Source organism: Lysinibacillus sp. NPDC048646 (assembly GCF_050272295.1).
GTDB lineage: Bacteria > Bacillota > Bacilli > Bacillales_A > Planococcaceae > Lysinibacillus.
Genome location: NZ_JBNNLZ010000002.1, coordinates 28,068 through 258,753, shown reverse-complemented (window position 1 = coordinate 258,753; position 230,686 = coordinate 28,068). Strand labels below are relative to the sequence as shown.

The 230,686-nt window shown below is 37.8% G+C and carries 227 protein-coding genes, 16 pseudogenes, 4 riboswitches and 1 other annotated feature (1 of these 248 running past the window's edge); of the genes and pseudogenes, 60 read left to right on the top strand and 183 right to left on the bottom strand.

All coding sequences use genetic code 11. The annotated features are described in order from the left end of the window. Positions 1 to 85: pseudogene (locus tag ACQKII_RS03540) on the bottom strand (transposase) (its annotated part extends 309 nt beyond the left edge of the window); the annotation flags it as partial. 193 nt (positions 86 to 278) lie between these two features. Here ACQKII_RS03540 and ACQKII_RS03535 point away from each other — a divergent pair. Then, positions 279 to 1,127 carry a hypothetical protein gene (locus ACQKII_RS03535; RefSeq protein WP_427456382.1) on the top strand — a complete coding sequence of 283 codons (849 nt, stop codon included), beginning with the start codon at positions 279 to 281 and terminating at the stop codon, positions 1,125 to 1,127. 415 nt (positions 1,128 to 1,542) lie between these two features. On the opposite strand, the gene ACQKII_RS03530 is transcribed toward ACQKII_RS03535, so the two are convergent. Further along, on the bottom strand, positions 1,543 to 1,824 hold the full coding sequence (locus ACQKII_RS03530) for a DUF1871 family protein (RefSeq protein WP_427456380.1): 282 nt from the start codon (positions 1,822 to 1,824) through the stop codon (positions 1,543 to 1,545). A gap of 107 nt (positions 1,825 to 1,931) precedes the next feature. Between ACQKII_RS03530 and ACQKII_RS03525 the strand changes: the two genes are divergently transcribed. Next, positions 1,932 to 2,720, top strand: a complete 789-nt coding sequence (locus ACQKII_RS03525) for a class I SAM-dependent methyltransferase (protein WP_427456378.1) — start codon at positions 1,932 to 1,934, stop codon at positions 2,718 to 2,720. Between the two features lie 173 nt (positions 2,721 to 2,893). On the opposite strand, the gene ACQKII_RS03520 is transcribed toward ACQKII_RS03525, so the two are convergent. The 7 genes and pseudogenes from ACQKII_RS03520 to ACQKII_RS03490 form a co-directional block, all read right to left on the bottom strand. After that, positions 2,894 to 3,217, bottom strand: coding sequence for a YnfA family protein (locus tag ACQKII_RS03520; protein ID WP_427456376.1), 324 nt, complete (start codon positions 3,215 to 3,217; stop codon positions 2,894 to 2,896). Positions 3,218 to 3,462: 245 nt separating this feature from the next. Then, a complete protein-coding gene (locus tag ACQKII_RS03515; RefSeq protein ID WP_427456374.1) occupies positions 3,463 to 4,965 on the bottom strand; it encodes a multicopper oxidase family protein in 1,503 nt (500 codons plus the stop codon). A 125-nt stretch (positions 4,966 to 5,090) separates the two neighbouring features. After that, positions 5,091 to 5,756 (bottom strand): annotated as a pseudogene (locus tag ACQKII_RS03510) (cytochrome c biogenesis CcdA family protein). A gap of 26 nt (positions 5,757 to 5,782) precedes the next feature. Beyond that, positions 5,783 to 6,520 carry a sulfite exporter TauE/SafE family protein gene (locus ACQKII_RS03505; protein WP_427456372.1) on the bottom strand — a complete coding sequence of 246 codons (738 nt, stop codon included), beginning with the start codon at positions 6,518 to 6,520 and terminating at the stop codon, positions 5,783 to 5,785. Between the two features lie 15 nt (positions 6,521 to 6,535). Continuing rightward, entirely contained in the window at positions 6,536 to 7,159 is a 624-nt protein-coding gene (locus ACQKII_RS03500; protein WP_427456370.1) for a hypothetical protein, read from the bottom strand. Beyond that, positions 7,134 to 7,463, bottom strand: a complete 330-nt coding sequence (locus ACQKII_RS03495; RefSeq protein WP_427456368.1) for a hypothetical protein — start codon at positions 7,461 to 7,463, stop codon at positions 7,134 to 7,136. The genes ACQKII_RS03500 and ACQKII_RS03495 overlap by 26 nt, the downstream gene beginning before the upstream one ends. A 207-nt stretch (positions 7,464 to 7,670) precedes the next feature. Next, positions 7,671 to 8,573 carry a LysR family transcriptional regulator gene (locus tag ACQKII_RS03490; RefSeq protein WP_427456366.1) on the bottom strand — a complete coding sequence of 301 codons (903 nt, stop codon included), beginning with the start codon at positions 8,571 to 8,573 and terminating at the stop codon, positions 7,671 to 7,673. Positions 8,574 to 8,685: 112 nt separating this feature from the next. On the opposite strand from ACQKII_RS03490, the gene ACQKII_RS03485 reads away from it, so the two are divergent. Then, a complete protein-coding gene (locus ACQKII_RS03485; RefSeq protein ID WP_427456364.1) occupies positions 8,686 to 9,453 on the top strand; it encodes a sporulation protein in 768 nt (255 codons plus the stop codon). Positions 9,454 to 9,635: 182 nt separating this feature from the next. On the opposite strand, the gene ACQKII_RS03480 is transcribed toward ACQKII_RS03485, so the two are convergent. The 8 genes from ACQKII_RS03480 to ACQKII_RS03445 form a co-directional block, all read right to left on the bottom strand. Further along, positions 9,636 to 10,583, bottom strand: coding sequence for an ABC transporter permease (locus ACQKII_RS03480; protein ID WP_427456362.1), 948 nt, complete (start codon positions 10,581 to 10,583; stop codon positions 9,636 to 9,638). After that, entirely contained in the window at positions 10,552 to 11,472 is a 921-nt protein-coding gene (locus ACQKII_RS03475; protein ID WP_427456753.1) for an ABC transporter ATP-binding protein, read from the bottom strand. The genes ACQKII_RS03480 and ACQKII_RS03475 overlap by 32 nt, the downstream gene beginning before the upstream one ends. A gap of 5 nt (positions 11,473 to 11,477) precedes the next feature. Further along, positions 11,478 to 12,173: an ATP-binding cassette domain-containing protein gene (locus tag ACQKII_RS03470; RefSeq protein WP_427456360.1), complete on the bottom strand. Its 696-nt coding sequence runs from the start codon at positions 12,171 to 12,173 to the stop codon at positions 11,478 to 11,480. Between the two features lie 10 nt (positions 12,174 to 12,183). After that, the gene (locus ACQKII_RS03465; RefSeq protein WP_427456358.1) at positions 12,184 to 12,540 is read right to left on the bottom strand and encodes a GntR family transcriptional regulator; all 357 of its coding nucleotides are present in this window, start codon (positions 12,538 to 12,540) and stop codon (positions 12,184 to 12,186) included. After that, complete coding sequence (locus tag ACQKII_RS03460; RefSeq protein WP_427456356.1) at positions 12,537 to 13,325, bottom strand: hypothetical protein; 789 nt, start codon at positions 13,323 to 13,325, stop codon at positions 12,537 to 12,539. The genes ACQKII_RS03465 and ACQKII_RS03460 overlap by 4 nt, the downstream gene beginning before the upstream one ends. A 149-nt stretch (positions 13,326 to 13,474) precedes the next feature. Beyond that, on the bottom strand, positions 13,475 to 14,323 hold the full coding sequence (locus ACQKII_RS03455) for a patatin-like phospholipase family protein (protein WP_427456354.1): 849 nt from the start codon (positions 14,321 to 14,323) through the stop codon (positions 13,475 to 13,477). Positions 14,324 to 14,535: 212 nt separating this feature from the next. Next, on the bottom strand, positions 14,536 to 15,633 hold the full coding sequence (locus ACQKII_RS03450; protein WP_427456751.1) for a DUF2812 domain-containing protein: 1,098 nt from the start codon (positions 15,631 to 15,633) through the stop codon (positions 14,536 to 14,538). Between the two features lie 5 nt (positions 15,634 to 15,638). Continuing rightward, positions 15,639 to 15,932, bottom strand: a complete 294-nt coding sequence (locus tag ACQKII_RS03445) for a PadR family transcriptional regulator (protein ID WP_427456749.1) — start codon at positions 15,930 to 15,932, stop codon at positions 15,639 to 15,641. Positions 15,933 to 16,153: 221 nt separating this feature from the next. On the opposite strand from ACQKII_RS03445, the gene ACQKII_RS03440 reads away from it, so the two are divergent. Next, on the top strand, positions 16,154 to 17,020 hold the full coding sequence (locus ACQKII_RS03440) for a pentapeptide repeat-containing protein (protein ID WP_427456352.1): 867 nt from the start codon (positions 16,154 to 16,156) through the stop codon (positions 17,018 to 17,020). Between the two features lie 1,141 nt (positions 17,021 to 18,161). Here the strand turns inward: ACQKII_RS03440 and ACQKII_RS03435 are convergent. From ACQKII_RS03435 to ACQKII_RS03385, 11 genes and pseudogenes are all read right to left on the bottom strand, one after another. After that, positions 18,162 to 18,383: pseudogene (locus tag ACQKII_RS03435) on the bottom strand (hypothetical protein); the annotation flags it as partial. A gap of 272 nt (positions 18,384 to 18,655) precedes the next feature. After that, positions 18,656 to 20,374 carry an FTR1 family iron permease gene (locus ACQKII_RS03430; RefSeq protein ID WP_427456350.1) on the bottom strand — a complete coding sequence of 573 codons (1,719 nt, stop codon included), beginning with the start codon at positions 20,372 to 20,374 and terminating at the stop codon, positions 18,656 to 18,658. Further along, positions 20,349 to 21,608 carry an iron uptake transporter deferrochelatase/peroxidase subunit gene (efeB, locus tag ACQKII_RS03425; RefSeq protein ID WP_427456348.1) on the bottom strand — a complete coding sequence of 420 codons (1,260 nt, stop codon included), beginning with the start codon at positions 21,606 to 21,608 and terminating at the stop codon, positions 20,349 to 20,351. Before efeB ends, ACQKII_RS03430 begins: the two co-directional genes overlap by 26 nt. A gap of 6 nt (positions 21,609 to 21,614) precedes the next feature. Continuing rightward, positions 21,615 to 22,481 (bottom strand): iron uptake system protein EfeO, encoded by an 867-nt coding sequence (gene efeO / locus ACQKII_RS03420; RefSeq protein ID WP_427456346.1) that lies wholly within the window; start codon positions 22,479 to 22,481, stop codon positions 21,615 to 21,617. A 298-nt stretch (positions 22,482 to 22,779) separates the two neighbouring features. Next, entirely contained in the window at positions 22,780 to 23,979 is a 1,200-nt protein-coding gene (locus ACQKII_RS03415; RefSeq protein ID WP_427456344.1) for an MFS transporter, read from the bottom strand. A 12-nt stretch (positions 23,980 to 23,991) separates the two neighbouring features. After that, on the bottom strand, positions 23,992 to 24,411 hold the full coding sequence (locus ACQKII_RS03410) for a MarR family winged helix-turn-helix transcriptional regulator (RefSeq protein ID WP_427456342.1): 420 nt from the start codon (positions 24,409 to 24,411) through the stop codon (positions 23,992 to 23,994). Between the two features lie 257 nt (positions 24,412 to 24,668). Next, complete coding sequence (locus tag ACQKII_RS03405; protein ID WP_427456340.1) at positions 24,669 to 25,616, bottom strand: nuclease-related domain-containing protein; 948 nt, start codon at positions 25,614 to 25,616, stop codon at positions 24,669 to 24,671. A 315-nt stretch (positions 25,617 to 25,931) separates the two neighbouring features. Next, a complete protein-coding gene (locus ACQKII_RS03400; protein ID WP_427456338.1) occupies positions 25,932 to 26,939 on the bottom strand; it encodes a FecCD family ABC transporter permease in 1,008 nt (335 codons plus the stop codon). Continuing rightward, positions 26,932 to 27,933 (bottom strand): FecCD family ABC transporter permease, encoded by a 1,002-nt coding sequence (locus tag ACQKII_RS03395; protein ID WP_427456335.1) that lies wholly within the window; start codon positions 27,931 to 27,933, stop codon positions 26,932 to 26,934. Before ACQKII_RS03395 ends, ACQKII_RS03400 begins: the two co-directional genes overlap by 8 nt. A 25-nt stretch (positions 27,934 to 27,958) precedes the next feature. Beyond that, complete coding sequence (locus ACQKII_RS03390; protein WP_427456333.1) at positions 27,959 to 28,885, bottom strand: iron-hydroxamate ABC transporter substrate-binding protein; 927 nt, start codon at positions 28,883 to 28,885, stop codon at positions 27,959 to 27,961. Between the two features lie 14 nt (positions 28,886 to 28,899). Next, positions 28,900 to 29,688 (bottom strand): ABC transporter ATP-binding protein, encoded by a 789-nt coding sequence (locus tag ACQKII_RS03385; RefSeq protein ID WP_427456331.1) that lies wholly within the window; start codon positions 29,686 to 29,688, stop codon positions 28,900 to 28,902. A 147-nt stretch (positions 29,689 to 29,835) separates the two neighbouring features. Between ACQKII_RS03385 and ACQKII_RS03380 the strand changes: the two genes are divergently transcribed. Next, on the top strand, positions 29,836 to 30,885 hold the full coding sequence (locus ACQKII_RS03380; RefSeq protein ID WP_427456329.1) for an NAD(P)/FAD-dependent oxidoreductase: 1,050 nt from the start codon (positions 29,836 to 29,838) through the stop codon (positions 30,883 to 30,885). A gap of 221 nt (positions 30,886 to 31,106) precedes the next feature. On the opposite strand, the gene ACQKII_RS03375 is transcribed toward ACQKII_RS03380, so the two are convergent. Further along, complete coding sequence (locus ACQKII_RS03375) at positions 31,107 to 31,826, bottom strand: hypothetical protein (protein WP_427456327.1); 720 nt, start codon at positions 31,824 to 31,826, stop codon at positions 31,107 to 31,109. Positions 31,827 to 32,155: 329 nt separating this feature from the next. Next, positions 32,156 to 32,398: a hypothetical protein gene (locus ACQKII_RS03370; protein WP_427456325.1), complete on the bottom strand. Its 243-nt coding sequence runs from the start codon at positions 32,396 to 32,398 to the stop codon at positions 32,156 to 32,158. 299 nt (positions 32,399 to 32,697) lie between these two features. Between ACQKII_RS03370 and ACQKII_RS03365 the strand changes: the two genes are divergently transcribed. After that, positions 32,698 to 33,405 carry a class I SAM-dependent methyltransferase gene (locus tag ACQKII_RS03365; RefSeq protein ID WP_427456323.1) on the top strand — a complete coding sequence of 236 codons (708 nt, stop codon included), beginning with the start codon at positions 32,698 to 32,700 and terminating at the stop codon, positions 33,403 to 33,405. A 67-nt stretch (positions 33,406 to 33,472) separates the two neighbouring features. Here ACQKII_RS03365 and ACQKII_RS03360 read toward each other — a convergent pair whose 3' ends face one another. The 6 genes and pseudogenes from ACQKII_RS03360 to ACQKII_RS03335 all read right to left on the bottom strand — a co-directional run bounded on the left by ACQKII_RS03360 (position 33,473) and on the right by ACQKII_RS03335 (position 37,283). Then, complete coding sequence (locus ACQKII_RS03360) at positions 33,473 to 34,813, bottom strand: DUF6138 family protein (RefSeq protein ID WP_427456321.1); 1,341 nt, start codon at positions 34,811 to 34,813, stop codon at positions 33,473 to 33,475. Between the two features lie 156 nt (positions 34,814 to 34,969). Continuing rightward, the gene (locus ACQKII_RS03355; protein WP_427456769.1) at positions 34,970 to 35,206 is read right to left on the bottom strand and encodes a hypothetical protein; all 237 of its coding nucleotides are present in this window, start codon (positions 35,204 to 35,206) and stop codon (positions 34,970 to 34,972) included. After that, positions 35,173 to 35,457, bottom strand: a pseudogene (locus ACQKII_RS03350) (CbrC family protein). The gene ACQKII_RS03355 and the pseudogene ACQKII_RS03350 overlap by 34 nt, the downstream one beginning before the upstream one ends. 138 nt (positions 35,458 to 35,595) lie before the next feature. After that, positions 35,596 to 36,201, bottom strand: a complete 606-nt coding sequence (locus ACQKII_RS03345) for a hypothetical protein (protein ID WP_427456319.1) — start codon at positions 36,199 to 36,201, stop codon at positions 35,596 to 35,598. A gap of 86 nt (positions 36,202 to 36,287) precedes the next feature. Next, on the bottom strand, positions 36,288 to 36,485 hold the full coding sequence (locus tag ACQKII_RS03340) for a DUF5713 family protein (RefSeq protein ID WP_427456747.1): 198 nt from the start codon (positions 36,483 to 36,485) through the stop codon (positions 36,288 to 36,290). Positions 36,486 to 36,665: 180 nt separating this feature from the next. Beyond that, complete coding sequence (locus ACQKII_RS03335; RefSeq protein ID WP_427456317.1) at positions 36,666 to 37,283, bottom strand: NUDIX hydrolase; 618 nt, start codon at positions 37,281 to 37,283, stop codon at positions 36,666 to 36,668. A 514-nt stretch (positions 37,284 to 37,797) separates the two neighbouring features. Here ACQKII_RS03335 and ACQKII_RS03330 point away from each other — a divergent pair. The 6 genes and pseudogenes from ACQKII_RS03330 (at position 37,798) to ACQKII_RS03305 (ending at position 42,936) form a co-directional block, all read left to right on the top strand. After that, positions 37,798 to 38,568: a hypothetical protein gene (locus ACQKII_RS03330; protein ID WP_427456315.1), complete on the top strand. Its 771-nt coding sequence runs from the start codon at positions 37,798 to 37,800 to the stop codon at positions 38,566 to 38,568. Positions 38,569 to 38,878: 310 nt separating this feature from the next. Then, positions 38,879 to 39,709 (top strand): AraC family ligand binding domain-containing protein, encoded by an 831-nt coding sequence (locus tag ACQKII_RS03325; protein WP_427456313.1) that lies wholly within the window; start codon positions 38,879 to 38,881, stop codon positions 39,707 to 39,709. Beyond that, entirely contained in the window at positions 39,706 to 40,128 is a 423-nt protein-coding gene (locus ACQKII_RS03320; RefSeq protein ID WP_427456311.1) for a DUF2000 domain-containing protein, read from the top strand. Before ACQKII_RS03325 ends, ACQKII_RS03320 begins: the two co-directional genes overlap by 4 nt. A 40-nt stretch (positions 40,129 to 40,168) precedes the next feature. Next, a pseudogene (locus tag ACQKII_RS03315) lies at positions 40,169 to 40,742 on the top strand (LysE family transporter). 215 nt (positions 40,743 to 40,957) lie between these two features. Next, positions 40,958 to 41,092 (top strand): annotated as a pseudogene (locus ACQKII_RS03310) (DUF418 domain-containing protein); the annotation flags it as partial. Between the two features lie 236 nt (positions 41,093 to 41,328). Next, on the top strand, positions 41,329 to 42,936 hold the full coding sequence (locus ACQKII_RS03305; protein WP_427456309.1) for a glycosyl hydrolase family 18 protein: 1,608 nt from the start codon (positions 41,329 to 41,331) through the stop codon (positions 42,934 to 42,936). Between the two features lie 337 nt (positions 42,937 to 43,273). On the opposite strand, the gene ACQKII_RS03300 is transcribed toward ACQKII_RS03305, so the two are convergent. The 9 genes and pseudogenes from ACQKII_RS03300 to ACQKII_RS03260 all read right to left on the bottom strand — a co-directional run. Next, positions 43,274 to 43,813, bottom strand: coding sequence for a VUT family protein (locus ACQKII_RS03300; RefSeq protein ID WP_427456307.1), 540 nt, complete (start codon positions 43,811 to 43,813; stop codon positions 43,274 to 43,276). Between the two features lie 46 nt (positions 43,814 to 43,859). Then, complete coding sequence (queE, locus tag ACQKII_RS03295; protein WP_427456305.1) at positions 43,860 to 44,588, bottom strand: 7-carboxy-7-deazaguanine synthase QueE; 729 nt, start codon at positions 44,586 to 44,588, stop codon at positions 43,860 to 43,862. Continuing rightward, the gene (queD, locus tag ACQKII_RS03290; protein ID WP_427456303.1) at positions 44,581 to 45,054 is read right to left on the bottom strand and encodes a 6-carboxytetrahydropterin synthase QueD; all 474 of its coding nucleotides are present in this window, start codon (positions 45,052 to 45,054) and stop codon (positions 44,581 to 44,583) included. The genes queE and queD overlap by 8 nt, the downstream gene beginning before the upstream one ends. 3 nt (positions 45,055 to 45,057) lie before the next feature. Continuing rightward, a complete protein-coding gene (gene queC / locus ACQKII_RS03285) occupies positions 45,058 to 45,717 on the bottom strand; it encodes a 7-cyano-7-deazaguanine synthase QueC (RefSeq protein WP_427456301.1) in 660 nt (219 codons plus the stop codon). A gap of 305 nt (positions 45,718 to 46,022) precedes the next feature. Further along, a complete protein-coding gene (queF, locus tag ACQKII_RS03280; protein ID WP_010859453.1) occupies positions 46,023 to 46,523 on the bottom strand; it encodes a preQ(1) synthase in 501 nt (166 codons plus the stop codon). 124 nt (positions 46,524 to 46,647) lie between these two features. Beyond that, positions 46,648 to 46,694, bottom strand: a riboswitch (PreQ1 riboswitch). Positions 46,695 to 47,307: 613 nt separating this feature from the next. After that, entirely contained in the window at positions 47,308 to 47,730 is a 423-nt protein-coding gene (locus ACQKII_RS03275; RefSeq protein ID WP_427456299.1) for a hypothetical protein, read from the bottom strand. Positions 47,731 to 48,020: 290 nt separating this feature from the next. Further along, positions 48,021 to 49,817 (bottom strand): ABC transporter ATP-binding protein, encoded by a 1,797-nt coding sequence (locus ACQKII_RS03270; RefSeq protein ID WP_427456745.1) that lies wholly within the window; start codon positions 49,815 to 49,817, stop codon positions 48,021 to 48,023. 43 nt (positions 49,818 to 49,860) lie between these two features. Beyond that, positions 49,861 to 51,621 carry an ABC transporter ATP-binding protein gene (locus ACQKII_RS03265; RefSeq protein WP_427456297.1) on the bottom strand — a complete coding sequence of 587 codons (1,761 nt, stop codon included), beginning with the start codon at positions 51,619 to 51,621 and terminating at the stop codon, positions 49,861 to 49,863. Between the two features lie 517 nt (positions 51,622 to 52,138). Next, positions 52,139 to 52,300 (bottom strand): annotated as a pseudogene (locus tag ACQKII_RS03260) (group II intron reverse transcriptase/maturase); the annotation flags it as partial. A gap of 168 nt (positions 52,301 to 52,468) precedes the next feature. On the opposite strand from ACQKII_RS03260, the gene ACQKII_RS03255 reads away from it, so the two are divergent. The 3 genes from ACQKII_RS03255 (at position 52,469) to ACQKII_RS03245 (ending at position 55,336) form a co-directional block, all read left to right on the top strand. After that, positions 52,469 to 53,602, top strand: coding sequence for a DUF418 domain-containing protein (locus ACQKII_RS03255; RefSeq protein ID WP_427456295.1), 1,134 nt, complete (start codon positions 52,469 to 52,471; stop codon positions 53,600 to 53,602). A 235-nt stretch (positions 53,603 to 53,837) separates the two neighbouring features. After that, the gene (locus ACQKII_RS03250) at positions 53,838 to 54,734 is read left to right on the top strand and encodes a sensor histidine kinase (RefSeq protein WP_427456293.1); all 897 of its coding nucleotides are present in this window, start codon (positions 53,838 to 53,840) and stop codon (positions 54,732 to 54,734) included. Then, complete coding sequence (locus tag ACQKII_RS03245; protein ID WP_427456291.1) at positions 54,731 to 55,336, top strand: response regulator transcription factor; 606 nt, start codon at positions 54,731 to 54,733, stop codon at positions 55,334 to 55,336. Before ACQKII_RS03250 ends, ACQKII_RS03245 begins: the two co-directional genes overlap by 4 nt. A gap of 148 nt (positions 55,337 to 55,484) precedes the next feature. Here the strand turns inward: ACQKII_RS03245 and ACQKII_RS03240 are convergent, their stop codons facing one another. Together ACQKII_RS03240 and ACQKII_RS03235 are read right to left on the bottom strand one after the other, a co-directional pair. Next, positions 55,485 to 55,634, bottom strand: a complete 150-nt coding sequence (locus ACQKII_RS03240; RefSeq protein WP_427456289.1) for a YrzO family protein — start codon at positions 55,632 to 55,634, stop codon at positions 55,485 to 55,487. Beyond that, entirely contained in the window at positions 55,634 to 56,614 is a 981-nt protein-coding gene (locus ACQKII_RS03235; protein ID WP_427456743.1) for a DMT family transporter, read from the bottom strand. The genes ACQKII_RS03240 and ACQKII_RS03235 overlap by 1 nt, the downstream gene beginning before the upstream one ends. A gap of 151 nt (positions 56,615 to 56,765) precedes the next feature. On the opposite strand from ACQKII_RS03235, the gene ACQKII_RS03230 reads away from it, so the two are divergent. Then, positions 56,766 to 57,632: a LysR family transcriptional regulator gene (locus tag ACQKII_RS03230; RefSeq protein WP_427456287.1), complete on the top strand. Its 867-nt coding sequence runs from the start codon at positions 56,766 to 56,768 to the stop codon at positions 57,630 to 57,632. 522 nt (positions 57,633 to 58,154) lie between these two features. Here the strand turns inward: ACQKII_RS03230 and ACQKII_RS03225 are convergent. Together ACQKII_RS03225 and ACQKII_RS03220 are read right to left on the bottom strand one after the other, a co-directional pair. After that, positions 58,155 to 59,240: a hypothetical protein gene (locus ACQKII_RS03225; RefSeq protein WP_427456285.1), complete on the bottom strand. Its 1,086-nt coding sequence runs from the start codon at positions 59,238 to 59,240 to the stop codon at positions 58,155 to 58,157. A gap of 29 nt (positions 59,241 to 59,269) precedes the next feature. Further along, positions 59,270 to 59,981 (bottom strand): annotated as a pseudogene (locus tag ACQKII_RS03220) (ankyrin repeat domain-containing protein). A 565-nt stretch (positions 59,982 to 60,546) separates the two neighbouring features. Between ACQKII_RS03220 and ACQKII_RS03215 the strand changes: the two are divergent. Then, complete coding sequence (locus tag ACQKII_RS03215; protein ID WP_427456283.1) at positions 60,547 to 61,353, top strand: hypothetical protein; 807 nt, start codon at positions 60,547 to 60,549, stop codon at positions 61,351 to 61,353. After that, on the top strand, positions 61,346 to 61,747 hold the full coding sequence (locus ACQKII_RS03210) for a hypothetical protein (RefSeq protein ID WP_427456281.1): 402 nt from the start codon (positions 61,346 to 61,348) through the stop codon (positions 61,745 to 61,747). Before ACQKII_RS03215 ends, ACQKII_RS03210 begins: the two co-directional genes overlap by 8 nt. A gap of 75 nt (positions 61,748 to 61,822) precedes the next feature. On the opposite strand, the gene ACQKII_RS03205 is transcribed toward ACQKII_RS03210, so the two are convergent. From ACQKII_RS03205 to ACQKII_RS03180, 6 genes are all read right to left on the bottom strand, one after another. Then, positions 61,823 to 63,187, bottom strand: a complete 1,365-nt coding sequence (locus tag ACQKII_RS03205; protein ID WP_427456280.1) for a PepSY-associated TM helix domain-containing protein — start codon at positions 63,185 to 63,187, stop codon at positions 61,823 to 61,825. A gap of 276 nt (positions 63,188 to 63,463) precedes the next feature. Then, complete coding sequence (locus tag ACQKII_RS03200) at positions 63,464 to 63,646, bottom strand: hypothetical protein (RefSeq protein ID WP_427456278.1); 183 nt, start codon at positions 63,644 to 63,646, stop codon at positions 63,464 to 63,466. 61 nt (positions 63,647 to 63,707) lie between these two features. Further along, positions 63,708 to 63,830 carry a hypothetical protein gene (locus tag ACQKII_RS03195; RefSeq protein WP_427456276.1) on the bottom strand — a complete coding sequence of 41 codons (123 nt, stop codon included), beginning with the start codon at positions 63,828 to 63,830 and terminating at the stop codon, positions 63,708 to 63,710. Between the two features lie 30 nt (positions 63,831 to 63,860). Then, a riboswitch (cobalamin riboswitch) is annotated at positions 63,861 to 64,051 on the bottom strand. Between the two features lie 84 nt (positions 64,052 to 64,135). Then, the gene (gene metE / locus ACQKII_RS03190; protein WP_427456274.1) at positions 64,136 to 66,430 is read right to left on the bottom strand and encodes a 5-methyltetrahydropteroyltriglutamate--homocysteine S-methyltransferase; all 2,295 of its coding nucleotides are present in this window, start codon (positions 66,428 to 66,430) and stop codon (positions 64,136 to 64,138) included. 184 nt (positions 66,431 to 66,614) lie between these two features. Further along, a riboswitch (cobalamin riboswitch) is annotated at positions 66,615 to 66,793 on the bottom strand. A 66-nt stretch (positions 66,794 to 66,859) separates the two neighbouring features. Beyond that, complete coding sequence (locus tag ACQKII_RS03185; RefSeq protein WP_427456272.1) at positions 66,860 to 66,997, bottom strand: hypothetical protein; 138 nt, start codon at positions 66,995 to 66,997, stop codon at positions 66,860 to 66,862. Between the two features lie 140 nt (positions 66,998 to 67,137). Further along, complete coding sequence (locus ACQKII_RS03180) at positions 67,138 to 68,832, bottom strand: methyl-accepting chemotaxis protein (protein WP_427456270.1); 1,695 nt, start codon at positions 68,830 to 68,832, stop codon at positions 67,138 to 67,140. Between the two features lie 616 nt (positions 68,833 to 69,448). Here ACQKII_RS03180 and ACQKII_RS03175 point away from each other — a divergent pair. After that, a complete protein-coding gene (locus ACQKII_RS03175) occupies positions 69,449 to 70,792 on the top strand; it encodes a C40 family peptidase (RefSeq protein ID WP_427456268.1) in 1,344 nt (447 codons plus the stop codon). 158 nt (positions 70,793 to 70,950) lie between these two features. Here ACQKII_RS03175 and ACQKII_RS03170 read toward each other — a convergent pair whose 3' ends face one another. Beyond that, positions 70,951 to 72,336, bottom strand: a complete 1,386-nt coding sequence (locus tag ACQKII_RS03170) for a UDP-N-acetylmuramoyl-tripeptide--D-alanyl-D-alanine ligase (protein ID WP_427456266.1) — start codon at positions 72,334 to 72,336, stop codon at positions 70,951 to 70,953. A 227-nt stretch (positions 72,337 to 72,563) separates the two neighbouring features. After that, entirely contained in the window at positions 72,564 to 73,958 is a 1,395-nt protein-coding gene (locus tag ACQKII_RS03165; protein WP_427456264.1) for a Mur ligase family protein, read from the bottom strand. 151 nt (positions 73,959 to 74,109) lie between these two features. On the opposite strand from ACQKII_RS03165, the gene ACQKII_RS03160 reads away from it, so the two are divergent. Further along, entirely contained in the window at positions 74,110 to 75,315 is a 1,206-nt protein-coding gene (locus ACQKII_RS03160; RefSeq protein ID WP_427456741.1) for an ATP-grasp domain-containing protein, read from the top strand. A 199-nt stretch (positions 75,316 to 75,514) separates the two neighbouring features. Here ACQKII_RS03160 and ACQKII_RS03155 read toward each other — a convergent pair whose 3' ends face one another. Next, positions 75,515 to 77,683: a YheC/YheD family protein gene (locus ACQKII_RS03155; protein WP_427456262.1), complete on the bottom strand. Its 2,169-nt coding sequence runs from the start codon at positions 77,681 to 77,683 to the stop codon at positions 75,515 to 75,517. A 113-nt stretch (positions 77,684 to 77,796) separates the two neighbouring features. Beyond that, entirely contained in the window at positions 77,797 to 78,228 is a 432-nt protein-coding gene (locus ACQKII_RS03150; protein WP_427456261.1) for a hypothetical protein, read from the bottom strand. A 239-nt stretch (positions 78,229 to 78,467) separates the two neighbouring features. Between ACQKII_RS03150 and ACQKII_RS03145 the strand changes: the two genes are divergently transcribed. Both ACQKII_RS03145 and ACQKII_RS03140 read left to right on the top strand, forming a co-directional pair. Continuing rightward, a complete protein-coding gene (locus tag ACQKII_RS03145; protein ID WP_427456259.1) occupies positions 78,468 to 78,986 on the top strand; it encodes an RNA polymerase sigma factor in 519 nt (172 codons plus the stop codon). Beyond that, positions 78,964 to 80,037: a sigma factor regulator N-terminal domain-containing protein gene (locus tag ACQKII_RS03140; RefSeq protein WP_427456257.1), complete on the top strand. Its 1,074-nt coding sequence runs from the start codon at positions 78,964 to 78,966 to the stop codon at positions 80,035 to 80,037. The genes ACQKII_RS03145 and ACQKII_RS03140 overlap by 23 nt, the downstream gene beginning before the upstream one ends. 165 nt (positions 80,038 to 80,202) lie before the next feature. Here the strand turns inward: ACQKII_RS03140 and ACQKII_RS03135 are convergent, their stop codons facing one another. The 5 genes from ACQKII_RS03135 to ACQKII_RS03115 form a co-directional block, all read right to left on the bottom strand. Further along, positions 80,203 to 80,547 carry a DMT family transporter gene (locus ACQKII_RS03135; RefSeq protein WP_427456256.1) on the bottom strand — a complete coding sequence of 115 codons (345 nt, stop codon included), beginning with the start codon at positions 80,545 to 80,547 and terminating at the stop codon, positions 80,203 to 80,205. A gap of 13 nt (positions 80,548 to 80,560) precedes the next feature. Then, positions 80,561 to 80,887 (bottom strand): DMT family transporter, encoded by a 327-nt coding sequence (locus ACQKII_RS03130; RefSeq protein ID WP_427456254.1) that lies wholly within the window; start codon positions 80,885 to 80,887, stop codon positions 80,561 to 80,563. Further along, positions 80,884 to 81,423, bottom strand: coding sequence for a TetR family transcriptional regulator (locus tag ACQKII_RS03125; protein ID WP_427456252.1), 540 nt, complete (start codon positions 81,421 to 81,423; stop codon positions 80,884 to 80,886). The genes ACQKII_RS03130 and ACQKII_RS03125 overlap by 4 nt, the downstream gene beginning before the upstream one ends. Positions 81,424 to 81,699: 276 nt before the next feature. Continuing rightward, positions 81,700 to 81,912, bottom strand: a complete 213-nt coding sequence (locus ACQKII_RS03120) for a helix-turn-helix domain-containing protein (RefSeq protein ID WP_427456250.1) — start codon at positions 81,910 to 81,912, stop codon at positions 81,700 to 81,702. Positions 81,913 to 81,924: 12 nt separating this feature from the next. After that, a complete protein-coding gene (locus tag ACQKII_RS03115) occupies positions 81,925 to 82,563 on the bottom strand; it encodes a DUF2975 domain-containing protein (protein ID WP_427456248.1) in 639 nt (212 codons plus the stop codon). A 313-nt stretch (positions 82,564 to 82,876) separates the two neighbouring features. On the opposite strand from ACQKII_RS03115, the gene ACQKII_RS03110 reads away from it, so the two are divergent. After that, complete coding sequence (locus ACQKII_RS03110) at positions 82,877 to 83,056, top strand: hypothetical protein (RefSeq protein ID WP_427456246.1); 180 nt, start codon at positions 82,877 to 82,879, stop codon at positions 83,054 to 83,056. Between the two features lie 72 nt (positions 83,057 to 83,128). Here ACQKII_RS03110 and ACQKII_RS03105 read toward each other — a convergent pair whose 3' ends face one another. Both ACQKII_RS03105 and ACQKII_RS03100 read right to left on the bottom strand, forming a co-directional pair. Then, entirely contained in the window at positions 83,129 to 83,926 is a 798-nt protein-coding gene (locus ACQKII_RS03105) for an ABC transporter permease subunit (protein WP_427456244.1), read from the bottom strand. 435 nt (positions 83,927 to 84,361) lie between these two features. Further along, a pseudogene (locus tag ACQKII_RS03100) lies at positions 84,362 to 84,568 on the bottom strand (TrmO family methyltransferase domain-containing protein); the annotation flags it as partial. 248 nt (positions 84,569 to 84,816) lie between these two features. Between ACQKII_RS03100 and ACQKII_RS03095 the strand changes: the two are divergent. Further along, positions 84,817 to 85,959: a GerAB/ArcD/ProY family transporter gene (locus ACQKII_RS03095; protein ID WP_427456242.1), complete on the top strand. Its 1,143-nt coding sequence runs from the start codon at positions 84,817 to 84,819 to the stop codon at positions 85,957 to 85,959. A 205-nt stretch (positions 85,960 to 86,164) separates the two neighbouring features. Here ACQKII_RS03095 and ACQKII_RS03090 read toward each other — a convergent pair whose 3' ends face one another. From ACQKII_RS03090 to ACQKII_RS03055, 8 genes are all read right to left on the bottom strand, one after another. Continuing rightward, the gene (locus ACQKII_RS03090) at positions 86,165 to 86,386 is read right to left on the bottom strand and encodes a hypothetical protein (protein WP_427456240.1); all 222 of its coding nucleotides are present in this window, start codon (positions 86,384 to 86,386) and stop codon (positions 86,165 to 86,167) included. A 330-nt stretch (positions 86,387 to 86,716) separates the two neighbouring features. Then, on the bottom strand, positions 86,717 to 87,196 hold the full coding sequence (locus ACQKII_RS03085; protein WP_427456238.1) for a hypothetical protein: 480 nt from the start codon (positions 87,194 to 87,196) through the stop codon (positions 86,717 to 86,719). Between the two features lie 158 nt (positions 87,197 to 87,354). Beyond that, positions 87,355 to 87,831: a hypothetical protein gene (locus ACQKII_RS03080; RefSeq protein ID WP_427456236.1), complete on the bottom strand. Its 477-nt coding sequence runs from the start codon at positions 87,829 to 87,831 to the stop codon at positions 87,355 to 87,357. 147 nt (positions 87,832 to 87,978) lie between these two features. Then, positions 87,979 to 88,179 carry a hypothetical protein gene (locus ACQKII_RS03075; protein ID WP_427456235.1) on the bottom strand — a complete coding sequence of 67 codons (201 nt, stop codon included), beginning with the start codon at positions 88,177 to 88,179 and terminating at the stop codon, positions 87,979 to 87,981. A gap of 411 nt (positions 88,180 to 88,590) precedes the next feature. Then, on the bottom strand, positions 88,591 to 88,716 hold the full coding sequence (locus tag ACQKII_RS03070; protein WP_427456233.1) for a hypothetical protein: 126 nt from the start codon (positions 88,714 to 88,716) through the stop codon (positions 88,591 to 88,593). A 127-nt stretch (positions 88,717 to 88,843) separates the two neighbouring features. Beyond that, a complete protein-coding gene (locus tag ACQKII_RS03065; RefSeq protein ID WP_427456231.1) occupies positions 88,844 to 89,458 on the bottom strand; it encodes an ABC-2 transporter permease in 615 nt (204 codons plus the stop codon). Next, entirely contained in the window at positions 89,451 to 90,320 is an 870-nt protein-coding gene (locus ACQKII_RS03060) for an ABC transporter ATP-binding protein (RefSeq protein ID WP_427456229.1), read from the bottom strand. The genes ACQKII_RS03065 and ACQKII_RS03060 overlap by 8 nt, the downstream gene beginning before the upstream one ends. Further along, positions 90,320 to 90,697, bottom strand: coding sequence for a GntR family transcriptional regulator (locus tag ACQKII_RS03055; RefSeq protein WP_427456227.1), 378 nt, complete (start codon positions 90,695 to 90,697; stop codon positions 90,320 to 90,322). Before ACQKII_RS03055 ends, ACQKII_RS03060 begins: the two co-directional genes overlap by 1 nt. A 601-nt stretch (positions 90,698 to 91,298) precedes the next feature. On the opposite strand from ACQKII_RS03055, the gene ACQKII_RS03050 reads away from it, so the two are divergent. Then, positions 91,299 to 91,997 carry a glucosaminidase domain-containing protein gene (locus tag ACQKII_RS03050; protein ID WP_427456225.1) on the top strand — a complete coding sequence of 233 codons (699 nt, stop codon included), beginning with the start codon at positions 91,299 to 91,301 and terminating at the stop codon, positions 91,995 to 91,997. Between the two features lie 174 nt (positions 91,998 to 92,171). Here the strand turns inward: ACQKII_RS03050 and ACQKII_RS03045 are convergent, their stop codons facing one another. From ACQKII_RS03045 to ACQKII_RS02965, 17 genes are all read right to left on the bottom strand, one after another. Beyond that, a complete protein-coding gene (locus tag ACQKII_RS03045) occupies positions 92,172 to 92,678 on the bottom strand; it encodes a hypothetical protein (protein WP_427456223.1) in 507 nt (168 codons plus the stop codon). 119 nt (positions 92,679 to 92,797) lie between these two features. Next, positions 92,798 to 92,953: a hypothetical protein gene (locus tag ACQKII_RS03040; protein ID WP_427456221.1), complete on the bottom strand. Its 156-nt coding sequence runs from the start codon at positions 92,951 to 92,953 to the stop codon at positions 92,798 to 92,800. 489 nt (positions 92,954 to 93,442) lie between these two features. After that, positions 93,443 to 93,988 carry an NADPH-dependent FMN reductase gene (locus ACQKII_RS03035; RefSeq protein WP_427456219.1) on the bottom strand — a complete coding sequence of 182 codons (546 nt, stop codon included), beginning with the start codon at positions 93,986 to 93,988 and terminating at the stop codon, positions 93,443 to 93,445. A 135-nt stretch (positions 93,989 to 94,123) separates the two neighbouring features. Beyond that, positions 94,124 to 94,942, bottom strand: coding sequence for a C40 family peptidase (locus ACQKII_RS03030; protein WP_427456217.1), 819 nt, complete (start codon positions 94,940 to 94,942; stop codon positions 94,124 to 94,126). Beyond that, complete coding sequence (locus tag ACQKII_RS03025; RefSeq protein WP_427456215.1) at positions 94,939 to 95,727, bottom strand: serine hydrolase; 789 nt, start codon at positions 95,725 to 95,727, stop codon at positions 94,939 to 94,941. The genes ACQKII_RS03030 and ACQKII_RS03025 overlap by 4 nt, the downstream gene beginning before the upstream one ends. A 6-nt stretch (positions 95,728 to 95,733) precedes the next feature. Further along, positions 95,734 to 96,666 (bottom strand): S66 peptidase family protein, encoded by a 933-nt coding sequence (locus ACQKII_RS03020; RefSeq protein WP_427456213.1) that lies wholly within the window; start codon positions 96,664 to 96,666, stop codon positions 95,734 to 95,736. A 3-nt stretch (positions 96,667 to 96,669) separates the two neighbouring features. Beyond that, the gene (locus ACQKII_RS03015; RefSeq protein ID WP_427456211.1) at positions 96,670 to 97,611 is read right to left on the bottom strand and encodes an ATP-binding cassette domain-containing protein; all 942 of its coding nucleotides are present in this window, start codon (positions 97,609 to 97,611) and stop codon (positions 96,670 to 96,672) included. Continuing rightward, the gene (locus ACQKII_RS03010; RefSeq protein WP_427456209.1) at positions 97,604 to 98,662 is read right to left on the bottom strand and encodes an ABC transporter ATP-binding protein; all 1,059 of its coding nucleotides are present in this window, start codon (positions 98,660 to 98,662) and stop codon (positions 97,604 to 97,606) included. The genes ACQKII_RS03015 and ACQKII_RS03010 overlap by 8 nt, the downstream gene beginning before the upstream one ends. 12 nt (positions 98,663 to 98,674) lie before the next feature. After that, the gene (locus tag ACQKII_RS03005; protein ID WP_427456207.1) at positions 98,675 to 99,649 is read right to left on the bottom strand and encodes an ABC transporter permease; all 975 of its coding nucleotides are present in this window, start codon (positions 99,647 to 99,649) and stop codon (positions 98,675 to 98,677) included. Then, the gene (locus ACQKII_RS03000; protein ID WP_427456205.1) at positions 99,649 to 100,593 is read right to left on the bottom strand and encodes an ABC transporter permease; all 945 of its coding nucleotides are present in this window, start codon (positions 100,591 to 100,593) and stop codon (positions 99,649 to 99,651) included. The genes ACQKII_RS03005 and ACQKII_RS03000 overlap by 1 nt, the downstream gene beginning before the upstream one ends. 139 nt (positions 100,594 to 100,732) lie before the next feature. Further along, positions 100,733 to 102,556 (bottom strand): peptide ABC transporter substrate-binding protein, encoded by a 1,824-nt coding sequence (locus ACQKII_RS02995; RefSeq protein WP_427456203.1) that lies wholly within the window; start codon positions 102,554 to 102,556, stop codon positions 100,733 to 100,735. A 27-nt stretch (positions 102,557 to 102,583) separates the two neighbouring features. Further along, complete coding sequence (locus tag ACQKII_RS02990; RefSeq protein ID WP_427456201.1) at positions 102,584 to 103,651, bottom strand: dipeptide epimerase; 1,068 nt, start codon at positions 103,649 to 103,651, stop codon at positions 102,584 to 102,586. Between the two features lie 23 nt (positions 103,652 to 103,674). After that, positions 103,675 to 104,469: a M55 family metallopeptidase gene (locus tag ACQKII_RS02985; RefSeq protein WP_427456199.1), complete on the bottom strand. Its 795-nt coding sequence runs from the start codon at positions 104,467 to 104,469 to the stop codon at positions 103,675 to 103,677. Further along, positions 104,466 to 105,206: a M15 family metallopeptidase gene (locus ACQKII_RS02980; protein WP_427456197.1), complete on the bottom strand. Its 741-nt coding sequence runs from the start codon at positions 105,204 to 105,206 to the stop codon at positions 104,466 to 104,468. Before ACQKII_RS02980 ends, ACQKII_RS02985 begins: the two co-directional genes overlap by 4 nt. Before the next feature lie 604 nt (positions 105,207 to 105,810). Next, positions 105,811 to 106,203, bottom strand: coding sequence for a hypothetical protein (locus tag ACQKII_RS02975; RefSeq protein WP_427456195.1), 393 nt, complete (start codon positions 106,201 to 106,203; stop codon positions 105,811 to 105,813). A gap of 184 nt (positions 106,204 to 106,387) precedes the next feature. After that, positions 106,388 to 107,446, bottom strand: coding sequence for a P1 family peptidase (locus ACQKII_RS02970; RefSeq protein ID WP_427456193.1), 1,059 nt, complete (start codon positions 107,444 to 107,446; stop codon positions 106,388 to 106,390). Positions 107,447 to 107,536: 90 nt separating this feature from the next. Next, positions 107,537 to 108,241 carry an aspartate/glutamate racemase family protein gene (locus tag ACQKII_RS02965; protein ID WP_427456191.1) on the bottom strand — a complete coding sequence of 235 codons (705 nt, stop codon included), beginning with the start codon at positions 108,239 to 108,241 and terminating at the stop codon, positions 107,537 to 107,539. 232 nt (positions 108,242 to 108,473) lie between these two features. Between ACQKII_RS02965 and ACQKII_RS02960 the strand changes: the two genes are divergently transcribed. After that, positions 108,474 to 109,871 (top strand): alanine/glycine:cation symporter family protein, encoded by a 1,398-nt coding sequence (locus tag ACQKII_RS02960; RefSeq protein ID WP_427456189.1) that lies wholly within the window; start codon positions 108,474 to 108,476, stop codon positions 109,869 to 109,871. 47 nt (positions 109,872 to 109,918) lie between these two features. Here the strand turns inward: ACQKII_RS02960 and ACQKII_RS02955 are convergent, their stop codons facing one another. The 4 genes and pseudogenes from ACQKII_RS02955 to ACQKII_RS02940 form a co-directional block, all read right to left on the bottom strand. Continuing rightward, positions 109,919 to 111,880, bottom strand: a complete 1,962-nt coding sequence (locus ACQKII_RS02955) for a methyl-accepting chemotaxis protein (protein ID WP_427456187.1) — start codon at positions 111,878 to 111,880, stop codon at positions 109,919 to 109,921. 334 nt (positions 111,881 to 112,214) lie between these two features. After that, a complete protein-coding gene (locus ACQKII_RS02950) occupies positions 112,215 to 113,894 on the bottom strand; it encodes a methyl-accepting chemotaxis protein (RefSeq protein ID WP_427456185.1) in 1,680 nt (559 codons plus the stop codon). Positions 113,895 to 114,140: 246 nt separating this feature from the next. After that, a complete protein-coding gene (locus ACQKII_RS02945; protein WP_427456183.1) occupies positions 114,141 to 115,157 on the bottom strand; it encodes a DUF4179 domain-containing protein in 1,017 nt (338 codons plus the stop codon). Continuing rightward, positions 115,154 to 115,627, bottom strand: a pseudogene (locus ACQKII_RS02940) (sigma-70 family RNA polymerase sigma factor). Before ACQKII_RS02940 ends, ACQKII_RS02945 begins: the two are co-directional and overlap by 4 nt. A 190-nt stretch (positions 115,628 to 115,817) precedes the next feature. Between ACQKII_RS02940 and ACQKII_RS02935 the strand changes: the two are divergent. Then, positions 115,818 to 116,372, top strand: a complete 555-nt coding sequence (locus ACQKII_RS02935) for a delta-aminolevulinic acid dehydratase (RefSeq protein ID WP_427456181.1) — start codon at positions 115,818 to 115,820, stop codon at positions 116,370 to 116,372. 113 nt (positions 116,373 to 116,485) lie between these two features. Here the strand turns inward: ACQKII_RS02935 and nikE are convergent, their stop codons facing one another. From nikE to ACQKII_RS02885, 10 genes are all read right to left on the bottom strand, one after another. Beyond that, positions 116,486 to 117,277: a nickel import ATP-binding protein NikE gene (nikE, locus tag ACQKII_RS02930; RefSeq protein ID WP_427456179.1), complete on the bottom strand. Its 792-nt coding sequence runs from the start codon at positions 117,275 to 117,277 to the stop codon at positions 116,486 to 116,488. A gap of 12 nt (positions 117,278 to 117,289) precedes the next feature. Then, positions 117,290 to 118,081 carry an ABC transporter ATP-binding protein gene (locus ACQKII_RS02925; RefSeq protein WP_427456177.1) on the bottom strand — a complete coding sequence of 264 codons (792 nt, stop codon included), beginning with the start codon at positions 118,079 to 118,081 and terminating at the stop codon, positions 117,290 to 117,292. 2 nt (positions 118,082 to 118,083) lie between these two features. Beyond that, positions 118,084 to 118,908, bottom strand: coding sequence for an ABC transporter permease subunit (locus tag ACQKII_RS02920; RefSeq protein ID WP_427456175.1), 825 nt, complete (start codon positions 118,906 to 118,908; stop codon positions 118,084 to 118,086). A 1-nt stretch (position 118,909) separates the two neighbouring features. After that, positions 118,910 to 119,863 (bottom strand): nickel ABC transporter permease, encoded by a 954-nt coding sequence (gene nikB / locus ACQKII_RS02915; protein ID WP_427456173.1) that lies wholly within the window; start codon positions 119,861 to 119,863, stop codon positions 118,910 to 118,912. Between the two features lie 145 nt (positions 119,864 to 120,008). Beyond that, the gene (nikA, locus tag ACQKII_RS02910) at positions 120,009 to 121,628 is read right to left on the bottom strand and encodes a nickel ABC transporter substrate-binding protein (RefSeq protein ID WP_427456171.1); all 1,620 of its coding nucleotides are present in this window, start codon (positions 121,626 to 121,628) and stop codon (positions 120,009 to 120,011) included. Between the two features lie 501 nt (positions 121,629 to 122,129). Further along, a riboswitch (cobalamin riboswitch) is annotated at positions 122,130 to 122,331 on the bottom strand. A 274-nt stretch (positions 122,332 to 122,605) separates the two neighbouring features. Beyond that, positions 122,606 to 123,142, bottom strand: a complete 537-nt coding sequence (locus ACQKII_RS02905) for a DUF1572 family protein (RefSeq protein WP_427456169.1) — start codon at positions 123,140 to 123,142, stop codon at positions 122,606 to 122,608. A 627-nt stretch (positions 123,143 to 123,769) separates the two neighbouring features. Beyond that, a complete protein-coding gene (locus ACQKII_RS02900; RefSeq protein ID WP_427456167.1) occupies positions 123,770 to 124,375 on the bottom strand; it encodes an SCO family protein in 606 nt (201 codons plus the stop codon). 108 nt (positions 124,376 to 124,483) lie between these two features. Beyond that, positions 124,484 to 124,606, bottom strand: coding sequence for a YvrJ family protein (locus ACQKII_RS02895; protein WP_143998430.1), 123 nt, complete (start codon positions 124,604 to 124,606; stop codon positions 124,484 to 124,486). Positions 124,607 to 124,798: 192 nt separating this feature from the next. Next, positions 124,799 to 125,023, bottom strand: a complete 225-nt coding sequence (locus tag ACQKII_RS02890; RefSeq protein WP_427456165.1) for a DUF2922 domain-containing protein — start codon at positions 125,021 to 125,023, stop codon at positions 124,799 to 124,801. A gap of 32 nt (positions 125,024 to 125,055) precedes the next feature. Continuing rightward, positions 125,056 to 125,271, bottom strand: a complete 216-nt coding sequence (locus ACQKII_RS02885) for a DUF1659 domain-containing protein (RefSeq protein WP_427456163.1) — start codon at positions 125,269 to 125,271, stop codon at positions 125,056 to 125,058. A gap of 111 nt (positions 125,272 to 125,382) precedes the next feature. Here ACQKII_RS02885 and ACQKII_RS02880 point away from each other — a divergent pair, with 111 nt between their 5' ends. Then, entirely contained in the window at positions 125,383 to 125,823 is a 441-nt protein-coding gene (locus ACQKII_RS02880; RefSeq protein ID WP_427456161.1) for a DUF2621 domain-containing protein, read from the top strand. A gap of 74 nt (positions 125,824 to 125,897) precedes the next feature. Here ACQKII_RS02880 and ACQKII_RS02875 read toward each other — a convergent pair whose 3' ends face one another. From ACQKII_RS02875 to ACQKII_RS02850, 6 genes are all read right to left on the bottom strand, one after another. After that, positions 125,898 to 126,089, bottom strand: a complete 192-nt coding sequence (locus ACQKII_RS02875) for a hypothetical protein (protein ID WP_143999364.1) — start codon at positions 126,087 to 126,089, stop codon at positions 125,898 to 125,900. Between the two features lie 222 nt (positions 126,090 to 126,311). Then, complete coding sequence (locus tag ACQKII_RS02870; RefSeq protein WP_427456159.1) at positions 126,312 to 126,479, bottom strand: hypothetical protein; 168 nt, start codon at positions 126,477 to 126,479, stop codon at positions 126,312 to 126,314. A 205-nt stretch (positions 126,480 to 126,684) separates the two neighbouring features. Then, positions 126,685 to 127,182, bottom strand: coding sequence for a CcdC family protein (locus tag ACQKII_RS02865; RefSeq protein ID WP_427456157.1), 498 nt, complete (start codon positions 127,180 to 127,182; stop codon positions 126,685 to 126,687). 24 nt (positions 127,183 to 127,206) lie between these two features. After that, positions 127,207 to 127,593, bottom strand: coding sequence for a response regulator (locus ACQKII_RS02860; RefSeq protein WP_036130115.1), 387 nt, complete (start codon positions 127,591 to 127,593; stop codon positions 127,207 to 127,209). A gap of 34 nt (positions 127,594 to 127,627) precedes the next feature. Then, complete coding sequence (locus tag ACQKII_RS02855; RefSeq protein ID WP_427456155.1) at positions 127,628 to 128,338, bottom strand: cytochrome c biogenesis CcdA family protein; 711 nt, start codon at positions 128,336 to 128,338, stop codon at positions 127,628 to 127,630. 274 nt (positions 128,339 to 128,612) lie between these two features. After that, a complete protein-coding gene (locus ACQKII_RS02850; protein WP_427456153.1) occupies positions 128,613 to 128,756 on the bottom strand; it encodes a hypothetical protein in 144 nt (47 codons plus the stop codon). Positions 128,757 to 129,136: 380 nt separating this feature from the next. On the opposite strand from ACQKII_RS02850, the gene ACQKII_RS02845 reads away from it, so the two are divergent. From ACQKII_RS02845 to ACQKII_RS02830, 4 genes are all read left to right on the top strand, one after another. Next, entirely contained in the window at positions 129,137 to 129,865 is a 729-nt protein-coding gene (locus tag ACQKII_RS02845) for a FadR/GntR family transcriptional regulator (RefSeq protein WP_427456151.1), read from the top strand. Between the two features lie 633 nt (positions 129,866 to 130,498). Continuing rightward, positions 130,499 to 131,215 carry a (Fe-S)-binding protein gene (locus ACQKII_RS02840; protein ID WP_427456149.1) on the top strand — a complete coding sequence of 239 codons (717 nt, stop codon included), beginning with the start codon at positions 130,499 to 130,501 and terminating at the stop codon, positions 131,213 to 131,215. Positions 131,216 to 131,612: 397 nt separating this feature from the next. Then, a complete protein-coding gene (locus tag ACQKII_RS02835; RefSeq protein ID WP_427456147.1) occupies positions 131,613 to 133,040 on the top strand; it encodes a LutB/LldF family L-lactate oxidation iron-sulfur protein in 1,428 nt (475 codons plus the stop codon). Further along, positions 133,040 to 133,756, top strand: coding sequence for a LutC/YkgG family protein (locus ACQKII_RS02830; protein ID WP_427456145.1), 717 nt, complete (start codon positions 133,040 to 133,042; stop codon positions 133,754 to 133,756). The genes ACQKII_RS02835 and ACQKII_RS02830 overlap by 1 nt, the downstream gene beginning before the upstream one ends. 292 nt (positions 133,757 to 134,048) lie before the next feature. On the opposite strand, the gene ACQKII_RS02825 is transcribed toward ACQKII_RS02830, so the two are convergent. From ACQKII_RS02825 to ACQKII_RS02815, 3 genes are all read right to left on the bottom strand, one after another. Continuing rightward, complete coding sequence (locus ACQKII_RS02825; RefSeq protein WP_427456143.1) at positions 134,049 to 135,032, bottom strand: MBL fold metallo-hydrolase; 984 nt, start codon at positions 135,030 to 135,032, stop codon at positions 134,049 to 134,051. Between the two features lie 173 nt (positions 135,033 to 135,205). Further along, positions 135,206 to 135,583, bottom strand: a complete 378-nt coding sequence (locus ACQKII_RS02820) for an enoyl-CoA hydratase (RefSeq protein WP_427456142.1) — start codon at positions 135,581 to 135,583, stop codon at positions 135,206 to 135,208. A gap of 453 nt (positions 135,584 to 136,036) precedes the next feature. After that, positions 136,037 to 137,317, bottom strand: coding sequence for an MFS transporter (locus ACQKII_RS02815; RefSeq protein ID WP_427456140.1), 1,281 nt, complete (start codon positions 137,315 to 137,317; stop codon positions 136,037 to 136,039). Positions 137,318 to 137,533: 216 nt separating this feature from the next. On the opposite strand from ACQKII_RS02815, the gene ACQKII_RS02810 reads away from it, so the two are divergent. Continuing rightward, entirely contained in the window at positions 137,534 to 138,781 is a 1,248-nt protein-coding gene (locus tag ACQKII_RS02810) for a helix-turn-helix domain-containing protein (RefSeq protein WP_427456138.1), read from the top strand. A gap of 122 nt (positions 138,782 to 138,903) precedes the next feature. On the opposite strand, the gene ACQKII_RS02805 is transcribed toward ACQKII_RS02810, so the two are convergent. Genes ACQKII_RS02805 through ACQKII_RS02790 form a run of 4 tightly spaced genes read right to left on the bottom strand, consistent with a single transcriptional unit; the run spans position 138,904 to position 142,758 of the window. Further along, positions 138,904 to 140,055 carry an MFS transporter gene (locus tag ACQKII_RS02805; RefSeq protein ID WP_427456136.1) on the bottom strand — a complete coding sequence of 384 codons (1,152 nt, stop codon included), beginning with the start codon at positions 140,053 to 140,055 and terminating at the stop codon, positions 138,904 to 138,906. Positions 140,056 to 140,058: 3 nt separating this feature from the next. Next, positions 140,059 to 140,703: an HAD family hydrolase gene (locus ACQKII_RS02800; RefSeq protein ID WP_427456134.1), complete on the bottom strand. Its 645-nt coding sequence runs from the start codon at positions 140,701 to 140,703 to the stop codon at positions 140,059 to 140,061. Between the two features lies 1 nt (position 140,704). Continuing rightward, positions 140,705 to 141,712, bottom strand: coding sequence for an HD domain-containing protein (locus tag ACQKII_RS02795; protein ID WP_427456132.1), 1,008 nt, complete (start codon positions 141,710 to 141,712; stop codon positions 140,705 to 140,707). Continuing rightward, positions 141,712 to 142,758 (bottom strand): YqcI/YcgG family protein, encoded by a 1,047-nt coding sequence (locus tag ACQKII_RS02790; protein ID WP_427456130.1) that lies wholly within the window; start codon positions 142,756 to 142,758, stop codon positions 141,712 to 141,714. Before ACQKII_RS02790 ends, ACQKII_RS02795 begins: the two co-directional genes overlap by 1 nt. A gap of 177 nt (positions 142,759 to 142,935) precedes the next feature. Between ACQKII_RS02790 and ACQKII_RS02785 the strand changes: the two genes are divergently transcribed. Beyond that, on the top strand, positions 142,936 to 143,802 hold the full coding sequence (locus tag ACQKII_RS02785; protein ID WP_427456128.1) for a hypothetical protein: 867 nt from the start codon (positions 142,936 to 142,938) through the stop codon (positions 143,800 to 143,802). 94 nt (positions 143,803 to 143,896) lie between these two features. Here the strand turns inward: ACQKII_RS02785 and ACQKII_RS02780 are convergent, their stop codons facing one another. Then, entirely contained in the window at positions 143,897 to 145,798 is a 1,902-nt protein-coding gene (locus tag ACQKII_RS02780) for an endonuclease MutS2 (RefSeq protein WP_427456126.1), read from the bottom strand. Between the two features lie 1,119 nt (positions 145,799 to 146,917). Here ACQKII_RS02780 and ACQKII_RS02775 point away from each other — a divergent pair. From ACQKII_RS02775 to ACQKII_RS02760, 4 genes are all read left to right on the top strand, one after another. Continuing rightward, a complete protein-coding gene (locus ACQKII_RS02775) occupies positions 146,918 to 147,118 on the top strand; it encodes a DUF6366 family protein (protein ID WP_427456124.1) in 201 nt (66 codons plus the stop codon). Between the two features lie 351 nt (positions 147,119 to 147,469). After that, positions 147,470 to 147,841 carry a hypothetical protein gene (locus ACQKII_RS02770; RefSeq protein WP_427456123.1) on the top strand — a complete coding sequence of 124 codons (372 nt, stop codon included), beginning with the start codon at positions 147,470 to 147,472 and terminating at the stop codon, positions 147,839 to 147,841. Positions 147,842 to 148,164: 323 nt separating this feature from the next. Then, positions 148,165 to 148,406, top strand: a binding site (T-box leader). Between the two features lie 76 nt (positions 148,407 to 148,482). Continuing rightward, a complete protein-coding gene (tyrS, locus tag ACQKII_RS02765; protein WP_427456121.1) occupies positions 148,483 to 149,697 on the top strand; it encodes a tyrosine--tRNA ligase in 1,215 nt (404 codons plus the stop codon). Positions 149,698 to 149,944: 247 nt separating this feature from the next. After that, entirely contained in the window at positions 149,945 to 151,111 is a 1,167-nt protein-coding gene (locus ACQKII_RS02760) for an IS256 family transposase (protein ID WP_427456119.1), read from the top strand. Positions 151,112 to 151,500: 389 nt separating this feature from the next. Here ACQKII_RS02760 and ACQKII_RS02755 read toward each other — a convergent pair whose 3' ends face one another. The 13 genes from ACQKII_RS02755 to ACQKII_RS02695 form a co-directional block, all read right to left on the bottom strand. Further along, positions 151,501 to 155,913: a hypothetical protein gene (locus ACQKII_RS02755; RefSeq protein ID WP_427456117.1), complete on the bottom strand. Its 4,413-nt coding sequence runs from the start codon at positions 155,911 to 155,913 to the stop codon at positions 151,501 to 151,503. Further along, positions 155,913 to 156,641, bottom strand: a complete 729-nt coding sequence (locus ACQKII_RS02750; RefSeq protein ID WP_427456115.1) for a DUF6063 family protein — start codon at positions 156,639 to 156,641, stop codon at positions 155,913 to 155,915. Before ACQKII_RS02750 ends, ACQKII_RS02755 begins: the two co-directional genes overlap by 1 nt. Position 156,642: 1 nt before the next feature. Then, on the bottom strand, positions 156,643 to 158,139 hold the full coding sequence (locus ACQKII_RS02745) for a replicative DNA helicase (RefSeq protein WP_427456113.1): 1,497 nt from the start codon (positions 158,137 to 158,139) through the stop codon (positions 156,643 to 156,645). Continuing rightward, entirely contained in the window at positions 158,112 to 159,146 is a 1,035-nt protein-coding gene (locus ACQKII_RS02740; RefSeq protein ID WP_427456111.1) for a Wadjet anti-phage system protein JetD domain-containing protein, read from the bottom strand. The genes ACQKII_RS02745 and ACQKII_RS02740 overlap by 28 nt, the downstream gene beginning before the upstream one ends. 222 nt (positions 159,147 to 159,368) lie before the next feature. Next, positions 159,369 to 160,274, bottom strand: coding sequence for an EamA family transporter RarD (gene rarD, locus ACQKII_RS02735; protein ID WP_143998410.1), 906 nt, complete (start codon positions 160,272 to 160,274; stop codon positions 159,369 to 159,371). 350 nt (positions 160,275 to 160,624) lie between these two features. Continuing rightward, complete coding sequence (locus tag ACQKII_RS02730) at positions 160,625 to 161,158, bottom strand: hypothetical protein (protein ID WP_427456109.1); 534 nt, start codon at positions 161,156 to 161,158, stop codon at positions 160,625 to 160,627. 172 nt (positions 161,159 to 161,330) lie between these two features. After that, entirely contained in the window at positions 161,331 to 162,509 is a 1,179-nt protein-coding gene (locus tag ACQKII_RS02725) for a toxic anion resistance protein (RefSeq protein WP_427456107.1), read from the bottom strand. A 63-nt stretch (positions 162,510 to 162,572) separates the two neighbouring features. Beyond that, positions 162,573 to 162,833 (bottom strand): hypothetical protein, encoded by a 261-nt coding sequence (locus ACQKII_RS02720; RefSeq protein WP_427456105.1) that lies wholly within the window; start codon positions 162,831 to 162,833, stop codon positions 162,573 to 162,575. Positions 162,834 to 162,991: 158 nt separating this feature from the next. Then, on the bottom strand, positions 162,992 to 164,236 hold the full coding sequence (locus ACQKII_RS02715) for an ABC transporter permease (protein ID WP_427456739.1): 1,245 nt from the start codon (positions 164,234 to 164,236) through the stop codon (positions 162,992 to 162,994). After that, positions 164,220 to 165,125: an ABC transporter ATP-binding protein gene (locus tag ACQKII_RS02710; protein WP_143998406.1), complete on the bottom strand. Its 906-nt coding sequence runs from the start codon at positions 165,123 to 165,125 to the stop codon at positions 164,220 to 164,222. Before ACQKII_RS02710 ends, ACQKII_RS02715 begins: the two co-directional genes overlap by 17 nt. 204 nt (positions 165,126 to 165,329) lie before the next feature. Continuing rightward, complete coding sequence (locus ACQKII_RS02705; protein ID WP_427456102.1) at positions 165,330 to 165,860, bottom strand: DUF2812 domain-containing protein; 531 nt, start codon at positions 165,858 to 165,860, stop codon at positions 165,330 to 165,332. Between the two features lie 15 nt (positions 165,861 to 165,875). Then, complete coding sequence (locus ACQKII_RS02700) at positions 165,876 to 166,412, bottom strand: DUF2812 domain-containing protein (protein WP_427456100.1); 537 nt, start codon at positions 166,410 to 166,412, stop codon at positions 165,876 to 165,878. A gap of 1 nt (position 166,413) precedes the next feature. Further along, positions 166,414 to 166,728, bottom strand: coding sequence for a PadR family transcriptional regulator (locus tag ACQKII_RS02695; RefSeq protein ID WP_143998403.1), 315 nt, complete (start codon positions 166,726 to 166,728; stop codon positions 166,414 to 166,416). A gap of 340 nt (positions 166,729 to 167,068) precedes the next feature. Here ACQKII_RS02695 and ACQKII_RS02690 point away from each other — a divergent pair, with 340 nt between their 5' ends. Further along, positions 167,069 to 167,650 (top strand): TetR/AcrR family transcriptional regulator, encoded by a 582-nt coding sequence (locus tag ACQKII_RS02690; protein WP_427456098.1) that lies wholly within the window; start codon positions 167,069 to 167,071, stop codon positions 167,648 to 167,650. Positions 167,651 to 167,704: 54 nt separating this feature from the next. Continuing rightward, the gene (locus ACQKII_RS02685) at positions 167,705 to 168,913 is read left to right on the top strand and encodes a YhgE/Pip domain-containing protein (RefSeq protein WP_427456096.1); all 1,209 of its coding nucleotides are present in this window, start codon (positions 167,705 to 167,707) and stop codon (positions 168,911 to 168,913) included. Between the two features lie 111 nt (positions 168,914 to 169,024). Here the strand turns inward: ACQKII_RS02685 and ACQKII_RS02680 are convergent, their stop codons facing one another. After that, on the bottom strand, positions 169,025 to 169,546 hold the full coding sequence (locus tag ACQKII_RS02680) for an N-acetylmuramoyl-L-alanine amidase (RefSeq protein ID WP_427456094.1): 522 nt from the start codon (positions 169,544 to 169,546) through the stop codon (positions 169,025 to 169,027). A 261-nt stretch (positions 169,547 to 169,807) separates the two neighbouring features. Beyond that, positions 169,808 to 170,368, bottom strand: a complete 561-nt coding sequence (locus tag ACQKII_RS02675) for a TetR/AcrR family transcriptional regulator (RefSeq protein ID WP_427456092.1) — start codon at positions 170,366 to 170,368, stop codon at positions 169,808 to 169,810. A 231-nt stretch (positions 170,369 to 170,599) separates the two neighbouring features. Between ACQKII_RS02675 and ACQKII_RS02670 the strand changes: the two genes are divergently transcribed. After that, on the top strand, positions 170,600 to 171,358 hold the full coding sequence (locus tag ACQKII_RS02670) for an SDR family oxidoreductase (protein ID WP_427456090.1): 759 nt from the start codon (positions 170,600 to 170,602) through the stop codon (positions 171,356 to 171,358). A gap of 48 nt (positions 171,359 to 171,406) precedes the next feature. Here ACQKII_RS02670 and brnQ read toward each other — a convergent pair whose 3' ends face one another. Together brnQ and ACQKII_RS02660 are read right to left on the bottom strand one after the other, a co-directional pair. Beyond that, complete coding sequence (brnQ, locus tag ACQKII_RS02665; protein WP_427456088.1) at positions 171,407 to 172,750, bottom strand: branched-chain amino acid transport system II carrier protein; 1,344 nt, start codon at positions 172,748 to 172,750, stop codon at positions 171,407 to 171,409. A gap of 771 nt (positions 172,751 to 173,521) precedes the next feature. Continuing rightward, positions 173,522 to 174,274 carry an alpha/beta hydrolase gene (locus tag ACQKII_RS02660; protein WP_427456086.1) on the bottom strand — a complete coding sequence of 251 codons (753 nt, stop codon included), beginning with the start codon at positions 174,272 to 174,274 and terminating at the stop codon, positions 173,522 to 173,524. Between the two features lie 302 nt (positions 174,275 to 174,576). Between ACQKII_RS02660 and ACQKII_RS02655 the strand changes: the two genes are divergently transcribed. Continuing rightward, positions 174,577 to 175,479: a LysR family transcriptional regulator gene (locus tag ACQKII_RS02655; protein WP_427456084.1), complete on the top strand. Its 903-nt coding sequence runs from the start codon at positions 174,577 to 174,579 to the stop codon at positions 175,477 to 175,479. 185 nt (positions 175,480 to 175,664) lie between these two features. On the opposite strand, the gene ACQKII_RS02650 is transcribed toward ACQKII_RS02655, so the two are convergent. Beyond that, positions 175,665 to 176,462 carry a DUF1835 domain-containing protein gene (locus tag ACQKII_RS02650; RefSeq protein WP_427456083.1) on the bottom strand — a complete coding sequence of 266 codons (798 nt, stop codon included), beginning with the start codon at positions 176,460 to 176,462 and terminating at the stop codon, positions 175,665 to 175,667. 15 nt (positions 176,463 to 176,477) lie between these two features. Then, positions 176,478 to 177,101, bottom strand: a complete 624-nt coding sequence (locus ACQKII_RS02645) for a LysE family translocator (protein WP_427456081.1) — start codon at positions 177,099 to 177,101, stop codon at positions 176,478 to 176,480. Between the two features lie 367 nt (positions 177,102 to 177,468). Between ACQKII_RS02645 and ACQKII_RS02640 the strand changes: the two genes are divergently transcribed. From ACQKII_RS02640 to ACQKII_RS02620, 5 genes are all read left to right on the top strand, one after another. After that, entirely contained in the window at positions 177,469 to 177,852 is a 384-nt protein-coding gene (locus tag ACQKII_RS02640) for a sodium:proton antiporter (RefSeq protein ID WP_427456079.1), read from the top strand. Between the two features lie 610 nt (positions 177,853 to 178,462). Next, positions 178,463 to 179,557 (top strand): glutamate 5-kinase, encoded by a 1,095-nt coding sequence (gene proB / locus ACQKII_RS02635; RefSeq protein ID WP_427456077.1) that lies wholly within the window; start codon positions 178,463 to 178,465, stop codon positions 179,555 to 179,557. A gap of 12 nt (positions 179,558 to 179,569) precedes the next feature. Next, the gene (locus ACQKII_RS02630) at positions 179,570 to 180,820 is read left to right on the top strand and encodes a glutamate-5-semialdehyde dehydrogenase (RefSeq protein WP_427456075.1); all 1,251 of its coding nucleotides are present in this window, start codon (positions 179,570 to 179,572) and stop codon (positions 180,818 to 180,820) included. A gap of 324 nt (positions 180,821 to 181,144) precedes the next feature. Next, positions 181,145 to 182,023: a DMT family transporter gene (locus tag ACQKII_RS02625; protein WP_427456073.1), complete on the top strand. Its 879-nt coding sequence runs from the start codon at positions 181,145 to 181,147 to the stop codon at positions 182,021 to 182,023. A gap of 11 nt (positions 182,024 to 182,034) precedes the next feature. Beyond that, positions 182,035 to 182,997 carry a carbohydrate kinase family protein gene (locus ACQKII_RS02620; protein WP_427456071.1) on the top strand — a complete coding sequence of 321 codons (963 nt, stop codon included), beginning with the start codon at positions 182,035 to 182,037 and terminating at the stop codon, positions 182,995 to 182,997. Positions 182,998 to 183,810: 813 nt separating this feature from the next. On the opposite strand, the gene ACQKII_RS02615 is transcribed toward ACQKII_RS02620, so the two are convergent. Further along, the gene (locus ACQKII_RS02615; RefSeq protein WP_427456069.1) at positions 183,811 to 184,116 is read right to left on the bottom strand and encodes a Dabb family protein; all 306 of its coding nucleotides are present in this window, start codon (positions 184,114 to 184,116) and stop codon (positions 183,811 to 183,813) included. Between the two features lie 188 nt (positions 184,117 to 184,304). Between ACQKII_RS02615 and ACQKII_RS02610 the strand changes: the two genes are divergently transcribed. Next, positions 184,305 to 184,694, top strand: a complete 390-nt coding sequence (locus ACQKII_RS02610; protein WP_427456067.1) for an RDD family protein — start codon at positions 184,305 to 184,307, stop codon at positions 184,692 to 184,694. Positions 184,695 to 184,854: 160 nt separating this feature from the next. Here the strand turns inward: ACQKII_RS02610 and ACQKII_RS02605 are convergent, their stop codons facing one another. Then, complete coding sequence (locus ACQKII_RS02605; RefSeq protein ID WP_427456066.1) at positions 184,855 to 185,184, bottom strand: hypothetical protein; 330 nt, start codon at positions 185,182 to 185,184, stop codon at positions 184,855 to 184,857. A gap of 363 nt (positions 185,185 to 185,547) precedes the next feature. On the opposite strand from ACQKII_RS02605, the gene ACQKII_RS02600 reads away from it, so the two are divergent. Together ACQKII_RS02600 and ACQKII_RS02595 are read left to right on the top strand one after the other, a co-directional pair. Then, positions 185,548 to 186,045, top strand: coding sequence for a sigma-70 family RNA polymerase sigma factor (locus ACQKII_RS02600; RefSeq protein WP_427456064.1), 498 nt, complete (start codon positions 185,548 to 185,550; stop codon positions 186,043 to 186,045). Further along, positions 186,038 to 187,315: a hypothetical protein gene (locus ACQKII_RS02595; protein ID WP_427456062.1), complete on the top strand. Its 1,278-nt coding sequence runs from the start codon at positions 186,038 to 186,040 to the stop codon at positions 187,313 to 187,315. The genes ACQKII_RS02600 and ACQKII_RS02595 overlap by 8 nt, the downstream gene beginning before the upstream one ends. A 176-nt stretch (positions 187,316 to 187,491) precedes the next feature. On the opposite strand, the gene ACQKII_RS02590 is transcribed toward ACQKII_RS02595, so the two are convergent. From ACQKII_RS02590 to ACQKII_RS02580, 3 genes are all read right to left on the bottom strand, one after another. After that, complete coding sequence (locus ACQKII_RS02590; RefSeq protein ID WP_427456060.1) at positions 187,492 to 188,064, bottom strand: hypothetical protein; 573 nt, start codon at positions 188,062 to 188,064, stop codon at positions 187,492 to 187,494. A gap of 494 nt (positions 188,065 to 188,558) precedes the next feature. After that, positions 188,559 to 189,191, bottom strand: coding sequence for a YczE/YyaS/YitT family protein (locus tag ACQKII_RS02585; RefSeq protein WP_427456058.1), 633 nt, complete (start codon positions 189,189 to 189,191; stop codon positions 188,559 to 188,561). Between the two features lies 1 nt (position 189,192). Further along, the gene (locus ACQKII_RS02580) at positions 189,193 to 189,633 is read right to left on the bottom strand and encodes a GNAT family N-acetyltransferase (RefSeq protein ID WP_427456056.1); all 441 of its coding nucleotides are present in this window, start codon (positions 189,631 to 189,633) and stop codon (positions 189,193 to 189,195) included. A 455-nt stretch (positions 189,634 to 190,088) separates the two neighbouring features. Between ACQKII_RS02580 and ACQKII_RS02575 the strand changes: the two genes are divergently transcribed. Then, the gene (locus tag ACQKII_RS02575) at positions 190,089 to 190,541 is read left to right on the top strand and encodes a MarR family winged helix-turn-helix transcriptional regulator (RefSeq protein ID WP_427456054.1); all 453 of its coding nucleotides are present in this window, start codon (positions 190,089 to 190,091) and stop codon (positions 190,539 to 190,541) included. A gap of 45 nt (positions 190,542 to 190,586) precedes the next feature. On the opposite strand, the gene ACQKII_RS02570 is transcribed toward ACQKII_RS02575, so the two are convergent. After that, complete coding sequence (locus tag ACQKII_RS02570; protein WP_427456052.1) at positions 190,587 to 191,945, bottom strand: aspartate aminotransferase family protein; 1,359 nt, start codon at positions 191,943 to 191,945, stop codon at positions 190,587 to 190,589. A 150-nt stretch (positions 191,946 to 192,095) separates the two neighbouring features. On the opposite strand from ACQKII_RS02570, the gene ACQKII_RS02565 reads away from it, so the two are divergent. Next, positions 192,096 to 193,733: a PucR family transcriptional regulator gene (locus tag ACQKII_RS02565; RefSeq protein WP_427456050.1), complete on the top strand. Its 1,638-nt coding sequence runs from the start codon at positions 192,096 to 192,098 to the stop codon at positions 193,731 to 193,733. Here the strand turns inward: ACQKII_RS02565 and ACQKII_RS02560 are convergent. The 12 genes from ACQKII_RS02560 to ACQKII_RS02505 all read right to left on the bottom strand — a co-directional run bounded on the left by ACQKII_RS02560 (position 193,722) and on the right by ACQKII_RS02505 (position 208,195). After that, positions 193,722 to 194,549 (bottom strand): ABC transporter permease, encoded by an 828-nt coding sequence (locus ACQKII_RS02560; protein ID WP_427456048.1) that lies wholly within the window; start codon positions 194,547 to 194,549, stop codon positions 193,722 to 193,724. The genes ACQKII_RS02565 and ACQKII_RS02560 overlap by 12 nt on opposite strands. A 12-nt stretch (positions 194,550 to 194,561) precedes the next feature. Then, positions 194,562 to 195,503: an ABC transporter permease gene (locus tag ACQKII_RS02555; protein ID WP_427456046.1), complete on the bottom strand. Its 942-nt coding sequence runs from the start codon at positions 195,501 to 195,503 to the stop codon at positions 194,562 to 194,564. A gap of 16 nt (positions 195,504 to 195,519) precedes the next feature. Then, a complete protein-coding gene (locus ACQKII_RS02550; protein ID WP_427456044.1) occupies positions 195,520 to 197,073 on the bottom strand; it encodes an ABC transporter substrate-binding protein in 1,554 nt (517 codons plus the stop codon). A gap of 20 nt (positions 197,074 to 197,093) precedes the next feature. Next, positions 197,094 to 198,059 carry a P1 family peptidase gene (locus ACQKII_RS02545; RefSeq protein ID WP_427456042.1) on the bottom strand — a complete coding sequence of 322 codons (966 nt, stop codon included), beginning with the start codon at positions 198,057 to 198,059 and terminating at the stop codon, positions 197,094 to 197,096. Between the two features lie 97 nt (positions 198,060 to 198,156). Then, positions 198,157 to 199,134 carry an ABC transporter ATP-binding protein gene (locus ACQKII_RS02540; RefSeq protein ID WP_427456040.1) on the bottom strand — a complete coding sequence of 326 codons (978 nt, stop codon included), beginning with the start codon at positions 199,132 to 199,134 and terminating at the stop codon, positions 198,157 to 198,159. Next, positions 199,109 to 200,140, bottom strand: a complete 1,032-nt coding sequence (locus ACQKII_RS02535; protein WP_427456038.1) for an ABC transporter ATP-binding protein — start codon at positions 200,138 to 200,140, stop codon at positions 199,109 to 199,111. The genes ACQKII_RS02540 and ACQKII_RS02535 overlap by 26 nt, the downstream gene beginning before the upstream one ends. 15 nt (positions 200,141 to 200,155) lie before the next feature. Further along, the gene (locus ACQKII_RS02530) at positions 200,156 to 201,610 is read right to left on the bottom strand and encodes an aldehyde dehydrogenase family protein (RefSeq protein WP_427456036.1); all 1,455 of its coding nucleotides are present in this window, start codon (positions 201,608 to 201,610) and stop codon (positions 200,156 to 200,158) included. A gap of 10 nt (positions 201,611 to 201,620) precedes the next feature. After that, a complete protein-coding gene (locus tag ACQKII_RS02525; protein ID WP_427456034.1) occupies positions 201,621 to 202,367 on the bottom strand; it encodes an SDR family NAD(P)-dependent oxidoreductase in 747 nt (248 codons plus the stop codon). Between the two features lies 1 nt (position 202,368). Then, on the bottom strand, positions 202,369 to 203,460 hold the full coding sequence (locus tag ACQKII_RS02520; RefSeq protein ID WP_427456032.1) for a tartrate dehydrogenase: 1,092 nt from the start codon (positions 203,458 to 203,460) through the stop codon (positions 202,369 to 202,371). Then, positions 203,460 to 204,689 (bottom strand): M20 family metallopeptidase, encoded by a 1,230-nt coding sequence (locus tag ACQKII_RS02515; protein WP_427456030.1) that lies wholly within the window; start codon positions 204,687 to 204,689, stop codon positions 203,460 to 203,462. Before ACQKII_RS02515 ends, ACQKII_RS02520 begins: the two co-directional genes overlap by 1 nt. Positions 204,690 to 205,171: 482 nt before the next feature. Continuing rightward, positions 205,172 to 206,296 (bottom strand): conserved virulence factor C family protein, encoded by a 1,125-nt coding sequence (locus ACQKII_RS02510; protein WP_427456028.1) that lies wholly within the window; start codon positions 206,294 to 206,296, stop codon positions 205,172 to 205,174. 12 nt (positions 206,297 to 206,308) lie between these two features. After that, on the bottom strand, positions 206,309 to 208,195 hold the full coding sequence (locus ACQKII_RS02505; protein WP_427456026.1) for an ABC-F family ATP-binding cassette domain-containing protein: 1,887 nt from the start codon (positions 208,193 to 208,195) through the stop codon (positions 206,309 to 206,311). Between the two features lie 295 nt (positions 208,196 to 208,490). Between ACQKII_RS02505 and ACQKII_RS02500 the strand changes: the two are divergent. Both ACQKII_RS02500 and ACQKII_RS02495 read left to right on the top strand, forming a co-directional pair. Then, positions 208,491 to 208,723 (top strand): annotated as a pseudogene (locus ACQKII_RS02500) (transposase); the annotation flags it as partial. Positions 208,724 to 208,845: 122 nt separating this feature from the next. Beyond that, positions 208,846 to 209,031: pseudogene (locus ACQKII_RS02495) on the top strand (flagellin); the annotation flags it as partial. Positions 209,032 to 209,244: 213 nt separating this feature from the next. Here the strand turns inward: ACQKII_RS02495 and ACQKII_RS02490 are convergent. From ACQKII_RS02490 to ACQKII_RS02430, 13 genes and pseudogenes are all read right to left on the bottom strand, one after another. Continuing rightward, the gene (locus ACQKII_RS02490) at positions 209,245 to 210,105 is read right to left on the bottom strand and encodes an SH3 domain-containing protein (RefSeq protein ID WP_427456024.1); all 861 of its coding nucleotides are present in this window, start codon (positions 210,103 to 210,105) and stop codon (positions 209,245 to 209,247) included. 28 nt (positions 210,106 to 210,133) lie between these two features. Next, positions 210,134 to 210,244 (bottom strand): annotated as a pseudogene (locus tag ACQKII_RS02485) (excalibur calcium-binding domain-containing protein); the annotation flags it as partial. Between the two features lie 14 nt (positions 210,245 to 210,258). Next, positions 210,259 to 210,444, bottom strand: a complete 186-nt coding sequence (locus ACQKII_RS02480; protein WP_427456022.1) for a hypothetical protein — start codon at positions 210,442 to 210,444, stop codon at positions 210,259 to 210,261. A gap of 979 nt (positions 210,445 to 211,423) precedes the next feature. Next, positions 211,424 to 212,185, bottom strand: a complete 762-nt coding sequence (locus ACQKII_RS02475; protein WP_427456020.1) for a DUF817 domain-containing protein — start codon at positions 212,183 to 212,185, stop codon at positions 211,424 to 211,426. Between the two features lie 592 nt (positions 212,186 to 212,777). After that, positions 212,778 to 213,392 carry an HD domain-containing protein gene (locus ACQKII_RS02470; protein WP_427456018.1) on the bottom strand — a complete coding sequence of 205 codons (615 nt, stop codon included), beginning with the start codon at positions 213,390 to 213,392 and terminating at the stop codon, positions 212,778 to 212,780. A gap of 102 nt (positions 213,393 to 213,494) precedes the next feature. Then, positions 213,495 to 214,226 carry a Fic family protein gene (locus ACQKII_RS02465; protein ID WP_427456017.1) on the bottom strand — a complete coding sequence of 244 codons (732 nt, stop codon included), beginning with the start codon at positions 214,224 to 214,226 and terminating at the stop codon, positions 213,495 to 213,497. Positions 214,227 to 214,307: 81 nt separating this feature from the next. Continuing rightward, on the bottom strand, positions 214,308 to 215,015 hold the full coding sequence (locus ACQKII_RS02460; protein WP_427456737.1) for a DNA alkylation repair protein: 708 nt from the start codon (positions 215,013 to 215,015) through the stop codon (positions 214,308 to 214,310). 658 nt (positions 215,016 to 215,673) lie between these two features. Beyond that, entirely contained in the window at positions 215,674 to 215,889 is a 216-nt protein-coding gene (locus tag ACQKII_RS02455) for a hypothetical protein (RefSeq protein WP_427456015.1), read from the bottom strand. A 126-nt stretch (positions 215,890 to 216,015) separates the two neighbouring features. Beyond that, positions 216,016 to 216,084, bottom strand: a pseudogene (locus tag ACQKII_RS02450) (hypothetical protein); the annotation flags it as partial. Further along, positions 216,072 to 216,248, bottom strand: a complete 177-nt coding sequence (locus tag ACQKII_RS02445; RefSeq protein WP_427456013.1) for a hypothetical protein — start codon at positions 216,246 to 216,248, stop codon at positions 216,072 to 216,074. The gene ACQKII_RS02445 and the pseudogene ACQKII_RS02450, both read right to left, overlap by 13 nt. Positions 216,249 to 216,299: 51 nt before the next feature. Then, on the bottom strand, positions 216,300 to 217,310 hold the full coding sequence (locus ACQKII_RS02440) for an LCP family protein (protein WP_427456012.1): 1,011 nt from the start codon (positions 217,308 to 217,310) through the stop codon (positions 216,300 to 216,302). After that, a complete protein-coding gene (locus ACQKII_RS02435; RefSeq protein ID WP_427456010.1) occupies positions 217,300 to 217,827 on the bottom strand; it encodes a sigma-70 family RNA polymerase sigma factor in 528 nt (175 codons plus the stop codon). The genes ACQKII_RS02440 and ACQKII_RS02435 overlap by 11 nt, the downstream gene beginning before the upstream one ends. A gap of 1,332 nt (positions 217,828 to 219,159) precedes the next feature. Next, positions 219,160 to 219,399 carry a hypothetical protein gene (locus tag ACQKII_RS02430; protein WP_427456008.1) on the bottom strand — a complete coding sequence of 80 codons (240 nt, stop codon included), beginning with the start codon at positions 219,397 to 219,399 and terminating at the stop codon, positions 219,160 to 219,162. 40 nt (positions 219,400 to 219,439) lie between these two features. On the opposite strand from ACQKII_RS02430, the gene ACQKII_RS02425 reads away from it, so the two are divergent. The 3 genes from ACQKII_RS02425 (at position 219,440) to ACQKII_RS02415 (ending at position 220,793) form a co-directional block, all read left to right on the top strand. Then, positions 219,440 to 219,691, top strand: coding sequence for a hypothetical protein (locus tag ACQKII_RS02425; RefSeq protein ID WP_427456007.1), 252 nt, complete (start codon positions 219,440 to 219,442; stop codon positions 219,689 to 219,691). Positions 219,692 to 219,876: 185 nt separating this feature from the next. Next, complete coding sequence (locus ACQKII_RS02420; RefSeq protein WP_427456005.1) at positions 219,877 to 220,287, top strand: hypothetical protein; 411 nt, start codon at positions 219,877 to 219,879, stop codon at positions 220,285 to 220,287. An 80-nt stretch (positions 220,288 to 220,367) separates the two neighbouring features. After that, complete coding sequence (locus ACQKII_RS02415; RefSeq protein WP_427456003.1) at positions 220,368 to 220,793, top strand: hypothetical protein; 426 nt, start codon at positions 220,368 to 220,370, stop codon at positions 220,791 to 220,793. A 164-nt stretch (positions 220,794 to 220,957) separates the two neighbouring features. Here ACQKII_RS02415 and ACQKII_RS02410 read toward each other — a convergent pair whose 3' ends face one another. The 4 genes from ACQKII_RS02410 to ACQKII_RS02395 all read right to left on the bottom strand — a co-directional run bounded on the left by ACQKII_RS02410 (position 220,958) and on the right by ACQKII_RS02395 (position 223,321). Next, positions 220,958 to 221,515, bottom strand: coding sequence for a collagen-like protein (locus ACQKII_RS02410; protein ID WP_427456001.1), 558 nt, complete (start codon positions 221,513 to 221,515; stop codon positions 220,958 to 220,960). A 404-nt stretch (positions 221,516 to 221,919) separates the two neighbouring features. Beyond that, complete coding sequence (locus tag ACQKII_RS02405; protein WP_427455999.1) at positions 221,920 to 222,231, bottom strand: HNH endonuclease; 312 nt, start codon at positions 222,229 to 222,231, stop codon at positions 221,920 to 221,922. Positions 222,232 to 222,452: 221 nt separating this feature from the next. Next, complete coding sequence (locus ACQKII_RS02400; RefSeq protein WP_427455997.1) at positions 222,453 to 222,974, bottom strand: hypothetical protein; 522 nt, start codon at positions 222,972 to 222,974, stop codon at positions 222,453 to 222,455. 176 nt (positions 222,975 to 223,150) lie between these two features. Continuing rightward, a complete protein-coding gene (locus tag ACQKII_RS02395; protein WP_427455995.1) occupies positions 223,151 to 223,321 on the bottom strand; it encodes a hypothetical protein in 171 nt (56 codons plus the stop codon). 297 nt (positions 223,322 to 223,618) lie between these two features. Here ACQKII_RS02395 and ACQKII_RS02390 point away from each other — a divergent pair, with 297 nt between their 5' ends. Beyond that, positions 223,619 to 224,086: a hypothetical protein gene (locus ACQKII_RS02390; RefSeq protein WP_427455993.1), complete on the top strand. Its 468-nt coding sequence runs from the start codon at positions 223,619 to 223,621 to the stop codon at positions 224,084 to 224,086. Positions 224,087 to 224,477: 391 nt separating this feature from the next. Here ACQKII_RS02390 and ACQKII_RS02385 read toward each other — a convergent pair whose 3' ends face one another. Beyond that, the gene (locus tag ACQKII_RS02385; protein ID WP_427455991.1) at positions 224,478 to 224,615 is read right to left on the bottom strand and encodes a hypothetical protein; all 138 of its coding nucleotides are present in this window, start codon (positions 224,613 to 224,615) and stop codon (positions 224,478 to 224,480) included. After that, entirely contained in the window at positions 224,612 to 224,809 is a 198-nt protein-coding gene (locus ACQKII_RS02380) for a transcriptional regulator (RefSeq protein ID WP_427455989.1), read from the bottom strand. The genes ACQKII_RS02385 and ACQKII_RS02380 overlap by 4 nt, the downstream gene beginning before the upstream one ends. Positions 224,810 to 225,033: 224 nt before the next feature. On the opposite strand from ACQKII_RS02380, the gene ACQKII_RS02375 reads away from it, so the two are divergent. After that, the gene (locus ACQKII_RS02375) at positions 225,034 to 225,303 is read left to right on the top strand and encodes a hypothetical protein (protein WP_427455987.1); all 270 of its coding nucleotides are present in this window, start codon (positions 225,034 to 225,036) and stop codon (positions 225,301 to 225,303) included. 45 nt (positions 225,304 to 225,348) lie between these two features. Here the strand turns inward: ACQKII_RS02375 and ACQKII_RS02370 are convergent, their stop codons facing one another. The 6 genes and pseudogenes from ACQKII_RS02370 to ACQKII_RS02345 all read right to left on the bottom strand — a co-directional run bounded on the left by ACQKII_RS02370 (position 225,349) and on the right by ACQKII_RS02345 (position 228,421). Further along, complete coding sequence (locus tag ACQKII_RS02370; RefSeq protein WP_427455985.1) at positions 225,349 to 225,750, bottom strand: M15 family metallopeptidase; 402 nt, start codon at positions 225,748 to 225,750, stop codon at positions 225,349 to 225,351. Beyond that, complete coding sequence (locus ACQKII_RS02365; RefSeq protein ID WP_427455983.1) at positions 225,716 to 226,210, bottom strand: hypothetical protein; 495 nt, start codon at positions 226,208 to 226,210, stop codon at positions 225,716 to 225,718. The genes ACQKII_RS02370 and ACQKII_RS02365 overlap by 35 nt, the downstream gene beginning before the upstream one ends. A 69-nt stretch (positions 226,211 to 226,279) precedes the next feature. Then, positions 226,280 to 226,417: a hypothetical protein gene (locus tag ACQKII_RS02360; protein ID WP_427455982.1), complete on the bottom strand. Its 138-nt coding sequence runs from the start codon at positions 226,415 to 226,417 to the stop codon at positions 226,280 to 226,282. A gap of 172 nt (positions 226,418 to 226,589) precedes the next feature. Beyond that, positions 226,590 to 226,910: an HNH endonuclease gene (locus tag ACQKII_RS02355; RefSeq protein ID WP_427455980.1), complete on the bottom strand. Its 321-nt coding sequence runs from the start codon at positions 226,908 to 226,910 to the stop codon at positions 226,590 to 226,592. Positions 226,911 to 226,989: 79 nt separating this feature from the next. Then, entirely contained in the window at positions 226,990 to 227,580 is a 591-nt protein-coding gene (locus tag ACQKII_RS02350; RefSeq protein WP_427455978.1) for a hypothetical protein, read from the bottom strand. A 443-nt stretch (positions 227,581 to 228,023) separates the two neighbouring features. Next, positions 228,024 to 228,421, bottom strand: a pseudogene (locus ACQKII_RS02345) (hypothetical protein). A 268-nt stretch (positions 228,422 to 228,689) separates the two neighbouring features. Between ACQKII_RS02345 and ACQKII_RS02340 the strand changes: the two are divergent. After that, a complete protein-coding gene (locus ACQKII_RS02340; protein ID WP_427455976.1) occupies positions 228,690 to 229,031 on the top strand; it encodes an ATPase in 342 nt (113 codons plus the stop codon). 251 nt (positions 229,032 to 229,282) lie between these two features. On the opposite strand, the gene ACQKII_RS02335 is transcribed toward ACQKII_RS02340, so the two are convergent. Together ACQKII_RS02335 and ACQKII_RS02330 are read right to left on the bottom strand one after the other, a co-directional pair. Next, the gene (locus ACQKII_RS02335; RefSeq protein ID WP_427455974.1) at positions 229,283 to 229,564 is read right to left on the bottom strand and encodes a hypothetical protein; all 282 of its coding nucleotides are present in this window, start codon (positions 229,562 to 229,564) and stop codon (positions 229,283 to 229,285) included. Between the two features lie 713 nt (positions 229,565 to 230,277). Beyond that, a pseudogene (locus tag ACQKII_RS02330) lies at positions 230,278 to 230,686 on the bottom strand (hypothetical protein); the annotation flags it as partial.

Genomic DNA, 230,686 nt, shown 5'->3' with positions numbered 1-230,686 from the left:
ATTCCACAAGTAATGGACAATTGTTACAGATTTTTGGATCGGATTTGTATTGACGATAGCCCTCTTTCGTTGTCGTTGCATGTTGGTCAATTGTCAGCATTTCTAATTGATGACGTTCATTATTTAAAAACGCTATGAAAAACAACCTTTTATATAAAAAAGACCATCACAAATGATAACTTTTAAGGTAAGACCTAACGCTATATGTATAATTTGGTTTAACTTCCTCAGAATAAATAGTAAAATTAAACAAATCCAAATTAAAGGAGGACGCCTTAATGAAAAATTATAAGTTTCTAACTATTACCGCCCTATTCATTACCATATTATTAGCTGGTTGTAGTGATAGCACGAATGGGGAAAAAGCTGTTGAAAAAAATATAAAGGAAGTTACAGAAGAAAATACTGCTGAACAAATAAAACAAGAAATTCCCGAACCATACACAAAAGCAATCATAGCTATTAATAACAAAAATTGGGAATTAGCAAATACATATTTAGATTTAGTTTTATCCGATTATCCAGATAGTGAATATTTATTCCCAACTCAGATTCTAAAAGGTTCAATGCAAGTTAGCCAATTCCGAGGGGCTTTTGATTTATCGGATATTATTATTTCAGGAACAGACCCTAATAGTTCATTATATGATGCAGATGATAAAGCAACTATAAGTCGTCATATAGATTTAATTAACGACATTTTTGATAAATCTATAGTAGAACAAGAAGCAACATTTACAAATATAGTACAGAAATTTAAAGTTGATAAAGATTATAGCGAATATTATAAAGATATTATGCCATTTTCACTGGATGCTCATTATTCTAATCTTTCGTTTTTTGAAAACGTCGGTTACCCCATTCCTTCTGACTCTGACATAGAAGAATTTTTGAATACCAAATATAATATTAATGTTAGTCATATGGTAAATGAAATCACAGAAAAACCCGAACATACCAACTACAATTATCTGCTCTTATTCTACAATGTAGGTTTGCAATTAAATGATAACAACCCAAAATTAGCAAAAGACTTGTTTAACCTTATTTTAGATATAACAACCGATGACATTTACAATGAATATAGAATCTCGATTGAAAAGTTAACGAAAAATTCTAATAATTAGGTTGATCAAAAGGGGGAACTTACTCCAACACAAAACAATACGCAAGTGGAGATTATCAAGGATATGATGGAGTTTATATAATCGAAGAAAACGGAGAAGAACAATACTTCGATACAGTTAATGTAAAAACAGGATGGTATCATGGTTGTTCATTGAGTTAGGTTACTACTTTCGAAAAAAGGTGATGATTAATTAAAACAACACATTTTTTCAGTGTATAAAAATTATTCATGTATAGGCATGCGAGCCAAAAGTTCATGAAACACATTTTAATAAGAAAACCGGCGAAAGGCGTCCGCCGTAGCGGAAATCAACGGGTTCATATAGATCCTTCTATTTTAAAAGAAAAAATTCTGTAAACAAACTCAATTTTTTGAGTTTGTTTACAGTCTGTGGTAGCTGAAGAATACTTCAGCTACCTATTTTTTTGTCTATCCCGTATTTCCCTAGCGATTTCCATACATTTCTTTTTCAGGATTGTACTTTCAAACATTTCAAAAAATATCTTTTCAATATATCCCGCTAGTGTTTCGTTGGATTTGGATTTATCGAGCGCAGAAACAATACTTACAATTTCAGGTTCATATTCACCCTCAGGCGCATGATGGCGTAAACACATAGGATCCCAGCTATCGATGATTTCTTTCACAATGTTATATTTTTCATTGTACGTTTGTCCGTGACTATTTTTCTGCATTTGCGGCTCTCACCCTATATTCCAATTCGGAATCAAAATTTAACTTTTTCAGCATTTTCGTTATCTTATGCTCTTTGTTATGCTCAGACAAAGGAGATGAAGCAATTATGACAACCTCATGGAATGCCGATTTATATGATCAAAAACACGCTTTTGTTTCAAAATTCGGGGAAAGTTTAGTTGATTTACTTGCGCCACAACCAGATGAAATAATTTTAGATATTGGCTGTGGTACAGGGGATTTAGCACAGGAAATTGCTGCTCAAGGTGCCATTGTACAAGGCATTGATGCCTCACCGGAAATGATTTCGACAGCACAGCAAAAATATCCGACCATCACATTCGCCGTACAGGATGCTGCAACCATGCATTTTACGAATGAATTTGATGCCATCTTTTCAAATGCTGCCTTGCACTGGATGAAGCAACAAGATAGCGTGATTCAACGTATTTTCCAGGCCTTAAAACCAAATGGTCGCTTTGTTGCCGAAATGGGTGGACATGGTAATATCGCATCCATTGTAGGTGCACTACGACAAAGTATGCATGACTTAAGATTTCCGTATATAGAAGATTACTTTCCGTGGTATTTTCCAACAGCTGAGCAATATCAGTCAATGTTAGAAAACGCTGGCTTTACAGTCGATGGCATCACATTGTATGAACGTCCAACGCCGCTTCAAGGGGAAGATGGCTTACGTAATTGGCTAGTGATGTTTAGCAATAATATGCTACAACATTTATCTGATGATGAGAAAGAACGCGTCTATACTAAATGTGAGGAACTATTAAAGCCGAGCTATTATCATGATGGTCAATGGCTTGCTGATTATTGTCGATTACGTTTTGTAGCCTATAAACAATATTCGAAGCATTCAATCAGTCCTTCTAAATAACAACAATCTTTTAACTATTTGCGAGTAAGCCGCAAGCCTCCACGACGCTCAACATCGGCGGGGTCTTGCTTGGCATACTTTTTTCAGGCGTCTCGTAGATTCTTATACGGTATCAAAAAAGTGAGATTTCATTGCCGAAATGATCCGATTTCAGACAGTAACGCCTCGTCAATTTATGTACGTGGAAATAGTATGACCATCACGCCAACCAGGCAAATCCCTGCTCCAAGCCAATCCATTACATCTGGCTTTTTCCCATCAATGCCCCAGCCCCATAGAATGGAAAGCACGATAAAAACACCGCCATAGGCCGCATACACTCTCCCGAACGTTGGGAAAGACTGAAATGTAGCCACCACGCCATATAATGCTAAAGCGACACCTCCTAACACTCCCCAATAAAATGGCTTACCTTCTCTTAACCACAGCCAAATTAAATAGCCTCCTCCAATTTCTCCAATTCCAGCTACTATAAATAAGACGATTGCATAAATCATTTTTTTCACTCTTTCTATATAAATTTTGTGTATAACATGATAAGAAAATTGTAGCACTTTTTAAAACCGTTGTAGCTTGGGCATTGCAATAAAAATGGACACTTGCTAAAAAGCCCTTGGAATAAGATTTTAACACAAAAAAAATTCCGCGCATTTTCCGCGAGCAAGCCACAGAAGTATTGCGAAATTTTTTTGTATATATTTGGAGCTCTTACACCCCATTTGGGTAGCTCCATTCTACTAAACTACTCAACCTTTACTTGCCCCATCATGCCGTTATCCTCATGTTCTAGTAGATGACAATGGTACATATAAATGCCTTTATGATTAAATTTCACAGCTAATGTTATCGTTTCATCCGGTTCAATCGATACAGTATCCTTCCAGCCTTGTTCATTTTTAGGTGGTTCATTGCCATTGATAGAGACGATTTTAAATTGTGTCCCGTGTATGTGGAAAGGATGAGTCATGCCGCCCATCATATCAGGTTTATTATATATTTCCCAGATTTCTGTTTCTCCCTGTTTTTGCGTAAAATCAATTCTATTCATATCGAACTGTTTACCATTAATTGTTACCATAGCCCCCATGCCGAAAAGCTCTAATCTTTTCGTCACGGGTAGGCTTTTTTCCTCATTTGTGACAGTGAAATCATTCAAAATTTCAGGGATATTATTCCTACTTATTTGTTCGTTGTTCATTTTAAAAGGCAGTAAAATCGTTCCGTCTTCGTTTATTAAAGCCAAATCCGTTGATGTATCTGGTTTTGAAAAATCAACAAGAATCTCAGCACGTTCACCCGGAGTTAACGTTATTTCATTCATTGTTAAAGATGTATTTAAAAAACCGCCATCTGTAGCAATTTGTTGAAATGTCTCTCCTGTGTTCAATTTGAACGTGAAATTACGTGCATTAGATCCGTTTAACAAACGAAGTCGTACAAGTTCTTTACGAACTGTAAGCTTTGGATTGATTGTCCCATTCACTAATAAGGTGTTGCCAATTGTCCCATCTTCATTCCTAAAGAGTTGATAATTTAACTGCTTCTGATCATCAAATTGCCTGTCTTGGAAGACTAATGGAAAGTCATTTACACCATAATCATTTGGCAGACCAAGGTTGTTAGTTTTTTCATCTTCCACGTAAATTAATCCCGCTAAGCCTTTATAAACTTGCTCAGAAGTTTCGCCTTCTGGATGTGGGTGGAACCATAATGTAGATGCTTGTTGATTTACTGTGAACTCGACGTTTCTCGATTTACCAGGCTCTATTCGTTCGTGTGGTCCACCATCCCCTCCCCCAGGTAGCTCTAACCCATGCCAATGAAAGGTCGTAGTTTTACTCATCTCATTCATGGTCCTAAATTTCACTGTCTGACCCTGCTTTATCCGTATAACAGGTCCTAAAAATGAACCGTTGTATCCATAAGTTTCCGTTTTATATCCTTTGAAGATTTCAGTAGTTCCTTCTTGAGCTTTTATAGTGTAAACAAGGTCCTCTGCATTTTCAGGCTCCAACACTGATGGAATTGCAAGTTCATTCTCTCCTGTTGAATCCTTTAAGGCTAAAGGATTCGTATGACTCATATGCCCATTCTCCATACCACTTTTACTTTCGTCCATATCCATGCCTTTATGAGACATATTTGAATGATCGTTACGAGTTTCTGAATCTGACTTACTCGCACTACATCCCCCCATTAGTAAAGCCGTTACTATCAATACTGTCATGCATATTTTTAATTTCATTTTTTTCCTCCTCCATCTCATTGCAATTAAAATGTAACAAATAATTGTGGAGAAATTATGGATTTCCAATGAAACTATTTTTTCGAAAATTAAAGACCTGAAATTCCATTATAGAAAGGGCTTAGTCAAATAATAATATATGTCAAGCCATCGAAAAAGAGCAGTAAGCCAAGCGCGATCATTATATACCCGCCGAGTTTTGTCATTGTATGACTGTATTTTCGAATCCAAGCAACTTTCGTAACAAATTGTGATAGCAGGAAAAATGGAATTGCAAATCCTAAAACGTATGCAAGCATATAGAGCATTCCTACATTTGGATTTTGTGATGCCATCATAAACACTGCACCCGTGATGGGTCCTGTACATGGCGTCCAGCCTGTAGCAAATGCTAGTCCAATTAAGAAAGAACCAAAATAGCCTGTTGGTCGATTCTTAAACTAGATTATTTTGTCATTTATCAAGAATTTAGGTGAGAATACGCCAATAATCATCAAACAGAAAATGACTATTAATATAGCACCTAGTTGACGTAGCAAATCTTGATATTGAAAGAAGACCATCCCACAACTGAACTATAGCCTAAAAAAATAAAAATAATAGAAAATCCTAAAAGTAAAATATGGTATGTAGCATCCCTACTCTTTTTGATTTTTTTCACCTTGTAATTCATCCAAAGACATTCCTGTAATTTAGGATATAAAAGCTGGATATAAAGGCAATGTGCAGGGTGATGAAAAATTTAAAAACCCTGCTCCAAAGGCGAACAGTATATTCAAGTCTGAAAACATTAGTTTAGCGCCTCACGATATTGTTGTTAGTACAAACCCCAATAAGTAATCGTATCTGTAACCCCTATTATGACTAAAAGTATGCCCGCTATTGTTTGTATTCCTCTACCCATTTTCATGCTAGACTTCATAATTAAACGTTTTGTATCGAACATGTGAATGAGAGCAAGCATTACAATCAGCGGGACGGACGTTGCTATGCCGAAAACCCCTGGCAATATAAACCCAAAAGAAGTGGTCACCACTGTAGGCATTAGCCATACGAAAAACAGCACAAACATTGTTGGACAAAAAGCAATTGAAAAACTAGCGCCCATCAAAAATGAACCAACCTTGCCCTCTTTCAAAATCTGAGGGATGAATGATGGGATACGATGTAGAAATTTCAATCTTAGAATGCCCATTAGAACAAGACCAGTCAACAACATGATGGGTCCAATAGCTTGGCGAAGAAGAGGGAAATAGACTGTCATTTCCGTTTCGAAGGATTGTCCAAACAACCAAGCGAATAAGCCTATTATGCTAAAGACTACGACTTTTCCAATGATAAAAAATACGATATCCCCGCCATTACTTTTCATTTGTATCGTTCGATTGCCATAGAAGGTGATGGCACTCATATTGCCCGTTAACTGACAAGGTGCTAATGCGCCAATTAGTCCAAGGAGGACGGCAATGATGAATGGCGAATGTTTATAAGACGTTAAAAACAACGTAATCGGCCCACTTACTAATTGACTAATTTCCGACATGAAACTATACATTGTGTATCACCCTTTTTAATCTAGTAACTCTCCGTCTGATGCAAGCATATCCCATGATAGTCCTTCATCCCTCGTCACATAGATATCTATATTATTTGTCATGATAACTAGTTCTTTGTCGTTATCTGGATTTACCGCTATATAGATAATTGGCTGTACCTTTTGATCTTGTGGAAGTGGAATCTCACGCTCACTTTTATTTCCAAATAAAAACGAAGTCAAATAAATATTATTATTATCTATATTTGAATAGTAGCCTCCACTGTCATTCAATGTGACAGACGTCACCATTTTTGCATCATTTATTAATGTAAAGTTTTCACCATAATTGTCTGAAATGAATAGCCCATCCTGACTACCAATACCTAATAGTTGCTCTTTTTCTGGATGAGCGGCTAGATTAGATATCGTATTCGAATTATAGCCCGTCATCGCTACTTTCCTCCATGTTTTGCCTTCATCAGCCGAATAGTGTAATCCTATTTCCATATTATCAGTAGCGGTCTCATTGTAGACATAAATCATATTGGAGTCATAACCAGCTGCGAGATAATGAAAATCGATTTCCCCATAAAAAGCCAGCTGTTCAAAACTGGCCCCCTGATTCGTACTTTTAATCAAGCCAAACGGATTTTTCAAATCGGACCCCTCCCTCTGGATGACCACTAGAAAAGAAACCTTCTCGCGTAGCTTGAAAACCCATATAATCATGTTTCTGTCCATTCGCTTCCTGCCATCCGTCCTTACCGTATTTATATAATCCGTCATGTGTAGCAAAGGCTATGTCATTTCCTCCATTTATATATCCCATTCCATGAATATGTTCTACTTTGGTATTTTTCACTTCTCCAAACGTAAATGCTTCATCCCCTGCTTTTGCATTACAAGCGGACAATACTAAATTAGCTATGAATAAGCTCAACAATATTTTCCCTTTTTTCATCAACAAAATCCCCCTATCTAATTTCTTTTCAAGGCCTGACATTGACCTAGTATAAGAGGTAAATATGAAGTAATTATGCAGAAATTAACTATTCGTAATTATAAAATGAAGGGATAGCAGTTTTTTTGACCGAATTATGTCTGAACATAAAATTACACCTTAGAAAAAGCATCCAGAAAAGAACTGCGTATTGTCACCCTGGATTCTTTAAGGTGCTTTGTTCTCCAAGTTTGTGGGCATATCCTTAAACACTGAACCTTGGTATATGGCATGGCATACTGCTAGAAATGCTTCAATATCTGCTGTCAAATACTTCGTTAAAAAATAGGTATTGGAAACAATATGTGAAAACTCCTTCACTGAGTAGCTTTGCAGCAACTGTTGATGAAATTCCGCTTCTACCACGCTCTTCGGTAAAAAGGCTATGCCCAAACCTTGCTTCACAAAATTTTTAATCACCTCCGTTTGGTTGAGATGCATGCTTTTATAGTTTGGCAATTGCTGAAGTACTTGCTGTACCTCCTGCCAATAAGGCGCGTATTCATGTATTAATATTGTTTCTTGCTGTAGTAGCGTCAGAGCATCTGTGACCTTTTTAGTTACCGGTACTATTAGCTGAAGAGGCTCCTGCGCAAGAATTTCAGTTTGAAGGTCTCGTGTAGACGTTAGTTTGGATAAACCTATATCAACGTCCCCTGCATATACTGCTTCCCCGATTTCATTGGACTTTAATAGTTCGATCGCCAGCTGAATGGTTGGTTTCTGTTGTTGAAATAGCTCAATAATCGCGGGCAGTGTTGAATTTGCAATCTGTGGGGCGACCCCAATCGTTAATTGTGATGTATAACCATTGATAAAGGATAATGTACTATTTAGCCCCTCATCAAAAGCGGCGACAATGGTTTCAGCCTGCTCTAAAAAATGGGCTCCTACACTATTTAACTTTACCTGCTTGCCATTACGGTCAAATAATTGTGTTTGCAATACTTTCTCCAGATGCTGGATATGCTTCGTTACCGTTGATTGCATGACAAAACATTTTTCTGCTGTCTCCCGAAAATTCTCTGTTTTCGCTGCCACAATGAAAGTCCGTAGCCACTCTGTTTCCATAAGCATGCCTCTTTTGTTTTTCCCTCATTATAACGAAATTTCTGAGCGGCTTGAAACCTTTTCTAAATTCTTGCGTATAAATAGCTATCTAATGACTAAAGGAGGCATTCTAATGTCTATATTCAACAAAGCACTTGCAAGTATTGGTATTGGCGCAGCAACGGTTGATACGAAATTAGAAAGGGCTACATACAGAGCGGGTGAAGTGATGCACGGGGAGATCATTGTACGCGGTGGAAATGTCGAACAGCAAGTCGATGCCATCTATGTATCAGTTCATACGACTTATATACGAGAATCCAATGATAAAAAGTATACAGATGTAGCGGTTATTCAAAAGGTAAAAGCTACAGAGCCATTTTCAATAGCTGCTGGCGAACATAAAGTGTTTCCTATTTCATTGACACTACCGATTGATACACCTATTACAGTTGGTAAAACACAAGTATGGATTCAGACAGGGCTCGATATAAAAAATGCTATAGACCCGAACGACAAAGATACTATTCGTGTTCAACCGACAAAGCTTGCTGAAAGTGTACTCGATGCAGTAAGCGGACTTGGTTTCCGTTTACGTGAAGCTGAATGTGAACAGGCTTCGACTCGCTTCCACGGAAACTATCCATTCGTACAGGAATTTGAATTTGTACCGACCGGTAGTTATCGACGCCATCTTGATGAGCTAGAGCTCGTCTTTCTTTCACAATCTGATTATTCGGTTGACATTTTATTGCAAATTGACCGAAAAGCTAAAGGTCTAGGTAGTTTATTTGCTGAAGCCTTGGATATGGATGAAAGCTACGTAAGAACGACGATCACTAGACAGGACTTACCGACGATCCAAGCAAAACTACAGCAGATCATCGCTAAACATTCATAGTATACTGTCGCGTTACTCAATATCGACGCTCAGTGCTGAAATACTCGCGATTTTATCTGATTTACACGCGGTAGCTATACAAATACCCGCGGTAAGAACCGAAATACCCGCGTTCTCCTCTCCGTCTTCATTATAAAAAAAAACGCAGTATGAAAATCGAAATTTTTCATACCGCGTCTTTTTTATGCTGTTACATCACGTTTCATAAATGACAAGTAACTAATTGCAAGGAAAATCACAGCGTAGATAGCGAGGATTGTAAGCGAGAATGGCATCGTGATACCTTCAATCATTAAACCACCCGTTTCATACTGCGTTAAATTTGAATGTGTTAGCCAAACGTATTTCACAATTTCATATTTACTTAAGAACATGACAATCATTGTACCTGTAAATGATAAAAACATAGTTAAGCCGATTGCTAATGAGCTTGAACGGAAGACAGAGCCAACTAAGAAGGCAAATAAGGTAGACATGACAAAGTCACCAGCAGACAATAAATAATGATAAGCTAAATCGCCCCATACTGCCTTTTCAACAATTTGACCATTCACCATTTCTAACTCTGTACCCGTTGCCATACCAAATAGCACGAAGCCTACAATTGCACTGACAATCACATTCACTACGAATAAAAATAGTCCAAATAGGAAAGTGGTTACTAATTTAGAAGTTAATATCTTCGCACGAGACATCGGGCGTGTTAACAACATTTTAATCGTACCTGTTGAGAACTCACTCGATACAATACTTGCTGCCGTAATAACTGTAAATAATGTCACTAAAGTTAGCATGTTGCTAGTAAAGGACATAAAATTTTCGAGGCTTTCTGCTGTTTGCTGTGGTACATCATTTGCTAAACGATATTCAGAAAGGGCAATTTGCTCTTCGAAATATTTTTTATCTTCTACTGTAAGTTCATCAATTGTTAGTGATTCTTTATAATTTGTAATCGTTTGTTGTTCATTTTCTTGCCATGACAAGTCTTCTGCAGTTTTGGATTCATAATACTTCATCATAATACCAGGACCAATAATCACAAGAATTACTAGCGCAACCATTGCCCAAGTTCCTTTTTTATGCCATAATTTCATCCATTCATTTTGAATTAGCTTCAACAATTTGCCCACCTCCTGTCATTTCCAAGAATTGATCTTCTAATGTTTTTTGATGTGGTTGTATAGCAAATAGCTGAATGCCTTCATTTACGAACTGTGTGATAAGGTTAGGAATTTCCTCTTTCTTTATTTCCACTACGACACCTTTATTTTCAACCGTAAAGCTGTGGTCCAATTTTTGTAAATGTGCAGCAACCTGTTCACTCGGCGTTGCCTCAATATAATAAAATGAAGTCGTTTCATTTTTCATTTCACGAATGTCGATTAATTGACCATTCTGAATAACGGCTACACGATCACACATGAGCTCGATTTCTGAAAGCAAATGGCTCGAAACAAAAACAGAAACGCCATCTTCTTCTGCAATTTTACGTAAATACATACGAAACTCTCGAATCCCTGCAGGATCCAGCCCATTTGTCGGCTCATCTAATATTAAAAATTTTGGTCGGTGTAAGAGTGCCTGCGCTAAGCCCAGACGTTGACGCATCCCAAGTGAATACGTCGATACTTTTTCATGAATACGATTTTCTAATCCTACTTGTGTCACGACTTCGTCAATACGTTCTTTTGATACGTTTTTATGCATCCGTGCAAAATGCAGTAGGTTTTTATAACCCGTCATATATTTATACATTTCGGGATTTTCTACAATGACACCAACTTTACTAATCGCTGCCTCATAATGCTCTTGTAAAGATTGCCCGTCAATGATGACTTTTCCTTCTGTTGGATGCATGAGCCCTGTCATCATCCGAATTGTTGTCGTTTTCCCTGCTCCGTTTGGACCTAAAAATCCGGTAATTTGTCCGGGATATAAATCGATATTCAAATTGTGAATCAATTGCTTACCATTGATAGTTTTTGATAAGTTTTGTAGTTGGACAATTGGTTGTTGCATGGATTTCACCCTTTCCTGTAGTACGTTTTCATCCATTGTAGAGCATCCTTATTCGTAACATCTCGAATCGTCTCTACTTCGTCATGTGCAAGTATAGAACCATTTTGCAACAGGATGATTTGATCTAAAATTGGTTCAACTTCGTATAACTCATGTGTCGATAAAATAATTGTTTGGTGTTCAATATCTGTAAATTGGATAAGCCCCTTGATAAGCTCTTCACGAACAATTGGGTCAAGTCCAGCGAATGGTTCATCCATCACATAATAGGGCACCTCACGGCCAAGCGTCGCCGCCATTTTCATGCGCCCTCGATTGCCTTTCGATAAATTCCTTAGCTTTGACTCCTTATCCACAAGCAAAAATTCTGCAACGATACAGGCTTTATCATAGGAAAAATCTTCAAACTGAGAGGCATAGTGCTGAAATAGCTGCTCACCCGTGTAAAAATCAAAAAATAAATCGGTGTCAGGCAAATACGCAATCTGATCAGCACTTCTACGTGTAACAGATTGCCCATTCAACAGTACTTCCCCTTTTGATGGAAGTAACAAACCTGTCAGAACTTTCAATAACGTCGATTTTCCACTGCCATTTTCACCAACAAGCCCAATGATTTGTCCAATCGGAAAAGAAAAAGTAACATCTTGTATAATAGGCTTTTTTAAGTAACGGAAAGAAACATTGGATAACTGTAACACTTATTTCACCTCACGATTTCTTTTGTAAAACAACGAGCATTTCTTCCCTTGAAAACCCGAGCGCTTCAATGGATGTCAAAAAATTTTGTGCTAAAAAATTTTTCATATCTTCTCGTAGTTCTACTATTCGTTCTTCATTGGTTGTAATAAATGTCCCCTGCCCGCGTTTTGTTTCCGTTAAATCCATTGCTTCCAACTCCTTATATACACGTTGTACGGTATTGACATTCACGCCTGTTTCCACCGCATATTCTCGAACAGAAGGAAGTCGATCCCCAAGTAATAACTTCCCTTTCAGAATATCCCCACATATACGATCTACAAGTTGACTATAAATTGGTTTATCCCGTGAAAAATCTATTGTCATCGTAATATCACCTTCTCAAGCCACTTTGTCGCGACAATAAAAAGCAGTGCGAGTACGATGATAAAAAAGAATTCTTCTACAATGTACAACGAGCCAAGTTCGATTTGCATGGTTGGCACTTCTGATTTTGGTAAATATTGTGCCAATCGACTAATTCGAATTTCACCGAACTGGAAAATTTTATCATAAAATTCACTCTCTGTAAATCGGAACCATACATCCATACTCAAGAAAAACACAGGAATGGAAATAACGATGGCAAAACGACCTATAAAACGCTTCATTTGTAGAGTAAATGCTAAGAAGAGTAGGAGTATCACAAACAACACTAATTGAAACATCACAATCATTCCTACAATGAAGAATAGTAATAAAAGGACCTCTCCAAAATTTGCCACATAATTTTCTCTTACAAAATAAAATGCGATTGACGTAAAGAGACTATTGAATATTGTATAACCGATTAATGTAAAAATAATTTTCACACCAACCAGTTGAGCTATGGAACTCGTTGAATGTAGCCACATTTCTTTCGCCTTTAAATCAAAACGCATACTCGAGAAAAATTGTAACACTGCATAAAAGTTACCCAGCATTAACACAAGTATTGTGAAGAGAAAGAACAATTGTTGGTGCGCTGTTGTAATACCATCCCCAAAACGTAGCAATAAATAGGGAACTACGAGCGAAAGCGCAAGTCCTCCAATGATTGTGAAAAATAGCCTCCCTCTATAAAGCACCCATTCCTTCTTCATCAGCCCTGAAAATTTTTTCAATAAAAACACCTCGTGTCATAGTGTACTAGACACATATTACACTATGACGAAATATTTCGCAATAGCCAAAGAACGGAAAAAGGAAGAGCCTGTAAAAAAACAGTTCTCTTCCTTTTACCCTTCACTATTCCATTATGCTAGTTCGCATTTACTTTCTGTCATTTTAAAAATTGCTTGAGTGCTGCCATTTGCTGCTGTGCTTGTTCATAACCCATTTCATAATTGGAACGCATTTGTGTAGTATCTTTCTCAAAGCTATTTAATGCTTCAATTGGACGGAATATAAATGCCCTACCTTCTTCCTCTAGCTGCTCACAATGCGCCAATGAGGCATTGTAATGCTCAGCCCGCTTCTCCATACTTTTCACTAAATTAGGATATCGTTTCGCAAGTAATCGCATAGCCCACTTACTTTGCCTATCTAGCTTTTTTCGATAACCCTTTGGTCGTGTTAACACAAGTACATGCTTCTCAAAGCCTCTCTCAATACCATGCTGAATTGGAATTGGCTCCGCTAGTCCACCATCGTAATAAGCAGTATCATTTAATTTTATTTCAGGAAATAGGATGGGAATGGCACACGTAGCACGCAACATCATACATTCTCGATCCATTTCTCGCGCATCCATATACTCCACTTGCCCCGTCGAAGCATTCGTTACACCAAAAAGCAATTTTCCATCATATTGCTGATACGTGTCCCAATCAAAAATATCTAACTGATTAGGAATCACATTATAAGCAAAATCTAAGCCAAATAAGCTCTTCTCTTTAAGAAAATTTTTCAAGCCCATATAACGTTTATCGTGTCGGTAATCCATCAATACACGTAATGAACGTTCCTTTTGCTGTGACACGTAAGAGCATGCATTGATGGCGCCTGCTGAAATTGCTACGACATATGGCATCATAATGTCATGCTCTAAAAACGCATCCAAAACACCCGATGTAAACAACGTACGAAAGGTGCCACCCTCTAATATTAAACTCGAATTCTCGACATTCACCTGTAGCATCCCATCACTCTTTCATTCTATATTCCCTTTTAGTTTACAGCAATCATCGTCAACTTTCCTGATTATTTGCCGAGGTGAAACTTTACGTAATGATTGCCTCCTGAAAAATAAAGGCACTCTCATTAGGGCTTTTTAAGAGCATCATCGATACTATGAAAAAAGCGTCTCCTCTTTAATTGGATACGCTTTGATTGCGACCCTAGTTAGAGTCCTGTTTTGATCATTTTCATTTCTTTCATGAAACCGACAATTGACTTGAAAAGTAAATTCACCCATAGTAGCGTCATCAATATCAACAATAAACGTATCCCCCCAGCAATAGACCACTCAAAAAACGGACTTGATATTGCGAAAAGGTTCGTATATAAAGTAAATCCGCTCACGATTAATATATAGCCGCCTATTCCCATACTCATAAAAAATGACTTTTTCATGCTACGAATTTTTTCTTTCGCATCATATGTTAATGCCGGTACTATTTCTCCTACATCATATGGCATTGCCCAAATCGAATAATGCAACCATGTGATGTTGGATGCAAACTTTAACTGCCAGCCTAGTTCCTTATGAATTGTAAAGAAGCTACTATCAACCTTGGGCTCGAAGCTCACTTCATAAGCAATACGTTTGCTCGTCGTTTCTCGAAATGTAAAAATAGTTGCAGTCACTCGTTCTAACTCCAGACCTTGCTGTGCTTGTTCCTCGAGCCATCTCTTCGTTTGCAGCGGCAAGTCCATCCAGCCAAGCTTTATTTTCCGCACTTTTCGTCCACTGCTTATCTGAGGAACAGCCATATCCATTTCTTGCTTTTCAAATCTGCGGTATGCCCTGTACACATAAATTGATAAGCTTATGCAAAGTGTGCTAATCGAAAGCGGTATAGCAATCAACCACCAGTTTATACTGCCAACCACGCCTGATATGATTGCCGTCATTAGGAACATATTCAACTGCCCCATTGTAAAAAAAATAGCTAATAGGATAAACAAATACGTATGCATTCTAGCCCGTTTTACAATGGTTTCTCGTGATGGATAGACGGTAGCCTCTGTCTTTATCTCATTTTTCGCAAACTGCCAACGATTTGAAGACGCTACTATCTGCCAACCTGCCTGTACTAAAGCACTTGGTAAAATGCTTTTATCCAAACGAATCGCATATGCTACAGCTTTTGGTTCCCCCGCTTCGAAAGTAAACATACGTGTTACAGCATTAAAATTACATAAATGATAGCCCTTACTTGCCATATTGGTTAGCCATTCTTCTGTTTTATCTATTTGATAGCTCCACAGCCATTTCATCTTCTTCACCTAAAATCCCCCTCAAAGCGTAATACATGCTCATGTAACTCTTTTAAACGAATCATTTCAGCTTGCATCACTTGTTTGCCGATAGCCGTTACTTCATAGATGGTTTTTCTACGTTCATCGGCAAAAACCGTAATCATTTCGTCCTTTTGCATTTTAGTTAACGTACCGTAAATGGTACCTGAGCCAAGCTTTATACGACCATTCGTTAATTCTTCTACCCGCTTGATAATTCCGTAACCATGACGGGGCTCTGTAAGTGATAACAATATATAAAATGCGGTTTCTGTCATCGGTACATATTTTTTTATTAACTTTTCCAATTGTTTACCTCCATATGTCGCAATGTGACTATGTCGTATCTCGACTATATTACAACGTGACATATTATTTCAAATTAAATTTTGGAATAAATTTCATTTATCACGACATTACGTTTCGTTATTTTCATAAAAGTCATGTAAAATAAAAAAAGAATCATATTTCAGTTAATGTATTAGAAGGGGAAAAAATCATGTCTGAGGGAAGAATTACAGGGTACACGGCAAAAAGGATGAGAGAGAGCTTACAAGCAGATTGTCAGAACTGTTTTGGTCTTTGTTGCACAGCGCTCAATATTGTCGCATCCAGTGATTTTGCGATGAATAAGGCAGCGGGCACACCCTGTCTAAATTTGCAGTCTGATTTTAGCTGTCAAATTCACAGTAGTTTGAGAGAAAAAGGCTTTAAAGGATGTACAGTATTTGATTGTTTAGGCGCTGGCCAGATGGTTTCTCAAACTACATTTAATGGACAAGATTGGCGAAAAAATACTCAAATTGCCGCGAAAATGTTTCGTGTATTTCCAATTATGGAACAGTTATATGAAATGATTGCGTATTTGACAGAGGCATTGTCTTATGAGGTGTCAAGTTCCTTGTCTGAAAAACTAAACAGCCAATTAGAGCAATTACAGCAACTAACAAGGCAAGATGCAGATACACTGTTAGCTATTGATATTATGAAATACCGAATGCCCGTCAATGCATTACTTTTAGCAACAAGTGAACAAATACGGCTTGGCGTAATGGCTAAGGCTTGTGACGCTAAAAATAAGCGAAAATACAATTATAGGGGGGTCGATTGGGTTGGGAAAAACCTCAAGGGCAAAAATTTGACAGCGACTGACCTTCGAGGAGCCTATCTAATTGCCGCGAATTTGCAAAATGCGGATTTACGAGGCGTCGATTTTATTGGTGCAGATTTACGAGATGCCGAGTTAAGCGGTGCAAATCTATCTACTAGTATGTTTCTTACACAAATGCAAATTAATTCAGCTAAAGGCAATAGCAAAACATTATTACCATCACATTTGAAGCGACCTTCTCATTGGCAAGGCTAATAAAGTGAAACTTCAATCAGTGGGGGTTTTCTTCTCCCCCACAATAAATAGAGGAACACAAGCTAAAACCTTCACATCCTGTGAAAAAGCTTGTGTGAACAACATCCTGTTGCTGACGCTTCGCTTTCGCACATAAAACATCTGTTGCTCCGAACCATTCGGGCTTTTACGGGCAGTTGATCGCCTACCTAGTTGACTCGTTCTCATCTTTCAACTTCAGGTAGGCGTCTTGTACCTGACGCTTCGCTCTCAACTGACCGTTAATGCGGGATAAAAATCATGGACCAAAACAATGTATTTTCCCATTAAAAATGCTGTGGTTTAGGCTAGGCCGAGGGCACTGAAAAACTTACATTTATAAAATGTAATGTTCTTCAATCGGAAAACCGGCACTTTTTGTTCGATTTTGAACAAAAAGTGCCGGTTTTCTTTGGGTACCCCCTTATTTTTCATTTAACTTCAAGATACGTTTCAAATGTAAGTTTAAAATAAAGTTGCACCATTTTAACCCTTTGGATTGCAATGTCCAAAAGGTGGGTATGTATAACATATCGATATTCAACAAACGAGCCAAATTGTAGAGGAAACACGAATACGGTAAATGATGTCAAAGTAGTTATTATAATGGATAATCTAAAAGACTTTCGTTAAGAAATGCTTTTGAATTTTTAGAACAACAATTAAATTTCTATAAAAATAAACGAAGAAGACAAGGAACCATTAATATAAGAATTGTACCCACAACAGTCACGGATATAACTTTTATTAAATCTTTTTTCAAGAAAACACCACCCATAAACATTGGTCTTTATTTTCAGAATTTATAAAAACTATTATGATAATACTATCACTGTTTTTAAAATATCACTATTAGGAGTGGGCGTTGTTCCATAATAGGCCCCGATTGAAGAAAATTATAGGATGAAAATGATCACACTTTTTTATAAAAAATGTATACTAATTCGTAAGAGAAGAATCCATTTTGACAAACTTATTCAAGGTGATTAATTGGAAAGATCGAAAATGGGAGTGTAACATGAATTTGTTGAAATTAAACATGAAAAGGATGAAAAAATCACTTCTCTAGTTATTCTTGGAGGTGATTTTTTTATTGGGCTTTTATGTTAAAAATACCTTCTTTTCATTTACAATAAAATATGGCTTTTAGAGTTACTTTTAATCGAACTTTATACCAAACCAACGTCAAATTCACCGCAAATATTGTAGTAGCTCCTTGGATTTCCAGGCCAAATAAACCCGCCGATTCCGCTGTATTGTAGCCATACGGATATTTTAACTCACTATTCTTCGATTCAATCTTATAGCGCTTTTTCGCTAAGTCTTTGAATCTTTCCATTTCTTGTGAATCGGAAAGAATGAAACGCAGAAAAGCGATAAAATTAGTTGGTTGAAGTGCAGGCGGCGACTCCTTGGAGGACTAGCGAACAGCTTGGGACCCCGCAGGAGCGTTAGCGACGAGGAAGCTCAAGGTTCGCCTCTAGGGAAGCGTCCGCCGAAACGGAAATCAACGGCATCGAAGAAAAAGCCATGGCAGAAACGATTAATCGTTTCCGCCATAGCTAAAACTCATTTTAAGGACTTTTTCAGCGCCCTCTTTTAGGCCACAGCTTTTCGTTATTTCTCTTGTTTCTTCTTAAATACAATCGTTGCTAGTACTAAAACAAGTAAAATCGCTTGTCCGATCATTGTTTCTACTGTTGGATAAAAACCTATGAAACTAACAACTGGCAGACCATCAACGATTGTTGTCGGAACTACATCTCTCAGTTGTAATGTATGCAGGCTGACACCAATAATTTTAAATGCCAACACATAAATTAACACCGTCGCCACTGCAAAGAGCTTATGAATTCGAATTTTACCACTCGCCTTAAATAACACAACGGCTATAATCGCTAAGATAACAATTGCCACCACAATACCTAGCACAAACTGAGATGTTTCCATTTTAGGTGCAATCCCAGCGTAGAAAACAAGTGTTTCTGCTCCTTCACGGAACACCGATAAGAAACTGACAGACGCCATGGCGAAAACAGAGCCACTTGATATGGCATTGCCCATTTGTTTCGATATATAGCGATTCCAGCTTGTCACGTTCGATTTACTATGGAGCCAAATACCGACACCAATCATCATCGCAGCTGCGATTAAGCCGACATAGCCTTCCATCATTTCACGATTCGAATCTACAGTTGCAGAATTAAAGATCGTTGACATGAGGATAGCTGCTACAGCTGATAATAATACCCCAACAAATGCACCGACATAAATCCATTTACGCATAGATTTTTGTCCAGATTTATTTAAAAACGACACTAATGCTAAAATAATTAGTAGTGCTTCTAAGCCCTCACGTAGCAAAATTAACGCTGAATCCCATAACGTATAGTCTGTATCACCTTGTATCAGCTCTATCTCAGTACGAAATTTATCAAGCTTACTTTTTATGCCTTCTACATCGACTTGCGTTTTCAATAAGTCACTAACAAGTATAGGCATATCACTCTCTATTTTCGTATAAAGGCTACTATTGCGAGTTGAAATTTCTATTTCTACACTTGGCCAAATTGTAATAAATTCACGAATTTTATCGGATGCAGCCTGATAGTCGCCTGCGTCAACAAAATCATTTGCCTCATCGATATAGGCGATCAGTGTTGCTAGAGAATACTCACCCTCCACAACTTGTGCAGTTTCTTCACCCGCAACGAAATCCTCAATCGTTTGCTTTAAATCTGCATATTGTGACTGCATTAAAGCTATATCCGGCTTTTCTGAGGAAATCGTAATACGTAAGAAGGCCATTTGCGTTTCGATTTGTCCGTACATCGCCATACTTTGCTCACGAACTGGCCGTTCATTTTTATTCCATTTAATATTGAACTCTTTGTAAGCAGTGTCTATAACAGTTATGTCACCACTAGCTAAGGCTTTCTCAAACGCTGTCATAATCGGTTTAAATTTCGTACCAAATTCAGCGCGCTGTGCCGTTTCATCCACTGGGTTTTCAAGCTTTTCTAATGAACGTAAGGCATTCGATAATGCAGATAACGCCGTTAAGCGCTCTTCTTTAGATGTCGCTTCTACAGCTTGTGTTAGAATTTGATTGACCTTTTCTTTCGCTTCGGTTTGTTCAGATGTTACGGAAGCCCAGTCAGTTGTAAACTGCTCCAGTGCACGCTCAGCCTCTGTTTCCTTGTCCTGCTTTGTATTCATAAGGGCATCACTAATCGAAATGTATAAGTGACTGTAAGACTGCGCTGCTTGCACTGGCACTGCAAGTACTACTAGCAAACAAAGGATGATACTACAGCGCGTTAAAAAGTGCTTCACCTAAATAACTCCCCTTTTGTACACCAGGGAAGCAAGCAAACACAGCACTGCCTCGATGGGTAATATATTCATTCATTTTATCCATGCGCCCTAAACTATTTTGCACCGTGATAAACTGCGCTGGGTCTTTTTGGAAAGATATGAATAATAGTCCAGCGTCATGTGCACCTGTATTGGACATAACCCCTGAAGCATAAGAATAAGAACGACGTAGTATACGCGCACCTGATTTCCTTGCTAAATGCACATGGGATGTATCTGGCATAACATACTCGCCTTTGTCGTCTTTCGCCTCTACTTCGAAATCTTCAAATTCCTTCGTTTTACCCAATGCGGCACCACTGTCACGATAACGACCGAAAGTTGCCTCTTGATCTTTCAAAGAAGTTCGATCCCATGTTTCAAGGTGCATTTGAATTTTACGCGCAACTAAATATGAGCCGCCTTTCAACCAGCCTTTATCCACCCAAACAACCTTATTTAAATCTTTTTCATCAGTAATCGAAGGATTTACCGTGCCATCCTTAAAAGCAAATAAATTACGAGGCGTCCCTCCCCCTGCTGGGAATGAATTAAAGCCAGCTTGAGACCATTTAATCTCCACTTTGCCAGAAGCAGCACGCACTAAATTACGTACAGCATGGAACGCTACTTGCGGATCATTGGCACATGCTTGAATACAAAGATCGCCACCAGTAAATTCTTTTTGTAGCTGGTCCTTTGGGAAATGCGGTAAATCTACTAATTCTGCTGGTTTCAAGTGTGAGATGCCAAGTTTTTCAAAAAGTGAAGGGCCAACGCCAAATGTGATCGATAAATTGGCAGCATCTAAACCTTCTGCCTCCCCTGTATCGCCAGTCGGCACTCTTGTATTTGTTGTTAAATCTACCATTAATTCGCCATTCATTAAATGAACTACAAGAGGTGTCCATTTTTTGAACAACTCTTGTAGCTCCTTCTTCGATGTGATTAACACATTTAAAGAAGCAAAATAAATATGCGTTTGAACAGCTGTATTAATGCCAGATTGATGCCCACCATAAAAATCCACTTTGTTACGAGCAGTTGTACTATCTGCAACAGGTTCAAATACGTTATAGCCCATTGCTTTCATAACACCGCCAAAGCCAGAAGCACCGATAGCAACCCCTGCCACTCCGATGCCCGATAGCTTTAACATATCACGACGAGATATTTTTTTATCAATCCATTTTTCATCATTTGACGCTGTCATTATTCATCACTCCAAAATAATTCCCATTTGGCTTAATGGCTCACCAAGTTGGTTGACTGCAGCTGCAAGTGCTTTTGTATGTTCTTCAGTTAATTCTTCATAAGAAATATAACCACCATCAGCTGTTGCATGCTGTGCTAATAAATCATCTACTGCTTTGAATTTTTCATCTAATGTTGCTACTAAATTCTTGTCTTTTGCTTCTAGTTTTTGACGAAGAATTTCAAAGATTTTTTCTGCACCCTCAATGTTTGCTTTAAAGTCGTATAGGTCAGTGTGAGAGTAAATTTCTTCTTCACCAGTGATTTTTGAAGTTGATACTTCATTCAATAAGTCAACTGCACCTGTCATCATTAAATCCGGTGTTACTTCTACCGTTTGTACTAATGCATGCAATTCTTTGGCATCAGCAAGTAATTGATCTGCCACTGCTTCGTAACCCGCTGTCGTGTTTTCTTCCCAAAGCGCATATTCAAGCTTGTGGTAGCCACTCCATTCTTCCTCACCTTTGCCCTCTTCTTGAATATCGGCTAGACGCCCATCGATACGTGGATCAAGGTCGCCAAAGCTTTCAGCGATTGGCTCAGAACGCTCGAAATACATACGTGCAGGAGCATAAGCAGCTTTTGCGCCTTCAATATCGCCCGCTTTGAACAAATTCACAAACTTCTCTGTCTCCATCAGAAATTGATCCATTTGTTCTAAAGCAAACTGTTGATAGGCTGTTAGTTCAGCAGTTAAATCAACCTCAGCTGCTGGTTGTACTTCCTCTGTTGCTAGTTTGTCTTCTTTTTTTGCTTCGTCTGTATTGCCACAGCCCGTCATAATAATACCGCCCGCCACTAATACTGACAGTAATGATTTGTTTTTCATGTTAAGTACCTACTTCCGAATTTGTTTATCCTGTACTATAGAGTGCCAAGTCTTCCACATCAAGTTAAATAGTTTAAGTGGAAGATTGAGCCCTGAGGTACCCGATTTATTCAACTTACAATCGATAGGGCATTAAGTCCCCCATCAATTTAAAGTTTTACTTTATATGTGAATGATAATGATTATCATATTTGATTGCAAGAAGTATTTTTATTTAAAGAAAAAAACGTCATTTCGCAGTTGAATTTTATAATCAACTAGCAAAAATACGTTTTTTCCACAATATAACGATTCTAATCTATGAAAATTTTGCTTGTTTCAAATTTTCGTGTTTTCCATACAAGAAGTAATACAGCACAATGGAAATTAAAATAACGAATACCATTGCCAAGAAAATGGCGCTGTAGCCCATTGCCGGTGCAAAAAAACCTAAGAAATAAGGCCCTACGCCTAATCCTAAATCATACAAAATGAAGTATGTCGATGTCGCAAGTCCTAGTCGTTCATTCGGTGTAACTTTAATAGCTATTGCTTGTGCCACTGAGTTGAAATTCCCATAACCAATCCCAATACAAGCAGCAGCTATTAAAAATACAACAGTGCTCGTAGCTGAACTAAACGCGTACATACCAATTGCAAATAGCACCAGACATGGATAAATAATAATATTCGCGCCTCTTGAATCTAGTAATTTCCCCGTGAATGGACGAGTCGCTAAAATGACGATTGCATAAACGATAAAGAAATAACTACCAGCCGTTACTAGATCCAATTCTTTGGCATAGAACGTCATAAATGACATAACGCCTGAATAAGCAAAACCAATAACGAGTGCTACAAATGCAATTGGCACTGCGCGCAGTTCAATAAAGTTGGACACTTTGAAGCCTGTCTTCGCTGCAAGTTCTTTCGCCTTCTTCGGTGCATCTGGCACTGTCACAATAAAATACATCATAAAGCAAATAATTGCCAAGACTGAATCGACCGCAAAAATCATGCGATAATCTTCAAATAACTGTGTTAAAAGAATCCCGACAAAAGGTCCGATAGCAGTCGCTAAAATAGCACTTAAGCTATAATAACCAATACCTTCTCCACGTCGATCCGGTGGTAAGATTTGAGCAATAATTGTACCCGTTGCCGTACTTGCCACACCTAATGCTATCCCTTGCACCAATCGATTCAGCATTAATAATGGTAAACTTCCTGCAAGAAAATACGACATTGTTGATAACATAAATAGCAAGAGTCCACAAAATAATGTCTTTTTACTGCCCCAATCTCCAATGATGCGTCCAGTACCTAGACGCCCTAATAGCGTCCCTATTATAAAAATACTCGACACAAGCCCCGCGGTACTCGTTGAGGCGCCAAATTGTTCCACTGCATAGCCCGCAATCGTCACCATTAATAAATAGAAAATTAATGTGATCGTAAAATTGATCAGTGAAACGATTAAAAAGTCCTTTGTCCAAAGTTTATGTCTAGTTGCTTCCACTTGCTTCCTCTCCTACTGATGAATGTTTGCACAAATTTTTGCTAAAACTTGTGTTGCAATTTCAATATTCTGCATTGGCACACCTGCCAATGCCTTTTCTAAAAATGGTTTTAAATGAGCCTGAATTTCCTGAACGGTATTTTCACCAAAAGCGGTTAATTGTACAAGCTTTTCTCGCTTATCCTTGCCCGCCACCGTTTCAACATAGCCAAGCTCCACTAGCTTTTGTACAAGTCTCGTCACGCTCGGCTTCTCAATGAACATATAGTTCGCAATTTCAACCAGCGAATGCGGCCCCTTATCCATCAACAATCGCAGGACAGCCCACTGAGAACTATACAACTGATATTTCTCTAACTGCACATTGATTTGATTTATAAACGGTCGATACATTAATCGGTACTCATTAAAAAAATGCTGTTCAATGGTCAAAGTATCACTCCTTTACTTTTCTTAGTACGATAGATTAAATTAGTTAGCCTAGGTAACTATATACCCAACTTCGCCATTTGTCTAGCCCTATACATGCATTTCGTTCAGCTGCCTATCCGTCACTTTTCTGGTTCTATCCGTCACTTCATCGAATCTATCCAACACTTTCGCATTTCTATCCGTCACTTTGACAATTCTATCCGTCTCATGCTCCTAATAGCCAAAATTCAGACCGCTTGAATTTTGGTATCACCATTTTACTCCGTAATCCAATATCTTGTATGCTTTTTTGTGCCGACTGCTTTTAAAGGTAGCTGCTGCAATATTCTATATGCCACATTCGGAGAGCTGATTGCAAAAAATTCACAAAAGCTTTTATTCGTTAAAAATTCGCTTATCAGTAAGCGGTAATCCTCAAGCGCACTCAAAACAGCATGATTATCTACTAAACCGCAGCACTCACAATACCAGTTTTTATAGTGATAGCTCATTCTTTGCCCATTCGAACAACCTGGGCACAACACACCTTTCACTATATCCTGTATAGGTATAGATAATTGTCTTTTCATTGGTGTATGCATCGTAAGCAAGAGATTCGCAAAACGTTGGAGCTCTGCTTCATCCACGATTGCCTCATGATGTTGTTGAAGCCACGCGTTTACTTGATAACGTAACCCCGATACATGAAACACAGGCTGTCCCCGTAAACTCTGCGATAAAATTGCATTTTTCGTCGCAAAGATGACGGCGTACTTTACAGGTATCTCGAGCCGCTCCACCTGAAGCATCTCTTTCATCCACATCGCATGTCGCCTAACCTGATGAAAAGGATCATTCATTCCTTCAACATTGCCATTTGCCGTTGTTCTAGTAAATTGAGTAAAGGGTTCATCGAGCTCCAGATAGCCTGTGATATTTTTAATTTCTAAAATCATAATAAAGTGGGGACATAGAAAAATCGTGTCAATTTGATGTGTGGTGCCGAAGCGATTGATGGTTTGCAAATCATGAAGAAAATAATGAGGATGAGGGTAATCCATTTCAAGCCATTCTGCATCTACTCGTTGTTCTCCCGCATAGCCAGCCTGTATGCGACGTAACTGCTCATAGTAGTTGGTGTACGCTGTATGTGCCTTAGGCAATCTACGTATCAGTGCCTCTAAAATTTTTTGTGTTTCTGATTGCTGGCGTGCTAATATAATCATTGTTTTCACCTCCTTCTCCTCATTATAAAGAAAGAAAGCCCCGCAAAACGGCTTTCCGAAAAACTTGAAACTCGTTTATATCAAAATAAATCTTTCTTCATTTTTTCTCGATAAAAAGCACGAAGAAAATGGCTATGTCTAGCTCTCTCTACTACTTTTCCGCTGCCTATCCGTCACTTTTCTGGTTCTATCCATCACTTCATCGAATCTATCCAACACTTTCGCATTTCTATCCGTCACTTTGACAATTCTATCCGTCTAACTGACATTCACTGACCTTTCTAAACAGAAAAATGACTGAACAGCGCGAGCCGTTCAGTCGTTTTTGCGTAATAAATATAAAAAATAAGGTGCACCGATACACGCTACAACAATTCCTGCCGGCACAGTTGCCGTTGAAATCGCCACGCGTCCAATTGTATCGGCAAGCATTAATAGGCTAGCACCGATACATAATGTTAACGGTAAAAAGAATTGATAACGTGGTCCGACGAGTTGTTTCGCGATGTGCGGTGCCATTAAACCGATAAAGGCAATTCCACCAGTTACTGATACAGCCGCTGCCGCTAATGCAACAGAAACAACTAATAATTGCAGACGCTCTCGTCCAATATTCATGCCAAGACCGGTTGCCGTTTGCTCTGTCATTGCCAGCACATTTAACACATTCGCCTTATAAAAGATAAATGGTATACACAGCACAAGCCAAGGCACTAAAGCCCAGAAAAATGGCCAATCTGTTCCCCACACGCTACCTGCTAGCCATTGCGCGATAAACTGCACATCACTTCGCTCAGCAGAGGAGATTAAAATCATCATCACACCCGATAAAGCAGAAGCCACCCCTACCCCAACTAAAATGAGCTGTACCGGTTGAACGCCTATATTCCGCTTATACGAGAAGAAATAAATACATAATGCTGTGAATATGGCACTGGCAAATCCTACTACTGGGAGCACATACGCAAAGTTTGGTAAATCACCCTTCGCGAATAGGTAAAAGAGTGTAATCCCAACTCCAGCACCTGCATTGATCCCAATAATCCCGGGGTCTGCTAAATCATTGCGCGTAACACCTTGCAAAACGGCCCCAGCTAACGCTAACGCCATCCCTGCTGCTGCCAACACAAACATTCTTGGCAATCGCACAGAAAACAAGACAAATGATTCTTTAAAACTGCCATCTCCCAACAGAATCGGTATAATGCGGTCAATCGATACAGAAGCTGCCCCCAGCGAAATACCCATGATAAAAATAACAACTGTCAACAATAGCCAAGCAAGAAACCATCGACGCTGTTTTTTACGCCCGACTTTAAACAATCTGACGACCTCCCTTCCGAACTAGAAGTAAGAAGAATGGAAGGCCGATAATCGAAATAATAGCCACTACTGGGGTTTCATATGGAGCATTAATCATACGACCTGCAAAATCAGCCAAGACCATAAACCAACCACCAATAAGGGCACTCATCGGTAAGACAAATCGATAGTCAGTACCCACAAAGACTCGGACAATATGTGGTACCATCAAACCAACAAATGCCAAATTACCGACAAGCGCCACTGCAGAGCCCGCTAATACAACAACTACAAACATCATAATGCCTTTAATCACTGTTGTATTTTGCCCTAAACCAACAGCTACTTCTTCATTTAAGCTTAAAATGGTTAGTTGACGACTGCATGCAAAGGCAATTACTAAACCAATTATTATAAACGGCACGATAATCAATGCTTGCCACGTTGTGCCAATTAAGCCACCACTTGTCCACATCGACACATCTTTTGAAATCTGAAATAATATGCCCGTACCATCTGCAATAGCTTGTAATAGAGCTGATACCGCGGCACCAGCTAAAACAAGTTTTAATGGTGAAAAACCCTTCTTTGTTGATGCGCCTATACCATAGACAATAATCATCCCGATTCCTGCACCGACGAAGCATGCAAAAATTAGCATATAATATGAAGTAATAGGGATAAATGCCATGGTTAAGGCTAGTGCCGCATTCGCACCCGCCGTCAATCCAAGAAGCCCTGGGTCTGCTAATGGGTTTCTTGTAACCCCTTGCATAATTGCCCCAGCGACTGCTAGTGCACTGCCTACAAAAATAGCTGCAAGAATACGAGGAAATCGAATTTCACGTAATATAGCATAATGCTTGCCACCGCTTTGTCCAACAATCGCTTGATAGACATCTTGAATGCTTGTATTGGCCGCGCCGACACAAAGTGAAATACTTACTGTCAAGATTAATAAAATCAGTGCAAGCAACACTTGAAGCCAAAATGGGAACTGTCGAAACTTTGTCATTTGCCTTCGCTACTCTCTACTGAAATTATTGTAAAAACTTTTCTTCAAAGAATTCTAGTTGATAATCTAATGTAAGCGGATCATTAAAGTAAAATGCATTGGCATTTACTTCAAATAAATGACCATTCTTCACTGCTTCTAAATCTTTAAACCATGTAGCTTCTGTGAATGAAGTATCTTGGTCCATAAACATACTAAAAATTACATAATCACCAGCGTAATCACCTAATACCTCTTGAGAAATAGCGAAATAACCTGGCTCCAACGCCACTTCCTTCACTTTTTCAGGCATTTTCAAGCCCATTGCTTGGTATAAAATTTCTGTTCCACGACCCCAGTTATCTCCATAAAGATACAATTGTTTATTGAAGTTTTCAGCGACTGTAACAGTTGCATCATCACCAATTTTTTCTTTGATTTTTGTACCTAGTTCAGTAGCACGCACTTTAAAATCCTCTACCCATGCTGTTGCTTCTTTTTCTTTGTTTACTAACTTACCGATTTCAATAAATTGCTGTAAATAATCAACTTTCCCGTACGTAAATAATACTGTCGGTGCGATTTCTGCTAATTTATTTGCATTTTCGATACCGCTCAAACCGATAATTAAATCTGGTTCTAGCTCCAGTATTTTTTCTATATCTGTATTTTCCACTACTTCCGCATTTTTAATGGCATCTTGGAAGTTTGGATTCTTTGCCGCCCATGAATCAACACCAACCACATTGACATCAAGTTGTAATAAATCCCCAACAAATGAAGATAACACAACTACACGTTTCGGATCAGCTGGTACTTCAATAGGGCCTGTTTCAGATTCATACGTAATTGTCTCTTTCGAAGATGCATCGTTAGAACCTGCATCCGATTTCTCAGAACTATCTTCTTTATTGCCGCATGCTGCTAGTACTAATACAAGCATCATAAACATTGGTAAAAGCCACTTTTTCATTTGTATATCCCCTTTTAAATTGTTTGTAATAAGTTATATGTAATGCACATTGGCTTGTCCGTTCGTGGATCTTTGCCAATCACTGCATCAATATTAAACACTTTCTGTAAAACTTCAGGCACAATGACTTCTTCTGCCGTACCAAATTTCACAAGCTCTCCGCTTGAAAGCGCCACAATATAATCTGAAAAACGTGCTGCCTGGTTTAAATCATGTAGCACCATGACAATTGTGCGACCTTCATCTTTATTTAGCTTGCTTAGTAATTCTAGTACCTCAAGTTGATGCGCCATATCCAAATAAGTAGTCGGTTCATCTAAAAAAATAATATCCGTTTCTTGCGCTAATGCCATCGCGATCCACACGCGCTGACGTTGCCCACCAGATAGTGCATCAACCGTTTGCTGACGATAGTCATCCGTTTTTGTGACTTTTAAGGCCCAATCAATCATGTCTTTATCCTTTTGAGATAAATTGCCAAAGCCATTTTGATATGGAAATCGTCCATAGGATACAAGCTCTTCCACCGTTAACCCATGCGCACTTTCAGGACTTTGTGGCAAAATGGCCAACTCTTTCGCCAATTCTTTTGTTTTTATCTTTGAGATATTTTGGCCATCCAAAATTACTTGTCCCTGATCATGCTTTAATATTCTTGCAATGGCCTTTAATAGCGTGGATTTGCCACAGCCATTTGAGCCAATAATTGTCGTTATTTTGCCGTCTGGAATTTGTAATGATAAATCATGCACAATCGTTTTGTTATCATAACCAACACGAATCGATTCAATTTGTAAACGCAAAACGTAACCTCTCTTTCTTTTTACTTATCTCCATGCTATGATAATCACAGCTCATAATGATAATCATTATCACTAAAGTTAGTCTAGTTTTCAGATAAGAATTTGTCAATTACTTTTTTATTATTTTTTAAGGGTGAGGCGATAAAAATGCAAGATATATACGATGTAACGATTATTGGTGGTGGGCCTGCTGGTCTATACAGTGCCTTTTATAGTGGTTTAAGGGGATTAAAAACGAAGCTTATTGAAAGTCAGGATCAGCTCGGTGGCAAAGTCTTACTTTACCCAGAAAAACTGATTTGGGATATTGGTGGTCATCCTCCAATTTTAGGCGAACAATTTGTCAAACAATTAATTGCACAAGCAAAAACATTTGACCCAACTATTTTAACTGGAACAAAGGTAGACTACATTGAGCGTCAAGAAGATACTTTTGTCATACATACAGCTCAAGGTGACAAGCATTACTCGAAAACAATTCTTTTAGCCGTTGGTGGTGGCATCATTAACCCTCAAAAGCTTACGCTAGAAGGCGCAGAAAAATACGAAATGACAAATTTACACTATACGGTACAATCCTATCAGCGCTTTGTAGACAAGGAAATAATAATTTCTGGTGGTGGTAATGCAGCACTCGACTGGGCGGTTGAGCTTAGCCCTATCGCCAAAAACGTAACCGTTGTATACCGTAAAGAAACCTTATCTGCACATGAAGCGACGATACAAGAGGCACTCGCAGTTGGCGTTCAAATCGAATGCAATACGACGATTACAAAATTGTCTGCTAATACAAATAAAACAGCCATTCAATTAGTAACGTGTGAGAATTCAAAAACAACACAAAGTTACACACGTCAAATAGACGAGGTAATCGTTAGTCATGGCTATAACCGCGAAGCATCGTTAGCATTTGAAGAATCCATTACTATTCCAAAGAAAGATGATTATTATTTCGAAGGGAAAGCAACTGGTGAAACTGCTCAACCTGGCATTTTTGCAGCTGGCGATATTTTAGCTTTCGAAGGTAAAATCCATTTACTTTTAGGAACTTTCCAAGATGCCGCAAATGCGGTCAACTCGGCGAAAACCTATCTGGAGCCAACAGCCTATCGTAATGCGGTTGTATCTTCACATAACGAAATATTCAAAGAAAAAAATCGCTCCATTATTGAAAAACAACTTGTACAAGTAAATTAACCTCAACTGAATAAGGAAATCAAAAGAAACCCTCCTAAGACTCCATGTTATCCAGAACTAAAAAATATAAATTAAAGGACATACCCTATGACAAATATGGCATGTCCTTTCAGACTGTAGACAAACTCAAAAAATTGAGTTTGTTCACAGTCTTTTTTCTTTTAAAATAGACTGTTGCTCCGAAAACCAAAAAGATAGCTACTGGCCTATGCCTTTCAACATCAACTAATTCCACCATTTTTATTACAATTAAATGCTACTTCAATATTATGACTTGAAGAAACACCACCCTGTGAATATTTTCCTCCCACAGTGATAAGATATATACGACCACCATCCGTCATGGAATGATCATATCCTGTTTGTATCCAGATTCCACCACCACTCTCTACTTGCGAAGATATAGCGTCAAACCTTGAAAATAATTGCCTACCATTCGGTGTATTTGAACTTAATTGTGTCTCAAAAGAACCTGTAAAACGAATAGTTCTTACACTTGAGCCTATATGAAAATTTGCTGTCTTCGGAACTAGATCAGGCGCATAAATATCGGTGTTCGTTAATACAGTAATTTTAGCATTAGCTCTATCGCTAACTATTTTTTCGAATTCTTCTAGTTCAACCCAATCTTCTTGTTTAAACTTGTCCATAGTCTCGATAGACAAATCTTGATTTGGATACGCTGAAGATACCTCAGTAACTATTTTAGTATATTCCTTGTAATAATCTTCTTTTTGTTCTTGCGTTAAATCTAAAGGAACTGCTGACACCATAATTTTTCCTTTATCTGTATCAGCTAATTGCTCAATTTCTACAGTTTCTCCAACAGTCAAACCTTCTGATGTCTCTTCATTAATCTGTCCTTCTGTTTTTTCATTTACACTACATCCTGCCAAAACAATCGTTCCAAGTAAGAATCCTGTATACACATATTTTTTCAACAATCCCACCCCATATACTCCATTGTAATAATTAACCAATATTTTTGATTATACAATTTCAAGAAAATTTAATCAATTTAAAATTGGGAGCGATGATTAATTATCACATCCACTAACTTAGCAAGCTCGCCGTGCTGCTATGATTAAGATTTTAATTTTACATCGTTTGGTTTTTTCATGAATAAAGACAAGACCAAATTAATGACAGCAAATCCTAATCCTACGGTGAAGACGAATGATGAACCTGATGTCATATTAATTGACAAAAAATGCACATCAACTATATAGCCGTTGATGTGCATCTTATATTCGTATTCCATCTAGATAAACTATCTAAATAAACTTAATAATGACCCCATTTGCCTTAGCATATTAACCCCGCTTGTTATTTTTCCCGCATGGCCCATAATTGCATTTAAATTATCTGGTAATGTTCCAAATCTAGAAACCAAAGGTTGTTGATTAGGATAAAAGAAAGGTTGCACCTGTCTACCTTGATAAGCGGGGCCAAAACCTTGTCTATTTCTTAGCGGGAGTGGTCTCCTTCTAGGATTCGGCGGATAAAATGGCATCAATTCACCCCCTATCTGAAAGCTATAAAATAGTATATGCCTGTATTTTTTTATAGATTAGACTTTCGAAGAGATTGCTGATAAATATTCATAGAGATATATTGCCTAAAAAGATAGTGAAATCTAGTGATTTATGACACTTTTCATACAGCCCCTCACAGCCTATTACGGCCTTATTACAAGCAAATAATTGAACCTACGCTTACTTCTTGTTGAGGTTCTTTTCAAGTAAACTTTATATTTTGCAGGAACCTTACTATTTTTATTTTCATATTATATAAATAAGACGAATAAAGAAGGTGGTTCTATTGCCAAAATCCAAATACCTAGATTTTTTGTCCCAATTTGGTGTTGGGGGTGCACATCCTGGTGGTATTAATCTAACAAAAGAAATATTCAGGTCTGAGAACATTCACAATAATTCTCACCTTTTAGATGTAGGCTGTGGTACAGGCCAGACAGCTGCCTATTTAGCTTCCAACTATGGAACAAATGTAACTGGCATCGATATCAATTCAATAATGGTAGCTAAGGCCAAAAAGAGAATGAAAAAAAACAGCTTACCAGTTAAAATTATTCATGGTTCAATCGAACAAACACTGTTACCGGATCATAAATTTGATTTTATTATTTCTGAATCTGTTCTTTCGTTTGTAAATAAACCTAAAGCCCTTAAAGAAATCTTTCGTTTATTAAAAAATGGCGGTCGGTTCATTGCCATTGAATTTACCATTAATCGACCGCTCGAAGCAAAGTGTGAAGAAGAAATTAAACAATTTTATGGATTTGATTCCTTCTCCATGAAAAAGGATTGGATCGCTTTATTTAAACAGGCTGGTTTTAAAAATATACGTATACAAAAAAACAAATCAATCTCTTCAGTACCTGAATATCATTACTCCAAGGAGATTGAACCTGAACTTTACGAGCTCATGGAAAAGCATTATGATATGAACTTAAAGTATGAAGAGGTATTAGATTATAGGGTTTATTCATGTACTAAATAACTTGTTTAATCAATTGGTTCTTCATCTCTAAGATGAATTAAATTCTTACCTCATGGAATGATAAAAATTATAACAAAATTTCTTGATACAGAGGTTTTAATTCTTCTGAAGCACTGTAAATCACTACAGCAGCTGGTTTATTCGAGCAAACTCCCCAAATAGCGTAACAAACACCTTCCCAGACATATTCAATCATTTCATCAAGTTCATCTTTCCAGTTCTCTTTCTGGCTTTGACTAAGATACTCCACTATGTTTCTTTTACAGGATAATAATAGTTCTAAACTGACTTTATCATTAATTTTCTCCCAAAAAATAGCATGATGTTCATGTTCTTGAACAGCGAGTACACAACTAATGAAAATAGGCAGCGTTTCAGATGTGAAACCAAATTTTTTGATAAACACAGGTGTGAAAGCTGTTTGGATTAACGAGTGGTCTCCATCACAGGTTTCCATATATCTTTTTACTAAGGGCCAGTATTCTGAGGAAACTAACCCTAAACCTAAGACTGCAAATGTGGACGGCATAGCACAATCCTCATCCTCTAAATCCATATACCACTCATATGTTCGCATGGATTTTTCAGCGTATAATTTAATTTTGGCATGCAGTTTCGGATACTTTAGAGCATTGGCAAAAAAATTATGAACAGGTACATGAGGTAAATTATCGATTGGCAAGTACTCATTTGCAGAACTAGAAAACTTAATTTGATAACTTTTAGGGAAATTCAAATCTAGTAACTGAATAATAAAATCCAAGGATTTTTCATATGCAACCTGTTTTTCGTTGTTAATTTTGATATCAATAATGGCAAAGACATCATTAGCTTTACAGTCAACATCGTTATCACTATAAGAACTTTCACTTATAGAAAGTTCCCCCGAACCATTTTTTCGAAGTTTAGCTACTGCATTTGATCCTGATGCCTCTACCAATTTAAAAAGGCGATCCGCTGAAAGCGATTCATAACTTGCACCATATTTCATATAACATATGGCTACATAGCACACAAAATTGAGTAATTCTAGATTGATCTCTTCTAACTCCATTCCTTCTTTTAATGTATATGTAGAATCATAGTTTTTTGTTTCCCTAGAGAAATACTGTCCCTCAATATTTTTTTCAATCCAAACTTTCAATGTGTAACTAATATTATTGAACCCTACCAACTGACGCAATTGTTCGCAAAAAGCTTTAACTGCGGCATGACTAAATGTTGTCGTTAGTTGATTATTTAAATAAAATTCTAAAGTACTCGTTAGCAATAGACTTTCTCCCGTTGATAACTTAATAGAGAGAGGATAGTCTTCAATCAATTTACAACTCCTCGTTTGAATTTCAGTTATCGCTTGTTGAAAGATTTCTAGATGCGTTGTAAAATTGGCAGATGTTAAGTAATTCATTTTCTCAAACCCTCCTTAGGACTCATTAAGTACAGCTGTAAATCTTCTATAGTCATTTCTATAAAATTTTCTATTTCATCTTCAATCACTTTTTCTACTATTTCCGACCACCCTACATAGCCAATAAAGTGAAACTCCAATCAGTGGGGGTTTTCTTCATCCCCCACAATAAATAGAGGAACACAAGCTAAAACCTTCACATCCTGTGAAAAAGCTTGTGTGACCAACATCCTGTTGCCCCGAACCAATCGGGCTTTTACGGTCAGTTGATCGCCCACCTAGTTGACTCGGTCCCTTCTCCACTTGAGGTGGGCGTTGTACCTGACGCTTCGCTTTCGGAACAGATAAATTACTGACCGTTAATGCGGGATAAAAGCACAGTAATCCGTACACTGGGCAAGCCAGTTATTACCTTGCCAACTTATATAACTTGGTGTTCGATGTAAGATTTTTCTACAAACGACTCATGACTCATTTACTACCCGTTCATCATGATATAAATCCGATTAAAATGTTCCATTATACTTCTCTGCCGCTTTCCCACTCCAAATGCAAGTTGGACAAAGATACTCGACTGATTCTATTGCATATAGTCCACTTTCAAGACATATTTCTATTTCTTCTTCACAACAATCACATGTCACTATTTTGTCTGTTTTGAAAATACCTGATTTGATGGGATGCGCTATATACTTAAATTTAGGTCATGTTAATTCCAATTCTTCTGCTGATGTATTACACAGGCTACTCTCTCCTTATCGGTGTTATTTATCCCTGCCCATTCATTTCATTTCTAATTGTTTTAATTTACGTAATACATCATCTCGATTTTTTGCTAATTTAACATAGGCAGGTAGCGAATGCGAAGCTGTTTTACCTGTAAAGTTCTTCGTTCTTAATTTATCCGACACATAAGCAATTAAATACTTCAAATGACTTTTGTTTAACGCCCATATAGGTTGATTAGGTCCTAAACTTGTTAACAGATGGAAGTCTAGTAGAAATATAGGATCTGCCCCTTTTGCATTCGACACTTCTTTATAGTAGACTTTTGTTGGATTAATTTTGATATGACATTGTACAAGGGCATTACAATAAGGGCATTCCTTATTTAACTTCCTATAATGACGATCTTTATCTTCCAATTGAATATTTACATGTCGTCTACAGGATTTACATTCCCCTTGTGCAAAGGCTTTTACTAAATATTGCTCCTCTTTTGTTTTACGGAAAGTACAATTTTCGCATTGTACAATATAAGTGTTGTCGATTCTTTTAATCTGGGCACATTTTGTACATTTGGGACATTGTACTAATACGGGATTTCCTCTTGACGTAAAGCTATAAAAATCATAAGTAAAGAATGGTGAATCTACAAATTTCTCCATGAAGGTAACCTTCCCTTTCAATGAATATAAAACAATCGCTAAAGTGTAAACTTTCTACTTTAGCGATGTTTTTACTAACATTATTTCTACCAATCTCTATTTCTAATTGCTTCTTCTATATCAATATCAATTTTATAAGCTTTTAAAACTAAGAATACCGTATCTGCAATGGATTCTCTTGCAACGGTTTCAACCCTACTTCTATTTTCTTCAAATTCTTCTGCAAGCTCATTAAGTTTATCGGTCATCTCATTTAATTTTTGTTGTACTGTTTTTTTGTATATGCTTCATTTTCAAGATATTTCGCAACCACTTCAATTGTAGCTTTCACACCTTATCTACTAAAAAGTTAATTTCTTTTTTCAAGGGAAATCCTCCAAATTATGTTTATATATCAAAATTAATGTAGCTATTGATAGAATAACATATTCCTTTCTAGTTCGAAAAAAAGTCTCTTCCTTTACTTATTTTATGATTTCCAAAAAATGTTTTAATATCCTAGCTGTTAAGCCCCAAATTGTATACTTATCATAATCAAAAAACCATTCCTCCATTGTACGAGTTCTCCATTGATATTGTGAACCATTCATAATTTTATCAAAAGGAAAGTCGAGGGAAGGCACTGGTTCCACAGATACTAAATGCATATAAGGCTCATAATTGAATAGCCATTGAAGTGGTACCGTAAATACCTCTTCCACTTCTTCTTTGTTGTAAGCATGACGAATTTGATTGTAGTCAATGGTTGCGACAAATGGGTAGATGACAAATGAAGAAGAAGCAATATAAGGACTTAATTGCCCGACAATATGAATCGTTTTAGGGTCAATTCCTAATTCTTCAGTTGTTTCTCGTACAGCTGCTGCCAATGGTGATGGATCTGATGCGTCGATTCGACCCCCAGGAAAACTTATATCACCTGGCTGTTTTCTCATTGTGAATGAACGAACTTCAAAAAGAATATGCCATTCTTCATCTACTTGAACTAATGGAATCAATATCGCTGAACGATAAGCTGTTTCCTCTCCTATAAAGAGAGATTGATTTTGGTTTAAGTCATTCTTCAGTTTTTCTAGGAACATGAAATTTCCCCCATCTTGCTATTTTCTATTCTTTTTTATCGTATCACTAATAGTTTGATGGTTAAAGAACATCAGATTGCTTTCATATGTTTTCTATTAGAAAACATATGGACACTAGCAAATGAAATGTCAAAACATTAAAACGACAGCTTATCCATTACTTAATCAGACTGTTATTGAACCTCTCACGACTGAAGTCGCGAGTGTTCGCTTCGAATCCTTAAAAAAACAATAAAATTTTTAGCTCTATAACGAACTGGATAGGATTCCCTACTATATGGTTCTTTGTCATCTCCTCTTCATCCATTTCTTATAAGTTTCCTAGAACAGCTTCAAACGTTCCTCCAAAAACATCAAAATAACTAAAGCTTCTTTTACGCATTTCCATTCTCCATATTCTTGCTTATAAAAATCCAAATAAAATTTCTTACTTTTAATAATCGGGTTATTTAACCATTCCTATTTAGAGGTGTTATCATAACCTAGTTTATATCTCAAAAGAAGGAGCGATAAAATGGTTAATTTCCCAGGAGGATTTCCTGGTGGCATGCCAGGCGGAATGCCGGGAGGGATGCCGGGTGGAATGCCGGGCAGATTCCCAGGTGGGATGCCAGGCGGAATGCCAGGTGGGATGCCAGGCGGAATGCCAGGTGGGATGCCAGGCGGATTCCCGGGCGGAATGCCTGGTGGATTCCCAGGTGGGATGCCAGGCGGATTCCCGGGCGGAATGCCGGGTGGATTCCCAGGTGGGATGCCTGGCGGAATGCCTGGTGGATTCCCAGGTGGGATGCCTGGCGGAATGCCGGGTGGATTCCCAGGAGGATTTCCGGGTGGATTCCCAGGCGGAATGCCTGGTGGATTTCCGGGTGGATTCCCGGGCGGAATGCCGGGTGGATTTCCAGGTGGGATGCCTGGCGGATTCCCGGGCGGAATGCCGGGTGGATTCCCGGGCGGGATGCCTGGTGGATTCCCAGGCGGAACACCTGGACCTGGCCAAGGGGGGCAAAGAAACCCACCAGCCCCATCTCAAAACATGATTAATAGATTTCAATTTTTAAGTCAAAATCCTTCACAAGCGCAAAGTATGTTACGATCACAAGGTCCAACAACATTTGCAGTTGGTTGTGATGGTCGATGGACAATTGTTCTTTTAAGGAATGGCCAGCTATTTTTAATGTATGTCATTTCAGCAAGCGTTACAGGTAATACTACAGGCATTATATGGCCGAATTTCACGTTTGCTTCATTCCCATCTTCCGCTATATTAGCGTACTCTTGTAATTGATTTAAGGAATGCCCATTTATTACGAATCCGTCATAATCACTCATGAACTATAATAAAAACGATCCCATTGAATAACTCAGTGGGATCGTTTTATTGTTGTTGCATTTTTCGTTGTAGCTTGGTCAGTCGTAACATCCAGCCTTCCCTTGAATAGTTGATTACTGTATTTTCATCTAAATAGGTGTTCTTTATTTCTAGTAATTATTTTATAAATAGCAATTGTTATGCAAGTTAGGCGCAATATCGTACAAGAAAATCAGTTCAATAAATGATATTTTTATTATAGTCATTACAGTATAGGAGGTACCTGATGTTAAATGAAATCCGAACGGTTTATCTAGATTCAGATTTAAACATCGAAGCTTATCGATTTAAAGGAATCATGCAGAAGTTTCCTGCGCACTTTCATGAATATTATGTGATTGGATTTATTGAAGAGGGTCAACGTTATTTGGTATGTAAAGGTGAAGAATACATTATTAACCCAGGGGACTTATTATTGTTTAACCCATACGATACTCACAGTTGCGAGCAGATAGATGGGAAAACATTGGATTACCGGTGCATCAATGTGACACCGGAAACCATGAAAAAAATGGTTTTAGGAATCAATGGTAACGAATGCCTACCAAATTTCAACCAAAATGTTTTATATCATAGCGAGCTTGTCACCGATTTAAGAGAGCTTCATCTAAAAATTTCGCAGGATGAGAATGAACTTAAGAAAGAGGAACTATTTTTGTACTTATTGGAAGAGCTCATTCAGTCATATTCTGACTTGACAATCCTTCCGACAGCTTCTGAAACCTCTCATGAGATTAAAACCGTGTGTATTTATCTTGAGGAAAATTATACAAAAACGATAACGCTTAATGATTTAAGCACCTTGGTCGGATGGAGTAAATATCACTTACTAAGAACATTCACAAAAAAAATGGGTATCTCCCCTAACAGTTACTTGGAAACAACTCGAGTGAATCATGCAAAAAAGCTTTTGGAACAAGGTATTAAACCCATCGAAGTAACTTTTTTAACAGGCTTTAGTGATCAAAGTCACTTGACTAAATTCTTTAAAAGACAGGTTGGGTTAACACCGAAACAATATATGAGAATTTTTAAAAATGAAGGAGAAACACGATGACTAATTTCAAGACAAAATGTGTGCTTGTTATTGAGGAGCATTTATCTATAGGCTTGATCGCCAACACAGCAGCTGTTCTAGGCGTAACACTTGGAAGATTTGCTCCTGAGTTAGTTGGTAACAAAGTAGTGGACCAATCTGGTATTGAACATATGGGAATTGTGAAAATACCCATACCAATCTTAAAAGGGAGCACTACCCTTCTCCAAGAATTAAGAGATAAAACCTTGACTGAACCGTTTTCTGATCTGCTTGTTATCGATTTTTCAGATACTGCACAGGGCTGTAAAACGTATGAAGCGTACATAAGTAAACTGCAAAAAACATCCAAATGCGGCTACAATTACTTAGGACTTGGCATCTATGGCGACAAGAAAAAAGTAAACCGGTTAACTGGAAGCCTCCCTCTGTTGAGGTAATCAAGTTAAAAAAATCTTTAAAAGAACGAGGAGGAGTAAGATGGATAACTTACTAGCATATATCTTAATGGCCCTTATGATGTCTATGTTGCCCGGTACAGACACGGTACTTATTATGAAAAATACACTTAGCCACGGAGCAAAAGCCGGACGTTTTACGATACTCGGGATGGCAACAGGTCTTACGTTTTGGACTGTTATTGCCGTTTTCGGTTTATCAGTTGCCATTGTTCAGTCACTATTTCTTTTCCATGTCATCAAGTATTTGGGAGCTACATATTTGTTTTACTTAGGTGTACGAGCATTTTTTTCGAAAAGTACACTTTCATTAAAAGCTGTTCAAGAAGAAAATCAGTGTGCTATTGACCAGTCATTTCACTATCATTATAAAGAGTCTTATTTACAGGGAGCCATTAGTAATTTCCTTAACCCTAAGACGGTTTTGGTCTACATAACCTTTATGCCACAATTTGATAGCGGTAGGATGGTTTATGGTCTTAGTTTATCTAATCGACCATATGAAAAAGTGGTTAAAAAATCCTAAATTTCAACTAATCTTCCAAAAATCCACAGGCATATTGTTAATAGCATTTGGAGTAAAAACGGTCATGTAGACTCCTATCAAAATCTATGACATCTACCTGAAGCTTTAAAGTGGCTCAGTAAAATTGTTTAAAGTAAGATCCTCTCTTTTCTTATAGGCTTTGTCAATCTTATTGTTGATGTTTCGTTAATTTATTTAGGATGATTATCCGTTCATCAACAGCGCCTTACTTTAAACAGTAATTAGTATATGACACGTGTCATAAAGAACTTTTGACTGCTGTGAATATACTTTTTCTCTGTTGCTCTTGGCACAAATATTTGGATTTTTGCATATCTTGGGGACTTATCTTACATCACAACGAGTAATTATTCAGGTTGGTGGTCATTCAATGATTTTTTACGAATGCTCGTTTTATTTGCGTAAATTGAAAGTTTCTGCATTCGTGATTTGTCTAGTCAACTATTACGATACGTGAGTTTACACTTTTCTTCTATAGTAAAATGTAAAATTATTGAATTTTGGAAAATCAGCCACGAGTTTAGGTGATGAACCTAAATAACTCAATTAAACCATATTTTTATAATTGATATAGTTGATCCAAATAATAGATAATTAAGTAGATAAAATCTATTTTATTAGGAAGGAAAGAAGGTATGAATAATAAATTAAAAAAATATTTTCTAATCCCCGCTCTGTTAACGTCATTATTTGCCTCTCCATTTAGTGCTGATGCCTCAGTAAATGACATACATATGTCTTATTTATATGGTGGAACTTCTAGCTCCTATTTAGAAAATATAGATATGACTTTAGGTGCGTTAAATACAGCTACGCCAGACTTCTATGAATTAAACGCTGACGGTAGTTTAAAATCTTCAATAGATAAAAATTTAATAGAAGAGTTACACAAAAGAGAAATAAAAGTCGTTCCATATATTACTAACAACTGGGATAGAAATTTAGCTCAAATTGCTATGAAAAATAGAGAAGTTTTATCTACTCAATTAGTAGATTCTGTAGTAAAAAATAACTTAGATGGAATAGATATTGATATTGAGAATTTAAACTATACCGATAAGGAAGTATTTACAGATTTCATACGATTATTAAATGAAAAAATGCCTAATGATAAAACAATATCTATAGCAGTTGCTGCAAATCCAAATGGATGGACGGTAGGATGGCATGGTTCTTATGATTATTTAAAACTAAGTGAATATAGTGATTACCTAATGTTAATGGCCTATGATGAAAGTTGGAATGGTGGTCCAGTAGGTCCTGTCGCTAGTTTATCATTTGTTGAAAATTCTATTAAATCTTTATTAAATCAAGGTGTTGATTCAAAGAAAGTAGTTTTAGGCTTACCATTTTACGGTCGAATTTGGAACGACGACGAGGAATTAGGTGGATATGGTGTAGCGAATAAATCTGTAAAAAGCATAGTTAATAATCATAAAGGAAAACTCTATTTTGATAATACCTCAAAATCAGCTTATGCTAAATTCACTGTTAGAGAAAGCGATTCACCAACTTATATTGGTGGTAAAAAACTTACAACGGGCAATTACACAATTTGGTATGAAAATGATTTATCTTTAAAATATAAATTAAGATTAGTAGAAAAATACAATTTAAGAGGAACTGGTAGTTGGGATTTAACGCAAGCAGATAACGGAATATGGAAATTTTATTCGTCTTGGGCGAATGGCGAACATAATTTTATAGATTCAGAAAATCATTGGGCTGAAAATGATATTATGTTTCTTTATAGAAAGGGATGGATAAGTGGAAAAAATGAATACACTTTTGACCCTAATGGTGATCTAACAAGGGCACAAGCTGTTACTATCCTTACAAACGCGATAGGTTTACATGACAAAAACGAATCGGTAGCCAATTATTTTACAGATGTTCCTACTGACCATTGGGCAAAACAGGCTATTGAACTAGCACATAAGTATAATATTGTTAATGGAACGAAACCAAATGTATTTGAACCAAATTCTCGAATTACAAGAGCTCAATTATCAGCAATATTATCGAGAATACTAGATTACCCATTAGATAATACGAATGAATACCCTTTTTATGATGTACAAAAAGGACATTGGGCGTACTCAGATATTTTAAAACTAAGTAGTCATGGCATTATTAAAGGTAAAGAAGACGGCGGATTTTATCCTAACGATTTTGTTAAAAGAGCGCAAATGGCAGCGATGGTTAATCGTGCGAGTGGAGATTTAGAAAAATATCCACAATAAAATAATTAACATCCCCCCTCCTCCAAGAAAGTGTTGATAAATAAGGTATAGTAAAAACAGGGCTTGATCTACAAAACGTGTAGAATCAGCCCTGTTTTTAACTAACTTTCCCCTTTTTTGTAGTAATCCTTCATCTTGTTCGGTCCTATAAAGATAATCGCCCCTACATCATTAGGCGCGACGGTATTTCCTTATTTGGCTCATCTCCATAACTTGGAGTAGAGTAGAATTGAGTTCCGTTCCGGCTGGATGCTTTCCGGGGTGCGTACGATGAGCCGCTTTACCGCTCGTAGTGGCATGTGCGGTCAAGTACATATTTTGAAAAAGAGCCAAAAAATCATTCTAAAGTAAGACGTTTTCCCTGAATTACATGAACTTGATTTAAAATCAGTGCACCCAACATTTGAATAATCGTCTTCACAATAATTTGTCCCAAAATGGCGGCTGGTATTGCTTCCCAAGGCAGCATATTGGCTCCAAGCGGACTCAAGCCAATGACTACGAAAATAACGGAATCCAGAAATCCTCCAACAATTCCGCTGTAGAACACACGCCAAGCCATTGGTAGTTTCAATCGGGTATAGATTTCTGTATCGGCTGTTTCAGCGACAACAAATGAAAGTGCCGATGCCACCACAATCAATAGTGTATCTCCGAGTATGAATGAAACCACTGCGGATAAGATTAGAGCTGTAATAATAAACAAATACGTCTTTGCTCTACCATATTTATTTTGCACAAGATCCCGGAAAATAAAGGTCGCGCCAATCAACAGAGTCCCCATTGGAACGATAAACATGCCAAACTGTAATGGCGCAAATGCTGCCGTTACTACATTAGCAATGACAATAGATAATAAATAAAATAATATTCTCATGATGTTACTCCTCAAGTAAATTTAGAGACCGTTTTGTAACTGCCTTCTATACACCTCTTTTATTTCCCCAAACAAGGGCATGCAACTGTGGCAGTACTTTGACATCTCTTAACTCCTCATCTTCAATCACCCTGTCAATTAGCGCTTGGTACTTCTCCAATAAATGGCTAATCAGCAGCGGATTATCAGTCGTCGTAATATCATCATTACCGACTTGTAGATAAAAAGGAATCGCCGGATATCGAAGGTGAATTTGCTTAGCATAAGCATAATCCTCTTCATTAAAAACGACTATTTTGAGGGATATATGCTGATTACTGTTTCGATTTTGAAGTTTTCCGAAGATATCAGATAGTACCGTATAGTCTGTGGTCATTCCGGAACTAGGAGGTTTGGGTGAAATCGTCAGTTCATCGATATCATATAGCCATTCTTGCCATCTGCTTCCCTGTGTCTCTACTCCGACCTTTATGTCGTTTTCTTTTAAAATAGCAATGAGCGCTTCCAAATTTCGAAGGAGTGCAGGATTGCCGCCCGAAATCGTGACAAATGAAAAACCACTGCCTCCGAGTCGTTTCAACTCAGACCAAATCTCATCTGCTGTCATTTGAACAATCAGATGTTTTCCGCTACCATCCCATGTAAACGATGAATCACACCAGGAACAGGAATAGTCACAGCCAGCAGTCCGCACAAACATCGTCTTCTGTCCAACTACCATACCCTCGCCTTGAATGGTCGGTCCAAAAATCTCGATAACGGGTACCTTACTCAACTTCCATCCACTCCCGTCGCGCTTCAGCATAGCTTGTCGGAGTCTCATACAGCCTGATAAACTCTACACGTGCCCCGTTATATCGTTGTTCATCAAGCAAGGCTTCCGCTAACTTTTCGTAAATCCAGACTACAATGTTCTCTGCCGTTGTATTCATCGATGGAAGCGTTTCATTTAAATAACGATGATCCAAATAAATTTCTATTTTTTGTTTCCAAATTTCTTTTATATCACCAAAGTCAATCATCAAACCGCGTTCATCTGTGTATCCACTCAACCCTAATACAGCTCGATATGTATGGCCATGCAAATTTTTGCATTTCCCCTCATAATCATGTAAATGATGGGCTGCATCGAAGGTAAATTCCTTGCTCACGAGAACACGCTTTGCATGATAGTTCAATTGATTCCTTTGAATATCTTCATCTATTTTTTGGAGCTTCTCGACAATTTTAAAATGAAACATGCCTTAAGACTCCTTTCTGAAGCTTAAATAGTCATCAAGCCCTTTTTTTCGCAGTTTACACGCCGGGCATTCACCACAACCATCTGCTATGACACCGTTATAACAAGTTAACGTTCTTTCCCGAACAAACTCAAGCGCCCCAAGCTGATCAGCAAGCTCCCATGTCTGTGCCTTATTCAGCCACATTAACGGTGTATCAATCACGAAAGAATCGTCCATAGATAAATTTAACGTTACATTCAAGGATTTTATAAAAATATCCCGGCAATCCGGATATCCGCTAAAATCTGTTTCACAAACACCAGTTACGATATGCTTGGCTCCAACTTGGCTCGCCAAAACGCCCGCAAATGAAAGAAAGAGCAAATTCCGACCAGGCACAAAAGTCGATGGAAGCCCGCCATCTTCTCCGTCTTCTACTTCGATATCTTGTCGTGTCAATGCATTCGGAGCAAGCTGATTCAGGAGCGACATATCAAGAATGTGATGCGTGACACCAAGTTCCGCCGCTATCTCCTTTGCACATTCAATTTCCAAAATATGCCTTTGACCATAATCAAAAGTCACCGCCTCAACCTCTTCAAAACGTTCTTGTGCCCAGAACAAACAAGTGGTACTGTCCTGACCTCCACTAAACACAACAATTGCTTTTTCCTGCTTCATCTGTAAAAACTCCCTTATAACGAAAAAAACAGCACCCTAAGAAAAATGCTGTTTTCTTCTTAGTTTTTTTTAAGAGGGTAGCTAAAACCTCTTCCTTCATTGATAAGATTTTCAAATTTATCCCGCATTAACGGTCAGTAATTTATCTGTTCCGAAAGCGAAGCGTCAGGTACAAAACGCCCACCTCAAGTGGAAAGATGAGAACGAGTACACTAGGTGGGCGATCAACTGACCGTAAATGCCCGATTAGTTCAACTAACAATCAGTGGGGGATGAAGAAAACCCCCACTGATTGAAGTTTCACTTTATCGATTATCGATTTTTTCTGGATTAAGATCGTGATTCATTAAACGATAATTCGCTATTTCTTCGTATTTAGTTTCTGGTTTCCCATAGTTACACCATGGATCAATCGAAATCCCTCCACGTGGCGTAAATTTCCCCCAAACCTCGATATATCTTGGATCAAGTAATTTAATTAAATCGTTCATAATGATATTGACGCAATCTTCGTGGAAATCGCCATGATTTCTAAAACTAAATAAATATAACTTCAGTGATTTACTCTCAACAATTTTTTTATCCGGGATATAGGAGATGTACATCGTCGCAAAATCAGGCTGATTTGTAAGTGGACATAAACTAGTGAACTCTGGACAATTAAACTTGACGAAATAATCTCGATTTGAATGAAGATTATCTACTGCCTCCAGTACTTCGGGTGCATATTCATATGAATATTGTGTACCTTGATTACCTAATAATGTTAAATCCTTCAATCCTTCTTCATGGCTTCTTCCAGACATAAAAAAACCCTCCTTATAAAATGTTTCCCAACACTTTTCAAGAGAGTCATCACTAATCATTCTATTAAAACATAAGTAAAAACATAAAAAAGCCACGTCCGATATGGACATGGCATATTGTCATGTTTCCATAGTTTTTTATAGAGGGTATCAGCTATGAACCTCTCCCGTTCTAGTCCGGGCATTCTTTTCTACTATCATAATATAAAATATGGTGGAAAACGTCAAATGAAAATTTTCAAATAAAATCTTCTGATAAAGTGAAACTTCAATCAGTGGGGGTTTTCTTCAACCCCCACAATAAATAGAGGAACACAAGCTAAAACCTTCACATCCTGTGAAAAAGCTTGTGTGACCAACATCCTGTCGCTGCCGCTTCGCTTTCGCACATAAAACATCTGTCGCTGCCGCTTCGCTTTCGCACATAAAACACCCTGTCGCTGCCGCTGCGCTTTCGCACATAAAACATTTGTTGCCCCGAACCAATCGGGCTTTTACGGTCAGTTGTTCGCCCACCTAGTGTACTAGTTCTCTCCTTTCCACTTGAGGTGGGCGGCTTGTACCTGACGCTTCGCTTTCGGAACAGATAAATTACTGACCGTTAATGCGGGATAAATGCTTTTCTGAAAAAAACACTGTTATACCGCCCTATATTTTAGCCGTGCACTAAATACATTGCTGAGCTTTGAACTATTAATATTTTTTCAAAAGCAAAACCGCACTTACTTATGATATGGTTCACCGTAATAGAGCTAAGTGCGGTAAATTTTTATCCCAAAACATTCTATTCATTAGTAAATTTAATATAATATTTTTCATCAAAATATAATGATTCCTCATCGAATTGATTTAAATCAATTTTGACCTTTTGTTCAATTGGATCGCTTTCCTCACCTATCCAACAAAAATAAAGCTCACAAAAATCACCTTTTGGGATTAATTGTTTAAGAAAATCACATAGCACCTTAAAAGTTATTTTTGCTTTTTGAAAATTATGTGGTGAATACTGTTCATTGTATTGGGTCATATCCCATATAGAATGATATTTAGGATGAAAGTCGATTTCATAAACAAACGGTGTAGTGAAAATATTTTGTTGAATAGTCAACCCTTCTTCTCTAGCTGAATCGAGAATGACTAATGACTCTTCAAAGTCATCACTAATTGCTGCTTCGAAATTTAAACCTAAACATAAAATCATACTCATTATTTTGCCCTCCTAAAAAGGAAGCAACATCTATATAAATTCCATGTTGCTTTAAACCGCACTTACTTATGATACGGTTCACCATATCATAGCCTAATCATGTTTTTAATAGCTCCCTATATGCAATATGGTGAAATTGACATACGACATAATTTTAATGATGCGACATGGAATAGCACTGATTTGCAGTTAAGTCGCATATTGATTTCGCTAAATTTACGAATGGCAGCTATAAATTTTTTTGAAATTTATAGCTGCCAGTTCAATTTTTTCTGTGTCTCTAAAACTAATTAAGATGCATCTTCAAATTGACTGTTGTAAAGTTCCGCATAGAATCCGCCTTTTTCAAGTAGTTCCTCATGGTTACCCGTCTCAATAATATCGCCATCTTTCATAACAATGATTAAATCTGCATTTTTTATCGTGGATAAACGGTGTGCAATTACGAAGGATGTCTTGCCGTTAGCTAACTCATCCATCGCTTTTTGGATCAGTATCTCTGTCCGCGTATCGACGGAGCTTGTTGCTTCATCTAAAATGAGGAGTGGCGCATTTTCAATCATCGCACGAGCAATGGTTAACAGTTGTTTTTGCCCCGCTGATAGGTTCGCCTTATCATTCAGCACTGTATTATATCCATTAGGCAAGGTTTTAATAAAATGATGTAAACCAACTGCTCTACATGCTTGTTCCACTTGCTCATCTGTTACATTTTTTTTAGAAAACACGATATTCTCACGGATTGTTCCTTCAAATAGCCAAGTATCTTGGAGGACCATGCAAAACAGATCATGAACATTTTCACGCGTTAATGAATGAATTGGTGTGCCATCAACGGTGATTTCCCCTTCGTTTACTTCATAAAAACGCATTAGTAGATTGACTAATGTCGTTTTACCAGCACCAGTTGGACCTACTATCGCAACTTTTTGACCTGCCTTTACACTAGCAGAAAAGTTTTTAATGATGGTATGTTCTTCATCATAGCCAAAACGAACATGTTTAAATACCACATCCCCTTTTACGCTAGCAAGCTTTTGTGTTTTTTGGCTTTCATCTTCTAACTCTTCTTCCTTTAAAAATTCAAATACGCGTTCGCTTGCTGCGGCGGTTGACTGCATACTTGTTGCAGCTTGTGCCAATTGGGCAAGTGGCTGTGTGAATAAGCGAATATACATCATAAATGCCACAATCGTACCAATTTGAATGGTTCCATTATTCACTAAAATGGCACCTACTACGCAAACGACTACATAGCCAAAATTACCGACGAATGTCATAATCGGCATCATTAAGCCGGACATAAATTGTGATTTCCACGCATTTGTATACAGACGCTCATTGATATCACGGAAAACCATCTTTGCATTTTCTTCACCGTTATAAGCTTTTACGACTGTATGACCCGCATAGGTTTCTTCAATATGACCATTAATCAGTCCGAGTTCCATTTGCTGTGCTTTAAAGTACTTTTGTGAGCCTTTCATAATAATCGACATGAAGCTAAAACCAATGATCGTAGATAAAATTGCCGAGATTGCCATAATCCAGTTTGTATAAAACATCATCACTAGGGCACCTACAAATGTAGCGAGCCCACTTACTAGAGAACCTAAGCTGTTATTTAATGTTTGACCGATTGTATCAACGTCATTTGTTACACGACTTAGTACGTTCCCGATACTTGTTTTATCGAAATATTTTAAAGGGATACGCGGCATTTTGTCAGAGATGTCTGTACGCATTTTTTTCGTAATACGCTGCGTCACTGTTGCCATAATAAAGCCTTGAAGATAATTAAAAAACAAGCCAAGACCATACATAAAGGCTAAAATAATGCCTAAACGTTTTATTTCATCTAGATTAATGGATGTGGCTAACCCAGCTGCAATTGTATTGGCCATATCACTTAAAATATCTGGACCGACTACATTTAATATAGCGCCTATTAATGCAAGTACAAGTGCAATCATGACAAATGGAATATATTGCTTTGCATAGTCGATTAGTTCACGAATGGTAGCTTTAAATTGCTTTGGTTTTTCTCCAGACATAGGCCCCATACCCGGAGGTCCGCCCCTCCCCATTTTAGGAGGTTGCCCAGATGGCATAGGTCTAGTTTGATGTGGTTTATTCATTTTCTAGCTCCTCCTTTGAAAGTTGTGAGTAGGCGATTTCGATATAGGTAGGACAATTTTTTAATAATTCTACGTGTTTACCCTTGCCCACAATTTGCCCTTTATCTAATACAATAATTTGATCTGCCTCTTTAATCGTTCCAATACGCTGTGCCACGATTAAGGTTGTGGCCTCTGTCGTTAGTTTTTTTAATGCTGTTCGCAATAAACGGTCGGTCTTATAATCCAGCGCCGAAAAAGAATCATCAAAAATATAAATCTCTGGTCGTTGATAAATGGCACGTGCAATAGATAAACGCTGCTTTTGACCACCTGATACATTTGTTCCGCCTTGAGAAATTTCACTGTCATATTGCCCCTCACGCTCCTCTACAAAATCCTTCGCTTGGGCAATTTCAATTGCTTTTTCCAGGAACTCTTGTGCATCTTCCTGTCGATTTTTACCATACGCTACATTAGAAGCTACTGTCCCACTAAATAAAATAGCCTTTTGTGAAACATAGCCGATTTTATTGCGCAATGCTTCTTGCGTATATGCTTTTACATTGACACCATCAACGAGTATTTCCCCTCTTGTAGCATCATAGAAACGAGGAATTAAGTTGACAACAGTTGTTTTACCGCTACCTGTTGAACCAATAAATGCGACAGTTTCCCCTTTTTTTGCTGTAAAGCTAATGTTGTGTAGGATCGGTTCTTCCGTATCTGGGTAAGCAAAATCAACATTACGGAATTCCACATCTCCAACCATTCCAGGCAATCCTTCAACCTTCTTACCATCAGTTATTGTTGATTTTGTATATAACACTTCGAGTATTCGTTTTGCCGATACAGCAGCACGAGGAAGCATGATGAAAATCATACTTAGCATCATAAACGCCATCACCACTTGTACTGCATAAGAACTAAATACCACCATGTCTGAGAAAAGCTGAATACGATTCATCGCATTTGCTTCATTAATAATATAAGCACCCAGCCAATAAATCGATACGCTAAGGCCAGACATAATAAAGGTCATACCCGGCATCATAATAGCCATTACACGGTTTACAAATAGATTGGTAGCAGTTAATTGTTCATTGGCTTTTTCAAATTTCGTATGTTGATAGTGTTCGGCATTGTAGGCACGAATCACTCGTAAGCCTGTTAAACCTTCTCTCGACACACGATTTAAATTATCCGTTAATATTTGAATAATCCGAAACTTTGGGAGGGCAAATATAATCACTACACTTAGCATAATGATTAACACAAATACGGATGCAGCTGTCGCAACTGACCAATGCCAGTTCTTTCCTGAAATTTTCACAATCGCCCATATTGCTAAAATAGGCGCTTTAATAATCGCCTGTAAGCCCATCGCAATAATAAGCTGAATCTGCGTAATATCATTCGTCGATCGCGTGATTAAACTCGCTGTAGAAAAAGAATTAATTTCCTCCATCGAGAACATCATTGTTTTGTCATACACCATTGCACGCAAACGCTTAGACAGTCCCGCCGCTACCCTTGCAGCAAAATAACCAACCACCATCGCAGCCATCATACTACCAATTGCGCATAATAGCATATAACTACCCGGTGCCAGTAAATCTGCAGTCGTTGTGCCTTCTGTTTGGATAAGTGTCGTAATTTCAGCCATATAGTCTGGCAACTTTAAATCTAGCCAAACTTGAACGACGATAAATAAAAGACTTATACAAACAAAAAGCCATTCATTTCTTTGCATATACTTAAATATTTTCAGCATGACTGCTCCCCCCTTTTACCCCAATATTGTAAGATATTCATTATGTTAAAATTATTTCCCAAGCTAACAAACTGTTGGCCCTCGTTGATTATAGTAGCCTTTCTATATTTTATGTGGGAAAAAGTAAAGTTATTGGTATTTTATGGATTAAAAGAAATAATCCTTGAACCTCTCACGACTGAAGTCACCAGTGTTCTCGTCGAATCCGTAAAAAAAGAAGTTTCTTTTTTGGAAGAATATCCCATTTTAAAAGAAAAAGCTAATGGCGAAATCCCTCCTTGTAATACTCACTGAAGTGTAATATAACCCTAGCTCCTGATTGCTCATAACGTCTATTATGAGCGGAAATTTTTTAATTTACAATCATTTTTTCTGAATATTAAGACTTTAACGACAGCTACCGTCTTGACCTCTCACGACTGAAGTCTTGAGATTCCTAAGAACACCTTTCTTGTAAGTGTTGATTTCAACAGATATAGAGGAAACGGTTATATGATTAGGCTATTACCGTAGTTGCTCCGGCTATAATTTGCTTTTTAATAGTTTGCCAGTTTTCGACCACATGTTGTCGTAGGATTTTTACGGGCATTTTGTCTACGCCATGGCTCCCTTTATTGCGTTCCACTCGTTTGAGTGCGAGAAGCAGATTCTCCCGTGATAGTATTTGATTCATAAACAGCTCGTTCGACTCCTCCGTGAATAGCTTATCTTCTTACAACAGTTTCTACTACACCCTCTCGTTCTTTATGACAGGTGTCATAAAGAACTTTTGACTCCTGTGAATAGGCTTTTTCTCTGTTTCTCTTTATCATTTTACTTATAAGAAAACACAGAAAGAGTGATAGGTATGATGCAACATAATCAAAGGTTACCACTGATCGATATTTTACGAGGCTTTGCGGTATTAGGAACACTTGGCACAAATATTTGGATTTTTGCATATCTTGGGGACTTATCTTACATCACAACGAGTAATTATTCAGGATGGTGGTCATTCGATGATTTTCTACGAATGTTTGTTTTATTTCTGGTAAATGGGAAGCTTTTGGGACTGTTAACTATAATGTTCGGGGTTGGTCTACAATTAAAATACCAACAATCCATTCGAAAAGGGAATGCATGGCCCGGGGTCTATATTTGGACTGTTTTATTCTTGTTTGTAGAGGGTTTTATCCATTTCACATTGGTCATGGAATATGATATTTTGATGAGTTACGCTGTGACAGCCATCATCGTTGCCTTTATCGTAAAGGCTGGCGATAAAGCCATTCATCGTGCTTTATATCTAATTGGTGGATTTCATGCACTTATCATTCTGCTAATTTTAGTAAGTGCCTTACTAGGAGCGAATATGTCTTTACCTGGCAACGATTCGATCGTGAGTATTTATCAACATGGTAGTTGGTTTGAACAAATTCACAATCGTATAACGAATTTTTGGTTTTTTAGAACGGAAGCGATTTTTATTATTCCAATGAATATCTTCTTATTTTTAATGGGCGTTAAATTAATGCGTAACGGCGTATTTTCTCCCGATGAGCACGGACGCCATTTGCGCAAAAAGTTAATGTCTATTGGGATTTATATCGGTGTACCATTAAATCTCCTTATTTTTATTCCTGGAGGGGCTTTTGATTTCCCTGTTCGCTATTTATTTGCACCAATTTTATCACTTGGATATATTGGAATTTTAGGTAAACTGATAGAATATAAAAAGGTAGATTGGCTATGGCAGAGATTTGGGCAAGTTGGTAAAATGTCCTTAAGTTGCTATGTTTTACAAAATATAATGGCATCTATTATTTTCTATGGTTGGGGCTTTGGATTAGGTGGAAAGCTTACTAGCCTCGAAGTGATTGTCATATGGATTGTCCTTTCCCTTTTCCAACTGTTCATTGCTCATATTTGCCTAAAGCATTTTCATGTTGGACCTTTGGAATGGCTTCGAAAACATGCTGTTCAAGCCATTGCACATAAATAATCGACAAGGGTTGGTGTAATATATAAAAATATATCCTAAAAATCAAGCAAAACAATATTTAATTATCGACGTAGTATCCATTATTTTTTTGATATCCATGGTATTAAGCTCGAACTCGGATTTACCAGTCATAGCAAAAATAATTGTCCTCATAATATTCTTAATAGCATTTTATTTTGCATTATGGTATAGAGATTGGCGCCTTCATCTGGCAACATTAACAGGACTCTTTAGCGTGACAATAATTGGGATTTACGAAGGTTCTATTTACATGCTATTTTTCGGATTTACGTTCGCAGATTTAATCGGGAGAGCACAAGTCAAATGGCATATTGCTTCGGCAATGCTTGCCATTGCCTTGATGTTTATCGTTGTTTTATGGATTGAAACAGGCGAGCTATTCAAAATAGACGACCCGGTTATACTTCCTATTATGATGATTCAACTTGTCTTCCCCGTGCTGATTTACTTTGTAGAAAAAGCAAAAAATTTAAAAGTTGAGTTAGCAACAGTCAATACACAACTTGTAAAGCAGGACGAAAGGCAACGTATTGCCAGAGATCTGCACGATACTATTGGTCACACGCTGACAATGATTAAATTAAAAACGGAGCTGACAACAAAATTAGTGGACAAAGATCCATCCAAAGTAAAAGATGAGTTACAAGATATTTTAGCCACAACGCGTACAGCACTTAAACAAGTACGAGAGTTAGTGTCTGATATGAACTTTATTTCATTGGAAAGTGAACTTTCACACTGTGAGAAACTCCTTCAAACAGCTGATATTACGATTAAAATAACGAACAAATGTCCAAAAATCCTATTATCAAGCGTAGAAGAAACGATGCTTTCTTTATGCGTGCGAGAAGCAACAACAAATATCATCAAACATAGTCAAGCAAAATCTTGTTGTGTAGAAATTGACTATATCGACCATGTCTATACGCTAAACATAATCGATGACGGGATAGGCTTGGCAAATCAAGGTCTCGGGAATGGCATTTCGTCTATGAAGGAAAGAATGAGTGTCCTTCAAGGCACTGCAACTTTTGATAATTTTTCAAATACTGGAACCCTTGTTTCGTTCAAACTTCCTTTCCAACACTATCGAAAGGAGCCTATTAAATGATACGTGTATTACTAGCCGAAGACCAACAAATGTTGCGTGGCGCTTTAACATCATTGCTGTCGTTCGAGACTGATATCGAGGTAATTGCAGAGGTTTCCGATGGGCAAAAAGCATGGGAATGCATACAAAGCGATGTACCTGATGTTTGTATCTTGGATATCGAGATGCCTAATCTGACAGGGCTGGAACTTGCAGAAAAAATTAAAAAAGCTCAACTACCTTGCAAAGTGATGATTGTCACTACTTTCGCCCGTCCGGGGTATTTACAGAAGGCGATGGATTGTGAGGTCAATGGTTATTTATTGAAGGATGAACCGATTGATTATTTAATCGAAACAATCCGCAAAGTGATGAATGGTGAAAAGGTCGTTAGTCGAGATTTAGCCGCTACGTTATTTATAAAAGAGCAAAATCCTCTAAATGAACGAGAAATCGCTGTGCTCCAGCTTGTTAAAGAAGGATTTACAACCAGTGAGATAAGCAAAAAATTATTTTTAACAAAGGGAACAATTCGAAATTATTTATCTACCTCTATTCAGAAACTCCACGTGGAATCCAGACAGCAAGCTGTTCAGATTGCCAGTGACAAAGGCTGGCTTTAAAGATACTCGTTCATGTGAGCTACATATGCGTTAAAAAGGGAGCAACTAAAAAAATGAACTACCCCATTAGTGTCTACAATTGGGGGTAGTTCATTTTTTTTGTGAGTAGCTCATTTTGTCGTCTACACACTTGCTGAAATCTGCTGTGTTAAGTAGATTTATTTTTTTGCTGTAGTAAATCTCTTAAAAGTAGAATCATCTCGTCTTGTTGTTTGATCTTTCTACGGCCATTTCTATTAATAGCGACAAGCTCACATGCAATTCCTGCAGCAAAGAAAAACGATAAACTCGTTAACATTATAAGCTCCTTTCGAAACATGTACTATCAGCAGCACGGCGCAATTGTCGTTCCTGTATAATTTGTATATCCTTATTTACTTCTTTACGCTGACATATATTATTTCGAATGAGGGCTGTAATAACAAGCACAGTACCTACAACATCAAAAATGGTTATAGTATAACCTTGTACCATCATAATGACTAATGTAGTAATCGGCACAAAGTTGATAAATAAGATGCCATTAATGGATGACAAAATTTTCACACCATAATTCCAACAAAGTAGCGCTACAATTCCTGGTAATATCATCATAAACAATAAATCGTATTTCACAATAGCGATTGTTTCCATCGTTGGTACCGACACATACCCTAACATTGTCACAACCATCGTTAATATTCCTGTTACGGCTGTACCAAATACACAAGTTAATGTTGAATAACGGAGTGTAGACCATTCAGGAAATGATTGTCCCCCCATCGTATAGATTACCCATCCAACAACTCCTAGTAATATAAATACGAGTGGCATTACGTTATTTTTCAATGTAAGAAAGAAATCCATATCGCCTTTTGTAATAACAAAAATAGCGCCAACAAAAGCAATGGTCATGCTTACAATCATATACTTTTTCGGTTTCACGTTTTTAAATCCCCATAGAATAGCAATCGAAATCATCGGCATCAGCGCCTCCATAATAGACGCTACCATAACACCTGATTTGCCCATTAGCATCTGCCCTAAGAAAACAAGGACATTGTATACAGTAAATGCCATTACCCCGAAAAAGATTAGCAGTTTCCCTTTACCTTCTAATTGAAATGCTTTCTTACCTTCGTTTATCCATAATAAAATAATCAATGCAATCGATACCACACCATATCGAATTGTTGAAAAATAAAATGGGTCGATATATTCCAGTGCATGATCTGCAACTGGAAACATTGCGCCCCATGAAATACTTGCAATTAAACAGGCAATCGCACCTATTACCATTTTACTCTTATTCACTGCTTTTCCCCGCTTCTATGTATTCTTTTAATATTTCACATTGTGAATTATAAAAAAAAAATAGCATCACGTAAAATGATTGAAAGTGATATAAACTATCATTTATAATGATAGTTATATCAAGGAGGATTGTACAGTGGAACTACGAGACTTACAAATTTTCAAATGCGTCGCAAATATAGGAAGCGTCAGCAGTGCAGCAAAGGAATTAAATTATGTCCAATCCAACGTAACAGCACGTATTAAGCATTTAGAAAACGAGCTCAACACACAGCTTTTTTATCGTCATAAAAAGGGGATGCTGTTGAATGAGGATGGAAGAAAAATGCTTACTTACGTCAATAAAATTCTATTGGATGTTGAAGAATTAAAACAAGTATTTCTAGATAGTAATACGCCTGTTGGCACGTTAAAAATCGGTACAGTTGAAATCGTAAGTATCTTACCAACCATACTAGCTGCTTACTATAAGGACTACCCCAATGTCGATTTATCATTACAAGCGGGTTTGACTGACGAACTCATAAAAGAAGTAACCGACCACCAATTAGATGGTGCTTTTATTTCAGGACCTATCAAAAATCCACATTTAGAACAATACGAAGTCTGTACTGAAAAACTCGTTCTGGTTACGCAAAATAAAACTTTTCATAAAGAAGATTTTTTGACAACCCCCATCCTCGTTTCTAATAAAGGTTGCGGTTATCGATCCAAGCTAGAACACTGGCTTAAAGATGAAGGTTTACTGCCAAAAAGGATGATGGAATTTAACATACTAGAGACAATCATAAACAGTGTTGCACTTGGTCTTGGCATTACGCTAGTACCGCAATCTGCTGTAAATCAACTCTCCACTACAAGTAAAGTATACTGTCATCCAATCCCTAAAAAATATAGCAGCAATTCAACTGTATTTATACGTCGAAAAGATGCCTATATGACCAACTCGATGCGTTACTTTTTACAAACAATTGCCGCGCATCAAGATATAACTGTGCTGTAAGAAAAGCACTTCCATGTGGATGAGTTTTTGCAGTACCTTTATGTCATTTGCAAATATGGTTTTACGATTTTCTGAACGATAAAGCACTTATTTTAAAGATTTACACATACAAAAACCAGATGTGCTGTTCCAAAAGTAAAAGACTTAGAGGTATCCTATTATGCTGTTTTTTTGATACAAAAGTAAAAATCCGAGTAGACTCCTGCTGGAAAAGCAAAGCATGAGACCCAGCAGGGAGCGTTAAGTGGAACGAAGACTAAAGTCGTCACGTCCTGTGACAACGCCTTCGTGACCAACATCCTGTAGCTGACGCTTCGCTTTCGCTACATAAAACATCTGTTGCCCTGATGCGGCTCGTGCCTTGCCCGCGAAAAGCGAAGCGAATTTTTACTATATAGGAAGACGGACGTTATCTTTTGAGGGACTTTTTAGACAGCTCCTACCTCCAATTGTTCACTAGCGTCTAACAATGGAGGCAGTCAATATTATTGATGCTGGCTTTTCAATATCTTATTTATCGTTTCACTTCGTTTTTAACGTTAAATTAGCTGCAGTAGCCCAGTTGTTGAGTGGCACTACTTGATAAGTACCACCAGATTTTAATGTGCCTTCTTTTACATCAAAAATACCGACTGCACCTTTTCGTGAAGAGTAGCGATATTGCGCTTGGATTTTTTCTCCATCATCACCTTGTAATTCAACACTGCGGCCTGCAAATAACTCCATACCTGGATCTTTGTCTAAAGTAACTTGGAATGATTTATCATCAATTGGTTCCACCGCTTTGATTGTCAATGGCGCGATTTCTGTTGCTTTAAAAGTTGAGTTATTCATGGTTGCCCAATCAGACGCCACGGTATATTGCACACCTGGTCTTAATGTCCGTCCTTCGGGTAAGCGGAATTTTGGTGCTTGTCTGCTATCAGCAGCTTGTGTAAACAAAACGTAACTCGCTTGAATTTCTTCTCCATCCTCTGCCGTCAATGTCACCACACGGTCTCGTAAAGAGGAGATGACTTGATATTGCTTGCCACTTTCATCTTTATTTTCATCATTTACTTGAAAAGATTGATCGCCTCTCGCATCTTTATAGGCTTCAATAATATTGGAATAATCGATTACACCTTGTTCTTTAAATGATTCGATTTCAAACGTATCATTTGTGACCTGTTTTGTTTGACTGATATTAATTTTTTCATCGCTGCCCTCAAAAATCTGTTCTTCTCCACCTTTGTAGCTTAACGTATATGTCGTGTCAGATTGTTGGATTGTCACTGGGACAATATACGTGCTTTGTGAACCGATTTTTAATCGAGGCACATTGACAATACTCACATTATGATTGAATGTATAATCTTTTTTGATAGCATCTAAATTTTCTACTTTAACAGCTTCTTCTGGTAGTGCTTCAGAAAATGTTACTTGTAATGTCATGGCATTTAGCGCTTGTATTTCCATAATTTGCGCAGCCTCTTTTGCTTGTTGTGATGTTTCCTGTTGCGCTTGCTCTTGCTTTGGTTCCGCTTGCTTATTTAGAAAGTTACATCCTGTTAACGTTAGCGTTGCGCCTAAAAGTAGTGGTGTAATAATTTTTACCTTGTTGTTCATTTCTACGACTCCCTTTTCTCATCAATTTTTTATTTTGCTCGAGCTTGCAATAAAATTTGCACGATTTCCTCGAAACCCTTTGCCTTCGCATGCTGTAATGGCGAAATATATTTGCTATCCGTTATATTGACATTTGCTCCATGAGCTATTAACAACTGAACTACCTGCTGCTGTCTGTAATCGCCATCATTTAAAATAATTGCTTCGATAAAGCTGTCCATCCAAGATTATTCACGTGGTTTACATCTACTGTTGTAGTTGTTAGTAATTCTTGCACAACGTCTATATAACCATGTTTAGAGGCGGGTATTAAAGCACTACCACCATAACGATTTGTGTTGGAAGGATCTGCACTAGCTGTTATCGTTAACCTCAAAATTTCAAGATAGCCTCCGCTCCTGCATAGAGGAATGGATTATTTTGCATATCGTCCTGTATGTTGACATCTACACCTGCCTCAATTAGCATTCTTGCCATCTCAACATCATTGTTATACGTTGCAATCATGACAGCAGTTCGTTTGTTAGCGTCGTCTTGCACATTAATATCTATATCTTCTCTAAGTATGTCTTGTATCGTACTTACCTCACCTTGCGCTGCTGCTTGAAGCAGTTGTTCATTTAATTCAACACGCACTATTTCACGATCCTTTTGTTTTAGTAGTTGTGCATCTTGATCGGCGGAACACCGTTGAAGCAAGAGCGATATTCCTAAGATACTAACTACCTTCCATTTCCTCATTGAATAGTCTCCTTCTCTTTCATCTTGTCCTATTCGTTGATTTTATCTACATGCCTAATAAGACATTTATATGATTCAGTCCCAATTGATGATTTTTTCATCATCACTCTTCCATTGTTTCGTCTTTTTGTATCTCTAACGTTATAGTAGTCCTCAGTGTTAAACTCCCTATAAACGAAATCTTAAAAAAGGCTAAAATTTTGTCAAAAAAAATTTAATGTATGCGCGCTTCGACATTAAAAAAATCTCGCCTTATTCGTGACGAGATTTCACATGCCCTTTATTAAAATGCTCCTTTGTTAACATACATACATTTGATGTGGTCGTTACTAGCAAGCGAAGCTTTAATCAGGGGAGTTTTTACGGTCAGTTGATTGCCTTCCTCGCTAGCTCGTTGTCAACTTTCCACTTGTGGTAGGCATCTTACTGACCGTTTTTGCAGGATCAATACAACCAAATGCAACAACTTTGTGCAGAGTGGGACACAGCGAATTGAATAGCTACTTTGAATCAAATTATTTATAATGGAAATATAAATGAAATATGAATTAATGGACGTGATGAGATGGAGACGATTCTTATCCCTTCAACTGCCGAAGCGATTATCAGTACTTCGAGTAAAGGTGATCAATCTAAATGGCGTATTGGTGAGAAGTGGATTAAACAAAATACTAGAGGCTATGAACATCTAGCAGAGTATGCAGTATCACTCATATTAGCGAATTCTACATTAGGACCTACTGATTTCATTACCTATGTACCATGCCAACTGCTATTAGAAAACAATGGAAAAACCTTTGGATGCTATTCTCTTGATTTCAGAGGAGCAGATAAACAAGAAGTTTCTCTAGAACGTTTATTCGAAAAACATTACGAAACCACTCATAGTATACTTGGCAAGACTACGCTCTCAGCAAACGAGAAGCTGAATCAGATTGTTGAAAAAGTAACTGACTTTACAGGACTAGATATAAGGCTACCTTTAACACGTATGCTTGCCTTAGATGCATTTATTTTAAATGAAGATCGTCATACGAACAATATTCTTTTTCTATACGATACCAAAGCAAATAAATGGGAACTTGCACCTCTATTTGACCATGGTTTAAGCTTATTGTCTGATGAAAAGGACTACCCCCAAAAAGTTGATATTGCTATTTTAAAAAGGCAAGTAAAATCTAAACCATTTAATGCCTCCTTCAAGAAACAGCTCGCGTTATATAATGGACCGCCGTTTATTTATAAGGAACGTTTACAAAATGCACTCGTTGAACAATCTTTTGATTTAGGGAGAATTAAAGATCTTTTGAAAATGCAACTGGACGATCCCGCCTATCAGAAATTGTTGATTGTAGGTGATAAAAATGATTGATTATATGGAATTTGATGTCATGTTCTTTGATGATATCATCGCAAATGTACAATTAAAGCCCCAAGACAGTAGTCTACCTTATGTAAAAAACTTTATTACGGGCTTTAACAAGCAATTTTCTCCCACTATGGAAGGACCTATTACAGTAGAAGAATTGGAAAAATGGCTAAAATGGCGCACATTTCCTCCAACACGTGCGAATGCAAAGGAACTACTTGCAGCTTTAGGCATGCAAGCATTTAACCGTTGGGGAATTGTAAGAAAAACACATGGTGTAATGGCTGATGATGAGATTTGGCTGCGCTTTAAAGGTGAGCATTTAACCCATCGTGATGTGTGCTTGCGTAAGGATACTTATTATCCTGAAGATTTGGTGGACGATCAACTACGATAACTAGATTCACCTCTTACATGAATAAAGCGATACTGTCATGATCCCCTCTTCCAGGATGACAGTATCGCTAATGTTTTAGTTTAACTCTTTACTCGATAACCGTTTGTTTGAAACTATTCTTACGATCCATTCTATCAATACGACTGCGATTAAAGAAAGTCCAAATAATGGCATGATTAATCCTAATACAATCATTAATACGATAAAAGGTATAGAGATCTTCTGAGATATTTGAGGTGGTGCAGACAGTAAGCCATTTTTCTTTCGAAGCAACCAAGTACGGAATCCCCAAAAAATAACGCCCAAAAATGCAACACAGACAATTAAATTTAACAATTTATTGGGCCAGCCAAATAAGTGACCTTCATGTAATGGGATTCCCCATGTAAACCATTTTGCTAAAATTCCGTAGTCCTCATAACCAACTTTGTCCATAAATTCACCGCTATATTGATCAAAATACATAGTCACTTCATCATTCGGACTAACATCAAGCCCAGTTACGCCTGTGTTGCTCGATTTAGCAACTGTAAATACGCCTGTTTCACTTGTAGGATAAATAATCGAATACGGTTTGGTAATGCTCATGGCATCTATCTGTTGTTGAAGACTTTCTACAGCCAATTGATTTGGATTGGTCAAGTTACTCTTTACCGCTCCCATTCCATGGTGCGCATGTCCAGTGTCGGACTGAGGGGCCACTTCCTGACGCGTCGCCCAAGGAATTTCACTCATATCCGAAGTAGGCGGTTGCTGTTGCAATATCGGTGTGCCGAGTGAAGGGTTTTCTTGCGATGCATTATAAATCATATTGCCCATCAACGCAGACCATGGTAGACCTGTGAAAATGATGACAATCATCGGAATGGTAATGATCGTACCAATAAGGGCATGCCATCTTTTATTTTGTTGTCGTTTGTTGGGCTGTTTCGCTTTCTTCAAAACTTTTCCTTTAAAGGTCATATATAGTCCTGAAAGTAGTAAAAAGATGGCCCAACACGCCGCTAATTCTACGAGATAGTTAACGACGGTGCCCCCTATGAATAAGGAACTATGCAAGTTTCTGAGGATATTTGCAAATGTGTATTGTGCATCTTGATGACCAACAATTTGATGTTTGTGATCTAAAAACAAATATCGCTGTTCGCCTTCTTCATTTGTCATCGTTAAACGTGTATTATAAGGTTCTTCTAACACGATAATTTTATCCGTTGTATAGCCCGCAAATGCTGCTTCTGCCTCTTTTACCGCCTCATCAATCGATACTACTTCTGTTTTTTTACTATCGCCAAAGAAATAATCATCATATAACTGATCTTCCACATCAGTATAAAATAAATACCCAATGCCGCTAAGCGTTAATGTAATAAGAAGCGGTGTCATAAATAATGCTGCATAAAAATGCATTCGCCAAAAGCTAGAATAAAGCGTATTTTTCATTCAAATTCTCCAATCTATTATAATAAGAGCAGATTTATTATATATTGAAAAAGTGAAATAAGAATGAAGTCCTAGAAAATTTTTAATGAAGTTTTAAATTTTAAGAGTAAATTCTCTTTATTTAAGTAAACTTCTAAAGCCATCAATTATAAGAATCTACTTTCATAGGATAGACATTTCTTCATGTAGTGACGACGCATTTCTATTTTAGAAAATACCCTAAAAAAGCTACTTAATGCCCCATGAAATGGAATGCTTTAAGTAGCTGTCTTCCTATTATCCTATTAATTCTCTTCTTACATTTTTATAAGCCGCATGAATGTCTGTATGGTGCGCCTCATCTTGCCCTAAAAATTGTTCGACAAGCTCCTGTAATGTTTTTCTAGCACCATCAAACTGCTTTTGCATAATTTCATTTTTGAAAAGATTTTCATAGTACTCGATTACTTGTGGATTCATGTGTAACACTCCTTCAATTTTAGCATAAAAAAACATCTTTCCCTCTTTAGAAAGATGTTTACTATGACAAATACACGACATAATACGCCGATTGCCATACTGGAAAAAGCTTTCTATTAGTCATAGAAGCTACCTTTTTGACGATCGTCGTACTATGAGCATGCAGAAGAATTTCTCTAGTCACACTCAACACCCCCTATCCTCGTAGGTTTTTTGGTTGTACTAGATAAAGGCAGGTCTCCTGGCTTATGTTCATCACACCTTTCACCTTCCCATTACAATGCGTAACAGTGGTCTGCTGAAATGTGCTCCCATTTACAGTTGCGGGACAGCGTCGGATTTTCACCGAACTTCCCTTTTAAACAAATCGAAAATTAGATTTGTACCTCTATCTTATTATTCCGTTTTTATTATTATACCATAGTATCTGGTACTAAAAGGGAGAAAAACAAAGAAAACCTTGACCCCCTAAGAAGTCAAGTTTTCATATTAAAACGTCGATTGTTTAACCTGTTGGCGAAGTGTTTTTGCAGCGGCTACCATATGAGCGAGCGCCGCTACGGTTTCGGGCTCTTTCCTTGTTTTTAAGCCACAATCTGGGTTAACCCAAAACTGGTTTTTCGATAATACTTGTAAGCTATCCTGCATAATGTGTAGCATTTCGTCTTCGCTCGGTATTCGTGGACTATGAATATCGTAGACACCAAGGCCAATGCCTTTTTCGTATGGATTTACTTGAAGTGAAGAAATCAGCTCGCCATGACTACGAGACGTTTCAATGGATATCACATCTGCATCGAGCGCACTTATTGGATCGATAAAATCATTAAACTCGCAGTAGCACATATGTGTATGAATTTGTGTGTCATCCTTCACACTCGCTGTGGCAAGCTTAAAGGCATTGACTGTCCACTCCAAATAGCTACCCCAATTTTCTATACGAAGTGGTAAGCCTTCTCGCAAAGCAGGCTCATCTACTTGAATGATTGCAATACCTGCCGCTTCAAGTGCCTCCACCTCTTTTCGTAGTGCCAACGCAATTTGATAGGTCACATCTTTTCGTGAAATATCATCACGTACAAAGGACCAATTTAAGATGGTTACCGGACCCGTTAGCATTCCTTTTACATATCGATTTGTTAGACTTTGGGCATACACTGTCTCTTTTACCGTCATCGGTGTTTCCCACGCAACATCTCCGTAAATAATCGGTGGCTTGACACAGCGCGAGCCATAGGATACGACCCATGCCTTTGCCGTAAAAGCAAAGCCTGTTAACTTTTCACCGAAGTATTCCACCATATCAGTACGCTCAAATTCACCATGCACCAACACATCAATATCCAACTCTTCTTGAATAGCAATCCAACGTTTCGTTTCTTGTGTTACGAATGTTGCATACTCTTCATCTGATAACTGTTTCTTACGCCAAGCACTACGCATACGTTTGACCTCATCTGACTGTGGGAAGCTACCAATCGTTGTTGTTGGGAATAAAGGTAGCTGTAATAGTTCCTGCTGAATATGTTGGCGAGATTGAAAATCATGCTGACGTTCAAAATCCTGTGTCGACACAGCTTGTACAGCCTGTTGAATAGCTCTATTATTACGTACTGGATGATTTTTTAAAGCTTCGATTGCCTTCATACTCTCCGAAATTGTTTGATTTGTGGCATGATTTTTTTCCTGTACATATTTTGTTACTTCTGTAATTTCTACTAATTTCTCATCTGCAAAGGCAAGTGCATTTTTTAGAACGGGATCTAACTTGGTCTCGCGTGCAGTCGTAATCGGTACATGCTGTAAACTACATGAGGACTGAATCCACATATCCTTTGCATTGCTCAACTGTTCAATCGCTTTTACGGTCGTGCTCACCTGTGCTAAATTTGCACGCCAAATATCTCGACCATTAACAACGCCAGCAGCTAAAACTTTATCTTGAGGGAAGCCATATTGACGCAGTGACTCCATGTTTTTATCGTAGCCATGAACAAAGTCTAAACCAATTCCTTGGACAGGAAGTGCTACTAACTGTTCATACGCTGATAACGATTCAAAATAAGTTTGTAGCATAATATTTGCGTTAGGGACAGCTGCTGTTAATTGCGTATAGATTTCCTGAACGAGCTTCACCTCTGCCTCCTCTAATGTTGTGACAAGGGATGGCTCTTCTAACTGTATCCACTCGGCACCAGCGTCTACTAGCTCTTTGATAACCTGCGTATAAAGGGGGAGTAACGCTAAAATAAAAGCCACCTGTGTTTTTTTATCATAACCCTTTGTCAGCTTACAAAATGTATAAGGCCCAATGAGAGTTGGCTTTGCTGTAATGCCAAACGCTTCTTTTGCTTCTAAGAAATCAGCGAGAATTTTATTTTCCGTGAGCTGTAATGTTTGTCCCTCGAATTCAGGCACAATGTAATGATAGTTCGTATTAAACCATTTGGTCATTTCACAAGCAACTGCGTTGTCGTTACCACGAGCCGCACTATAATAGGTGTGTAAATCTAGCTGAGTTCCCTGCCAGTCAAAGCGCTTTGGCACTAAGCCAAACATCATCGCTGTATCAAGTATCCTATCATAATAGGTGAAATCGCCTACGCTTACGATATCTAAACCATAACGAAGTTGCTTTTCAATGCGGGCTAAGCGTATTTCTTTTAACTGCTGTAAAAAGTCCTCCTGTGAAAGCTCATTTCTCCAAAAAGTCTCTAATGCTTTTTTCCATTCGCGGTCTTCCCCGATGTACGGATAACCAATGGCTGTAGTTGTGTACGTCATGTCACTCTCTCCTTTTGTATGCAAATAAAAAAAGCCATTCTCCTATTCGGAAAATGGTTTATGGTCTGTCGAAATTAACTATAACGAAACGATACGAAATTCATTGTGAAATCGTACTATTTCTTTCGTTTCGCACAGTGCCGGTATGGTCACATCTCACCACCTATTTCCACGTAGGTTATTTGGTGTGTACTAGATATTGGCAGGTCTCCTGGCTTCTCATCAACACGCCTCACAGCCTTCCCAGTTTCCCAGTGGCATTTGTGATTTGCTCCGATTTACAGTTGCGGGACAGCGTCGGATTTACACCGACTTCCCTTTTAAGCCAAACTTTCATTTGGCACCAACTCTTACACAATATTCAATTATGCTCTAACTATAGCATATATTTTTCAGAAAAGTAGAATTATTTCAGTAATGATTGCGTTGCTAGCCATCACACTCACAATGTTTATCCGTCACTTTGATGATTCTATCCATCACATTCGCAGTTTTATCCGTCACTTTGATGATTCTATCCATCACATTCGCAGTTTTATCCGTCACTTTGATGATTCTATCCGTCACATTCTTAATTCTATCCGTCAGTTCCTAAAATTAGAAGAAAGGAGCAAGGTAAACATTTTTACTGCCATGTCGAGTAGAGATAATCGAACCAATGCAGTAACTCTCAAAAGCAGCCATCTATCATGGATGGCTGCTTCACTTTACAATTTAAATTGCTGCACTTCTTTATTTAAACTATCCGCCATCAATGCTAATTGCTCGGTATTTTTCGCGATTTCGTCCATCGTTCCAACGGTTTGATCTATGGTAGCAGTCGTTTCTTCAACACCCGCTGCCGACTCTTCCGAAATGGCCGCAATCTCATCAATGGATCGGTTGATTTGCTCAGTGGTTGTAGATATATCTTGCAAATTTCCGGTAATTCCTTGAATATTCATAAACATATTATCCACTGCAGATGCTATATTTTCAAAAGTTGCACTCGTATTCGTAATTTGCTCGGTGCCATTCTTTACCTCTTGATATCCCTTTTGAAGCGATGCTGTCACACCCACTGTTTCACTTTGAATACGCGCCACTATCGACGAAATATCCGTTACAGAAAATGACACTTGTTCTGCAAGCTTTCGAACTTCATCGGCTACAACGGCAAAGCCTTTACCCTGCTCTCCTGCTCTAGCCGCTTCGATGGCAGCATTCAATGCTAATAAATTCGTTTGATTCGCAATATTGTCAATAACTGATACTAATGTGGAAATTTCTTGCGATTGACGATTTAAATCCTCAACCTTGGTAACAGCCTCATAAATAATTTGGTCGATGGCAAACATTTGCTGGGTAGACGCATCCATCAACTGTTGACCACTTGCTGTGAGCTTTAATACTTCCTTCGAATGTCCTTGTAAATTGACACCTTGTGTATTTGCCTGTTGCACATTCACTTTAAAAGCGTCAATCATTTGAGCTAAATCACTGGCATTATGCGCTTGAGATTCTGAGCCACCCGCTAACTCTAGCATCGTCAGTGCGGTTTGCTGTGCACCCGTTTTCACTTCCAGCGAAGATTGTGCTAACTCTTCACTACTAGCAGCAACATTTTCCGAAACGACATGTATCGATCCTATTACTTCATGAAGCTTACGATTCATGGTGTTTGTAGATTGTACAAGTAAGCCAATTTCATCCTGCATTCTTTCTGGTAGAGCTGGCTGACTAATGTCCCCTTCGGCCATCTTTGATAGTTGTTCAATGACAGCTTTTATCGGATTAGCAATCATGCGCGCAGAAAAGTAAGCGGTTACAATCGCGAGTATCGTTGTCAATAAACCTATGAATACACCCAAGTGCATCGTGAATTTAGATTGAGCAATCATCTCTTCACCAAGCTTATTAATGGAATCCTCCCTTGCCAAGGCAAGCCCCTCATAGCTTTGTCGTATCTCAGCTGCTAAATTATCAATTGCATTTAGGTTTTCAATGGCAATTTCGATATTTCCTTTATCGTACTCATCAAATACTTTCGCTTGTACATAATTCCGCCACTCTCTTGCCTTTTCAACAGTAGTGGCTAAGCTTGCATCTGTCGAAAATTTATTTAAAATGGCATTATTTTCTTCTGCTATTTTTATATAATCTTCAAATTCCTTTTTATACTGCTGATCACCAGTTAAGACATAGCTTTTGGCAGCAGTTGTTCTGACACTAATCGTTGAGGCAAGCTTTTCATTTGCTGTTAGTAGCTGTAATTCTTTATGCACTATATTTTCACTCGCAGTAATGACTCGTTTGTTTGCAAAATAGCTGTAGGTGTTAAAACATGCTATAAAAAATACGACAATAAAAAATCCGCTTAAAATTTTCGCTCTGATTGTCTTGAACCTAAGTTTCCGCAACATACTATTAGCCCCCTTTTTAGTGAAAAAATACAAATTACGAGCAATTGTTCGTGTAAATCACCTACTTTTTTCGTTATTATTTGTAATATTATCCATTAAATCAACCTAAATATATCATACATTCCCTATAAATCCCATGACTCGAATTATGTATTTAATTGGTGTTTCTTATCAAAATATTTCACAGAAAACATGCTTTTATTAGTAATTTATAAATAAGAAAGTTATTTTTATATCATTCCTTAAAATTATTTTGATATTTTTATTTCTTGTGCATAAGCTATTGATTGATGAGAGATTTGTCGCGACTTTCTATTCTAAATCATCCAGATATAAAGCTACAGCAATCAGCACATCTGAGTTTAATGTTTACAGATCATCAAGTATCACTAACAACATTGACACCAATTTCTGCAAATAATACAGTAACTGAAATATTTGTAATCAAACTGTAAATTCCAACGACAAAGCCTTTTGTACCAAGCTTTAAAGCTTTTACAGGCAGTCCGTGGAAACATTTACCTAGAAGAACTTACACTTTTTCATGCTACGATTATTCCAATCACTAGCCAACAGAATTATTCCAATCGCTAGTATCTAGGAGGTAACACATCGCATGAAAAAACAATTTTTAACCACTACATTAGCACTAACATTAGGTTTTAGCTCATTGGGCATGGTTCAAGGTACCATTCATCCAATTGAAGTAGAGGCTGCCACTACAAATGCACAGAATAACGCTCAAGCCGTTGCGACGAAAGCGGACCAACTCATTCAAACAGGAAAAAGCTTAATAGGTAAGGCAACATACAGCAATACAGTATACAAGCCTACATCTCCTTACAAATTTTCTTGTGCTTCATTTTTAATGTACATTTTCGAGAAGAACGGTGTAGATCTTGGGACTTATAATGAAAATTATATGATACAGCAAGGGACATATGTTGCGAAAAATCAATTACAAAAAGGGGATTTACTATTCTTTAAAAGTAAAAAAACCGGCACAGACCCTGATCATGTAGGCATGTATATTGGTGACAATAAAATGATTCATATGGCTGATAGCCAGCAAAATATCGTGATTTCTGATTTAAATAGCAAGCCATATTATACAGATAATTATGTATCTGCGCGAAGAGTCTTACCTACTTTGCTTTCAGCTAATCCAGCAACGAAGGGCGATAAAATTGTTGAAAACGCCTTAACTTATAAAAACAAAGTCACAATGAGCACAACAAATAACGAATCATCGCTACGCTTTACGGCACCAGGGTTTGTAGATTTTGTCTATCGAAAAAGTGGCGTGAACCTTGGTAAAACAACTTTAAAGGAACAAATGAATATTGGAACAACTGTTTCACGTGCCAATTTAAAGAAAGGCGATTTAGTATTCTTTAATAGTGTCAAGGGCTCTCAAACCCCTTCACTTGTAGGCATCTACGCTGGGGATCATCGTATCATCATTCCAAATTCTGATGGTGTTATGACAAGAGTGTTATTCGTCGACTACTACAATGAGCATTATATTACAGCAAAACGTGTTTTTTCAGATAACTCAACACCGACTACCGACGCACCGTCAGCTTCTGCTGATAAAATCATCGCTACTGCTTCGAGTATGACTGGAAAAGCAAAATTTGGCTACACGTATAATGAAAACTCACTGACATTTACAAGTGCAGGGTTTACCTATTATGTCTTTAAACAACATGGGATTGATTTAAAGGATAAACTAGCGAGCAAACAGGCATTAGTGGGTAAAAGCGTACAAAAAGCACAGCTGCAAAAAGGAGATCTTCTTTTCTTCTCCACGAATAATGGTGGACAGCAAATTACACAAACAGGGATTTATATTGGTGACAATCAATTTATTAGTATGACCGCTAATAATATAGTGAAACAAAACCTAAATTCTACTTGGGCGCAACAAAACTACGTTTCGGCTCGCCGCGTTCTCTAGTATAAAGTAAGAAGGGTCTATGTCATATATCAATTGCTGGAATTAGATAGAAATATACCGGCAATGGCTTTCATCATACTTTTTCATCTTCCGCTTCACTTTTGATACAGAAAGGGGGTGTCTCAAATGACTTTGAGGCACCCCCTTTCCCTACCTTATTATATATCTTTTAAGTTATTCGCAAATTCAATCATGGATCTACTAGACATCGGACCCTTTATCAGCACAATGGTTTCGGGGTCCAGTTTTGGCTTGAGCACATCTAAAACCCCTGTAACATCTTTAAAAATATGAACCTCTGCACTTGTGCCATCTTTCAGCGCTTGTTTCGCTATATCTTCTGCCCTTTTTCCAATTGTAATCAGCGTTTGAATATTTCTTTTGGCCACCATCGAGCCAATCTCACGATGATACTTTTCTTCGAAGTTCCCCAACCGCTTAATATCACCGAGTACAAGGATTACTTTTTTCCCTTTTCCAATCGTATCTAAAACCTTCAAAGCTGCTTCAACTGATGTTGGGTTATTTGTCCACGTATCATCTACAATGGTACATTCACCAATCCCCGTTGAAAACTCTAGATGTCTTGCCATCGGCTTATACGTCCTTAAACGAGCAATGGCATGATTTATGGTCATGCCCATTTCTTTTACAGCTGCTATGGCAGCTAGCGCATTGTACACTTGGTGTTCACCGTACCCAGGAACAAATACATTAAACTTTTCATCTGACACTTGCAGTACAAATCTCATGCCATTTTTCGTAAATTGTATTTTAGACGCTCTGTAATTTGCCTGTTCCTGTATTCCTAGGGTGATAATCTTGCCTTTAAACGTATGCAAAGGGACCTTTTTTGTATTTTCATCATCACCATTGATGATTAAAGTCCCGCCTTTTGTTATACCTTCTACGATTTCTGATTTCGCCTTAATATAACCTTCTAAGTTTTTACAGCCATCTAAATGATGCACACCGATATTTGTAATAATGCCAATCGTAGGCTGGTAAATCATGCATTGATGTTTAATATTACCTGTATTTCCTAATCCCAACTCAAATACAGCTGCTTCTGTTGTCTCATCGATGCCAGTCAAATAGGGTAAAGATTGACGTGGCTCATTTTTACTACTCACAGATGCCTGCACATGCCAATCCTTACTTGCAATATGTTTGATCATTTCTTTCGTCGTTGTTTTCCCACATGTCCCGGTTAAAGCAACGACAGGTATTTGAAAAAGATTTCTGTAATATTCGATAAACTTCCAGTATGCCTGCACATTACTTTTTACTTGGATAACAGTCGTATTGGTAAGTGCGTTTTTCAGCTCAGTTGAAGACTTATCTGAAATGACAAGAGAAGGTCCCTTATTGTCTATTTCATTCCAGTTGACTGCATCGTTTCTATTAACAAAGATAAGTGTATTACTATGCGTCAAATCATGCCGGTTATAGTAAATGGCATGTTTAACAAGCCAATCCTCAGAACCGTTCAATAATTCGCCTTGCAGTAAAGTCCTTATCTCCTTCACACGTATATTTTGCAAGTTAACTCCGCCCCCTCTCATTATAGTATGAAATGTGATTTCTGGACGATTGGGTAGTGAATAAGCAATTCATCCATATTACGAACATTGACTAGCATATTATCCAATACTTTATCTTCTATCCGGAGCGCTTCTTTCCAGTAGAATAAAATACAATAATATCGACTACTCACTTGTGCACTGTTTTTATCACGATGTTATCGTAGATCTCTCATCACGAGCGCATGCTATTCAGCGGGCAATGATGGCTTTATCTTTAAATCTGCTGCCAATTGGAACATTTGCTTACTGTACATATCTCCTTTTACGAGCACAATGGTATTTTCGTCCACAATTTTTTGTAATAACTTATATGCGAACATACCATTCCTAAATGTATAAACGGGTGCATTAAAACCTAAATCAACGGCATGATCTGCCATAATACGTGCATGCTCCCCTATCGTAATGAGTACATCAACGCCTATGCGATGGATTAGCTCACCTGCTTGCTCGTGAATAATATATCCCCAAGATCCTAGATCCGTAATCGTCCCAATCACCGCTATCTTTTTCTTACCCTCACCAAGCGAATTTAATACCTTCAATGCGGCTTCTAAAGAAGTGGTCGTAATACTCCAAGTATCGTCCAATAATATCGAGTGATTAATGCCTTCAAATCTTTGTAGTTGCTTATTCAATTGCCGGAATGTATACAATTGGACGGCCGCTGCTGCAATTGGCACACCCAGCTCACAAACAGCTGCAATAGCTGCTAGTGCATTATATACTTGATGCTCACCAAATCCAGGGACAAATATTTCATGGTTCGACATTTTATGATGAACAGTAAATTGCATACCATTTTGACCGTAGCGAATATTACTTGCTCTAAAATCACAGGATGCATCCTTACCAATTCTAATAATGCGGCCTCGGAATCTCGACAAATCAATTTTTTGGGTGTTGATATCCTCAGCATTCAGAATTAATGAACCGGTGGGGTCAATAATATCCACCATTTCACCTTTAGCTTGTATATAGCCCTCTAAAGTTTTACAGTAATTTAAATGATGAGCACCTATATTGGTAATAATCCCGATTTTCGGCTTGAAATACTTCCCTGCATTCGTGACATCCCCCGGAGAACCAACAGCTGTTTCAAAAACGGCTGCCTCCGTATCCTCGTCAATGCTTAGTAAATACTGCAAAGAGGCTGTTCTGGAATTGCTACTTAGCGTAGTCGCCGTCACTTTTTTTCCAGCAGAAAGAATATGTTTTATCATCTCCTTTGTCGTTGTTTTTCCAGAAGTACCCGTAATAGCTATTACGGGGATATCAAATTGGCTACGGTAAAAATGTACAAACTTCCAGTAGGCCTCATCAGTATTCGCTACTTTAATAATGATTACATGTTTAGGAATCTCATTTTGACTATAGGACCAATCCGTAACAAGCACTAGAGGAGAAAGTGGTTCAAGACTTTTCCAGTTTACAATACGTTTATTTGTAAAAAGGGCTGTATTTGATTTTTTTACTTGTTTTAGTCGATATGCGCCGTAGTGGATAAGCACTTCATCCGACCCTTGCACTAATTTACCTGCAATAATCGCTGTTAAATTTTTCACCGGAAGAGGCTTCATATCTGTTCACACTCCTTTCTTTTCTAGTATATGTACGTCGACAAAAGTTGCTTGGATGTAGACATGATACCTAACTAGAAGAAAACTATTCGTGAGCATATATATAAAATGTATATTAAGAATCCAAGTACCAATCGAAGGAGTGATATAACTGAAAGCAATTGTATTTATCGGTACAAATAAATCCGGGTCAAGTCGTGAAGCCATAAGAGCAGCGGAGAAATTGGGTTACTTGACTGTACTTTTCACAAATAATGAAAAGCAATTACAGCAGAGAAAAGCCTATCCAGATATTCATAAAATGATTTTTATCGACACTTCAGATATCGAAGAAATGAAAGATAAAATTTACGATTTATCCAAAACGGGGTTAGAAATTATAACGATTGTTAGTTTTGTAGACCCTTTTGTCCATATTGCTTCTATCTTATGTGATGAATTTTGTCACAACTATACGTCATCTGAGGCCATTGAAATGATGGAAGATAAAGAGAAAACCAGGAATTTCTTAAAGGATCAGCCCTATTCTCCGGAGTTTTTTCTAGTAAAACCGCATGAACCATTTACTAAAAAAATGGTATATCCACTGATCGTGAAATCGCCAAAATCTACCGGCTCTAAAGACGTACTGTTAGCGGCAGATCAAAGCCAACTCCATAAACACCTGCGTTTTCTCCAAAGCAAAAATCCTGGTGAAACGATTATGCTAGAAGAATATATTGACGGACCACAATATTTAGTAGAGGCCTTTGTTTATAAACAGCAAGCTCATATTATCGGTATTATTGAACAAGAGATTACGCAAGGTAAACGTTTTATCATTACCGGTTATGGGGTACTGGCAGAGGTTCCGAAGAACATTCAAACTGGTATTGAGGAAGTGCTCCATTCCATCGTCAAGGCATTTAACATTGAAAATGGTGCACTGCATTTAGAGCTTCGTTTAACAAAAAAAGGTTGGAAACTTATTGAAATCAATCCTAGAATTTCAGGCGGAGCTATGAATAATATGCTTCTCGCTGCATTCGGATTTAGTTTAGTGGAAGAAACACTTAAACTATTTTTAGGGGAACAACCTAATGTCGAACCAAGGCACAGAAAATTCATCTTTACAAAGTACGTTATTGTAGAGAGTAGAGGCGTTTTAGAGAGAGTGATTGGAAAAACACGAGCAACTAACTCAAAAGGCGTAGTGGAAGTCTATGTGAAGCCTAAAAAAGGAACAATTCTAACCCCTCCATTATCTATGGGCCATCGCTATGCATATGTCATTGCAGAAGGCACCACATTAGTTGAAGCTAAAAGAAACGCTACTAGCGCTGCGAAAGAAATCAAGTTTCTCCTAAAAGCGCTATAATTACGAAAGTAGGCGAAATCCTACTACTTTCGTAAAATTTCTATAGGTGCCCTCATTGGGCAACCTTTCCAGTATTCTAAAAATACCTTTTAAACAATAACTGAACCTAGCACGAACAAAAAATTCACTGAACTTTTGCCAAAACAAATAGCCCGAATAATTGCCACGATCAAGCGGGCAGTTACTCGGGTTTTTGCATTTATGCTTTATATGTCTGATCTAAAAATTTAACCGTCTCAAACATATTCGTTTTACTTGCACCCTTTACTAAAATAGTGTCGTGCGGTTTGACGATTTTTACTAATAGTGCATGTAAAGCTTCCTTGTTCGTAAAATGATAAATATTTGATAGATTCATCCCTTTTGCCTTTGCTGCTGCCCCTATTTCTTCTGTCCGAAATCCATAGGTTATTAAAATCTCTATTTCTTGTTCACAAATGTACTCGCCCACTTTACGATATTCTTCCTCTCGTAAATCCCCTAATTCTCGCATCTGGCCAATGATCGCAACTTTTCGGTTCTTCGCTATGTTGGTGAGTACATCAATAGCAGCTCGTACGCCTTGTGGATGCGAGTGAACTGTATCATCAATAACCGTAATTTGATCGCGGCAATTGTACAATGTTAGTCTTCTTGGTGGTTTCTTGAAATTTAGACCCTCTTTGATATCCATTGGTGAAAATCCTAAATAATCGGCAACCGCAATGGCATTTAGCGCATTATATACATGATGTTCTCCTAAGATGGGGATAAACAAAGCGATTTCTTGCCCTTGAAGATTCATCTTAAAGCTCATACCATTTTCTTTATACTGAATATCATAAGCCTTATAGTTTGCATCCGTATGGATACTGACTGTTAGTATTTTACCTTTGAATTGCTGTGAAGATAAATACTTCGAATTGTCGTCATCCTTATTTAAAATAAGTAAGCCCTTTTGGTTCATGCCATGTATTAATTCTGATTTTGCCATTGCCACTTTTCGAATATCCCCATCAAAGTTCCCCACATGCGCCAGACCGATATTTGTAACTATACTAATATTCGGTTGAATGATGCTGCAATGATTCGTAATGATACCTGGATAAGCCATTCCGTATTCAAGAACAACTGCTTCATGCGACGAATTAATCTCTTCTGCATGTTTTTTTGTATGCTCCGTGGTGTTCCAATAATCTTTTGACTCAAATACATTCCATTTTGTTGATAGAATAGAGCCTAGAAATGCCTTCGATGTTGTTTTGCCGGCACTCCCAGTAATGGCGATAATCGGTAAGCCCAATTCTGCGTCTAAATTTTTGTACTTTCGTTCCATTACTTCTTTTTTAATGATATTCTGGTTTTCTGCAAGATACATGGCATATCGAATGGAATGTACGACAACATCTAATTCTAAATAAAATGCAGGAGGACATCCCGGACGCCAGTTTACTTCGTACATCCAAATCTTTTGTTGTTCATCCAATCCGACATCTATGCCAATTTCGTCAATGACCTCCCCAAATTTATCCATTTGGATATCATCTAAATGATGTGCCAATGACAATGAAAAATGCTCCAGCATGCGCCGAATATTAAAGGCTTCTTCTTTAAATTCCTGCTCCAAAAAAGGATCTAAATAGTTAGTAAAACCCCCGCTGTTAATATTGGGGATAATGGACCCATTTGGTGCAATTCGCGGATAAATGGTCGTCACCACCCACTTACCCTCTCCGTTTTTTTGCACATGTAGACGGAAATCATAGACTTGCCCCGATTTTGTCATAGATTTAATATAGGGTTGCATGATAAACGTACCTGAAGAAAGTTGCTCCTGTAATAATTCATTTAATTTAGCCTTCGAATAAATTTTATTTTCGCTATTCACCCTAACCTCAAAATCATTTCCCATTTTCGAAATGAAATAAATTCCCTTTCCCTTACGTCCATCAATCGGTTTAAACACGATCCTTTTATAATGGGCAAGATAGTTGTGTAATATTTCCACATTTTTTACTATTTCAGTCGGGATTAAATAGTTAGCAAATTCTTTTGCAGCATTTAGGCGTTCCATCACATTCCATTTATTACCTATAGAATGTGTAGTAAACGGGATTTCCTTTTTCAATTTTTCGATAATCTCTTTGGATACTGCTAGTTTTTCAGGACTTCCTGCATTATAAATTACATCTGGGAAGGGCATCATTCGCTCCTGCCACTGCCCCTCTTCATATACCTTACCCCTAATGGTACGGTCGTCAAAGTTAACACTTCTAGGCGTAAAATAAAAAAATTTGGCACCTTCCGCTCTTGCAACTGCTGCATATGCATATGACTTGAGAACCGTTTTTGGATCTAGTCGATGATGCAACATTCCAATAATCGTCATGCATGTACCTTCCTTTCATTAGATTCTCTCTTTATTAAATTCAGCCAATGCACTTGCATGTAATCAGATGCGCTAGTTTTCAAATTATTTTAGTGGTTTTAACAGAACTTTCATTACCATTTAGGCTCGATCATAATCTTCCTTTTTAATAAATCAGGATTTAATAGCTGAATGGCTGATATACTGTTTAACTCAATGGATTTTTCAGTAGATGTTTTCTCTAATCTCACAACATCAGCAATCGAATTCGTCTCATTGCCTTCATAATCATACGCGCGTAACAACGAAATGGTGCCACGACAGCGCTCTTTATCAACAGATTCTATACGAAAATACTCTGTTTCAAATTGCTTAACTGTATCTATTAATCTTAAATGAGCACCGTTGTTCGTTATTAAAAAAAGGGGAATGGTATCACTCCCAACTATCTTCACGAGTAATTGACCATAATATTTAGAATGAAAATTCGTTATTGTATCCTGGAGTGCTTTTATATCGTATAACGCTTCACATACAAAATGTTTTCTTCCTTTTTCAATGCTCAATCCTTTCCAGCCCCTCCCTAGTCCATTTCAGCAATTTGCAAACACTCGAACAACAACAGCAATATTTATTTGACCTTTCTCGTTATAATATGTAGAGCGCAGGATTATGACGACTCGTTTTCAAAGTAAGCGACAAAAAAAATGCCTTCTTTCGTACAGTCACTGATTGTTGCAACGTTGTAGCAAATTAATTGTTTACCTTTTTCTAGTTCAATCGTTATCTAGGTAGGAGGGTTGATATGAATGAGGCATTTGGCAAGCAGTTACAGGAAAAATTAAGAACAATACAGTTTACATTATTAAAAATGGGCGCTGGCAAACAGGATGCTGAAGACATTTTGCAGGAAACAGCCTATCAATTCATCAAATACATAGATGGTATTGATGCAGAGTACGCTGAAGCTTGGCTATACCGTGTAGCGATTAACAAATATTATGATGGTCTCAAAAAACAAAAGCACGCTAACAACTATGTACTGTCGTTTAACTTGCAGGATTTATTTGACGAACAAACACCAGAGCTGTATGTGCTACAAAGAGAAAGGCAAGCCACTATTCAGCAATGTTTAAGCAAGCTTCAGCCAAAGGAAACGGAGTTATTACTATTGAAATATAGTGCGGAATTATCATTAAAGGAAATAGCTGCACTCTTTAAAACAACTGATAAAACCGTTAAAACTCAGCTTGCACGCGCCAAGAAAAAATTTAGTGATGTATATGAAAGGACTGGTGGAAATGGAGAAAACAATAATTTTTAACGAAGATCAAGCTTTTCAAAATTTAGTGAAGAACGCTAAACGAAAATCACTTAAACGCATAGTTTTTATTACGATTAGTGTCATCATATGTTTTATCCTTCTTTTGTGGGGGCTCATTGCAACAGGCCAATATTTTATGTATAAAGAAATGGATGAACAAACCACTCAAAATTATTTGGTCAATACATTTACCGGGGCAAATATTCAGGGCAATGGTAGTAATTACGATCATTTCTTTTTGGCGGGTACGACAAAATCTCATATGTATAAGGATGTTAATGGTCATCAAGTAAGTTGGTTAACTAGAGAACATTTTTATACTATATTAGGTACGAAGGCAGCCATCTATACAGATAACACCTTCCAGAATTCAGAAAATACTATTTACCGCAATAATCAACGTGTTATTCAATTTTATCCATATACACAACCAAAAATCGAGGACGATTCGGCCTATTTGAAATCTTTACCATCTTACTATAGTGTTGAGGTTGCCTTATCGTTTAATAAGAAATTAACACTAGAAGAGATGGCTCCTCTATTTCCAACTGCACAGTGGGCATGGATTATTGAAAATGGTCTTCTCGAATCCATAGACGAACAGGAAAAAGCGGAAAAAGAATTGGCTGAGTCCCAAAAACAAGCTGGTATAGACGTACCTGAAATGCCATCAACCAATTATGGACTAGTAAATGGCGACAATGCATATGGTTTCGAAATTATTGATAGTCCAGCATACTCCAATAATTCATTTCAATCTGCTGAACAATTTATAGATCAGATAGATATGTATGCCTATGATGAAAAAGAAGCTCTTGCTATTTTAAAAGAAAAAATGGTGGAAAGAGGCGAGGATACATCAGGTTTAGCCTTTCATGGTCATGAAAAGCTAGACGAAGCGGAAGTATTAAAAAATACAATTGGCGATGGAGATGTAAAATCGCTAAAAGTAAGTGGTGTCGTGTTAACAGGGACAATTGAAGAGGTTTTACCCTATTTAGAAAATGATATTGTTCACTACGTCAGTGCAGGTGTTATTTTGCCTTACTAGGGAGGCGTCTCAAAATTCTATTTACTCATTCAAACTGCTACCAACTAAGCTGATACAAGTGAGTGACATTACGAATGGCTTGCAGGTAATTGCATCTTAAAAAAACGTCCAAAACTTTTCCTTTTTGGACGTTTTTCATCTTTTTCTTGCCGTACAAAAAGTATTTTATGGTGAACTTGCTGTGACTTCCTTTTGAGTGCCTTGATTCAAGAGGATGACACCACCTATAATCAATGAAATACCAATGGCAACGTACACATTAAAAATATCTCCCCAGACGACAATTCCCACTACAACTGTTAACGCCGTACCGATACCTGACCAAATCGCATAAGCCAGGCTTAAAGGCAAGGTTTTTAAACAGAGAGACAGACCATAAAACGAAATGCCATAACCCAGTATGACTGCGATTGTGGGGCCTATCATTGTAAAGCCAGCCGAGAACTTGAGCATCATTGTCGCGAATACTTCACTCACGATGGATATTGCTAAAAATACATAACCTTTCAAGATATAGCCCTCCTTAATGTCCGCCACCAGCAAGATTGAGTACGACAACGCCCGCAATAATCATAGCGATTCCTGCAAGCTTTTTTATACGGAAAACCTCTTTATAAAACAGTACACCTACAATCGCTGTTAATGCCGTACCTAATCCAGCCCAGATGGCATAGGCAGTGCCAATCGGTAATGATTGGAGTGTTAAGGATAAGAAATAAAAAGCTGTAGCGTATCCAACAACTACGCCCATTGTCGGTAGCAATCGTTTAAAGCCATTTGTCAGTTTTAGCATCGAACTGGCAAAAACTTCAGCAACAATTGAAATTAATAGGTAACCAAAAGCACTCATGAAAACTCGTCCTTTCTTGTCATTTGCAATAATTGTGCAAAGACCATTTCTGTTACCTCTTTCGAAACAGGTGCAATGTTTAATAACTTCGAATAATACAATCCGTCAATCGTTAGTCGTATTAAATGGACAATGGATGTCTCAAGATCATCGTGTAACAAATCTTCAAGTATTTGTTCATACGCTGTCGAAATAGAGGTATGCTCGTTTTGAATTATTTGAATCGCGATATTAAACCAAGCTCCCTCTGCTAGATCTTGCTGTGAAGCTAAAATAAAGCCTCTCGTCAATCTACCAACACCGTGCTCCTGCTGGGCTCTTTTTTCATAGGATTCTATAAATTCAGCCATAATGCTCTCTGCTATGGCTGCATGAAGTACATCCTTCGTTTTAAAATGATAGAGAAGCCCCCCTTTACTAACTCCAGCCTTCCCAGCAACCTTTTCCAATGTTAAAGTGCTTAAATCATTTTCTTGTAAATAGTGAATCGCTGTACGAATGATAAGTGCTCGTTTTGCACTTGCTTTTGTTGACATGCGTGAGCCTCCTCCCGAGATAACAAAATCGGTTGGTAAAAAACCGTCTGGACGGTCTTTTTTTATTTTATATTTTACTATGGAAAAAGTCAAATTCCCGAATGGAACCTTTCACGACTGAAGTCACGAGTGTTCTCGTCGAATCCATAAAACGGCGGTATGAAATTCCACTTCGCTTTCCCACAGGAGTCTCCACCAATTTTCATCTTTATCTCAAAAAAATAGTATGCCATGCGTATGCCAAGCATACTATTTTTACTTTTGGGACAGCCCTGTTCAGTCTTCTTCCTCAACATATTCTAAAATATCTCCTGGCTGACAATTTAATGCCTTACATACTGCATTTAAGGTGGAAAAACGTACAGCCTTTACCTTACCTGTCTTTAAATTAGATAAATTGACAATTGACACATCAACCTTTTCAGCTAGCTCACTTAATTGCATTTTGCGATCTGCCAGCATGCGATCTAATCGAATAATTATCGTCATTTCTTCACTTCCCTAAGCTGTTGCATCATATTCTTCCTGTAAAAAAGCGCCATATCGAAATACACGCGCTATCGTCCAAATGACTAAACCACATAGTAATAATGTCCAGTTAATGCCGCTAAAATGGAAACTTACATCTTTTACCCAATCTGTACTGACAAGTTGCGACTCTAATTTGAAAAGTTGAACCACTGTATAGGCAATGTACGTGCGAAATGCCCCTACTGTCAAGCTTATCACGACAATACTATAAGCAATCCACTCAATTTTTTTACTATTGGCTACAGAAAAAATAACCCCACTACTTAAATTACCCAATAAATTTCTTACGAGCATCACAATCCATAATAGAATTGCTATGTACAGTGTAGAAGCCACTAATAATGATACAACATTCTTTTTCACAAAGCGGATATTTTCCGCAACTTGATCTGCTAACAATATTTGCATACCTTCGAATTGTAACGTAGCAGATATACTTCCATTTGCTAGTATACTATTTACTGCTTTCTCTGGTACAAAAATAGCGATTATTAATAACCCACCCATCACAACAAGGCCCATGATCGTAAAAATCATGACCATTGTAAAAATAGTACGTAATCCCTTTGTTAAAAACCGAAATTCCTTACTTTGGATTGTTTGATCCATCTTAAACATCCCCTTCCTTACTGTTAATTATACACAACACTTTATTTTCTTCAATAATTATTTAATGTTTATCATTAAATAATTATTGATAGTTTTAAAAAATAATAAAAGTAACTATTATTATTTCGACAAGCTTTTATGAACAAATTGTTGGCAAAAACATCCAAGAATGTCATAGTATACACACTTAAACAGTTAATTGTAAATATATAACATTAAATATATTTGCATTCCATTTATGTTTAATATAACCTTGTATGTAGATATTCTTTTACAAAAGAACGTCAATACAGTTAAGAGGAGTGCATTTAATATGTCAAAAAAAATTAAGAAAAACAAAATCGAGGAAGCAGTAGCAGAAAAAAAAGCAAAGAAAAAAGCTGACAAAAAGAAACTTGAGAAAAAGTTAGCGAAGAAAAAAGCTGAGAAAAAACTAGAAAAGAAAGCTACTAACAAAAAAGATAAAAAGAAAAACAGCAAGAAAGCTGCCTAACACAAAATAAAGTAGCTGGAGAAACCGAGTGGTGTTTCTCCAGCTACCTTTGCATGGATAAATGCCGTTCCATTATATCTTTAAGTCTTTCCTTCTATAAAATACAAACGTTATCATTAAAAGTATGACAATACTAATTAGCGATAATACAATAAATTTACTATCTACACCGCCACCATTCATCATGATTTTAGCTTCGAAATATTTAAATGGTGAGAGGTATTCCATGAATGACAACTTTTCGTTCAAATCAATGACAATGGATAATATATAGGTAATCAAAAGTATGCCAGTTGATATCGATGCCGCTAACTTTGGCTTTTTACTGACAGACGCGATTGCGGAACCAATAAACAAAAATAATAACTGCAAAATCAGCATCGCTGTCATCGCTATGGCGATATGTGCATTTACTGATTCGCCCTCGCTGTATTTTCCAACCAAATAAATACTTGAAACACCTGTAACAATATTTAAACTAACAATATTCGCTACAGCGACTAATAATTTTGCAGAAATAATGCTCATTCTTGAAACAGGCTTTACGAATAAAAACTCTGCTGTTTTATCCCGCTCTTCTTTTGCAATAATAGTAGCCCCTAGCATTACAGCGTGTATTGTCGCCATTAATACTAAATAGATATACAGTACACCAAAATAACCGCTTACCTTAGAAATATCAAGCGCTCCCGTTCCCATGATTGCCTGTAGGGACTTTGGCATTGCAGACCATATCTCATTCATCGATTGACCTGAAGTGGCTAACCCCGCATATTTAGCCATACCTGAACCAACTAAAAATAGCATACCAATACTCCAGATTATTAAAGACTTCCGAAAAGCTTTCATTTCCCGCAAAAAAATGTTCAAACAAATCCCCCTATCCCACACAGCAGAATTTAAATGGTTATATATCTTTTTTCATATAGATGATATAGCTCGTACCCAAAGCAATAATGACAATGCCAATCCCTACGAGTACATAGGACATTTCATAGCTAGAATGATCGATGATATACGCTGGTTCAAAATATTTAAAGGGTGATAAATACCGTTTTACACCATCGCCGGTCGTTGAGACAAGTAACCCGATGATAATTCTTGCGTAAATTAGCTCAGTTTGAATGCTTGGCGGTAGAAAATAATGGAGACATAAGAATGTAAATCAAATTTTTGATGTAAAAGTAATCTTTCTTCTATTGTAGTGACTCTTATTTAAGACAAAAAATTAGACTACCCATCATAGAATAGTCTTTTTCCAATGCTAATAATTACAAAAGTTAAGTTACGTTAGAAATAATAAATTTAATCCCAATATTTATCCATTAAAGATATTGACCAATTTGGCTGTTTTACAACTCCTTTTGGTAAGAACTCTGTCATTACAGGTTTTATATCAATAATAGGAGTTCCGTCTATCGCATCTAAGCCTTTAACAATTAGTGTTCTTTGTTTTGTATCGATTAGTTCTACAATCGTTACCCCCAATTTATTGGGTCTATTTTTTCCTCTTCCCTCCATATTTATATCTAAAAATTTACCCTATTTTGAGGACGTTAATGTTTTTTTTCTAAAACTGATTCAACTTTTTTCTCTAAGGCTACCCTATAAGGAGTGGTCTTGTTGTATGTTAGTTTGATTATTTCTTCACCAATATGTATATCCTTTTAATTGAAACTAAATAGAAAGACAAAACTATTCTAGATATTACCAAATAATAAATTATATAAAATTTTTTGAAAGTAAAGAGGGTGACTTATGTGAAAGGAGAAATTGTTAGTGCGCAACAGTTTACAATAATTGTATTTCTCTTTTCAATAGGTACAACTATATTAATTATTCCCGGGACGATGGCGAATGCGGTTAAACAGGATGCTTGGATTGCGGCTATACTAGGGGTGGTATTAAGTTTATTACTAGTAAAGCTATTCATTTCTTTAGGAAATAGGACCCCAAATTTAACCTTTATTGAGGCCAATGAAAAAATACTAGGAAAATTTATGGGTAAATTTACATCCGTTGGTTTTATCTTTCTACCCTTACTTTCAGCAGGAGAATTATTTTTTTTCATTGGAACTTTTATGCATACTGAAGTCATGCCAGAGACACCTACAGTTGCCTTTGCTATCTTGTTTAGTATCATTATTATATTTGCTACTTATTTAGGGGTAGAGGTCTTTGCACGCTGTGCCGAAATATTATTCCCTATTTTTTTGTTCTTATTTGTTGTTTTTATAATTTGCATTTCTCCACAAATAGACATTAAAAATGTACAACCTATACTCGATACACCAACAAAATCACTGCTAGGTGGTATATTAAATTTTATGAGCACCTTTTCTTTTCCATTGGTTGTATTATTAATGATTTTCCCCTCTGCAATTAATGAACATAAGTCAGCTCAAAAGGGGTTTTATATAGGTACAATAGCAGGAGGTTTGGTATTAACTGTTATTATAGCTCTCTCTATACTTGTACTCGGTGCAACAAATACATCTCACCAATCTTATCCTAGCTATGCATTGGCACAAAATATTTCAATAGGGAATTTTCTACAACGTATTGAAATAATAATGGCTTTTATGTGGATGTTCACAATCTTTGTTAGATCGTATGTATATTTTTACGCATCAGTAAAGGGTTTAGCGCAAATATTCAATATAAAAGATCATCGACCGCTAATATTACCACTTGGAATGATTTCAATTGCATTTTCTCAAATTTTACATCCGAGTATTGTTCACTCAATTAATTACAATAAGGAAACTTGGCCACTATTTACATTAACCGTAACCATTTTATTGCCATTATTATTACTTTTTGTTGCAAAATTACGTAAAATTCAAAGTACTGAAAAAATTAGTAACACAATAAATGATATAGAAGAAAAAAATACTAACTAATTGTAACGATTATTTATTGTCTAAATTAAACTCATTAAGTATATGCTCATTAATAATCGTTATAAATGTACTCATCTGGCGTTCCTTCGCATTCATGAGTCCTTATAGCGATTTAACCATTTACTATTACGTTTATAGTTTCTTTTATGTAAAACCTATAGAACAATTGAATATTTCATTGCCTATAGGCATAATAATTTAGCGTTTATATACCATTCTGGGTTGGGAAATTTCCTGTTAATGGATTATCAGCTACCGTTTGTAAATGTTGAGTCATTCTTGAAATAGGTTCTTCAGTTTCTTGTGCATTCTGTTGATTTAATTTGTTGGTCTTATTTTTTGTGACTTGTAGAAAAGTTCCATTTTGCACTCCTTTAACTATATAAAAAACAATAGCCCCTATAACACCCCATGTTATAAATCTCACTAAAATGCCTCCTTCCTTTTACTCGAAACAGCTTTAGTATTGGGAATCCGATATAGATTATACCGAGAATAATTTTCCTACAACTAAAGGAATAAAATTAGTTGGTCTATACTTGTTGACGTCAACCAATCCTGTTATGCCAGTTATAAAGCGGTACTAACCCCTCCAAATAAATGACAACTAAGGAGTTACTTCTACTACACCCAGGATAAATTCTCATTATTCTTTATTAGAAATAGAGTTATACTAGTTCTTTTTACAGTAAGATATTTGGAAATGAAAAAGAGCAAGGTACTCAATGAGCTCCCGGTTCTTTACATGTTGTGTTTTCTATTTAATTCTGTTTAAAGCTTGTGTCAATTCATTTAGCCAATGTTTTCCGCCATAAACGACGAATGTTGTATTTTTTGCTTCTCTATCAAAAATATGAATTCTTTGTGTAATAAGAAGATTTAAACCGAGTTCAGTTCGATCTACCCTGCCTAAACTTAATTCCCAATATAAATTAGGATTTATATTAAGAGCATGGGCACAAAAAATTATTCGTTGATTTGTTAATAATAGCCGACCACCATCAGAACGAGTTGCACTGTAATACATGTTTGCAACACCTGAGCGTAAAGGGAATTCATTTTCATTCATTTCAATTTCATGGAAGAAGATTTTTTTATATGTAGGGTTGAAAACGTCTAAATCATAAGTGATTTGTTTTGCTTCTGATGTAATAATATAACTACCACAGTATTCACAAATATTTTCCTTTGGATTGAATGCTGCAGCACAGTTGGGACAATTTAAAGCTTTGACCATCGCTTCATCGCTCCTATTATGGGTTTTTATACAGTATACTTTGAATTACTAGATATACCAATAATTAGAAAGAAAAAAGCCCAGGCTCAATATTATTAATTGAGGGCCTGGGCTTTATGTATAATTAAATTATGAACACCAGTCATTTCTTTATAAACTCAAAAACTATTTACCTCCGATTTTAAACTGTTTACGAATTCATTAATTTGTTCCATTTTTACTATTAGACATAATGCAGGACCACATGCTGTTGCAACCAGATGATTCTTATCACCTGCATCTAATACAAAAATTAATTTATAAATAGACTCCCTTTCACACCTCTCATTATCAGGAACTTGAAGAAAACCATATTCAGGAAAGTAATAAGTGCCATATTCAGGAATATGATAAATACACAACCCTGGATCTTGAGGCTCTAGCATACTTAGATGTGTATTATCAAGTTGTTTTAAATCATCTAACAATTTTAGAAAATCTTCTTTTAAACAATTTATTTTTGATGAATGAACAACAGGAAAACTGTTACCAGAACGAAAATAAATTTCGAATTTCACACTCGAATCATCAACTGATTTTAAATTTAGTTCAACTTCACAACTAGGTTTACTAGTGCAATCTTTTAATATAACCATAAATAAATCTCCTTTTTCTATTTGGTTTTAAAGAATAACAAGATAAATCATAACAATCCACAGTTAATATACCATGGATTGTTGTTGTATCTAGATGAACTTTTAGCAAATTGTCTGTAGTAATTTTTTTCCGAAATACTTTTACAATTACTCGAAATCTCGTACATATTGCCAAGTGTTTTTAAACCACTTAAATTTCTTATGATTTTCTGGATAAACTGGATCAATTTCATCTGAATTTTTTTTAAGTAGGACAGCGATGCCATTTCCGCTTTGATCCCAAGAAACTCGTTCCCCACTTAATGCATCTACATATTTCTCTCCATCAGTCAAAGCTTTATCAATCATTTTTCCAGTAATTTTACGAACTACTGCTTGTTCAGCAGCATGTTTTGATAGAATCGTTTATTTGCAAATCCTGGGGCTCACTTGCCTTAGCGATACTTGGGGAAATGATACTGAAAACTAATGTAAAACAAATCAATCCTATAATATTTTTAATTATGTTATTCTTCAAAGTTAATCCTCCGTTATTCCAAAAAAATATTAAAATGTTATAACATTCCATTATTCTCGAGCAATTACTAAACTATCATTAACATATTATCCAATCAACATCCAATTCACGCCATATTTTTGCGTTACTATCACCTTTTTATATAACAAAAGTAACGTTTTTTATAAATTACACTAAATACTTGAAGTTTTTATTTACTTTTTTGTTTTACCAAAATAATATTCTTCACTAAACTGTCAATTTTAGTATCCTAATATAATCAAACGATCAGTTGTCATTGTACCATTCCGTAAATCTTTCAAGTGTAAAGCCTGAATAATACCATCCTTTACCGCCTGTGCAATAAAGTTTTCCGTTTCAGTTTTCATAGCGGGTCAACCAGGATGCCAATTAGTCGCATAAGCCAGCAACATGTATAAAATTGGCTTTGGTACTAATGCCAGTAGATTGATTCTTTCGGCATGCTGATATCCAAGATCAGCGCATATTAATATTTTAAAATATTTTTCTGTCATAAATACGAATGGATAGTAACCACGAGCCAATATATAAAATGATGACCGTCAATATAGCAACAAAATAAATTTGGATTTCTTGTAAAGTCAGGATTTTTTGTGTCAATTCTCTGATAACATCATGTAAATTTTTAATAAAAAAACTTATTGTTATCAAATAGATAACCACTAATGCAACCATAGCCATATGTAGGTATTGCATTTTAAATCTATATAAGAATGGCAGCAGGAAAGATGTAGTGATCATCACAAGCCCTATAATAAGCAGCATCTCTTTCACTAAAAATGACGCTTTATTTCCATTCAAAACAAAATCCCCAACATACATAGCGCTAATAAATAACAATGTAAATAGTAATGCACCGATATATTTTGAACTGACAATTTCCTTTCGCGTGTAAGGGAGCGAATTGAGCAGAATATTAATGTTATCTTTTTCATCAAAAGAATAGGTAGTCATGATAATTGATAGACTAAATATAAATCCTACAAACACAGGTGATTTATCTAATAGTGGAAAGAATGTTAACATAGCGATGTACAGTAAAACTATATGCTTTTGTAATAAAAAATCCTTTCGTATCAGGCTAAACATACAGTTCCCCTCCTTTTTTCGAATAATACATAATATCTTCAAGCGTTGGCTTTTCCAAAATAACAGTATCTCCAAATAGGTTCGCTACACGGTTTTTACAAGCTGTTAATGCTTCAAAACCACTGTTCGTTTTCCGAATGGAAATAAACTCTTGCTCCGTTTCACGATCCAATAAATCAAGCGTTCCTTTTACAATGGCATATTCCTCTTCAATTTTATAAAATTCCTTCGTAAAAATATGGTCGCCATTTTGAATAAAGGTAATGTAATCCGCTATGCGATCTAAATCCGTTGTAATATGCGTCGAAAAGAAAATGGTTTTATCCCCGTCTTGCATTAAATCATGTAAATCATTTAGTAATTCTCGTCTAAATATCGGATCGAGACCAGACGTTGGTTCATCCATAATGATTAACTCTGCATGATGTGCTAGTGCAATAGCTAGCGAGGCTTTCATCTTCATGCCTTTTGAAAATGTTTTGATTTTTTTGTTCAGTGGCAATTCAAATTGATTGATATAGCGTTGAAAAGCCGATTCATCCCAGTTTCTATAGGCTGGCTGAATGATTTTTTTCATTTCCTTTAAATTTAAATTTTCATAAAAAATGTTTTCATCGTAGACAAAGCCAATTCGTTGCTTTATCTCTTTCTCATGATTCTTATAGTCCATGCCGAAAATCGAAATAGAGCCACTATCTTGCTGTAATAAATTCATGATCAATTTGATTGTTGTCGATTTACCAGCACCATTTCCCCCAATAAATCCAGTCACATAGCCTTTTTTAACGGTAATAGAGAGATCTTTCACCTGAAATCCATTAAATGATTTATTAACATGTTGTAATTCAATCACATTTTCCATCATTCATCCTCCGTATACAATAATGTCAGCATTTCCTTTAGTTCTGCTAAGCTAATGTCCATTTCTTTAGCGTTTTGAATGGCAACCAATAGCTTTTCTTCGATAACTTTCATCTTTCTTTCCTTCATCATCTCCGTATTTTGTTCCGAGATGAATGAACCTTTTCCAACAATGGAATAAATGAAGCCGTTCTTTTCAAGCTCTTCATAAGCGCGTTTTGTTGTAATAACACTAATTTCTAAATCTTTGGCAAGTTGGCGCATAGAAGGCAATGATTGACCTTCTTGTAATTCGCCCATTAAAATAAGTCTTTTAATTTGAACATAAATTTGTTCATATATCGGCTCTTTAGAACTGTTTGAAATAATAATTTGCATGCAAATACCTCTTCGCGAAATAATATTGTGTATACACTTTATATACAATATATACACACTGTACTTATTTTGCAAGCTTAATTTTTATCGGATACAAAAACACGACACCTTTACAAGTCATAATAAGCAGGTCTGGAAAAAGCCATTCGCTTTTCGTGGACGAACCAGCTAGCTGCTTCCTTCGTCGCTTCGTGTGGAGTCTAGCTGGCTCGCTTTCCTACAACCGGGGTCTCGCAACTTTTTACTCTTTAAACGGAATCAAGTGGTGTTGTGTAATGATGCCGAAAAACTTACAATACGTTGAAATAATATCTTCCCTATTTCTAACAAAATAGGTGGAAAATATATTTATAAGGTTGCAAATTAAGGAACTATTTGGCCGCAATTTCGTTTTATTAATTATGGATACTATAAAAAATACACGGCTTTATTTTATGTTGTAGCTCTGTCATAATTAGAAATATAGCACCTTAGTATGTACTCACTTGTAAAGGAAGGAGGGAGATGTTGTCTTCTACCAACATCAACACCAATGAAATTATTAAAAAATTTGATGAAAGGTATACTTATACTCATAGCTGTTATCGGTATATCAATTTTCATGATTATACAACTATTTGATTCTATGTTTAATAAAGAGACAAATGAGCCCGAATATGTTGAAGAAGGGCCAAGTACGGAAGAATTCATCGGCGCTATTGCCGAAACTGCACGTAAACTTGGCGCAGAAAATGATTTATACGCCTCAGTTATGATTGCGCAAGCTATTTTAGAAAGCCAAAATGGACAAAGTGGTCTAGGTTCAGCTCCTAATAATAATTTATTTGGCATGAAGGGCCAATTTCAAAACGACTCTGTCACGCTAGAAACATCTGAAGATGATGGTTCTGGTAATATGTCAACCGTAATGGCTGAGTTCCGCAAATATCCTTCCTATGAAGACTCTATGAAAGATTATGTAAAGTTACTGCGTAATGGGGTGTCATGGAACAAGGATTTTTATACAGGTGTCTTTAAGAGCCAGACACAGACCTATGCAGACGCAACAAATTTTTTAACAGGCTCCTATGCGACAGATTCAAAATACAATGAAAAGCTTAACTTGCTTATTGCGAAATATGACTTGCAACAATACGACAGCCCCGTCAAAAACAAAAAAACGATTACGGTAGCTGACGGTGACTCACTCATGCATATCGCAGAGGCCCACAAGGTTAAGGTAACATCCCTCAAGCAATGGAATCAGCTTAGATCTGATCGATTAGAAGCGGGTCAACAGTTAAATATCTATCAATACTAATATAAAAAATCTCCATGCACATTCGGGACTGCGAGGAACCCCTTTTGCGCTTGGAGATTTTTTTATACGCATTTATAGCATGCTGTCGTTAAAAGAAATATTCCTTTATTTAACGAAGCGTACAAAAAAGGCTTTACAGAGTTTTTCCTCCATAAAGCTAGTAAAAGATTACGATTATTGACTTGTCAATCGTTGAATCACTGTTTCTATTTCAAAAACGCGCTTATTTAAAGCACCCGTTCGATCTTCTACATGATGTGCAATTTTTTCTGTGAATCGTCCTAAGTTTTCAACAATATTTTTTTGTAACTCAACTTGTCCAAGTTTAACTTCTTGAACATCATCCTCAATTTTATCTAACCGCTGATCTATTCCGTCTAGACGTTGAACCATACCATCGAATCGTTTATCCATGCCATCTAAACGCTGCTCCATGCCATCAAATCGTTTATCCATTCCGTCCAAACGTTGTTCCATGCCATCGAATCGTTTATCCATTCCGTCTAAACGTTGTTCCATACCATCAAATCGTTTATCGATTCCGTCCAAACGTTGTTCCATACCATCAAATCGTTTATCGATTCCGTCCAAACGTTGTTCCATACCATCCAAACGCTGATGTACCGGTCCCAATTCTTCTTTTAAAACCGAACGTAATAATTCTTTTAAGTCATGATCCAAATACATTACCTCCAATTTTTAATTTAAATTATAGCATAAAAAAATCATATGTTAAGGCTCTATTATTTACCTATTCTATTTGTAAATTGATTGATTAAGGCTTCACATTGCACAAAAATTCACTTTCTTTTCCGCAGGCAATCCGCAAGAGACGCCGATGCTAGTGCATCTGCAGTGACTTGCGGATTGCGGTTCAACAGGCGTATTATGTTGCTTTCCCCATGAAATCTTTTTGCTAAAACGTGAACGTATTTAATATCACTGTTTTCAATCATATAGATTCCCCCTTTTCATATCTGCTTGTTTCATTATTCATAGTTAGTTGCTCATATGCATCACCCCTCATTTTTAGACAACAAAAAAAGATGCCTCTGTTTATAAACAGAAGCATCTCGCTCGACAAAAGTATTCACTCTATGACGTAAAAATCATAGAGTGATGGCTTATAAAGTGAAACTCCAATCGGGCTTTTACGGGCAGTTGATCGACCACCTAGTTGACTCATTCTCATCTTTCAACTTGAGGTGGGCGTCTTGTACCTGACGCTTCGCTCTCGGAACAGATAAATTACTGACCGTTAATGGCGGATAAATATGACAGGTGAAAGGCAGCTTCTTGTTTATTTATTATGTGATTGGCTTTAATAATAAATAAACAATTGCTCAAATCCTTCACCCCCCGTTCGAAAATAATATAGTAGTTTTAATTCATCATAAAATTCTATTTTCTGTCAATTTAAACTTAGAAAAAACACAAAACATAGCTCATTTATTGATCGCAGCTACTACACTATCGATCAGATTAATAAGTGCTTGCTTAGTGCTCTCGTCTTTCACTGTAGCATTGTCGTTAAATTTAATGCCTACAGATGGCACTAACAACGAACCATGTTCAACAATAATCGTATCGAGCATACCCAGCGTCAGTAGTAAAGATTCGTGCGCCTTGTCTCCTCCAGCCACCGATGGAGATGCCGTTATAACAGCCACCGGTTTTTTATAAAGTTCACCGGATGAGACAAGCCAATCTAAAGCGTTCTTCAAAACTCCTGGCACACTTTTTGCATATTCTGGCGTACAGATAATCAGCGCGTGGGACTCAGCTAACGTTTTTCTAAAATTCGCTACGACAGCTGGTGGTTCCGTTCCATCGATATCTGGGTTGAAATGAGGAAGCTCTTTTATGCCGGGATAAATACAATAATCAATCCCTTCAGGAATAAAGGTTGCTAAAGCTTTTAATATATTCGTATTGGATGAACCTTCTCGGATACTTCCTGATATAGCGACTATCTTTTTATGTTTGATCATACTATCACCTCTACGAACAGAATACTCAATCCGCTATGGAAAAATCAAAGATTTTGAACTAACGATTAAAATTCGGAGAAAGGTGTAGTCTTGTACGTCGCTTCGAAAAATTGGTAGAATCATGGTGTTAGCTTTTTAATCCGCAAAATAACTCCCCACCGCTGTAATTGTCGTTGCTAAGTCTTTACGGTATAGCGGATGTTGTTCGTTTAAGCTATTTATAGTTACTTCATTACCACCAATTGATGAGTGCACATACAGGCTGTCACCTAGATATAGCGCGACATGGCCTGGGAAGTACAATAAATCGCCTTTTTGAATTTGGTCAAGTGCTATTTCCTTGATAGGAAAGTCTTCAACAATTTTGGCGTCTCGGAAAATCAATACCCCATTTAGCATATATGCCATTGAACATAGCCCTGAGCAATCAATACCCAGTGGCGATTTCCCACCCCAGCGGTATGGTGTTGTTAAATAGCTAAGTGCCGTTTGCACCACATTTTCCCGGAAATCCTGTTCTGACAGGCTATTGTCCGCAATCTGTTCACTCAGCCATTTTTTGCGTAAATAGCCCCTTTCTCCTGTTACTAATTGGATGCTAGCCCATTCTGAGTCTAGTTCTTCGTCTTGTAAAGCGCGCACAATTGAACCTCTCACAAGTGTCATTAATTTCGGACTTTGAATACGAGGATGTTGTAAAATATCTGCAAAACTTTGACGAATCACATGCGATGCTTCCAGACGCCAAGCACTAGTTTTCACATTATCTAGCAGTAAATTCACTTTTCTACAGTAGCCCTCATACTGATAGGTTGATTGTATACGCACCCAGTAACCATCTAACTCTTCAATGATTTGCACAGGCATTCCGTATAATAACTCATCAATCAGCTCAGATGTTCCATTCGGTTCAGCGTACAGATTAGCAATCATCGACGTGACAATGGCATTCATTTTAACGCCCCTTTCTGTTGTACCAGGTACTCATAAACGACCTTCGAAATGCGACCGATTAATTGCCTTGCATCTTGATTATTCGTGACTTCTGTGACAAAAACACCAATCAGATAATCTTTTGAGTCGCTGTAAACAATGCCGACATCATGATCAACCGCATCAAGCCCCCCTGTTTTATGGGCTATTCTGGTATCATCTACTAGATAACGACTGAGTGAATCGTGGACACGCTGGCGACTCAAAATATCAATTGCCAGTGCACTAAACGATGGCATTAATAAATCTTGACGATAAATATGTGTAAAAATATGGGCCATATCACGAGCATTCGTAACATTGTCAACGCCATTTGCCAGCCTTTCAAAGTCCATCATCTTGCGCTGCAATTTTGTATGCTTCAGACCGATTTCACGAAAATATCGATTAAGCGCATCCATACCAATATAGTCAATCAGCACATTGGTTGCCGTATTATCGCTAGTAATAATCATCCACACCAATAACTCATAGATGGTAGTCGATTGTAATTGTTGTTCGCTAATGACACTAAAGTCGACCCAGTCTTTGGGCGTAATCGTTAACACTTGTTCCAACCTTACATTATTGGATTCTACATGATGTAAAACAGCAAGAAGTATAGGGACTTTTATGAGACTGGCACTAGAAAACACAGCATCGGGTCGCTCACAGATGAAGGTTTCATCTGTCCTTAAATCTTTGACAATTATATGCACGTTGTAGGAAGTTTGTTGTAGTAGTTGCCGAATCATTTGTGCCATCATTTTCACCTACCCTACAACTTTAATCATGTGCGTCTCTGCGTTGACGTTAATTGTTCGACCTAATGGGAGTGTCATCGTTGGTAAGCAATGACCACAAGTAATATCCATGACAATTGGTTTTTTAAGTGGCACTAAAATTTCATTAAAAATAGTTTGGAGCGATAAGCTATTTTCTGGCTGCTCCGGATTTTCTGGACCACAATTTGTCCAAGCACCTAATAATATGCCTGCAACTGCGTCAAGCTTACCAGCCAATTTTAACTGTGTGAGCATGCGGTCTATTCGTTGCTCATTTTCATCTATATCTTCTAAAAATAAAATCTTGCCCTGTGTCTCAATTTCATAAGGGGTTCCAAGTGATGCAGTGACTAATGTTAAGTTTCCTCCGACCAGCTGTCCTGTTGCTTGCCCTGTGACTAGCGTTGTCATAGACTGAGCTGGTGGATTATCAAGTTGCAGTCCACTACTTTCAGTTGCCATTACACCGTTGATAAAACAATCCCAAGTATAATCATCCATATCTGATTGAATAAATTCAGTAGATGGCATCGGCGAATGGTATGTCACAAAGTTACAATTTTGGTTAAACGCAATATGGAGTGCTGTCACATCGCTATAACCTGCAAATACCTTAGGGTTCGCTTGGATCATATCGTAATCAAGGAATGGGAGAATTTTTGTTGCACCATAACCGCCACGAATACAGAAAATGCCATCAATACTAGGATCCCGGAACATTTGGTTGACTTCAGCGGCACGAAGTTCATCTGAGCCTGCTAAGTAGCCATGTCTTGCCCGACTTGTTTCCCCTACGACTACTTTAAAACCGAGCTTCTCCACACTTTCAATTGCTGGATATAATTTCCCAGGCGGTGTTGCACTTGAGGCACTAATTAGCGCAATTGTGTCACCTTTTTTTAATGCTTTTGGTATCTTCATCGTTCAAACCCCCATTTTTCGTGTCGTCCGGTAATTTTCGATTTCCTCTTCGTTTGCCAATACGAAATGGCCTTCCTCCATTTCCACAAATGATGGTGGATATTTGTCATAGTGATGCTGCGTTGGATCATAGATTTCAACCACCTTTTCACGCTCTTTGTACGGATTTGGCTCCGGTACAGCTGATAATAGTGCGCGTGTATATGGATGGATGGGATTAGAAAATAGCGTTTCTGTTTCCGCTAACTCAACGATATGGCCTTTATAAATAACTGCTGTACGATCTGTAATAAAGCGTACGATGGATAAGTCATGTGCAATGAATAAATACGTTAAGTTATTTTGTTGTTGTAAGTTTGACAGCAAATTTAACACTTGTGCCCTTATCGAAACGTCTAAGGCCGAAATCGGTTCATCCGCAATGATAAACTCTGGCTCCATCACTAACGCACGTGCAATGCCAATGCGTTGACGCTGACCGCCTGAAAATTCATGTGGAAAACGAGAGGCAAACTCAGGTAGTAACCCAACATTCAATAGTGCCTTTTGAACCTTATGCTGTCGGTCTTCTTCATTTGTAAAATTTTTTGTATTGAGGAGTCCTTCTGAAATAATATAGTCTACCTTCGCTCGTTCATTGAGCGATGCCATGGGGTCCTGGAAAATCATTTGGATTTTTTGCGTAATTTTACGATCCCAGTCCTTTGGGATTTTGCCGTTAATGTTCTTTCCATGGTACAAAATCTGACCTTCGTTTACTTCATTGATGCGCATAATGGCACGGCCAATTGTTGTTTTTCCTGAGCCTGATTCCCCTACTAATCCAAATGTTTCACCCTTAAAAACCTCAAAGCTGACATCGTCAATAGCAACAAATTTATTTTTTCCTTTACCGAACACAATCTTTAAGTTTTTTACTTCCAATAGTACTTCTTTTTTAGTCATTCACGTATTGCCTCCCCTGTTCAAAGAATGCTTGTAATGTTTCAGGAAGCTCTACTTTTGGTGCACGAGAATCCAGTAGCCATGTTCGTGCAAAGTGTGTGTCGCTAACTTGGAAGAAAGGTGGTCGTTCCTCGTAGTCAATCTTTAATGCATATGGATTTCGGGGAGCGAACGCATCGCCCTTTATTTCTTTGAATAGATTGGGCGGGGTACCTTTGATGGAATAGAGCTGTTCGCCCTTTAATCCTAGTTGTGGTAATGATGAAATGAGTGCCCATGTATAAGGATGCTGGCTATTGAAGAAGACTTCGTGCGTGGCGCCCACTTCGATCACATCGCCTGCGTACATGACCGCGATACGATCTGCGACTTTTGCCACAACGCCTAAATCATGCGTAATATAAACGGTCGTAAGTCCATATTTCTGCTGTAGATTTTTTAAGAGCTGCAAAATTTGTGCTTGGATCGTTACATCGAGTGCAGTCGTGGGTTCATCGCAAATTAATATTTTCGGATGACAGGCAAGTGCTATCGCTATGACAATACGCTGCCGCATCCCACCAGAAAATTCGTGAGGGTATTGCTTATAGCGTTTTTCCACATCATAAATACCGACATCACTTAGTAGTTTCAGCGTTTCTTCATAAGCGGCTTTGCCCTTTAAGCCTTGGTGTAAAACAACACATTCCTCAATTTGTTTCCCAATCGTTTTCAGCGGATTTAAGGAAGTCATGGGGTCCTGGGTAACCATCGCTACTTCTTTTCCTCGTATTTGCAACCACTCTTGTTCTGTTTTAAATTGCGCTAAGTCCATATCATTGTAAATAATTTGACCTTGCTCGATATAACCGTTTTTATCGAGCAAGCCCATAATGGATTTCACAAGAACTGATTTTCCTGAGCCCGATTCGCCAACAATTGCAAGGCTTTCACCTTTATATAACTCAAGGGAGATGTCACGAATGGCTGTTAATACCTGACCTCGAAGTGTAAATTTGATGACTAAGTTTTCAATCGATAAAATTCGGGATTTTGTATGTTTCGCTTCCATCGTATTCCCCCTTTATACGTGATTTTTTGGATCCGCTGCATCCGCGAATGAATTACCAATAATATAAAAGGCAATCGTAATAACACTCAATACAATACTCGGAAAAATCAGCTGATAACGTAAATCTGGTGACATCATCAATACACGACCTTCATTGATTAAATTTCCTAAAGATGGTTCACTGATCGGTAACCCTAGCCCAATATAGGTTAAAAACACTTCTGCACCAATCGCAAAAGGAATCGCAAGGCTCATCCGAAGCATAATGACAGAGATTAAATAAGGTAATAGATTCTTTAAAATAATGCGGTAGTCAGGTGTCCCTAAACATTTAGAAGCTAAGTTGTACTCGCGATCCCGTAATATCACAATCTGATTGCGGATGAAGCGTGCCATTTCCACCCAACCCGTAATACACATGGCAATGATGATGGTCGAAATACTCGGACGCAAAATATAGGACATTAAAATAAGAACAATCGTTGTAGGAATATTATCTACCACATTATAGAGCTGCGTAATCGGCACTTCGAGCTTTCGAGAGAAGCCCCAAAGTGTACCAATTGTAATACCAACGATGGCTTCAACGAATGCGACAACACAGCCAATTAATAAGGATGTACGCGTTCCTGCCCAAATGCGCGACCATAAATCCTGACCGATTGAGTTTGTCCCAAACCAAAATTCAGCGTTTGGGGCAACATTTCGAGCTTGTAAGCCTGTTTGGTCATCCAGATATATTTCAGTTGGTGATTTTTGCTGGGGGAAGTACGGTTGAAGGATCGTAAACGCCACGATCATACAAACCGCGACTAATAAAAAGACCGCCAAGCGATTTTTCAAAAAGGATTGCCACGTGGAACGCCAATAGGAATAATTAGAGTAGGCTGTTTCTTCGGCTTTGCTGTCCCCGGCTTCTGCAAACTGAAACAGCGCTTCATGCGACTTGTCAGAGATATTATTAATTTCTTCTGTATAGATGCTCATTAGCGCACACTCTCCCCTTTGCCTAATTTAATACGTGGATCAACAAGTGCCATGGCAATATCACCTAAAATCAGACCGATGATTCCGAGTGATGAGAAAACAAGGACAAGTCCTTGTACAATGGTATTATCCTGTCGCTGGATGGCATCAACGAGTAAGCCCCCCATCCCAGGAATGGAATACAAGGATTCAATATAAATAGAGCCAGTAATCGTAAATAGAATGGTTGCAGGTAAGTACTGCGCCATCGGAATAAAGGCATTTCGTAATACATGACTAAACATTAAAGTCCGCTCTTTCACTCCTTTTGCACGTGCTAGCTTAATATAGTCCTTGTTTAGTTCATCCACCATATAGCGACGCATCCACATTGCGTAGGAAGCAGTCGGTGCTAAGGCCATTGAGAGCAGCGGCAATATCCAGGTAATTGGCTGATATTCATCAAAGAGCATCGGCAGACGGAAGATTTCTGTCACATACATTTGAATAACTAAGTAATAAACCGCTGCCGGAACAGCAACAACGAAGACAATGTATCCTGTTCCTAAACGATCGAGCCAGCGTCCTTTCATCTGCGCCATTAAAATGCCAAGTGGTACACCGATAATGAGTGATAGCGCAACGGCCCCTAGTCCAAACAATAACGAATAAATGATTTTATCTGCGATGATCGCGACAACCGGTACATCTGTACGATATGTAACTGATTTGCCCAGATCTCCTTGCAATAAGTTTGCATAAAAATTCACTAATTGAGCAGGCAATGGATCTCGTAAACCTAAATTAGTTAAATATACTTCCTGTTGAGCGGGTGACATTTTGTCTGCCGCTGCTCCTAAATATCCTTCTTCAGGCATTAAACGTAGTAATGAAAAAACAATCGTGATAATGATAAAAAGTGTGAAGACTGATTGTAACAATCGTTTCCCGATATACCACAACATCGTTTATTCCTCCCTACTATTCTAGATTCGAGAAAGAATGAAGGAGATGCCGACTAATCTCTTTCGGTCATCTCCTTCGTCATAAAAATTCACTACTCGTAACAATTTGAATTAGCCTTGCAATGATGATGTCGTGCGCTTATTTTGTTGCATTGACTAAGGCCTCAGCACGTTCTTGCTCCCACTTTGCTAATGCTTCCTTGAACTCATCATTACTCATTGGCTTATCTAAAATTTTCTGACCTTTGAATTTTTCAGATGTTACACCAAATGGCGAGTACTGCGCTTCAAATGGGTTTAATTTTGAAGCGACATAACCACTACCACCTACTGCATAAGGAATGACAAATGCTTCCTCAATTAAGAAACTTTCTGCTTTTGCAAATAGGTCATAGCGTTCAGCTGTATCAATTGTTGCTTTCGCTTCATCGATTAAATTTTGATACGTTGTTTTACCATTGGCTTCTTTATAGCCCTCTGCTAATTCTGGTTTGTTATATGTGCCATCGACACTGAATGGCTCTGTGTATGTGGATGGATCGGCATAGTCTGGACCCCAGTTCGCTTCAAGTAACGCAAATTTACCTGGGCGGCGTACTTCTGATAAGAAGCCTGTTGAAGGACCAGGCTCTACGATAATATCAACATAATCAGCGCCTAATAATTTTTCGATTTGCTGTTCAATCACTTGTGTACGGTTTGCCCAATCAGGACTGCCTGAGTTATATGGCATTAATACTTTCACTGGGAAGGTCGCTTTCCCTTCAAGTGTAGCCTTTGCTTTTTCCTTAAATTCTAGTGCTAGATCTTTATTAAAGGAATCACTACTTGTAATAGGTTCTAATGGGGCTAATAGTGTGTAATCGACCCCAGCAACATCCACAAAGTTTCTCGGTGTAACCGTGTTACTAAGCATGTCCTGTGGATTATAGGGCTCTACTGTTAACATGGCTGATACGCGATCCAGCGCATGATAAAGTGATTTTCGGAAGTCTTTATTATTGACAACAATCTTCCAATTATCTGGCTCATACTCAGCATCGAATTGCGGATCAAAGTTTAACGCATAGAAATACGTATAGAAATTATTTTGAGTTTGACGAACCTGCGACTTTTTCTTGTCATCATTAAACCATTCATCAATGATGGAGGTTGGGATGCTTGCAGAATCTACTTCACCACGTAAGAAAAGTTCTGGCGCTACAGTTGCTGCTTCTTTGTTATACTTATAGCGGATACGGTCGATCAGTACATTGTCTTTATCCCAGTACGTATCGTTTTTGACAAGGACACGCTCATTTTGAGGTTCGAACTTGTCTAAAATATAAGCACCGTTATAAAGGAAATTTTCACGTGTTGTCCCGAATTTTTCGCCTTTTTCAGCTAAAAACTCACCGTTAACTGGGAAGAAGCATACGTAGTTCAGCATAGAGAGGAAATAGGGTGTAGGTGCTTCTAAAGTATACTCTACTGTATGTTTGTCGGTTGCCTTTATACCAACTTTTGTGAAATCTGTTATATCCCCGTTATAGAACGCTTCACCATTTTTCACAACGGTTGCACTCCATACCGTTGACGATTCATTTTTTGCATCAAGCACATAGTTTAAGCCGTCCACAAAATCTTGCGCCACTAAATCTGCGTACTCTTTGCCATCATGTGTTACCCATTTCACATCATCTCGAAGCTTAAAAGTCCACACAGTTGCATCTTCATTTGAAGTCCACTCTTTTGCTAAGCCTGGTTGTACAACACCATACTTATCATATTCAATCAACCCGTCGACTAAGTTAGCCGCAACAGCAAACTCATTGGTTTCAGAAGTTTTTAGATAGTTTAAGGTTTTAATTTCACCTGAATAAACTACTCGGTATTCTGATTTTTTTTCATCTGAGGAATCATTACTACATGCTGTACAAAGTAAGGCGATAAGACACACTAAAAGAAACCAATACTTTTTCATAAAAAGCCTCCCCCTAGCAATCTTTTTTTATATTGTAAATCCTATGCCAACTGCATCCGTCATTGTAATTCGTTCGTTTTCAAAAATTGGACCACCTGAAATAGGATCTTTCAAACATAAACCAGGTCCGTCTAGATCTACCATTGTTATATTTTTTTGTGATGCCGCAAAATGAGCTGCCGCACTTACGCTAATTTTTGTTTCCAACATGCAACCAATCATACATGGAATGCCATTGGCCTCTGCTATCTGGCAAATCTTGTGCGCTTGATGAATACCCCCTGTTTTCATGAGTTTGATATTAATCAAATCTGCTGCACGCTTTTCGATAATGGTGAACGCATCTTTGGCGGAGAATACACTTTCATCCGCTAAAATATTGGTCAATGTATTAGCTGTCACATATTGCATACCTGCCAGATCATCATAATGAACAGGTTGCTCCACTAACTCTATATTGGTGTCCGCATCCTCAAGTGCACCAATGATGCGTACCGCTTGCTTTGGCGTCCAACCTTGATTGGCATCCACGCGTATTGTAATGTCTGGTCCAACAGCTTGCCGAATTGCAACTACGCGCTTCACATCTCCAATCGGGTCCTTCCCTACCTTGACCTTTAGAATGTGGAAACCGCGTGCTACGGCTGCTACACTATCCTTCACCATTTCTTCCGTATCATTCACACTAATCGTAATGTCAGTCGTTAGTTCCTTCCGGTAACCACCTAATAATTTATATAATGGCGCTTGATAGTGCTGTGCAAATAAATCATAAATCGCCATATCCACCGCAGCTTTGGCACTGGTATTATGGTATATACTTTTGTCTAATCGTTCCATAATGTGGGCGATTTCTTCTATATCTATCCCCGTAATGGCGGGCTTGATATAATCTTCAATTGCATGAGTAATAGAACCTAGTGTTTCGCCAGTAATGACTGCTGTTGGCGCCGCTTCCCCAATACCTATTTGTCCATCATCGGTATCAACATAGACAGCAATATTGTGAATACGATGCACTGTCCGGAGCGCAGTTTTAAATGGCGTGATGAGTGGAGCTTCCACCTTAGCGACCTTAATGTTTTTTATTTTCATCCCTGCACCTACTGTCTGTTTGCTTATGTTAGGAACTGTAAAATGCGTAGTACTTCAAAATAATCATCCGTCACGAATTCCACTGTATTATGCGGCTTAAATGTTGCGTTAGGATAAAATGAATTACGATAGGCACGCGTATGGTCACGGTAAATAATTTCCACCACAAAACGCTCCGGCAATGTCACTTGTAACGCCTCTCGCTGTACCTTCATGGATGCCGCCACAAGTCGTTTTGTTTCTTTAAGCGTCAGCTGTGGGCTCACGCTAATCGTCGCATTGCCAACCCCCTCCTTCGTGGCAAATGTAACGATGTTGTCATTGATGGTTTGAATTTCTTCTGTTAGCCCCACATCCCCACTGACGAATGAAACCGGAACACCATGGAGGGCAGCAGCATACGTATTAATTAAAAATTCACTGGCATACTCGCCATTAATCTTTACATCAGCAAAGACACAAAGCGTATGCGCTAATGGGTTTCGCGCACTTCCTCCTTTACTGTGATAACCGATGAAAATGGCGCGGTTAAAGCTGCTATCAAGCCCTGCTACCATACACATTGGTTCATATGTCCAGCCACGAATGACCTTGCAGTTCACAGGAAGATTGGAAATATCCAGATTACGTGCTGAGTCATGCGCATCCTTTAGTAAAATTTCCGTAGCCCCTCCAAGAATGGCCCCTTCTATGGCAGCCTCTACTTCCTTCGTCATTTGCTTGCGAAAAAATGCATTATCAGGCGCATTTAGCTCCGTTTCACTCCAAGATGTAGTGCCCGTAATCCCTTCAATGTCTGCACTTATATATACCTTCATAGATATCGATACTCCTTTACTTGATAGTCCTGTATCTTTGCTTCGATAGCACCATAACAAGCGTGTTGCGCATCCACACGTCTTGCCCAAGCAGCATTGTGAAAGTCGTAGTGCCACCATTCCTCTGCATAATTCGTAAAGCCAGCCATTGTCATACAGTTATACAGCAGCCGACGATGCAGGCAGGCTACATTATTTTCATCTGTATACTGTTCGAAATAGCGTGTTGCTGATTTTTCACTGAGCTCATCAAATGCCGTACCAAGATCTAACGCATTGCCATGCAAATCCCCTAGTGTTAAATCAATTGCTCCCCCTGTGAGATGTGGGGCAAGATATTCATTTCCTAAGCTCGGAAACGCTACATACTTTCGGGTCTCCTTGACAATCTCTTGTTCCGTAAAAATAGGGTATTGCCTCTTAATTTGGTTCGAAAATTGTGTAAACAAAAACTGTTGCACCTGTAATGGACGATAGCCATCATACAAAATGAAGCTATAATTTTCAGGCAAAAGCCGGACTGCTTGTTTCAATCGTGCATACGCACCCTCACGCAAATAAAGCGATTTTAGACTGAGTGGTATACGCTGTAAATAATAAATCGGCTTCACAAAGATTCTAGGAGTCTCTTCCTCTACTCGTACGAGCGGATCACTATTTTCTTGTATAGATGGAAGTTGTTGACCATTTACTATTTTCAACATTTTAATTGGCTGAAATAGCTTTCCTTGCATCATCAAATGCACCTCAACTCTCGCAAGAATTTGAAGCTAAGTTCATATTATGTTTTTCGATAATTCTGTATTTTTAAAGTAAATGTTAGCACACCTACCTAATCATTGACTAGATAAAAAAAGCATTATTACAAATAAATGGTTATTATCTTATTTTCATACAAAATGCGCTATTTAAGTGTTAGAAATCTACGTTGGGAGTCGAAACGGGATGTTTTCTATGATAATTTAGGGGTTTTTATACAGATGTTCTGTTAGTAGTGTATTGAGGGAAATTTCAACCAAGGAAAAATTTTGATTTCTTTCGTTCGTTTCACTGCCATGTCTAAGTTCGAGGATATTTAAACGTGTGATTCGAGAATGGGAAAAGAAGTGGGTTCGTATGTATGAAGAAAGATTCATCTATTAGTGTGCGCTCATTTGAAAAATCCAGAAAGAGTGACAGATCATTGAATCTATCAAATTCAGTGCATTTTTTTATAACTTTTTCTTGTTTTGATGACTTACATGCATCATAAAACTTTTATCAAAAATTATCGTAGCTTTACTAATTACTTACTTAATTTACTGATTGATCATGACTAGAATGATTGTGAATGCCAAACGTTTATCTTTTTAATTCTTTGCCCCTATACAGCTTCGTAATCACTTCATAAACATCTTGAGCTTCAATACTATAAGTGGTATGTGTATCATTACCATCCACTATCACACCAGAATTCTCATCAATCCAAAGATAATATGTTTTCATACCCAGTTTAACTTTATAGTTAGGAATATCCATGTCTACGATACCTGCGTTTTTACTTGCACTGTGAAAGGCGGATAAAAATACATCTTTGTCCGTTAAATCTGTAATTTCTTTCATGGAACCCTTTTTAATTTTGGAAAAACTGATTGCCTCGTAAATTTTAATCGTTTCATTATTATGGCTTATATAGACACCCACTAACGACAATACTAATATAGCAATAAAACCCATTATAATATTTTTCTTCATGATAACTCCCCCTTTCAAAACATCAAGCCTTTCGCGTATCATACAGCTTCACCCTATGAGCAAGACAAGGTAGGACCGGATTTTCCTTACCCTGTGTGGCTGCTTAAGCTCTCCTTTACGACCGTAAAAATAGTAAAGTTATTGAAACACGAAGTGCCTCAATAACTTTTACCAAATGCCATGATTACTTGCCATCAAAATGATAGGCTCCCACTACATGACCATCTCGCCCCGTTGTTGTTTGTGCCTGTGATAGAGAATTCAAAATGGCTTCTTCTGTTGCTTCTGCCGCCGCAGTAAATAACTGATTCATAATAGGATGATCCTCACGCAGCTGTGTACGTGTTTCCAAATGTTGCTTGGACGTGTGTGGGATTTGATGTGCCGTTGTAAAGCCAATGACAATATCCCCACTGCCATGTGAGAAATGACTGCCAGTACGTCCAAGACCAATGCCACAACGCTTAATGACACGGGACAACTGACGACTACTAAGCGGGGCATCTGTCGCCAACACAATTATAATCGAACCATCTGTTGGCGCTAAGGTAGATTCACTTTGAGCGCTCATGATTTGATAACGATCGGCTAAAAACTCTGTGCTATGCCCAAAATTACTTAACACCAGACAGCCAACTGTATAGTCTACTTCTTCTTGCTCTACTGTCACAATGCGCGAAGATGAGCCAATGCCGCCCTTATAGCCAAAGCATATCATACCTTTTCCTGCGCCGACTGCCCCTTCTGCTGCTACATCTTCTGAGGCAATGTGAATGGCTTCAATCGCATGCTCAGGTGTTACCGGACAGGCACGAATGGCGTTCAAATAACTATCATTGCATTCCCCAACGACAATATTAATCGTTCCTGTCGAATCGCCAATCGCTGTATTAGTATCTAACATATACCGTAAAGCGCCCTGTGTAACAGCAGGTACACCAAATGTATTCGTCAGCATAATTGGTGATTCAAGGACCCCTAGTTCATTAACTTGCACAAGTCCTGTCGTCTTTCCAAAGCCATTTAGTATATAACTTGACGCAGTGACCTTGTGCTGAAATAAATTGCCGCCATGTGGTAAAATCGCTGTTACCCCTGTACAAGCATACGCGCCGTCCTGACTCAATTCTTCATCAAGCGTCACATGTCCTACACGTACGCCCGCTACATCTGTTAGACAATTTTTTGCCCCTACCGGTAACGTACCAATCACAATACCCCTGTCTCGTACCTTTTTGCGCATGTACTCACCTCACCATTTAATTCAGAACTTTAACTATGGATGGAACGCTCTACTTCTTCCCATCTGCATGGACGCTACTAAACAATACTCCTACGATTCAACTGCCATTGCCATTGCCATTGCCACTGCGGCATGCGCATGGATAACGGCTGTATCGAAAACAGGTACCGCTACATCTGCCTGCTCAATCAATAAACCAATCTCTGTACAGCCAAGAATAATACCCTGCGCCCCTGCTTCGATCAACATGTCGATCACTTGTAAATAATATGCTTTTGAAGCAGGCTCAATCGTACCTAAACATAGTTCCTCATAAATGATTCGATTCACGCCGATACGTTGCTCTACATTTGGAATCAGTACCTCGATGCCAAATCCTTCGACTCTCGCTTTATAAAAATCTTGCTCCATCGTATATTTTGTGCCAAGTAGTGCAATCCTTTGTAATCCGGCCTGTTGAATTTGTGCAGCTGCTGCGTCAGCAATATGTAAAATAGGGATTGTGATGTTGGCTGCTATCACTCCCATAACCTTATGCATCGTATTTGTACAAATCACAATGAAATCTGCTCCCGCTTTCTCTAAAGATTGTGCCGCTTCCCCTAGCACTCGCCCAGCTTGTGCCCACTCACCTGCCGCTTGGAAATGCTCGATTTCCTGGAAATCAACACTGTACAAAATACATTTTGCTGAATGCAAACCACCTAGTTGTTGCTTCACGTTTTCATTGATCAGACGGTAATATTCAGCTGAAGACTCCCAACTCATACCACCAATTAATCCGATTGTTTTCATGTATTCGCCTCCATGTTATTACTAATTTTATACTAACATTTGTTCATGCGTGGTGGAGAATTTTCTGAAATGAAGATGACGGATCATTATCCCTACAGCAAGAATTTTTCAAGTTATGCCCCTCAAAGTCTTTAATTACCTGATCATTGGCATTATTTAGTATTTTTAAAAAGTTGCGGTTTTGCAAAAAAACAGTGTAGACTAAAATCTACTAAAAAAAGGGGGAAGATAGATGCAATGGATTTCAGATATAGTGAACTCAACGAATGATATTTTATGGACGTATATACTCATCGTATTATTATTAGTAGCAGGTTTGTATTTTTCATTCGGCACTAAGTTTGTGCAAATACGTCTTTTTGGCGAAATGTTTCGTTTAATAGTTGAAAAAAGAGAAGGAGAATCTGGCGTTTCTCCATTCCAGGCCTTTACGATTAGCGCAGCCTCTCGTGTTGGTACTGGTAATATCACAGGGGTGGCACTTGCTATTGGTGTAGGTGGTCCAGGCGCGGTATTTTGGATGTGGATTATTGCCATTGTTGGTATGGCTACTGCATTTATAGAAAGTACGCTTGCACAGGTGTACAAGGTAAAAGACGGGAACACGTTCCGTGGTGGCCCTGCCTATTATATGGAAAAAGCTTTAGGACAACGTAAATTAGGCATCATTTTTAGTATTCTTTTAACCCTTAGCTTTGGCTTTATCTTTAATGCTGTGCAGTCTAATACGATTGCAACCTCTGTCGGAGAAGCTTTTCATATCCGACCTTCTATCATCGGTCTCTTTTTAGTCGTGCTAACGGCCGTGATTATTTTTGGTGGCGTACATAGAATCGTAAAAGTTACACAAGTAATTGTACCAGTGATGGCTGTTTTTTATTTACTCGTTGCTTTTTACGTAGTCGTGACCAATATTTCGGAAGTACCTGGTGTCTTCCAGTTAATTGTAACGCAGGCGTTTGGACTTCAGGAAGCAGCTGGCGGAGCAATTGGCATTGCAATTATGCAAGGTGTACGTCGTGGTTTATTTTCCAATGAAGCTGGTATGGGTAGTGTACCGAACGCAGCAGCTACTGCAAATACTTCACACCCCGCCAAACAAGGGCTCGTGCAAAGTTTAGGCGTATTTTTTGATACCATCCTTATTTGTACGGCTACAGCATTCATTATTATTTTGGCAGGTTTATATGACACAGGCGAAAGTAATGGCATCATCCTCACGCAAAATTCATTAGCTGAACACGTTGGTGGATGGGCTCCTTATTTTATTGCCATCTCGATTATTTTCTTTGCCTTTAGTTCCATCATTGGCAATTACTATTATGGAGAATCCAATATTGAGTTTATGAATGCGCATAAAGGCTGGATGACTGGTTACCGTCTATTAGTGCTTGTCATGGTGATGTTTGGCTCTGTCGCACAGGTACAACTTGTTTGGAACTTAGCGGACCTATTTATGGGTCTGATGGCGATGATTAATATTGTGGTTATCTTGCTACTTGGCAAGATTGCTTTCCTTGTGTTAGACGACTTTACTCAGCAACGGAAATTGGGCAAAAACCCTGTATTTTTCGCAAAATCAATTCCAGGATTGAAAAATACGGATTGCTGGGAAGAAAATCGTAAGTAAAAAACAGAAGCCGCTCCTAATCATAGCAATTAGGAGCGGCTTTTTTCTTAGTATTTAAACTGATTGATGAGTGCTTTTAATTCATCCGCCATATGAGTTAATGCTTGTGCAGATGCATTGATTTCTTCCATGGAAGCTAATTGTTCTTCTGTAGAGGCAGCAACGTCTTCTGAAGCGGCTGCATTCCCTTTAGCTGAGAAAGCTAGATCCTCTGTAATAGCTGTAACCTCTTGCACACTTGCTGACATCTGTTCTGATGCGGAAGAAACCTCTTCCATTTTAGGTGTAATTTCATTCATTCTAGCCATAATGACTTGGAATTTCGCGATGGCTCCATCGGATACACGTAAGCCGTTAAGTACATCCTCTGATACTTTCGCCATGATGTGGACAGATTGTGCTGTTTCATCTTGAATACCATGAATAAGCTCAAAAATCTGACTAGCCGATTGCTGTGATTGTTCAGCTAGTTTTCGTACTTCATCGGCTACTACTGCAAAGCCTTTGCCGTGTTCTCCTGCTCTAGCTGCTTCGATCGCTGCATTAAGAGCGAGTAGATTGGTTTGATCGGCTATGCTTGTAATGACATCTAAAATTGACGAAATCTGTTGAGATCGTTCATGTAAAGATTGAATTTTATTGTTTGAATCAGTAACGGATAAATGGATAGAATTCATTTGATCCTTAGTATCTTGCACTGCTTGTCCGCCCTCATCAGCCTGTTTCGTAGCATATTGAGACAGATCCGTTACTGTGGATGATATTTCTGCCACATGAAGGATTGCTTTTGATAGTTCATTTAACGATTCAGCATTCCTCGTTGCATTCGTTGTTTGTGTGTCTGCGCTTAACGCCACTTCTTGTATAGAGATGGCCACTTTTTCCGTTGCCTCACTCGTCTGATCGGCATTAGCGGTTAACTCTTCTGCTGAAGATGCAACTTCCTCTGCGTTTAATTCTATTTTTTTAATAAGTGTGCGAAGACTATCTTGCATGTCATTGAAGGCTTGTCCCAATTGCCCAATCTCATCACTCGAGGTAATTGTTACTTTCTCTGTTAAATCGCCTTTACTAATGGTCACTGCACTATCTTTTAAGGCCCTAATTGGTTTAATGATTGCTCTAATCACAAAATAAACGACAATGGTGCTTACAATAATAGCAATGACTAATACAAGAATCGTAGTAGATAATATAGAGGACGCGGATTCATCGATTTCTTTCTTAAAAATAGTTCCTGTAATTTTCCAGCCAGTTAATTTATTCGTGGTAAAAAACAAGATGCGATTATCATCGTTATAGACATAATCGTACGTACCAGATTCACTTTCGTATACCTGATCCAAAAAGTCCTCTTTTACTTCCCCACCCACTTCTAATGTAGGGTGTGAAATGACCATTTGATTGTCACCAAAAATAGAGGAGTAGCCATTTTTTCCGATATTAATAGAGTCTGCTACTTTTTGAAGTTCCGTCAATTTTATATCGACTGCCACAACTCCTGATTGATCTTTTACCTGGCGAGCAATCGTAACGACCATGTCTCCTGTACCCGCATCTACATAAGGCTTTGTAACAAAAGATTTGCCCTTAAGCGCTACAGCTTCTTTATACCACTCTCTTTCCAAGGGGCTATCTGTAGATTCATACTGTTTTGGTTCTACAATAAATCTACCGTCCTGCGTTCCAACATAAATGCTTAATGTACCTGGATTTAATGCAATATATTGTTTGAACATTGTTCGTAGAGACGCTTCTCCCTCTTCATACATAGAAGCATTTATTGCTTCGCTAAAAACATCGACTTCGTGTATTTTTTCACTAACGGTTTTGTCGATAAGATTATTTAACATCTCAACACTTTCATTCGCACTAAATAAAATTTCATCTTCGATGGAACCTTTTGCCGAGATAAAAGACAAGATCCCCACTAAAAGCACTGGGATTAGTAAGACGAGGGCAAATAATACATATAGCTTGCTCTTAAAACTTCCAAATATTTTTTTCATGCAACCATTCTCCTTTTGACTTCATAGTTAAAAACTTCTTCTAAAAAATATTTCCTTATGCCATGATGTGCGTAGTCGTTATTGTTGTATTGAATAGAATCGTTGTCATACATATAGTATTTCAATGTTCGCTCCCTCAATCTATAAATTTGATCCTAAGTTTTTATCGGTCAAAATGCTCAAATTCAAACACTTTTTTTCATTTTCTGAAGCTCTTTCTATAAGTAAAACAATTTCATTTATTTGCAATATTCACAATTTTTCTTGTGACTGGCGGAGACAGTAGAAAACCCCTATGCACCACACGACAGCAGATGCATAAGGTTTTACTTCATCAGTATTTAAATGTCTGAATGGATTCTTGTAAATCAATGGCCATTTTTGCTAGGTGCGTGGAGGCTGCGGCCACTTCTTCCATGGCTGCGTTTTGCTCCTCCGACGAGGCTGCTACGCTTTGGACATTACCGCTTGACTGCATCGATACCTCGCTAATAAAGCCAATTTCTTTGACGAGGTTTTCAATGTCAAGATGGATGGCGCGAATTGCCTCAGTCACGGATTCAGTCTGAGCTTGTACATCATCAATGGCAACATCAATTTGAAGGAAGTTGTCGCGCGCAACATTCACTTTTTCACGCCCCACCGTAACAGAATCATTGCTATTCACCATATCTTCCTCTATGATTCTTGTGCTATCTGTAATTTGTTCAACGACCTTTTCAATATCTACAGCAGCAAGATTCGATTCATCTGCTAGTTTGCGAACTTCTTCAGCAACAACTGCAAAGCCTTTGCCATGCTCACCGCTTCGTGCCGCTTCAATAGAAGCATTGATCGCCAGTAAATTTGTTTGGGTCGCAATACTTTTGATGACATTGACTGCAGAAACGATATTCGCTGTGTTTTCATCTAAATCATTCACACGTGTGCTAAGCTCAGCTGTATTATCCGAAATCTCATTCATTTGCTCAATCACATTACGCACAGAGGCACGACCAGTACTCGCCATATTTTTTGTTTCGACCGTTGCATCATTTACATTATCGATGCTCGTTGAGATTTCATTCATTTTTTTCAAAATATGCGAAGATAAATTCCTTACATCCCCTGTCAATGAATCTTGCTTTTCAATCCCCTGCGCAATATCTTGAATGGACTCTGTGACAACTTCAGTTGCTTGTGTCACTTCCAAACTACTTGCTGTCAGTTGCTCGGATGTCGCTGCAACCTGTTCAGAGGAGTCACCGACCTGCTTCATTGTATGTCGAAGTTTTTCAGACATCGTATTAAATGAGGTTGCGAGCTGGGCAAACTCATCCTTCGTTGTAAATTCTAGATGGGTCTGTAAATTGCCATTTGAAAACTTGTCCATTTCGATAACTGTTTGTTGAATATTTTTTGCCACGCGTCTACCAAAAGCAGTTGCAATGATGATACTTATTAATAAAGAAACAATCGCTAACGCAGCAATTTCTTTTGCACTTCTTGCACCGCTTTGTTTTGTAGCTTCGATATGCGCCAACATTTCTTCCTGCTGTGCTGTTGCCATCGTTTTGCCAAAGACAACAAGCTTTTGAGAGCCTTCTCCAAGGACTGGTAGTGCTAGTTGCTGTGCTTTTACCTGCTCGCCATTTTGATATAACGGTACGATTTGCTCGTCAATCGGTTTTTCCCACTCACTTAACTGTGTTAAAAATTGCTCAAAATCTGCATGATCTTGCCCTAATGCTGCAATGCGATCAATAGAATTATGTAAGGTATCACGAATTTCATGATGGTTCTTTAGCATCTCTTCCTTTCCATATAACATATATCCTCGAATAGCCGCATTCGCTCGCACCGTTTGAAAAGAAATATCTTGATACAAATTGATTAGTTCCGTATTTTCTTCAATTTCCGCAAGTGTATGTTTATTTTCATTCAAATAATACATCGCAATTCCTGCAATGACTAACAGAAATATTAATACAATGCCAAAAGCAAACTGCAGTTTTCGTTCTACTGTTAATCTCATAGGACCCCCCTCTATTCCACAATTGTATTTAGCCCTATTGAGTATAGCGCAAGTTCGCGTGCCCTCCTATATCACTCGTTACTATTCTAATAAATAACATCTACTATTTGACAATAATAAAAACTCCTATTAAATAGTATTGACTTTTCTAAGGAGTATTTTACTAGTAAATCAAATAAGTTAACATGGAAGCTCAACTTTTTTCCATACAAAAAACCGACAACTCATTTGCTGTCGGTTCAAGTCCTATTGTAATTCAACTACAATGGGTGCCATCTCTTTCTTCTCTTGCATGTCACCATCATTTGAATGTAAATATATTGTTGGAATAATAGTTAAAGATGTAGCCTGTGGGTCGATTGCTTTCATCGTACTACTCCCCTCAAAAAAAGAACTATCAGCAGCACCGAATCCTCCGTTTCCTTGCACCTCATAACGGTGTCCAAGATTATCTGAAACTGCTGCTAATGTCACTGAAACATGTGCCGACTTTTTCCGTACATTCTCATCCGCAAACTGCTTATAGTGAATGACTGTGGAAACATCTGTTTTGTCAATGGATTGAATAAGAAAAGTTACGCCGTCAAGATGAGTCGATTGATCGACAAATTGTGTATTTCCCACTAGTTTATCGACTGTAAAATGGAATTGCCAGTCACCTTTAATTTCTGTTCCTGAAGTTGTAAAAGATTTAGGGGCCCAAGTGACATCCATCGTGTCTATAGTTTTACCTTCGTTAAAAATTGGTGTCACGTTCGCAATACCAACATATGTCGCATCATCAATTTTTTCTATTTTGCTTGAAAATCCTGCACCTGACGCCCCCTTAATGTTAAAAACGTCATTTGAGAATATATTTTCTCCTAACTTTTCTTCCGTTTCTATTGCATACGTAACGGTTAAAGACGTTCCATCGAATACAGCATTTTCAATCATTATTGATATACCATTACTGGACTGCATTTGACCGATTGTTGTTGCATTTTCCGAGAAATTGCTATAAATTGACTCCTTATCAGTAAAATGATTGATAATATTTTGCATAAACGGCAACTGTGAGGCAAGTGTAGGGAAGGTAAAACCGACTGTCACCGTTGACCCAACTAAAATGAGTGCCGCAGCTACCACTTTTTTCAATACACTATATTTCTTTTTTCTTGTACCTAATACAAAATTTTTCACCCGTTTTCTTTCGATCTCTGTTACTTTTGCTAATTCAATTTCATCGATATCCACCTGCAACATACTCTGTAATTCTTTCATATGAAACGCTCCTTTAACACCAAGCTTTGTGCTAATTTTTTCTTCCCACGATAAAGTCGATTGTCAATTGCCGCCTTGGATAGCCCTAACATATCTGCAATGGCCCCGTTTGCCATTTCTAAAAAATACTTCATGATAAAAATATCTCGATCGATTTCCTCTAGTTTACTAAGTTCAAACAGCAGCTCATGTCGTTCTTCTCGATTTAAAAAAGTTTGCTGTACATCCGTCATAGCTGGTGCATCACTTGCCGCTTCAAGCTGGGCCTCACGCTGCTGTCTTTTATCTAACGTTCTGTATAAATCAATAGCCTTATATTTGGCGATCATGCCAATCCACTTTCTAAAGTCCTCCTCTTCCCCTTCAAATTGTTGGGCGTATTGTCATACTGATAAAAATACATCATTTACACATGCATCTTCTTTTTGTTTTTTTAAGCGCTTAATAAAATTCCGTTCCATGCACGTCATGTGCAAATCTCCTTATTTTAATTGAAAAAACTTTTTCATATAGTACAACGAAGCGATCATGCAATAATTCTCAAGTCTAGCAAAGTTTACAGGCATTAAATTTCCAAATTAGGATAACTTCCGTTTATAATGACTTAAAAAGATTAGCAGTACGCTTAATCTATCTTGAAATATAGGGCGCGGTTAACATATGAGTAAACCAGAATTATACGTGCGCTTAGTTGTAGGTCCAAATTGTGATCTGGAATCATTCGCATTACGATCCATGCTTGAGTATTTCGGCGCAAGGGTTACGGTACATTGGATAGGACGGCCAAATGACTTGGTTGATGTTCTGTCTGGAGAAGATCGAGATGCAAAAATGGATTATTTGATATTAAATTTCCACGGAGATGAAGGAAGATTTTATCTACCCGAATTAGGTGAGGATATCTATGAGGATGATGAGCCAAGAGGTGAATTCTTCGGCCATCAGGAGGTCTTACACTATTCGAAACTACAAGATGTGAAGGTCATTGCATGTGGATGTACATTAGGCGATAAACAGCTAGCGGACGCATTTCTGAAAAGTGGTTGCGCATCGTATTTAGGCCCCGTTGATTACATAGATGGTAATGCCAATGTAATGTTTTTAGCAAGGTTTATGTATGAAATCATCAATCATCATAATACCCAGCAACAAGCATTTGACATAGCTAAATCGATTGATGACGAGACCGCTATGTATCAGCTTTATTTACCTTAACGCTATAATTATTTCCATCACGATGATATAGCAGATCCAAACAAGATCAGCATAAAGACTATAGCAAAAAATCGTAGGTCCCCTTAGCAGGCTACGATTTTTTACGTTTCCATTCAGTTTTTGCGATTTTTAGGATGCGTAGGTAATATGGCGTTGTATAACTCAAGGCTAGCAGGATGTTGAATAGCAGCACTTTTCTTAATTTCCTCAACGATTTGACCTTGATGCATCACCAGCACTCGATCAGCAATAAAGCGAGTGGCATTTAAATCATGGGAAATAAAAATATACGACAAATTTAATTGTTGTTGAAGCCTTTGTAGTAGTTGTAAAATATGTTTTTGCAATATCATATCAAGGCTACTAATGGCTTCATCTAAAACAATTAATTTTGGATTAACAGCTATAGCTCGAGCAATATTGACGCGTTGTTGTTGCCCTCCACTTAGTTGCGAGGGATATTTAGTCGTAACAGTCCAATCTAATTCGACACAATGAAGTAACTCCGCTACCTTTTGTTGACGTTCAAGTCGAGAAAATTGTTCAAAATTAAGTAACGGTTCCTCGATTATTTCAGCGATCGTTTGCTTGGGATTAAATGAATTTAAACTATTTTGAAACACTGCCTGTAAATCTCTACGAATGCTATTTTTTTCCTTATTATTCGCATCATACAAATTGACACCATCAAATTGCACAGTACCACTTGTCGGTTTCTCTAAACCTAAAATAATACGGCTTAACGTACTTTTACCTGAACCACTTTGTCCGACCAGCCCTATACATTCGCCTGCATGAAGTGAAAATGTTATATCTTGTAATACTGAAACTATTTGCTTTTTTCGTAATAGCGCCTGTCCATGCTGATAATGTTTTACTATGTTTGTTACCTCTAATAATATCATTTACACACACCTTTAAACGATAATTCTCGATTGTAAAAGTTTCTTCGTATATGAATGTTGTGGGTTATCAAAGCAATCATACACACTTGCTTGTTCAATGATTTCCCCCTTGTACATGACCACAACATCATCTGCAAGCTCCGCAATAACACCCAAATCATGCGTAACCATAATAATGGTTGCATCCGTTTCTGTGCGAATATCATTAAATAGCTTTAATATATTTTTTTGATTGATTGTATCAAGTGCTGTCGTTGGCTCATCAGCAATTAATACGTTAGCTTGCATGGCAAGACATAGCGCAATCATGACACGCTGGAGCATACCACCACTCAATTGGAAGGGATAATATTTCATAATTCTTTCTGGATTCGGCAGATTTACTTTATTCATATAATAAATAGCCGTTTGCCTTATCTCTTTTTTATTCATGGTAAAATGAGCTTTTAACGTTTCATGAAAATGCATTTCAATGGTTTGATTACTATCAAATGATGCCGATGGATTTTGCATAATCATGGATAAGTGTCTGCCTCGATATTTTCTCAGTTCTTCGTTAGACAGTTTCGCTAAATCAATGTCATTATAGAAAATTCGCCCCTGCTTTTGTTGAGCAAAAGTCGGAAGTGACTGCATAATCGCTTGGCATAGCATGGATTTCCCACTGCCACTTTCTCCAATAATCCCTAATACACGTCCTTTAACAGCACTTAAATTAATATTTTTTAAAATTTTCTTTTCACCGATTGTTACATGTAAATCTTTAATGGTTAGAATCGGATGACAGCATGCTTCATTTTTCATAGTTACCCCTTTTGATGATTTAGTTTCTTAACATTACTCGCTAAAACATTGACGAGCAGGACAACGATGACGATGGCTGTTCCAGGATACAACATCAGTTCAGGGTGTAATCGGATATATTGCTTGCCTTCACTGATCATCATCCCCCATTCTGGTGTTGGTGCTTGTACACCGAGACCTATAAACGAAAAGCCCGCAATTTCTAAAATGACCTTTCCTAAATCTAATGATACGATGGTTAGCATTGGGGCTATTGTATTGGGAATAAAGTGTCTGGAAATCAACTGAAATCCCGAGGTGCCACTGACCTTTGCAGCTTGAATAAATTCTTTTTGTTTTATGCTAATAAACAGGCCTCTTAAAATTCTTGCATAATAAATACTCTGGGTAAAAATTAAAGCGAATAAAACATTTTTCAAACTTGGCCCTAAAATCCCAAGAAGTCCAAAGGCTAGTACTAACGTCGGAAAAGCTAATAAAATATCACAAATGCGAATAAAGATAAAATCAATCATACCTCCTTTATAGGCAACGATTGCTCCTACAAATAAAGCCATGACACTCGCAACGATTTGGATAAATACCGCAGACCCTACAGAATAGCGTATACCTAGTAAAAGACGTGAAAATGTACATCTTCCTAAATGATCTGTTCCTAATGGATACGTCCAAGAAGGCGCTAGAAATTTTTTAGAAACCTCCACTAAATACGGATCATTTGGCATCATCCAAGGTGCGAAAAACCCAAGTATGCCAATTAGCACAAATATTGCTATATACAGTAATTGCTTACGCATTAACCTAATCTGTTTATCAAATGTAGTCATTTCATCCCTTCCTATCTAAGCCCGCAGAACGAGGGTCAAGCACACGTTGTAAAATATCTGTGCATAAATTTACTACTACATAAATGACGACAATAATAAGTACATAACTTTGTACAACGGGATAATCGCGATTGAGTATTGATTCAATTAAATAACGCCCTAAACCTGGCCAACTAAACACTTGCTCTACAATGACCGCCCCACCAAGCAAGTTTCCAAGCGTCATGCCAAGCATTGTCGTTATTGGAATAGCTGCATTTTTCAGCACATGTTTACCGATAATGATGCGTTTCTTTAAACCTCTTAACTGTGCATAATGGACATAAGGCTTTTGTAATTCATCTATGACACTCGTGCGTATAGATTGGGTAAATAAGCCAATCACAGGTAATGCAAGGGCCACTGCTGGCAGTACGATATGCGATAGACTTCCCTTACCATTTGTCGGCAACAAGCCTAGCTTTAAACTAAAAAAATACAACAGTAAAAACCCTAACCAAAACGTTGGAATCGATACACTAATAATCGATAAAAAACCAATAAGTTTGTCAACTAGCGAATTCTTATAAAGCGCACAGATGACCCCAAGAGGTATACTACAACAGATTATTAAGGTAAAAGCAGCAAATGCTAATTCGATGGTAGCTGGTAGTTTTGCAAAAATTTCTTGTCCAACAGGTAATTTACTCACAAAGGATGTACCAAAATCAAATTGTAGTACCCCCTTAAGCCATATAAAATATTGGATGAACAACGGTTTGTCTGTTCCAAGTTCCTCTCGTAATGCTTGTATTGCTTCAGGCGTAGGAGCAATTCGTGACAGTCTAAGAATTACCTCTGCAGGCTCCACAGGCACAAACCGAACAAAAATAAAAGTAATAAGAGATACGCCTACTAATACAAATGGTAGGGTGATGATACGTTTTAGACAAAAAAGCCATGTGGATTCATACATTCTTTTCACTTCCCCGACTGTTATATTACAAAAGGAGCCGTCTCAAAAAATTCTTGAGATGGCTCCTTTCTGCACGTCAGCCTTAAAGCATATCAGCTAGTAGCACTACGCTTATGTGCCTAATTGACCAACACTTTTTTCTCAACTACTTCCCTATATCCATTTGAGCGAATGGAATGTCATATTCTGATGCACGAGGTAAAAAGTCTTTCACATACTCATGATAGATGACATTATTTGTTTCATATGAGATTGGATAGAATAATGCCTGGTCACGTAACATCGTTAAAATGTCTTTATAGTATTGCGCACGTTCTACTTCATCGGTGCCAATTAATAGTTGATGAATCTTTTCATCCATTTCAGGGGCATTTGGTAAGCCTAATTTTGCTTCATAGACACCACTTGCATTTGGCGTCGCTGATTCATTGGCAAAGCTATGTGGATCTGTAGGTGGGCCATTAGTGCGCCAGAAATTAATATCCACTTGATTGTCCATTAATTTTTGAAGACCAACCATCACATCCGCACCTTCAAGATTTAGTTGTACCCCAATCTTCGCTAACTCCCCTTGCATTAACTCTGCCATCGGTTTTTGGATAGCATCGGTTGCAATATATATTAAATCCAGTTCAAGTACTTCTCCATTTTTAGCACGAATCTTCTCACCATCTTTTAATAGCCAGCCCGCTTCATCCAGTAATTGCTTAGCTTTTTGTGGATTAAATAAAATCGGTGCTAACTCAATATTGGCGTACGGAATCGCATCCCAAAATAACGTATTTGCTACTTTTTCTGTCCCATGTGTAATACTTTCCACCATCTGGTCTTTATTAATCGCATATTGTATGGCTTGGCGTACATTTAATTCAGCTAAAGGACCTGATTGTGTATTGAATAATAAGGCACGTGTTGATAGGGGCTCTGAAATAGCCGTCTTATATTTGCCGCTATCCTTCAAGAAAGTATAGTTATCTAAACTAATAATACCGCGACCATAGATTACGTCTAATTCTTCATTTTCAAAAGCCAGTGAAATAGATTCAGAATCAGGAATAATTTTCACTTTCACTTGATTGACTAATGGCTTTTCACCCCAATAATTTTCATTGCGACTGAAAAGCACATATTCATCTTTCTTATAATCTGTTAACACCCACGGACCTGTTCCAATAGGTGCTTGAATGCTTTCATATGTAGCATCTTGTTGTGGGAAACCATTATCCCCTAAAAAACGGAACGGGCGAACAAAGGCTAATTCATTTAACACTGGATAATAGGGTTCATCTAACTGTAGACGGACTGTAAAATCATCTATTTTCACAACTTCTTTAATGTGGTTGACCATCCCCATCCAAGAGTGCATATCGCGATTGGCTAACACAGCATCAAAATTGCGAATCACATTATCAGCATTAAATGCCGTTCCATCTGAATATTTCACATCTTTTCTTAGATGAAATATATATGCTGTTTTATCATCTGAAATATCCCAGTTTTCCGCTAATTTTGGAGAGATTGTCCCATCATCGTTATATGCTACTAATGATTCATAGACCATTGCCTGCGCGGTCATTTGGTTTGGTAAATACGTATGTGGATTGAGTGGACCCACATCTAATGGCCATCCGATTGTCAACATCTTGTCTTCGTTTTTTGTATCAGTCTGTGTTTTTGAATGACGATCATCATTGCTAGTGCAACCTACTAATACGACCATAATCAGCGCTAGCATCAATGGGTATACATTCTTTTTTAAGCTCATCATCATTGCTCCCAATCTATTTTCTTGGTACTACCATTCGGAAACATATTAGCTTCTTTATCTTCGAATGGTAGCCGATCCTCTGTTGTTAAAAACCATGGTTTATTTTATCAAGCGGAATATACCCGCTTGGTATCATGTGACTTACTTGCACATCAATAAAGGCAGGTTACAAGGTCATCTAACTTATGTAAATTCATGTTAGTCGTGCCTAATCGACTAATAATTTTCTCGATATATTAAATACTTAAATTGTTACGATAATCTGTAATTGCTGCATAATAGCTACCATCAGGCTTCAAGGCTGCTTTTATTTCTTTTACATGGCTCCTTCCACCAAACTTCATATAATTGGTTTTCCTTCATTTCTGCACCACCTTCAAGAATAAGTTATCTCAAGTTAAAAAAGGACATAAAAAAAACCTTATTCCACATGAATAAGGATAGAAAAACTCGCTATAAAAAAGCTCTCCATCCATCTCCCTATCTTTCGTAGATCTTCAATGAATCTTATTACAAGCAGGCATACTGGCTTATGAATCATCATCTCGCTTCACCTTCCCAAGTACATTTTTAGCGTATACTTAGTACCAATCGAAACAAGACTCCTCATTTACAGCTGCGGGACAGCATGGGATTTACACCCATTTTCCTTTTAATTGTGCGTAATTTTTTCACACAAACTTGTAATGTTAGATATTAAATTAGTAATAAACATAACATGCTCAAATTCTGTCGTCAATTTTATTTTCTGAATATAATAAAGGTTTGACTATTATTTAAATAAAAGCAGCAACACTTTGGCGAACCACGTCAGCAATCGTCATCATTTCAAGTGGATGTTGCTGGTACCTAAGCGTTACTCCGGTTGACCTGAGCGATTGCTGTAAAAGAAAAAACACTGTAGACAAACTCGCTTCTTTGCCGAGTTTGTCTACAGGCTGAAGCCGCCAACACTTTAGTGAGGCGGCTCTTTGCTATTTTTGATGGGCTTTTAACATCGCATCTGTGAACGCCCCGGATTGTCCTCGTGGAATACTTAACGTCCGCCATTCATCGCCCTTGATTTGCTTGCCAACGTAGACAATTTGACCAATATGTGAAGCGTAATGTGCCATTTGTCTTTCAATGGCATCTATGACTGTATGTGGCTGTCCTCTAATCGTCACTATCCTTAATAAGTCCTGTTCTGTCAACCCCTGTAGTGCATCTAGAAACACTTTCCAGCCTTTTTCCCACATCGCTAGTATCGCTTCTTTCCAGTCAATACTATCATTAAATTCATCATCACGATTCCTCGTAGCTTTCTCGCCATCCGTCGTTAAAAAATTCGTCCATCTTGAAATCATATTACCACTCACATGTTTGACAATGACGGCAATGCTATTCGAATCTTCATTAAGTGCCCAATGTAATTGCTCATTGTTTAATTGTGCGATTGTTTGATCGCCATCTGCTTTGACACTTGTAAATCTTTCGATGACTACTTTTAAATATGTCTCACCCATGCTCATACAAAAATACCCCCCCTTATCCTTAGACTAGAACATTCCTCTTTCCCTATCATTGTAAACGAAGCTGAACTTGGGAGGCAATTTCAAAGCTTTAAAGATATGAATATTATTCCGCTTGTGATAGATTCACTGTGATTTGTGCTTCCTTATCTTTTTTCATTATTGGTAGTTCAATCGTCCTTAATTTGATATCACCTTGCGACGGTTTCTTAAAAATTAATTTATATTGATTGTTGGCAATGGCTTTAGGGTAGGTTTCAATTAAATTATTACCAAGTTCATCTTCTATTGCTAATAGATTTTGTTCAAAATGTGCACCAAAGATAAAGGCACTCGTTGATTCAATTTTGTAGAGGCAGGGACAAAACTTTAAATTTTAAGAAAGAGGAGCAAAGGCGTTATTAAATTTTTGCTATCTAAAATGAAGGAAAATTTAGAAGAGAGCACTAGTTGATGGTAGCGAAGGCGGTGACGCCTGGGGAATTAGCGTGACGCCTGAGACTACAGGCTCAGGCCACGCCCTCCGGAAAGCGTCGTCGTTGCGGACATCAACGCTTACAGTAAAAAAGTGTTAGATCGACAGCAGTCAATCTAACACTTTTTCTCTTTTGTCCCGGCCTCTTTCTTTTATAAATTTTCTTCAATATATGTTTCGATATCTCCAGCAATTGTATCAATTGGTACATCTTCATCCTCAGAATAACCGTTATACATTTTCACGAGGACACCATCTTTATCGACTAAGAAAAATTGAGATCCATGGATGACTTGGTCAGTATTCGGATCATCTTTCACCCATATTTTCGTTGATTTTTGGGCATATTGTTCAATGTATGACTGCGCATAACCTGTAAGAAGATTCCATTTCGATTCATCCGGCACATTATAACTTGCTATATAATCGGCTAATACTTCGGGTGTATCTACTTCTGGGTCAATTGAAAAAGCAACAATATTATAATCCTCTACACCTTTTTCTTTCAACTTTTCTTGTACTTGTGTCATATTAAACGACATAGGTGGACAAATCGAAGTGCAATTGGTGAAAACATACATACCCAACCAAGGTTTCCCTTTGAGGTCTTCTAAAGAGACCTGTTCGCCACGTTGATTGACATGCTCAAAATCTAGCATTTCCATACTATAATCTGCCTTAAATTTCACATTGCCACATGCACTCAGTACTGCCGCTAACACAAGTAGTAGCGCAAGCCCCGTTACTTTATTTTTCATATTAACACACTCCCTACTTACATTACCTTCATCTTATCGAATGGTGTAAGCGTTGACAACCTCTTGACGTGACAGCTTTCGTACATCTTTGTGAAATCAATTTCACTTTCACTTTAAAGATACTAGAACATCATGAATCGCATCCAGCTTTACTTCCACGCGGTGTAATAAATAAAACGACACAAGAATCGGAAAGCCAATATCCGATATCATATTCATCCATTGTTCCATCTATACGTCCTCCTCACTATGGAAAGTGCATTTGTTGCTTGACAGGAAAACTCGGCTTATAGCCTCGTCTACTGACTTACCATACTTAGCTAAATAGCATGGAAATCCCTTCTTCGTCATTTTCACCGAAGAAAACGACACGCCTAGCCAAAAAGGCCTTTGCAGCTAATTGTGCAAAGACCATTTCATGAATTACATTATCCCTAAATCAAATGTTGAAACTTGACGATCAATGAGTCGTGCTCCCCTTATGGCAACAAAGGCGCCTGTTTTTACTTCAAAAACATTGCCCGTAATAATCGTTTGCATCACCTGTTGAATTTCCGATGCTGTAATATTCGGCTTCGGTTCATCAATCGTAATGATCGCAGTTTTCCCCATGGTTGTTTCAAATTGCAGTTCTAATACTTGCGTCATCCCAATCACCTCCTTGTTTTCCGTTTTTGCTGTTACGATAAATCTGTTGTTTCTTGTTTTACTACACTGTCTAATGGCTGTGACGAAAGACTTGCAATCGCCTTTGCCACCTTCAGTAAGTCCACAACTGAATGAGTACCATTCAGATTTTGATACGTTTTTGTCGTAAACTTTGGCTCGTTGTTGTCATCGTGACCCGCAATATACTTTAAACGCAGTGTGGCACCTAAAAAAATGGTGTTTGCCATGTACCCCACCCCCTTTCTACAGAATATATACAGACTAATTGTAAAAAGAGGGACAATAAGGATGAATTTTTTTGGCCAAGCTTTTATAATAGAGTCAGAGAAGGTAAAGAGGTGAACGGTTTGCAGTTAGAAGGTTGGTTTTTATGGTTTATCTTGTTTTGGGTAGTCGTATTAATATCCTTAATGGGGATTGGTGGATTTTTCATGTTCCGCAAATTTTTAAAGGCTCTGCCAAAGCAGGATGGGAAATCAGATTTAGATTGGCAAGAATTTTATTTAGATAAAACGATTCACTTATGGGGACAATCTGAGAAGGAGTTCTTATATGAACTTGTAAGCCCTGTACCTGAGTTATTTAGACAAGTAGCGAAAGAGAAAATTGCGGGGAAAATCGGGGAACTTGCTTTAGAGGAAAAAGCATCAGCTATAGATAATGACTTAATTATTCGCGGTTATATTCAAGCAACCCCTAAGCGTGACCATAAATTTTTACGCAAAAAATTAGATCAAATGCATATTGACGTGACCCCGTACGAGCACTTATTTGATTAATACGAAAAACCGCACTTTTTTGCAAGTGCGGTTTTTCATGTTTCATTGCCCTTTCCTATCGACAAAAAACAGTATTACTTAAATAAGTGATCAAGATCCTGATAATCTTTCTGATAACGTCCACCGTCAGCTACCTCTGCATGATACAGCGCTTTTAAGGCATAATTTTTTTGCAGATCCATGTCTGCCATTAGCGTCTTTAATTGATCATGCAGTTCACGATGTTCTCTCACTAGCTGCTGCATCTGTGGTTTAAAATATTTCATGTTGTCGAACTCCTCATTTTTTAACGTGCTTATTAGTATAGCACAACTAATTCATGAAAAACGTCTAATCGTAAATTGTGCAGGGCTATCCGTCATTTGCTCAAGTCTATCCGTTAGTTCGGCGGTTCTATCCGTCATTTGCCCAAGTCTATCCGTTAGTTCGGCGGTTCTATCCGCCAGTTACTCAAGTCTATCCGTCAGTTCGGCGGTTCTATCCGCCAGTTACTCAAGTCTATCCGTCAGTTTGGCGGTTCTATCCGCCATTTGCTCAAGTCTATCCGTCAGTTCGGCAGTTCTATCCGTCATTTGCTCAAGCCTATCCGTTAGTTCGGCGGTTCTATCCGTCATTTGCTCAAGCCTATCCGTTAGTTCGGCGGTTCTATCCGTCATTTGCTCAAGTCTATCCATCAGTTCGGCGGTTCTATCCGCCAGTTGCCCAAGTCTATCCGTTAGTTCGGCGGTTCTATCCGTCATTTGCTCAAGTCTATCCGTCAGTTCGGCGGTTCTATCCGCCAGTTGCTCAAGTCTATCCGTCAGTTCGGCGGTTCTACATAAAAAACTGCACTAGCGTATACACTAGTGCAGTTTCTTTGCATTACATAACCTTTAACGGTACTGTTTTCTTTATTTTTTTAAATTGCATGAGCATGGCAATTCGCCAAGGTACTAGCATGGCAAATGCCAAAATCCAAAACATGCCCGCTAATTCACCGACATCTATGGAGCTACTTAAAATTATTTTGGCAACAACACGGAAAACTAAAAGTCCCATTAAAATAAAAACGAATGCTTTTGAACGTTTTAAATAAATATCCTGACCCTTTACTTCAAATTTAGAAGTAGCGATTAAAATTGTTGAGAACACCATCCCAACAGCAGCAGCCTCTAAAATTTGCATAGACGGTACTCTAAATTGTTCAAATAAAAACATTAACGCACCTGAAGACATAGCGATAGGTGGAATGATAATTTTCTTCTCATTTGTTGGTTTTTTGGAAGCTCTCATACGTATGACCATTACAAAACTACCCATTAAAATGGCCATTATGGTCGAACCGATTACATAATATTGAGAAGGTATATTGCTTAACATTAAAAATCCTCCTCTAATGTCAAATTAACAATTTTGACCAACTAATTGATCTGCAACAGCCTTTAATTTTTCGGGCTCGAAAGGCTTCGTTATAAAGTCTTTCGCGCCACTTTCAATCGCCTCAACGATTAATTTCTGTTGCCCTAAAGCCGTAATCATAACAATTTTTGCATTTGGAAATTCAGGAATGATTTTCTTTACAGCCGCAATACCTGTCATAACGGGCATCGTTACATCCATTGTTACAAGGTCTGGTTGTAACTCGCGATACATCGCTACAGCTTCTTTACCATTGACCGCCTTGCCGACAACCTCATAACCCCATTCACTAAACATATTACTTATTGCAACACGCATAAATAGCGTATCATCCACTACTAAAACTGTAGGCACGTGTTCATCTCCCTCCACGTTAAAGTACAGTATGCCACTTTAGTTTAGCAGATTAGAAGCCTGTAAATCCACCAAAAATAGGCTCTAATAAGCGCGTGATATACGTTAAACCGTCAAAGAATAATAAAATCCCCACGGCAATCATAATATATCCGCCAATTTTCACGATTTTTTGACTGTGTGTTCGAATCCAAGCCATACGTGAAATAAAGAAAGACAACACGAAGAATGGTATCGCAAAGCCTAAATAATAGGCAAACATATAACTAAAGCCTGAGCCTGGATTTGCGCCAGCCAGTGAAATAATTGACATTAAAATTGGACCTGTACACGGTGTCCAACCAGCCGCAAAGGCTAAACCGATTAAAACAGAACCAAAATAGCCAGATGGTCGGCTCTTAAATTGGAATTTACGATCCCTCATTAAGAAATCGACCTGCAGTAATCCGACAATCATTAATCCAAAAACAACGATTAAAATAGCGCCAACTTGACGCAATAACGTTTGATAATTGAGGAAAAACTCTTTAGCAAAGGACGCACCAAGTCCAATCATGATGAAAATGATCGAGAATCCAAGTAAAAAGAATAGTGTATGCAAAATAGCGCGCTTTTGCATCATGCCTCGCTCAGATTTTAGCTCATCTAACGTCATGCCCGTTATGTATGATAAAAACGCAGGATACAGTGGGAGTGTACATGGCGAGATAAAGCTTAAAAATCCAGCACCAAAGGCTAAAAATACGTTAATATCAGTTTCCATATTTTTCATTCGCTCCTTACAGTTACTGCATCCATCGTACCAAAAATCACTGTAAATTGCGCCCTTCCTGTTTGTGAACGTTTCATGGCGGAATAATGTTGAAACAGTGAAGTGCCGCAACACTTCGGAAGGTCCTTTTGCATTATGCACTTCTAGCCCCTTTTCTGTCAACGTTCACAGCATCATGACAAAAGACGAGAGCGCCTCAATAAATCCCGAGACGATCTCGTCATAACCCTGCAAGGTATAGCGCATCGTTAACAGTGCTTTTGCATCACATTAAAATCTGCTTCGTTCCTTCTATTATAATGCAAGTCAATTCAATCAATAAATCTCCCGTTAAAATCGCATCACCTGCAGTGGGTATACCCAAGCTAAACTGCCACCGACCGCCTGTAAAATCTTGTGTGAACGTCAATTTTCATACTCCCAAATTTAATTTATCTCCACATTAAATTCGTCTTTATGTAGTTGCATCAATGGTTAACGCTCTGTTGTCATCATATTTAGCAGCTATTGTGACGTTACATCCACGCAAAAAATACCTATGGCTGACACTTCCCTTTCGGTACAAAATAGGTGGAGAAACGATGGGACAATCCTTTCATTTTATCCACATATTTCAATCATCAACAGGAGATTAGGTCATCTGATGAATGTATGTTACGATTATAGTTACTAATTTTTATACTTCTTAAATTCACGCGCATGACATTTATCAGTGAGTAATTTACAAACCTTCATGTATAATAAAACTACCATTACTGCAATTGACAGAAACAAATGAGGTGTAGTTCCTTGGAATTAAAGAAAATTAAACCAAAAAAAATATATGAAGAAGTCGCAGAAATCCTCTATGAAAAAATTCGAGCTGGCGAATTAAAGCCCGGAGATCGACTAGATTCGGTAGAACAATTAGCCGAACAGTTACAAGTAAGCAGGTCTGCTATCAGAGAGGCACTATCTGCTTTAAAAGCGATGGGCTTAATCGAAATTAAACAGGGTTCGGGCACCTTTGTCAAAAGTATTCAGGCCAACCAACTTGATTTCCCCTTATCAACAGCTATGTTAACTAATAAACAAGATGTCTCCCACCTGCTAGAAATCCGCAAAATTATTGAAGTTGGCGCTGCTGCTAGTGCTGCGATGCATCGAACAGAAGAAGATTTGCAAGCCATGATGCAAATTTTGGACGAAATGAAACGTGTACAAGGTGATGGTGAACTTGGAGAAAAAGTAGATTTTCAGTTCCATTCAGCAATTTCTACAGCCTCTCAAAATCCCCTTCTAGCAACTTTATTAAATCAAGTTTCTGGTTTAATGATTGAAACTATGAGAGAAACAAGACGTCTATGGTTGTTCTCTAAAAAAACGACGAGCGAGAAATTATATGATGAACATATGCAAATTTTCCTTGCTATTAAACATCAAAATGAAGAATTAGCGAAACAAACTATGGCTTCGCATCTAAGTAATGTGGAGAAAGTACTCATGCAATACTTTGAACGGACAGAGTCCATCAACTAATAAAGGCTGCCTCTTCTACGATGGGGAGCTCGGACTGTAGGCAAACTCAAATTTCTTTGAGTTTGTCTACAGTCTTTTTCTTTTTAGCATAAATAGTAAGAAACCGTTGATTTCCATTCCAGGCGCTCCCTTTCCGCAGGCACGGCTTCAACTAATCTTTGCGGCGGATCGCCACAAAAATGGATTTTCCGCACGTGCTGTTCCTGCAGGAGTGGCGCACCTTCCACTCCAATCAACTTGTATCACCTACGATATGCTATTCTGCTCTTTTAACCTGTTAAAAATACTTGAGGGTTACCTGTATTGCCATATACTCGCCCAAAAACAAGAGATGGTTTTTCCGCAAGTACAAATATGTCATACATAAAATTCAGGGGGAAAAATTTGAATTCTACTACCTTCAAAAACGACAAAATCCCCTGAGATGGATACTGTCGGGGGATTTTGTCTACAGTCTGGTTGCCTATTTTACATGGGCAGCTCTTTATTTTTTAGAAAATTTAATATTAACACTTTATTTCATCTGAAAAGGTGTAGTATTATAAAAACAATATATTCACCACCCTAGTCATCTGATGACCAGTTGATTAGGTGTTTTTGAGGGGAAAAAGGAGTAATGAAGGAGCGATGAACATGAAAGTAACACTTTTTGCGACTTGTTTAGTCGATATGTTTCAAGGTGATGTAGGAAAAGCAGTCGTGGAAGTATTAGAAAGACTTGGCTGCGACATTGACTTTCCAGAAAATCAAATTTGCTGTGGACAGCCAGCTTACAATAGCGGTTATGTGCAAGAATCGAAAAATGCGATAAAAAAAATGATCCTTGCTTTCGAACATGCTGAATATGTAGTCTCCCCTTCTGGTTCATGTGCCTATATGTTTAAAGAATATCCAGAAGTGTTTAAAGGTGATGCTGTTTGGGCGCCAAAAGCTCAAGCATTAGCAACAAAAACATATGAATTCACTGAATTTATTGTAGATGTATTAAAAATTGAAGATGTTGGTGCTCATTTAGAAGGCAAGGCTACTTATCATACTTCCTGCCATATGACGAGATTACTTGGTGTGCAAGAAGCGCCCATGAAATTGTTAAGCCATGTGAAGGGCTTACAGTATGTAGAGCTTCCAGGAAAAGATCGATGCTGTGGATTTGGTGGTACATTCTCAGTAAAGATGGGCAATATTTCAGGACAAATGGTAAGTGAAAAAGTACAAAATGTAGAAGAAACAGGCGCAGACATTTTAATCGGTGCGGATGCCGGTTGTTTAATCAATATCGGCGGTCGAATTGATCGACAAGGGAAACCGATCAAAGTCATGCATATTGCAGAAGTTCTAAACTGTCGATAAAGTGAAACTTCAATCAGTGGGGGTTCTTCATCCCCACTGATTGTTAGTTGAACCAATCGGGCATTTACGGTCAGTTGTTTGACCACCTCGTCTTTCAACTCAAGGTTGGCGTCTTACTGACCGTTAATGCGGGATAGAGTGAAACTTCAATCAGTTGAGGGCTTTATCCCCCACTGCTTGCTAGTTGAACCAATCGGACTTTTACGGGCAGTTAATGCAGGTTAAATAAGAAAAGCTAAAGGCGCCCTGGAGAGTCCATAGAGAAAATAAACGCTCCACCACTTTCGACCGAAGGAGCAGAGTGTGACGCGAAGGGACTGGGCGATGAAGCAAGACACTGCTAAAAATACTTATACTTTCTTATTCAGCAATCAATCATCTCCAAGGAGGGGTACAGATGTCAATGAAAACCAGTGATGATCCGTTTAAAAATCGGGTTTCAAAAGAATTAACCAATACGTTTATGCGAGGTGCCGTATCAAGTGCTCAGGAGCGGTTCCAAACACGCCGCCTCATGCAAGCGGACGAACTGGGCAATTGGGAAGAATGGCGCTCGCACGGTGAAGAAATTCGCCAACATGTGCTGGCAAACTTAGATTACTACTTATACGAACTAAGCGAAAACGTGTCAAAAAGAGGTGGACACGTCTTCTTCGCTCAAACAGCTGAAGAAGCGACAGCCTATATTCAAAACATCGCCAAAGACAAACAAGCGAAAAAAATCGTTAAATCCAAATCGATGGTAACGGAAGAAATTCATTTAAACGCAGCACTTGAGCAACTTGGCTGTGAGGTTATTGAGACTGACCTTGGTGAATACATTTTACAGGTAGACGACCATGAGCCACCCTCCCATATCGTTGTCCCTGCCCTGCATAAAAACAAAGAGCAAATTCGTGATGTCTTTAAAGAAAAGCAGGGCTACGATAAAACCGAAAAACCAGAAGAACTCGCACTTTATGTGCGCGAAAAATTGCGTAACGAGTACTTAACCGCAGACATTGGCATTACAGGCTGTAACTTCGCCATCGCAGAAAGTGGCTCCATTACTCTTGTAACAAACGAAGGAAATGCGGATTTAGTAACAGCCTTACCGAAAACGCAAATTACAGTTATGGGCATGGAAAGAATTGTCCCTACCTTTGAAGAGATGGAAGTGCTCGTAAGTCTGTTAACAAGAAGTGCGGTTGGTCAAAAGCTTACAAGTTATATTACGACACTAACAGGCGTAAAAGATGAAGGCGATACGGACGGCCCAGAGGAATTCCATTTAGTCATTGTTGATAACGGAAGGTCAGACATCCTGGGTGGAGAATTCCAACCAATCCTACAATGTATTCGCTGCGCAGCATGTGTCAATGCTTGCCCCGTTTACCGTCATGTCGGTGGTCATACGTATGGTTCTATTTACTCTGGACCAGTCGGTGTCGTGCTATCACCATTATTAGGAGGTTATGATGATTTCAAAGAATTACCTTACGCTTCCACATTATGCGGTGCTTGTACCGACGCTTGTCCAGTGAAAATTCCCTTGCACCAACTTATTCATAAGCATCGCCAAGTTATTGTTGAAAACGAAGGAAAAGCACCTGTTTCTGAAAAGCTTTTAATGAAAGCATTTGGTTTTGGCGCTTCCTCCCCTTCCTTATTTAAAATGGCGACAAAAATGGCATCACCAATCATGTCTCCATTTACCAAAGATAATAAGATTTCAAACGGTCCAGGACCATTGAAAGCATGGACAGAAGAAAGGGATTTTCCAGCACCAAACAAAGAAAACTTCCGTGATTGGTTCAAAAAACGCCCACAAGGAGGCGAAGAATAATGAGTGGTAACATTCAAAACCGAGATACATTTTTAAATAAAATTGCCAATCAACTAAAGCGTGCACCGAAAAGAGAAATTGAACAACCAACTTGGCAATATCAACCACAAGACCGCGTCCTACAAGATGCAACACAAGACGAATTAGTGACTGTGCTACAAGAACAATGCCAAAACATTCATACAAATTTAGTCATCACAACTACCGCAAATCTTGCGGATGCCCTCCAAACAGTTGTCGAAAGTTTTGGTGGCCGTTCAGTCGTAACGTGGAAAGACGATCGCTTTCATAAGTACGGACTGTCTAATTTAATGAACGAACAATGGCCACAAGCAGACATCGAGCTTCACGTTTGGAACTATGAACAACCTGAGGAAAACATCCGACAAGCGGAAAAAGCAAATATCGGTATTACCATAAGTGAAATCACACTAGCCGAGTCAGGAACGGCTGTGTTATTTAGCGATAAAGATAAAGGCAGATCTGTCAGCTTTTTACCTGAAAAATCTATTATTTTGATTCCCAAAAGCACAATCGTGCCACGCATGACGCAAGCGGCTCGCTGGATACGAGAAAAAATAAAAAGTGGTGAAAAAGTGGCTTCGTGCGTCAATTTCATCACAGGGCCAAGTAACTCTGCGGATATCGAAATGATACTCGTCGTTGGCGTACATGGACCTATTAAAGCCACTTATATTGTCATCGAAGATCAATAAAGTAAAACTTCAAACCGTGGGGGTCTTCTTCTACCCTCACGGTATTGTACGTTGAACCAATCGGGCGTCTACGGTCAGTTGTTCGCACAAATTGTGTACTCGTTTCCTCTTTCCACTTGAGGTGGGGGTCTTACTGACTAACCAAAGAATTTAAGGCAAAATGAAAAGGATTAAGTTTGGTACAACATCCAACTCAATCCTTTTAAGTTGCTTGACAAAGTGTTTAGCTAGTCCGTGATTGTTAAAATGAATAGCCTATTTGAAGCATTGTTATCGTGACCCGGTTCTATTTTTAAATGAGCAGATTTTGAGTTTTCCAGTCTCTTGGCTTTATATTGTTCTTTAGCCATTGCTGTTCAGGTGCTTGATATGGCGTATTGGCCATTAAACAATTATTGTGCCAACTTGCCGCTCCAGAGCGAATCATTTCATCGAGCAAAATTTGAACAAAATCTTTGGGTGGCGTTTGAAAAGCATGACGCGCAAAATCTTGGAACCATCCACATTTTAATAAGTAGTTATCCAATTCTTCTCTTGCTAATCCATTATTAATGATTAATGTGAAAGAAAAAATTCGCTTACACGCATGCCATGAAACTTTCTCAGGCTTACCCATCCACTTTTCAAGTCGCTTCCTTGCCATATCAATAGTGTCTAATGGGTTTTCTATCTGAGGTCCGTGCCCTGGATATGCTGTTTGTATTCGAAGTTTGGCTAACCTGTCCAAACTTTCTATTGAGCGTTGAATGGCGTTCACCCCTTCTCTAAAGATATTCAGCCATCCAATATCATTTTTATGAAAAAGATCCCCACAAATTAATAGCTCTTTAGCAGGTTCATATAAAGAAATATGTCCTAATGTATGTCCAGGTGTATGGAAAACTTGCAAAATACTACTCCCCGTATCAATTTCATCGTTATCGGAGAGCATTTTATCTACGCTGTAGGGTTCTACTGGCTGATCTAACCATTCTGCACTACAAGCTTCAGCATCACCAACATTTATTAAATCCGCCTCCCATTTATGAGCGGCAATGGGTAAACTATAGTTTTTTTGCAAATGGAAATTGCCACCTACATGGTCACTATGATAGTGGGTGTTCACAATAAGATGCAATTCTTTAGGTAAAACACCGGCGTCTGTTATTAGTTGTTCTGTGTCTTTTACATCACTGCCAAAACCACTGTCTACAAGAATCGGAAGTTGATCCTTAATCAGAATCATATTTGCACTTGGAAATTTTCTCTCAAAGAACGTAATAGTGGATTTATTCATCAGCTATTCTCCTTTAATTTAACATGATAAAGTACTGTGATCACATTCGAACTACTTTTTATGCAAAGCTTATGTTATTCAACATAATGTTGTGCATACAGTAAATAAATCTCTCAAACACGCCATGAAATATCTGCCTTGTCCAAAAACTTTTTAAAGAATGTCTTTACAACCTAGAGGATTATTCCTGCAAAGTTTCCTGTTAATACTTCTTTCTCATGCTGATTTTTACATAAAAACGTGGTACTTATAGCTGTTCTATTATTTTCTTGCTTCTCGTATTTTTCAATTTTCACTTCACAAATAATCGTATCACTTGTAAATACAGGTCGTAAAAATTCAAAATTCATCGTACGAGCTAATACATTATGATCTCCCCCCACTTTTGTGGGCAGAGTTGCTGTTAATAAGCCTTGCACAACCAGTTTCCCTCGTTCATCTGGCGTTATATGATGGATGCCTTGATCACATGAAATTGTTGTAAATAATTCAACATCTGTTTCTGTAAAAGTTCTTTCAAAGGTAATGCTATCCCCTACTTTTAACGACATCTAAATCCCCCTATTCTTTTTACATTACTAATTATCCTAATTTTCAGAATATACAATTTATTATACTCTTTTTTATGAACATGGCTTGTAGAATCTACTTTTTTTCTTAAACAATTTTCTAGAATCCTCCAAACATTTTACTTTTACCTAGTAATGAAAATACAGAGGCACTGTCCCAAAAGTCCTTCAAACAATAACAATCGTTGCTTTCCGCACAATACTCCTATCTACAATTTTACTTTTTGGACAGCCCATTTAAAAAGCCTGATACTTTTTTAAGTACCAGACTTTTCAAACGGCTTTAGTTACCTGTAAAGCTGATTCACGATCAGACAGTTCCTCGTTCAAGGTTTCAAGCAAATTAAGTGCCTCCACCCCTTTCAATCGACGACTTGCTTTTTATATTCGTTATTCAAAGCACTTTAAAGAGCCTCTTAGAAATTTGCATTTTAACTAAGATTGAACGCTTTCCATAGTTGGCTCCATCAATTCAGGATGTGCTTCTTTTAACACAGCTGGTCTTAGTAGTACAAGCGTAATGGTAACAATAATGACACTCGTAACAAGCAGAATCCCCGTCGCTGGTAACGTATCATATAATACGCCGTACACCAGCATTCCAAGCGGCATCATCGACATCGACATTGTTTCCATAAGCCCGAACACGCGTCCACGATATTCCTCAGAAATGAGCTTTTGCATAAAGACGCCAAGTGGCATATTAATACCCATTTCAAAAATAGCGAAAATAAAATAGAGAACGATGTAAAAGATAAAAATCGTAATATACGAAAGATTTGTCACTAATGGTATTACCGCTAGCCCTAGACTACTAGACAGGAGCAATATACTAATCTTAGAGAACCGCAACGGTACTTTAACTTCTGCCTGTGTTGCAAAATAGAGAGAAGCTACCAACATACCAATTGCGCCTGACGCTTGAATAAAGCCAAAATGTGTTGACTTTACTTTCAGTACTTCAATAATAATATAGGTTCCGCCAACAACGATGGCTGAGAAAAATAAATTAATCCATAATGACAGCCACATCACCACTTTAATGACTTTTTGCTGTTTGATATAGCGAAAGCCACTTGCCAAACCTGCCCACATTTTTTCCTTCTCTACATCTTCCCCTCGTGTACTATATAAATTGAAGTTCATCGTTGCCTCTAAACAAAAGGCAATCACATAGGCAACCATATGCACCAATAAAAATACTTCCATCGAAAAAAAGCCGTACATCATCCCGCCGATAACGGGTCCACCAATAGCAGCTACTGACATCGACATTTGATTGAACGACATCGCACGCTGTAAACGCTCCGGATTCACAAGTGTAGCGATTGCCGAGCTAAACGTTACACCCGAAAACGCTGAGCACAGCGTATAGAATACGGTCGTCACATAAATCGCATTGACTGACATACCTACTGTCTCCGTATAAAGTAGTAAACCACCCATCGTCAAAACCGTTCCCGCCTGTGCCAATAAAATGGTGCGTTTCTTTGAAAAATTATCGGCTACATAACCCGCAAGTGGCGCTACGAGAGCGCGCGGTAATATGGAACAAATCATATTCGTCGCAAAGCTCATGGCAGAACCTGTCATTGCTAAAATATACAAACTAATACCAAATGACAGGACATGCGACCCTAACAAGGCAATCATTTTACTAGCGGTAAAAGTCCACAAATGATAAGTCGCCTTTTTATATTTTTCCGCTTCATTCATCTAAAATCCCTCCAATTGTTCAATTAATTTTAAATGTTTAATTTAATTAAACAAAATATAGCATAGTTGTGCCTTTTCACGCAAGCAAAAGTTTAATATAATTAAACAAAAGATATGTGCATTCAAATCAACAGCAAGCTCAGTTTTATAGTATGAATGCCTAGACATTGAGTACATGAAGTATTATTGTTATTATGCGAGAAAGGAGGCGAGGCAGTGAACTCTTTAGGCACTCGGATTCGCAAATTACGGAAGGAACGAAAATTAACATTAGAGGCACTTGCCGCCGACCGTCTAACCAAGGGTATGCTAAGCCAAATTGAAAATGACAAAGCCAAGCCATCCATGGAGAGCTTGGATTATATAGCGGAACGTCTTGGCGTAAAAGCAAGTGAGCTACTTGAACAGGTAACGCCCGCTACAATTCGTCACCTTTTAGAGCAAGTGGAAATCTTGTTTGCTGAGGTAAAGCGTGGAGATGCGGACAACCATCAGCAAATCGTTGAGATGATTGAGTCTTACGCGGAAGATCTCCCTTTAAGCTATGAGGCTGGGCGTTTGCTTTATATATATGCAGATGCACAATATGAAGCAGGTTTATCGACATGGGCGTCACCATTGCAACAAGCACGGCAAATATTTAAAGAAATCAATTTACTGAGCCATTGGTTTAAAACATATATGTTACAGCTGACCATTTTAGCGGAAAACCGTCAATATGATGAGGCTTATGCCTGTATCATGCAGGCAAAAGAGAAAATTGCGCATGAAAATTATCAGCTAGATTCACGAGATTCGGGCAAATTGGCTTATTACATTAGCATCCTTCAGCTGGCAATTGGTGAGCATGAAGCAGGTAAACAACTGATAAATGAAACCATTACAAATGCCCACAAAAACCAACTGTACTATCATATAGATGATATGTATCGTATCGCAGCTTATTGTGCCATGATTGATGGTGATTTCGTACAAGCAGAGCATATGATGATGAAGCTTGAGCAGTATCGTATTTTTGTAGAACAGGTGGATGTGGACGCATTTATCTTCGTATTAAGAGCGCATTATTATAACAATTATACAGGCGATTATCAGCAGGCTTTGATTGAAATTGAACGTTTTAAAGCCCTCGTACATGGAGATAAAGAAAAATTGGATGAAAACTTTTATTACGCAGAAAAAGGGAAATCCTACTATTTGCTTGGTCAGCATACGGAGGCAAAGGAAGCATTTGAACACTATAAAGAAATCCCTATGTACACTTCACATCCGTATGATTTGTTGAGTATGAATGAATGCTTCTCCTATAAAGCGCTTAACTACGCACAGCTTGGCGAGTTAACAACGGCTTACGACATCGCCAAAAAAGCCTACATGGATTCGCAAGAGCTGATCGACCTCCCCTATAAAGAAAAGATTAAGGAAGTTTATTTTTCGATCAAAGCACAGATTGATTTGGTTTAGTATGATGCAAGTAAAAAAATTAGGACCAACGATAAAGGAATTCACCTTCTTGGTGAATTCCTTTTTATAGTTGTTTATAGATACTACTACTTCCCAGCCAAACTTAATGCCAAAACAAACGATTAATGCACTTCTATTCGCCTTAAACTTTGTAATAAAATGAAAGAAATACCACTAAGTCCAATCGCAACTAACAATGAGTACGTAAATTCATTGTCCATAGCAAAGAGCATTCCTCCCAAGAGAGAGCCTATGCCAATACCTAAATTCAAAATGGCAATATTATAACTAAATAATTGGCTTGGATCACCTTTGACAAATTGCAGTAATGCATACTGAACCGTAGGATTCGTTCCCCAATGGAACAAATTCCACAGTAAAATACATAAAAGCACTATCGTTACATTACCGGACCCTAACAATAAACCGAGCAATGATACACTATAAACGACAGTTATTATCGTGCCACTTAAGACATATCCATATTTTTCAGCAAGCAGGTTCCCTAACTTAGAACCGATTACGCCCGCTACACCTGATATAAATAAAGCAATACTAACTACTGAAAGTGAATGCCCACCTTGGCGAATCAATGGTTCCACATATGTAAATAACAAACTAGTTGAAACCATCATTAAAAACAAAAACAGTAAAATAATGATGACCCCTTTTTTCGAAAGTACATGATAGTCGCCTTGATTGTTTTGCACAGTTTCAAATGCCATCTTATTGATACCAAAGTGAATCATTGCTAAGCACAAAAGTGCAATGCAGCAAATAAGATAAAAAGGAACTGACCAATCAAAGTAATTCGCTAGCAGCATACCAAGTGGTATACCTAAAATATTAGCTGCGCTAAAGCCAACATAGATATTAGCAACTACCTTTGCTTTTTTTTCTGGTACACATATTTTTGCACCAATTGCCATTAATTTCACCGTAATAAGTGAAGCACTTCCAGCAAGAATCACTCTTAGTACACAAAGCATTGCAAATGATCGGACCCATATTGTGAGAAACGTTACTAAAATAAATATGAGGATACTTCCGACTAACGTATACTTATCCGCCCATTTTCTTGTCCATTTCGTTAAAAGTGGACTGAGGACCGCAAAGGCACAAGCATAAATTGTCACAAGTTGTCCCATTAAAGCTGGCGATACATGAAATGCCTTACTCATAGGCAAAAGAATGCCCACCACTATTAAATCCGATACCCCAACAATAAACATTGTCAGAAATCCAATAATGGTTATTTTGGTTTCTTTACTCATAGTTTAACTCTTCAATAGCAGCAGGTCCAAGACGTCACTAATACAATAGTTTGGTTGTTCTTTTTGTAGTTGTTCTTCAGAATGACTACCCCAAGTCACTGCACACGTCTTACATCCAGCTGCTTTACCCATTTGTATATCGAAAATGGCATCACCAATCATTACGCATGCTTGTAAATCTAGTTGATGGCGTTCGACTAGTTTAAAAATCCCCTCTGGATGAGGTTTATAATGCTTAACTTGGTCAGAGCCAATATAATCTTCAAAAAATCGGTTAATTTGAAGTGCCTGTAAATTTCGTAGAAGCACATCGGTTTTTTTGCTCGAAACAACAAAACACTGTTTTCCTTGTTTGTTTAGCTCCTCTAACACATCCATCATTTTTGGAAAAAGAGAGAGCGATTCATTTTCAAATTTTTTATATTCCCTGCGGAAAATAGCAAGTAACTCCTCAAATAAAGACTCTTCTAACTGTATGGATGCCATTTCTTTAAATGATTGTTCGATAGGAATGCCCATGTAATATTCAATTATCTCCACACTTGGCGTTTCAAGCTCTAGTAATCGAAATGCTTCTTGCGTAGCAAGTACGCTACATTGTTTTGAGTCTGCTAACGTCCCATCAAAATCAAATATATATGATTTCATATTATTTATTCACCTGTCTATATAGTTCTATAATTTCTAATTCATTCATTTTACAAATATTATCACAGACGCTTCTATAATGATACGAACATTTGGAATAATTGTCATTTAATAGACAATAGAATACTTTTGTCATAATTTTATGAATATCGCAAATCGAAGTCAAAAATTCTTCAGATTTAAAATAAGTGTCTTGAATTAAAAGTTTTACATAACTCGTTATAATCTTATAAAAAATATTTGCCTCTAGTACTTGTTTATCATTCATGAATATAAAACTACACATTGTATACACATATTGATGCAAGTTATTTATTTGTAAAATATTTTCCATTTTATCAATAAAGTATTTAAACTCATTCCATGAAATATGATGCTTAAATTTCTTATATATGATGCGTAGAATCTCATCTTTCAACGTTGATTTTGAAAATAAATGATAATCATAGAGTTTGGTTATAAAAAACAAATCTCTAAAATCACTGTATGTATAACAAATTTCATCTGCAAAATCAATTATGCTTCTTTCGTCAGTCATAATCGCCGATAATGGTTCTAAATATGCTCGCATAGTAGAGTAATAACCTTTAGTTATACGCTGTCCATCTGATTTTTCTGGAATTTCCTTGGTATGTTTAAATACAACAGCTATTGTTTCATTTGTAACTTTTAAATCTTTTGAAAGAATATGAAGTGCTTGAGCATTAGATTCAAATCCACCGTGTGATTTCATTAAGAAATTCAATATTTTCTCTCCATCATGACCAAATGGTGGATGACCTATATCATGTGCAATAGCCCCGCTAATAATGTGTACTTTACTCAAATTTTTTGTATATTGAAGATTATCAGCTAATATAAGAGCTGCTTTAACAACTTGGTGACTATGATCAAAGCGGTTAGTGACATCCTTATTAAATAAAATTAACTGCGTTTTATCTTGCAATTTTGAAAAAATATCTGAATTCATTATTCTATTAAAATCATTTAAAGTTTCAATTCGATTCATTAAGTAAATTGCATTATATGCTTAGCGGTTAACACATGTAATGCCAATAAATCATTTAAATGCTCTATTTCAAATCCATCAAAATTAGCTATAGTTCCGACTTTACAGCAAGTTTGGACGTTTTCAAATTCTTGTATAATATCTGGTGACTTACTGATATGCAGGTCTTTATTGGTAATTATCCTTTTAACGTCAACCTTCAATAACGTAGGTAAATGTGCCGACTCATTGAATAGGATCAATTCAAAATTCTTTTCTAAATGAATGAAATTTTGTAGGTTTTGTAAATCATCAAAATTAACATCTAGAAACACTCTTTCTGGTAAATAGGGTTCAAATAGCCAAGGTTGATAGGATGGCTTGTCATTTGTATCCCCAATAAAATAAGAAAGTTTCATAGGTGTAGGTTCATCTTCAGTTCCAATTATAGGACCTAATCCTGGATGCACTGGACAACCGTCAAATTTTAATGCTAAGTTTCTAACTTTACGTTGAGCATTGGCTTTAATTGTATTATTTTCTTTAAAAAATTCATTAGAGCGATTAAATGTTTGTAATGCCAATATTAAAAAGCTATTTAAATTACGTGATTTGCGATTTTTATAACTGTTACTGCTAAAGTTAATAAACCACAACTCCTGTTTAAATCTAAATGAAAAATCATCATCTAATGGATTAAAAGGTTCATTTGGTTCAAATATATTTTTCATCTTTTTTAGCAAATCCCAGGCTAAAAATTGTTTAGATTGGAGACTCATTTCACCTATTGGTTGAAAGAAGACCAATAAACCTGACAAACCAGCTTTATCTACTTCTAATTGACTAATCTCTGTTAGATAATTATCTATATCCTGTTCTAATTCTCTAGGATCATACGGATAATTTAAAGCTGCAATATAATGGGCTTTCTTTTTGAAACCTTGGGTACCAAATACACAAGGAAAATCTTTAGCTTCCACAATTTTTTGAGCCTTTATTGTTTCTGAAGTTAACCATTCATAATCCGACGGAAATTTAGTATTCATTTTCTCTTGCTTAATTAGCACATAAACTCCTCCTTAGACTTTGAATATTTAGAAGAGATTAACGACCGATTAGATCCCAAATTAAAGCGATAATATTCATAATTTAACCCTCCCTTTATTATTCAATAATCTAATTATTAGATTAAAGACAATATAATTGTTAAAATGTAAACAATTGTTAACTAAGAGGTGGAAATATTGAATATTGGAGAATCTATTAAGGAAATTAGAATCGCTAAAAAAATCCCTTCAAAAGTCCTATACAAAGATTTGTTGAGTAGACCTGCAATAGCGCGCTTTGAAAAGGGAGATAGCGATACAGGGACAATGAAATTTTTTGCTCTGCTTGAAAGGCTGAATATTACGTTAGAGGAATTTGAACAACATTTGAATTCTAGAGAAAATAAAGATTTCTTTTATACGAAAGAATACATAGAGGCATTCTATTTAAAAGATATTGATAAATTAAATGAATTAGCCAATATGGCCGATCATGATTATAAAAGAAATAATCTCAATATAAAATTTCTTCATTATAGAGCTATTATTCATTTATTAATTGATGATATCCAAAATACCAAGTTATATATTAGTGAGGTAGAAATATTACAAACATACTTAGGTACATGTGAAAATTGGGGCTATTATGAAATAACTCTTTTTTCTAATTCATTGAATTTTTATTCTAACGAATTTATTAATATCGTCTATAAAAGAGCTAAGAAAACTTTATTGGATTTCCAGACTTTTAAAAGATACCGAAATGAAGTTTCACTAATGCTTTTTAACATTATGGAAAAGAAAATTTCAGATGGTGATATTGACGGTGCTACTTTTTACTTAAAAGAATTAAATGAATTAAAGATTACTGTTATAGATAATATGTATGTGCAAGCGATGATAAAGTTTTTCTCAGCTATTGTTGACATAGCAAACGATGATTTACATAAAAAGAGCCAAATTGAAGTCGAAAAAATAATTGATTTCTTCTATTTTTTAGATTTAGCTTTTAAAGCGGAACAGTGTCAAAATCTATATAAAAAAGTTAAGGACATGAATAAATAAGAAAAAACAGGTAGGGAAAAATAAATTGTTTTCCTACCTGTTTCCTATTAAATCATTGAAAGTGGCTAGATGAACATTGCCGTATTCACACTTCTCAACCTCTATCTCGTCTCATTTCTTTGTGAATTTTACGCAGTGCTTTTTTGGAACCACGCTCGATATCATGCTGTAACTTTCGGTCCTTATAATCCACAAACAATGTATCTACATCATAGCCCTCTGGGTATAATTCTTTTGCTTGCACCTCTAAGACGAGCCGTTTGCTATTGACTTCCATGAAACTACCTTGATAGAACACGACAACAGTATAGGTATTGTCCATTTCTTTATAGACGATGCCAAAGTCATTATGATCTAATAATTTCACCCGGTCCCCTTTTTCAAATGCATATTTCTCTTGTTTTTGCTCTTTGACAATTTTCGGCTTTCTTATTTTATCCTCATGTACTCGTTGTAAGTGATAATCTTTATTTTCCATATATTCTTTCGCTCTTTGTAGCACAGTTTCTCGGACATTCATTTTTCTAGAAATCCACAGGGCATTACTGTCCCCCGATGTGCCTATCATCAGCTTATACATGGGCTCTAATGTTTCGCTATTAAAGCGCATGGCTGCATTCATAAAATCATCATGCATTTCTGAAAAACGTTTAATTTCGCCATAGTGCGTAGTTGCCACTGTGATACAGCCCATCTGATAAAATTCCTCTAAAATGGAAATCGCCAGCGCAGCCCCTTCATTCGGTTCCGTACCACTTCCGATTTCATCAAATAGTAAAAGCGTATTATTATTGGATGCGCGCATAATTGCAGCAAGATTTTTCATATGCGATGAAAACGTACTAAGCGCATTTTCCAAGCTTTGATTGTCGCCAATGTCTACAAAGATATGTTCGAACACTGCCAATTCAGTTGTCTGATCTGCACTAATATGAAAGCCGGACATGGCCGCCAAGGTTAATAAGCCGATTGTTTTCAGAACGACCGTTTTCCCTCCGGCATTTGGTCCTGTAATAATTAAGCTACGATAATCTTTGCCAATTTCAAAATGAAGTGGCACAGCCTCACTCGTTAAAAGTGGATGTTTACAATTGACTAATTTTATATAGCCATGATCATTGAATTGTGGTTCGACTCCGCCAATTTGTTTACTAAATTTTGCTTTGGCAAACACCATATCGTATTGGCTAATCAACTCCAAGTTGATGTTGATGGCATGGATATTCTCAAGCAGCAATCCCGATAATGTAGCTAATATTTGATATTCTTCCATCGCTTCTTCCACTTTGAGACTCGCAAGTTCCCCATTTAATTTTGCCACTGTATTGGGCTCTATAAAGACCGTCGACCCTTTAGAGGAAATTTCAATGACTGTTCCAGGCACTTGATTTTTAAAGGACGCTTTTATCGGAATGGTATAACGATCATCTTTTTTACTTATAAAGAAATCTTGAATATACGTTTTATTGACACTATTGTTTAAAAATTTCGTTAAGCGTTCCTTAATTTTTTCTTCCGTCGTTTCGATACTGCTTCGAATACGTTTTAAGTCTCTGCTTGCCGCTGAATCCACACGATTGGCTTTAATCGAAAAATTGATTTCTTCCTCCACACTTTTAAATTCGGACATCGAACTTGCGTAAGATGCTAGTACTGGAGCAAAAAATTCTTTATCCAGCATAAACTTTTTAATTTTCCTGCATCCTCTTAAAAAGTCTGAAATACTGATGAGCTCACTTGGGTCTAGTATGATACCTTTTTCAAGGTTTTTGAGGGTATGGTCAATATTGGATACGCCTAAAAATGGGACATGCCCTTCTGCATCTAAGATTGTTCGTGCCTCTGTTGTTTCGTTTAAGCGATTTTTCACGACATTTATATTGGAGCTGGGTGTCAACTTATCCAATAATTGCTGCCCTAATCCACTGACACAATACGATTTTACCAGTTGTTTTAACTCGTTATATTGTAACTTCTCAAAAGTTGTATGATTCATTTTCATTTCTCCTCACGATGATTTTTCAAGTCATAATGAAGATACCTACCCATTAGATGTCGATGAACTTTCAACTATAAAGTGAAACTTCAATCAGTGGGGGTTTTCTTCATCCCCCACTGATTGCTAGTTGAACCAATCGGGCATTTACGGTCAGTTGATCGTCCACCTAGTTGACTCGTTCTCTTCTCCACTTGAGGTAGGCGTCTTACTGACCGTTAATGCGGGATAAAATTGGGTTGTTTTTCTTTTATTCAGTATCTATTATGCCTCGGCATAATTGCGTCCGGAGGCTTTAGGCCAACATGATGTTGGTCACTCAGTCGTGTGTTGCTGTCGCACAGATAAATTGCCACAGGACGTGGCGTTCATAGACCGAGTTCCTCTATATCAGCAGGTGTTTTATGTGCGAAAGCGTAGGGGCAGCAACAGGTTTTTTATGTACGAAAGCATTGCGGCAGCCACAGGTGTTTGGACACCCGCTGAAAAGTAACTTTAACCTACATTCATCTCTACACCTATAAAGGTGGGAGACTTCTGTAGCTGTCGTTACGCTTTCTGTACAAAAAATATTTACTGAAAGAAGATAAAAATAAACACAAAAAAGCTGTGGGGATACCACAGCTTCCTTTACATTTACAAGGCATAGGTAAACCGAATCAAGCCAACATCAAATGCAGCCAATTCAAAATTACATGCTTTATAAAGTATTGTAGGTATCTTCATAGGTTTCGAAATAAATCCATGACAAACTCAGGGTGCTCTTGATAAACAAATCCCCAGTCACGTCATCAAATTTACTTCATTTAGTTTTGCCTATTTAGAACCTACCGCACTCACAAAAAGCACCTCGCATTAATTTATAGTTAGTTTCATAATCATCTAATTGATTGAACTCATCATACTATATGCGAAATGAAAAGTAAAGTTGCTTACTTTTGAAATCAATCATTATACGGTTGAAAGTTGCTTATATCCGATATATGACACGAACGCAACGATTCCATCAAGAACAATGCGAGTGCAAAAATCATTTTTGTAATTTTCTAAAAATACAATATAATAAAAGAAAAATAAGTACCCTTATTTATGAAATTGCTGGCAATGGAGGTGTTGTTTATGCCTACTAAAAGAGAAGCCCCAGAAGAACAGCGAGAACGATTACGCCAAGAGGAATTAAAAAATAATCCCACTGGTTCTCTAAATGATGGATTTAATAGAGGGAGTTCACCGAATTTAACTGGTATGGGATGGAAAGAGACAGGTGTATTAATATTAGTCCTTATAGTTGGCTATATTGTCTATAAATTCTTCTTTTAAAATTGGTGGCATTTTTTCTGCTATCACTACTCGAAAATAAAAGCGCAGTCGAGAAATTGAATTCCCCCATTCGTTAGACAGATTAACAATAAAATCTGTTTAGCGAATGGGCGTATTTTTGGAACGCAGTAACGAAAAGTATTATCTATGTCACTAAGAAACGTTTGAAGAACTTCAAAAAGCATGGATGAAACTAGTCATTTCATTTTTTAAAAAACGTTATTACTTATCCTCCCTAAAATGGTTGAACGAAAGAAACTATACATAATACTTTTACTGTCGCATACTTTATAACATTTATATAGCAGTGAGAAAGGATGATACCCGATCTGTAGAAAGGGCATCTTTATTGTGGCAACTATCATGTTGATATGTGGATCTTTCGTAATTCTTGATCATTTTTTCAACCAATCAAATGATGTTGTTTCTTTTGCTAATCATCAAAAATTGTTAGAAGAAGTTGCGAAGATTGATGCTCAAATAACCGAGACTGAACTTTCGAACAAAATTATTCGTAAGCTAAACGAACATGGCTATACGCTGGCAGGAGGTATTGGATACACAATATACCCAGATAAACAAATAATCGCACTGTTCGTGAACGATGTCGAGTCCATGCATACAGAAAGAATAACTGACATACAAAATTTAATTACTACTGTTGCAGCAGAAAACGGTTTTCATTCCTTTGAAATCGATATACAAAATGCCGCTAAAAAATAAATAACCCTGCTGCTAAACCTAGTAGACCTAGATAATACATTGGACTTAAAGTGTCTAGTGGTTCACTAAACACAAAAACTAGCATAAGTAACTTTTCTTTTCTAAATGCTGTTTGCATATAATTTCTCACGATATAGCGCTGCCGCAAAGTGAAAGTTATTATTGGATTTCCACACGATACCATCTTACATTTTTTATAGTGTGCGAATACAACTATCAAATAATGAATACTCAAAATTGGTTGACAATTAAAGATGTATGGTTATAATAAATATCAATATCTGCAAAACGAAGATTTGTTTTATGCATTTCGGAGTATAAGAGTAAAAGCGTTGAAGAGAACGAGTAGCTTTAATGGAACTTACAGAAAGTAGCCGGTTGTTGAGAGGCGCAAGGAAAGTTAAGGTGAATACATCTTGGAGCTGCGTACCGAAATTATAGTAGGCTACGACGGGGTTGCATCCGTAATCAATGCATGGGTATCGCATATAGCCGTACTTATCGAGGGGAGTTATGTGAATAGCTCTCAAATAAAGGTGGTAACACGTTCATACACGTCCTTTAGGTTTATTCCTAAAGGGCGTTTTTTTGTTTTTCTCTTATAGAATCTGCCAGATTAACATTTGAAGGAGTTGTTATAGATGTTGTTAGAACCACAAGAGCAATTAGCAATCATTAAAAAAGGGACAGAATCAATTGTTCATGAAGAAGAATTACTGGCAAAATTAACGCGTTCATTCGAGAAGAAAGAGCCGCTGACAATTAAATTAGGTCTTGATCCTTCAGCACCGGATATTCATTTAGGTCATGCCGTTGTTCTACGCAAAATTAAGCAAATGCAAGATTTAGGGCATCAGGTAGTCATTTTGATTGGGGACTTTACTGGTCGCATTGGTGACCCAACAGGTAAATCAAAAGGTCGTGTGGCACTGAGTGATGAAGTGGTTAAGGAAAACGCCAACACCTATTGCGAGCAAATCTTTAAAGTATTAGATAAAGATAAAACAACTGTCCGTTTTAATAGTGAATGGTTATCAAAATTAACGTTTGAAGAAGTCATTCAATTAGCTGCAACGACTTCGGTAGCGCGAATTTTAGAACGAGATGATTTTCAAAAACGTTATAAAAATCAAGTGCCTATTGGGATTCACGAATTTTTCTACCCCTTAATGCAAGCGTATGATTCAGTAGAAATTTCCGCAGACATTGAGTTAGGCGGCACAGACCAAACCTTTAATATTTTAATGGGACGAACACTACAAAAGCATTTAGGGTTAGAAAAACAAATCGCCATTTTTATGCCTCTGCTAGAAGGGTTAGATGGGGTTGAAAAAATGAGTAAAAGTCTAGGGAATTATATCGGTGTCAATGAGGCACCAGAAACGATGTTTAAAAAAGTGATGGAAGTGCCAGATAATTTGATCATTAAATATTTTGAATTGGCAACAGATGAGCACCCTCAGTTAATCAAAATGATTCAAGAGCGTATAGCAAACGACGAAAATCCCCGTGATGTGAAATTAGAATTAGCAGAAATAATTACCTCGTTATATCATGGTGAAAATGCGATGAAGGAAGCCAAAGTCTATTTTGAAACCGCCTTTCAAAAACGGAAAATTCCAGAAAATATTCCTAGCCTTTTAATCGAAATCGGACACGAAAAAATTGCGGACATCATCTCTGAGCTTATTAATATGAATTTTGTTCAAAGTAAAAGCGAATTTGTAAGGTTAATCAAACAAAATGGCGTATCATTAAATGGTAAAAAAATCCTTCTTGATGATTTAGATCATACGTTAATGAACAATGACGTGTTACAAATTGGCAAGAAACGATTTGTAAAATTTATTAAATGATGGGCGATTTTTAAATATTATTCTATCCGATATAAACATTATTTTTTTCCGCTATATTATCCATTTAATCACTATAAATGCCATCTATTATGACTAATCTTTGTTCAAAATAGATGGCATTCTTTTAAATTGACAGAAGTAGTACGTATCATGATAAAGTCCATATAATTGTGTAAAAGAAAAAAGAGTCATTTTTATTCCTCCTGGGTAAATGTTAAGTACGACCAAAACATTGAGGAGGAAAAAAATGACTCAATTTAATATTACTCTAAACATGGATTTTTTAAAAGAATCCGTTATGGATTCAGATATGGAAGCGATTGTGAAGTCGACAGTGGTGTTAATTCTCAATGAATTTATGGAAAAAGAGAGAGACGATTATATACAGGCAAAGGCATATGAACGAATTGATGCGCGTAAAGGACAGCGAAATGGCTATTATGAGCGTGATCTAACCTTAACGATTGGGCGGGTTACATTACGTGTCCCACGCACACGAGATGGTGAATTTAGTACAACCCTGTTTGAAAAATACAGTCGCATGGATCAGGCACTGGTGTTGACGTTGATCGAGATGGTAGTGCAGGGCGTTTCTACGCGGAAAGTCACCCATGTTGTGGAGCAGCTATGTGGACAGAAAGTATCGAAATCTTTTGTATCATCGCTAATGGAAAAATTAGATCCAGCTATTCAAAAATGGACAAATCGGTCACTAGTAGACTTGAAGTGTCCCTACCTATTTCTAGATGCCATGTATATTAAAGTACGTGAAAATGGACGTGTCCTTTCAAAAGCTGTCTATATTGCGACGGCACTTACCTTACGTCAACGACGTGAAATCATTGGTTATCAGGTGTCCGATGTAGAGAGCTTTGAGGCATGGAAACATTTCTTTCAGTCCCTCAAAGTGCGCGGGCTTACCCTGCCTACATTAGTCATTTCCGATGCGCATGAAGGATTAAGAAAAGCCATTCAAGCTGAATTTCAAGGAACAGCGTGGCAGCGTTGTACCGTTCACTTTAAACGCAATCTTATTCAGTCCTTGCCCAAAAAAGATACCAAGGAATTTCGAACAGGAATAAAGCGAATTTTTCAGTCTTTAACGGAAGCAGAGGCACGCGAAAGATACGAAGAACTAGTGGAGGAATTCGAGGGACAAGGAAAGTATGAGAAAGCTCTGGTCATCCTAGAAAATGGCTTTGAAGATACCATTCAATATCTACAGTGCCCTGAAAAAATGCATTCCTTTATTCACAGTACAAATGCTTTAGAACGCTTGAATCAAGAAGTACGTCGACGTGAACGAGTGATTCGAATTTTTCCAAATCATCGTTCGGCAACACGGTTAATTGGAGCAATCTTAATGGATAAAGACGAGGAGTATGCGCTCCAACGCGGAATAACAGTTGAATAGAAGCTAGCTTCTATTCAACTGTTATTCCGGACAAGTACTCGACAGAACTAGGAGAATTACTTTTACACAAGATTAAGGACTTGACTCGTATCATATCCGAATTCATGGAACATTGGGTTATTTAACACCGGTTGAATTCAATACAGCAGTCCTTATATAAGTTGTCCAGTTTGGTGTTGTCATACCACCAGCCACCCCCCCATAAGGTGTCACTCATAGTTGTTGATTTTCTGATTAAGCTCCAACAATTTCTTAAGAGTCTGTTTCTATCTTATCAAAAAATCATCTAATTTTTATTGGCTCATCCGTATTACCTTTAATAATTCAAATAAATTACTAATTCTTTTTAATGTATTTTGCTACAATACTTTTTAATCGTAAGTTCCCTATTATTCAAACAACATCATTTGCTCTTTTTCACCTAGGCGGTCGATAGCTAGTGGTTCGTGGTCTTGGAAGTACGCATGATGTAGCCATTTTTCTTTTGTCATGATATTTTTGTTTGAATCTTTGGATGCGCGTAGTCGGCAGCTATAAATGATGGGAAAATAGTCTTGTAGAAATTTCCCTTCTGCGTGAGCAGTTAGTGCAATCATTTGGAAGCCTAATTGTTCGGCTACGAAAAAGACTGGGTTGAGTACATGGTCACTCGATGCCTTTCCAAATGGATTGTCTAAAATAACAGTGCGGTAACGCTTCATTTTTGTTTGGGCATGATGTCTTTTCTCAGAAACATATTTTAGAATGCCCAGAAATAGCGTCATATTTTTGCTCCATTTTTCTCCTCCAGACCAAATATTACTTTGCTCCCAAGAATATGAACGTGTAGAGACATTCCCATCATTCGTTACTTTACGGCAGCTAACCTTCATCACTTCATTGTTCATAACAATTTGTAGCAGCTGTTTTGACTGTAGCCAGGTTTCGATTTCTTTTCGTACCTTCCCACTGTCTTCCATTCCTTGATCGTTAAGAAAACGGTCAGACTCTAATTGCGATAAAATCCAATCTATATGATCACGAATACGATTTTTCCCTTCATTTTCTTGCCAATCAGGAATAATAAAGTTAAAAATTTGTTTCCATGTGTCTCCTACTTTTACCTTTGTTGTACTTGGAATATGACGTAATTCTTCTACAACTGTTTGTAAGTGATTGTGAATTTGATTGATAAATGCTTGCATTTCAGCATCTTTTTGGCGTATGTGTTCGTTCGCATAATGTGTTGCTCTTTCAACACTTATCATCATATTGTTGCGAAATGCAATGATATCTTCATAGCTTTGTTTATATTCGATCCCATTTAGTGCCATATTGCGCATTTTGACGTCCGTGATTACAGTATGACAAAATGCTCGAAAAGCACGCTTCGCATGTTCTACTTGTTTCGCTTCACAAGCTAAATCCTGCTGTTTTTGTTTTAATAGCTCTGTTATTTTCTGAACAAAAGCTTTTCGATTATAAGTAAATTCTGTAATCACATCTTCAGTGAATGTAACACCAACAATATCAGGGGCTGTAAAATGGTGACTTTCCTCAAATTTCTCAAGCTCTCGCTCTGCAAATTCTATGTCTTCTAATTGTTGTTCGACCTTCAAATGCGTTTGTTTTAAATAATCATTGTGCTTTGCAAGGCGCATTTGTTCTGCTTGTAAGCTGACTTGTATGTCAAAAATATTCTCGCTGAATTGTAGTCTTTCCTGTTGAAATATTTCCTGAAAATGTTCAAGCATTCGTTCTACTTTACCACTTTGAATATCACGTTCTGATTGTTTCTCTGTTCGCTCTTTGCCTTTAATAAGCATTTCGTTTTCTAATTGTGGTAATTTTTCAAGAAGTGCGTTTATGTGCTGCAAGCCTTCAACAGGATACTGCAGGTCTTCTAATAAATTTCTATGCTCCAGTCGTAAATCGTTTATTTGTTGTTCTGACAATTGCAACGCATTTAAAGCTGCTTCATGTCTTGCTACTAACGCTTCACGAGTTGTAGTAATTTTCCTAATTTTAAATTCCAAGTCTTTAATGGTAGTTAAAATTATGGTTGTGCTTTGACCTGAGTAAATCGGTTCCAAATACTTGACAGACTTATATTCATGATTTTCTTCCTTATTGCGCAAATTGAAGTTTATTTCATTTTTCCGATCATTACGCTCTTGAATTTCATCATTTAAACGTTCTAATTGATGTGCGATTTGTGCTACTTTTTGGTCAAGCTCTTTATTTAAAAGATCGTACTGCCGCTCTTTTTGGGTTAAAGCGATTAGCTCCTTATCATATTGCAAATACTCAGAAGCCTTTACAACTTTATTTTCTAATCCGCTTTTTTCTTCTTTATACCGCTTTACATTTGCCGCTATTGTTTCGAGTTCTTTTTTACATTCACGACTATAGGCATCTTCTCTTTTCAGATTTAAAAGTATGGTTTCTTCCTCATGCTGCAACCTATTTTCTTCACTTTTTAAATCTTCATAAACATCATGCGGAAATTCCAGTAAATAGTGCTGTAATTTATTTAACGCTTGCTCTTTGAACGATAATAGTTCCTCAGTTTCTTTACGTGAATGGGTAATGTTATGCGCTTTATCGCCTATTTGCTTCTTCCATTGCACAAAATTCACAGGGTTGACATTTTCATGCCAATGTTGTGGTGAAATCCATGCTTCTTTTCCTGATTCCGATTCAATATTCGAAGCCTCTTCAATCGTTAAGATAGCAATCGGAAAAGCAAGGCGGTCTGAAACTTGTTGAACTTTTTGAATCAGCTTTTCTTTTGAATTAGAAGTTGTAATAATTGACAGCGGCCACAATAAATATTGTTGTTTTACGATACGAGCATCTTCGTCCATTTGTTGTAAAAATTCAACACCCGTCGTAACATAATCAAACTGATTTCTCCATAGTTTTAGCTGCTCAGCAAAAAACGAATCTGCAAAAAAGTTTTCTTGATTTTCATAATCGTCGACAAAACGATAGGCAAGCCTTTCACGATATAACCAATCTTCCCGTAATCTATTGGTTTGACTGATATCTTCTTTTAACCTGGCTTCCACTGTTTCTTGCTGTAAATAGATGGATTCAATATTAGCCCATTGTGGACGCACTGCTTTCAGATTTTCAATAAGTTGTTGATGAGCTTTTTGTAACTGCTCTTGCTTTGCGCGATTTGCCGTTTTCAAAGTAATGTTTCTATTACGTTCTTCATTGTAAAATTCTTTTTTCTCTTCTGATTCACTTAATTGATTGTTCAACTGTTTTATCAGCTGCTCTAGCCTAATAATTTCCTCATCTAAGAATTGAATACGGTCGTTCCAATCAGGTAATAAATCCACAACCCTTTCTTGTTCTGGATTTGCAAGTAGTTGTTGAGTTAATTTTTCTAAATGCCTTTTAATTCCTTCCCCTTGCCCTTTTAACTTTGCTTGTTGCTTTTCATTTTCTTGCTTGTTGGCAACCTGTTCTTCATATTGCTTCGTATTTTTCTCAAGTTGCTCCATTAAAGGGTTTATTTCATATACAATTCGTTGCATCTCTTTTGTTAGCTGCTCCATTTCTTCACGATAAGAACCTAAGAGCATACGTTTTGTTTCATTAAGTTGTTCCTCAAAATCGATTATCTCTTCTGTTTTTTCAAACTGTCGCAATTCGTTTTCTAAATATTGAAGCTTTTCTTTATTGTTTTTTAGCGTTGCTTTTAGTTCTGCCAGCTTTAAAGAATAGTAATATATTTTCTTTTTCTCATATTTTTCTTGTAATTCCTCATGCTCTAACACGATTTGCTGGAACGCTTGCTCTTTTTCTTGAAGCAATTGTTCCTCTAGCAAAATTTTATAGGAGGCTTGCTTACGTTCATATTGTTGTTGGTCCAAGTCCCATTGAAGCTTATGCTTTTGCACGATATCCTGTTCGTTTAACGTTGCGCTTTTTTGATTGTTTATACTATTCCATGTTCCTTTTGCCTGCTCTTTCACATGAATATATTCAATTTGTCTACTATGCAACTTTTCAAAAAGTTGTACATACCTCTCTAATTCCAGTTGAATTTGTTTATTTTCCTCGATACTTTCTTTCAACTTTTTATACGAATGAAAGCTTTCTCTTTGTTTTTCAAATAAGTCGGCAAAACTATTTTTATTATGTCCTGCGATTGAGTCTTCTACAGTAGGGATTAAAAGTCGATCAAACAGCTGGCTTGTGCTTTTACATTCATCAAAAAATGCCTCGACGCCACCTTCTGTACTATTAATCTTCACAATACTTTCCCATTCGCTTTCAATAATTTGATATTGCTCTTCTATATACGCCTGATATTCCTTTTTTGTTTGAAAGGTTTGAGCTCGAACAGACTTTTCTCGCATAGTACTGTAATAATCTAATATTTCACCACGGTCAGCAGGTCTTTTCTTCCCATTTGTAATACGTACGAAAGGAATATTGTCAATAGAATGCTCGTCTTTTCCTTCGTACTCATATACGTAACGTAATGAATCTACGCTATTTTTTGTTAAGAATAACGATACACAAGTCGTCATATACCTTCGCGGCTGCTCGTTTAATATCCATTCAATGGCAATATGGGCTGGGGCGTTTTCTAATTGTAACGTGTCTTTAATCTTCCGTTGAGCTAAAGGTGTATGAGGTAGTATTGCTTGCAAAACAGTTTGGATGAAAACGGTCTTTCCTCCACCATTCTCAAGTAAGATAGCTCCATTATGTCCATCAAACAAAAATGTCTCATCGTTATAACGTTTTTGTCCTTCTTCAAATACAATATTTGTTAACCTTATTTTACTTATTGCTGGCATTATTGCTCAGTCCCTTCGAAATCGTAGATAAACTCAAGGATTCCTTTGTTATATTCAACCTCCATAAAAAAGCGTTGAATAATCATCTTGGATTTTTCAGTTAATGTTATTTCTTCGTTCCCTATATCTTTAATAAGATCTTCGTCTACAAGAAATCGTCTAACTGTATCAATAAAACTAAGGCGACTAATCGTATTGCCACTTTGTTTTTTCGCTGTCTCCTTAATGTCGTCCATGTTCTCCCACTTTTCAATAATCAAGCGCCAATTATATGAAAATTCTTTTTCTGATTTCTTAAGCTCTTCTTCATCATGACTTTGAAGATGAAGTATTCGTTCATTGATATACTGAGCCCACTCATCTATTCTGATAAAATCTCTCGTTGGTTCATTACTTTGATATGTATCATAAAAATTTCCGAATAACACAATGATTGCAAAATATAATAGATAAATATCGCCATTTGTCGCACCACTTTTTAAGTAGTGACGTTTAATCCACTCATTACTAATATGAAAAGGGGAAAGTTTTGTTTGAGGTACTAAAAACAACTGCTCACTCGTTCGGATAATGACACAATCTACTTCTTGACTAAAGCGATCAAGTAATCCCCGTATTTCGTCATCTGCTTTATACAGCTGTACAGCTTCAGCATTTAAAACACCTTGGCGAGCTAATGACGTATACAACTGAAATGCTTTCATCACTTTTTCTTCTTGGTAGAACATATTAAACCTCCTCTAATGCGACATGCATTTCTTGTATAGAATATCTTGGACAGTATTGCAAAATTTCTTCCCCTTCAACAATGGTCAACTTTCGATTCCCCAATACTTTAAGTACTTCTCCTAAAAGGACTGCACGTTCTTCTCCAACCTCTCCGTTTGTAATAGGTGATTGTTGATGCAGCAGTAGAAAGAAATCGTAAAAATATCGTTGTTCTAATAATTGTTCATTTTCGTGTTCTATTACATAGTTCGCAAAACGACTTAATTTTTCAGCTTGTCCTCGTTCATATGCTGCAAGTAACTTTTCCATTAATTCTTTATAACGAGAGGACAACCATTTGCTATATACTTGTTCATTTTCACTTTTTTCGATTTCTTCAAAGCTAGCTAGCTCTTTTTCCTCTCGCCCTTCAGTAATATTCTGTTCGGCGAAAACAGTGAATGGTGACCATGACAAATTCTCTTCAATTTTTAAGAAAGGATGTAAAACACCTTTCATCACATTGACATTTAAAGGAGATGAAATAATTGTAGAGACAATGTCTTGGTCAAAATTAAGCGACTGCATTCCTGTATAATATAAAGACTCCTGTGCAATAACAAGTGTCGTATTTTGTAACTCAGCAGTCTTTTGTAGCAATTTTGAGTGCTCGCTATGAACAGTTTCTAACTCTCTTATTATCCTTAAAACCTTATCGTAAGTTGTTTTCTCCTTCAGATGGATATCCTTTGAGAAAAGTCGTTCTCGCGTCTCTTTGACAAAAGTGCGTAATTCTTTAAATTCCTCGTCTTCTCGTGCAAAGCGCTCGTAAATGTCGGTAAGTAATTGTTTATATCGTTCAAACGTTTCTTCTGATACAATACTTCTTTGAATTTCATGTTTTAGCCGATCCATTCTTTCTTCTAAAGTTTCAACATCTATACGCATTTCATTTATTTGTCGTAACGCACCCTGAAACTCACCTTTGTCTATTTGTTTACGCAACAAAAGTTGATTAATAGATAATTGAAACTCACTGTAAAACTCTTTTGTTGCAAATAATAGCTCCAGTCCGTCTTCATCGAGTGTATAAAACTGTGTATTTGTTTTCACATCAAAATCATTTGCTCTTAAAATAGAATACTCAATTGCCTCATCTTTATTTGTTTCCCAATTAAAAAATGAATAACTACGCTTTTTACCAGTTGTCGGTCGAAAAGTTTGAACGATTAAACGAGCTAACCTTTCATACTCACTTTCTTCCAAAACATAGTGTTGCTCTGTCATTATTCTTAAAAAAGTCGCCAAGTGCTTAACATCCGTTCTGTATTGACGAATTAGTTTTTGTTCGAAAAAAAACAACAGTGCTAATAATCCTAACCCCTTCATATCAATGGAAGTTCCCATGTCGTCCTGCTTTTGCTTACGGTCTAATTCTAATAAAGGTTCAAATAAAGCAAGTCTTCTCATTCTTTCCCTGTATCCACTTGTTATTTCTTTAAAATCAAAGTTATCCAATCGAATTCCCTCCATATACGTTGAAGCTCTCGCGTCTTCAAAACTTCTTGTGGATAGTATTGTCCGTTTTCAAACATATTGCGAATTTGATATTGTTCTTCTAGAGAAAAATTAGACGAAAAGCAATCAATAGCATCTTTATTTTCTCTTTGATAGTCCTTACCACTAACTGAAATCTTCTGTAAACATGCTCTATAAAATGGAATAGCTAAATATACTTTTCTCCCCTTATTCAAAGAGTACCATATAGCAATACCAGCTCTATCAATATCACCAAAATAGAAAAAAAGATGACTAGCTTGTACTGGATATTGAGAGGAAAACTGCTCTATGCTGCTTGTAATTTTATTACCACAACCGTATATTAAAGTAGTAAATTCACTATGTTGTAAACTTGGTAACAATCCTTGGTAAGTAGTTTTATTTTCTACGATTAAATGGAGCTGCTGTGCTGTCATTAATTTGTTTGGATTCACAGCAAACATCAAAGGGTCTGATACTGGCGTAATTTTCATAACATCCCACAATTGAGTACGTTCTAAAAGCTCTTTGCCCCCCTTTTCAACAATCCACTTTTCATCACCGACTAATTCAAAGCTTCTTTCAGGAGCTGGAACTTGTTCATTTGGTAGCTGATTGCTCTTTAAAAATTGATCGATTTTCAATATATACGGAAGGTCGTTTTCCCAAACTGCTGGTTCCAAAAGAAAATACCGATCGAGATAAATTTGTGAATGTAACTGCAAGCGGTAACGTTGCAATTCAAGATGATACTCTGCGTTAAGTAAACTTTTATCAATTCTATATTGATAGGCAAGCGATGGAACTCTTCCTGTACGCCCTTTTGCCTTCACCATATTAAGTACTTGTTCGCCTTCTAGCCGCAAGACGATTTGAGTTAATTCCTCATAAGATTGAATTTCGTTATTAAATATTTTTTCTAACTCGCTTAACGAAATCGTTTTCTTTTTCCAGACCGCAAGTTGTTTTCTTATAGTTTCAATCATTCTTCATTCTCCCAATTTTATACTTTACCTCTATACTATCTTATTACTATTATAATTTATCTTTTTTTGAATATCTTGTGGTATCGAAACTTATATGGAAATAGAGCAAATAGTGGGCTGTCATTCCACCTCGAATGACATGAAGTTTCACTTTATCACCTATTTGGTGCACATGCCATACATATAAAAAGGACCTGTAGAAAATTTCTACAAGTCCTTTTTTCACGCAGATTTATGATGAGCTTTTCTTATTTCGATGATTTTCGAACCAGAGAATAATAATAAGGCCATCCAAATAATACTAAACGCCGTTAATTCAACTTGGCTAAATGGTTCCTTATAAAGGACCACCCCTAAAATCAAGACAATTGTTGGCGCTACGTATTGTATAAAGCCCAATAAATAGAGTGGGATATTTTGCGCACCTTTTGCAAATAAAATTAAAGGCACCGCTGTGACGATTCCACTGACAATCATTAATATATCTGTTTGTACATTGACATGTAAGAAAGAAGCTTGGCTCGTTGTAAATAGATAAATGTAATACCCAAGAGCAAATGGTAGGATAAACAATGTTTCAATCGCTAGTCCTCTCGTTGCATCAATGGTAATTTTCTTTTTCAGCACACCATAAACAGCAAAGGTTAATGCGATAAGTAACGCTACCCATGGCACAGAACCATAGTTGATCGTCAAAATAATGACAGCGATAAAGGCAATACCTGTGGCAACCCACTGTGCACGGCTAAGTCTCTCTTTAAAGAAAACAACGCCAAAAATGACCGACAGCAATGGATTAATATAGTAGCCCAGGCTTGTCTCAACTAAATGCTCATGCGTTACAGCCCAAATATATAAATACCAATTCATTGAAATCACAAAAGAGGCCCCCGCTAGTAGCCAAAAAAGCTTCTGATGTGTCCATAAATATTTTAAATCTGCTAGCAGTTCCTTACGCATACCGATGAGTAGCACAGCTATCACCGTAAATACAAAGGACCAAATAACTCGTCCCAATAAAATTTCCATACTTGGCACATGCTCAAGCATTTTCCAATAAAGCGGGAATGCGCCCCAAATGACATAGGCAAAAAATGCTGCCAAAATCCCTTTTTTTTCGTTCGACATTGTCTATAATTCTCCTAATCTAGATGTATAAATCATTTACGACTCAGCGTAAATGTCTGTAAGCACAACTTAGTTCAGTAGGCGTTTGATGAATAAAGTTAAACTGCAATCAGTTGATCGCCCACTTCGTCTAGCCATTTTCATCTTTCCACTAGAGGTAGCGCCTTCCTGACCGTTCATGCGAGATAAAGTGAAAGAATAGACTCATTATAGGACTTTGTTTGGAAACTGTAAATGCACATTTTCACTATGAACGTATTGGTTATCGATAAAAAGGCTCAATTAGGCGCTAAATTCTAAAAAGTTTTCGATAAATCACTAAATGTTGCCGATAAACACGGAATGGGTACTTAATCGGATTCACTTTCGATTTCAGAAATATATTTTCGTACCATACTATAACTGATGTCTGGATTAATCTGGCGTTTAATACGAATATGAATTTCTTTTATGCCCACACCTTGCTCACGTAAATCTCGAATCATAGACTTTAGTGGTCCCGAGAGTGTTTCTCTCGTCAATGCAGTATATTTACTTAACTCAATAAGGAGTTCCGTATTTTGGCTACGCAGCTCTTTGAATTCCTCCACAATACAATTATATTCTATTAGTTTTTTTTTCAACACTGCATTTTGCTGTGCAATCTTTTGCAGTTCTTCTGTCAGCTGTGCATTTTGTTTTTTTAAAGTTCTCCGATTCTGCTCCAAAATCTGATGCTTTTCATCTAAATCTACATCCATAGCATTAAATAATTGCTCGATATGCGCTAATTCTTTGTAGCGGTTTTGTGCTAACAGCATCAAAGTATCTGCCGTTTTGACGGCAACCGTGCCATCCTGCAAAGTTTCATAAGACAATGCAAAGGGATCTATTTTGTTCATCATTCTGTAGTCACTCCATTACTAAATAATCCATGGAATGGTATTACTTTATTTAACATCTTTCAGCTTCCTTCGATTTTGATAATCATTCTCATTTATATTATCATAATAAGTTAATGTCATTTTGTCAAAATAAAAAACTCCTTGCATTGACATCATGCAAGAAGCTTTCTTGTTACATTTTTTTCAGTTTTTCATATTCAAGCTGTAGTTTTTCGATACGCTTACGGCCTTCCTCACGGTTTTTCGTTGTTTCTGCTTGAATTTGCTTCGTTTCTTGAATACCTGCCATAATCGTTTGCCATGTTGTTTCAATCGTTTCGATTTTTATGCTCGGGCTACCTGCAGCACGTGCGATATTGACACTGTTCTTACTGATATTCTCGGCATTTCGTACAAGCATTTCATTCGTACGACGGTCAAGCTCAGTCATTGAATCTGAAATCAGTTTTTGACGCTTTAATGTGACTGCGTGAATAAGTCCTTGCTTAAAAATTGGGATTGTTGTGACAAATGCTGAGTTGATTTTACCGATTAAATGATTATTGCCTTGTTGCATTAAACGAATTTGTGGAGCAGATTGGAATGATACTTGCTGCGCCATTTCTAAATCATAGCGTCGTTGCTCAAGCAAATCTACTGCCCGTTGCATCGTTTCATATTCCATTGACGCTAACTGGTCACCTGTTTGCGCTTTTTGCTCCAGCATTGGTAACGTCGAACGCACTTCATCTGCCTTCACTTCAATGGCCGCTACAAATTTACTTAATGTTTGGAAGTAATTTAAGTTTTGGTCATATAACGTTTCAAGGTCTACGGTATTGCGTTTCATCTCGACCTCGTATTTTTGAATTTCACGATAAATCACGTCAATTTCCTTATTCATGCTGTCATATTTAGAAAGAATACGTTCTAATTGTTCCTTACCTTTATTGAACAGCTTTGTGAGGAAACCACCTTTTTTCTCGTCTGTAAAATCTTGCGGATCAAATTTATCCATAACTTTATTTAAATTGTTTAGCAACACACTCGATTCCTCAAGCTTACTTGCTTTCATCGTTGCTAGCATTTTATCTGAAAATGTAGAAATACCCGTAGCTGTTTCTTTTCCTAACTCCAACATCGCAATTTGGTCTTTCACATCAATTTTCTGTGCGAGTGAATGCACCTCTGGATCTTGTTTTAACGCAAGCTGATTTTGCGCAATTTGCGAAAGCTCTTGTTGTGAAATAAGCGTAGGTGCTGGTGTAGCTTGTGCTGGTGTAGCATGCAATAATGGATTTGGCTGTAATAATGGATTCTCTGTAGCAAATGGATCTTTAGATTTTAACAAATCGTTGTTGAATTCAGACATTAGTAATACCCCCTGCGATTAATCTCTACTTTTTAATACGAATAAAAGATGAAAAAGTTTCATTTATTCAAGCCTTAAAAAATATGAGTCATTTACTGTATAGGGATCATCAAGACATTTCAATTGAAAGCTGTAATGATTATCGTTTTCTACATCGACAAAAAGTTGTAGTAGTTCACGATTTGTCAAAATTTTTGCTAATTCTTCACTCTTGAGTAATTGTTGTGCAAGCTTCACAAAGAACTGTTCTTTCTCCATTTGTGTCGCTGGACGTTTCGTTTGTGGCTGTTTGAGTAAAGCTTCAATTTCCTCTCTTGAGAGCATCTGATCATCCCCTTTTTATAAATTATAGCTTGTTTGAAAATGAAATACGACTGAATTGTCGAAATACCTTACATAGCCTTCGAATCCTCCAGTGTTTGGTGCGAATGCCCTGGACAATACACCAAAGAGCAGCCACATAAAGTAGCTGCTCTTCAACATCATGTTGTGACTTTTAACACGGTTTTAATTTTTTGAATAACGCCACCAGTGCTATATGTCAGCACACTGCGTTTGTAGAACGATAAGCTAAATAAATACGTCACAATAATCGTGACCACGAGGATAGTGAGCGATAAAAAGGGTTGCATAACACCAATATCTGTCGCACCGATACGCATCGGCATGATCATTCCAGAAGTAAATGGAATATAAGAGAAAATTTTAATAACAATTGTATCTGGATTACCAATTCCTGATAACATGACATAGAAGCCAATTAACGTAATCATCATTGCTGGCATGAGCACTTGGCCAGCTTCTTCTACTTTGGAAACTAAAGAACCGAATAATGCGCCAACAATTAAATAGAGTATAATTGTTAATAATAGGAACAAGATTGCATATAACACATAGCTCACAGATAATTCCTTCACAATGCCTCCCGCCATATCCCAAATTACGCCACCCTTAAGGAATTTCGCGTAAATGAGGAACACACCAGCAATAATAGCCATCTGTGTTAATGCTAGTAGCAGTACGCCAGCAATTTTTGCTTTAAAATGGGTAGCAGGTTTCACGCTTACTAATAGCATTTCCATTGCACGTGAGCCCTTTTCAGAAGCAATTTCAGTTGTAATCATTGATAAGAATGTAGAAATAAAGAAGTAAATTAAGATACCCACTGCATAGGAAACCCATAACCCTGATTGCTTCTCTTCCTCACTTTTACCACCCGATGTTTCTTCATTTAAATTTTTATTGGTAATAATCGTGTTTGCCGCCATAATTTGCGCTGCCTGCTCTGGTGAAAGCGATAATTGCTGTACGGCATAATGCTGACCCGCATACTGTAATAACGATGAAATCGTTGATTGATCGTTTAATTTTAATGGCGTAAAGGTTGAAATTTCAGCCTGTAATTGTCCGTCTTTATCACTGATTTCAACAATTGCGGCTATTTTCTCGTCCTTTACCTTTTGTTCTAATTTGGTTAAGTTCGTTTCGTCTTGTATAAACTCCATATCAGCATTTGAAACAAAGATGCCACTTAAATCCGCAGTCGTATCATTGATAATGGCAATTTGTTGCGCCTCATCATTTCCTGTAAAGAGCTCTTTAATATCTGACCAAAAAATAGCTACTGACATACCAACAACGTATAATAGCGTCATCAAAATAAACGATTTGGATTTCAATTTTGACATATATAACTGTTTCATCAATAAATTAAACTTCGACAACACTGCCACCTACCTTATCCTTAAAGATTTCATCTAATGTTAAATAATCTAAGCTAAATTTTTCGATATACTTTCCGTTTGATAGCTGGTCGAATATGCTTTGTGCAAAATGTTCATCCTCTAGTGTGAGCACCGTTTGCTCTTTTTCCACACGCACGTCTTTGACACCTTCAAGTGCTAGTAACTGTGTAGTAGACCAATTTGTACGCACTGATAACTTTGTTTTACCATACTGTTTCTTTAAATCTAATAAGCTACCTGTAAAGAGGGAAACGCCACGTTTTAATAGACAAAGGTGATCACACAATTCCTCCACATTATCCATTTGATGACTGGAGAATAAAATCGTCGTTCCTTGTTCCTTTAACAGTAGAATTGCGTCCTTCAGCAAGTCCTTATTCACCGGATCAAGACCACTAAATGGTTCATCTAAAATTAAAAACTGTGGTTTATGGATAAAGCTTGCAATTAATTGTACTTTTTGTTGATTCCCTTTGGACAATGTCTCGGCCTTATCTTTGCGTTTTTCTTCCAGCTCAAATCGACTAATCCAAAAATCGATATCTTTTTTCAGCTCTGCCTTCTTCATACCACGAAGCTCGCCGAAAAAGTATAATTGATCTTCAACCTTCATCGTTGGGAAAATCCCACGTTCCTCCGGTAAATAACCAAGGACATCACGGTTGATGTTATTAACAGGTTGACCATTCCATGTAATCGTACCGGCTGTTGTTTCCTGCAAATCTAGTATCATACGAAATGTCGTGGTTTTACCCGCCCCATTTTGTCCAATCAGTCCAAAAATTTCACCTTTTTCTATTGTGAAATTCAAATCATCGACTGCTGTAAAGTCCTTATATTTCTTCATAACATGTTGTAATTGTAATGACATCTTATTTCCTCCCTACCTTTCAAATATATGTAATGCTTGCTCCAATTTTTTTTACGTTTTACATTTTTCAAAATGCCTACAAGAATAGCGGTAGTGTGTATTGACCTGGTTTCCCTTGTTCAAAAACAAAATAATCCAAAAATGTGTCTACAGATGCTAGCCCTGCCCGCTATGTCAGCTTGTTCTTTACATATAATCCCTCACTTACGCTTCAAATATATGAGCATGCATTTGCAATTTCTTTTTTCGTTTATTATTTCTATGAATTTCTACATAAAGTAAAGCCACCATCAAGACATTTAAAGAGCTCACCCATAGGATTTCTTGGTGAATTTCATGACGAAGAAGTGGTAGCACAATATTATTTAGCATCACAAATATATTCACTAGAGCAGCGAACAGAAACAGTGTATTTAAACGTGACAGATATTTGATTTTTTCTAATTTCCCGGAAAATATTTCAAATGGTCCATCCTCACGTCTTTTCCGAAAGTACGCCCATACGCCAAAAGAATGAATACATTCTACCCCCATGGACTCTAGAAACTCATAATAATCTTTCTTCCGTTTTATCACCATTTCACTGCGATAAATGTATTCACTTGGATTTCCCTTTTCAAATATATAAACGCATGGCCAAAATTTTTTTAAATGCCAGCCGCTTTCCGCCATAGAATTGACCCATGTTTCCTCATGTTCATGATCAATATAAAAGCGAAATTTTTTCAGTTTCACAAGAATCACCTCAATCTAGTCTGTATACACATCAAGATCCTTTTTCAATTGTTTGCGCAATCGAACTAACCTGAATAAAGGTATAGTAAGTAACAACACTACGAGAACGTTGCCTATATTGATTGCGAGTCCAAACCATTCTGTAGCCAGTCCTGAAAAATCTCTACTTAGCCCCGTGATGCCAAATACGAAATTAAGTAGCAGCAGCGACAATAGCAGCGTCACTTTCTTAGACAGGTTACTGATCTTGGTTTTCTTGTCCGTGTATAATTCAAATGGCCCTTCACTTGCAGATTTTCTAAAAAATACGATATTGCCTGAGCGATCAACAAGCTCTATGCCAGAGGCTTGTAGTAATTCGAGGTAATCGTCTTCATACGGTGTAGCAAACCTATCTTTTTCATCATGTCGATAAATATAGCTACCTGGCTCGCCACGCTCAAATGTAAAACGAGTCCATGTGAACTTTTGCAAATGCCACCCTTGCATAGCCATCTCATTGATCCACTTCTCTATATCGTATGGATTAACGACCCATCGATATTTATGCATATTACCCATCTCCTCTCGTTATACGGATACCATTGTCAAAAAGTTCCCTCAATCTCAAAATTTCGTATTCCACAACTTTTTTTCCACTTGCAGTAATGATATATTCCTTCTTACGACCATCCCCGTCTAACGCTTCAATCCACTCTCGTTCCAACAATGTTTTAATAGCTCCATAAATCGTACCAGCCCCGAGCCGGACACGACCTTTACTCATCTCCTCGACCAGTTGCATAATGCCATAGCCGTGACGCGCTTCAAATAATGCCAATAAAATATAATAAACGCCCTCTGTTAACGGCGGATGTTCCTGCGTCATAAAAAAACCCCCTCTATATCGTCAAACAATATATCGGCTGACGATATAACTAAAATATATCAGCAGCCGATATAGTTGTCAACGACAAATCAAATTTCACTGAAGGTAGTTGAGCGTTGCCGCCAGCAATCTACGCGTTTTGGCAACTGCCACTGGGTTGTGACCACTGATCCGAGTGCTACACCAAGTGATGTGAGCACTACACTACAGCCGAGCGGGACATGCGCTACCCTGAGCAGTGTGACAGTCGATGGATTCAAAGATGTCTTAATTTATATTGCAAATACCTTTACGCCATGTTAGCATGTAAGTAATCACTTGCATGAAGGGACGTATTGTTTTGGCAACGAAAGGAACAGCAGAACGAATCATTGATGCAGCATTACAATTAATCAGTGAAAAGGGCTATACCGCGGCAACAACGAAAGCTATCGCTGAGTTAGCAGGCGTCAATGAGGTAACGATTTTCCGCCACTTTGGCAATAAACAAGGGATTTTAAAAGCGCTTGTCAATCAGTTTTCCTACAATCCTATTTTGAAGGGGACAATGCGAGAAAACGCTACATGGGATTTAGAAACCGATTTATTGAAATTTTCGCTAAAATATTTTGATTATATGATGTCCATTAAGGATTTCGTTATGATTGGCTTTAAAGAGGCGATGCACTTTCCCGAAATAAATGAAGAAATCGGCAATGTTCCGCTTCTCATCAAACAAGAACTGGTTCTTTATTTCAAGGAAATGCATAGTAGAGGCAAAATTCGAGAAGTAAATTTTGAAGCGGCTGCACTATCGCTGATTGCTATTAACTTTGGACACTTTATTTCGCGCGCACGCTTAGGAGCCATTGTTTCAGACATACCATCAGAAGAGCTGATCAAAACAAGTATTGCCATTTTTTCTAGGGGATTAGTTTCCTAGAAAAAATTTTTCCGTTCAATGCAAGCAAGTACTTACTTATTTAGGAGGTTAATAATGAAAGGATTACAAGCACTATTTCGTATTCGCGAAACTTATATTGGAATTATCGCTGCGATTGCATTTCAAATAATTTTCTTTTCTGTCTGGATGACTGCCTATGATGGTGTAAATGACAGAGCCGAAAATTTAACGATTGGCTTTATAAATGAAGATAAAGACATTGGGCAACAACTGACAAATGAAATAAAGGCTTCAATGCCGTTTACAACAAAGGACTTCGTATCTACGGGCCAGGCAGAAAAGGAATTAGAAAAACGTAACATTAATATGATTATTCATATTCCAGCTGATTTCACTGCCCTTTTACAGGAGGGCCATGACGCTAAAATCACTTATTCTATTAATCAAGCGAATGCCAGCCTATCAAAAACGATGATGGAAAACGTAGCGAAACAAGTCACAGCGGAAGTAAATCATAAGCTATATCCTTTACAGCAAGGAGAAATCATCCAAGCATTTTCACAACAATTTACACAGCTTCCACTTGATCAAAATACTGCGTTACTGATGAAAGATACAGTTACTTCCACAATGATGCGTTTACAGGATCGCGCAGTGGAATCGTCTATTATCAAAACGAATGATGTAGACGGATTTGCTGCAAATTTCGTCCCGTTCATGGTGATTATCTCTTCATTTGTCGGCGCAATGGTGATGATTATGCAACATCAGCAGGCAGCACAGATTGTTCAAGATAGCGTATCAAAATGGTCATTATTTTGGGCAAGACAACTTATAAATTTTGGCGTAGCTTTCATGCTTCCATTACTAACAATTGGCTTGATGCATCTTTTTCATATTTCCAGTGAAGAAGGCTTTTTAACAATTTATCTATTCCAGTCATTACTGTTTTGGGCTTTTCTATGTTTAGTACAAGTATTTGTCTTAATTTTTGGAAATATAGGTATGGTCTTTAATATTTGCGCACTTTCACTGCAACTTGTTTCATCAGGTGTTCTCGTCCCAAAAGTCATGTTATCTGATTTTTACATTCGACTAGCCTCTCTACTGCCAGCGACGTATGGTGCAGACGGTTACTATACAATTATTTTTGGAGGAAACGCAGATAGCCTAAGCGCTAATAGTCGTTCGTTAGCAATCATCATTGCCATAACACTTACCATTTCAATCGTCGCAGTTGCGTTAAAAAGATCAAAAAGTATACACAGCAGCGAGCAAATCGTTCCCGCTACTGCCCAATAACTGATAAAAAACAGCGATGGCCTAATTAGAAATTAGGCCATCGCTGTTTTTTATTGTATAAACTTTCAAAGCTATCCGTCACTTTACTGATTCTATCCGTTTCACCCTCCTTCATCCAATAAAATCAGCCAGCGTCGCAGCAATTGCCCTACAAATGGCTTCAAAATGCCGTTTGTAACAGTTTACATCTTCTACCGAATTAACAAAGCATAGTTCTATCAAGATAGCAGGCATCGTCGTCGCGTTTAAAAAAGTGAGTTCTTTTCTTTGTTTCGCTCCGCGATTTTTCAGACCCGAAGCATGTGAAATAGCTTTACTCATTGCAGTAGCCAATGTCACCGCATCATAAAAGAGCACCTCTGTTCCAATGCCCTGTTGGATACGGCCGCTGATTGCATTAAAATGGACACTGACGTCTACTTTACGTTTCGTTTTATTATGTTGGTGCACTAAAAAGCTTAGATTTTCAAGCTGATTTGTAGACACATCATCTTGTACTTTTGTTACGGACACACCCTGAATCTTCAATATTTCTACAACGCGTGCAACGACCCTTCTGGCTTCCACTACCTCATCAATCAAATCTTTTGCGCCCGAACCTACCCACCAATGCGCAGGACTAATGGTAATCATCACAATCATCCTTCCATGTTTATGAACTATATACAGATTCATAAAGGAATAAAGGACAATTCTCTACTGATTTTACCAAAATTCCTACGTGCTAATTTCTCCTTTATCACCGGAAGCTCTTCCCTATCATAAAAATAGCCATCCATTCTCTTATAATGGACAGCTAATGATATGGCTATTATTCATGTATGTTGTAAAAATACGGTCCACATTGCTCCTCATGTGTATGTACTAACAATGCCTAATCTGAACGCTCATGGTCTACTGTTGAAATTTCAAAATAGTGACTAGCTGCTCGTTTAAAGTGCTCACACTTTCCGCAAAATCATGGCGATACCATTCAAGGATTATGCCAATAATGGCGTTCGTCTGATAGGCACTATAAAAATCGATAGAAATTTCACGATTTTTACTTTGAGCTAAGTCTCTTTTTAGCAGCGCTTGGATTTCATCAAATAACATGTAATAGTAAGTGAGTGGCACATTTTTTGAAAAAACAATGCGATAAAACATCTTAAATCGCTCAATATGGTGAAAAATCCGTACAGTATTTGGATCGAGTTCGTTTTTATTTAAGGTTGTGACGGCACGGTATGGCTCTTCATAAGAATTATTTAAATCCTCCATAATTTCCTGAAAGTATTCCTCAAACAGCTTTTCTTTTTGTTCATAATGTAAGTAAAATGTACCTCTATTCACGTTTGCTTCGCGGCATATTTCAGCAATCGAAATGTTTTCCAAAGGCTTTTCGCTTAACAAAGTGAGCAATGCGTTATGAAGAGCTTGCTTCGTTTTTACTACGCGTAAATCGTTCCTATTCAAATTTCCCATCTCCTATTAAACAGATTTTCTAGATGTGTTGATTACTGAACAGTTCTTAGATTTCTGCATATTGAAATCGCTTACAACTCTATTATATTATTTTAATAAACACATGTTCAATACATAATCTGATTGTTGAGTGCCCCCAAGCATTCAATGAGTCAGATTAAACTTTCGTGTATATCTTGACAGCATGGAGGTTAAAATGAAAATAATAGGAGGTCTTTTGAAATGAGATTAGAAGGTAAAGTAGCAATCGTTACAGGTGCAGCTTCAGGTATGGGAAAAGCAATTGCAGAAGGGTATGCCAAAGAAGGCGCAAAAGTCGTTGTTTCTGATTTGAATTTAGACGGTGCTCAGGCAGTTGTTGATGGCATTCAAGCAGCTGGCGGCACAGCTATTGCGATCCAAACAAATGTAGCTTCAACAGAAGACTTACAACGCTTATTTGATGAAACAAAAAATACTTATGGTCAATTAGATATTTTAGTAAATAATGCGGGCATTATGGACGGGATGGAGCCTGTAGGTGAAATTTCTGACGAACGTTGGGACAAAGTGTTTGCTGTAAACACTACAGCAGTTATGCGCTCCATGCGTTTAGCAACAGATATTTTCTTAGCGCAAGGTCACGGCGTTTTTGTCAATAATATTTCTGCTGGGGGTCTTTACGGTGCACGTGCAGGAGCTGCCTACACAGCTTCCAAACATGCCGTTGTAGGTCTAACAAAAAACACAGCCTTTATGTATGCAGATAAAAACATTCGTAGTAATGGTATAGCACCAGGTGCGGTTATCACAAACATTGCCTCAACAATGACAAATGTGAGTGAAGTCGGTGCGGCTCGTCAATCACTTGGTTTAGGCATTAATCCACGTGCTGGACAGCCAGAGGAAATTGCACAACTTGCCATTTTCTTAGGATCCGATGAAGCAAGCTTTGTGAACGGCCAAGTTATTGCCGTGGATGGCGGTTGGACAGCTTATTAGTAATTTAACAAGCACGCACATTGAATTGATGATGTGCGTGCTTGTTTATTAATTGTGTGTGAATTGTGTGCGTGCCAGGCACCCAATTAGCACACCTAGTAGCGCCGGTAAGATCCACCCTAAGCCTATATCATAAAATGGTAAAAAATCAGCGTATAACTGCTCTACTGCCTCAAATAAGCCGAATTTTGCGGCAGGAACACTTGCCACTAACGCGCTATAGCCATCGATTACACTAATGAAAATGGTAAAGAACATGGCAGTAGCATAAACCGACTGCTTATTTTTAAATAATGAGGAACTTAATGCTAGTAATATGAGTACGATCGCAAGTGGATATAAGAACATAAGCACTGGAATCGCAAATTTAATAATATTATTTAGACCAAAGTTTGCGATCGTAAATGACACGAGACACAAAATGAAGACAAACCATTTATAGCTGACCTTCGGAAATACCTCGTGGAAAAATTCACTACATGAAGTGATGAGTCCAATACTCGTTTTCAAACAGGCAAGAACGATAATAATCGCCAACAAAATAGCGCCGAATGAACCAAAATAATGTTTAGCAACCGCTGCAAATATTAAACCACCATTATCAAAAGTGCCGACTGCTTCAATACTCGATGCGCCCATATACGTAATTAAACCATAAATCAGCATCATTAACGCCATCGCAAAAATACCAGATTTCCAAGTTGCCTTGGCAATTTCTTTGCGATCTGTAATGCCTGAACTTTTTATGGCATTGATAACGACAATGCCGAATGCTAACGAGGCAAGCGCATCCATTGTGTTATAGCCCTCTTTAAAGCCGGTCATAAATGCTGCATCGATATATTCGCCCATTGGCTGTTTGAAATGACCCATTGGTGAGAGAATACTTGTAATGATTAACAGGAATAAGAAGATTAAAAAGGCGGGTGTTAAATATCTTCCGATGTAATCCATAATTTTCGCAGGATTTAACGAGAAATAATAGACAATTGCAAAAAATACAAAGCTAAAGATGGCCAGTAGAAGCGTTGTATGCTCCGCTTGAATAAATGGCTCAAAACCGACAACGAACGGTACTGTCGCTGTACGCGGAATTGCAAAGAATGGACCAATTGTTAGATACAGCGCCAATGAAAAAATAACGCCAAATACTGGATGGATACGGCTCGCTAAATCTCGTAGACCGTTACTTCCCGATAAACCAATTGCTAGAATCCCCAAAAACGGTAAACCAATGGCTGTTACGAGAAAACCAATGAGAGCGAACCAAAAGTTTGTCCCCGCTAACTGCCCAAGCTGGATTGGAAAAATGAGATTCCCCGCTCCGAAAAACAGCCCAAATAGCATCGTGCCGATGACTGCATAGGTAGAAAAAGGTATTTTATTTTGCATAATTGATGCTCTCCTTAGATGTGTTGACTATAGCAAATGATTAAATTAGAACGATTCTTCACTACAATTCCACAATGGTATCAGGCATTTATTATAAAAACAATAGTTTTTTCTTAGATTATTGCTAATTGTACAAATACGAACGGATAAACGATTCAATTCCTTAAATATCGGAAAAATCAGGCAAAATAATGAAGCGATTACCTTGTTGGATGCAGTTGTACAACATCCATTCGCAGCTTATCTTATGAATATCCAACTGTTCTATATATATCCATTAACACCGAAAATAGAATGTAAAAATAATATATCGATAAAACAACAACGATTACAAAAATATGACTTTATTAATCGAATTTTACGTCATATCAGATAGTAAAAAATATCACCATTAGCTAGTGTGGAAACAACTTCATATGGATTAAAACCTTTTCGGCATAATTGAAGGCTTATAAAACAGACATGAAAATAGCGGTCATGGTTTTTGAATTAGTTTTTGTTTCACTTGATAGTTGCTCTTTATCAAATAAGTAGCATAGGTTTCTGATGTCAATCTCCGAATCTTCAAATGCATACGTACCTACAAGGGGCATCGCCCCCATTTCCCTTTAATGAAATCGTTCCTGATGAAGGATCAATGAAATATGCTAACTCTACAGTTCATGTATCCATTGCTCGCTCCACCAACTATCACCCGTATTATTAAATATAGTCTTACAAATAAAAAAAGATGGATTATGAAAAAATTCATAATCCATCTACTGATTTATTTTAGTTTGCAACAGACCACTCGATATGATCTAAGAAATTGTAGACGTCTTCATATACTTTGTCACGTTCTTTACCTAATGTAATGATATGGCCTGAATTTTCATACCAAATGATTTCTTTATCATTTGTTTCAACTGTGTTCAGAATGAACGGCGCGCTTTCTTGATAAAGCTCATCATCCAATGAACCTTGTAATACTAACGTCGGTGCTTTAATTGTTGGTAATTCTTCGCGTGTTTCAATAGTTAAACGTGTTACACCATCTAATGAATCTTTTGGCGTAATACGTAGTTCATGTAATTCTGAAATGATTTGATCTTTTGATTTGTTTTCAAAATGTTTATATAAACGAGCGTAATGGTATAAACGTGTAAATAAGCCTTTTGAGTTATCGCGCGTAATTGGTGCACACATAGCAACACATGCTTTTACTGGAAACGTCTCTGCTACTTTTAACGAGAATACGCCGCCAAGTGAAATCCCTACTACTGCGATTTCTTCATAGCCTTTATTTTTCAAGAAGTTGTAGCCTTCCACAACATCGTTCCACCAATCCTCTGGTTTTGTTTCAAGTAATGCTTCAGGTTCTACCCCGTGCCCACTATAAATTGGTGCATGAACGGTATAACCACGTTTGGATAAAAATTCTCCTAGCTTTTTCACATCTTTTGTGCTACCAGTGAATCCATGCAGTAATAGTACGGCTTTTTTGCCCCCCTCAATAGTTAGAGGTTCTGGCTTCGATAACTTCATTTTAAAATATCCCCTTCACGGAAATTTGTATTTGTGTAATTTCTGTGTCTATCTTAACACCCTTTATTCATAATGTACAATTTATAGTTTTTATCGTTTCAATGCATTTCGTGCATGAATGATGTTAGGTTGAATCCTTATAAAACAACCACTTGAACCTGTTTAAAAAGTGCACAAATTTATTTAATAGAAATTTACTTGGTAACACCTGCTAAATTTTTTTCACGTTACCTATACTTCCTAATCTTTTACCGTTATAATGCAGTTAACTCACAGTAATACTATTGATGGAGGTGAAAAAGATGGAGTGGCAACAATTAGAGTATTTTGCAACAGTAGCAAAATTGGAGCATATGACACGAGCTGCTGATGTATTAGCCATATCACAGCCAGCACTTAGTCGTTCTATCTCTAAGCTAGAGGAGGAATTGGGCGTACCCTTATTTGACCGTCAAGGACGTTCTATCATGCTCAATCGTTATGGTGAACTATTCTTGTATCGTGTTCAACGCATGCGTAAGGAATATGAAAAGGCAGTACTTGAATTACAGGAGCTCAATAACCCTGAACTTGGGGATGTGTCGCTCGGCTTTTTACATACCTTAGGGACAAGTATCGTGCCTGATTTGATCCGTGCTTTTCGCCAACAGCATCCACATATCCGCTTTCACTTTACACAAAACTACTCGCACTCACAGTTAAAGCAATTACTCGCGGGTGAGTTAGACCTGTGCTTACTCGCAGCGATTGACACGGAACCTCCCGTTTGCTGGAAGGAGCTGTGGCGTGATGAGCTGTATATTATGGTGCCCATCGACCATCACCTCGCCAATCGTAAAAGCATTAAAATGAAGGAACTTGAACAGGAAACATTTATACTCATGAAAAAGGGTTATGCTCTACGCCGTACTGCTGATCGATTATTAAATGCAGCAGGCATCAAACCGAAAATTACTTTTGAAGGCGATGAAGTATCAACCGTTGCTGGTTTTGTAGGAGCTGGTCTCGGTGTTTCTTTACTTCCTGATGACGAAGACTTAAATCCTAACAAAGTTGTCAAAATTCATGTGGAGGATATGGTATGTGAACGCATCATTGGCATGGCCTGGATTGACAATCGTTACATCTCCCCCTCTGCACGGCAATTTCAGCAATTTGTGTTCGATTTTTATGAAAAAAGTGCATCTGCATCCGTTCGGGACTGACGGCTATCGCTTTTCGTGCGTACATAACATGCGGACACGACAAGCGCTGAATAGCCCAAAAGCGGCAGTAAACACTTCATCACTTTCATCTTAGCTACTAAATCGACCTCAAGAGTATGCATGAAAATCAAGACATCTCAAAGAAATAAGCGGTAGGGTGCGCAATGGCACTCTACCGCTTTTTATTATTTTCCTATATATTTTAGTTGGTAAGAATATATATCTGTTGTGTCACCGTCAATCTCAAAAAGTCCTTGTTTCGCTAATGAAAAAATTCGGTATTCCATAAACGCATCACCGATGTAATCATCTATTTTACTAATAGTTTCGCTAATGACAAGCACAGGTGAGAGCCATTCTTCCCCTCGGACTGCATGATTATGTTTTGTAGCTTCTATTAATATAGAATCATATGTATCTTCCGCTACATGTTCAATGCCATTTCCCCAAATTCGCAGCGTACTTGAATTCTGCTTGAGCTCATTCCAGTCCTTTGCAAGACGCTGACACGCATCAATTGAAAAACGCTTTGCATCTGGACGGAGTTTCATGAACATATGTGAGGGAAGTTGGCCTGTTTCACGGATTGACCTGTTCGGCTGTATTCGCTTTAACCCTTCTGTCACGTCAATGCCGTACAACATACTGCATTTATTCATAAATTCGCTCATCACATAGCGGAGACCTATTTCTTCATGAGCATTTTGACAATACCAAATCCAGACATCCACATCACAAGGTAAACCGGCTATTTTTTTTGCCCACTCTTTTTGAATGTCATCGTATAATTCACGTTCTTCTTCATCCTTTAAAATAAAGGTCTCTAACCATTTTTTTCGCTCTTCCGTTCCCGTTAGTGGTCCAATTGAGAAAATATCATCGACACAAATCACCGACTCATCTCGTTGTAAATGATTTTGACGGATTGCATGTTTAATTGAACCGTGTGTAGATAAGCTAAAGGTAATATGTAAGATTGCCATGAAAATTTCCTCCTTTTATTGTTTGCTCAGTGCAATTTGTATCCCGATAAAGGTGAATAGTACCCCTTGTACTACGTTCAAACGTTTTGCAATGGCTGGTTTACCGATAATGATTTTTCGTACTTTCCCTGCAAAAATACTAAATAACGAAAATAATAAAAGTGCCTGTACTAAAAATACAATACCCAAAATAAACATTTGTAAAGCTACATGACCCTGTATTGGATTTACAAACTGTGGCAATAGTGCTAAGAAAAACAATGATACTTTAGGGTTTAAAATATTCATCAAAATCCCTTTTCTATATAACGTCATGTAGGCTTGGGCATTTTGTTGCTCTAAAGTAAATGGATCACCTTTCGCACGGAATGACTGCCACGCTAAATACAATAAATATGCCGCACCTGCAAATTTAACAATTGAAAAAATCACCGTCGATTGATAAATAATGGCCGAAATCCCGAGAACTGCCGCGCCTATGTGCACAAGTAGACCTGTACATAAGCCCAGAGAAGTCGCAATTCCTGCTTTTTTATCTTGTGCAATACTTTGCGCAAGGACAAATAAATTATCAGGTCCAGGCATTAAAGTTAGAATGATTGCTGCACCTAAAAACGCAAATAACGTTGAAAAATCCAAAATTTCCCCTTCTTTCAATTTCAATAAAAGAACCATTATTATAATAGTTTAATTTTAATTATACTACATGAGCTTGTCTCCTTAATATGTAAGTTTATGACTTTGTATAAGAACTTTTCGTCCTTTTTAACAATTTTTTTGTATACGCGAAGGATAATGTCAGGTACGTATGAAATATGTGCGATGTAGGCACAAATCTTTTATGTTTTAAGATTGTAGCGTCGATAAAATTTCTCTCAGTAAATTACTACCCTATCCGCTCATACAATTATGCTCGTTTACGCAACACTTTTCTCTTTCGATACATTATAATAGATACTAACGACATGTATTTAGCTGCGTTGTTTTTAGAAAGAGGTGATCGTCAGTGGCAGTAAGTGATATTGTAAAAGAATATGAAAACGAACATGGTGACTTCTGTTATAAAATGAAGTCACACGAAATCGATGTTCGGGCCGTTCAAACTTCTGGTTTAGCACCTGTTATTACTTATTGGATGGGCGACAAAGAAATTACCGAGGACATTCGGAAATTGCGTTTCAGTCCAAGACCCCCATCTACCTATATTCAGGATTACGACGAATTTCAATCCATGTTATATGCGAAAGAACAACGTGCGATCAACCAATTATACGAACGACTTAGCATCAAACCGAAAAATATGACGACGGGAAAGCATCTTTTATGGAGTTTCTTTGTGATGATTTTGGCAATGCTCCCTTTGTTCATCGCAATTTGGTGGTATAAATAGTCTTGAACCTTGTTATTTATTCACAACTTTCTATTAACTTTCCTTTTCAGCTTGACAGACATCCAGAAGTAGTGCATTCTTTATTCAATTACTATAAAAAGCGTACGAAGATTAGTAATTAGATACTGCTTGATAAGAGAGCGATGCCCATCGGCTGCAAGGTATTGCACAAGTAAGACTAAAGAACCTACTTCGTAAAACGTCCTAGCCAAACTAGGCGCAGTCTCAAGCGTTATGAGGAAAGTGGAATGTCTATGGGCATTCAATGTAGGTGGTACCACGGAAAGCAAACCTTTTCGTCCTAATTTCTAGGACGGAAGGGTTTTTTTATTTTATCCCGTATTAACGGTCAGTAAGTTGCCATCTCTATAGTGGAATGCTGCTAACGAGTTAAGTGGGCAATCAACTGACCGTAAATGCCCGATTGGTTCGGGGCAACAGATGTTTTATGTGCGAAAGCGAAGCGGCAGCGACAGGATGTTGGTCACACAAGCTTTTTCACAGGATGTGAAGGTTTTAGCTTGTGTTCCTCTATTTATTGTGAGGATGAAGAAACCCCACTGATTGAAGTTTCACTTTATCTCGTAATTGGCGAACAGGAGGAATTGTGATGGAAAGAAAGAGAATCGTTGTAAAAATTGGCAGCAGCTCCTTAACAAATGCAAAAGGTGAGATTGATAAGGTGCGTTTAATGGATCATGTCCAGGCGATTGCAGAGTTAAAAAAATACGGTCACGAAGTACTACTTGTGTCATCTGGTGCAGTGGCGGCCGGCTTTAAACAGCTTGGCTACCCCTCTCGTCCCGTGACCGTAAAGGGCAAACAGGCTGCAGCTGCTGTGGGACAAAGCCTTCTTATTCAAACCTATCATGCGTTATTTAGCATTTATGATATCGTGCCTGCTCAAATTTTATTGACACGTACTGATTTTTCAAAAAAGGAACGCTATAAAAATGCCTATGCCACATTTGAGGAACTATTAGAGCGCTCTATGCTCCCAATCATTAACGAAAATGATACGGTGTCGGTCAGTGAATTAACGTTCGGTGATAATGATATGCTCTCTGCTCTTGTTAGTGGACTTGTCCATGCAGACCAACTCATTATCCTGACTGATATTAATGGTTTATATAATGCGAATCCAAATAAAAACCCACATGCGCAGCGCATTGATCGATTGACAGAGGTAACCGATGAAATGCTAGGCTTTGCAGACGGTGCGGGCTCTAAGGTCGGTACTGGTGGTATGGAATCTAAATTACTGGCAGCTCGTTCAGCCTTAAATGCGGGCGTCAAGGTGTTTATAGGTACTGGTCATGGTGCGCGTAAACTTGTCGATATCTTGGATGGCCGCGGAGATGGAACGTATGTGGAGCATGATGCACTAGCTGTATTAACGAATAATAAACAGTGGATTGCACTTACGGAAGTTTCTGGTAAAATTTTTATAGATAGCGGTGCCGAACATGCACTGTTAGCTAACGGCAAAAGCTTGTTACCAGCAGGAGTATTTCGCGTCGAAGGTGATTTCGAATATGGAGACGTGGTTGAGGTGTACAGTGAAAATGGCTTACTTGGACGTGGCGAGGTCTTGTATTCATCCCTCGAGCTAGCACATGCGATGGGTAAACGTACAGATGAGTTAACGAAATACCCAATTGAAGTGATCCACCGAGACAAATGGCTAAAAATACAAACCAATTAGGGAGGAATTTTGATGACAAGTGAAGTACAGCAAAAAGGCAAGCTGGCAAAAGCCGCAAGCTATATATTAAATATTAAAACAACGTGCGAAAAAAATGAGGCGCTGACAAAAATTGCTGAGCAATTGGTGCTTGATCAGGAAGATTTAATCGCTGAAAATGTAAAGGACCTAGCAATTGGCAAAGAAAATGGCATGCCCTCTTCTACACTGGACCGCATTATGCTGAATAAAGAACGTATTGAGGCAATGGCAAGTGCAATTGACTTGCTCGTAAAATTAGATGATCCAGTTGGTAAACTTCTTGAACGCATAGACAAAGAAAATGGTCTTGTCATCGAAAAGCGCATGGTCCCACTTGGTGTTATCGGGATGATTTATGAGGCACGTCCGAATGTTACCGTTGATGCTGCTACGTTATCATTGAAAACTGGTAATGCAGTCATTTTACGTGGTAGTTCCTCTGCTAAATTTTCGAATGTGGCGCTCGTGGCAAGTATTCATCGTGCCCTTGAAAAAATATCAATCCCTGTTGATGCAGTGCAACTAATCGAGGATACGAACCGGGAAACCGTGAAGGAATTGTTCCATTTAAAACAATACTTAGATGTGTTAATCCCTCGTGGAGGAAAGGCACTCATTGATTTAGTGGTAAATGAGGCATCCGTACCGGTGCTCGAAACAGGGGCTGGTAATTGCCATATTTATGTAGATCGAACGGCCGATTACATAAAAACAGAAAAAATTTGTATCAATGCGAAAACGCAACGCCCTTCTGTTTGTAATGCCGCAGAAAGTTTACTGATTCATCCAGATTGGTTTAACGAGCACGGTACGCAGTTACTAAATGCCCTTCATCATGCAGGTGTAACCATCATTGGCGATGCAACCGTTTGTCAAGCTGTTGATTTCGTACAACAAGCGACAGAAGAAGATTATGGAACTGAATATTTAGATTTAACAATAAGTGTGAAACTCGTTGAAAACGTTTATGAGGCAATTGAGCATATTAATAAATACGGGACGAATCACTCTGAAGCTATCATTACAGAAGAGCAATTAGTAGCCGATACCTTTTTAAATAGTGTGGATGCGGCTGCTGTCTATCACAATGCCTCTACCCGCTTCACCGACGGCTTTGAATTCGGCTACGGGGCTGAAATCGGGATTAGTACGCAAAAATTACACGCACGCGGACCAATGGGATTACCTGCGTTAACCTCTACAAAATATTTCATTCACGGCGACGGACAAATTCGAGAATAAAAGAACCATATTTTATGTGAAGCTGACAGTTGGCATACGCTGTCGGCTTTCTCTTTTTTTGGCAAGAACCATACTAAATGTGCAGGTGACAAGAGCGATAACATGTGACACCTGCGCGATAAATGGGTTTACCTGAGCGGGAACACGGTGTACCCGAGCGTTAAACGACTTTACCTGAGCGGGAACACGGTGTACCCGAGCACACGAGCGATTAGCGACTCTACTACGCCTTACCCAGGTAATCATTTGCACAAGCCAAATGTGTGGTGCAAATGTCAAATCAATAGTTAGAATTATTACTTTTTTACAGAAAGAAGGTTGAATATGAACGTTTCAGCAATCATCAAATTGACAGTATCGATGGCCATTTTCGGTTCTATTGGTTTTTTCACAATACATACAGGGGTTCCTGCATTGGAGCTCGTCTTTATCCGATGTATTTGCGCGACCCTCTTTATCGGAGGGATGTGGCTCGCAACCGGTGGCCATAAAACCGAAAAATGGGAGAAAAAAGAGGTAGTGCGCACGCTTATATGTGGCGTCTTTATCGTCTTAAACTGGGTATTCTTATTTAAAGCATTTGAAGAGATGTCCATTTCTATTGCCATCTCCATCTATAATATAGCGCCGATTTTTGTGTTAATTTTCGGGGCATTGTTCTTAAAGGAAAAGATGACTGTACGGGCCCTTCTCGCAACGTTGACATGTTTTATCGGCAGTATTTTCATCATTGGTTTAAATAATTTTATATCGCTGTCTGAGTTTATGCAGTCCGGTTTTGTTTGGGCGCTACTGTCTGCATTATTTTATGCGTTTACAATGCTCACAAGCAGAACCATTTCAAATCTTAGCTCCTATGCATTAACGTATGTACAAACGGCTGTTGGAATCGTCATGCTGCTACCTTTTGTGGATTTTTCATTATTTGAGGGTTTAACTACAACAAACTGGCTCTATATATTAGGCACTGGCTTTATCCATACAGGATTTGTCTATTATTTATTTTTTGATAGTATTCGTAGCCTCTCCACGATTTTGGTGTCGGTCTTAGTATTTGTAGATCCAGTTGTCGCTATTTTACTAGATATGCTGTTCCTTGATTTTATGCCGAGCCTTTTACAAACAGTTGGCATTTTGCTTGTTTTTGGTGGTATTATTTACACCGTTTATATACCAAAACCGAGAGTGACAAGTCGTGAATGAGGAGGTTATCCATGAGCAAGCTTTATACCATCGGTGAGTTATTAATTGATTTCACACCAACAAAACAAAGCGGTTCCCTTGCTTCAGTCGAGCATTTTACGAAACATGCAGGTGGCGCCCCTGCGAATGTTGCAGCTGTTTGTGCCAAGCTTGGCCAACAGGCTGCCCTACTCTCTCAAGTAGGACAAGATGCATTTGGTGACTTTTTAATCGAAACTGTGAAGCGTGCAGGTGTGGAAACAGCTTATATTGCGCAAACGACTGAAGGTGAAACAAGCCTTGCCTTTGTTTCTTTGACAGACAAAGGAGACCGCGACTTTTTGTTTTACCGCCGACATGCAGCGGATTTATTGTATCGCCATGAGCAATTGCCGTCTAATTTGCTGACAGCGCACGATATCCTACATTTTTGCTCGGTCAATTTAGTGGAAAGTCCGATGAAGCGAACACATGAAGCATTGATTGAGCAAGCTCATCTTACTGGCTGTCTTGTGTCTTTTGATCCAAACATACGTCTTGCTCTTTGGCATGACGCCGAAGCCTGTCGGAAAACGGTCGTAGAATTTTTACCGAAAGCCCATATCGTCAAGCTTTCAAATGAAGAGCTATTGTTCTTAACACATATAGAAGATGAACAACAAGCTGTTCATGCATTATTTCATGGAAAGATACAAGTCATTTTCGTTACGCATGGTGCAGACGGTGCTACCCTTTATACGAAACAGCAACATGTCAAAGTAGCGGCTGAATTCGTGCATGCCATTGATACAACCGGTGCGGGAGACGCCTTTATCGGAGCAGTTTTAGCGATTTTGCTTGATAAGCATATAACAGTAGGGACACTCCAAGCCTTTTGTGAGCAATTTGCTAGCACGCTTCTCACATTCGCCAACCGCTATGCCGCAACATCAACTGAAAAACATGGGGCCATTGCTTCCTACCCTACTAAACATGAAATGCCATTCACTTTTTAGCTACCACCATGCCCACTGGTTTTTTAAGATGAACATATATTATTTCTAAGAAAAAGCACAGAAGGAAAGCTAGTAATAAACATTGGTTCACGCGGTGAATTTAAGCTAAAAGAAAGTCTGTCCAAATCAGTATCTGGTAAGACTATGATGAAGACCTAAAGACAGCCAATAGTTCCTCATGTGAAAGAAGTTAATGGGAATGGAGTTCTTTTTATTATTCATAGCATTAATCATATTAAATTGCATTGTAATACCACTATCTAAAAATTCAGTGAATAAATGGACTGTATCGGGTGTTATCGTTATAATATGTTCCCCTCTAGTGTTCTATATGGCGGGCTCTATATTTGGTTCTATTGTAGAAAGTGGTTTTAGAGGTGCATTTTTCGGATTAATTTCTGGCGGACTATTTTTTTAAAACGGTATCATTTTTTGTTCAAAGGGTTATTGCTTACACGTAAAAGAGTTTGATAAAATACCAAACTCTTTTTCTTTTTTCTTTCGATAGTACGAACATTCACATAGGAAAAATAGAGACGTTCTGTTACAAGTACTATGCTGTAGATTTCATAAACTACCATTTCTCTTAAAGTGAAGTCAAAGTCAATCATATGCGGCCATGGAAACATATCTCCTAAAGTAATCAATTCTGTTGCGATGTACAAAATAATGATCATAAAAGATGTTTCAATGTTATTAAAAAATATAAATATCGCAATATCGCTAGGTACAACCCTAATGAATATGCACTTTACAGGATATTTTAAGGATTCGACGAGAACACTCGTGACTTCAGTCGTGAGAGGTTCAAAGTTACTCCTCTACCTGAAAGTCAATACAAACTCTGTCTTTCACGACTGAAACTACAAATTGTCTTACGCGTTCATGTTCAGGATGAACTGGATATTTTTGCAAGTGAACTTCACTCTCAAATAGACTATCTAATATGATTTCTCGATTACTAGATGCTAAAGGATTTATCATGACATTTAACGAGAGGATACCATCAATTATCTGTGACAGGCTTTCCAATTCATTTTTTATCCTTTGCGCATGAATGGCCTTCTCTTCATCATTAAAATCTTCTTTATGGTTCCACATAACTATATGTCTAATCATTTATATCAGCCTTCCCGGGGTAATTATTGTAATTTTCAGTACTTTATACAAAAGTAACATAGCAACTGGCATCACTCAACTATTAAATTTGCGCTGACATAGCATATTCAGTTGCTAGCAATATGTTGGAACTTCTTGCTTTGTTATCCGTATTATTAGAGACGAATGCAATAAGAGGAGGAATTTAGGTGAAAGCGATTACGAAAAAACGAACGAAGGCATTTTTGATTGACTTGGCCGTTTCTACCGCGGTGACAGCTGGTGTTGAATATGTCCTGCGAAAAAAAGTGAAAAATGAAGCGGTGCATGCCCTGGTCACACCAATGGTAGTCATGTGGTCCCTTGAATACGCGCAGCTGCGCCAAAATGGACAAACGATTGGTTACAAGAAAATGGGACTAGCTCTTGAAAATGAAGACGGTTCAAAGCTATCTACTGATCAAATACTTAAACGCATGGCTTACCGAGATACAGTAAGCACTTTCGATTATTTGAAGAATCGTAAAGCATTTGAAAAACAACATGGAGAAATTCTTCCCCACGACCGCTTTGCAGATACAGTCGTAAAAGAATTATAAAGGGAAGCTTCAATCAGTGGGGGGTTTTTCATCCTCCATCGAAAAGCTAAGGGGGCCACCTTTTTAGGTCAGCCCCTCCCTAATTGAAATAAATTGTGTTTTTGTCTGTAATAATAGCTGTTATCCAGTGCTACCCATAATGCATAGATCAGTCAACAACCTATTCTAGTAGTTTTCCTACTAATAGAATGAACATTAAAAAAACTGATAATCCTAAAGTAATAATTATCGTCGTAACACTGCGTAACATGCCTTGCCGGTCCGTAACCCCTGAAAAACCAAGTAATCCAAAGAAGAAGGTTACTGAAGTTATACATAAAACAATCGTGAAAGGATGCAATCCCAAAATAGCATGATCTCCCCCACTAATAGAAGGAACGATAAAATATAATAGAATACAGATGAGCGCCGAGAAAAATGACCATTTGTTGATTTTTTCTGTCCCTTTAAAACCCCTAATATCTTTTAGCGATTCTTGAAAATCATTCAATGCAAGTCCCCCTTTAATCCAAACCACCATCTATATATAATAAAATTACAAAATAAACTAAATTATACCATATATGACTATTAAATCATGCCATGTACCATGATAAGATTGACTCTACTTTATTAGCAAATTTTAATTTTTTTATAAAATAACTGTTTATTTGGTACGCCCTTTTCTGTAAGTCCTCGCTTCATTATTCTGCTCGCGTCCAGCGAATATTTAAGCACAGGCATTATTATGTGTATCGTTAATGGATGGATAGACAATCTCTATATTGTAAAAATATTTATATTTTTCATTTTTTGAACAATATTCGTAATTGTTTACGTCTAATTATTAAAAGACCAGTAAGGTGATGATACTATGGAACAGCTTGTAGAGGAATATGGAGAATACCTATTCCATCTCAGCTATTTATATGTGAAGGACAAGCAACTAGCAGAGGAAATTACACAAGATGTGTTTTTTACGTATGCCACAAAGAAGGATGCGTTTCGTGGTGAGGCTGCACTGAAAACATATTTAACGAGAATATTAATTAATCGATGCCATGATGAATTACGGAAAACGAAGCGAAAAAATGTCCTGCAATTTTTAACGCCGTTTTGGACAAACGAAAAATCTGCAGAGCAGGAAGTAATGAAGCAACAACAATTTCAAACATTAAAGCAGGAAGTAATGAGGCTACCAATCCACTACCTAGAAGTCATTATTTTGTTTTATTATGAGGACTTTGAAGCATGGGAAATTGCCGATTTGCTAGGTATTTCTCAAAATACAGTGCGCACACGATTACGTAGAGGAAAGGACTTACTAAAATCAAAATTATCGACACAGGCGGAGGTATTTATTCATGAATAATTTTAAAGAGCAACTAAAACAGGAGCTTCGTACTGACGCACCCTTTACTGCGGATATGAAGCAACGCATTGTCAATAAACAACCAAAAACAGCACATGCTAAAAAATTTAATTGGCAAGTGTCCATTATTTCACTGGCCTTTGTGCTAATTTTAGGTTTTGTCGTAATGCTGCAAGTTACGCCAAACGGAGCGACGGCGTCAAAAACAGTGGAAACCTTACCCACAGACCAGCCGAACGGAGTGACAGCGTCAAAAACGGTGGAAACCTTACCCACAGACCAGCCGAACGGCGTGACAGCGTCAAAAACGGTGGCAACCTTGCCCACAGACCAAAATGAGCTTTTTGATTTACTACAACAAAATGAAACGGTGCTACCCATTATCGAGCCAAATGGGCAATTAGTTGTCCAACCGACTATCGGATATTTAATGGGGAAGCAATTTGGATTGAGCAGTATTCCAATGGTGATTGAACCCGATGCAGAAATAAAAATAGGAGATTATATTGCCTACTATCATAAGAACGATATTATTGTTGCTCCTGTATTCGGAGTTGCGGGAGATAAAATACAAACATCACATGGACAAGTGACGTTAAACGGTAACTTTCTAGCTCTGCCCGGCGCAGTTGCGCCCATCGTATTCGAGGATGCCGAACAAGAGACCATTTTTAAGTTTTATTTTAGGGACCTGGCAAATTACCATAAAACAAAAATGAGATATATTGATGTAGACCTTGACCCATTGCATGAAGATGAGTATGCCGTTTATAAGAATGAGGTCGGTCAGACAGTATCAGTCATTAATGATGCCCAGATTGCTGGGAAAGTCATAGGACTGAAAAATCTTGAGCCAACCTTTACGTTAACAACTGATGAACAAACACTTTATGATGCTTTTAAAGAAAATTATGATTTGTCTGTACTTGTAGGGACTGAACCTTTAACCATTGCGAAAATGTATGTGCTAGCAGAATCTGAAGGAGATTATGAAACAAAATTTGCGTTCAAACCCACGCCTGAACGTCTTACGCGATTGGAAATCGTAAAGTATATACAGGACAAACAAAAAATCAGGAGCTATTATTCTACAAAGAAAATTCAAAGGCTAGTAAGTGCATACAACTATAACGGTATTGAGGATGCTCAATTTGAACAAAGTAGTGAAATCGAAGGAACTATTAAATTCACCCCAACGTATGGGGATGTTTGGATGTTAATAAGAATGATTAAAAATGAGCAAGGCATTTGGCAACCTACAACTAAATGACGTTTATAAAGAGTATTAGGGAGCTGTCTTTTTAGGACAGCTCCTATTTCATAAAGAATCAAGGCGTTTTGGGAATAAATTGGCTTATGTCTTCTGCTATAATAGCTGTTTCCCATGGGTACCAATAATATGGAGTTCCGTCAAATTGCACGCCATATAGATAAGCAATGGGTTCATCAAACAACCTCATAATAGATCGGATCTCCATTCGTCGTATTTGGTTGAAATGCTAGATTCTCTTCACTCGAATTTAATAGTTCCAAAAAACGAGCAATATCCTCGTCATCTTTTATATTTGCTAGCTGTTTTGGCCCCTCTTGTGTATAGGCTAAATAAATTTCAATGTGCTGCACTTTATCCAATGGCAGCTTGTTAAAATCCCATTTATTTTCTGAACCTTCTCGAGCAAAATATATCCGATACCCATTGGCCACACTTTCATCTTTTACCGCTAATAAATCCTCTTGCCCTTCAATCGAAAAAAGTTTCGTGCCCTTTTCGTGAAATGCGGCATCTCCATCCTTTGTTTTATACGATGTATTCGTCACATTGTCTGCCACTTTAAAATTGACCGTGCCGATTTCTTTACTGATATATTGTTCATCCGCTAATACGCCCGAATAGAGTGCAGTATAGTCTTCCCCATCCCAATTGATAAAATCGCCCCAATCAATAATGGTCTGGCTCCCACCGAATATCGCGGGTTGACAACCGGCTAACAAAACAACTAGAAAACTAGCATCATCCATTTTTTCATCGCATTCCCCCCATTTACTTAGTAGACTTCGCCCCCTGTAAAAAGTGACATAATTTGAGAGTGATGGCTATCTGTATTTCGCAAGGATTTAGATTTTTTTTTCGCGAGTATCTCTGATGCTTCCCCGAGTCTAGCCTCTATTTTCGGATATTCCGATTCATCTCGGGGTATTTCTGCTTCTTCCACGGGTATTCAAGTTCTTTTCGCGAGTATCCTTCGCTTCCGCGGATATTCCAATTCATTTCGCGGGTATACCCTCTTCTTCCGCGGGTATTCAGGTTCTTTTCGCGGGTATCCTTCGCTTCCGCGGATATTCCAATTCTTTTCGCGGGTATTTCCTCTTCTTCCGCGGGTATTTCAGCTGCTATCGCGGGTATTCCCTCTCCTTCCGCGGGTATTTCTCAACCAACAGATATTATGATGGAGCGTCATTAGATAATAAGCAGTCTGTGAATTTTTCACAGACTGCTTTTTCGATGTGTTTTATTAAGAATGACGATAATGTGGTTGCTGCGCATTTACTAGTATGTTCTCAATTAGCGGCATACAGTAATTTAGGATAGGGCCGCCTAAGAAAACGGTTAGCACAGTGCCGACACCTATCGGACCGCTAAAAACGAAGGCTAATGCTAAGAAAATAATATAGATAAGCGTTTTGGAAAACATGATGCTTTTCCCCGTTAAGTCACGAATAATGAGCATGGAAAAATCGATTGGATTGGGTGCAAATTTGGCTTGCAAATAAATGGCCGAACCAAGACCGATAATCAGTAATCCAATCGCCAGACAAATCACTTTGCTTACGAAATGTGTCGGATGCATAATATCGCCAAGTAAAAATAGCCAGGCATCAATACAAACCCCTGTCACGAAAGCGGTTAATAATCCTAAAAATGCGGGTCGTTTACGTGCAAGGCAGGCATTGCAAAAAATGATGATAAAAGACGTAATGATTTCCCAGCTACCTACTGTTAAGCCGATTTCCTTCGACAGTCCGACTAATAGAGCATCGAATGGTGATGTACCAAGTCTGGACTGCATCGTGAAACATACTCCGAGCGTTAAAATACCTATGCCAATCACATATAGCGTATACTTCCATTTTCTTGACAAGAACATCCTACGCCTCGCTAAACTGCTTTTTCATTAAAATATGTGGAATGCCACCATCCATAAATTCCTCACCCGTGCGCTTATAACCGTATTTTTCATAAAAGCCCTCTGCATATACTTGCGCGTTAAGTTTGGATTTCATTAAGCCTTTTTCACGTGTCATCTCCTCCAATTTTTGAATGATGACTTTACCGAGCCCGTACTTACGGAATGCTTGCAGAATACATATGCGTTCGAGCTTACCGTAACCATCTACGACCCGTAAACGGCCTGTGCCAATAGGCTGACCATTGAAATACACAAGAATATGTTCACAGGCAGCACCGAGTGCGTCAAATTCATCATATTCTTCGTCTTTTGGTATTTGTTGTTCCTCTATAAACACTTTTCTACGAATGGCAAATGCCGTTTGTAAATCCAGTTCTGTTGTAATTATTTTTGCGTCCATCAATATGAACCTCCTGTACGTATAACTTAACTGTGGATAAAATCGGAACATCGCTGATAGAATCTCTTTTATCGATGATAGAACTCGCAACTTCGCTGATAACATCACTTTTATCGATGATAGAACCTGCAACTTCGCTGATAGAATCTCTTTTATCGATGATAGAACTCGCAACTTCGCTGATAACATCACTTTTATCGATGATAGAACCTGCAACTTCGCTGATAACATCACTTTTATCGATGATAGAACCCGCAACTTCGATGATAACATCACTTTTATCGATGATAGAACCCGCAACTTCGATGATAACATCACTTTTATCGATGATAGAACCCGCAACTTCGCTTCAATTTTACTAATAATATGCAGTGAATTTATTCATCACGGATGATACTATATAGTATAGACCTATTTTTATTGCAAATACAACAAAAATTTCAGGGGGAGTACTTATGAAAGAGGTTTTACGGGATATTGGCGCGATTGCACGGGCACTTGATTCGATAAGTAATATTGAATTTAAAGAACTAGATTTAACAAAAGGACAGTATTTATATGTCATTCGCATCTGTGAAAACCCTGGTATGATTCAAGAAAAGGTGGCGGAACTATTAAAGGTGGATCGCACAACTGCTTCTCGTGCTATTCAAAAGCTTGTCACGAAGGGTTTTATAGAGAAGCGCTATGATGCACACAACAAGAAAAATAAGCATTTATTTCCAACAGAGAAAAGCTTAGCGTTATATCCCTTTCTAAAACGTGAAGGCGATTATTCGAATGCCCGGGCATTGGATGGTTTTTCGGATGAGGAAATCGACTGCATTCATCATTTATTAGGACGCGTCCGCCAAAACATTGAAGTCGATTGGGACTATGTAAAAAAAGGGCATAAACGACACTATTAAAAAGGCGACTCCTTGTGTAGAAAAACACTGGGAATCGCCTATTGCTTATGCATTTGCGGCAAATACTTTTTTCAGTACTGCGCTAATAAATTCTAAGTCCTCATCCGTACAGCACAGTGGTGGGCTTAATGTCAGGATATTGTTGTAGCCCTCTACCGTATCGCCGTTTTTGCCAATAATCAGTCCGTTAGCTTTACAATCTGCGATAATTTTTGCTAGCCGTTCAGGTTTTGCTGGCACTAGGGTTAGCTTATCTTCTACGAGTTCAATACCTACGAGGAATCCTAAGCCACGAATATCCCCTACAAACGGCAACTCCAATAAGTCTTGCAAGTCATGTAAAAGTTGTTCGCCTAAATCCTTGGAACGCTGTACTAGCTTTTCTTCTTCTAGAATTTTAATATTTTCGAGGGCGACAGCACAGGCTGCCGGGTTCCCACCGAATGTATTGACATGTCGGAAATGGCTATAGCCATCCGTTTCTTTAAATTTTTCATAAATATCTTTTCGTATAGCGGTAATGGATAATGGTAAATAGGCACTTGTTAGCCCTTTGGCCATCGTGATGATATCAGGTTTAATAGCAAAATGCTGATGTCCAAACAACTGACCAGTTCGACCAAAACCACAGATTACCTCATCAATAATGAGGAGCACGCCATACTTCTGACAAATACGTTCTACTTCCTTGACATAGGAAGGATGTGGAATCAGTACGCCACCGCCTGTAATAATCGGCTCCATAATAACAGCGGCAATCGTTTCTTGTTGCTCCCAAATAATTTTTTCTTCGATTTCTCGTGCACGTTCTAGATTATACAGCTCAATGGATTGCCCCTTTGGACGACGATAATTATCTGGCGGTGCAACGTGCAAAAATCCTGGTGCTAACGGTTCATATTTGTACTTTCGTAGCGCCTGCCCTGTTGCGGCCAATGCTCCAAGAGAGCTGCCATGGTACGCACGATAGCGTGAGATAATTTTAAAGCGCTCGCCTTCACCGTTTTGATCATGGTATTGACGTGCCATTTTGAAAGCAACCTCATTTGCATCAGAGCCACTATTTGAGTAAAAAATCATATAGTCATCTTCTAACAAACTATTCACTTTTTCCGCCAACTGAATGGCAGGTTGATGACTTTGTGTCATCGGTGCATAGCACAGTTTTTTCAGCTGCTCATACGCTACTTGTGCAAGACGCTCTCGCCCGTAGCCAACATTGACAGCCCATAAACCGGACATGCCATCTAAAAAACGATTGCCAGCACTATCCGTGATCCATGCACCTTCACCGTGTTCTACTATCATGGGTGGTGCTTTTTCGTTATATATTGAGATGTGATGCCAAACGTTTTCACGGTCTTTTTGCTGTAAGGTATTCGTGAAATTGTCGTTTCGCTCCATATATATGACCTCCGTTCGTTCATAACAATGGCTAGCCATATCCCCTTTAACATCCATTGCCTTATGACGATAGTTTTAATGTATTGAAATTTTCTGATTTCTCTCACATAATAAAGTATTATTGTATATTCGAAGGGCAGGTGCTTATTTATGACAAAATATCCTCTACTCGTGCGAGATGTATTAAAGCGAAAACATTTTGAATCTGCCAAGCTCATCGCAGGTCATCAAGGCGTAAATCGCCAAGTGCTATGGACACATATTTTAGAAATTAAAGATTTCGATTCGTTAATCAATGGTGGTGAGCTGATTTTAACGACTGGTGTCGGTTTACAATTAGAGCGCACAACGCAAATCGCCTATTTACAAAACTTGATTCGCAATGATGCTGCCGCCCTTTGTATTGAAATTGGTGACTATTTTGACCATGTGCCCGAGGAACTTGTGGCCCTGGCAGATGAACATCATTTTCCAATCATTATTTTCGACAAGATTGTACGTTTTATTGATATTACGCAGGATTTACATACGTACATCATTAATCAACATCAGCAAGCGTTGACGCAGCTTGATACCATTTCCAAAACTTTTATGGAGCTGTCGTTAATGCCTAATGGCATACTAAAAATTTTACAGGTGCTCCATCAAGATACCAATGCTCATTTTTTATTTGTGTCGGAAGATACGAAAAGCTTTTATTATCCTGTAGAAGCAAAAAAACATTTACGTCTTATTGAAGCGCATTGCCAACAGCACGATGTACAAGAGCCGATCCATTTACTAGCCATTCAAAGTGACCATTTCGTCATAATCCCTGTCAACGGCCTTGGACAAGTTTGGGGCTATTTATGCATGCATACAAAGCTGCCAAAGCCAAGTAATTATATGCTTTTAAACCTTGAACGTGCGACGATGTCTATTGCCCATATTTTAATGCGCAACCGTATGCTACAGGAACGTCAACAAAGTCGGGAGGATGAATTTATCTTAGCCCTCATTCAAGGACAACCTGTTGATATTCAACATTATCAAAGCTATCTTCCGATTGAAAGCCGCAACTTATTTCATCGTGTGGTCGTGCTGAATATTCATTATCAAGCTCACATCGTTTCGGAGGAAGACTGGCAGGAAGTACAATTGCATAATGCCATGTATGTCCGCTCGATTTTAAAAAAGCTGGGTTTTTTCCCGACCGTTTCTGTGCGTCAGCATGAAATTATTATCCTTGCGTTTTATATTGCGGCTGACTCTGTGAAGGAAAGTCAGGATAGCTTTGATCAAGCGATACAACAAATTGTTTCTCGCAAAGCACCACAGCCTTTCAATCAACTAGCCATCACTTTCGGTATTAGTAATGTCTATCAGACGATTGAGTCAGTACCTCGAGGCTACAAGGAAGCAAAATCTGTCATTCAAATGCAACATAATCAGCTTGCTTCCTCAATTTACTTTAAGGATTTAGGCGTGTACCGACTTTTATTACAGCAAGATAACGCCACCCTTTTACAGTACGTGAAAGATTATTTACAGGAAATACTGCTGATCGATCAAAAAAATGGCAATGACCTTTATCAAACGCTTTGTGTCTATTTAGCCTGTAATGGTGCAAAAAATGATGCGGCGGAACAATTATTTATCGTACGCCAAACGTTATATAAACGCATTGAGCGGCTCGAAAGTATTTTAGGTACTGACTTTTTACAAGCCCCCTACCGTCTTAATTTAGAAATGGCCATGAAGGCCTACGAATTATTGAACAAAACAGCGCCTGATTTGCTACGACTTTGAACGAGGGTCCATATAATCGCGCAGTGCATTGCTTAGCATATACAACCCTAGCACTAATACGGTGATAGCCCCCCCTGGCGCAAAGGTATACCACGGTGCTTTTACTAAATACGCTTGCGAATCTTTAAGCATACGTCCCCAGCTTGGGTTTGGTGGTTGTACCCCAAGCCCTAAGTAACTGAGTGCCGCCTCAGCTAGCATCGCCGTCGCAAAAGTTACGGTAGCAGCTACAATAATTTGTGATGAGATATTCGGTAAAATATGGCGGAACATAATTTTATAGGGCTTCACGCCAATCAATTTTGCGGCCAGCACATATTCTGCATCGCGATGCTGTACAAAGCCACTACGAGAAATCCTAGCAATAGCCGGTATCGCAATAATCCCTAGCGCAATAGCCGTGTTGACAATCCCTGGTCCAAAAATCGCCACAAGCATTAGTGCTAAAATAATGCCAGGGAAGGCCATTAATGCATCCATAAGACGCATAAAAATCTCATCAATCCAACCACCCACATAACCAGCTATGCCACCAATTAAAATACCAAATGACGTACCTATTAGGACCGTCAGTAGCCCAACCGCAAATGCCGTTTGCGTACCTTGCATAATGCGACTAAAAATATCACGGCCAAATTCATCGGTTCCAAAGAAATACGACCTACTTGGACCACGTAATTTATCAGGGATGTTCATGGAATTCACATCATGTGGCGTGTAAAAGAAGCTGACAATCATCACCAAGAAGAAGCCGACGATAACAAGCAGACCAATGATTAAGTTTATGTTTTTCGTATATCTCTGTATAGTTTTCATCGTATCCACCTCTCATCGCAATCGAATTCTTGGATCTAATACGGAATATAAAATATCTACAATAAAGTTAATAACGACTACTGCGACCGTAATATACATGACAATCCCCTGTACTAATGGGAAGTCACGATTACTAATGGCTGTGATCAGCAGCTGACCAATCCCTGGCAATGAAAATACCTGTTCCACGATGATTGTTCCTGCGACAACCTCTGCCATAATCAATCCGAACACCGTCAAAATCGGAATCATTGAATTTTTTAAGACGTGCTTATACATGACATTTTGCTCAGACATTCCCTTACTCCGAATTGTACGTACGTAATCAAGCTGAATTTGCTCTAAAATCGCTGTTCGTACATAGCGGAAATTGACCGCTATTTGTGGGATAGCAATCGTAAATGCCGGAAGAATGAGCGTACTGAGCGCTCCTGAGACACTTTGCGACCACGGAATATAGCCACTAATTTTAAAGAAGCTAAACTTCATTCCTACATATAAAATGAGCATCATCCCAAGCCAAAATGAGGGAACAGCCATGCCGATTTGCGTCACAGTCGATAACGACACGTCACTTAGCTTATTTTGTCTGCGCGCCGCAAACATTCCTAACGGCAATGAAATCGTTAATACAATGATGAGGGTGAGCCCCGCCAGCGACATCGTTACAGGAAGTCTATCAAACAATAAATCTTTTACAGGCATCGAGAAACGAATTGAATTACCTAATTCCCCTGTCAATAATCCCTTCATCCAATCACCATATTGTTCATAAAGGGGGCGGTCCAAGCCAAGTTCAGACCGCAAATTTTCAATTTGTGTGGGATCCGCTTCCGTCCCTAACATCGTTCGAACAGGATCACCAGGTAAAATTTGAAAAACACCGAATGTAATCATCGACACTAGAAGGATGGTTGTTATTAACAGGATGAATCGACGTATTATATACATCATTTGCGCTCATCCCTTTCTAGTTAGAGAACTTTACCTCAGACATATCATGGAACCAGAATGGATAGCTCTTCAGACCCGTTACTTGCTTGTCTGAACCCCAAACGATTTGATAATCCGCGATATAAACTGCCGCTGATTGCTCAGCTAAGATTTCTTGTGCACGTTGGTAGTAGGCAATCTGTTTCGCCTGATTTGTTTCTTTCAGGACATCCATCATGATTTGGTCATACTCATCATTTTTAAACAGGAGGAAGTTTTCGCCGTCATTCGTTGAAATGTAGTCATTTAATATTTCATAGGCTGACGCACGACCCGTTAAATCGATCGTCGTCATTTGATAATCGCGACCAAAGTATACGCGATCTAGCCAAATACCCCATTCTACGACTTCAATTTCCACATCTACACCAATTTCCTTTAAGTTCGCCACCACGATTTGTGCAATATTTGAATACATATCATTGTGCGAGGATACGGTAATTTTTGTTTTGAAGCCGTCAGGATAGCCAGCCTCTGCTAGTAATGCTTTCGCTTTTTTCACATCTTGTGCATACATTTTTTCTAACCCTGTTTTTTGGTAGTCACCCATAGCTGGACTCATATTCGAGCCAAGTGGTACTGCATAACCTGCAAACACGGAGTCTATAATATCTGATTTACTAATGGCATAGTTCATAGCTTGACGTACTTTGACATTATCAAATGGTGCTTTTGTTTCGTTAAATGTCACGATTAACGATGAGTTATTATTTTGATGTGATAAAGTATGACTGCCCTCCACTTCACTTACGCGTTGCCAAGGTACACTCGTTAAGTCCACTTCATTGGCCATGAGGCTCATAATCGCTGCTTGGTCGTCTGATTGGAATGCGAACGTTACTTTATCTAAATAAGGTAAGCCCTCTTTCCAGTAGTTTTCATTCTTTGTCAACTCTAAATTAGTACCAGGAGAATATTTCACATAAGCGAATGGCCCGGTGCCGATTGGGTTTTCATTATGCTTGCCATCATTACTTTTTGGAATGATGGCCGATTGTCGTGCTGTTAATGAATATAAGAAATTTGAATTTGGCACTTTTAATGTAATGACAAAAGTACTGGCATCCGGTGCTTCCGTTGACGCGACATTATCGAAGTTATTCGACATTTTTTCGCCACCATTCTTGCCCATTAAACGATCAAATGAATATTGAATATCTTCCACTGTTACATCCTCGCCATTGTGGAATTTCACACCTGGGCGGATTTTAAATGTATAGGTTAATCCATCTTCAGAAATTTCATGACTTTCTGCAAGGCCCTCCTTCAACGAACCATCCGTTTCTGGCGCCATCAGCCCTTCAAAAATATTCAAGATCATTTGATAGGAAATTGAGGCTGTTGCTTTATGTGGATCTAAGAAGTCTGGGTCATCATTGACACGTACTACGATTGCTTGTGGAACATCTGTCGTAGAACCATCTGTACTGCCTTGGCTCGTGTCCTTACCATCATCACTCGAACATGCACTCATGATTAGACCAACTATCAATGTCAACAGTAGTAAAATCCAATTTTTGCTCTGCTTCATCACTTTTCTCCCCCTTTGCCTTATGTGCTTTGTATACTTACATAGCTCTCAACATCCCCTAATTTGTCAGCGGCTTTAACCCCAACCACAATAGCTTCTTCCATAACCTTTGTTGCTAAGTGCCCAATATAGTCAACCGGATACGTTTGGTCGCCTGTGCCTAGCACAAAAATCGTATCGCCATCTAACATCGTGTGAACGGGATAAATCGTACGTGCAAGTGCATTTTGTGTGAGCTGTGCTATTTTTTTCGCTTCCGCTTTTGTTAATTTTGCGTTCACGGCTATCACACCAATCGTCGTATTCGTTCCAGACAATGCTTGTGATTGTGCATGCGCTTCTAAATAAGCACAACTATCAATCCATTGGGCTGTCTCAGCGTTACGTGCACCTACAAGGATTTCTCTCGTATCTGGATCCTTTACATCCCCGACGGCATTGACAGCGACGATCGCGCCTACTACTAGACCATCTTGTCCAGTCATAGAGGTACTACCTAACCCACCTTTCATGCAAAACTGTGGGCCCGCTAGCTTGCCGACTGTAGCGCCATATCCTGCTCCTGTATTGCCGTTCGCAAAAGCACCCACGACAGCATTTTTTGCCGCCTCATAGCCCATTTGCGCTGTCGGTCTTGTACGTGGATCACCGATAAATAAATCGAACAGCACCGCGCTTGGTACAATCGGAATTTTCGCGATAGCCGCGTCAACGCCTACTCCTTGTTCTTCCAAATAGTGCATAACACCTGTTGCCGCATCCAATCCAAATGCACTGCCACCCGATAAACAAATGCCGTGTACATGCTCAATTTCATTAATGGGGTCAAGCGCATCTGTTTCGCGTGTCCCTGGTGCTGAGCCTCGCACATCGACCCCACATATTGCACCATTTTCCACAAGAATCGCCGTGCAGCCTGTGATGCCTTCCCTATTTTCTTCATGCCCTACTTTCACACCAGGCACGTCGGTAATATTGCCAAACATCGTAAACACCTCGTTTTTCATTAATTTACGCTACGGTTTAAATCACTCTCATTCCCTATAGCAATGAGAGACTTCCAATCGATATTGAAAATTCAGATTATTTATCATGTAAAAAGCAAGCTACTCGTTGCTGTTCATTCATGTCTTGAAGTGTAGGCCGCTCCTGATGACATTTTTCCATCACAAATGGACAACGCGTATGGAACACACAGCCAACAGGTGGATTCATCGGACTCGGGAGCTCCCCTTGCAAGGGAATCACCTGTTTCGGCTCATCAAAATTCACAACAGGAATCGCGGATAATAATGCCTGCGTATAGGGATGGAGTGGTTGAGCATATAACTCTTTTTTCGTGCCAATTTCCACCACTCGCCCCAAATATAAGACCGCTACACGATCACTAATATGCTTGACGACACTTAAATCATGCGAAATAAATAAATACGTCAACTGGAATTCATCCTGTAAATCCATCATCAAGTTCAACACTTGCGATTGCACGGACACATCGAGTGCTGATACAGGCTCGTCCGCAATGATAAACTCAGGATTAATGGCAAGTGCACGCGCAATACCGATTCGTTGCCGTTGTCCACCTGAGAATTCATGTGGAAATTTTTGCATCGCATCTTCCGGTAAGCCAACCTTTTGTAAAAGCCCCTTGACTCGTTCTTTCCGTTGCTCTTTTGTTAACGTCAATTGTAACGCCATCGGTTCTTCAATAATGGTGCCAATACGCATGCGGGGATTTAGGGAGGCAAATGGGTCCTGAAATATCATCTGCATTTGATTACGATATTTTTGCAATTTACTGCCCTTCAAATGCTGAATCGGTTGCCCTTTATATAAAATTTCGCCCGCTGTCGGTTCAACAAGCTGTAAAATCGTGCGCCCAAACGTCGATTTGCCAGAGCCGGATTCCCCTACAATACCGAGTGTCTCACCACGAAATATTTCAATAGAAATATCATCAACGGCTTTAACGACTTTTTTCTCTTCCTTCATCGACTTTCGTTTCACAGGAAAGTAGGCTTTTAAATGATTGATTTCAAGTAAGACTTCTTTCTCCGTCATGCGCAAGCTCCCCCTTCTCTGTGAATAAATGACAGCGAACTTTATGCTCATCTTGGATATAAGAAACCTCTGGCTGCATATGCTGGCATTGCTCCATTTTAAACGGACAGCGCGGTGCAAAGCGACAGCCATCTGGCAATGCATAAGCTGGTGGCACAGTGCCTGGAATAGAAGGTAATCTTTTTGCATCCGTCTCAAGGCTTGGCATCGTTTTTAATAAAGCGCTAGTATAAGGGTGCTTCGGATTCAGGAACAACTCTCGTACTGGCGCCTCTTCAACGATCTGTCCTGCATACATCACCATCACGCGGTCGGCTGTTTCTGCCACAACACTCATATCATGGGTGATAAACAAAATCGCGGAATGATGCTCTTTCTTCATTTTCATCATCAGCTTTAGAATTTGTGCTTGCACGGTTACATCCAGTGCGGTTGTAGGCTCATCGGCAATCAATAGCTGAGGGTTATTCGACATTGCCATTGCAATCATGACACGTTGTCGCATCCCTCCTGATAGCTGATGGGGATATTCTGCAATAATCTTTTCTGCATTGGCAATGCCCACTTCTTTTAAGAGCATGAGCGATTTTTCCCACGCTTCTTTTTTGCCCACCTTTTGATGCCTGCGAATGGCTTCAATCATTTGATTGCCAATCGTAAAAACAGGATCCAGTGAAGTCATCGGCTCTTGAAAAATCATGCTAATTTCATTACCTCTTATATGACTCATTGCTTTACTTTTGTAGTCTAATAGATTGTTGCCATTCAGTTTAATGGTGCCTGCTGTGATTTCTCCAGGAGGTATCGGAAGCAAGCGCATAATCGACAAGGATGTAATGCTTTTTCCACTACCAGATTCACCTACAAGTGCGACGGTTTCACCTTTACGGATAAAAAAACTAACATCATCGACTACTTTTGCCTGTTTGCCATTTTTTAAATGAAATTGTATTTTTAAATGATCAACTTCTAACAGTACCGGCTTCTCTTGTGGTGCTCGTTCCACATGCTTCCCTCCTTCTCACGTACGATTGGGTGGTGCATAGCGTATCGCAATATTTTTCATTTGCGTGTAATTTCTTAATGCGACAAAGCCCTTTTCACGACCTATGCCACTCTTCTTATAGCCACCAAACGGCATTTGGATCCCACCGGCAGCCCCATAATTATTGACGAACACTTGTCCAGCCTTGACACGACTTGCCACATAGTGTGCCGTATCCAAATCCTTTGACCAAACACCCGCCACTAATCCATAATCCGTGCTATTGGCTAAAGCAATCGCTTCATCGACCGTTGTAAAAGTTAAGACGGTTAGCACTGGTCCGAAAATTTCCTCTTGTGCAAGCGCATGGTTTTCATCTACACCATCTAGGATTGTCGGCTGAATGTAATAGCCGTTTTCATAACCCGCAATCGACAGTGTTTCGCCCCCTGTAATGACATAGCCATCGTCTTTCGCCTGTTGTAGTAGTGCTGAAATCTTCGTGTATTGGCGCTCATTTAATAATGGACCCATATCGACGTCTGCTTCACCCGGACCGACAGTTAATGCTTGGAATCTTTCGACTAATTGAGCGATAAAAGACTCTTTGGCATGCTCTTCAATCAGCAAGCGTGCGCCAGCCGAGCATGTTTGCCCAGCATTTTGGACGATAGCACGAAGTACCCCCTCCACTGCCTGTTCCATTGGTGCATCCGCAAAGACAATATTCGGCGATTTCCCACCCAATTCTAAGGTCACAGGGACAACATTTTCTGCTGCTGCCTTCATCACGGCAATGCCTGTCGGGACAGAGCCTGTAAATGTAATATGATTAATATCAGGATGAGACGTTAAATAAGGACCTACATCACGCCCTAATCCCGTAATATGTTGAAAAATACCTTTTGGCAATTTATCGGCAAACCATTCGGTCATTGCGTGTGTCGTCAAAGGCGTATCTTCTGCACTTTTGACAATGACCGCATTGCCCATTGCAATGGCAGCTGCCACACTTCTTGCTGTGATTTGAATTGGGTAGTTCCACGGCACGATATGTACAGTAATCCCTACCGGCTCTAATACGACCGCATTTAAAAGTCCATCTTCAATCGGAATCGTATCGCCCATAACCTTATCCGCGGCTCCCCCGTAAAACTCAAAATAACGGGCAGCCGCTTCAATATCTGCACGGGCCTGCGTCAATGGTTTCCCAACATCACGGCATTCTAGCAGGCTCCATTCTTCTGCATGCATGCGAATATAACGCGCGCACTCGACGAGCAGTTGACCACGCTCAAACGCCCTAGTCTGGCGCCACTCTTCACTTTCAAATGCCAGACGTGCAGCTCGTACCGCTTCATTTACCTGTGCCTCACTCGCATTGATGATTTGCGCGAGTACTTCACCTGTAGACGGATTCGTCACATTTAGTAAATCCTCCCCATCTGCGTGTACCCAGTCACCATTTATAAACATTGGAATCTTTTGCATTTTACCCCTCCTATAAGCCACGGCCACCGTCAACATGTAAAGTTGTCCCTGTTACCATGCTCGCTGCATCTGATAATAAGTAACTAACCGCGCCTGCAATGTCAGTTGGATCGACTAAGCGCCCAAGAGGTACCGATTGGACAAAGACATTGTGCTTCGTTTGTTCCACATCTGCGCCATGCGCTGTAAATTGCGACAGCATCTGTGTATCAGCTGGTCCTGGATGAATTGTATTGACACGAATTTGATGGGATGCTAACTCAATGGCCATCCCGCGCGTAAAACTTTCCGCCGCCCCTTTCGAAGCAATATACGCTTGCAAACCTGGACGGGGGCGCACCGCAGAGATTGACGCGATCGTCACAATCGAACCCTTTTTCTGTTCCTTCATGTAAGGTACAATTGCTTTCGTCGTAATAAATAAACTCTTCACATTGACATCCATTAAACGATTCCATTCATCCATTGTTACTTGCTCAATCGGTGTCGCCGCCTGTGCAATACCTAGTGCATTGACGAGTCCATCTATTCTTCCATATTTTTCATACACTTCCTTGAAAACTGTCTGAATATGCTCCTCCTGCAAGACATTTGCCTCGTATGTTTGCAAATTTTCATGCGCAAGTTCAGCAAGTGAGGCTACCGATAAATCAAGCCCCACGACAATATTGCCCTGTGCAAGCTGGTGCTGAAGTATCGCTTTCCCCATACCGCCTCCAGCACCTGTCACAATCATAACTTGTTGCGCTACTGCCATCCTACACACCCCTTGCTGCTAGTTTCTTTTTGACAATTGCCTGACAGATAGCATCGCCCATCTGAGCGGTAGTCGCTTGCCCACCAATATCTGCTGTTTTCACAACCCCTTCACTTAACACCGTTTCAATTGCTGTTACAATAAGCTCCTCTGTGTCCGATCTACCAATATGCCCTAGCAATAACGCAAGTGACCAAATTTGCGCGATTGGATTAGCGATTCCTTTTCCTGCAATATCCGGTGCTGAGCCATGCACAGGCTCAAACATCGATGGAAATTCTTTTTCTGGATTCAAATTTGCGGATGGTGACAGCCCAAGTCCTCCAACAATCGCAGATCCTAAATCCGATAAAATATCGCCAAATAAATTCGACGCTACGACAACCTCAAAGTCTCGTGGTCGCTCCACGAAATAAGCCACCAAAGCGTCAATATAAATAGATTCCAACGTTAACGCTGGTGATGTTTGTGCAAGAATGTTTTTCGTATGCTCATCCCAAAACTTCATGGAGTGAATAATGGCATTCGATTTTGTCGCACTCGTAATTTTGGACTTGCCATATTTATGGGCATAATCACAGGCTGCTTGTACAATTTTTTCAATGCCAATGCGTGTCATAATGGTATTCTGAATGGTCATTTCCTGCGGTTGATTATGATAGATACGGCCACCACTATTAGAATATTCACCCTCCGCATTTTCTCGGAAAATAACAAAGTCTATGTCCTTACCATCTACAAGCGGTGAGGCAATACCTGGTAACGATTTAATTGGTCGGAAGTTCACGTATTGTTGAAATTGCTTGCGAATGGGCATGATTAATTCCCATACCGTGACATCATCAGGGACACGCGCATCACCAATTGCACCGAACAAAATCGCATCATAGCCCCTTAATATATCCAAAGCATCTGCGGGCATCATACGACCATGCTGAAGGTAATAGTCTGAGCTCCATGGGAAGATCGTTGTTGCTATTTGTAATGACGGGTCTTGCTCCTGCAGTTTTGCAAGAACCTTCAAAGCTTCCTCCATTACTTCCTTGCCAATGCCATCACCTGGAATAACCGCTATTCTTGTTGTTTTGACCATCACGCATCACCTGCTAAAAATTTTAATGCCGCTAAACGATAAATCGCCGTTGTTTCTGCCAGTTCTTCAATATCGACATACTCATCTATTTGATGTGGAATTTCACGATCACCAGCGCCAACTGTCACGATAGGTACGCCATGTACATGGAGGAAAGTGCCGTCCGTTGCCCCTGGGACACCGTTATAAATCGGTTCTTTATCCGTCACTGCTGCCACTGCCTCGTAAATGGCTTGTACGACAGGTTGTTCTTTTGCCGTTGCAGTCGCTGGACGATTATCGAGCACTGTGAGCTCCGCTTTAAAATCAGGGTCATCTGCTTGCAAACGTTGAATAATCGCCTCAATCTTGCCAAGGAGCTCGTCATGATCCTGCGCTGGCACAGTACGAATATCAAGCGTCGTCATACAGTGATCTGGAATGACATTAATTTGCGCGTCACCTTTAACCGGCGCTCGTAAAATCGTCGGCGTAATGGACGGCCAGTTTAACATGGGATCTCGTCCCAAACGCGTCTGCTCTTCTTTTTCTAATTTTTCAAGTTCGACGATAAAGCGTGCCATTCGCCAGTTAGGATTAATACCACTCCAAGAAATAGCTCCATGCGCCATTTTGCCAAAAATATCTACTTTTAATCGAATCGCTCCACGTTGTGCAATGCAGACATTGTTTTCTTGAGGCTCACAAATGATGGCCCCGTCTACCCCATCTGCCCAGCCTTTTTTAATAAAATCTTTAATGCCGAGCATTAGCCCCTCTTCATCGCAAGGTATACATAAAATAATCTTGCCTGTAAATTCTTCCTGATCCAGTAACAATGATTGACAAGCTGTAATCATACAGGCAAGATTTCCTTTTGTATCATTCGTGCCGCGTCCATACATACGACCATCGATAATTTCCGCACCAAACGGATCATAGGTCCATGCTTCCCGATTTCCTTCTGTTACAACATCTGTATGTCCTTCAAATAACAAGGTCTTTCCTGGCTTACCCGAATCAATAATGCCAATCACATTCGGTCTCCCAGGTACAACTTCCTCCACATGAGTTTCAATACCGATATCTCGTAAATACTGTGCTACAGTATTGGCCACTTCTTGCTCATTGCCATTTGGATCATTTTCTCGAAATACACTATCAATCCTTACGAGTTTCTGTGTCAGTGCGATGACCGTTTCACGATCACGCACATAGGATTCCGTTGCCTTTAAGCTTGTTGCTGTCATTTAGAAGCCCCCTTATTTAAAAGAATATTCAGAATTTACTTTATTTTAACATTGTATATTTACCAATATATTAGACAATTTGTTAATAAATCATAGAATCATATTAACTTTTTGTTTAGCTGACATTTGCTAGTTTATGACGAAATTTTCTATAAAATAATATATTTTACTTAGAAAGAACTTTTACTTACGTCGAATTTTTTTTCAAATCCTTTAGGATACTGAGTGGTTCTTCCCTTCACCTGAGCGGTTGTCGTGACTACCTGAGCGGTTCTTCCCTCCACCCGAGCGTTGCTGATCCTGACCCGAGCGTTTGTCGTGACTACCTGAGCGGTTCTTCCCTTCACCTGAGCGGATGTCGTGCCTACCTGAGCGGTTCCTCCTTCACCCTGAGCGATTGCGCTGCCTACCCGAGTAGTTATTTATTCCCCCAATAAAAAAATCAGCGACTCATGATTAGAGTGCTGATTTTCCCTCAATGATTATTGTTGACGAGATTGCGTCATTTGCTTCCATACAGAGCCTTTTGCTTCCTCACCCTGTTCAATACGGGCAATCGCCATCTTCACTTGGAGTTTAACTTCAAACTCCTTATCATCTTGCGCTGCTTTTAATGCTTGTAACGATTTCTCTGTGCCCACTTCATATAAATACATAGCCGCGCGCCAACGAACGAGTTTATTTTTGTCCTGTAATGCTTGTTGAATCGCCTCTTCAAATTCAACTAAACCTAGGTCACTCATACAATCCCCTGCCGTACGACGCACCGCAGCACTTTTATCTTGCAACGCTTTTTCCAAATACGGCACAACCGCAACATCTTCAATCATGCCTAAGTAAACCGTAGCTAAGCGTCGAATGGACATTTGTTCATCTTGCAACGCTAAATCTAAAAGTGGTAAATCGTCTAGTTCAGGATCAGCCATTTGGTCGAGTAATTGGAATCGTTTTTCCCACTCAGGTTGTTGGAACTGCTCCACAGAAATTTTTAACTTAGCAGGCTTTTGATTAATTTTCTCAGAATCATTTATCGTTGCCACAATTTCAGCTAAGCGCTCCGCTGAATAGGTCACATCGATTTCCTGCTTCACCGCTTCGGCAATTTCCTCAAGCTCCCCATAACGTACGCCATAGTCAATCCACTTACGCTGGAAAATGTAGTTTTCATCTTCATCGGTATCAATAATTTTATTAAAAGTATCGACAAAGCGCTCCCCACAGCTTACACGATGTTCTCGCTGATTATCAAACACCTTTACTTGTAGAGGCACTTGTTTGTAAAACTGTACATGGACGTACACTTCACCATAAAATTCATTCGCCATCTGTATGTCATTAGCTTCCTGTACATCTTCACCCAACACTTGTCGAATGCTCGATAAAATACCTTCCCAGGCGTACTTCGCATTACGTTCGACCGCAAAGAAATCAGCTACATGATAAACACCTTTAACGCCTTCAATTGCTAAAATAGCTGCCGCCTCGCCAGTAGCTTGATCTTTATTGTCCTTTGTAAAGTTATAGCTTTTACCAAACGGTAACTCCGTATCCACGATAATTTTCATAGAGTTAGGACTTGGTGTCGGTTCAATTGTTATAATCTTCATGTAGTACGCTCCTTATCCGTTTACGATTTCATCTAAGTACGACCATCTTTCAATGAGATGCTCATAGTGTCCATTTAGCTCCTCTAGTTTAGCCGTTAAGTCCTGCAGCTTCGTAAAATCAGCACCAGCGTTTGCGATGCCTTCCTCTGCTTCCATAATTGCTGTCTCTGTTTTTTCAATATCCACGGCAATGGTTTCCCATTCTTTTTGCTCTTTAAATGATAATTTTTTCTTCTCTACCTTTGGCTTATCCGCCTTCGGTTTCTCTATTTTTTGTGCATCCACCTTGACAGCTGCCTGCTGCTCACGCTTCTGTAAGTATTCACTATAAATATCGAGTGACTCTTCTACATGACCTTGACCATCCAAAATCCATAACTTCTTGGCAATCCGATCGAGGAAGAAGCGATCATGGGAAATGGTGATAACCACGCCTGGGAAATGCTCGATGAAATCCTCTAACACCCCTAGTGTTTCAATATCTAAATCATTTGTAGGCTCATCCAGTAAAAGCACGTTCGGCTGTTCCATCAATAACTTTAATAGATGCAGACGTTTGCGTTCCCCACCGGATAGCTTACCGATTGGTGTGCCATGTGCATGCAGCGGGAATAAGAAACGCTCAAGCATTTGAGCTGCCGAATAGCGTACGCCCTCTGCATCTGTTATATCATTTGAAGCTTCACGAATATATTCGATCATGCGCTCGTTTTCATTCATTTTCGGTAAGGTTTGTTTGAAATGGGCAATCTTCACCGTTGAGCCGACATGAATCTCTCCTGCATCGGGTATCATCTCACCCGCCAGCATGTTGAGTAATGTTGATTTACCAACACCGTTAGCACCAATGATGCCGATACGATCGCCTTGTTGTAGTAAAAAGGCAAAGTTCTCTAAAATCTTTTGTGAACCAAACGCTTTTGAGATACTTTCCGCCTCTAATACTTTACGGCCAAGACGAGTTGTTGCTAGGCCCAATTCAAGGGACACGTCATCTGTCTTACGTTCTAAGTTATCCTCTAACTGTTCGAATCGTTGAATACGTGCCTTTTGCTTTGTTGAGCGCGCCTTCGCCCCACGACGAATCCATTTTAATTCCGAGCGGTAGCGGTTGCGGTCCTTTTGGGCAGATGCCGCAGCCATTTCTTCACGAATAGCACGGGCCTCTAAAAAGTCACCATAATTCCCCGTATGACGATACAAGGTTTGGTTGGCTATCTCGTAAATATGTGTGGACAATTCATCTAAGAAATAACGATCATGGGTAATGAAAATCACAGCACCCTTTAAGCGTAATACCATTTCCTGTAACCATTCAGTAGATTGGACATCTAAATGGTTGGTCGGCTCGTCCAGTAAATACAAATCGGCCGGTTCTATTAATACCTTCGCTAAAGCGACACGTTTTTGTTGACCACCTGATAGCGTTAATACTTCCTTATCAAACATTTCAATGCCAAGCTTTGTTAGTGCTGTTTTGGCAAGCGCATTGACATCCCACGCCTGCTCCTCATCCATACGATGCTGTAAGCTAAATAACGTTTTTTGTAAACTTTCAGATGTTGGATTTAAAGCGAGTGCTGCAACGGTCTCTTCATATTCACGATTAAGTTTTAAAATCGGTGAATCACCTGAAAACACGGCCTGTAATACAGTTTCGCCGCCATTAAAAGTCGGCTCTTGCGGTAAATAGGCTACGCGGTATTTATTGGGGCGGTCAATATCCATAGCATCTGCCTCGATTTGATCAGCTAAAATAGAAAGCAACGTTGATTTACCAGTACCATTAATGCCGATTAAACCTGCACGCTCTCCTTCATAAAGGGTAAATTCGATATTTTGAAAGAGCGTTTTATCGCCCACCGTTTTCGTTAAATTTTGTACGATTAAATGACTCATTACGTTTTCCATCTCTTTCGTTTTAGGTGTTGTTAGTGCCCACACTATTTTTACATGTAAACATCTCTATCTATACTTTTTATTGATATCCTTGTTTATCATAACATCAAACAAAAGGTAAACAAAGGACAACAAACTTTTCCTGTCGTGTAAAGTAGAAGTACCTTATAAACCCGTTGCTTTCCGCTGCGGCGGACGCTTTTCACGGGCATGGCTTCAGTCACCTCGTCGTTACGCTCCTGCGGGGCCTTCCTCTCAAGCTGTTCTTAGCAGAAGTCGCCGCCTGCGCTCCAATCAACTAGTGTCCTATTCAACGACAACGAAAGAAGGCAGAAGACAGTATAAATCCAATCCACTTCAATGCGCAAGTTGTCCGTTATTGGCTCCATGTACGACAAGTAAGAATCATCGAAAAATCATTGAACGTCATATTTGGGCGCGTCATGTGGAAGAAGCCGATCATTTCTACATCATCAAAGTGACATGAAACGAATCTATGCACGTCGAAAAGAAACGATTGAACGTGTATCATTAGAGTGATTTTGTATGTTTAAAAAGGATTTTATTCTCAATGACTACATAAATAATAGTGAAATGGTAATATTATCTTAAATTAGAAATTTAGAATAATTTTTAAAGGAGTTATATTTGTGATAATTAAGCATAACATTTCATCTCTAAATACAAATAATAGATTAACACAACATAAGAAAAAGGCTGATAGTGTATTAGAAAAACTGTCTTCTGGATTTATAATCAATAAAGCTGGAGACGACGCGGCGGGTTTAGCAATTTCTGAAAAAATGCGCAGTCAAATACGTGGGCTGAATATGGCCGGGTAAACAGCCAGAAGGAATCTTGCAACTTCTTCAATGAAATATTTCAAACAAAGCCTTAATAGTTATTTTTTTATAAAGGGAAGAAACGATGTCAAAAGGAGGGCTTTCATGCCCTCCTTTTTCTGTACAATTTTTTTATATGCTGATTTACTTCAAATCCATTTTAAATAGCATTCCTATAAAAATTTTTTTCACAATAAGCAGACACATTTATCTTTCACATGCCCAACCATCACCATCACGATCATGTTTTTTAGCATAAGCTGGGTGAGAAGAATCTACTCCATTTGGATAATCCTTACGAAGTTCTGTGCAATTTTTATATGTTGATTTACTTCCATTTGAAGTATTAGTATTTGACGAGCTGCTTGGTTTACTACTTGTTGTCGCATTCGGATTTTTTGAACTTAAATTAGAATCTACGACATAACCCTCAGAAGAAGAAGTTGTCACGTATGACCACCCAGCGATTGTAGAATGAACTGATACTTCTTCATTTTTATAAAGTTCTCCAACATTAATTCCAGAAGGACTTGCAATATTCCTCACAACAAGGTTACTCGATACAACGTATTTAGTTGTTGGTTTCGTATTACTCATAAAGTTAGTAGCTGCATACCCAATCACATTTCCATACTGTACTAATGACAATCCGTCTCTTACTGATCCAAAGTCTTTTACGACCATCTTATGTTGCAATGTTGCAACCGTCTTCCCTTTTAATGAAGGAGTTTCTTTTACAACTAAACCACTTTTAGAGCTAGCTATTTTAATAGTATATTGAGCATCTTCAAGTGCAGAACCATTAATATAACCATCTATGATTTTATCGTCGCTAGTTAGATATGTTATACGAGAAAATGAAACGTTATGATTCTCGCTAATTAAAGTAACAAAAGTGCCTTTCTCTACAGTACCTAGCACTTTGGAATTAGAATCTGGTTTTTCATATACCTTAGTTGAAGAATTTATAATTTTTACTTCTTTAAAAGTATTTGCGTCAGCTACATCAAATTTGAATGTAAATGCTAACAATAATGTCATGAATATTACTAGTGTTTTAATTTTCATGTGTAAGTCTCCCTTAACATTTTATTGTTTATTTTTCGCAAGCCCCTCCATCTCCATCCATTTTCTTGTCGTAAGCTGGATGTGATGAATCAACACCGTTAGGATAAACTTTATTTAATTCTGTACAATTTTTAAAATATTTTTTCGTAGGTGTTAGTTCTGGCTGTGGGAAAGGCTCTGATGTATTGTTTCTTTTACAGGTTCAGTAACAGATGGAACAGGATTAACTTTAGGTGGAATAAATTCCTTTGCATTTATTGAATAAGTGCTTCCATTTGTAGTTACAACGATTGTCCCATCCTGTACTGTTGAATAAATCTTACTGCCTACAGCCTTCATGTTAGCTATGACCTCATCATGTGGATGCCCATAGCTATTCTCTTTTCCATATCTTAAAATAGTTGTCTCAGGGGCTTAACAGCTTTTAAGAAGTTCAATGAGCTACTAGATACGAGCCATAATGTCCAGCTTTTAAGACAATAGATGCATCATTTGTATCTAAAACATTAGCATCCACATTACTTGCTGGAACATCACTAAATTTTGTAGCACGCTGCGTACCATTTAATCCAACGGCTTTAGCCCCATTACGGCAACCTCTTCACGAGTGACAATATCTGACACTCCATATTTACTACTTTTGCCGATGACATTCTTGCTCAATAAATATGTAATGTCATTGTAGTTTGGACGTGGTGTGGCACATAACTAAATATTTGTGCGGCCTCTGTTTTAACTGGTAAAGCAAAAGCAAGTCAAAATAGATCGTACTTTTTTATAATTTTTCCTCCTTCAAAATTATTATACACAAATTGTTGTAAATTGGTATAATTGTATTATATTAGAATGAAATTATACGAGCTTGTGTGCTAAGCCTTAGTTTATTTTCTTTAAGATGGTAGTATTCTAAGATAGAGAAAGGTCTGTTATTTTACAATGAGGGCAGCCAAACGAATTAAGGCAAAAAAAGTCTGATAGTATACCGAACTCACCCCTTACAAGCTGATTAACACTAAAGAAAGTTTCATACTTTATTGACTTCAATTTATAACCTTTATCCCCTTCTGTCCATATGAATTCTGCCTTTTATTTTGAACATGTTCAGCCATTTCAGTCTGCGCCTTTTTATTTGTTTCTTTGTTTGACGTTTATTCATACTAAATCCTTCCTTTATGTTTCACTTCAATGAGCATCTTGTTTTGACATGTAGATGCCTGTTCCTTTCATCTACATCGCTCAAAATACAAAAAGCAGAAAATTGGTAGCCATTGTAATTTCATAATAGATGTAGAAGTAACAGTATCTCTAAAAACATACCTTACGTGTTGCGATATAATTGTTTGAGTTGTGCAACAATTATGATGCTTATGACTACAAGCAAAAACCAAGAACTGATTTTACTAAAATGTACAAGATTCCAAGAAACAGCTTGATTTGGATACTGCCATGCGCCAAAGAATGTCGCAATATTTTCAGCAATCCATATAAAAAAGCCAATCAAGAAAAAAGAGAAAATAATTGGCATCTTATATATCGTTTTTCGCACTGAAAATTTTACAGAAGTGCGTGCAAATACAATGAACAGTAAAATAGTTAACACCCAGCGAAAGTCATAAATAAAATGATGTGTAAAAAAATTTCCATAAATCATCAACCCTAGTGGAATGGTCAAATAATTTGGCGGCCAACAATACATCTTTAAGTTAAATCTACGCCACGCTTGGCAAATATAACTAGCAACACTTGCATACATAAAACCACTATATAATGGCACGCCAAAAACTTTTGTTAGTGCTTCTTCTGGATATGCCCATGAATTGAAATGAACTTTATATATTTCTAACACTAGTCCAATAATATGAAATAGTAATATAACCTTCATCTCATCTTTTGTTTCAACTTTGAATTTATACATTAAAAATTGAGCGATTAGACAAATAACTAGGATAATGTCGTAACGTGATAATCCAGGTATATTAATAGTTTTTGACAGCGCGAGTGTTATAAAAATTACCACAGGAAAAACACACGATAAAGATTGGTGGTAGGCAAAATAAAATAAATTTTTCATTGTTTTCATATTGTAATACCGAAAGCATCGACATGCTTAGTTTTGTACCTCGACAAACCCCTTTTTAGTTTTGTAATCATTTACTTCCTCCGAAATTACAATGTGTCTACTAAAAAATCTTATAAAACATCCCGATTATGGAATAATACGCTTGAAACAATAGGTGACCCCACAAAATGGATCATTACAATGTAAAATTGGTATCTGCGAATGGAAGGCTCCACCCGACATTTACTCCTCCCTCGTTCAAATCATATTCCTCTTTTAGCATTTGCTATTTTTCATAATACAGATAATAACTACAAAAATAATTATAGTCAATATCATTTTATCGAAAATCGATAAAAAAATATTGTTTTTACAAATTAAACACCTTGATTTTATACACAAAAAAGCCAGGTACTCTACATTTGAGCCCTGGTCAATTGTTGTTTAGATGGCCAATAAAGGACTTTGCAGTGGACAAGAAAAATTCTGCAGCGCGAAAAGCAGAGAGGTAGCCTTCAAAAAGACCACCTCTCTGCTTTCTTGTAGTGCAAATGTTACTGCGACTAGAATGTAGTGTGACCTACTCCCAGTGCCTTTTAAGGAATGTTAGTTTTTATTTACCTATTTCATTTCGTAATTGCTGTAAAAAGCTTTCCATAAATTGATGGCGTTCTTCAGCCATTTGCTTGCCTTTATCCGTTGTCATTAAATCCCTCAACGATAACAGCTTCTCGTAAAAATGTGTCACAGACGAAGTGTTTTTACTGCGATACTCCTGCTCCGTCATAACCGTGCGAGCTTCCTCTGCCTCATCGTACAGCTTACGTCCCTTCGCGCCACCGTAAGCAAACGTCCGTGCAATCCCCACCGCACCAATGGCATCTAAACGATCGGCATCACGAACAATTTTCGCTTCAATCGAAGTCGCCTCTAGCTCATTGCCACCATTAAACGATACTTGTGCGATGCAATCACGAATATGTTGCTTTTTCGCCTCGCTCATTGGTAAGTCAGTAATGAATTTCTCTTCCTGCTCTTTACTATCGGTATATTTTTTATCGCTCACATCATGTAAAAGCACCGCCATTTTTACAACCTCTGCGTCTGCCTCAGGCTCAGTATGTAAAATCGCTAACGCATTGTGATAAACGCGCTCAATATGTTGAAAGTCGTGACTCGCATCAAATTGCTCATAAATGCCACGAACCTTTTCTATTAAATCATTCATCTCGTGTACTCCGTCCTTTCTCTTTACAAATCCCACACAAACGGATGCCAAGACGTAAATCCACATCCTCTATGTGACTAAATTAATGATATAGTAAATTTTTTATTCATTCATCACACTTAAATAAAGATCTAACGAATCATTTACTTCTGCTATAACCAACTGAATAAAATCATCGACATCTTGCATTGTCTGAGCTTTATCTAACGCTTCATAATAAACTAGACGATTTTCCACTTTAATCACCACAGGTGGATAACCATCTTTCATCAGCTCTAGGTTCAATAACAATCTTGATGTTCGGCCATTGCCGTCGATAAATGGATGAATGCCAACGAAAATCACATGCAGCATAGCACCTCTTACAGCAGGATGTAATTGAATCCCCTCGGTATTATACCAATCCATTAGCTGCTCCATCTTTTCAACAATGAGGAAAGGAGCTGAGGGTGTATGCTTTGCACCTGAAATAAACACTTGTTGGTCCCGATATACACCCGCACACTCGTCATCTATCCCCTTCAAGACAAGACGATGGAGATTCTTAATGTGCCATTCAGATAACGGTTCTTTTTTGTGAACAAGTTCTTCTACATACGAAATGGCATCACGGTGATTAATAACTTCTAAATGCTCCCGCATCGTCTTCCCGCCGACTGTGATTCCTTCAAGAACAACCTTTGTTTCATGAATTGTTAATGTGTTGCCTTCAATGGCATTTGAATTATACGTCCATTCTAATAATAACTTTTCACGCAAACTTTTCAATGTATATTTAGGAAGTGGTCGAAGTGCATCTAAACGCGCTTTTTTTTCATTTATTTGATTTATCACTATGCTTCCTCCTTCCAACTTTTATCCTACTTAATCAACGCCCTCGATAATTGAATATTATTCGTGATACGAGGCGATTGTTTAACATCTTACATATTTGCGTTTGAAGCCAATTCTTCCTTTAGCTACTTCCTTTTGAATGCCTTCATAAGCGTGAAGGAAACTACTTTTTTTATTGTCCTTTTTGAGTTCTACTGGACCTACTTCTTTTGCAGTTTCAACCGCCTTGTCGTGAAGCGGTAAATATGAAACGCCCACCGTGTTTAGGAAATTATTCATAGCAGATTTCGTTCGTTCAGGCGCATCGTGAATCGTATTTTTCACAATTTCAAGCATATTGGCAATCTTGCTTTCGGAAAATTCAACATCTGAGCGATTCCCTAAAAGCCAGCAGTAGCAACTCCACCCCGCTGACATTCTCAGCTCTTCACCACTTGCGATCCATTTATCAGCAACTTCTTGTGCAATATCCGCTTCCGCTAAAGTTACTGCTACCACATAATCAGACAACATATAAAAATAGGCCGAATCCATCCATCGATCAAAATCCGACTCCGTCATTGCTTTTGGATCGGCAATAATGCCTGCAAAGTACATTGCATCGTAGTTCCCTGTAGCATAAAGCTCTTCAGCTAATGGTTGATTGATTTTTATTTTCTTGGCTATTGGCTTCATCGCACCTGTAGCCACGCCAAAAAGCGGCTCATGCGCCCCATTGGACATGTAAATTTTTTTAGTTCGTTCCTTGCCAAGTGCTTCAAGCTCCTGCATCACCATTTCAAAATTCATTGTTTGCACTTCCTTCATTTTGGAGTATCCCCCACTATTTTGCCCATCAAATATATCACCATTATCCTATAACAAACTATCCTTTGTCAGCTAAGATACCTTCTCGAATCACTACTTTGCAACACTATCAAAGTTTAGTGAAAAAGAAATATTACGAATTCATGGAATAAGACCGACATCTCTACCTAACCTTAGAGCTTCTTTAGAAGAGAATGGATACTCCATAAAAAAAAATAGACACTTAGTTCAACAAAAAAAGCAGTAATCCCAATTGGATTAACGCCCCTGTTCTTATAAGAAGAACCTCTTTTTATTAAAAAGTATATGTCACAAAGAACTACAAAGAATAGAGAAACTTATATGGAGATGGCTATTAAGTAATACGATTCTGGATTAGAAAAATAAGAAACTTGCTCTTCTTTTCTATGCCCTACTAAATTAAGAATCTACTGCTTGATATGTAGTCATTACTTCACTTCCTTCTCGAAATGTATAGAATCTAAAGTCATTGTAAACATTAGTAATTAAATAAATTATACAACGACAATTAATAGTGAAAACTTCATATTCTTAACTACTAGGTTAAATAAAATAAAGCATGAGAAAAAATATAGCCTCACGCTTTATTTATTAAAATTCTTTAACCCATTGTTCAGTTTCAAACATAAAAGTTACATACATCTGCATGTTCAACATTTAATTCACGTTGGAGATAATCAATGAAAGACTGAAACATTTCTTCGTTTATCTCTTCTTTTTTGTTATTTAATTCAATATTGAGCGAAGAGAATTTTATCGTGTACACCATGAAGGTCTTGACATCGGGCTGTTCATTGTACAGGAAATTGTCGTTTTGCATCATGGCAGTATTCATTTAACAAGGGTTCCCTATGAGAAAACGGTCTTTCAAATACGACTTCCTAGCCACCATCACAAAATAAAAGGCTTGTAAGTAAATACCTCCCTCACAGCCCCTAGTAAAATTATATGCTTGCCAAAACTACTGCTTTTGATACTGCATAATACGATGTAAAAATGCCACAAACTGCGCACGTGTCACAGGTACATTCGGGCGGAAATAGCCATTGCTCCAAGCGCAATGCCTTCACGCTCCAGCACCGCAATATAGCCTGCGCTCCAGTGCTCGCTAGCTACATCCGCAAATGAAATCGTCCCCTCAGGTGTTAGTCCAAGCACACCAACAAGCACCTTCGCTAACTGTGCACGTGTCATATTACATCCATAAATATTTCAACAAAAATTCCTAAATACCCCAATTTCTTTTTAGTTAAATGTGGTTAACTCTTCTGAAATAGAATTTAAAAAACCTTTCTCAAACATAATATAGTATTTACTATCTATCATTTCCGATTTTATTCCCTCACTTATAGATAACGATTTTACGGAATTAATTTCTATTTTATTCTCTAACAAATGATCAATTGATGTATTGGCTTCTATTTTAGTAGTAAGTTCTTTTAATTGTGTTTGTGGGATTTCGTTTTTTGTTTTATTAATAACAGCACTAATGAGGTTTAATAGGTTTTCTTCACCTAAGTTGCTTCCCTCTCCCACTGTAGCCGCCATCATTAATGCCACAACTTCTTCGGCATTCAAACGATGCGGTCCTTTTTCGAAGTCAAATGCTACTCTAGTTATCGCTCTTACACGATTATCTTCTTGCAAGTCGTAATCTATACCATTCACGGAATCAATTAGCGTTGAAATGGTTTCTAAATCGATAACTGCATAATAATCAATTGGTAAATCTAATAGTTTTGAAACGGTTGTTCTTACATTTTCAGCGCCGCCAAAATTATAAGCAAATAACAATTTATCGTACAAAGTAGTCCCATCATTGTTAGCTGCTATCGGCGCATACGTATTATGAGGAATCGATAAAACTTTCATCATCTTTTTATCTTTACTATAAGTAAGTAGAAGGTTAAGATATATTCGATTATCCATTTCTTTCGACTTCACCGTAATTAAAGTGGTTAAAAATCCAGCTTCCTCAACCACTGGTTCATTTTCAACACTTGTATTAGATTCTTCATTAAAGTTTCCAGGGAAAATCAATGGAAGAAACAAAAACATACACAAGCCCACCACTAATAAAGAAACTGTAAGTGGAGCGAATTTTTTTGAAGAAGAAACAAGCGATTTTTTTTGTGTATTATTATTCTTCTCCAGTTTATGAATTTGTTCAAATACTTCATTACGGTCTTCTTTCGTAAATCTTAGTTCTTGTTCAGACGTATTATAAAATTTATCTCTTAATCGTTTATCTTCCATTAAGTTCTGCCTCCTTTATCATCGACTCTAATCTTTGTTTTGCTCTTCTTAATCTAGTTTTCACTGTATTAACTGGAATATCCAAAACTTTGGCAATTTCCTCTGTCTTTAATGAATCATAGTAGTATAGATAAACCACTTCCCGATACACTTTTGGAAGAGAAAAGATAGTATCTTTTATTTCTTCATTATTGTAATTATCGATAACTGTTTTTTCTGTTGATGGTAATATTGACTTTGCTGTTTCATTTATAAAACTTTTTACCTGTACCATTTTGTAATTCCAACTTTTTAAATAATCTTTACATTCGTTAATTGTTATACGATAGAGCCATGTTTTTATTTGTGCGTCAAATCGAAACGAATCAAGGTTTTTGTAACATTTGATAAACGTATTTTGAACCATATCCTTAGCAATCTCTGTATCTTTTACATAAGAAAATGCCAATCGTATCAACTCATTACCATATTCAATCATCATTTTTTCTAATATGAAATCTTTTTCTTCTCTGTCCAATCTACTACCCTCCCTTTCAACCTACTTCAAATTCTGCTATTAGACGATTATCAAATCATAATAGGTTCAATTTTAAAAAAATTTATTTTAACAAAGATTCTCTTCTAATCGGCTTTTAATATTTAATTGATTTTTATAAATATTCCGTAAAAAATCTGTTTAAAATACTGCTTAAAATCAATTTCAATCATTTGTTGAGAATCTTCATTATCAATTGTTAGTAGCACACTTGCTTTTTACCGAACACCACCTAAATCACCTTCTTTATAGTTACAAAGAAAATGTCAAGAACAAGGCAAGGTAATTCTCCAATTGATTATCCTTTAAATATCAATAATTCTACATAATAAAAAAAGCCAAAAAATGGTTTGTTGATGTAGTCAATTCATTCGTATAAAAAGGCTTTTTAAATACATTCTATAAAGTAAGGCTTATATTTTCATGAAAGGACAAATCGTCTATGGATGGTGGAAAGCCTTAACAAAAGGAGGGAAATTTCATGGCGTATCTATGCTGTTTTTACAAAAGTAATCACGGAAGGCCTGGTATTACCAAATGTACGACACAAGATTTTTGTCCTACTCAGGATGGCTATACTCTAACACATCAACATGAGACTGAACTGTGTGAAGAATGTCCGCCTGGAGGTGGAGTTATGAAGGCTACTGGGTGTGATGAATGTTATCAAGGTGTAATGTATGACACTGATCCTGCTTTATACAAGGATGATTTAGATAAAAATAATAAGTAAAATCCCTCGAATAAAAAAGGTTTATTATTCGAGGTTGTTTTTTTATTGTTTGTCACTACTTAATGACAAGAACTTATGGACCTACAGTTTATCGTTTATTATAAAAAATTTGGAGGACATTTTATGTTAGAAGTTAAACTGGATATTTTTTCATGAAAACCCAACCCAATTTTGGTTTTATCAGAGGCGGAAGAGAAGGAACTGCTTAAACTATCTGATCCTACTCAAATTTCACAGGTGGATACTCCTGACTAGCAGTTTGGGCTATAGGTGTCTTTTTATTTCGTTGCCTTTTCTAAAATACTAAAAACTTTCTTTAATATTCATAGCAATTTTAAATAGGCCATTCTTATCTCTAATAAAATCACTTGCACTATCAACCTGACTTGTTATGATAATAGGCACATAAATTCAAAAACATACATATTAAGGAAATAAAGAAGACCACCCATTATGGACCGCATTCCTATTGTTAGTTAGTGTCTAACAATAGGATGATGTTTCATCACACTGAGTGGTCTTTTAATAATGTTTGCATGCTTGATAATAGTACTAAAAATTAATCTTCTCTATTTATAAACCTAATATGGATAGAACGACGACATATCCTCAAACAAACAATTATACACACTTGGCGTTCCTTCTCTTAATTCTAAAGTAATATTTGGTACTTCTAAGGTTAAATCATTGTCATCTAAAAGGGTATATTTAATTTTTTTTAAAAATTGTTGCACAATTATCTCATAATTTAAGTGTTCCTTTAAAAATGGAATGTCACTAGCTGACATCTCTGGTTGATTATTTCTTAATGTACTTTTCATCCTCTATTACCTAAAATGGTAATGAAAGGGGAATATATATATGGATGATTTAATTTTGATTATCTCGATTTTGAGTCTTACAGCTATTATTATTTTAATTATTTTAGCAATTGTTCAATTTGCAAAGAAGGACAAAGAAAATATGAAACAAATCAAGTTTGCAGGTATTGCATTAGCTATATTGATTATTGTGTTTATTGGATTTATTTCAACAACCGATTCAACTAAAACTTCAAAAGATAATGAAGGTGAGGCAAAAGCTAAGGAAGAATTAGAAAATAATCTAAAGTAAAGTAGTCACTCAAACGAGTGGCTTTTTTAATGAGAATTTTTAGTACAATAGGAAAAATCCCATTTTACTGTTAGTTAAACAAAATACTTTCATTTATATAAAGATGTCGATATTAACTATTCATATTATGTTAGAATTCAATTGGAACGTTCCACTAATGGGTTAAAAAGGAATTTTTATTTATTATGAAAAAATTTGTTTCTACATTTTTATCCCTTTCTTTAGTTTTCTCTTCTGTGGGTTTTTCAGCCTCAGCATCTGAACTGGATTCTAACAATGAGGAAAGTTTAGAGAATACATATCAAACGTATGATGAATATTCATATGTTAGCGGTATGGAATTCATTGTTGAAAACGATGATTACTTGGATCTTATAGAGTACTATAGTTATGAAGGTGATCCAGTTATTGAATCTAGAATTCCTGTTTTTTTAGCTCCACTTTCTGTTGCTTTGATCCGCACAGCTCAATTAATGAAACAATTTACAAAGCATGCGCTTGATAGAGGTGGAGATAGAGATACGGGTGCTAAAATATTATGGGACGAAGGTACTAGCACTACTTTAGTTATGTCAAATAATGCAAAACTGTGGTGACGGTTTATCGTCAAGGTAAACCTAAAAACATTTGGGACTCTGCGAATTTTTAAATTTTTGTGAAATTAAAGGAGAAAGTAATGGAATATACACTTAAAGATACTGATTACGAATTTAGTGAAACAGAAGTTAAACATGAGGTAATTAGAATTGGAGAATCCGAAAATGATTTATTTGAAATAGAGTTTAAGTTAACCTGTTCATTTGGTTTTTTAGAGTTTGCTCATAATTTTGTTTGGTTAAATGAAGATATTACAACCTTACTTAACCAGATAGAAAAAATAGGTGAAAAAAAACACGGATCTTTAAGTGTTCTGTCTCCAGGAATTGCTTTTTCTTATGAGAAGTATAAGCATAAAGATAATTTATATGAATTTACGTTTCATTTGGATACTGGGTTCATTAATTCTGATATGGGTACAGGGGCAAACCTCGGTTTAACGCTAATGACTTCTCTAGAAGAAATTAGAAATTGGATTCAATCTTTACTTAAACAAGAGAATTAATATTTTCTAGGAAAAAACGAAAGACCAAGAAAGCATCATGCAAAAGGAAAAGGCATTGTCACACGGTAAAAATAAAATAAAATAATACATAAAGGCATTTTTCTTTTATTACAAATACATAATAAAAAGCCACACCTTGTTAGATGTGACTCGCAATAAAACCCTTACGCTAATCTTAAAATAACAATAGACGCGCTGATAACCGGAGTGCCAGGAATAGTTACATTTAATAAAGCTGTTGGGTTTGGATCAATATTTCTCAAAGTAAGAACATCCGATGCATTTAAAGTCGTTATTACTTGACCATTTTTCGTTGCGTTACCAGCATTGTCTCCATAATTGGAACCTGCTATTTGGTTATCGCCATTGAAAAGAGCAAATGCATTAGGGCCACCTGTAACGAACACCTCATAGGTAATAAGATAAATACCCGTTTGATTTATAGTAATAGGTGCTGTTCCTGGTACATGTGTTACAAACCCTGCAGGTGTAATATTGCCATTTGTATTGAAAGTAACTTGGCCATTATTCGGGATAGCTGGTTGTGCAGTTGTATCATAAATATAAGCAAACCCCGGAAGACCCGTACCTACAGGTTGTTGTGGTACCTGTAGTCCTTGATGATCATTTTTGTTATTACAACTTTCTTCGCAATCATCATGAATTCTGCTAATTCTTTTAGTTGATCCCTTTTCACTTCTATTGAAACTTTCAAAACTCATTTTGTCACCCTCCTTGTTATTACATTATTCAATGAAGGGAGACAATTATGAGGAAGGGAATGATATTAACATCTTATTTTTAACTACAACATTTAAGCTAAGTCAACCCCTAATCGCTTAAAAAATATGGACCGGCCATGTATGTCATGCCCCGAACGAGTTTATGGGGCGCTGGTCGGTCGTCGGTCTGTCTTTCCCTAATAATTAGGTTTTTATAAATACCAAGGTAGGAAACTTTTACCTTGACGGCCTCCCCACCATTTTACACTGCAAATTTTTCGTAGGTCAAAATCGTACTTATTTGGCTAATTTGGCTAATTTGGCTAAAGATGATTTGCTTCTTTAACCGTACGTAATCCTTTGATGCTGATAGATATTCTGCAATTTGTCTATACGTCATTCCATCAAGTAAAGCCATCATAAATCGTTGTGAGTTGCTCATCCTCTAGTCGTTTGTCCCATGCATCTGCTATAGGTTCTATGTGATGCACCTCTAAGTCTGTGAAGTTGTATTGTGTCTGAGTATTGTGTAGGTTACGCAAGCATACCTGGCATAGATGTTTGTCACGATCTGCTATGTGTGCACGCTTATTCTTCCATGCCCACGACCATCTAAACTTATCTATGTATGTTGCATTCTTTATAGCTGCTGGCTTGGATGGACACTGTTGTCCTCGCTTATGAATACCCCCACAATAAGTACAACTCTTTAGCAATACACTCACCACCTTTAAGGCATAATAAAAAGCCACACCTTGTTAGATGTGGCTCTGTAGTGTTGATGTTTCAGCAAACGTCTATTTAGTTTTATTGCCTGTTTGAAACAGGACTTTATATGTCGAGTTGGAAGACTACGGATGTAAAGTAAATCCAATTACTCTACATTTACACTATAAAATATTTAAAATGCGTTTAAAACGACATCTTTACGACACGATTACAGTTGTAACCGCAATCCATCTGTGCCGAAAAAAAGAACTGACATAGCATGAATTGCTTCTTTCAAATCTCTTTGTACTGTGCGTTCGTGTACATTATGCAACTTGGCTATCTCAGCGTAACTCTTTCTTTCATTCTTTATATAAAAATACAATAGTGTTTCATATCTGCGTACCGCTTCTGCTCCTAAGTGATTACAGTCCATTTCATAGACTCTAATCATGTTATCAATAAAACGCATCATAGCCAGTGTACGAGCTTCACTTCTTTTTATTGATTCTAATGTTAGGTATTCCTTATCAGGAGTGATTATTTCTACTTGCTCCTCATCTTCTAAATCCATACTCTCTTTCATTTCATTACAGTACACTTTTAAATGACGGTAATTTTTCAACAATATTCTCGTATTAAAAAGCCGTCTGTCTAATCTTTTTACTTTTTCTTCTTGTTGAAGTTCGTTAAATTTTGCTATGGCTACCTCAGCTATAGTAGCTATTTGTTCTTGTGCGATACTGCTCATTAGCCACACCTCCAATTATTAATCTCTTCCCTCAAAGTGTTCAGTGTGCGAAACGTTTCCCTATAAATGCTTATGCATGAAATGGGAGGACTGTCATCACAGTCACAACTGATTAACCGAAATTCGGAATGAATGCCGTCATGTTGAGCTGAAACAGCCTGCCGCTTGTAGTGCTACTATTGTTTTTTTGTAAAACTCGAGGTTTGTAATTTTTCACTAACTTTATCTACATAATTGCTGTCATTTTGATTGGATTGTTTGAAAGAATGTTGATTATTTTTGATTAAGGCTGCAGTGATTAATATTAAGCAAAATAAAATAACAACACTTTTTATTAATCCTCTCATATAATCTCTCCAGTCCATCTTGTAATTCGCATCCGCTATAAAAGAGATCTTCAGATTAAAGAATAAAGAGTTTTATTGTCTTCAGGCAAAAGTCTATCTATCCTTTCCTTTTAAAATTATTATTCACTAGCTTTCATTTAATCTAGGTATTCATTTATTTTTCAACATTTCTAGAAATAAATTATTTTTAATCTTTTACAGGGGCAAATTACCAAGTACCTTCCATTTAAATTCATAGATTAGAAGTGTAAGGCTTAGCGCTAGCATTACAAAAAAAATTACAAAAAGGGAGATTGAATGATGCAAGATAATAGATACGTAAAACATATGAACTGGGATTATAAAGAAAAAATGGATAAAGATGAAAAATTCAAATGTTGGTGTGAATGTGAAAAACACGAAGAGAAACATGATAAATACAAGTGTGAACACAAGAAACACGAACATAAAGATGAAAAATCCAAATGTTGGTGCGAATGTGAAAAACACGAAGAGAAACATGATAAATGCAAGTGTGAACACAAGAAACACGAACATAAAGATGAAAAATCCAAATGTTGGTGCGAATGTGAAAAACACGAAGAGAAACATGATAAATGCAAGTGTGAACACAAGAAACACGAAGAGAAACATGATAAATGCCATCATCGCAAACATGAAAAAGTATTTATCGATGTAGATGTAGATGTAGAAGTAGAAGTAGAAGTAGATGTTAACGTGGAAGTTAAAAAACGTTGTAAGAAAAACCACAAAGACAATTATTAATCTGACAAAGCGCTTGTAACTTCTTAAAACGCTTAGAGCCAGGTACTTTAGTAGACGTTTTCCTATCAGGTGGAGGTAGTTTCTTAAGGCTTACTTTCATCAACTTTGATCCAAAAAGTTGTTGTGCATACTTCCTAGAAATAACAGGTACTACTGCTAGAACGGTAGTTATTGACTGCGAAAAAATTGACGCTATTAGTGGCGCTGAATACTTCAAGCTACCATTATAAAGTAATAAATATTGCATTTATTTACTACTAATAAACCTATATAATTTGCCAGGCTAACACTTCTATGTAGCCTGGCAGTTTCAGTTATAAATTGGAATCGTCTTAAAGGATTATTCATTTACGATTACTTTTACATTGGAATGATCACTAATTGCCTTTAATTATTTTTCAAGTATTGGAGCATAAACATTTTTCATTTTCAGGTTTTCAATGACTTCATAATCACGTTGCAATGATTGTATAGCTAAATCTAATTTCACAAATTCATGTAAAAGCTTACGCTGTTCCCCATTAATCATATAACTTCACGCTCTTTATGAAGGACTGGAACAACTACTAAAACATTATTGATAGTAAATGTACGTTTCGCCTGTCTTGTGAAACGGAACGCTTGAAATGAAACACCAACAACTTTAATGATTTTTATTCGCCTTTTTGTTACTAAACCACTTTCAAATACATATATCATGTTCATTAATTGATTGCGCTGCATTGCTTAAATCAGTTGCTCTTTCATCCTTTCCACTCCCTTGATAAGAACATTCATTTGTAATCGTTTCAGAACAAATATTTGTATTCTGACAAGCGGTAATTTTTAACTAATATAATTATTTCATTAAACAGACATATAGTATTAATTTATTTATGTGTATTTTCCATCTATATAATTAAAATGGTAAATAGTGAAAATTAATTAAGTTTGTGGGAGAGATTGAAGTGAAAAAAATAGTAGCAATAGTGAAATATAAAGATGAAGGTGAAACAATTAATAATATTAGTTTCGAATGGTCAAGAGCTTCTAACAAAGGAATTCCATTTGAATATAGACTTATCTTAATGATCAATGGATGGGAAAAAGAAAAGGATGAAAAAAATACGGGGTATTGGTCAGGTCGATATAAGAAAGATGACATCTTAGTTTCAATCGGTACTTCAGAACCTGATAGTTTTGCTATTGCATCTAGGAAAGGTGATAAACTTAAGTAAAAATAAAAAAAACCAAGGCTCAAAGTGAACTTGAGCTGATTTTAACTATTTTTTATTATTTCGTCGTTGCTGAATCGTAATATACAACCCCATTAAACGGTCCGTAGTCATGGTCCCATTCTGTAAATCCTTCAAATGTGAAGCCTGAATAATACCATCCTTTACAGCCTGTGCAATAAAGTTTTCTGTTTCAGTTTTCATAGCTGGCGAACCTGGATTGCAATTTGTATTTGTCACTTTGATTTCCTCCTTTTTGTCTTCCACAATTAATTGAACTTTCATACTGCTAGTGGTTGGTACAATTATTTGTCCTTCTAACTTGTATCCTTTCAGCATCTTCCAAGTTTTAACTTCAAAATGTGGTCGGTCAATAGCGTTTGTCCAAGTACCTCCCCACTCGATGCCTATCTTCTTAGCAATAGCCCCTACTCGATTTAATGTAGTCACATAAAGAAATTTTAATGGATGTATCTAGACTCGCACTATCTAGCGCCTCTGACACAGCTGTCCCAATACCGACAATTGCAACCGCCACGCCTGCCATAGACTTTAAACTATCTGTAAGCCCATTTACTTCTTGTTCGGCTTCATTTACGTCTTCTCCAAGTCGTTCCAAATCACGACGGATTTCTTCGATATTAGAACCGTCTAGCCTAGATAAAGCCCGTCTAATCTCTTCTATATTTGCGGACGTGCCTTGTGTAGCGCGTGAAATTTGCTCAAATGCACGCTCCAAATCCTGCGCACTTGCGCGTCCTTGATTGATTGCGTTAACCATGTCAGCACCGATAACATCCGCAAATTCGTTGACGGACCGGCCAGTTACTTGCATTAATGGTCGCAATTGATTAAACGCTCTTTCTTGCGTTTCAATGGCTTGACGAGTTTCTGTAATCGTATTAGCCATCTGTTGTTGTGCTATGCGGTTACGTTGAAAGAATCCCTTAAAAAAGGCGAAAGTTTTTGACCGGGGGGTCTACTTGACGTACTGTAAATACCTGTCAGCAAAGTCGACGATGTAATGGATTTCATCAGCTGTTATACGTAACAGTTCACTAGTGAAGATAAGCTTTCTATCAATAGCCAATTGTTCACGAACTTTCTCAATCGTCATGTGCTTACACTTACGTGAATACACACAATCACGTATCTGCTTGTAACGATAGTAAGCATAACGAGTAAACGCATTTAACATATCCGCTCATACCAATTGCGATCGTCATTCGTTACAGTTGCATCGACAACATCTGTATCAAACGTCCATGTATCATCAGTAAGTTGCACTCCTACCACCTCTCGTCATTTGCATATTTATTTTTACGTGTTGATTCCAAACGATCATGTACTTCGTTATGGCATTTAATGCATAAGCATTGTAGGTTGTTTAGAGTCAATGACAAATGTGGATGCGTCTTTACTTCTCTCATATGATGAACATTCTCCGCTTTGTGATAACGATCAGCTGCCTTACATAACTGACATTCATAGTTATCACGTTTCAATGCTTCTAGCCTTAATGTCATCCACTCATTTGATTTATAAAACTTCATTAGCTCACTTTTTTGAATGAACGCGATGAGTTCTTGTTTACGTGCTTCTTTAATCATTGTTCACCCCTCACCCTCCTTATGCTAACTGCATAATAAAAAGCCACACCTGGTTAGATGTGACTCACAATAAAAAAACTTATGCCAATCTTATAATTACAATAGAAGCACTGTCAACCTGAACATTAGAAGGTACTGTATTCCTTAAAGTTGTTTGACTATCAATATTTCTTAATGTAAGAACATCCATTGCATTAAAAGTCGTGATTACTTGACCACTGTACGTTTGGTTACCAGAATCAGATCCATAAGTAGAACCTGCTATTTGGGTGTTGCCATTGAACAGAGCAAATGCAGAAGTACCCTGTTGAGGGAACACCTCATAGGTAATAAGATACGTACCAGTTTGAGTAATAGTGATAGGTGCTGTTCCTGGTGTATGTGTTACAAACCCTGCAGGTGTAATATTGCCATCTGTATTGAAAGTAACTGACCCATTCGTTGGGATATTTGTTTGTTGAGTTGTATCGTAAATAAAAGCAAACCCAAGACCCGCACCTGAAGGTCCTGGTGGTCCTGGTGGTCCCTGTACTCCCTGTACTCCCGGAGTTCCAGGTGGTCCTTGTAGTCCTGGTGGACATGGTTTGCAATTACAACATCCACAGCAATTATCATGACACCTCACAAGTCCTCTACTTGACCTACCTCGGTTAAAGCTTTCAAAACTCATTTTATCATCCTCCTTGTTTTTACTACATTATTCTAAGAAGTACAAAGGGAATAGACATTTATACTGCATAGTTATTAATAAAATTTTTTGTAATAAAAACAAAAGACCACTCATTATTATAGAGTGATCTTTTGTACAAAGGGTTTTAAATTGTGTACGAATAATTTTAGTGGTTGCTCATCCACTACAAACATCCTATTCTTAGATGAAATCCTAGACATAGGCTATCACCCATTACAATTGCACAAAAGATCCTACTATTTGTACGGTCTAATGCTGAACTATAAAGAAGTAATGGATTGTTTCCAGAATACACGACAAGCGAACGTGGTTATTATTGTAAGGAAATTTTTTGTACGCATTTCCGTGCGCTTTTTGATACTACTATCATATCCCATTATTTCAATAGATTCAGCACCTAGAAGGCGTACTCTAAAAGTGTACTATTTTACATTACTATATTCTGTTACGAATTTTATAGTGCGTCCAATTTCAGCATGTTTTCTCTTGATGTATCCTACGCTATAACATAGATCATTTGCAATTGCTCCAAACGTCATTCCTTCTATATATCGTTTGTAAACGATTTGATGCTCGATTCCCTGAAATGTATTAATGAGCTTTCATAAATCATGTAAATCATTCATTTTATGTGCAAGCTCGTATTCGATGACATCGATACGTTCTTCTAGCTTTGCACCATCTGATTCTGCAGTAAGCTTATATTTAGCTAAATCACCATGTACCCATCTTTTCAATTCGTTTGTGAGCGAATCAAATTATGTTCAAGGTATGTGATTTCGTCCTCTAGTCTTTGATAATTCTTCAACCATTCGTACATGTGCAGCACCTACCTTGTTTCATATTGTTCAGTTACTTAATATAGCTCTCGCCGTATTAGGTGTTTCTACTACGGTATTCTGTCTTGGTATATAGGTTCACCTTTGTTTACAGATTTTCTTTTGATAAATTTTCTAGCAATCAATGCACACATTTCTTTTATTTGTAGAAACATGATTAATAAGACTAGAGAATGTAGCAGAGTACTGCATATTATGTAATGTAATCTGCAGATTATAAATCTTTAATTTTGAGGAGGTGAATATTACATGCCTTTAACTACTGGTCCAATCGAAAATTCAGGAAATCTACCAGCTAATGCCTCTAGCGTTCGTATCAAAGTTCTCAATCTCACTGGAGGTCTACTAACTGGAGTAGTCCGAGTTTTTAGACTTAACGGTACAAGACAATTACTATCAACAACTGCTTTTGCAGCAAATGCTAATGCTTCTACTTTTGTAACTCCAGGTGTAGGAGGTGCGTTTCAATATGAAGTTGAAATTGCTCCAAATCAAACTGGTGGATTATATAGCGTTTACGGGCGAACAGCATCAGGTGTTATCATTGATGCCCAACGGTTTGTGAACTCAGAATTAACACAGATTCTTTAATTTTATAAACAGATTTTAACTGTTAAAGTCGTGAAAGCCTTATATTCAGTTATAAGGCTTTTCATATTTAACCAATCCCCCTTATAGCAATAGGTAAGACTTTGAAGTTATAGCGATAGGTAAGACTTTGAGATAATCTTCGTCTTTTCCCCCGCTCCACACCGTACGTAAACCTTTCAGCTCATACGGCGTTCCATCAGTAGAGTAGTTTTCCTCCATACTAATAGCGATTTTCGTTTTGTTTCTTTCTGTTAGAACAACGCTAGTTGTTCATATTGTTCCACTTCGATTTTGCTTTCTTCATGAATACAGATTGGTTCGTTTCCTACGAGTTCACGCAATTTGTTAAGTTTATCCAATTTGTCATTCGAGAGTTCTAACTCAATCATGTATTTATGGATTGTCTCAGGTTTCGTTGCGTGTACGAGTTTGTGAACCGTTTCCTTGATGATTTTGAGGTTTTTGTAGCTATCATAAGGTATCGTACTTGTTCGGATTTCAAGTAAGGTTTGATTCCTTTGTCGCTTAAACATTGATATATCAACGTTTTACTTACGCAAGAACGTCTCACACATCTCCATCATTTCCCCTGCTCCACACCCAACGTGCAGCTTTTACCGCATTAGGCGTTCCATCTTACTCTTTTTAGATATTATTGCACATTTTCCTGACTGCATAGAGTATCTTGAAATTCGATTATCTGCGGCTCAAGGTTATTGGTATAGAAGATTGTCTTTAACAGTTTATTTATTTCGATGACTACATCGTTCTTTAGTTGTTTATGTAGCTTTGACCGTCCTTCTTTCGTATAGTTGCATAAATCTTGACTAAAATTTCTACTGTTCACAGTTTTTATATCTGCTAAATGAAAAAGGTGGGTACCCCCAATTTCAAATGTCTTGAAATTGTTTTGTTAAAATAATACCTCAAATTCATTTTATTTGGATTTAATTCCCTATTCTTATCTCTAATAAAATCAGTTGCACTATCAACTTGACCTGTTATGATAATAGGCACATAAATTCAAAAACATACATATTAAGGAAATAAAGAAGACCACCCATCATTGAACTGTACCCCAATTGTTAGACAAAATCTAACAATTGGAGGTGCAGTTCATCACGGAGCGGTCTTTTTGTTAAATTTTATTGACAAACACCTAAAGGATTATCATCTGGATCATAGAAAGTTAAGAATCTTTCTAAATAGGTTTATACGAAGAACATTGTAAAGTAATCTTCTTTGTTTAATCAATTAATTGATTAAACTTTTCTGTAGGGAAATCAACTCCTAATTCTTCCATTTGTACTTTTGCTTTTTCAATTAACTCTGTAACTTCTTTTTTCGTTTCATCATCTAGATTTGCGAATTTATCGCCTTTTTCGATGAAAGTATGATCTGGAACAGTCACACCAAGTTCTTTGAGTTGTGTATTGGCTTCCTCTTGAGTTAAGGAACCGTCTTTAACTTGTTTCATAATTTCTTGTACCTGTGTATTCGTTTCATCATCTAAATTTGCGAACTTATCGCCTTTTCCGATGAAAGTATGATCTGGAAGAGTCACACCAAGTTCTTTGAGTTGTGTATTGGCTTCCTCTTGAGTTAAGGAACCGTCTTTAACTTGTTTCATAATTTCTTGTACCTGTGTATTCGTT

Excerpts from the sequence above, each read along its gene's own strand:
- ACQKII_RS03535 (WP_427456382.1), top strand. The coding sequence starts at position 279 with ATGAAAAATTATAAGTTTCTAACTATTACCGCCCTATTCATTACCATA.
- ACQKII_RS03530 (WP_427456380.1), bottom strand. The coding sequence starts at position 1,824 with ATGCAGAAAAATAGTCACGGACAAACGTACAATGAAAAATATAACATT.
- ACQKII_RS03525 (WP_427456378.1), top strand. The coding sequence starts at position 1,932 with ATGACAACCTCATGGAATGCCGATTTATATGATCAAAAACACGCTTTT.
- ACQKII_RS03520 (WP_427456376.1), bottom strand. The coding sequence starts at position 3,217 with ATGATTTATGCAATCGTCTTATTTATAGTAGCTGGAATTGGAGAAATT.
- ACQKII_RS03515 (WP_427456374.1), bottom strand. The coding sequence starts at position 4,965 with ATGAAATTAAAAATATGCATGACAGTATTGATAGTAACGGCTTTACTA.
- ACQKII_RS03505 (WP_427456372.1), bottom strand. The coding sequence starts at position 6,520 with ATGTATAGTTTCATGTCGGAAATTAGTCAATTAGTAAGTGGGCCGATT.
- ACQKII_RS03495 (WP_427456368.1), bottom strand. The coding sequence starts at position 7,463 with ATGAAAAAAGGGAAAATATTGTTGAGCTTATTCATAGCTAATTTAGTA.
- ACQKII_RS03490 (WP_427456366.1), bottom strand. The coding sequence starts at position 8,573 with ATGGAAACAGAGTGGCTACGGACTTTCATTGTGGCAGCGAAAACAGAG.
- ACQKII_RS03485 (WP_427456364.1), top strand. The coding sequence starts at position 8,686 with ATGTCTATATTCAACAAAGCACTTGCAAGTATTGGTATTGGCGCAGCA.
- ACQKII_RS03475 (WP_427456753.1), bottom strand. The coding sequence starts at position 11,472 with ATGCAACAACCAATTGTCCAACTACAAAACTTATCAAAAACTATCAAT.
- ACQKII_RS03465 (WP_427456358.1), bottom strand. The coding sequence starts at position 12,540 with ATGACAATAGATTTTTCACGGGATAAACCAATTTATAGTCAACTTGTA.
- ACQKII_RS03450 (WP_427456751.1), bottom strand. The coding sequence starts at position 15,633 with ATGAAATGGCTGTGGAGCTATCAAATAGATAAAACAGAAGAATGGCTA.
- ACQKII_RS03445 (WP_427456749.1), bottom strand. The coding sequence starts at position 15,932 with ATGACAGAAACCGCATTTTATATATTGTTATCACTTACAGAGCCCCGT.
- ACQKII_RS03440 (WP_427456352.1), top strand. The coding sequence starts at position 16,154 with ATGTCTGAGGGAAGAATTACAGGGTACACGGCAAAAAGGATGAGAGAG.
- efeB (WP_427456348.1), bottom strand. The coding sequence starts at position 21,608 with ATGACAGCGTCAAATGATGAAAAATGGATTGATAAAAAAATATCTCGT.
- efeO (WP_427456346.1), bottom strand. The coding sequence starts at position 22,481 with ATGAAAAACAAATCATTACTGTCAGTATTAGTGGCGGGCGGTATTATT.
- ACQKII_RS03405 (WP_427456340.1), bottom strand. The coding sequence starts at position 25,616 with ATGATTATATTAGCACGCCAGCAATCAGAAACACAAAAAATTTTAGAG.
- ACQKII_RS03395 (WP_427456335.1), bottom strand. The coding sequence starts at position 27,933 with ATGACAAAGTTTCGACAGTTCCCATTTTGGCTTCAAGTGTTGCTTGCA.
- ACQKII_RS03390 (WP_427456333.1), bottom strand. The coding sequence starts at position 28,885 with ATGAAAAAGTGGCTTTTACCAATGTTTATGATGCTTGTATTAGTACTA.
- ACQKII_RS03380 (WP_427456329.1), top strand. The coding sequence starts at position 29,836 with ATGCAAGATATATACGATGTAACGATTATTGGTGGTGGGCCTGCTGGT.
- ACQKII_RS03370 (WP_427456325.1), bottom strand. The coding sequence starts at position 32,398 with ATGCCATTTTATCCGCCGAATCCTAGAAGGAGACCACTCCCGCTAAGA.
- ACQKII_RS03360 (WP_427456321.1), bottom strand. The coding sequence starts at position 34,813 with ATGAATTACTTAACATCTGCCAATTTTACAACGCATCTAGAAATCTTT.
- ACQKII_RS03345 (WP_427456319.1), bottom strand. The coding sequence starts at position 36,201 with ATGGAGAAATTTGTAGATTCACCATTCTTTACTTATGATTTTTATAGC.
- ACQKII_RS03335 (WP_427456317.1), bottom strand. The coding sequence starts at position 37,283 with ATGTTCCTAGAAAAACTGAAGAATGACTTAAACCAAAATCAATCTCTC.
- ACQKII_RS03330 (WP_427456315.1), top strand. The coding sequence starts at position 37,798 with ATGGTTAATTTCCCAGGAGGATTTCCTGGTGGCATGCCAGGCGGAATG.
- ACQKII_RS03325 (WP_427456313.1), top strand. The coding sequence starts at position 38,879 with ATGTTAAATGAAATCCGAACGGTTTATCTAGATTCAGATTTAAACATC.
- ACQKII_RS03320 (WP_427456311.1), top strand. The coding sequence starts at position 39,706 with ATGACTAATTTCAAGACAAAATGTGTGCTTGTTATTGAGGAGCATTTA.
- ACQKII_RS03305 (WP_427456309.1), top strand. The coding sequence starts at position 41,329 with ATGAATAATAAATTAAAAAAATATTTTCTAATCCCCGCTCTGTTAACG.
- ACQKII_RS03300 (WP_427456307.1), bottom strand. The coding sequence starts at position 43,813 with ATGAGAATATTATTTTATTTATTATCTATTGTCATTGCTAATGTAGTA.
- queD (WP_427456303.1), bottom strand. The coding sequence starts at position 45,054 with ATGTTTCATTTTAAAATTGTCGAGAAGCTCCAAAAAATAGATGAAGAT.
- queC (WP_427456301.1), bottom strand. The coding sequence starts at position 45,717 with ATGAAGCAGGAAAAAGCAATTGTTGTGTTTAGTGGAGGTCAGGACAGT.
- queF (WP_010859453.1), bottom strand. The coding sequence starts at position 46,523 with ATGTCTGGAAGAAGCCATGAAGAAGGATTGAAGGATTTAACATTATTA.
- ACQKII_RS03275 (WP_427456299.1), bottom strand. The coding sequence starts at position 47,730 with ATGAGTATGATTTTATGTTTAGGTTTAAATTTCGAAGCAGCAATTAGT.
- ACQKII_RS03270 (WP_427456745.1), bottom strand. The coding sequence starts at position 49,817 with ATGGGGAGGGGCGGACCTCCGGGTATGGGGCCTATGTCTGGAGAAAAA.
- ACQKII_RS03265 (WP_427456297.1), bottom strand. The coding sequence starts at position 51,621 with ATGCTGAAAATATTTAAGTATATGCAAAGAAATGAATGGCTTTTTGTT.
- ACQKII_RS03255 (WP_427456295.1), top strand. The coding sequence starts at position 52,469 with ATGATGCAACATAATCAAAGGTTACCACTGATCGATATTTTACGAGGC.
- ACQKII_RS03245 (WP_427456291.1), top strand. The coding sequence starts at position 54,731 with ATGATACGTGTATTACTAGCCGAAGACCAACAAATGTTGCGTGGCGCT.
- ACQKII_RS03240 (WP_427456289.1), bottom strand. The coding sequence starts at position 55,634 with ATGTTAACGAGTTTATCGTTTTTCTTTGCTGCAGGAATTGCATGTGAG.
- ACQKII_RS03235 (WP_427456743.1), bottom strand. The coding sequence starts at position 56,614 with ATGGTAATAGGTGCGATTGCCTGTTTAATTGCAAGTATTTCATGGGGC.
- ACQKII_RS03225 (WP_427456285.1), bottom strand. The coding sequence starts at position 59,240 with ATGAACAACAAGGTAAAAATTATTACACCACTACTTTTAGGCGCAACG.
- ACQKII_RS03215 (WP_427456283.1), top strand. The coding sequence starts at position 60,547 with ATGGAGACGATTCTTATCCCTTCAACTGCCGAAGCGATTATCAGTACT.
- ACQKII_RS03210 (WP_427456281.1), top strand. The coding sequence starts at position 61,346 with ATGATTGATTATATGGAATTTGATGTCATGTTCTTTGATGATATCATC.
- ACQKII_RS03205 (WP_427456280.1), bottom strand. The coding sequence starts at position 63,187 with ATGAAAAATACGCTTTATTCTAGCTTTTGGCGAATGCATTTTTATGCA.
- ACQKII_RS03200 (WP_427456278.1), bottom strand. The coding sequence starts at position 63,646 with ATGAATCCACAAGTAATCGAGTACTATGAAAATCTTTTCAAAAATGAA.
- metE (WP_427456274.1), bottom strand. The coding sequence starts at position 66,430 with ATGACGTACACAACTACAGCCATTGGTTATCCGTACATCGGGGAAGAC.
- ACQKII_RS03180 (WP_427456270.1), bottom strand. The coding sequence starts at position 68,832 with ATGTTGCGGAAACTTAGGTTCAAGACAATCAGAGCGAAAATTTTAAGC.
- ACQKII_RS03175 (WP_427456268.1), top strand. The coding sequence starts at position 69,449 with ATGAAAAAACAATTTTTAACCACTACATTAGCACTAACATTAGGTTTT.
- ACQKII_RS03165 (WP_427456264.1), bottom strand. The coding sequence starts at position 73,958 with ATGAAGCCTCTTCCGGTGAAAAATTTAACAGCGATTATTGCAGGTAAA.
- ACQKII_RS03155 (WP_427456262.1), bottom strand. The coding sequence starts at position 77,683 with ATGACGATTATTGGAATGTTGCATCATCGACTAGATCCAAAAACGGTT.
- ACQKII_RS03145 (WP_427456259.1), top strand. The coding sequence starts at position 78,468 with ATGAATGAGGCATTTGGCAAGCAGTTACAGGAAAAATTAAGAACAATA.
- ACQKII_RS03140 (WP_427456257.1), top strand. The coding sequence starts at position 78,964 with ATGGAGAAAACAATAATTTTTAACGAAGATCAAGCTTTTCAAAATTTA.
- ACQKII_RS03130 (WP_427456254.1), bottom strand. The coding sequence starts at position 80,887 with ATGAGTGCTTTTGGTTACCTATTAATTTCAATTGTTGCTGAAGTTTTT.
- ACQKII_RS03125 (WP_427456252.1), bottom strand. The coding sequence starts at position 81,423 with ATGTCAACAAAAGCAAGTGCAAAACGAGCACTTATCATTCGTACAGCG.
- ACQKII_RS03120 (WP_427456250.1), bottom strand. The coding sequence starts at position 81,912 with ATGACGATAATTATTCGATTAGATCGCATGCTGGCAGATCGCAAAATG.
- ACQKII_RS03115 (WP_427456248.1), bottom strand. The coding sequence starts at position 82,563 with ATGGATCAAACAATCCAAAGTAAGGAATTTCGGTTTTTAACAAAGGGA.
- ACQKII_RS03110 (WP_427456246.1), top strand. The coding sequence starts at position 82,877 with ATGTCAAAAAAAATTAAGAAAAACAAAATCGAGGAAGCAGTAGCAGAA.
- ACQKII_RS03085 (WP_427456238.1), bottom strand. The coding sequence starts at position 87,196 with ATGGTCAAAGCTTTAAATTGTCCCAACTGTGCTGCAGCATTCAATCCA.
- ACQKII_RS03080 (WP_427456236.1), bottom strand. The coding sequence starts at position 87,831 with ATGGTTATATTAAAAGATTGCACTAGTAAACCTAGTTGTGAAGTTGAA.
- ACQKII_RS03075 (WP_427456235.1), bottom strand. The coding sequence starts at position 88,179 with ATGATTGATAAAGCTTTGACTGATGGAGAGAAATATGTAGATGCATTA.
- ACQKII_RS03070 (WP_427456233.1), bottom strand. The coding sequence starts at position 88,716 with ATGAAAACTGAAACGGAAAACTTTATTGCACAGGCGGTAAAGGATGGT.
- ACQKII_RS03065 (WP_427456231.1), bottom strand. The coding sequence starts at position 89,458 with ATGTTTAGCCTGATACGAAAGGATTTTTTATTACAAAAGCATATAGTT.
- ACQKII_RS03060 (WP_427456229.1), bottom strand. The coding sequence starts at position 90,320 with ATGGAAAATGTGATTGAATTACAACATGTTAATAAATCATTTAATGGA.
- ACQKII_RS03055 (WP_427456227.1), bottom strand. The coding sequence starts at position 90,697 with ATGCAAATTATTATTTCAAACAGTTCTAAAGAGCCGATATATGAACAA.
- ACQKII_RS03050 (WP_427456225.1), top strand. The coding sequence starts at position 91,299 with ATGATTATACAACTATTTGATTCTATGTTTAATAAAGAGACAAATGAG.
- ACQKII_RS03040 (WP_427456221.1), bottom strand. The coding sequence starts at position 92,953 with ATGATTGAAAACAGTGATATTAAATACGTTCACGTTTTAGCAAAAAGA.
- ACQKII_RS03035 (WP_427456219.1), bottom strand. The coding sequence starts at position 93,988 with ATGATCAAACATAAAAAGATAGTCGCTATATCAGGAAGTATCCGAGAA.
- ACQKII_RS03030 (WP_427456217.1), bottom strand. The coding sequence starts at position 94,942 with ATGAATGCCATTGTCACGTCGATGATTGCTAATCTGTACGCTGAACCG.
- ACQKII_RS03025 (WP_427456215.1), bottom strand. The coding sequence starts at position 95,727 with ATGATGGCACAAATGATTCGGCAACTACTACAACAAACTTCCTACAAC.
- ACQKII_RS03020 (WP_427456213.1), bottom strand. The coding sequence starts at position 96,666 with ATGAAGATACCAAAAGCATTAAAAAAAGGTGACACAATTGCGCTAATT.
- ACQKII_RS03015 (WP_427456211.1), bottom strand. The coding sequence starts at position 97,611 with ATGACTAAAAAAGAAGTACTATTGGAAGTAAAAAACTTAAAGATTGTG.
- ACQKII_RS03010 (WP_427456209.1), bottom strand. The coding sequence starts at position 98,662 with ATGGAAGCGAAACATACAAAATCCCGAATTTTATCGATTGAAAACTTA.
- ACQKII_RS03005 (WP_427456207.1), bottom strand. The coding sequence starts at position 99,649 with ATGAGCATCTATACAGAAGAAATTAATAATATCTCTGACAAGTCGCAT.
- ACQKII_RS03000 (WP_427456205.1), bottom strand. The coding sequence starts at position 100,593 with ATGTTGTGGTATATCGGGAAACGATTGTTACAATCAGTCTTCACACTT.
- ACQKII_RS02995 (WP_427456203.1), bottom strand. The coding sequence starts at position 102,556 with ATGAAAAAGTATTGGTTTCTTTTAGTGTGTCTTATCGCCTTACTTTGT.
- ACQKII_RS02990 (WP_427456201.1), bottom strand. The coding sequence starts at position 103,651 with ATGAAAATAAAAAACATTAAGGTCGCTAAGGTGGAAGCTCCACTCATC.
- ACQKII_RS02985 (WP_427456199.1), bottom strand. The coding sequence starts at position 104,469 with ATGAAGGTATATATAAGTGCAGACATTGAAGGGATTACGGGCACTACA.
- ACQKII_RS02980 (WP_427456197.1), bottom strand. The coding sequence starts at position 105,206 with ATGATGCAAGGAAAGCTATTTCAGCCAATTAAAATGTTGAAAATAGTA.
- ACQKII_RS02975 (WP_427456195.1), bottom strand. The coding sequence starts at position 106,203 with ATGAAGAAAAATATTATAATGGGTTTTATTGCTATATTAGTATTGTCG.
- ACQKII_RS02970 (WP_427456193.1), bottom strand. The coding sequence starts at position 107,446 with ATGCGCAAAAAGGTACGAGACAGGGGTATTGTGATTGGTACGTTACCG.
- ACQKII_RS02965 (WP_427456191.1), bottom strand. The coding sequence starts at position 108,241 with ATGAAAACAATCGGATTAATTGGTGGTATGAGTTGGGAGTCTTCAGCT.
- ACQKII_RS02960 (WP_427456189.1), top strand. The coding sequence starts at position 108,474 with ATGCAATGGATTTCAGATATAGTGAACTCAACGAATGATATTTTATGG.
- ACQKII_RS02955 (WP_427456187.1), bottom strand. The coding sequence starts at position 111,880 with ATGAAAAAAATATTTGGAAGTTTTAAGAGCAAGCTATATGTATTATTT.
- ACQKII_RS02950 (WP_427456185.1), bottom strand. The coding sequence starts at position 113,894 with ATGAGATTAACAGTAGAACGAAAACTGCAGTTTGCTTTTGGCATTGTA.
- ACQKII_RS02945 (WP_427456183.1), bottom strand. The coding sequence starts at position 115,157 with ATGAAAGAATTACAGAGTATGTTGCAGGTGGATATCGATGAAATTGAA.
- ACQKII_RS02935 (WP_427456181.1), top strand. The coding sequence starts at position 115,818 with ATGAGTAAACCAGAATTATACGTGCGCTTAGTTGTAGGTCCAAATTGT.
- nikE (WP_427456179.1), bottom strand. The coding sequence starts at position 117,277 with ATGATATTATTAGAGGTAACAAACATAGTAAAACATTATCAGCATGGA.
- ACQKII_RS02925 (WP_427456177.1), bottom strand. The coding sequence starts at position 118,081 with ATGAAAAATGAAGCATGCTGTCATCCGATTCTAACCATTAAAGATTTA.
- ACQKII_RS02920 (WP_427456175.1), bottom strand. The coding sequence starts at position 118,908 with ATGACTACATTTGATAAACAGATTAGGTTAATGCGTAAGCAATTACTG.
- nikB (WP_427456173.1), bottom strand. The coding sequence starts at position 119,863 with ATGTATGAATCCACATGGCTTTTTTGTCTAAAACGTATCATCACCCTA.
- nikA (WP_427456171.1), bottom strand. The coding sequence starts at position 121,628 with ATGAGCTTAAAAAAGAATGTATACCCATTGATGCTAGCGCTGATTATG.
- ACQKII_RS02905 (WP_427456169.1), bottom strand. The coding sequence starts at position 123,142 with ATGAGCATGGGTGAGACATATTTAAAAGTAGTCATCGAAAGATTTACA.
- ACQKII_RS02900 (WP_427456167.1), bottom strand. The coding sequence starts at position 124,375 with ATGAAAAATAAAGTAACGGGGCTTGCGCTACTACTTGTGTTAGCGGCA.
- ACQKII_RS02895 (WP_143998430.1), bottom strand. The coding sequence starts at position 124,606 with ATGGAACAATGGATGAATATGATATCGGATATTGGCTTTCCGATTCTT.
- ACQKII_RS02890 (WP_427456165.1), bottom strand. The coding sequence starts at position 125,023 with ATGACGCAAGTATTAGAACTGCAATTTGAAACAACCATGGGGAAAACT.
- ACQKII_RS02885 (WP_427456163.1), bottom strand. The coding sequence starts at position 125,271 with ATGGCAAACACCATTTTTTTAGGTGCCACACTGCGTTTAAAGTATATT.
- ACQKII_RS02875 (WP_143999364.1), bottom strand. The coding sequence starts at position 126,089 with ATGAAATATTTTAAACCACAGATGCAGCAGCTAGTGAGAGAACATCGT.
- ACQKII_RS02870 (WP_427456159.1), bottom strand. The coding sequence starts at position 126,479 with ATGACGGATAGAACCGCCGAACTAACGGATAGGCTTGAGCAAATGACG.
- ACQKII_RS02865 (WP_427456157.1), bottom strand. The coding sequence starts at position 127,182 with ATGTTAAGCAATATACCTTCTCAATATTATGTAATCGGTTCGACCATA.
- ACQKII_RS02855 (WP_427456155.1), bottom strand. The coding sequence starts at position 128,338 with ATGGAAACTGATATTAACGTATTTTTAGCCTTTGGTGCTGGATTTTTA.
- ACQKII_RS02840 (WP_427456149.1), top strand. The coding sequence starts at position 130,499 with ATGAAAGTAACACTTTTTGCGACTTGTTTAGTCGATATGTTTCAAGGT.
- ACQKII_RS02835 (WP_427456147.1), top strand. The coding sequence starts at position 131,613 with ATGTCAATGAAAACCAGTGATGATCCGTTTAAAAATCGGGTTTCAAAA.
- ACQKII_RS02830 (WP_427456145.1), top strand. The coding sequence starts at position 133,040 with ATGAGTGGTAACATTCAAAACCGAGATACATTTTTAAATAAAATTGCC.
- ACQKII_RS02825 (WP_427456143.1), bottom strand. The coding sequence starts at position 135,032 with ATGAATAAATCCACTATTACGTTCTTTGAGAGAAAATTTCCAAGTGCA.
- ACQKII_RS02820 (WP_427456142.1), bottom strand. The coding sequence starts at position 135,583 with ATGTCGTTAAAAGTAGGGGATAGCATTACCTTTGAAAGAACTTTTACA.
- ACQKII_RS02815 (WP_427456140.1), bottom strand. The coding sequence starts at position 137,317 with ATGAATGAAGCGGAAAAATATAAAAAGGCGACTTATCATTTGTGGACT.
- ACQKII_RS02805 (WP_427456136.1), bottom strand. The coding sequence starts at position 140,055 with ATGAGTAAAGAAACCAAAATAACCATTATTGGATTTCTGACAATGTTT.
- ACQKII_RS02800 (WP_427456134.1), bottom strand. The coding sequence starts at position 140,703 with ATGAAATCATATATATTTGATTTTGATGGGACGTTAGCAGACTCAAAA.
- ACQKII_RS02795 (WP_427456132.1), bottom strand. The coding sequence starts at position 141,712 with ATGAATCGAATTGAAACTTTAAATGATTTTAATAGAATAATGAATTCA.
- ACQKII_RS02780 (WP_427456126.1), bottom strand. The coding sequence starts at position 145,798 with ATGAATCATACAACTTTTGAGAAGTTACAATATAACGAGTTAAAACAA.
- ACQKII_RS02775 (WP_427456124.1), top strand. The coding sequence starts at position 146,918 with ATGCCTACTAAAAGAGAAGCCCCAGAAGAACAGCGAGAACGATTACGC.
- tyrS (WP_427456121.1), top strand. The coding sequence starts at position 148,483 with ATGTTGTTAGAACCACAAGAGCAATTAGCAATCATTAAAAAAGGGACA.
- ACQKII_RS02760 (WP_427456119.1), top strand. The coding sequence starts at position 149,945 with ATGACTCAATTTAATATTACTCTAAACATGGATTTTTTAAAAGAATCC.
- ACQKII_RS02755 (WP_427456117.1), bottom strand. The coding sequence starts at position 155,913 with ATGCCAGCAATAAGTAAAATAAGGTTAACAAATATTGTATTTGAAGAA.
- ACQKII_RS02750 (WP_427456115.1), bottom strand. The coding sequence starts at position 156,641 with ATGTTCTACCAAGAAGAAAAAGTGATGAAAGCATTTCAGTTGTATACG.
- ACQKII_RS02740 (WP_427456111.1), bottom strand. The coding sequence starts at position 159,146 with ATGATTGAAACTATAAGAAAACAACTTGCGGTCTGGAAAAAGAAAACG.
- rarD (WP_143998410.1), bottom strand. The coding sequence starts at position 160,274 with ATGTCGAACGAAAAAAAAGGGATTTTGGCAGCATTTTTTGCCTATGTC.
- ACQKII_RS02730 (WP_427456109.1), bottom strand. The coding sequence starts at position 161,158 with ATGATGAACAAAATAGATCCCTTTGCATTGTCTTATGAAACTTTGCAG.
- ACQKII_RS02725 (WP_427456107.1), bottom strand. The coding sequence starts at position 162,509 with ATGTCTGAATTCAACAACGATTTGTTAAAATCTAAAGATCCATTTGCT.
- ACQKII_RS02720 (WP_427456105.1), bottom strand. The coding sequence starts at position 162,833 with ATGCTCTCAAGAGAGGAAATTGAAGCTTTACTCAAACAGCCACAAACG.
- ACQKII_RS02710 (WP_143998406.1), bottom strand. The coding sequence starts at position 165,125 with ATGTCATTACAATTACAACATGTTATGAAGAAATATAAGGACTTTACA.
- ACQKII_RS02700 (WP_427456100.1), bottom strand. The coding sequence starts at position 166,412 with ATGCATAAATATCGATGGGTCGTTAATCCATACGATATAGAGAAGTGG.
- ACQKII_RS02695 (WP_143998403.1), bottom strand. The coding sequence starts at position 166,728 with ATGACGCAGGAACATCCGCCGTTAACAGAGGGCGTTTATTATATTTTA.
- ACQKII_RS02685 (WP_427456096.1), top strand. The coding sequence starts at position 167,705 with ATGAAAGGATTACAAGCACTATTTCGTATTCGCGAAACTTATATTGGA.
- ACQKII_RS02680 (WP_427456094.1), bottom strand. The coding sequence starts at position 169,546 with ATGATTACCATTAGTCCTGCGCATTGGTGGGTAGGTTCGGGCGCAAAA.
- ACQKII_RS02670 (WP_427456090.1), top strand. The coding sequence starts at position 170,600 with ATGAGATTAGAAGGTAAAGTAGCAATCGTTACAGGTGCAGCTTCAGGT.
- brnQ (WP_427456088.1), bottom strand. The coding sequence starts at position 172,750 with ATGCAAAATAAAATACCTTTTTCTACCTATGCAGTCATCGGCACGATG.
- ACQKII_RS02660 (WP_427456086.1), bottom strand. The coding sequence starts at position 174,274 with ATGAAGTTATCGAAGCCAGAACCTCTAACTATTGAGGGGGGCAAAAAA.
- ACQKII_RS02655 (WP_427456084.1), top strand. The coding sequence starts at position 174,577 with ATGGAGTGGCAACAATTAGAGTATTTTGCAACAGTAGCAAAATTGGAG.
- ACQKII_RS02650 (WP_427456083.1), bottom strand. The coding sequence starts at position 176,462 with ATGGCAATCTTACATATTACCTTTAGCTTATCTACACACGGTTCAATT.
- proB (WP_427456077.1), top strand. The coding sequence starts at position 178,463 with ATGGAAAGAAAGAGAATCGTTGTAAAAATTGGCAGCAGCTCCTTAACA.
- ACQKII_RS02630 (WP_427456075.1), top strand. The coding sequence starts at position 179,570 with ATGACAAGTGAAGTACAGCAAAAAGGCAAGCTGGCAAAAGCCGCAAGC.
- ACQKII_RS02625 (WP_427456073.1), top strand. The coding sequence starts at position 181,145 with ATGAACGTTTCAGCAATCATCAAATTGACAGTATCGATGGCCATTTTC.
- ACQKII_RS02620 (WP_427456071.1), top strand. The coding sequence starts at position 182,035 with ATGAGCAAGCTTTATACCATCGGTGAGTTATTAATTGATTTCACACCA.
- ACQKII_RS02615 (WP_427456069.1), bottom strand. The coding sequence starts at position 184,116 with ATGATTAGACATATAGTTATGTGGAACCATAAAGAAGATTTTAATGAT.
- ACQKII_RS02600 (WP_427456064.1), top strand. The coding sequence starts at position 185,548 with ATGGAACAGCTTGTAGAGGAATATGGAGAATACCTATTCCATCTCAGC.
- ACQKII_RS02595 (WP_427456062.1), top strand. The coding sequence starts at position 186,038 with ATGAATAATTTTAAAGAGCAACTAAAACAGGAGCTTCGTACTGACGCA.
- ACQKII_RS02590 (WP_427456060.1), bottom strand. The coding sequence starts at position 188,064 with ATGGATGATGCTAGTTTTCTAGTTGTTTTGTTAGCCGGTTGTCAACCC.
- ACQKII_RS02585 (WP_427456058.1), bottom strand. The coding sequence starts at position 189,191 with ATGTTCTTGTCAAGAAAATGGAAGTATACGCTATATGTGATTGGCATA.
- ACQKII_RS02580 (WP_427456056.1), bottom strand. The coding sequence starts at position 189,633 with ATGGACGCAAAAATAATTACAACAGAACTGGATTTACAAACGGCATTT.
- ACQKII_RS02575 (WP_427456054.1), top strand. The coding sequence starts at position 190,089 with ATGAAAGAGGTTTTACGGGATATTGGCGCGATTGCACGGGCACTTGAT.
- ACQKII_RS02570 (WP_427456052.1), bottom strand. The coding sequence starts at position 191,945 with ATGGAGCGAAACGACAATTTCACGAATACCTTACAGCAAAAAGACCGT.
- ACQKII_RS02565 (WP_427456050.1), top strand. The coding sequence starts at position 192,096 with ATGACAAAATATCCTCTACTCGTGCGAGATGTATTAAAGCGAAAACAT.
- ACQKII_RS02560 (WP_427456048.1), bottom strand. The coding sequence starts at position 194,549 with ATGAAAACTATACAGAGATATACGAAAAACATAAACTTAATCATTGGT.
- ACQKII_RS02555 (WP_427456046.1), bottom strand. The coding sequence starts at position 195,503 with ATGATGTATATAATACGTCGATTCATCCTGTTAATAACAACCATCCTT.
- ACQKII_RS02550 (WP_427456044.1), bottom strand. The coding sequence starts at position 197,073 with ATGAAGCAGAGCAAAAATTGGATTTTACTACTGTTGACATTGATAGTT.
- ACQKII_RS02545 (WP_427456042.1), bottom strand. The coding sequence starts at position 198,059 with ATGTTTGGCAATATTACCGACGTGCCTGGTGTGAAAGTAGGGCATGAA.
- ACQKII_RS02540 (WP_427456040.1), bottom strand. The coding sequence starts at position 199,134 with ATGACGGAGAAAGAAGTCTTACTTGAAATCAATCATTTAAAAGCCTAC.
- ACQKII_RS02530 (WP_427456036.1), bottom strand. The coding sequence starts at position 201,610 with ATGCAAAAGATTCCAATGTTTATAAATGGTGACTGGGTACACGCAGAT.
- ACQKII_RS02525 (WP_427456034.1), bottom strand. The coding sequence starts at position 202,367 with ATGGCAGTAGCGCAACAAGTTATGATTGTGACAGGTGCTGGAGGCGGT.
- ACQKII_RS02520 (WP_427456032.1), bottom strand. The coding sequence starts at position 203,460 with ATGGTCAAAACAACAAGAATAGCGGTTATTCCAGGTGATGGCATTGGC.
- ACQKII_RS02515 (WP_427456030.1), bottom strand. The coding sequence starts at position 204,689 with ATGACAGCAACAAGCTTAAAGGCAACGGAATCCTATGTGCGTGATCGT.
- ACQKII_RS02510 (WP_427456028.1), bottom strand. The coding sequence starts at position 206,296 with ATGAAGATTATAACAATTGAACCGACACCAAGTCCTAACTCTATGAAA.
- ACQKII_RS02505 (WP_427456026.1), bottom strand. The coding sequence starts at position 208,195 with ATGAGTCATTTAATCGTACAAAATTTAACGAAAACGGTGGGCGATAAA.
- ACQKII_RS02490 (WP_427456024.1), bottom strand. The coding sequence starts at position 210,105 with ATGAAAATTAAAACACTAGTAATATTCATGACATTATTGTTAGCATTT.
- ACQKII_RS02480 (WP_427456022.1), bottom strand. The coding sequence starts at position 210,444 with ATGAAGGCTGTAGGCAGTAAGATTTATTCAACAGTACAGGATGGGACA.
- ACQKII_RS02475 (WP_427456020.1), bottom strand. The coding sequence starts at position 212,185 with ATGAAAACAATGAAAAATTTATTTTATTTTGCCTACCACCAATCTTTA.
- ACQKII_RS02470 (WP_427456018.1), bottom strand. The coding sequence starts at position 213,392 with ATGAATGATTTAATAGAAAAGGTTCGTGGCATTTATGAGCAATTTGAT.
- ACQKII_RS02460 (WP_427456737.1), bottom strand. The coding sequence starts at position 215,015 with ATGAATTTTGAAATGGTGATGCAGGAGCTTGAAGCACTTGGCAAGGAA.
- ACQKII_RS02455 (WP_427456015.1), bottom strand. The coding sequence starts at position 215,889 with ATGAATACTGCCATGATGCAAAACGACAATTTCCTGTACAATGAACAG.
- ACQKII_RS02445 (WP_427456013.1), bottom strand. The coding sequence starts at position 216,248 with ATGACACGTGCACAGTTAGCGAAGGTGCTTGTTGGTGTGCTTGGACTA.
- ACQKII_RS02440 (WP_427456012.1), bottom strand. The coding sequence starts at position 217,310 with ATGGAAGATAAACGATTAAGAGATAAATTTTATAATACGTCTGAACAA.
- ACQKII_RS02430 (WP_427456008.1), bottom strand. The coding sequence starts at position 219,399 with ATGAAAAGTACATTAAGAAATAATCAACCAGAGATGTCAGCTAGTGAC.
- ACQKII_RS02425 (WP_427456007.1), top strand. The coding sequence starts at position 219,440 with ATGGATGATTTAATTTTGATTATCTCGATTTTGAGTCTTACAGCTATT.
- ACQKII_RS02420 (WP_427456005.1), top strand. The coding sequence starts at position 219,877 with ATGAAAAAATTTGTTTCTACATTTTTATCCCTTTCTTTAGTTTTCTCT.
- ACQKII_RS02415 (WP_427456003.1), top strand. The coding sequence starts at position 220,368 with ATGGAATATACACTTAAAGATACTGATTACGAATTTAGTGAAACAGAA.
- ACQKII_RS02410 (WP_427456001.1), bottom strand. The coding sequence starts at position 221,515 with ATGAGTTTTGAAAGTTTCAATAGAAGTGAAAAGGGATCAACTAAAAGA.
- ACQKII_RS02400 (WP_427455997.1), bottom strand. The coding sequence starts at position 222,974 with ATGAGCAGTATCGCACAAGAACAAATAGCTACTATAGCTGAGGTAGCC.
- ACQKII_RS02395 (WP_427455995.1), bottom strand. The coding sequence starts at position 223,321 with ATGAGAGGATTAATAAAAAGTGTTGTTATTTTATTTTGCTTAATATTA.
- ACQKII_RS02390 (WP_427455993.1), top strand. The coding sequence starts at position 223,619 with ATGATGCAAGATAATAGATACGTAAAACATATGAACTGGGATTATAAA.
- ACQKII_RS02385 (WP_427455991.1), bottom strand. The coding sequence starts at position 224,615 with ATGATTAATGGGGAACAGCGTAAGCTTTTACATGAATTTGTGAAATTA.
- ACQKII_RS02380 (WP_427455989.1), bottom strand. The coding sequence starts at position 224,809 with ATGCAGCGCAATCAATTAATGAACATGATATATGTATTTGAAAGTGGT.
- ACQKII_RS02365 (WP_427455983.1), bottom strand. The coding sequence starts at position 226,210 with ATGGCTAATACGATTACAGAAACTCGTCAAGCCATTGAAACGCAAGAA.
- ACQKII_RS02360 (WP_427455982.1), bottom strand. The coding sequence starts at position 226,417 with ATGACGATTGAGAAAGTTCGTGAACAATTGGCTATTGATAGAAAGCTT.
- ACQKII_RS02355 (WP_427455980.1), bottom strand. The coding sequence starts at position 226,910 with ATGATTAAAGAAGCACGTAAACAAGAACTCATCGCGTTCATTCAAAAA.
- ACQKII_RS02350 (WP_427455978.1), bottom strand. The coding sequence starts at position 227,580 with ATGAGTTTTGAAAGCTTTAACCGAGGTAGGTCAAGTAGAGGACTTGTG.
- ACQKII_RS02340 (WP_427455976.1), top strand. The coding sequence starts at position 228,690 with ATGCCTTTAACTACTGGTCCAATCGAAAATTCAGGAAATCTACCAGCT.
- ACQKII_RS02335 (WP_427455974.1), bottom strand. The coding sequence starts at position 229,564 with ATGTTTAAGCGACAAAGGAATCAAACCTTACTTGAAATCCGAACAAGT.